Source organism: Sporomusa aerivorans (assembly GCF_041428895.1).
Taxonomy (GTDB): domain Bacteria; phylum Bacillota; class Negativicutes; order Sporomusales; family Sporomusaceae; genus Sporomusa; species Sporomusa aerivorans.
The window spans coordinates 4,642,840-4,873,525 of the sequence record NZ_CP156926.1 but is presented as its reverse complement, the minus strand read 5'-3'; the positions used below and the strand labels follow the sequence as shown (position 1 = coordinate 4,873,525).

213 protein-coding genes and 1 pseudogene (2 of these 214 running past the window's edge) are annotated in these 230,686 nt (G+C 46.5%); 194 read left to right on the top strand and 20 right to left on the bottom strand.

Annotated features, from left to right (window positions below):
• The 59 genes from SATMO3_RS23490 to SATMO3_RS23200 form a co-directional block, all read left to right on the top strand.
• Nucleotides 1–251: the 3' portion of a rod-binding protein gene (locus SATMO3_RS23490; RefSeq protein ID WP_371372215.1), read on the top strand. It extends 169 nt beyond the left edge of the window; only the last 251 of its 420 coding nucleotides appear in the window; the start codon falls outside the window, past its left edge; its stop codon occupies nucleotides 249–251.
• A gap of 126 nt (nucleotides 252–377) precedes the next feature.
• Complete coding sequence (locus SATMO3_RS23485; RefSeq protein ID WP_371372213.1) at nucleotides 378–1,793, top strand: phosphodiester glycosidase family protein; 1,416 nt, start codon at nucleotides 378–380, stop codon at nucleotides 1,791–1,793.
• A gap of 62 nt (nucleotides 1,794–1,855) precedes the next feature.
• Nucleotides 1,856–2,167, top strand: a complete 312-nt coding sequence (locus tag SATMO3_RS23480) for a biotin/lipoyl-binding protein (protein WP_371372211.1) — start codon at nucleotides 1,856–1,858, stop codon at nucleotides 2,165–2,167.
• A gap of 10 nt (nucleotides 2,168–2,177) precedes the next feature.
• Nucleotides 2,178–4,013, top strand: a complete 1,836-nt coding sequence (locus tag SATMO3_RS23475; protein WP_371381780.1) for a SpoIVB peptidase S55 domain-containing protein — start codon at nucleotides 2,178–2,180, stop codon at nucleotides 4,011–4,013.
• A 245-nt stretch (nucleotides 4,014–4,258) separates the two neighbouring features.
• Nucleotides 4,259–5,029 (top strand): MlaE family ABC transporter permease, encoded by a 771-nt coding sequence (locus SATMO3_RS23470; protein WP_371372209.1) that lies wholly within the window; start codon nucleotides 4,259–4,261, stop codon nucleotides 5,027–5,029.
• Nucleotides 5,030–5,047: 18 nt separating this feature from the next.
• Nucleotides 5,048–5,806 (top strand): ABC transporter ATP-binding protein, encoded by a 759-nt coding sequence (locus SATMO3_RS23465; RefSeq protein ID WP_371372208.1) that lies wholly within the window; start codon nucleotides 5,048–5,050, stop codon nucleotides 5,804–5,806.
• Nucleotides 5,803–7,074 carry an MlaD family protein gene (locus tag SATMO3_RS23460; protein WP_371372206.1) on the top strand — a complete coding sequence of 424 codons (1,272 nt, stop codon included), beginning with the start codon at nucleotides 5,803–5,805 and terminating at the stop codon, nucleotides 7,072–7,074. The genes SATMO3_RS23465 and SATMO3_RS23460 overlap by 4 nt, the downstream gene beginning before the upstream one ends.
• Nucleotides 7,075–7,188: 114 nt before the next feature.
• Nucleotides 7,189–8,538: a TolC family protein gene (locus SATMO3_RS23455; protein ID WP_371372204.1), complete on the top strand. Its 1,350-nt coding sequence runs from the start codon at nucleotides 7,189–7,191 to the stop codon at nucleotides 8,536–8,538.
• Between the two features lie 146 nt (nucleotides 8,539–8,684).
• Entirely contained in the window at nucleotides 8,685–13,010 is a 4,326-nt protein-coding gene (locus SATMO3_RS23450) for a translocation/assembly module TamB domain-containing protein (RefSeq protein ID WP_371372202.1), read from the top strand.
• Between the two features lie 22 nt (nucleotides 13,011–13,032).
• Nucleotides 13,033–13,671: a sigma-70 family RNA polymerase sigma factor gene (locus SATMO3_RS23445; RefSeq protein WP_371372200.1), complete on the top strand. Its 639-nt coding sequence runs from the start codon at nucleotides 13,033–13,035 to the stop codon at nucleotides 13,669–13,671.
• Between the two features lie 327 nt (nucleotides 13,672–13,998).
• Nucleotides 13,999–14,589, top strand: coding sequence for a hypothetical protein (locus SATMO3_RS23440; protein ID WP_371372198.1), 591 nt, complete (start codon nucleotides 13,999–14,001; stop codon nucleotides 14,587–14,589).
• Nucleotides 14,590–14,611: 22 nt separating this feature from the next.
• The gene (locus SATMO3_RS23435; RefSeq protein ID WP_371372196.1) at nucleotides 14,612–16,330 is read left to right on the top strand and encodes an outer membrane protein assembly factor; all 1,719 of its coding nucleotides are present in this window, start codon (nucleotides 14,612–14,614) and stop codon (nucleotides 16,328–16,330) included.
• A gap of 91 nt (nucleotides 16,331–16,421) precedes the next feature.
• Complete coding sequence (locus SATMO3_RS23430) at nucleotides 16,422–17,681, top strand: hypothetical protein (protein WP_371372194.1); 1,260 nt, start codon at nucleotides 16,422–16,424, stop codon at nucleotides 17,679–17,681.
• 85 nt (nucleotides 17,682–17,766) lie between these two features.
• Complete coding sequence (locus tag SATMO3_RS23425; protein WP_371372192.1) at nucleotides 17,767–18,237, top strand: OmpH family outer membrane protein; 471 nt, start codon at nucleotides 17,767–17,769, stop codon at nucleotides 18,235–18,237.
• Between the two features lie 80 nt (nucleotides 18,238–18,317).
• Nucleotides 18,318–19,265: a molecular chaperone Skp gene (locus tag SATMO3_RS23420; RefSeq protein ID WP_371372190.1), complete on the top strand. Its 948-nt coding sequence runs from the start codon at nucleotides 18,318–18,320 to the stop codon at nucleotides 19,263–19,265.
• A 79-nt stretch (nucleotides 19,266–19,344) separates the two neighbouring features.
• Nucleotides 19,345–19,767, top strand: a complete 423-nt coding sequence (locus tag SATMO3_RS23415; protein ID WP_371372189.1) for an OmpH family outer membrane protein — start codon at nucleotides 19,345–19,347, stop codon at nucleotides 19,765–19,767.
• Nucleotides 19,768–19,783: 16 nt separating this feature from the next.
• The gene (gene lpxD / locus SATMO3_RS23410; RefSeq protein ID WP_371372187.1) at nucleotides 19,784–20,803 is read left to right on the top strand and encodes a UDP-3-O-(3-hydroxymyristoyl)glucosamine N-acyltransferase; all 1,020 of its coding nucleotides are present in this window, start codon (nucleotides 19,784–19,786) and stop codon (nucleotides 20,801–20,803) included.
• 226 nt (nucleotides 20,804–21,029) lie between these two features.
• The gene (locus tag SATMO3_RS23405; protein WP_371372185.1) at nucleotides 21,030–21,662 is read left to right on the top strand and encodes a YjbH domain-containing protein; all 633 of its coding nucleotides are present in this window, start codon (nucleotides 21,030–21,032) and stop codon (nucleotides 21,660–21,662) included.
• A 12-nt stretch (nucleotides 21,663–21,674) separates the two neighbouring features.
• Complete coding sequence (locus tag SATMO3_RS23400; RefSeq protein WP_371372183.1) at nucleotides 21,675–22,544, top strand: lysophospholipid acyltransferase family protein; 870 nt, start codon at nucleotides 21,675–21,677, stop codon at nucleotides 22,542–22,544.
• 211 nt (nucleotides 22,545–22,755) lie between these two features.
• On the top strand, nucleotides 22,756–25,128 hold the full coding sequence (locus SATMO3_RS23395) for a hypothetical protein (RefSeq protein ID WP_371372181.1): 2,373 nt from the start codon (nucleotides 22,756–22,758) through the stop codon (nucleotides 25,126–25,128).
• A 47-nt stretch (nucleotides 25,129–25,175) separates the two neighbouring features.
• Nucleotides 25,176–25,949, top strand: coding sequence for an amino acid ABC transporter ATP-binding protein (locus SATMO3_RS23390; protein ID WP_371372179.1), 774 nt, complete (start codon nucleotides 25,176–25,178; stop codon nucleotides 25,947–25,949).
• Nucleotides 25,950–26,032: 83 nt separating this feature from the next.
• Complete coding sequence (gene lpxC, locus SATMO3_RS23385; RefSeq protein ID WP_371372177.1) at nucleotides 26,033–26,860, top strand: UDP-3-O-acyl-N-acetylglucosamine deacetylase; 828 nt, start codon at nucleotides 26,033–26,035, stop codon at nucleotides 26,858–26,860.
• A 24-nt stretch (nucleotides 26,861–26,884) separates the two neighbouring features.
• On the top strand, nucleotides 26,885–27,313 hold the full coding sequence (fabZ, locus tag SATMO3_RS23380; RefSeq protein ID WP_371381779.1) for a 3-hydroxyacyl-ACP dehydratase FabZ: 429 nt from the start codon (nucleotides 26,885–26,887) through the stop codon (nucleotides 27,311–27,313).
• Between the two features lie 192 nt (nucleotides 27,314–27,505).
• Entirely contained in the window at nucleotides 27,506–28,327 is an 822-nt protein-coding gene (gene lpxA, locus SATMO3_RS23375) for an acyl-ACP--UDP-N-acetylglucosamine O-acyltransferase (protein WP_371372175.1), read from the top strand.
• 94 nt (nucleotides 28,328–28,421) lie between these two features.
• Entirely contained in the window at nucleotides 28,422–29,225 is an 804-nt protein-coding gene (locus SATMO3_RS23370; protein ID WP_371372173.1) for an LpxI family protein, read from the top strand.
• A gap of 22 nt (nucleotides 29,226–29,247) precedes the next feature.
• Nucleotides 29,248–30,378 carry a lipid-A-disaccharide synthase gene (gene lpxB / locus SATMO3_RS23365; RefSeq protein WP_371372171.1) on the top strand — a complete coding sequence of 377 codons (1,131 nt, stop codon included), beginning with the start codon at nucleotides 29,248–29,250 and terminating at the stop codon, nucleotides 30,376–30,378.
• A gap of 46 nt (nucleotides 30,379–30,424) precedes the next feature.
• A complete protein-coding gene (gene msbA, locus SATMO3_RS23360; protein ID WP_371372169.1) occupies nucleotides 30,425–32,149 on the top strand; it encodes a lipid A export permease/ATP-binding protein MsbA in 1,725 nt (574 codons plus the stop codon).
• Between the two features lie 38 nt (nucleotides 32,150–32,187).
• Complete coding sequence (locus SATMO3_RS23355; protein ID WP_371372167.1) at nucleotides 32,188–33,501, top strand: 3-deoxy-D-manno-octulosonic acid transferase; 1,314 nt, start codon at nucleotides 32,188–32,190, stop codon at nucleotides 33,499–33,501.
• Nucleotides 33,502–33,529: 28 nt separating this feature from the next.
• Complete coding sequence (gene lpxK / locus SATMO3_RS23350; RefSeq protein WP_371372165.1) at nucleotides 33,530–34,684, top strand: tetraacyldisaccharide 4'-kinase; 1,155 nt, start codon at nucleotides 33,530–33,532, stop codon at nucleotides 34,682–34,684.
• A 16-nt stretch (nucleotides 34,685–34,700) separates the two neighbouring features.
• Nucleotides 34,701–35,444, top strand: a complete 744-nt coding sequence (gene kdsB, locus SATMO3_RS23345; RefSeq protein WP_371372163.1) for a 3-deoxy-manno-octulosonate cytidylyltransferase — start codon at nucleotides 34,701–34,703, stop codon at nucleotides 35,442–35,444.
• Between the two features lie 25 nt (nucleotides 35,445–35,469).
• Nucleotides 35,470–36,294 (top strand): 3-deoxy-8-phosphooctulonate synthase, encoded by an 825-nt coding sequence (kdsA, locus tag SATMO3_RS23340; RefSeq protein WP_371372161.1) that lies wholly within the window; start codon nucleotides 35,470–35,472, stop codon nucleotides 36,292–36,294.
• Nucleotides 36,295–36,315: 21 nt separating this feature from the next.
• Complete coding sequence (locus tag SATMO3_RS23335) at nucleotides 36,316–37,290, top strand: SIS domain-containing protein (RefSeq protein WP_371372160.1); 975 nt, start codon at nucleotides 36,316–36,318, stop codon at nucleotides 37,288–37,290.
• Nucleotides 37,290–37,835: a KdsC family phosphatase gene (locus SATMO3_RS23330; RefSeq protein ID WP_371372159.1), complete on the top strand. Its 546-nt coding sequence runs from the start codon at nucleotides 37,290–37,292 to the stop codon at nucleotides 37,833–37,835. The genes SATMO3_RS23335 and SATMO3_RS23330 overlap by 1 nt, the downstream gene beginning before the upstream one ends.
• A 22-nt stretch (nucleotides 37,836–37,857) precedes the next feature.
• Nucleotides 37,858–38,745, top strand: coding sequence for a lysophospholipid acyltransferase family protein (locus SATMO3_RS23325; RefSeq protein ID WP_371372158.1), 888 nt, complete (start codon nucleotides 37,858–37,860; stop codon nucleotides 38,743–38,745).
• On the top strand, nucleotides 38,742–39,302 hold the full coding sequence (lptC, locus tag SATMO3_RS23320) for an LPS export ABC transporter periplasmic protein LptC (protein WP_371372157.1): 561 nt from the start codon (nucleotides 38,742–38,744) through the stop codon (nucleotides 39,300–39,302). The genes SATMO3_RS23325 and lptC overlap by 4 nt, the downstream gene beginning before the upstream one ends.
• Nucleotides 39,303–40,049, top strand: coding sequence for an LptA/OstA family protein (locus tag SATMO3_RS23315; RefSeq protein WP_371372156.1), 747 nt, complete (start codon nucleotides 39,303–39,305; stop codon nucleotides 40,047–40,049). It begins immediately after the preceding gene.
• A 30-nt stretch (nucleotides 40,050–40,079) separates the two neighbouring features.
• Complete coding sequence (lptB, locus tag SATMO3_RS23310) at nucleotides 40,080–40,799, top strand: LPS export ABC transporter ATP-binding protein (RefSeq protein ID WP_371372155.1); 720 nt, start codon at nucleotides 40,080–40,082, stop codon at nucleotides 40,797–40,799.
• 10 nt (nucleotides 40,800–40,809) lie between these two features.
• Entirely contained in the window at nucleotides 40,810–41,898 is a 1,089-nt protein-coding gene (locus SATMO3_RS23305) for an LptF/LptG family permease (RefSeq protein ID WP_371372154.1), read from the top strand.
• Nucleotides 41,899–41,932: 34 nt separating this feature from the next.
• Nucleotides 41,933–43,183 (top strand): DUF3084 domain-containing protein, encoded by a 1,251-nt coding sequence (locus tag SATMO3_RS23300; protein ID WP_371372153.1) that lies wholly within the window; start codon nucleotides 41,933–41,935, stop codon nucleotides 43,181–43,183.
• A gap of 401 nt (nucleotides 43,184–43,584) precedes the next feature.
• A complete protein-coding gene (locus tag SATMO3_RS23295) occupies nucleotides 43,585–44,730 on the top strand; it encodes an S-layer homology domain-containing protein (protein WP_371372152.1) in 1,146 nt (381 codons plus the stop codon).
• 147 nt (nucleotides 44,731–44,877) lie between these two features.
• Nucleotides 44,878–45,273: a pre-16S rRNA-processing nuclease YqgF gene (locus tag SATMO3_RS23290; RefSeq protein WP_371372151.1), complete on the top strand. Its 396-nt coding sequence runs from the start codon at nucleotides 44,878–44,880 to the stop codon at nucleotides 45,271–45,273.
• Nucleotides 45,274–45,543: 270 nt separating this feature from the next.
• Entirely contained in the window at nucleotides 45,544–46,764 is a 1,221-nt protein-coding gene (locus SATMO3_RS23285) for an S-layer homology domain-containing protein (RefSeq protein ID WP_371372150.1), read from the top strand.
• A gap of 289 nt (nucleotides 46,765–47,053) precedes the next feature.
• A complete protein-coding gene (locus SATMO3_RS23280) occupies nucleotides 47,054–48,343 on the top strand; it encodes an S-layer homology domain-containing protein (RefSeq protein WP_371372149.1) in 1,290 nt (429 codons plus the stop codon).
• A gap of 263 nt (nucleotides 48,344–48,606) precedes the next feature.
• The gene (locus tag SATMO3_RS23275) at nucleotides 48,607–49,530 is read left to right on the top strand and encodes a hypothetical protein (RefSeq protein WP_371372148.1); all 924 of its coding nucleotides are present in this window, start codon (nucleotides 48,607–48,609) and stop codon (nucleotides 49,528–49,530) included.
• A 147-nt stretch (nucleotides 49,531–49,677) separates the two neighbouring features.
• Nucleotides 49,678–51,057 carry an LPS-assembly protein LptD gene (locus tag SATMO3_RS23270; RefSeq protein ID WP_371372147.1) on the top strand — a complete coding sequence of 460 codons (1,380 nt, stop codon included), beginning with the start codon at nucleotides 49,678–49,680 and terminating at the stop codon, nucleotides 51,055–51,057.
• A gap of 37 nt (nucleotides 51,058–51,094) precedes the next feature.
• Entirely contained in the window at nucleotides 51,095–52,093 is a 999-nt protein-coding gene (locus SATMO3_RS23265) for a bifunctional heptose 7-phosphate kinase/heptose 1-phosphate adenyltransferase (protein ID WP_371372146.1), read from the top strand.
• Nucleotides 52,090–52,563, top strand: coding sequence for a D-glycero-beta-D-manno-heptose 1-phosphate adenylyltransferase (gene rfaE2, locus SATMO3_RS23260; protein WP_371372145.1), 474 nt, complete (start codon nucleotides 52,090–52,092; stop codon nucleotides 52,561–52,563). The genes SATMO3_RS23265 and rfaE2 overlap by 4 nt, the downstream gene beginning before the upstream one ends.
• A gap of 121 nt (nucleotides 52,564–52,684) precedes the next feature.
• Nucleotides 52,685–53,722: a lipopolysaccharide heptosyltransferase II gene (gene waaF / locus SATMO3_RS23255; protein ID WP_371372144.1), complete on the top strand. Its 1,038-nt coding sequence runs from the start codon at nucleotides 52,685–52,687 to the stop codon at nucleotides 53,720–53,722.
• Nucleotides 53,719–54,801: a glycosyltransferase family 4 protein gene (locus tag SATMO3_RS23250; RefSeq protein ID WP_371372143.1), complete on the top strand. Its 1,083-nt coding sequence runs from the start codon at nucleotides 53,719–53,721 to the stop codon at nucleotides 54,799–54,801. Before waaF ends, SATMO3_RS23250 begins: the two co-directional genes overlap by 4 nt.
• Nucleotides 54,802–54,853: 52 nt before the next feature.
• A complete protein-coding gene (locus tag SATMO3_RS23245; protein WP_371372142.1) occupies nucleotides 54,854–55,843 on the top strand; it encodes a glycosyltransferase family 9 protein in 990 nt (329 codons plus the stop codon).
• Nucleotides 55,840–56,931 carry a polysialyltransferase family glycosyltransferase gene (locus SATMO3_RS23240; RefSeq protein WP_371372141.1) on the top strand — a complete coding sequence of 364 codons (1,092 nt, stop codon included), beginning with the start codon at nucleotides 55,840–55,842 and terminating at the stop codon, nucleotides 56,929–56,931. The genes SATMO3_RS23245 and SATMO3_RS23240 overlap by 4 nt, the downstream gene beginning before the upstream one ends.
• 26 nt (nucleotides 56,932–56,957) lie before the next feature.
• A complete protein-coding gene (locus SATMO3_RS23235) occupies nucleotides 56,958–57,773 on the top strand; it encodes a polysaccharide deacetylase family protein (protein WP_371372140.1) in 816 nt (271 codons plus the stop codon).
• A gap of 179 nt (nucleotides 57,774–57,952) precedes the next feature.
• The gene (locus SATMO3_RS23230; protein WP_371372139.1) at nucleotides 57,953–59,017 is read left to right on the top strand and encodes a glycosyltransferase; all 1,065 of its coding nucleotides are present in this window, start codon (nucleotides 57,953–57,955) and stop codon (nucleotides 59,015–59,017) included.
• Between the two features lie 31 nt (nucleotides 59,018–59,048).
• Nucleotides 59,049–60,017 carry a glycosyltransferase family 2 protein gene (locus SATMO3_RS23225; protein WP_371372138.1) on the top strand — a complete coding sequence of 323 codons (969 nt, stop codon included), beginning with the start codon at nucleotides 59,049–59,051 and terminating at the stop codon, nucleotides 60,015–60,017.
• A 363-nt stretch (nucleotides 60,018–60,380) separates the two neighbouring features.
• Entirely contained in the window at nucleotides 60,381–60,806 is a 426-nt protein-coding gene (locus tag SATMO3_RS23220; RefSeq protein WP_371372137.1) for a DUF268 domain-containing protein, read from the top strand.
• Between the two features lie 36 nt (nucleotides 60,807–60,842).
• Nucleotides 60,843–61,718, top strand: a complete 876-nt coding sequence (locus tag SATMO3_RS23215) for an alpha-1,2-fucosyltransferase (RefSeq protein ID WP_371381778.1) — start codon at nucleotides 60,843–60,845, stop codon at nucleotides 61,716–61,718.
• Nucleotides 61,719–61,769: 51 nt separating this feature from the next.
• Nucleotides 61,770–62,855 (top strand): GDP-mannose 4,6-dehydratase, encoded by a 1,086-nt coding sequence (gmd, locus tag SATMO3_RS23210; protein ID WP_371372136.1) that lies wholly within the window; start codon nucleotides 61,770–61,772, stop codon nucleotides 62,853–62,855.
• Nucleotides 62,848–63,774, top strand: coding sequence for a GDP-L-fucose synthase family protein (locus SATMO3_RS23205; protein WP_371372135.1), 927 nt, complete (start codon nucleotides 62,848–62,850; stop codon nucleotides 63,772–63,774). The genes gmd (SATMO3_RS23210) and SATMO3_RS23205 overlap by 8 nt, the downstream gene beginning before the upstream one ends.
• 409 nt (nucleotides 63,775–64,183) lie before the next feature.
• Nucleotides 64,184–65,233: an acyltransferase family protein gene (locus SATMO3_RS23200; protein WP_371372134.1), complete on the top strand. Its 1,050-nt coding sequence runs from the start codon at nucleotides 64,184–64,186 to the stop codon at nucleotides 65,231–65,233.
• A 272-nt stretch (nucleotides 65,234–65,505) separates the two neighbouring features.
• Here SATMO3_RS23200 and SATMO3_RS23195 read toward each other — a convergent pair whose 3' ends face one another.
• On the bottom strand, nucleotides 65,506–66,576 hold the full coding sequence (locus tag SATMO3_RS23195; RefSeq protein ID WP_371372133.1) for a glycosyltransferase family 9 protein: 1,071 nt from the start codon (nucleotides 66,574–66,576) through the stop codon (nucleotides 65,506–65,508).
• Nucleotides 66,577–66,867: 291 nt separating this feature from the next.
• On the opposite strand from SATMO3_RS23195, the gene SATMO3_RS23190 reads away from it, so the two are divergent.
• The gene (locus SATMO3_RS23190; protein ID WP_371372132.1) at nucleotides 66,868–68,862 is read left to right on the top strand and encodes an LTA synthase family protein; all 1,995 of its coding nucleotides are present in this window, start codon (nucleotides 66,868–66,870) and stop codon (nucleotides 68,860–68,862) included.
• A gap of 63 nt (nucleotides 68,863–68,925) precedes the next feature.
• On the opposite strand, the gene SATMO3_RS23185 is transcribed toward SATMO3_RS23190, so the two are convergent.
• The gene (locus SATMO3_RS23185) at nucleotides 68,926–69,687 is read right to left on the bottom strand and encodes a LytR/AlgR family response regulator transcription factor (RefSeq protein WP_371372131.1); all 762 of its coding nucleotides are present in this window, start codon (nucleotides 69,685–69,687) and stop codon (nucleotides 68,926–68,928) included.
• A gap of 420 nt (nucleotides 69,688–70,107) precedes the next feature.
• On the opposite strand from SATMO3_RS23185, the gene SATMO3_RS23180 reads away from it, so the two are divergent.
• From SATMO3_RS23180 to SATMO3_RS23035, 30 genes are all read left to right on the top strand, one after another.
• On the top strand, nucleotides 70,108–70,743 hold the full coding sequence (locus SATMO3_RS23180) for an HD-GYP domain-containing protein (protein WP_371372130.1): 636 nt from the start codon (nucleotides 70,108–70,110) through the stop codon (nucleotides 70,741–70,743).
• Between the two features lie 63 nt (nucleotides 70,744–70,806).
• Nucleotides 70,807–71,016: a hypothetical protein gene (locus SATMO3_RS23175; RefSeq protein ID WP_371372129.1), complete on the top strand. Its 210-nt coding sequence runs from the start codon at nucleotides 70,807–70,809 to the stop codon at nucleotides 71,014–71,016.
• 140 nt (nucleotides 71,017–71,156) lie between these two features.
• Nucleotides 71,157–71,357 (top strand): hypothetical protein, encoded by a 201-nt coding sequence (locus SATMO3_RS23170; protein WP_371372128.1) that lies wholly within the window; start codon nucleotides 71,157–71,159, stop codon nucleotides 71,355–71,357.
• Nucleotides 71,358–71,507: 150 nt separating this feature from the next.
• The gene (locus SATMO3_RS23165; RefSeq protein WP_371372127.1) at nucleotides 71,508–72,152 is read left to right on the top strand and encodes a polysaccharide biosynthesis/export family protein; all 645 of its coding nucleotides are present in this window, start codon (nucleotides 71,508–71,510) and stop codon (nucleotides 72,150–72,152) included.
• Between the two features lie 35 nt (nucleotides 72,153–72,187).
• Nucleotides 72,188–73,645, top strand: a complete 1,458-nt coding sequence (locus tag SATMO3_RS23160; RefSeq protein WP_371372126.1) for a GumC family protein — start codon at nucleotides 72,188–72,190, stop codon at nucleotides 73,643–73,645.
• A 40-nt stretch (nucleotides 73,646–73,685) separates the two neighbouring features.
• Nucleotides 73,686–74,375 carry a CpsD/CapB family tyrosine-protein kinase gene (locus SATMO3_RS23155; RefSeq protein ID WP_371372125.1) on the top strand — a complete coding sequence of 230 codons (690 nt, stop codon included), beginning with the start codon at nucleotides 73,686–73,688 and terminating at the stop codon, nucleotides 74,373–74,375.
• Nucleotides 74,376–74,392: 17 nt separating this feature from the next.
• Nucleotides 74,393–76,309: a polysaccharide biosynthesis protein gene (locus tag SATMO3_RS23150; RefSeq protein WP_371372124.1), complete on the top strand. Its 1,917-nt coding sequence runs from the start codon at nucleotides 74,393–74,395 to the stop codon at nucleotides 76,307–76,309.
• Nucleotides 76,310–76,474: 165 nt separating this feature from the next.
• Nucleotides 76,475–77,824, top strand: coding sequence for a nucleotide sugar dehydrogenase (locus SATMO3_RS23145; protein WP_371372123.1), 1,350 nt, complete (start codon nucleotides 76,475–76,477; stop codon nucleotides 77,822–77,824).
• A gap of 12 nt (nucleotides 77,825–77,836) precedes the next feature.
• Entirely contained in the window at nucleotides 77,837–78,889 is a 1,053-nt protein-coding gene (locus tag SATMO3_RS23140) for a Gfo/Idh/MocA family protein (protein WP_371372122.1), read from the top strand.
• A 16-nt stretch (nucleotides 78,890–78,905) separates the two neighbouring features.
• Nucleotides 78,906–79,481 carry an acyltransferase gene (locus SATMO3_RS23135; protein ID WP_371372121.1) on the top strand — a complete coding sequence of 192 codons (576 nt, stop codon included), beginning with the start codon at nucleotides 78,906–78,908 and terminating at the stop codon, nucleotides 79,479–79,481.
• A gap of 18 nt (nucleotides 79,482–79,499) precedes the next feature.
• Entirely contained in the window at nucleotides 79,500–80,594 is a 1,095-nt protein-coding gene (locus SATMO3_RS23130) for a DegT/DnrJ/EryC1/StrS family aminotransferase (RefSeq protein ID WP_371372120.1), read from the top strand.
• Nucleotides 80,595–80,727: 133 nt separating this feature from the next.
• Complete coding sequence (locus tag SATMO3_RS23125; protein ID WP_371372119.1) at nucleotides 80,728–82,134, top strand: oligosaccharide flippase family protein; 1,407 nt, start codon at nucleotides 80,728–80,730, stop codon at nucleotides 82,132–82,134.
• Nucleotides 82,135–82,154: 20 nt separating this feature from the next.
• Nucleotides 82,155–83,183, top strand: a complete 1,029-nt coding sequence (locus SATMO3_RS23120) for an NAD/NADP octopine/nopaline dehydrogenase family protein (RefSeq protein WP_371372118.1) — start codon at nucleotides 82,155–82,157, stop codon at nucleotides 83,181–83,183.
• A 25-nt stretch (nucleotides 83,184–83,208) separates the two neighbouring features.
• Nucleotides 83,209–84,849: a hypothetical protein gene (locus SATMO3_RS23115; protein ID WP_371372117.1), complete on the top strand. Its 1,641-nt coding sequence runs from the start codon at nucleotides 83,209–83,211 to the stop codon at nucleotides 84,847–84,849.
• Entirely contained in the window at nucleotides 84,849–86,051 is a 1,203-nt protein-coding gene (locus tag SATMO3_RS23110; RefSeq protein ID WP_371372116.1) for an ATP-grasp domain-containing protein, read from the top strand. Before SATMO3_RS23115 ends, SATMO3_RS23110 begins: the two co-directional genes overlap by 1 nt.
• Nucleotides 86,048–87,370 (top strand): polysaccharide deacetylase family protein, encoded by a 1,323-nt coding sequence (locus tag SATMO3_RS23105; RefSeq protein WP_371372115.1) that lies wholly within the window; start codon nucleotides 86,048–86,050, stop codon nucleotides 87,368–87,370. The genes SATMO3_RS23110 and SATMO3_RS23105 overlap by 4 nt, the downstream gene beginning before the upstream one ends.
• Nucleotides 87,358–89,238, top strand: a complete 1,881-nt coding sequence (gene asnB / locus SATMO3_RS23100) for an asparagine synthase (glutamine-hydrolyzing) (RefSeq protein ID WP_371372114.1) — start codon at nucleotides 87,358–87,360, stop codon at nucleotides 89,236–89,238. Before SATMO3_RS23105 ends, asnB begins: the two co-directional genes overlap by 13 nt.
• 59 nt (nucleotides 89,239–89,297) lie before the next feature.
• The gene (locus tag SATMO3_RS23095) at nucleotides 89,298–90,596 is read left to right on the top strand and encodes a hypothetical protein (protein WP_371372113.1); all 1,299 of its coding nucleotides are present in this window, start codon (nucleotides 89,298–89,300) and stop codon (nucleotides 90,594–90,596) included.
• A gap of 7 nt (nucleotides 90,597–90,603) precedes the next feature.
• Nucleotides 90,604–91,716: a glycosyltransferase gene (locus SATMO3_RS23090; RefSeq protein WP_371372112.1), complete on the top strand. Its 1,113-nt coding sequence runs from the start codon at nucleotides 90,604–90,606 to the stop codon at nucleotides 91,714–91,716.
• A 94-nt stretch (nucleotides 91,717–91,810) separates the two neighbouring features.
• Nucleotides 91,811–93,046 carry a glycosyltransferase family 4 protein gene (locus SATMO3_RS23085; RefSeq protein WP_371372111.1) on the top strand — a complete coding sequence of 412 codons (1,236 nt, stop codon included), beginning with the start codon at nucleotides 91,811–91,813 and terminating at the stop codon, nucleotides 93,044–93,046.
• Between the two features lie 10 nt (nucleotides 93,047–93,056).
• On the top strand, nucleotides 93,057–93,785 hold the full coding sequence (locus tag SATMO3_RS23080) for a CatB-related O-acetyltransferase (RefSeq protein WP_371372110.1): 729 nt from the start codon (nucleotides 93,057–93,059) through the stop codon (nucleotides 93,783–93,785).
• A complete protein-coding gene (locus tag SATMO3_RS23075) occupies nucleotides 93,760–94,365 on the top strand; it encodes a GNAT family N-acetyltransferase (RefSeq protein ID WP_371372109.1) in 606 nt (201 codons plus the stop codon). Before SATMO3_RS23080 ends, SATMO3_RS23075 begins: the two co-directional genes overlap by 26 nt.
• 219 nt (nucleotides 94,366–94,584) lie before the next feature.
• Nucleotides 94,585–95,133: a YdcF family protein gene (locus SATMO3_RS23070; protein ID WP_371372108.1), complete on the top strand. Its 549-nt coding sequence runs from the start codon at nucleotides 94,585–94,587 to the stop codon at nucleotides 95,131–95,133.
• A gap of 15 nt (nucleotides 95,134–95,148) precedes the next feature.
• Nucleotides 95,149–96,303 carry a DegT/DnrJ/EryC1/StrS family aminotransferase gene (locus SATMO3_RS23065; protein ID WP_371372107.1) on the top strand — a complete coding sequence of 385 codons (1,155 nt, stop codon included), beginning with the start codon at nucleotides 95,149–95,151 and terminating at the stop codon, nucleotides 96,301–96,303.
• A complete protein-coding gene (locus SATMO3_RS23060; RefSeq protein WP_371372106.1) occupies nucleotides 96,294–96,890 on the top strand; it encodes a sugar transferase in 597 nt (198 codons plus the stop codon). Before SATMO3_RS23065 ends, SATMO3_RS23060 begins: the two co-directional genes overlap by 10 nt.
• A 51-nt stretch (nucleotides 96,891–96,941) precedes the next feature.
• Nucleotides 96,942–98,030: a GDP-mannose 4,6-dehydratase gene (gene gmd, locus SATMO3_RS23055; protein ID WP_371381777.1), complete on the top strand. Its 1,089-nt coding sequence runs from the start codon at nucleotides 96,942–96,944 to the stop codon at nucleotides 98,028–98,030.
• A 16-nt stretch (nucleotides 98,031–98,046) separates the two neighbouring features.
• On the top strand, nucleotides 98,047–98,973 hold the full coding sequence (locus tag SATMO3_RS23050) for a GDP-L-fucose synthase family protein (RefSeq protein WP_371372105.1): 927 nt from the start codon (nucleotides 98,047–98,049) through the stop codon (nucleotides 98,971–98,973).
• A gap of 569 nt (nucleotides 98,974–99,542) precedes the next feature.
• Nucleotides 99,543–100,337, top strand: coding sequence for a tyrosine-protein phosphatase (locus SATMO3_RS23045; RefSeq protein ID WP_371372104.1), 795 nt, complete (start codon nucleotides 99,543–99,545; stop codon nucleotides 100,335–100,337).
• A 33-nt stretch (nucleotides 100,338–100,370) separates the two neighbouring features.
• Nucleotides 100,371–101,915, top strand: a complete 1,545-nt coding sequence (locus tag SATMO3_RS23040; protein WP_371372103.1) for a capsule assembly Wzi family protein — start codon at nucleotides 100,371–100,373, stop codon at nucleotides 101,913–101,915.
• A 210-nt stretch (nucleotides 101,916–102,125) separates the two neighbouring features.
• Complete coding sequence (locus SATMO3_RS23035) at nucleotides 102,126–103,508, top strand: mannose-1-phosphate guanylyltransferase/mannose-6-phosphate isomerase (RefSeq protein ID WP_371372102.1); 1,383 nt, start codon at nucleotides 102,126–102,128, stop codon at nucleotides 103,506–103,508.
• A 20-nt stretch (nucleotides 103,509–103,528) separates the two neighbouring features.
• Here the strand turns inward: SATMO3_RS23035 and SATMO3_RS23030 are convergent, their stop codons facing one another.
• Nucleotides 103,529–104,188 (bottom strand): hypothetical protein, encoded by a 660-nt coding sequence (locus SATMO3_RS23030; RefSeq protein ID WP_371372101.1) that lies wholly within the window; start codon nucleotides 104,186–104,188, stop codon nucleotides 103,529–103,531.
• A gap of 253 nt (nucleotides 104,189–104,441) precedes the next feature.
• Here SATMO3_RS23030 and SATMO3_RS23025 point away from each other — a divergent pair, with 253 nt between their 5' ends.
• The 6 genes from SATMO3_RS23025 (at nucleotide 104,442) to SATMO3_RS23000 (ending at nucleotide 110,113) form a co-directional block, all read left to right on the top strand.
• Nucleotides 104,442–105,797 carry a phosphomannomutase gene (locus SATMO3_RS23025; RefSeq protein WP_371381776.1) on the top strand — a complete coding sequence of 452 codons (1,356 nt, stop codon included), beginning with the start codon at nucleotides 104,442–104,444 and terminating at the stop codon, nucleotides 105,795–105,797.
• Nucleotides 105,798–105,876: 79 nt separating this feature from the next.
• Nucleotides 105,877–106,791, top strand: coding sequence for a UTP--glucose-1-phosphate uridylyltransferase GalU (gene galU / locus SATMO3_RS23020; protein ID WP_371372100.1), 915 nt, complete (start codon nucleotides 105,877–105,879; stop codon nucleotides 106,789–106,791).
• Between the two features lie 39 nt (nucleotides 106,792–106,830).
• On the top strand, nucleotides 106,831–108,291 hold the full coding sequence (locus tag SATMO3_RS23015) for a glucose-6-phosphate isomerase (RefSeq protein WP_371372099.1): 1,461 nt from the start codon (nucleotides 106,831–106,833) through the stop codon (nucleotides 108,289–108,291).
• Nucleotides 108,292–108,334: 43 nt separating this feature from the next.
• Entirely contained in the window at nucleotides 108,335–108,769 is a 435-nt protein-coding gene (locus SATMO3_RS23010) for a VanZ family protein (RefSeq protein ID WP_371372098.1), read from the top strand.
• 125 nt (nucleotides 108,770–108,894) lie between these two features.
• The gene (locus tag SATMO3_RS23005; RefSeq protein WP_371372097.1) at nucleotides 108,895–109,566 is read left to right on the top strand and encodes a response regulator; all 672 of its coding nucleotides are present in this window, start codon (nucleotides 108,895–108,897) and stop codon (nucleotides 109,564–109,566) included.
• A gap of 64 nt (nucleotides 109,567–109,630) precedes the next feature.
• Nucleotides 109,631–110,113 (top strand): glycosyltransferase family 2 protein, encoded by a 483-nt coding sequence (locus tag SATMO3_RS23000; RefSeq protein WP_371372096.1) that lies wholly within the window; start codon nucleotides 109,631–109,633, stop codon nucleotides 110,111–110,113.
• 28 nt (nucleotides 110,114–110,141) lie between these two features.
• On the opposite strand, the gene SATMO3_RS22995 is transcribed toward SATMO3_RS23000, so the two are convergent.
• Entirely contained in the window at nucleotides 110,142–110,735 is a 594-nt protein-coding gene (locus tag SATMO3_RS22995; RefSeq protein ID WP_371372095.1) for a hypothetical protein, read from the bottom strand.
• 288 nt (nucleotides 110,736–111,023) lie between these two features.
• Here SATMO3_RS22995 and SATMO3_RS22990 point away from each other — a divergent pair, with 288 nt between their 5' ends.
• The 7 genes from SATMO3_RS22990 (at nucleotide 111,024) to SATMO3_RS22960 (ending at nucleotide 117,609) form a co-directional block, all read left to right on the top strand.
• On the top strand, nucleotides 111,024–112,940 hold the full coding sequence (locus tag SATMO3_RS22990) for an ABC-F family ATP-binding cassette domain-containing protein (RefSeq protein ID WP_371372094.1): 1,917 nt from the start codon (nucleotides 111,024–111,026) through the stop codon (nucleotides 112,938–112,940).
• A gap of 157 nt (nucleotides 112,941–113,097) precedes the next feature.
• Nucleotides 113,098–113,685, top strand: coding sequence for an RNA polymerase sigma factor (locus SATMO3_RS22985; protein ID WP_371372093.1), 588 nt, complete (start codon nucleotides 113,098–113,100; stop codon nucleotides 113,683–113,685).
• A gap of 20 nt (nucleotides 113,686–113,705) precedes the next feature.
• The gene (locus tag SATMO3_RS22980; protein WP_371372092.1) at nucleotides 113,706–113,930 is read left to right on the top strand and encodes a DUF1659 domain-containing protein; all 225 of its coding nucleotides are present in this window, start codon (nucleotides 113,706–113,708) and stop codon (nucleotides 113,928–113,930) included.
• A gap of 42 nt (nucleotides 113,931–113,972) precedes the next feature.
• Nucleotides 113,973–114,185 carry a DUF2922 domain-containing protein gene (locus SATMO3_RS22975; RefSeq protein WP_371372091.1) on the top strand — a complete coding sequence of 71 codons (213 nt, stop codon included), beginning with the start codon at nucleotides 113,973–113,975 and terminating at the stop codon, nucleotides 114,183–114,185.
• Between the two features lie 82 nt (nucleotides 114,186–114,267).
• Nucleotides 114,268–114,402 carry a YvrJ family protein gene (locus SATMO3_RS22970; RefSeq protein ID WP_371381775.1) on the top strand — a complete coding sequence of 45 codons (135 nt, stop codon included), beginning with the start codon at nucleotides 114,268–114,270 and terminating at the stop codon, nucleotides 114,400–114,402.
• Nucleotides 114,403–114,796: 394 nt separating this feature from the next.
• Nucleotides 114,797–116,956 (top strand): ATP-dependent RecD-like DNA helicase, encoded by a 2,160-nt coding sequence (locus tag SATMO3_RS22965; RefSeq protein ID WP_371372090.1) that lies wholly within the window; start codon nucleotides 114,797–114,799, stop codon nucleotides 116,954–116,956.
• The gene (locus SATMO3_RS22960) at nucleotides 116,950–117,609 is read left to right on the top strand and encodes a ComF family protein (protein WP_371372089.1); all 660 of its coding nucleotides are present in this window, start codon (nucleotides 116,950–116,952) and stop codon (nucleotides 117,607–117,609) included. Before SATMO3_RS22965 ends, SATMO3_RS22960 begins: the two co-directional genes overlap by 7 nt.
• On the opposite strand, the gene SATMO3_RS22955 is transcribed toward SATMO3_RS22960, so the two are convergent.
• Nucleotides 117,610–118,212 carry an HD-GYP domain-containing protein gene (locus tag SATMO3_RS22955; protein ID WP_371372088.1) on the bottom strand — a complete coding sequence of 201 codons (603 nt, stop codon included), beginning with the start codon at nucleotides 118,210–118,212 and terminating at the stop codon, nucleotides 117,610–117,612. It abuts the gene before it with no gap.
• 263 nt (nucleotides 118,213–118,475) lie between these two features.
• Between SATMO3_RS22955 and SATMO3_RS22950 the strand changes: the two genes are divergently transcribed.
• The 28 genes from SATMO3_RS22950 to SATMO3_RS22815 all read left to right on the top strand — a co-directional run bounded on the left by SATMO3_RS22950 (nucleotide 118,476) and on the right by SATMO3_RS22815 (nucleotide 143,168).
• A complete protein-coding gene (locus tag SATMO3_RS22950; RefSeq protein ID WP_371372087.1) occupies nucleotides 118,476–118,883 on the top strand; it encodes a flagellar protein in 408 nt (135 codons plus the stop codon).
• Between the two features lie 135 nt (nucleotides 118,884–119,018).
• Entirely contained in the window at nucleotides 119,019–119,312 is a 294-nt protein-coding gene (gene flgM / locus SATMO3_RS22945; protein WP_371372086.1) for a flagellar biosynthesis anti-sigma factor FlgM, read from the top strand.
• 18 nt (nucleotides 119,313–119,330) lie between these two features.
• Nucleotides 119,331–119,828, top strand: coding sequence for a flagellar protein FlgN (locus SATMO3_RS22940; protein WP_371372085.1), 498 nt, complete (start codon nucleotides 119,331–119,333; stop codon nucleotides 119,826–119,828).
• A 52-nt stretch (nucleotides 119,829–119,880) separates the two neighbouring features.
• Nucleotides 119,881–121,734, top strand: a complete 1,854-nt coding sequence (gene flgK, locus SATMO3_RS22935) for a flagellar hook-associated protein FlgK (RefSeq protein WP_371372084.1) — start codon at nucleotides 119,881–119,883, stop codon at nucleotides 121,732–121,734.
• A gap of 11 nt (nucleotides 121,735–121,745) precedes the next feature.
• A complete protein-coding gene (flgL, locus tag SATMO3_RS22930; RefSeq protein ID WP_371372083.1) occupies nucleotides 121,746–123,050 on the top strand; it encodes a flagellar hook-associated protein FlgL in 1,305 nt (434 codons plus the stop codon).
• Nucleotides 123,051–123,127: 77 nt separating this feature from the next.
• The gene (locus tag SATMO3_RS22925) at nucleotides 123,128–123,688 is read left to right on the top strand and encodes a DUF6470 family protein (protein ID WP_371372082.1); all 561 of its coding nucleotides are present in this window, start codon (nucleotides 123,128–123,130) and stop codon (nucleotides 123,686–123,688) included.
• A 110-nt stretch (nucleotides 123,689–123,798) separates the two neighbouring features.
• Complete coding sequence (gene fliW, locus SATMO3_RS22920) at nucleotides 123,799–124,257, top strand: flagellar assembly protein FliW (protein WP_371372081.1); 459 nt, start codon at nucleotides 123,799–123,801, stop codon at nucleotides 124,255–124,257.
• Nucleotide 124,258: 1 nt separating this feature from the next.
• Nucleotides 124,259–124,489 (top strand): carbon storage regulator CsrA, encoded by a 231-nt coding sequence (gene csrA / locus SATMO3_RS22915; RefSeq protein ID WP_371372080.1) that lies wholly within the window; start codon nucleotides 124,259–124,261, stop codon nucleotides 124,487–124,489.
• A 108-nt stretch (nucleotides 124,490–124,597) separates the two neighbouring features.
• Nucleotides 124,598–124,978, top strand: a complete 381-nt coding sequence (locus SATMO3_RS22910; protein ID WP_371372079.1) for a flagellar protein FlaG — start codon at nucleotides 124,598–124,600, stop codon at nucleotides 124,976–124,978.
• Between the two features lie 24 nt (nucleotides 124,979–125,002).
• Entirely contained in the window at nucleotides 125,003–126,505 is a 1,503-nt protein-coding gene (gene fliD, locus SATMO3_RS22905) for a flagellar filament capping protein FliD (protein WP_371372078.1), read from the top strand.
• Between the two features lie 37 nt (nucleotides 126,506–126,542).
• Nucleotides 126,543–126,935 carry a flagellar export chaperone FliS gene (gene fliS / locus SATMO3_RS22900; protein ID WP_371372077.1) on the top strand — a complete coding sequence of 131 codons (393 nt, stop codon included), beginning with the start codon at nucleotides 126,543–126,545 and terminating at the stop codon, nucleotides 126,933–126,935.
• 12 nt (nucleotides 126,936–126,947) lie between these two features.
• Complete coding sequence (locus tag SATMO3_RS22895) at nucleotides 126,948–127,286, top strand: hypothetical protein (RefSeq protein WP_371372076.1); 339 nt, start codon at nucleotides 126,948–126,950, stop codon at nucleotides 127,284–127,286.
• Nucleotides 127,287–127,605: 319 nt separating this feature from the next.
• Nucleotides 127,606–128,829 carry a flagellin gene (locus tag SATMO3_RS22890; RefSeq protein WP_371372075.1) on the top strand — a complete coding sequence of 408 codons (1,224 nt, stop codon included), beginning with the start codon at nucleotides 127,606–127,608 and terminating at the stop codon, nucleotides 128,827–128,829.
• Nucleotides 128,830–129,015: 186 nt separating this feature from the next.
• Nucleotides 129,016–130,917, top strand: coding sequence for a motility associated factor glycosyltransferase family protein (locus SATMO3_RS22885; RefSeq protein WP_371372074.1), 1,902 nt, complete (start codon nucleotides 129,016–129,018; stop codon nucleotides 130,915–130,917).
• A gap of 63 nt (nucleotides 130,918–130,980) precedes the next feature.
• Nucleotides 130,981–131,175 carry a polysaccharide biosynthesis protein gene (locus tag SATMO3_RS22880; RefSeq protein WP_371381774.1) on the top strand — a complete coding sequence of 65 codons (195 nt, stop codon included), beginning with the start codon at nucleotides 130,981–130,983 and terminating at the stop codon, nucleotides 131,173–131,175.
• A gap of 288 nt (nucleotides 131,176–131,463) precedes the next feature.
• Nucleotides 131,464–132,060: a hypothetical protein gene (locus tag SATMO3_RS22875; RefSeq protein ID WP_371372073.1), complete on the top strand. Its 597-nt coding sequence runs from the start codon at nucleotides 131,464–131,466 to the stop codon at nucleotides 132,058–132,060.
• A gap of 24 nt (nucleotides 132,061–132,084) precedes the next feature.
• Nucleotides 132,085–133,074 carry a UDP-N-acetylglucosamine 4,6-dehydratase (inverting) gene (gene pseB / locus SATMO3_RS22870; protein ID WP_371372072.1) on the top strand — a complete coding sequence of 330 codons (990 nt, stop codon included), beginning with the start codon at nucleotides 132,085–132,087 and terminating at the stop codon, nucleotides 133,072–133,074.
• A complete protein-coding gene (gene pseC, locus SATMO3_RS22865; RefSeq protein WP_371372071.1) occupies nucleotides 133,071–134,219 on the top strand; it encodes a UDP-4-amino-4,6-dideoxy-N-acetyl-beta-L-altrosamine transaminase in 1,149 nt (382 codons plus the stop codon). The genes pseB and pseC overlap by 4 nt, the downstream gene beginning before the upstream one ends.
• Complete coding sequence (gene pseF / locus SATMO3_RS22860) at nucleotides 134,216–134,908, top strand: pseudaminic acid cytidylyltransferase (RefSeq protein WP_371372070.1); 693 nt, start codon at nucleotides 134,216–134,218, stop codon at nucleotides 134,906–134,908. The genes pseC and pseF overlap by 4 nt, the downstream gene beginning before the upstream one ends.
• A 2-nt stretch (nucleotides 134,909–134,910) precedes the next feature.
• Complete coding sequence (gene pseG / locus SATMO3_RS22855; RefSeq protein WP_371372069.1) at nucleotides 134,911–135,978, top strand: UDP-2,4-diacetamido-2,4,6-trideoxy-beta-L-altropyranose hydrolase; 1,068 nt, start codon at nucleotides 134,911–134,913, stop codon at nucleotides 135,976–135,978.
• Nucleotides 135,979–135,997: 19 nt separating this feature from the next.
• A complete protein-coding gene (pseH, locus tag SATMO3_RS22850) occupies nucleotides 135,998–136,543 on the top strand; it encodes a UDP-4-amino-4,6-dideoxy-N-acetyl-beta-L-altrosamine N-acetyltransferase (RefSeq protein ID WP_371372068.1) in 546 nt (181 codons plus the stop codon).
• Between the two features lie 38 nt (nucleotides 136,544–136,581).
• Nucleotides 136,582–137,580, top strand: coding sequence for a pseudaminic acid synthase (gene pseI / locus SATMO3_RS22845; RefSeq protein WP_371381773.1), 999 nt, complete (start codon nucleotides 136,582–136,584; stop codon nucleotides 137,578–137,580).
• 63 nt (nucleotides 137,581–137,643) lie between these two features.
• The gene (locus SATMO3_RS22840) at nucleotides 137,644–137,859 is read left to right on the top strand and encodes an acyl carrier protein (protein WP_371372067.1); all 216 of its coding nucleotides are present in this window, start codon (nucleotides 137,644–137,646) and stop codon (nucleotides 137,857–137,859) included.
• 5 nt (nucleotides 137,860–137,864) lie between these two features.
• Nucleotides 137,865–139,505, top strand: coding sequence for an HAD-IIIC family phosphatase (locus SATMO3_RS22835; RefSeq protein ID WP_371372066.1), 1,641 nt, complete (start codon nucleotides 137,865–137,867; stop codon nucleotides 139,503–139,505).
• A gap of 12 nt (nucleotides 139,506–139,517) precedes the next feature.
• Nucleotides 139,518–139,907, top strand: coding sequence for a VOC family protein (locus tag SATMO3_RS22830; protein WP_371372065.1), 390 nt, complete (start codon nucleotides 139,518–139,520; stop codon nucleotides 139,905–139,907).
• Between the two features lies 1 nt (nucleotide 139,908).
• A complete protein-coding gene (locus SATMO3_RS22825) occupies nucleotides 139,909–140,709 on the top strand; it encodes an AAC(3) family N-acetyltransferase (protein ID WP_371372064.1) in 801 nt (266 codons plus the stop codon).
• Between the two features lie 22 nt (nucleotides 140,710–140,731).
• Nucleotides 140,732–142,024 carry a DUF4910 domain-containing protein gene (locus SATMO3_RS22820; RefSeq protein ID WP_371372063.1) on the top strand — a complete coding sequence of 431 codons (1,293 nt, stop codon included), beginning with the start codon at nucleotides 140,732–140,734 and terminating at the stop codon, nucleotides 142,022–142,024.
• Between the two features lie 16 nt (nucleotides 142,025–142,040).
• Complete coding sequence (locus tag SATMO3_RS22815) at nucleotides 142,041–143,168, top strand: class I SAM-dependent methyltransferase (RefSeq protein WP_371372062.1); 1,128 nt, start codon at nucleotides 142,041–142,043, stop codon at nucleotides 143,166–143,168.
• Between the two features lie 296 nt (nucleotides 143,169–143,464).
• On the opposite strand, the gene SATMO3_RS22810 is transcribed toward SATMO3_RS22815, so the two are convergent.
• Nucleotides 143,465–144,517 (bottom strand): glycosyltransferase, encoded by a 1,053-nt coding sequence (locus tag SATMO3_RS22810; protein ID WP_371372061.1) that lies wholly within the window; start codon nucleotides 144,515–144,517, stop codon nucleotides 143,465–143,467.
• A gap of 566 nt (nucleotides 144,518–145,083) precedes the next feature.
• Here SATMO3_RS22810 and SATMO3_RS22805 point away from each other — a divergent pair.
• From SATMO3_RS22805 to hpf, 6 genes are all read left to right on the top strand, one after another.
• Nucleotides 145,084–145,380, top strand: coding sequence for a zinc-ribbon domain containing protein (locus SATMO3_RS22805; RefSeq protein ID WP_371372060.1), 297 nt, complete (start codon nucleotides 145,084–145,086; stop codon nucleotides 145,378–145,380).
• 284 nt (nucleotides 145,381–145,664) lie between these two features.
• The gene (locus SATMO3_RS22800; RefSeq protein ID WP_371372059.1) at nucleotides 145,665–146,453 is read left to right on the top strand and encodes a basic amino acid ABC transporter substrate-binding protein; all 789 of its coding nucleotides are present in this window, start codon (nucleotides 145,665–145,667) and stop codon (nucleotides 146,451–146,453) included.
• 267 nt (nucleotides 146,454–146,720) lie between these two features.
• Complete coding sequence (locus SATMO3_RS22795; RefSeq protein ID WP_371372058.1) at nucleotides 146,721–147,386, top strand: amino acid ABC transporter permease; 666 nt, start codon at nucleotides 146,721–146,723, stop codon at nucleotides 147,384–147,386.
• Nucleotides 147,373–148,092, top strand: a complete 720-nt coding sequence (locus tag SATMO3_RS22790; protein ID WP_371372057.1) for an amino acid ABC transporter ATP-binding protein — start codon at nucleotides 147,373–147,375, stop codon at nucleotides 148,090–148,092. Before SATMO3_RS22795 ends, SATMO3_RS22790 begins: the two co-directional genes overlap by 14 nt.
• A gap of 195 nt (nucleotides 148,093–148,287) precedes the next feature.
• On the top strand, nucleotides 148,288–148,488 hold the full coding sequence (locus tag SATMO3_RS22785) for a cold shock domain-containing protein (protein WP_075757363.1): 201 nt from the start codon (nucleotides 148,288–148,290) through the stop codon (nucleotides 148,486–148,488).
• Nucleotides 148,489–148,775: 287 nt separating this feature from the next.
• Complete coding sequence (gene hpf, locus SATMO3_RS22780; protein ID WP_371372056.1) at nucleotides 148,776–149,321, top strand: ribosome hibernation-promoting factor, HPF/YfiA family; 546 nt, start codon at nucleotides 148,776–148,778, stop codon at nucleotides 149,319–149,321.
• A 79-nt stretch (nucleotides 149,322–149,400) separates the two neighbouring features.
• Here the strand turns inward: hpf and SATMO3_RS22775 are convergent, their stop codons facing one another.
• Nucleotides 149,401–149,625 (bottom strand): hypothetical protein, encoded by a 225-nt coding sequence (locus SATMO3_RS22775; RefSeq protein ID WP_371372055.1) that lies wholly within the window; start codon nucleotides 149,623–149,625, stop codon nucleotides 149,401–149,403.
• A gap of 281 nt (nucleotides 149,626–149,906) precedes the next feature.
• On the opposite strand from SATMO3_RS22775, the gene SATMO3_RS22770 reads away from it, so the two are divergent.
• From SATMO3_RS22770 to uvrA, 19 genes are all read left to right on the top strand, one after another.
• Nucleotides 149,907–151,166, top strand: coding sequence for a [FeFe] hydrogenase, group A (locus SATMO3_RS22770; protein ID WP_371372054.1), 1,260 nt, complete (start codon nucleotides 149,907–149,909; stop codon nucleotides 151,164–151,166).
• Between the two features lie 12 nt (nucleotides 151,167–151,178).
• Entirely contained in the window at nucleotides 151,179–151,490 is a 312-nt protein-coding gene (locus SATMO3_RS22765) for an iron hydrogenase small subunit (RefSeq protein WP_371372053.1), read from the top strand.
• A 13-nt stretch (nucleotides 151,491–151,503) separates the two neighbouring features.
• The gene (locus SATMO3_RS22760; protein WP_371372052.1) at nucleotides 151,504–152,202 is read left to right on the top strand and encodes a cytochrome b/b6 domain-containing protein; all 699 of its coding nucleotides are present in this window, start codon (nucleotides 151,504–151,506) and stop codon (nucleotides 152,200–152,202) included.
• A gap of 445 nt (nucleotides 152,203–152,647) precedes the next feature.
• Nucleotides 152,648–155,170 (top strand): preprotein translocase subunit SecA, encoded by a 2,523-nt coding sequence (gene secA / locus SATMO3_RS22755; protein ID WP_371372051.1) that lies wholly within the window; start codon nucleotides 152,648–152,650, stop codon nucleotides 155,168–155,170.
• Between the two features lie 116 nt (nucleotides 155,171–155,286).
• Nucleotides 155,287–156,397, top strand: a protein-coding gene (gene prfB / locus SATMO3_RS22750; RefSeq protein ID WP_371372050.1) for a peptide chain release factor 2 whose coding sequence is annotated in 2 segments (ribosomal slippage) — nucleotides 155,287–155,358 and nucleotides 155,360–156,397 — 1,110 coding nt in all. Because the reading frame shifts where the segments join, the coding sequence is not laid out codon by codon here.
• A gap of 130 nt (nucleotides 156,398–156,527) precedes the next feature.
• On the top strand, nucleotides 156,528–157,220 hold the full coding sequence (locus tag SATMO3_RS22745; protein ID WP_371372049.1) for a DUF2993 domain-containing protein: 693 nt from the start codon (nucleotides 156,528–156,530) through the stop codon (nucleotides 157,218–157,220).
• A 136-nt stretch (nucleotides 157,221–157,356) separates the two neighbouring features.
• Entirely contained in the window at nucleotides 157,357–159,426 is a 2,070-nt protein-coding gene (locus SATMO3_RS22740; RefSeq protein ID WP_371372048.1) for a DUF5693 family protein, read from the top strand.
• Complete coding sequence (csaB, locus tag SATMO3_RS22735; RefSeq protein WP_371372047.1) at nucleotides 159,419–160,516, top strand: polysaccharide pyruvyl transferase CsaB; 1,098 nt, start codon at nucleotides 159,419–159,421, stop codon at nucleotides 160,514–160,516. The genes SATMO3_RS22740 and csaB overlap by 8 nt, the downstream gene beginning before the upstream one ends.
• Nucleotides 160,517–160,525: 9 nt before the next feature.
• The gene (locus SATMO3_RS22730; protein ID WP_371372046.1) at nucleotides 160,526–161,371 is read left to right on the top strand and encodes a YitT family protein; all 846 of its coding nucleotides are present in this window, start codon (nucleotides 160,526–160,528) and stop codon (nucleotides 161,369–161,371) included.
• Between the two features lie 318 nt (nucleotides 161,372–161,689).
• Complete coding sequence (locus SATMO3_RS22725; protein ID WP_371372045.1) at nucleotides 161,690–162,532, top strand: transketolase; 843 nt, start codon at nucleotides 161,690–161,692, stop codon at nucleotides 162,530–162,532.
• Between the two features lie 228 nt (nucleotides 162,533–162,760).
• A complete protein-coding gene (locus SATMO3_RS22720; RefSeq protein ID WP_371372044.1) occupies nucleotides 162,761–163,705 on the top strand; it encodes a transketolase family protein in 945 nt (314 codons plus the stop codon).
• 175 nt (nucleotides 163,706–163,880) lie between these two features.
• Entirely contained in the window at nucleotides 163,881–164,621 is a 741-nt protein-coding gene (locus tag SATMO3_RS22715) for a site-2 protease family protein (protein WP_371372043.1), read from the top strand.
• Nucleotides 164,622–164,864: 243 nt separating this feature from the next.
• Nucleotides 164,865–165,551, top strand: coding sequence for a cell division ATP-binding protein FtsE (gene ftsE, locus SATMO3_RS22710; RefSeq protein WP_371372042.1), 687 nt, complete (start codon nucleotides 164,865–164,867; stop codon nucleotides 165,549–165,551).
• Nucleotides 165,541–166,428, top strand: a complete 888-nt coding sequence (gene ftsX, locus SATMO3_RS22705; protein ID WP_371372041.1) for a permease-like cell division protein FtsX — start codon at nucleotides 165,541–165,543, stop codon at nucleotides 166,426–166,428. Before ftsE ends, ftsX begins: the two co-directional genes overlap by 11 nt.
• A gap of 25 nt (nucleotides 166,429–166,453) precedes the next feature.
• Nucleotides 166,454–167,590 (top strand): murein hydrolase activator EnvC, encoded by a 1,137-nt coding sequence (locus SATMO3_RS22700; RefSeq protein ID WP_371372040.1) that lies wholly within the window; start codon nucleotides 166,454–166,456, stop codon nucleotides 167,588–167,590.
• A gap of 164 nt (nucleotides 167,591–167,754) precedes the next feature.
• The gene (locus tag SATMO3_RS22695; protein ID WP_371372039.1) at nucleotides 167,755–168,891 is read left to right on the top strand and encodes a S41 family peptidase; all 1,137 of its coding nucleotides are present in this window, start codon (nucleotides 167,755–167,757) and stop codon (nucleotides 168,889–168,891) included.
• Nucleotides 168,892–169,115: 224 nt separating this feature from the next.
• Nucleotides 169,116–170,357 carry a PDZ domain-containing protein gene (locus tag SATMO3_RS22690; RefSeq protein WP_371372038.1) on the top strand — a complete coding sequence of 414 codons (1,242 nt, stop codon included), beginning with the start codon at nucleotides 169,116–169,118 and terminating at the stop codon, nucleotides 170,355–170,357.
• A 16-nt stretch (nucleotides 170,358–170,373) separates the two neighbouring features.
• Nucleotides 170,374–172,458 (top strand): excinuclease ABC subunit UvrB, encoded by a 2,085-nt coding sequence (uvrB, locus tag SATMO3_RS22685; RefSeq protein WP_371372037.1) that lies wholly within the window; start codon nucleotides 170,374–170,376, stop codon nucleotides 172,456–172,458.
• Nucleotides 172,459–172,669: 211 nt separating this feature from the next.
• On the top strand, nucleotides 172,670–175,504 hold the full coding sequence (uvrA, locus tag SATMO3_RS22680; protein ID WP_371372036.1) for an excinuclease ABC subunit UvrA: 2,835 nt from the start codon (nucleotides 172,670–172,672) through the stop codon (nucleotides 175,502–175,504).
• A gap of 53 nt (nucleotides 175,505–175,557) precedes the next feature.
• On the opposite strand, the gene SATMO3_RS22675 is transcribed toward uvrA, so the two are convergent.
• Nucleotides 175,558–176,880 (bottom strand): acetyl/propionyl/methylcrotonyl-CoA carboxylase subunit alpha, encoded by a 1,323-nt coding sequence (locus SATMO3_RS22675; RefSeq protein WP_371372035.1) that lies wholly within the window; start codon nucleotides 176,878–176,880, stop codon nucleotides 175,558–175,560.
• Nucleotides 176,881–177,023: 143 nt separating this feature from the next.
• Between SATMO3_RS22675 and uvrC the strand changes: the two genes are divergently transcribed.
• The 6 genes from uvrC (at nucleotide 177,024) to SATMO3_RS22645 (ending at nucleotide 181,499) form a co-directional block, all read left to right on the top strand.
• Nucleotides 177,024–178,865, top strand: a complete 1,842-nt coding sequence (gene uvrC / locus SATMO3_RS22670) for an excinuclease ABC subunit UvrC (protein ID WP_371372034.1) — start codon at nucleotides 177,024–177,026, stop codon at nucleotides 178,863–178,865.
• A 182-nt stretch (nucleotides 178,866–179,047) separates the two neighbouring features.
• Nucleotides 179,048–179,206: a rubredoxin gene (gene rd / locus SATMO3_RS22665; protein ID WP_371372033.1), complete on the top strand. Its 159-nt coding sequence runs from the start codon at nucleotides 179,048–179,050 to the stop codon at nucleotides 179,204–179,206.
• Nucleotides 179,207–179,498: 292 nt separating this feature from the next.
• Nucleotides 179,499–179,663 carry a hypothetical protein gene (locus SATMO3_RS22660; RefSeq protein WP_371372032.1) on the top strand — a complete coding sequence of 55 codons (165 nt, stop codon included), beginning with the start codon at nucleotides 179,499–179,501 and terminating at the stop codon, nucleotides 179,661–179,663.
• A 10-nt stretch (nucleotides 179,664–179,673) separates the two neighbouring features.
• On the top strand, nucleotides 179,674–180,060 hold the full coding sequence (locus tag SATMO3_RS22655; RefSeq protein WP_371372031.1) for a hypothetical protein: 387 nt from the start codon (nucleotides 179,674–179,676) through the stop codon (nucleotides 180,058–180,060).
• 43 nt (nucleotides 180,061–180,103) lie between these two features.
• The gene (locus SATMO3_RS22650) at nucleotides 180,104–180,784 is read left to right on the top strand and encodes a DUF3794 domain-containing protein (protein WP_371372030.1); all 681 of its coding nucleotides are present in this window, start codon (nucleotides 180,104–180,106) and stop codon (nucleotides 180,782–180,784) included.
• A gap of 67 nt (nucleotides 180,785–180,851) precedes the next feature.
• A complete protein-coding gene (locus SATMO3_RS22645) occupies nucleotides 180,852–181,499 on the top strand; it encodes a DUF3794 domain-containing protein (RefSeq protein WP_371372029.1) in 648 nt (215 codons plus the stop codon).
• Between the two features lie 404 nt (nucleotides 181,500–181,903).
• Here SATMO3_RS22645 and SATMO3_RS22640 read toward each other — a convergent pair whose 3' ends face one another.
• The 3 genes from SATMO3_RS22640 to SATMO3_RS22630 are packed head-to-tail and all read right to left on the bottom strand — an operon-like array spanning nucleotide 181,904 to nucleotide 183,664.
• Nucleotides 181,904–182,425 (bottom strand): DUF3794 domain-containing protein, encoded by a 522-nt coding sequence (locus SATMO3_RS22640; RefSeq protein ID WP_371372028.1) that lies wholly within the window; start codon nucleotides 182,423–182,425, stop codon nucleotides 181,904–181,906.
• A gap of 23 nt (nucleotides 182,426–182,448) precedes the next feature.
• On the bottom strand, nucleotides 182,449–183,078 hold the full coding sequence (locus SATMO3_RS22635; protein WP_371372027.1) for a DUF3794 domain-containing protein: 630 nt from the start codon (nucleotides 183,076–183,078) through the stop codon (nucleotides 182,449–182,451).
• Nucleotides 183,079–183,094: 16 nt separating this feature from the next.
• Nucleotides 183,095–183,664, bottom strand: a complete 570-nt coding sequence (locus SATMO3_RS22630; RefSeq protein WP_371372026.1) for a DUF3794 domain-containing protein — start codon at nucleotides 183,662–183,664, stop codon at nucleotides 183,095–183,097.
• A 429-nt stretch (nucleotides 183,665–184,093) separates the two neighbouring features.
• On the opposite strand from SATMO3_RS22630, the gene SATMO3_RS22625 reads away from it, so the two are divergent.
• A complete protein-coding gene (locus tag SATMO3_RS22625) occupies nucleotides 184,094–184,588 on the top strand; it encodes a DUF3794 domain-containing protein (protein WP_371372025.1) in 495 nt (164 codons plus the stop codon).
• A gap of 268 nt (nucleotides 184,589–184,856) precedes the next feature.
• Here SATMO3_RS22625 and SATMO3_RS22620 read toward each other — a convergent pair.
• The 3 genes and pseudogenes from SATMO3_RS22620 to SATMO3_RS22610 form a co-directional block, all read right to left on the bottom strand.
• Nucleotides 184,857–185,321, bottom strand: a pseudogene (locus SATMO3_RS22620) (exosporium glycoprotein BclB-related protein); the annotation flags it as partial.
• An 11-nt stretch (nucleotides 185,322–185,332) separates the two neighbouring features.
• Complete coding sequence (locus SATMO3_RS22615) at nucleotides 185,333–187,267, bottom strand: hypothetical protein (protein WP_371372024.1); 1,935 nt, start codon at nucleotides 187,265–187,267, stop codon at nucleotides 185,333–185,335.
• Between the two features lie 566 nt (nucleotides 187,268–187,833).
• Nucleotides 187,834–188,964 carry a glycosyltransferase gene (locus SATMO3_RS22610; RefSeq protein WP_371372023.1) on the bottom strand — a complete coding sequence of 377 codons (1,131 nt, stop codon included), beginning with the start codon at nucleotides 188,962–188,964 and terminating at the stop codon, nucleotides 187,834–187,836.
• Nucleotides 188,965–189,286: 322 nt separating this feature from the next.
• Here SATMO3_RS22610 and gmd (SATMO3_RS22605) point away from each other — a divergent pair, with 322 nt between their 5' ends.
• Nucleotides 189,287–190,258, top strand: coding sequence for a GDP-mannose 4,6-dehydratase (gene gmd / locus SATMO3_RS22605; protein WP_371372022.1), 972 nt, complete (start codon nucleotides 189,287–189,289; stop codon nucleotides 190,256–190,258).
• A 20-nt stretch (nucleotides 190,259–190,278) separates the two neighbouring features.
• Nucleotides 190,279–191,043, top strand: a complete 765-nt coding sequence (locus SATMO3_RS22600) for a hypothetical protein (RefSeq protein ID WP_371372021.1) — start codon at nucleotides 190,279–190,281, stop codon at nucleotides 191,041–191,043.
• A gap of 720 nt (nucleotides 191,044–191,763) precedes the next feature.
• Here SATMO3_RS22600 and SATMO3_RS22595 read toward each other — a convergent pair.
• From SATMO3_RS22595 to SATMO3_RS22580, 4 genes are all read right to left on the bottom strand, one after another.
• Complete coding sequence (locus SATMO3_RS22595) at nucleotides 191,764–194,298, bottom strand: hypothetical protein (protein ID WP_371372020.1); 2,535 nt, start codon at nucleotides 194,296–194,298, stop codon at nucleotides 191,764–191,766.
• Nucleotides 194,299–194,607: 309 nt separating this feature from the next.
• Entirely contained in the window at nucleotides 194,608–195,981 is a 1,374-nt protein-coding gene (locus SATMO3_RS22590; protein WP_371372019.1) for a hypothetical protein, read from the bottom strand.
• Between the two features lie 220 nt (nucleotides 195,982–196,201).
• Complete coding sequence (locus SATMO3_RS22585) at nucleotides 196,202–196,678, bottom strand: exosporium glycoprotein BclB-related protein (RefSeq protein WP_371381772.1); 477 nt, start codon at nucleotides 196,676–196,678, stop codon at nucleotides 196,202–196,204.
• Between the two features lie 35 nt (nucleotides 196,679–196,713).
• Nucleotides 196,714–197,952, bottom strand: a complete 1,239-nt coding sequence (locus SATMO3_RS22580; protein ID WP_371381832.1) for a hypothetical protein — start codon at nucleotides 197,950–197,952, stop codon at nucleotides 196,714–196,716.
• Nucleotides 197,953–198,494: 542 nt separating this feature from the next.
• On the opposite strand from SATMO3_RS22580, the gene SATMO3_RS22575 reads away from it, so the two are divergent.
• Nucleotides 198,495–199,436, top strand: a complete 942-nt coding sequence (locus tag SATMO3_RS22575; RefSeq protein ID WP_371372018.1) for a GDP-L-fucose synthase family protein — start codon at nucleotides 198,495–198,497, stop codon at nucleotides 199,434–199,436.
• A 111-nt stretch (nucleotides 199,437–199,547) separates the two neighbouring features.
• Here the strand turns inward: SATMO3_RS22575 and SATMO3_RS22570 are convergent, their stop codons facing one another.
• Nucleotides 199,548–199,841 carry a hypothetical protein gene (locus SATMO3_RS22570; RefSeq protein ID WP_371372017.1) on the bottom strand — a complete coding sequence of 98 codons (294 nt, stop codon included), beginning with the start codon at nucleotides 199,839–199,841 and terminating at the stop codon, nucleotides 199,548–199,550.
• A 343-nt stretch (nucleotides 199,842–200,184) separates the two neighbouring features.
• On the opposite strand from SATMO3_RS22570, the gene SATMO3_RS22565 reads away from it, so the two are divergent.
• The 14 genes from SATMO3_RS22565 to gmd (SATMO3_RS22500) all read left to right on the top strand — a co-directional run bounded on the left by SATMO3_RS22565 (nucleotide 200,185) and on the right by gmd (SATMO3_RS22500) (nucleotide 214,512).
• A complete protein-coding gene (locus tag SATMO3_RS22565) occupies nucleotides 200,185–201,021 on the top strand; it encodes a hypothetical protein (protein WP_371372016.1) in 837 nt (278 codons plus the stop codon).
• Nucleotides 201,022–201,026: 5 nt separating this feature from the next.
• Nucleotides 201,027–202,598 (top strand): hypothetical protein, encoded by a 1,572-nt coding sequence (locus SATMO3_RS22560; protein ID WP_371372015.1) that lies wholly within the window; start codon nucleotides 201,027–201,029, stop codon nucleotides 202,596–202,598.
• 96 nt (nucleotides 202,599–202,694) lie between these two features.
• Nucleotides 202,695–203,735: an STELLO glycosyltransferase family protein gene (locus tag SATMO3_RS22555; RefSeq protein ID WP_371372014.1), complete on the top strand. Its 1,041-nt coding sequence runs from the start codon at nucleotides 202,695–202,697 to the stop codon at nucleotides 203,733–203,735.
• Between the two features lie 18 nt (nucleotides 203,736–203,753).
• Nucleotides 203,754–206,051 (top strand): glycosyltransferase, encoded by a 2,298-nt coding sequence (locus SATMO3_RS22550; protein ID WP_371372013.1) that lies wholly within the window; start codon nucleotides 203,754–203,756, stop codon nucleotides 206,049–206,051.
• A 33-nt stretch (nucleotides 206,052–206,084) separates the two neighbouring features.
• The gene (locus SATMO3_RS22545; RefSeq protein WP_371372012.1) at nucleotides 206,085–206,642 is read left to right on the top strand and encodes an acyltransferase; all 558 of its coding nucleotides are present in this window, start codon (nucleotides 206,085–206,087) and stop codon (nucleotides 206,640–206,642) included.
• 49 nt (nucleotides 206,643–206,691) lie between these two features.
• Nucleotides 206,692–207,276 carry a DapH/DapD/GlmU-related protein gene (locus tag SATMO3_RS22540; protein ID WP_371372011.1) on the top strand — a complete coding sequence of 195 codons (585 nt, stop codon included), beginning with the start codon at nucleotides 206,692–206,694 and terminating at the stop codon, nucleotides 207,274–207,276.
• A 298-nt stretch (nucleotides 207,277–207,574) separates the two neighbouring features.
• Complete coding sequence (locus SATMO3_RS22535) at nucleotides 207,575–207,994, top strand: FdtA/QdtA family cupin domain-containing protein (protein ID WP_371372010.1); 420 nt, start codon at nucleotides 207,575–207,577, stop codon at nucleotides 207,992–207,994.
• 13 nt (nucleotides 207,995–208,007) lie between these two features.
• Nucleotides 208,008–209,159 (top strand): DegT/DnrJ/EryC1/StrS family aminotransferase, encoded by a 1,152-nt coding sequence (locus tag SATMO3_RS22530; RefSeq protein ID WP_371372009.1) that lies wholly within the window; start codon nucleotides 208,008–208,010, stop codon nucleotides 209,157–209,159.
• A complete protein-coding gene (rfbB, locus tag SATMO3_RS22525; RefSeq protein WP_371372008.1) occupies nucleotides 209,160–210,251 on the top strand; it encodes a dTDP-glucose 4,6-dehydratase in 1,092 nt (363 codons plus the stop codon).
• Nucleotides 210,244–210,723: a GNAT family N-acetyltransferase gene (locus tag SATMO3_RS22520; protein WP_371372007.1), complete on the top strand. Its 480-nt coding sequence runs from the start codon at nucleotides 210,244–210,246 to the stop codon at nucleotides 210,721–210,723. Before rfbB ends, SATMO3_RS22520 begins: the two co-directional genes overlap by 8 nt.
• A gap of 48 nt (nucleotides 210,724–210,771) precedes the next feature.
• Complete coding sequence (gene rfbA, locus SATMO3_RS22515) at nucleotides 210,772–211,656, top strand: glucose-1-phosphate thymidylyltransferase RfbA (RefSeq protein ID WP_371372006.1); 885 nt, start codon at nucleotides 210,772–210,774, stop codon at nucleotides 211,654–211,656.
• The gene (gene rfbC, locus SATMO3_RS22510) at nucleotides 211,653–212,204 is read left to right on the top strand and encodes a dTDP-4-dehydrorhamnose 3,5-epimerase (protein ID WP_371372005.1); all 552 of its coding nucleotides are present in this window, start codon (nucleotides 211,653–211,655) and stop codon (nucleotides 212,202–212,204) included. The genes rfbA and rfbC overlap by 4 nt, the downstream gene beginning before the upstream one ends.
• 20 nt (nucleotides 212,205–212,224) lie before the next feature.
• Nucleotides 212,225–213,073 carry a dTDP-4-dehydrorhamnose reductase gene (gene rfbD, locus SATMO3_RS22505; RefSeq protein WP_371372004.1) on the top strand — a complete coding sequence of 283 codons (849 nt, stop codon included), beginning with the start codon at nucleotides 212,225–212,227 and terminating at the stop codon, nucleotides 213,071–213,073.
• A 350-nt stretch (nucleotides 213,074–213,423) separates the two neighbouring features.
• On the top strand, nucleotides 213,424–214,512 hold the full coding sequence (gene gmd, locus SATMO3_RS22500) for a GDP-mannose 4,6-dehydratase (RefSeq protein ID WP_371381771.1): 1,089 nt from the start codon (nucleotides 213,424–213,426) through the stop codon (nucleotides 214,510–214,512).
• A gap of 90 nt (nucleotides 214,513–214,602) precedes the next feature.
• On the opposite strand, the gene SATMO3_RS22495 is transcribed toward gmd (SATMO3_RS22500), so the two are convergent.
• Entirely contained in the window at nucleotides 214,603–215,142 is a 540-nt protein-coding gene (locus tag SATMO3_RS22495; RefSeq protein WP_371372003.1) for a DUF3231 family protein, read from the bottom strand.
• Between the two features lie 160 nt (nucleotides 215,143–215,302).
• Between SATMO3_RS22495 and SATMO3_RS22490 the strand changes: the two genes are divergently transcribed.
• The 14 genes from SATMO3_RS22490 to hypF form a co-directional block, all read left to right on the top strand.
• Nucleotides 215,303–216,316: an alpha-hydroxy-acid oxidizing protein gene (locus tag SATMO3_RS22490; protein ID WP_371372002.1), complete on the top strand. Its 1,014-nt coding sequence runs from the start codon at nucleotides 215,303–215,305 to the stop codon at nucleotides 216,314–216,316.
• A 96-nt stretch (nucleotides 216,317–216,412) separates the two neighbouring features.
• Nucleotides 216,413–216,757 (top strand): phage holin family protein, encoded by a 345-nt coding sequence (locus SATMO3_RS22485; protein WP_371372001.1) that lies wholly within the window; start codon nucleotides 216,413–216,415, stop codon nucleotides 216,755–216,757.
• A gap of 125 nt (nucleotides 216,758–216,882) precedes the next feature.
• Entirely contained in the window at nucleotides 216,883–217,680 is a 798-nt protein-coding gene (locus tag SATMO3_RS22480; protein WP_371372000.1) for a Cof-type HAD-IIB family hydrolase, read from the top strand.
• Nucleotides 217,681–217,784: 104 nt separating this feature from the next.
• A complete protein-coding gene (locus SATMO3_RS22475) occupies nucleotides 217,785–218,210 on the top strand; it encodes a response regulator (protein ID WP_371371999.1) in 426 nt (141 codons plus the stop codon).
• Nucleotides 218,211–218,222: 12 nt separating this feature from the next.
• Nucleotides 218,223–219,911, top strand: coding sequence for a putative bifunctional diguanylate cyclase/phosphodiesterase (locus SATMO3_RS22470; protein WP_371371998.1), 1,689 nt, complete (start codon nucleotides 218,223–218,225; stop codon nucleotides 219,909–219,911).
• A 170-nt stretch (nucleotides 219,912–220,081) separates the two neighbouring features.
• Nucleotides 220,082–221,821 carry a methyl-accepting chemotaxis protein gene (locus SATMO3_RS22465; protein WP_371371997.1) on the top strand — a complete coding sequence of 580 codons (1,740 nt, stop codon included), beginning with the start codon at nucleotides 220,082–220,084 and terminating at the stop codon, nucleotides 221,819–221,821.
• 238 nt (nucleotides 221,822–222,059) lie between these two features.
• Complete coding sequence (gene rapZ / locus SATMO3_RS22460) at nucleotides 222,060–222,935, top strand: RNase adapter RapZ (RefSeq protein WP_371381770.1); 876 nt, start codon at nucleotides 222,060–222,062, stop codon at nucleotides 222,933–222,935.
• Nucleotides 222,936–223,103: 168 nt separating this feature from the next.
• Entirely contained in the window at nucleotides 223,104–224,459 is a 1,356-nt protein-coding gene (gene yvcK / locus SATMO3_RS22455) for a uridine diphosphate-N-acetylglucosamine-binding protein YvcK (protein ID WP_371371996.1), read from the top strand.
• Between the two features lie 5 nt (nucleotides 224,460–224,464).
• Nucleotides 224,465–225,430 (top strand): DNA-binding protein WhiA, encoded by a 966-nt coding sequence (gene whiA, locus SATMO3_RS22450; protein ID WP_371371995.1) that lies wholly within the window; start codon nucleotides 224,465–224,467, stop codon nucleotides 225,428–225,430.
• Entirely contained in the window at nucleotides 225,423–226,172 is a 750-nt protein-coding gene (locus SATMO3_RS22445) for a polysaccharide deacetylase family protein (RefSeq protein ID WP_371371994.1), read from the top strand. The genes whiA and SATMO3_RS22445 overlap by 8 nt, the downstream gene beginning before the upstream one ends.
• Nucleotides 226,173–226,389: 217 nt before the next feature.
• The gene (locus SATMO3_RS22440; RefSeq protein ID WP_371371993.1) at nucleotides 226,390–227,481 is read left to right on the top strand and encodes a copper amine oxidase; all 1,092 of its coding nucleotides are present in this window, start codon (nucleotides 226,390–226,392) and stop codon (nucleotides 227,479–227,481) included.
• Between the two features lie 249 nt (nucleotides 227,482–227,730).
• Complete coding sequence (gene scfA, locus SATMO3_RS22435) at nucleotides 227,731–227,871, top strand: six-cysteine ranthipeptide SCIFF (protein WP_075757400.1); 141 nt, start codon at nucleotides 227,731–227,733, stop codon at nucleotides 227,869–227,871.
• Between the two features lie 118 nt (nucleotides 227,872–227,989).
• Nucleotides 227,990–229,345: a thioether cross-link-forming SCIFF peptide maturase gene (gene scfB, locus SATMO3_RS22430; protein WP_371371992.1), complete on the top strand. Its 1,356-nt coding sequence runs from the start codon at nucleotides 227,990–227,992 to the stop codon at nucleotides 229,343–229,345.
• 51 nt (nucleotides 229,346–229,396) lie between these two features.
• On the top strand, nucleotides 229,397–230,686 hold the 5' portion of the coding sequence (gene hypF, locus SATMO3_RS22425; protein WP_371371991.1) for a carbamoyltransferase HypF. It continues 981 nt past the right edge of the window; only the first 1,290 of its 2,271 coding nucleotides appear in the window; it begins with the start codon at nucleotides 229,397–229,399; the stop codon falls past the right edge of the window.

Sequence of the window (230,686 nt, the reverse complement as noted above, 5' to 3'; positions counted from 1 at the left end):
ATGCGAAGCTTAAGACGGCCTGCAAAGAAATGGAAGCTGTTTTTCTTAACCTGATGCTGAGTCAGATGAGGGCTACCGTCCCCAAAAACAATTTGCTGGGAAATAGCTCCGAAGAACAGATGCTGACATCCATGCTGGATACTGAGTTAACCAAAAATATGGCGCAGGCCGGCGGGATGGGGCTGGCCGATATGCTGTACCGTCAGCTAAGTAAATCTGCTGCTGCTACTAAAGGTCAGGCTGCTCGATAGCCTGGCCTTTCTACACTTTTGTCTGTAAATTTTTCTATATATAATATTAAGGAACAGCAACTTTTGTTTTCGTAAAAGGCGCGGCGTAAGCCGTGTTTTCTGTACATAAGGAAGGAGTATATACCGATGGCTACTTATTTACGGCGTTGTCTGACCATAGTGCTGCTGATCCTTTTACTGCTTCATAATACTGTGCTGGCAGCTCCCAATACTGTTGTGAGCAAAATCAGGACAAGCCAAACGGCGGCGACCGTGCGTATTGTTCTGGATGTTTCCGAAATACCGGAATACAAAGTAATGACACTGGAAAATCCAAACAGACTGGTAATTGACATTGCCGGGGCAGTCAACAAGGCGGGCGCCCAATATGTCTTTACTGATCCGGCCGTTGATAAACTGAGGCTGGCCCAGTCATCGCCGGATACTCTGCGGGCTGTGGTTGATCTCAAGTCGGTATATCAGTATAAAGTATTTACCCTGAAGAACCCCAACCGTCTGATTATCGATATAGTAAAACAGGTTGACCAAAAGGTTGTTGAGGAAGTCCAGCCGGGGATAACCTATACCTCGTGGTTAAAATACGGCGCTAATGGCCCGGTGTGGGCCTATATTCTGGACATCGATCCCAAAGCCGGCTTTGCCGTCAAACCCACATTATCAAACAGTGTTATTCAGGGGCTGGAACCGGTACTGGCTATGGCTGAACGTGAGAGGGCGATTGCGGCTGTCAATGGTTCGTACTTTGGTCTGGACGGGTCCATAATCGGCTTACTTAAAATAGACGGTGAAATTGTAAGCACGCCGGAATTGCCCCGCACTGCTCTTGGCATTATGCCTGATGGAAAAATTTTAATCGACCAGGTCCATTATGAGGGAAACGTTGAGCTCCCGAACGGGCAAACGGTGCAGATTAGTGCGGTTAACCGTGAGCGCGGCGAGAACGAACTGGTATTATATAACGGTTTGTATGCTTCTTCAACCCGCAGCAACAACTATGGCATGGAATATGTTGTGGTAAGTGGCAAAGTGACGGCAGTCAACTCCAGTAATTCACAGATACCTGAGGGTGGCGTGGTACTGTCTGCTCATGGCGAAGAGGCCAAAGTATTGTCCTGTCTGCAGGTGGGCGATGCAGTAAAAATAAACCAGACAGTGGGACCTGTATGGGATAAAACGTTATATGCTCTGGGCGCCGGGCCGACGCTGGTTAAAAACGGCAGCGTATTCCTGACAACTAAGCTTGAGGAGTTTCCCCCCGATATTGCTGTCGGCCGTGCTCCCAGAACCGCAGTGGGGCTCAAAGCTGACGGGAATATTCTGGCGGTGGTGGTAGATGGGCGCCAAGAGCATAGTATTGGCATGTCCCTATTGGAACTGGCTTTGTTCATGCAAGAATTGGGAGCTACTGACGCCATGAATCTGGATGGCGGTGGTTCCAGTGAAATGGTGATAAAAGGGAAAGTGGTTAATAAGCCCTCAGACGGTCGGGAACGCAGGGTGGGAGACGCGCTAACAATCATTTCCTCCCGTGTTGCCAATTAACGAAAATGCGGTATAATGAAAGTAGGCACTCTGGCACCAATTTGAAAAGGCAGGTGTTCTATATGGCTCATAAAAAAAGTATCCTATTTATTACAGTTTTATTAGTTATCGGTGCTGTGGCTTGGTCTATGGCCGCCGGACAAACAGTTGACCAGCGCGGCGTACTTGCCGGCAGTGTGCTGGCATCCGGGTTAACCAGCCCTGGTGTTGCCGTGCATGAAGGCGATATCCTGGTATATGTACAAACAATTACCGGACCTGCTGCTGCCGTCCGAGCCACTGTGGATGGTGTTGTTCGTGAGGTCTTGGTCAAACCTGGCGATCAAGTACGTACTGGGGATATCTTAGTAAGAATTGAAGCAGCAAAAAGATAACTCGGGAAGGATGAATGCCTTGTCTACATTTTTGAGGCGCTGCCTGGCAGCGCTGGCAGCTGTACTTATTATGCTGCCACTAGCTAACGCCCAGGCGGCGTCTGAATTTATGCCTGTTGACCAGATAGTCAAAGGTATGCATGGCGTTGCCAAAACTGTTGTTTCCGGCAACAAAATTGAAGAATTCGACGTGGAAGTTCTGGGAGTTATGAAACAAAAAGGACCGGTCGGGGATCTGATACTGGTCCGTACTTCCGGCGATGTTATTGAACGTACCGGCGGCATTGCCCAGGGAATGAGCGGCAGTCCGGTATATATCGACGGGAAGCTCGTCGGCGCTGTCGCGTATGGCTGGGCGCTGACCGATCATAAAACCGCGATGGTAACACCAATTGCCGATATGCTTAAATTATGGGAATTAAAAGGCGGCAAAGCGGATTTGGCTGCCCAGAGCCAGGAACCGTCTGCTGATACACTGGCTACGCCGCTAATGGTTTCCGGCTTTGGTGAGCATGCATTAAAAATGCTGACCGAAAAATTGCAGCCGTATAATCTGACTCCTTATCCCGTTAGTGGCAACGTAGCTGATGAAAACAATAACGGTATCGCCTACAGAACCGTTGAGCCCGGCAGCACGATCGGCGTGCAACTGGTGCGGGGCGATGTCAGCGTCGGTGCCCTGGGAACGGTAACCTATGTGGAGGGCGATAAGATTCTGGCTTTTGGACATCCCTTCCTCAAACGGGGGAATGCCAATTATTTTCTTACCGATGCCGAAGTCTATGACACGGTAAACGGCCTGGAGAATTCGTTTAAACTGGGAACGTCTACCGAAGCGATCGGTATGATCAACCAGGACCGGGGCGCAGGTATTGCCGGCCAACTGGGTAAATTTCCGGCCATCGTCCCACTTAGAATCAGTGTGACAGATAAGACGCTGGGCCGTACAAATGACCTTTGGGCGCAGGTAGTACAGGATGAAGAGCTGGCGCCTACCTTGTCGGCAGTCAGTGTGTTTAATGCAATTGAGAAAACCACCGACCGTGTGGGTTCCGGCACGGCCCGGGTTCAGTTTCAGATCAGTGCGGCCGGAATTCCGGGTGGCATGCTCTCCCGCGAAAATATGTTTTACACCCAAGGGAACATAGGAGAACTGGCAATCGCCGAGATACACGAGGCATTGGCGCTTTTGGCCGGTAACCAGTTCAGTCCTGTTGATATTATGGACGTTAAGGTAAATGTAACCGTTGATTCCGAACGACGGACGGCAAGCATTATGGAAGCCAAGGCCAATGTGGCAAGTGCCAAACCAGGTGAGAAAGTAGATATTTCTGTAAAGTTAAAACCCTACCGGAGTGAGCCTATAACCAGAAATATCACCTATACAGTTCCCAAGGATCAGCAGCCGGGTACCGTTATGCTGGCGGTCCGCGGCGGCGGTATGGTTTCCATGGCGCAGCTTATTGGCAAAAAAGTAACCGGTGAGGAAGATATCAGTAAACTGTTTATGCTTAAACCACGCCCGAAATCACTGGAAGAAGCAGTTACGGAGCTGGTGAAAAGAGACCGCAATAACGATATTGTTGTTGAAACCATCGATATGAATATGCCTGATGCGACAACCGCCGCCGCAGGTAAAAAAGCCAACTCTTTTACCAATCAGTTTGAAGCCAGTCCCAGCCCTGTTTTACCGGAAAATGCAGGAAAAAATCCTGTCAAGACAGGCGTGACCGGAACTGCGGCTGCTAAGCAGCCGGTGAATGGTGAGGACAAGCGAAAAGTGTATGTAACCACCGATTATATTATTGATGGCGATACGCAGGTAGTCTTAAATATAGTTAAGTAAGTGAATCAGGTCATTTGCCGCATTATGCGGCTTTTTTTTTGTCCAGCCAGGGCAACAGCGGCTGCCAGTTTCGCCCAAGACTTGGCGCACCAAGCTTTTACGTGTTCTGCTGAACGTCAGTAACTGGCTTACAAGGGAAAATACGACAGGACAAAATGGTGATCGACAGCAGGGAATTGAAATTTTGTAGGGAATATAATTATTAATTATCTATTTAGCCTAATTAAGGCCAGAGGAGTATGTCAATGCTTATTGAACTTTTCACCCGAACCGGGAGAATGGTCATTAGCGTCCTGGAAAACATCGGGCAAGTATTAATCTTATCTGGCCAGACTGTTTATCATATAAGGCAGCTAAACAGTACCTTATTGTTACGGCAGATGGCCCACCTGGGGGCAGATTCGTTGCCGATCGTCCTGTTAACTATGTTATTTACCGGTATGGTTATGACGGTTCAGACGGCGCACGAATTTGTTAAATACGGGGCGCAGTCTTCGGTGGGCGGGTTAGTGGCCGTGGCCATGGGCCGCGAGCTGTCACCGGTGCTGACAGGTGTGGTGTTTGCCGGCCGCGTGGGCGCTGCAATTACTGCTGAGATTGGTTCCATGAAAGTAACGGAGCAGATTGATGCCCTTAGGGTTATGGCTGTCAATCCTGTCGCCTATCTGGTCGTACCCAGGCTGATCGCCTGTATGATAATGGTGCCGCTCTTGGTAGTGTTTGCCGATGTTATCGGCACAATCGGCAGCTATATGCTTGCGACAACCTATGCCGGCATTACCTCATTTACCTTTCTCAACTCCATTAAGGTTTTTGCCGTCCCGCATGATATTATCGGCGGCTTGGTAAAAGCCATGGTCTTCGGGGCCATTGTCGCCATTGTCGGTTGCCATAAAGGGTTAACGACCGCCGCAGGCGCCGAAGGGGTAGGCCGGGCGACAACAGGTTCGGTCGTACTGTCCATTGTTTTGATTTTCGTGAGCAACTATTTCCTGTCTGTTGGCTTATACCGCTAATGTCAAGTGAGGTCTGTCATGATTAAACTTGTTAATGTCAATATGAATTTCCGCGGCAAACAAACGCTTAAGGATATTAATCTAACAATAGAACCGGGCGAAATCATGGTCATCATCGGCCCCAGCGGATCCGGCAAAAGTACGCTTTTGCGATTAATCATCGGCTTATTAAAACCAACCTCTGGTGAAGTTTGGGTCAACGGCCGGGAAATTACCGGTATAGCAGAGGATGAGTTGAATAAAATCCGGTTAGAAATGGGAATGGTGTTTCAGTACTCCGCTTTGTTTGATTCTATGTCTGTAGGCGAAAACGTTGCTTTTGGCCTTAGACAGCACACCAGCATGGCCGAAGAGGAAATTGCCCGTACCGTCAGGCGCAAGCTGCGGATGGTAGGCCTCAGGGGGCAGGAGAATACGATGCCCAACGAACTGTCCGGCGGCATGAAAAAGCGGGTCAGCCTGGCCCGGGCCATTGCGATAAATCCGCATATTGTCCTGTATGATGAGCCTACAGCCGGCTTAGATCCTATTATGTCCAATACTATTGACAGGCTCATTGTCAGCACGAGGAGAATGATAGACTCTACTTCGGTAGTGGTCACCCACGACATGCACAGTGCCTTTGCTATTGCTGACAGAATCGCCATGATTTATGACGGCAGTATCATTGAAACAGGCACACCAGCCATGATTAAACAATCGGAGAATCCGATTGTGGCTAAGTTTATCCGGGGAGCGGCCACACTGCCGCCAAGTAAAGGGAGGTCCAATACATGAATACTGAGGCCAAGGTCGGAGCCGTTTCCATTGCCGGCCTCATCTTATTGGCTGGCATGATTGTTTACCTGAGTGGCATCAGCTTTGGTGAGAAAGGGTATCCGGTTCAGGCCGTTTTTGGCCAGGTGAGTGGTCTGAGGCCGGGGAATCTGGTGCGGTATGCCGGCGTGGAAGTGGGCAAGGTCACCAATGTCCGGGTAATTCCTGAGGGGGTGGCGGCCGAGATACTGCTGTTTTCCGGTGTCAAGATACCGTCAGATTCGGCGTTTTCCATTGGCGCCGACGGACTTTTGGGCGAAAAGTTCATCAGCATCACGCCGCCGCGGGAGGTAACCGGTTTTCTGGTTCCGCACGACACAGTATATGGCGAGAATCCGCAAGGCATGGATGAACTGATGGTTTCGGCCAATCAGGTTTTAGCTGAAATTAAAATTCTGGTCCGGGCGCTTAATGACGTGATTGCCGATGACAAGGTCAAGGCAGCGCTAAAAGAGACGGCTTTTAACACCCGGGATATGACTGCCAATCTTAACCGCCTGACAGCAACCCTGGCGACGCTGGCTGAAACGAATCAAGGCGATGTGACGGCAATGGTCGGCAATTTGAAAGCCATGTCGGTCAGCTTGCAACATACGGCCGCCAGGGTGGATACGATGGTTGATGATGTGGATAACAACGGACAGACCGCTAAAGATTTCCGGGAAGCTATTGCCGCCCTGCGGCAAACCAGCGTGCGAGTGGAGAAAATGGCGGCTTCGCTTGAAGGGGTGGTTACTGATCCCGAGACAGCGAAAAACCTTAAAGAAACGCTTAAGAATGCCCGCGACGCCACCAGTAAAGCGAATAAGATGCTCACTAAGGTGAGTGACATTAAAACAGAAGCCGGCATTGAAGCCCTGTATAATCCTGATCAACGCAGATATCAGAACAGTGCAGACATTACAGTGACAACATCGCCGCAGGACTTTGCCGTCATCGGGGTTCATGATATTGGCGAAGACAGCAAACTGAACCTGCAGTTAGGTAAAAGCGGACCGGCGTTCAACCAGCGTTTTGGCATTATTGACGGCAAGGCCGGGGTTGGCGTGGATGCCAAAATCGGTCAGCAGATGCGGATGTCGCTGGACGTATATGATCCCAATGATGTCCGGGTCAAGCTCAGAACCCAATTCCAGGTGGCTCCGGAAACTTTTTTGGTGGGGCAGGCGGATCAGATTAACAGCCGGGATGACAAAACAACCTATGTTGGCATCCGCAGGGAGTTTTAAGCATTTTCTAACGCTTTTAACGTTGACACTGCCACAGGTTGGACATATAATAATAAATAACTGACTGAGTAGTCAAACTCTACTACGTGATAACGTCAAGGAGGTCCTATTTCCATGACAAAATTTACATTAGCCGGTCACCTGGCCAGGCGGGCAGCGGCGTTCATTGCCGGCGGCATGCTTGTGGCGGTTGCGCTCCCAGGTTTTGCCGCGCCGGTTGAGCTCACACTGGACGAAGCAATTACTATGGCCTTAAAAAGCAATCCTGCCATAAAAATGTCGGAAGCCGATCTGGAAAAAGCCGAATGGGATATTAAAGCTGCCAAGGCCGGTAAAGCGCCGTCGGTAACGCTTTCGCACGATTTCAGCCGTTACAAGACGGCTTCAGGTACGACTACAGCTTACGACTTCTCTATGAATACTTGGCGTCCAGTGGCTCATTCCGCATATCTTACTACAAAATATGCAAACAGTGCTACATTGACTCTGCCATTATACACAGGTGGAAAACTTGAAGGCACTATTGAAAAGGCTAAGATTGGCCGTAAAGCTGCGGATTACGGACTGGAGGAAAGCCGGCAGCAGGTTAAACTTAATGCTACCACTGGTTATTACAACATTCTACAAACACGCAATCTCGTTAAGCTGAGTGAGGAATCACTGAGCCAGTTGGAAGCGCATTTGAAAAATGTGGCAGCCCAGTATAATGCCGGTACAGTGGCTAAATCGGACGTATTGCGGTCAGAAGTTGAAAAAGCCAGTGCCGAACAAAGTCTGATCAAGGCCAACAATTCTTATGAACTGGCTGTGTCTAGTTTTAACAATGTGATTGGCCTGCCGCTGGAGACGGAAATTGCTGTCAAAGAAGACTTGAAATATGAGGCCTATGGGCAAAGTCTGGAAGATTGCATTAAGACGGCTCTGTCCAACCGTCCTGATTTAGCACAGGCCAATGCTGCCGTTGAGAGCGCTAAGGCTGATATTAAGGTGGCAAAAAGCGGAAATAAGCTGTCGGTGGCAGCCACAGCCGCGGAAAACTGGTATGATAGTGAGTTTCCTGGTACCGACAAGAATACCTGGACTGTGGGCGTTAGTGCCAGTTATAACCTGTTTGATGCCGGCCTGACCCGGTCCCAGGTGAAAGGTGCTGAGTCGAGCCTCGACAAAGTCAGTGAGCAACTGCGGCAGGCTAAAGATGCCGCCCAACTGGAAGTTCGTCAGGCATATCTTAACATGAAGGAAGCCGAAAAACGGATTGATACCAGCAAGGTGGCTGTAGTCAAAGCCGAAGAGGATTTTAAAATAGCCCAGGTCCGCTATAGCGCCGGTGTCGGCACCAACCTTGACGTTATTGATTCCCAGGTAGCCTTGACTTCAGCTAAGACCGACTATGTCCAGGCTCTTTATGATTACAATTCAAGCCGCGCCAAATTAGATAAAGCTATGGGGCTGGCAGTAGAATAACCGGATGCGTATACAGCTGGGGTTGCTTTGCATTAAGCAGGGCAACCTTTTTCTGTTTAGCGCAATTGCCAGGAATATCATAGAGGAACATAGGCCGGCGGCGTCGAACTAAAATACAAACTAATAGGGCCAAGGGGAGGCGCGTTATGCGGACCAAAGCCATTATTTTAACTATTATAGTGTTCGTGGCAGGCGCGTCTGTATTCGGTTGGTGGTCTGTATACGGACAGACGGTATTTGCCAGGATCGAAAGTACATTGGCCACTGAAATGACCACAGCGCTGGGGACCAGGGTTGATATCGGCCAGGTACAGATGGCTGGTATAACGACAGCTGCTGTCAACGATATAACAATATTTGACAAGCAGGGCCGGGAAATGGCCGTTGTTGAGAAAGCCATAATTGAGTACAGCCTGCTTAGCCTGGTGCGAGGCCAGGCTGCTCTTAGCACTGTGCGGAAGGTCACACTTGCCCGCCCCCGACTGCTGTTGGTAGAGGAAACAGACAATACCTGGAACACTGAGTTTCTTAAACAGGAGACTAAAGACGGCAGTCCGAAGTTTAGCGGTGAAGTCGCTATTGAAGAAGGCGCAGCAGAGATCCGGTCAGCACATGGTAACTGGGATTTCAGTCAGGTTAACGGCCGGCTTGACATCAGCGAAAATCAGGCAATTGTTCTGAATTTAGCAGCAAACCATAATGACTCTCCCTGGCAGCTCCAGGGAACCATTGGCAGTGGAACCAATAATCTGGCGTTAACTATCAAGGCCGATGCGCTTCAGCCCACCGCTTATCAAGGGTTGTTACCCGCCGGCAGTGAGGTTGAATTTACCGCCGGCAAACTGACAAAACTTACCGTTACGCTGGTAAAAGACACTGCCGGCTTACGCTATGCCGGTGAATTTGCCTTACAGGATCTGGCGGCTAAGGTGTCAGAAATGCCTGTCACCGGGGCAAATGGCCAGGTTAGTTTTACCAACAACACTATTTATATATTAGGCGCTAACGCCTTGATCGCCGATCAGCCGGTAACCGCAAGCGGAAAAATCGCTATAGCGGGTGATCTGCCGGTTTTGGATCTTCATATGACTTCGACCGGTTTTGACCCCTCTGTTTTAAACCATAATCTACCCTTTACCGGCAAGGTTGCCTTTTCTGCAGATATTACCGGCATCTCGAACAATCCGATGGTGGCGGCTGAACTTAAAGTAGCCGATGGCAATGTCGCCGGCTACCCGGTGCAGACCGCCAGCGCCAAAGTCAAATTTGCCGATAAGCTGGTACATATTGAGCAGTTAACGGCACATATGGCTGAAGGGCAGGTGCGCGGTCAAGGGGACTATTCTGTTGAAACGCAACAGGTGCAAATTCAACTGGCTGCCACTGATATTCAACTTGCCGCCTTTGCCGGCTTGCCGGTAAGCGCCAGCGGCAGAGGCGATATTAGTCTGACGCTGAGCGGGTATGCCAATGACTGGAATTCTCTGCAGGGTTCGGTAGCCATTACCCTGAAAGACGGCCAGGTAGAAGGAATGCCTTATAGCCAGACGACCGGATTTATTGAGAAAAGCGGCAGCATCCTGAAGATCAGGCATTTTGACATGGTGTTGCCATCGGGTTTGATTATGGCTGCAGGGGAAATACAGGACGACAAGCTGGCCCTAAGAATTGGCGGACAAGGTGTAGAGCTGGCGGAATTTCCTTTTGCTACGCTGAGCGGGTATAGTTTGGCAGGCAATACCAGGTTCCGGGGACAGGTTTCCGGCACAACGGCACAACCTCAGCTCAACATGAACTTTACCAGCGATAATTTTTCCATCAACCAGGAAATCCTGGGGCAAGCCGAAGGTACTATTACCGCTTCGCCTGACAGGGTTTCACTGGAAAAAGTGACCATTGTAAATGGAGCTGCCAGCCATGAACTGGCAGGCAATATACTTCTGGCCGGCAGTAAGCCGGAACTGAATATAACGCTGACAACGCATGCCGCCCGGGCGGAAACCTTTGCCAGGATGCTTTTGCCGGAGCTAAAGCTGACGGGAAATCTGGAACATCAAGTGACGGTAAGCGGTCCGCTGGATGACCTGAACATCCGTGGGACTGTAAGTTTAGCGGAAGGCAGTTTGGCCGGCTATCTTATCGCCCGGGCCGAAGGTACTTACAGTCGGCAGAATGGCATGATAACGGTAGAGAACCTTACCGCTCAGTCGCTGGAAACCACAGTTAAGCTGTCCGGGACGGTTGCTCCGGACCATAGCCTGAACTTTGCCGTAAATGCCGTGAATATCGATGCCTCCAGGCTAAAGGCCGATTATCCTTATCCGGTAGGCGGCATGTTTAATCTGAATGGCCGGATAACAGGCAGTATAGCAAGTCCTAAGGCTACTGGCCTTGTCACCTCGAACGGTATCCTGATTAATGGCCAGGAACTGAAAAATATTTCCGCCAATCTCAGTTACCAGGATGGCCAGGGTGAGATTGCGGCCTTGCGTTTTGCACAGGGAGACGGAACTTTCGAGTTTACCGGCGGGTTTAATATCAACACCCACGATGTTGACGGTAATCTACAGGTTGCCGGCGGTGAACTGGCAGGCTTACTGGCTATCGCCAATGTACCGGACCGGGGGATTCACGGCAAGCTAAACGGTGAGATTGTATTACATGGCAATATAAATAATCCTACAATTTTTTTGCGTGGAGCCATTGCCAACGGAAAAATAAAGAATTATCCGCTGGATAACGTTGACGTAGATGTAGCGCTTGCTAATAAAGTTATTACCATAAATAAATTTATGGCCAAACAGGGCATAGACGGTGTGCTGGTTGCCCAGGGACAGGCGGATTTAAATGGTAAAATAGCACTTGAAGTGGGCGGCCGTTCCATTGATACAGGCATCCTGGCGGCGCTGTTCGATACGTCTGTGGAAACAAAAGGTCAATTCAGCTTTAATGCACAGGCCACCGGGCTGACAGCCGACCCCAATGTAGCGGTATCCTTGGAAGTCGCCAAAGGCAGTATTGCCAATACCGAGTTTGACAATCTGTATGGACTGCTCGTCTTCAATAAGGGCAGTATTCATGTTAATCAGCTGTTTGTGGCGCGTGGTCCTTATAAAGCCAGCGCCTACGGCATTGTACCGCTCCGGGCCTTAAACAGCCAGGGACGAAGCAAGGCCGATATCACCGACACAATGGACTTGAAGCTGCGGCTTGATAATGCCGATTTGAGTATTCTGCCGCTCTTAAGCAAAGAAGTGGCGTGGGCTGCCGGTCCGACTACCGGGGAAATCGATATAGGAGGGACTCTGGCTCAGCCCGTCCTTGACGGCAAGGTCACCGTAACCGATGGTACCATTAAACTTAAGGCTTTGAACGATCCGATTCAAAATGTAGGGGTTGATATTCAATTTAAAGGTGATAAAATAGATGTGAACACGTTTAACGGCAAAATGGGGAGCGGTTCTTATTCGCTTACCGGTTCGGCCAGAGTAAACGGTTTAGCTTTCGACGACTATAATCTCACCCTAACGCTGAATCGTTTGGGGATCAAACACAAATATTATACCGGTCCTATCGACGGTATAGTGACACTAAAGAGTCAAAGCGGCAATCCCAAGTTGTTTGGCCGGCTGACTGTCGACGATGCCACCATCAATATCCCGGCTGTCCCGGAAGGTAATGCCCTTGCTTTTGATGCCGATTTGGATGTTGAATTGGTTATTGGTGACAAAGTTCGCTTCTACAATCCCTATCTTTACGATTTCCGGGCCGACGGCACGGTTAAAATTTCCGGAACCCTGCAAAGACCGGATGCCCAGGGCCGTATTGAAGCGCGGCGCGGCACCGTTAAATACCTGACCAACCGCTTTACGATTGTGAGCGGCAGTGCCGAATTTCCGCAGTACCGCTCTATAGTACCGGTCATTAAGCTGCAGGCGCAGGCAAAACTTTCGCGTACTACAATCAATTTGGCCGTTAACGGACCGGCAACGGCTATGGAGCTCGATCTGACCTCGACGCCAGCTATGAGCCAGCAGGAAATAATATCTTTGTTGACGCTGCGCGGCAGCTATTTTACGAAAAATGATTCTTCCGGAACAAACCGTGACAGCAGTTTTGGCCGGGATGAGTTGGTCAGCTTGCTGGATGCAGGGCTGCAGATGCGGTTTGTTGCCGAAGTAGAAAGCGTTCTGCAAGACGCATTGGGAGTTGATGAGCTGCAACTGGTGCGGTCATCTTTATTTGATAACAGCCGCAGCAGTTCCAAAGATAATGATCAATTCCAGGGATATAATATTCAGATTGGAAAATATCTAACTGATAAATTCTTAATTAGTTATAGCATGGGTCTTGACCAACATGAAAACAGCTTTGGTTTCCGGTATGATCTGACTAAAAATATTGGATTAGGCGGTTCTATTGGCGGCGCATCCAAACGGCAGCTTACTGTTGAGACCCGGTTTGCTTTCTGATTAACGTAAAGGGATTGATAAAATGGTACTCAGTCAATATCTGGCTGAACTGAAAAACATTCGTACACTGGCGCAAGATGAGGAAATAGCGCTGTGGCAGGGTTTTAAGGAGGGCGGTGACCTCGGTTGCCGCCGCCAGCTTATTGAAAGCTACCAGCCGCTTGTTTTTAAAACCGCTATGCGCTGGCGGCTGTCTGAGCCGGCTATGCTGGATATCCTTCAGGAAGGGACAGTCGGACTTATTGAAGCTGTTGAAAACTATGACCACACCCGAGGTGTGGCTTTTAGCCTATTTGCCGTTCACCGCATCCGGGGACGGATCATCAATCATCTGTCAAGCCAGGAAGACAGCCTGCTGTGCATTGACAGCCCGCTTGCCGGACACCGAACCCAGGCTACCATCGCAGATTTGCTTGTTGATGCGAAGCTGGAAGTGGCTGCCCAAGCTGAGCAGAATTTTCTTGTTGAGCAGCTCAAGACAGCCATGGACCGCCTGCCTGCCAAGGAACAGCAGGTATTAAACGGCGTTTATCTCAATGATTGTGAACCTAAGGATCTGGCGGCAAGCATGGAATTAAGCGTGTCTCATATTTATCGTTTACAAAAGCAGGGAATCCGCCGGCTGAGGGGAATGCTGTCCAAACTGATGGGCAACTGGTAGGGAAACCGGCGATAAACGCCCATCTGCTTTGTTGCTCCTGCGAGCGTTCGTTCAGCGTACAAACCACGTACGCCTTCACTCACGTTCTCGTCGCGCCTCGCATCTGGACATTTCTCGCCGGTTTCCGGGGATTAAGGTACGTGTTTTAGCAAACACGCCGCGGTAGGATAATGAGTGAAAAACTGCGTAAACAGGTCAAAATAAGTTGAAATATGTAGTATCGACGGGCTAATCGCGCTATTTGCCCGTTTTTGCATGTTTGTTCATGACCAGAATCTGGCCTCTTCACAGGACTATAATAAGTGTTTATAATAGGGGGTGGTGATTGTGGCGAAATGTAAACAAAATATCAACAAGCACCTTAACTCGGCCCAGCAATGGCTTTCCGAAGCCGAGCAGGCTTTTGACAAGGATAGCGATATTCGCGGTGAGCTCAATCTATTTTTGGCTCAGGCCGAAATCACACGCGCTCAAGAGACCCAGCGTCCCCAGTATTGGCGGCAGCGTTACCCCGTTCTCCGGCATGGCCTGGCCATTAGCCTGGCAGTTATCATTGCCGCCGGCGGGATGACTGCCAGCTATTTATGGGGCATTAGCCGCCACAGCACCTTGAGACCACTTACCATTGAACAACCGGTTCCGGTTGCTGCTAACAATTCCAGTCAGACAGGTACCATTTCCGGGTCAACAATACCAACAGCGGAACATTCTTCGCCGGCAGCGACGCCTGAGGCAAATGCTTCTCAGACTGTCGCCGGGCAAGAACAGGCTATTGCCTCTCAGCAAGTGTCATCACCGGCGGCAGCATCCGCCAAAAGAGCTCCTGCTGAGGCCCGGCAGTCTGCCGAATTACCGTTGAAGCCTGATGAGATTGACAAGCTTATCCGTCTAGCCGGAAAATCTTTACGTGGGCAATAACAAATAAATAAGGAGGTAATGCATGAAGACCATTAAGCAGTGTAAGTTTCTTATTGCAGCAGCAATTGTGTTAAGCATGGCTGTTAGCATTGTCTTGCCGGCTTACGCCGCGGACATTGAAGGCAAGACCGCTACAGCTGTAACAGTCACCGGACTTAATCAGGTTGCCGAGAGTACTGTTATGGGTGTGGTAAAAATACGTCCGGGCGATGCCTTGACAGCTGACAAAGTAAAACAAGACATGCAGGCTATCTATGATTTAGGCTACTTTTTTGACGTAGTCGCCAACTTTACCGAAGTGCCTGAAGGTGTCAAAGTAGTATATACGGTTATGGAGAATCCAAAATTAACCGATATTGTGGTCAAAGGCAACAATAAAGTGCCGGTAGATAAGATTAAAGAATATGTAACTACAGGCAAAGAAGGGATTTTAAATACCAGAACGCTGAATGCCAATGTTCGCTCTATTGAGGATTACTATCATGACCAAGGCTATATTTTAGCCAAGGTGAGTGATGTGGCTATGTCACCGGCCGGAGTGCTGACACTCACTATTAACGAAGGCGTGCTGGAAGGTATTGTTGTCAAAGGCAACGAAAAAACCAAGTCCAATGTTATTACCCGGGAGATGAAAGTTAAACCGGGTGAGGCTTTCAATGTTAAGGACGCCCGTCGCAGTATGCAAAAAGTGTACAACCTGGGTCTCTTTGAAGACGTTAACATGAAGCTTAACCCTGGTAAAGAACCGAACGCCGTTGTCCTGGAAGCCAATGTTGTTGAACAAAAGACCGGTATGTTCTCCATCGGCGGCGGTTATAGCAAGGCCGATGGCATGGTCGGTATTATTGAGGTAGGCGATAACAACTTCAGGGGTACTGGCGACAAAGTTAAGCTGCACTGGGAGTTTGGCGGCGCCAGCGACAGAAACTATGAAGTGAGTTATACAAAGCCTTGGCTGGACAGTAAACAAACTTCACTGAGTTTTAGTGTTTACAACATGACCAATGAATACAGCGACTATAATACCGATGGCAGCCTGAACACCACCTATGACAGAAACAGGAAGGGCTTTGAAGTTACTCTGGGACGTCCGGACGGGGAGTACGCACAAAACTACATTACTCTGAAGAACCGTAAGGACACCTGGGTGGAATGGCAGGATGAAGGCACTGACTACACTAATGATGCAACATACCAGAAAGAAAATTTCGGTTTGACCCGCAGTGTCACATTGACGCGTGTATTTGATTCACGCGACAATGTATACGATCCCAGCGAAGGAACCAGATTGTCGGTGGCAGCTGAGTTCGCCGGCCTGGGCGGTGATTTTGACTTCAATAAATATACTGTTGAGGGCCGTAAGTATTATAAAGTCGGCCACAGCCAGGTAATTGCCGCACGTCTCACCGCCGGTTACGCCACAGGCACCATGCCGGCAAGCGGGAAATTTAATGTGGGCGGCTCCGATACTCTGCGCGGGTATAAGGATGACCAGTTTGAAGGCGATAAGATGCTGGCCGCTTCGGCCGAGTACCGTTTCCCGGTAGCCGGCAAAGTGCAGGGTGTAGTATTTACCGATGTTGCCAATGCCTGGGAAGGGGAAGGGTATAAGCTTAATGACCTCAACTACAGTGTTGGTGTCGGTTTACGCCTGACCACTCCGATCGGTCCTGTTCGTATCGACTACGGTCAGGGCAAAGACGGCGGCCGCGCGCACTTTAGCTTCGGCGGCCAGTTCTAAACAGCTTACTTGACGAGTCAGGCCAACGGCCTGACTCGTTTACTAAAGGGAGGTACACGTCATTATTAGTAATAAACGGCGTTACACTCTGTTGTTATGTGTAATCACCCTGCTGCTGGCCATATGGCCGGTAACCGGCTACACTGCCGGGGAAACCGTGGATAAGGTAAGGGTGTCAATTACAGCTGATGAGCAGCCGCCGGAGAGAGTGGCCAAACGCATGACAGCCAGTATCTCGACTGTGGGTGACCAGATGCTGACAGGGCGAACAGTGGACGATGTTGCGACCAATAGGGCCAATTATGAGAAACTCGTCCGGGAGATATTTGACCGGGTTCTGGTCGGTTATAGCGTAGAGCAGGTACGCATTACACCTGGCGCAACAACTGGCATAGCCGTGACTGTGGCTCCCTGGGGCGATATTATCCATGATGTTTCGCTGGATATTGACACAAGTAGCCTGAATTCGGAACTGATGAATTTAATTAGACAGGACATGGGGAAGATCGAAGAGCAGGTCGCCAACGTATTAATTGGTCTGCCTGTGGATTCCGTAGCCTGGGCAGGTGGTGTTTCCAAGACTGTCATCCGGGAGCTCCTGGAGGATCAACTGCCGGAATTTCGGAGTAATCTGGAAATAACGCCAGGGTCGCATACCAATATCAAACTTACCCTGATTCCCGCAGGGCCGGTTATTGATAATGTTCACCTTGCCCTGCGCTCGCGTACCATCCCCAATATTCTGTTAATGGAAGCCAGTCCGGCGCTACGGGAAAAGGCCGGTATGCTGCGCGGCCTGCCGGTGGCTTTCGTGGAACGGCACAAAGATTATTTTACCAGCCAATTACTGGCGGTGGCTGCCAGGCATCCGTCAGTCGAGAAGTATGGTTTAGTGCTTACTCCGGCCATTAGTCCCGGCGTGGACACACAGATAACACTAAACGCGGAAACCACCAAATACCGGGTTAGTTTAGAAGGAAATCTGGATATGGGCCGCCAGGATGATAATACTTCCGGTAAGCTGCATATTGGCAAGCTGACAGGCAGCAGGGATGAGGCGTTCTTTGAACTCAAATTTTTACCGGATAATTTGTCCTGGAAATTTGAGCCCGGGTGGGGTCATAAATTCATGGCCAATACCATGGGAGGAATACGCTATAGCGTTTCCGACCGGGGTAGTATTCTTTGGCTCAATCATTATGTCGGCGATAACTGGATGTTGCGTTATGAGTATGTGCCTAAAACAGACTACAATGAGTTTGGTGTACGGTACAAGCTGCACGACTTCCTGAGCGCCGAGTATGTGATTACAGATAAAGAAAACTGGCTTCGGCTGGTGGCTAATCTGTAAGACTTGCTGAACGGGTTGCCGCCTGTTATAATTGGTAGATGGAGGAGAAATTTTATTTGCCTGTGGGCGAGAAAGAAGGGGACAAATGTTTAAAGACAAGAAATTCGCAAAATTTGTTGCTGTAGCTGTAGTTGCGGTATTTTTACTGGGAGTATTCGGCCTTGCGGTGTCGCAAAGCGGCACTGGCTACGCCGCTGCTGCCGGCGCTTCATCCAATGTTGGCAAGGTAAACAGGGCTGTTTTGCTTCAACAGCATCCCGATTTAGCCAAAGCGGATGAAACTTTAAAAGCCGAATTTGAGCAAGCCAAAAAAGATTATGAGGCGAAAGCGCCTACTTTAGGGGAAAAAGAACGTCAGGATTACTATAATCAAACCATGCAGCGCCTTGAACTGAAACGCCAGGAACTGTTTGCGCCAATTCAGGATAAAGTGGATGCAGCCATTAAGGCGGTAGCTGACTCGAAAGGGATTGCTGTAGTGTTTGATGTTAATAACGTTGTTTATGGTGGTCAGGATATCACTGACGATGTTATGAAAAAAATTACCGGTAAATAAAGTAATAGTTCCGGTGCATTAAAGAGCCGAGCCGGTTTAGTCTGCGCTCGGCTCAAACCTTAACTAGAGAGGGTGATTTGGTGTTAACTCTTAAATCAACACCAATTAGGTTTCTGGTTACCTTAATGCTTGGCGCCGTCCTCTTAACAGGCTGCAGCCGTTCCCCGTCGGAAACCAAGCCACCCTTGGCATCGCAGGCCGGTGTTATTGACATGGATAAAGCCGCCCAATACCATCCGAAGTACCAGGAGTGGCAAAAATTAAAACAACAGGCTGCCGCTTTACAAGAACAAATAACTGTGGCAGCAGGTAAGACAAACGCAAAAGCGCCTGACCAGGCAATGAATATGGCGGGAAACATGGCAGAGGGCCTTAAAGCCGCCGGTGAGCAGGCCTTTAAAGTTAAAATGGCGGCTAAGCAGCAGGAATTGCAGGCACGCCTGAATGAGAAAGCCAATCAGGTGCATAAGGAGCTTTCTGCACAGCTTAAGACCTATTCCGAACAATTGGACAAAGAATATCAGCCGCAAATATTTAATTTGCAGCTTAAGCTGCAGACTGTCCGCATGGATGAAAAAGAGGCGGCAGAAGTGAAAAAATCCATGGATGAACTCAAAGCAGAACAGGCCGGAAAACTGGCCGCTAAAGAGAAAGAACTTGCAGGTAGCCTGGAAAAGGCTCTATTGCCGGAACAAACTGCCATGGAGCAGGAATTGGCGGCTTATGCCCAGCAACTCAACGCTGAGCTTGAAAGCAGGATTGCCGCCGAATCAACTGCCTTATCGGCAAAACTGACCCAATCCGCCGTTCAGGACCCGGCGCAGCCGGTGGCCGGCGGCCTTGAGCAACAACTGGGCATGAAGCAGCAGGAAATCAAAGTTTTAGAAGAATATATTTGGAATGATATCCGTGACAAGGCTGGCAAAGTGGCTGCCGAACGCGGCTTGGAAATCGTACTGACAGGACACACAGTTAATATTAGTGCTGTTGACATTACCGATGCGGTGATTGCCGCGTTTAAGAAATAATTTGCCTGCGCATACTATAAGCAGCGCAGGTGCACGCAAGAGAACAGTAATTAATGGTTAATGGATTGGAGGATTCGTAATGAACAAACAAATAAGAGTGGCCTTGGTAGTAATATTCGTTTTTGTCGCCGGTCTGACTATGGCTGGCTGTAGCAGCAATCAGGGAGCTATTGGCGTTCTTGATGTAAACAAGGTTATGTCCGATAGTCCCAAGGTTAAACAATTTCAGGATCAACTAAATGCCAAAGGCAAGGAATTGAGCGACCAACTGGAAAAAGACAAAGCCAGCCTTAGCGCTGAAGAATTCCAGAAACGCCAGGAAACTGCTTACGGTGAATTTCTGAAGGTTAAGCAGGACCTGGAAGGCCAGATTGACAGCAATATCAAGCAGGCCATCGAGCAGGTAAGCAAAGAGAAAAAAATGAATGTGGTTCTGTATAAAAACAGCGTGGCGCAGGGCGGTACCGACATAACTGATGATGTAATTAATAAAATGCAATAATCAGGGGGCCGTTTCTGTGAAAATGATGTTAGTTGAGATAGCCTCCCTGATTAACGGGGAAATCGCCGCAGGTGATACAATTGAGATAACCGGCATTACGAATATCGATGATGCCGGTCCGGGTGACATAACCTTCGCTGTTCCACCCCATCTGGAAAAAGCTGCTAGATGCAAGGCTGCCGCAGTAATTATTCCTGATACCGCTGAAGAATTCTCCAAACCGGCTATCCGGGTCACTAATCCCCGGATGGCCTTTACCACGTTACTGAACCTTTTTACGCCTAAGCCCAATGTTAAATCAGGTATACACCCCAGCGCCGTGGTAAACGCAAGCGCCAGGCTGGGAACCAACGTGGCGGTTATGGCTCAGGCAGTAATCGACGATAACGCCGTAATCGGCGATAACACAATTATCTATCCGCATACTTACATTGGCCGTGATGTCGCCATTGGCAGCGATTCCCTCATCTATCCTAACGTGACTATACGGGAAAACTGCCAACTGGGCAAGCGGGTCATCATTCAAAGCGGCGCTGTAATCGGCAGTGACGGGTTCGGCTTCGTCACTGTGGGAGGGAAACATCAAAAGGTGCCTCAGGTTGGCAATGTAATTATCGAAGATGATGTTGAGATTGGCGCCAATACCTGTATTGACCGGGCCACAACCGGCAGTACTCTCGTAAAACGGGGTACAAAAATCGATAATTTCGTGCATTTGGCACACAATGTAGTGGTTGGTGAGGATTGCTTCTTCGTAGCACAGACCGGTATTGCCGGCAGTGCTAAAATCGGCAATAATGTAACATTCGCCGGACAGTCCGGCAGCGCCGGTCATATTACAATTGGAGACAATTGTGTTTTTGCCGCCAGGTCGGCGCCGATCAATGATGTTCCGGCAAAATCCTTTTATGCCGGTTTTCCGGCTCGCCCGCACAGGGAGTGGCTGCGTTCAGAAGCGGCCATGAGCAAGTTGCCTGATCTGGTTAAAAAGATCCGTGAGCTGGAAAAGCGACTGGCTGAAGTGGAAAGACAATAACTTCCTTACGAGGTACTGACAATACCTCGTTTTTTTCTTACTGGAGAAAGGATAAATTGCGTTTGGTATAAGAGTAACAACGGCTTTATACTTTCGCTAAAGCCCGGAGCATACCGTTTTTCCTGAGACCAGAATTTGGCGCAGCTGATTGGCAGGAATTTTGACGCTGAATGAGGAATTTATATTAATTTGTAACCCATATATAAACTAGATTGAGGATAAGAACATGAGAAAAACTATTCTTGCTGCTGCAGTTATGCTTATGACGGCAGTACCTGTATATGCCGCTCCTTCCATTAACGGATCTACCGGCCTCATTAATACCCCCTCGGCAGATGTATTGCGGGAAGGTGAATTTTCCCTGGGCTATCACCACTTGAAAGATGGTGGTGCCGGCAGTTTTAACCTTAGCCTGGGAAATAATCTCGAAATTGGTCTTGCCGGTTTCCGTTATGACAGTGACAGCAACAAAGACAACCAAACACTTTTAAATGCCAAATTTTCCCTTGCGCCGGAGACAGTTCTAACCCCGGGGCTGGCTATTGGTGTGGAAGATATTGGCGGCAAGGACAAACGGACCTTCTACGCGGCCGCGAGCAAGGCGTTGCCTTTCGGCTTCCGGCTGCATGCCGGTGTGGGGGATGGCCGCTATGACGGCGTATTTGCCGCTATTGAAAAGACAATTAATCCGGTCAGCGTTCTGACCGGCAACAATGTTTTCCCGTCTACTACCCTGATTGCTGAATGGGACGGCGACCGTATGAACTACGGGGCCCGTATGTCCATTGTTCCGGGATTAAAATTGGATGCCGGCTGGCGCCATAGCGAAACGTATTTTGGCTTAAGCTACACATACTAGGAGTAGAGAGTTATGCAGTACCACTTAGTTAAGTTTATCAGCAGCCTGGTTTGCCTGCTGCCGGCTAAAGTCAGGCAAGGTATCGGCCGGCTGATTGGCAGCCTGTGCTGGCCTCTGGTTTCGGCGAAAAGGCGGCGGATGGCGATAAATAACATCTGCCGGGCGCTTGGCATTGATGAGCGGCAGGCTTACGCCCTTGTCAAAGCAAGTAGCTTGCGTTTTGGGCCAATGTTTATGGAAGTACTCTTTATGCCACGCATTAATAAAGACAACATTGGACAATTTGTGAAGCTTCAAGGCCAGGAACATTTGGCAGCTGCCCTAAAAATGGGACGTGGTGCAGTTTTGGCTACTGCTCACAGTGGCAACTGGGAACTATTGGGCGCCGCGTTGGCTATGCATGGTTTTCCGCTGGTAGCTGTTGTACAGCGTCAGACTAATCCGGCCATGGATAAATTTATAAATGAGTACCGGATCCGCGCCGGCATGCATGTTACCTATAAAACCGGAGTCCGGGAGATGGTGAAGCTGCTTTGCTGCGGCAAAATAATCGGGCTTTTAATGGACCAGGATAATCATAAAGACGGAGTGTTTGTCGAGTTTTTTTCCCGGCTTGCTTCCACCCCGCAGGGTGCGGCCGCATTAGGCCGTTTAAATAATGCTCCCATTGTGCCGGCTTTTATAACGGCCAATCCGGATGGGACGCATACAGCCATTATTCATCCGCCGGTGGTTGTGGAAAAAACTGCCGACCGTGACTCCGATTTGCTTATTACCACCCAGCGTCTTACAAAAATTATTGAAGACCATGTCAGACAGTATCCGCACGAGTGGTTCTGGCTTCATAACCGCTGGAAGACACCTCCGCCTACAGTAAATTAACAAAAAAGATCGCTTCGCTTATGAAGCGATCTTTTTTGTTTTCTGTAATATTAAAATTGGTGACTGAGATAGAGAAATTCCTGTCAGATCTTATGTCAAACTATACTGTAACAAAAGAAAGTATATAAAAATACATAAAAAATGATATACTTATAGACAAGTATGTGATATACGTGCTATAATTGACTGCAGAAATGAGGTGACTGAATCGTTGCTAACAAAAAGCAAAAAGCTACTGCAGTTAATTAAAAACACGTGTAAAGATTCCATTCAACGCGATATACTGGTGCTGATTACCGTCAGCATTGTTGTAGGCTCTTTGTTGGCCACCTCAGTCTCTTTGGCCGCAAATACGTATTTTTCAAAAACACTGTCCAGTCTTGTCGGCGATTATGGGGAATATGACATACTCATTCAGGTAAGGGAAGAAAATCGCGAAGATGCTTTAGTTCAGATCGGCAAAATTGTAAATGATGTTTTTCCGGGAGGAAAAGTTAAAGAAGGTCCCACGATAACCGGAAAAACGCCGTTTTTTGTTGCACTGCCAGACCAGTATAAAACTCAAAAGGTCTATGAGGAACTGACGAAAACCTTTGGTGGAATCCCGGGCGGCGCCAATGTCGGTATTATGACCGATCCACGGCTGACTGTGCGGGGAGTCCCGGAAGGCGCGAAAAACATGTTAATGGAACAGATTGCGCAAATGGAGGGTGTACGGTTTGTCTACCGCGACGGATCGTCGGTGGGGGTGATTTTAAACTCGCTGGAAAAATCGGCAGCTGTCAATACAGCTATAAAATCGGTGCTGAAAGACTACCAGGTAATTGAAGTCAGTTTCCCGGTAGGCAGTGAGCCGGCTAACCCGATAAAGCTGGGAGATTCCATTGCCGAAGCTATGCAGCAGGACCTTCGCCTTGACTATGCCAAAAACGCATCGGTTGACGGTAAAAATGATGATATGACCTATATGGTCAGTACGATGCTCGAGCTTAAACGTTTCCTGCAGGCTTATGCGTCACAGGTAACGCTCAGTACGGCAGCCGGCACGCAGTTAGCCAAAGGGGATACTGTTCTCTTTCAGGGGACTGCGGCTCAGACGCCTTTAGCCGGCGCTCTGCCGGCTAAAGGTAATGTTGTTGTGGAAATAACGGCAACAGGCGCCAATGGTTCCATGCTTGGGCGGATAACCGAGGGAGACGCCGCCTGGCTGGCTAACCCGGGCGGCAGCGCCCAGGGCTACAAACTGGAGAAAAACGCAGTGAGCGGGCAGCAGGTAGCAGCTACGTATAAGAATCCCCGTCAGGAATTGGGCGGGGCGCTAACCGAAACAGGAAAGCTTACCGGCCAGATTCCCGGTTTTGCCCAGGATGCCAGGAGCCTTAGCGCCATTGCGCTTAGTACGCTCGATAGCTACGACAGCGGTATCAGCGCTTTCGAGCAGACCTTAGCCAGCTTACAGGCGGCAGGGGGAACTATTCAGGCGGCAACCAGCGCGCTTGCCGGTATTGATACCAGCAATATCCGCAGCCAGCTTGACAACTCGTCCCGCACGCTCGGCGGCTTATCAAACAGTTTGCAGGTTTTACGGGTGCTTAACGGTGATGTTGGCGCAACCATCAATACACTGAGCGGAGCGCAGCAGAATCTAACCAGCTTAAGTTCAAATCTGGCTCAGCTCGATAATGTGGGGGCCAATGCCCGGCGGGCAAAATCCGCCATTGACAATATTACGGCTAATGGCCGGCATACTCTCGGGACATTGCGGGCCTTTGACGCTGCCGGGGCTAAAAGTACGCTCACCAGTACCAATACCCGTTTAGGGGCACTGCAAGAGATTAATGTGCCGGTGCTTACCGCGCAGATTCAATATCTGGCAGGTGCGGTGCCTAATCTTAAGGATGAGGAAATTAACCATTCTATTAATGTGCTGGATAAATTCATTGCCGGACAGGTAATACCCGGTGCGCGCATTCAGATACTGACTACCAGCAGCATTGATATCAGTGCGGTTGCCCCTGTTGTCCAAAAGCAGGCCGGTCATAACAATATGTCGCTTTACTCTACTGCGCTGGGGGTAATTGAACCTGACCCGCGCGGCGAATTGTACCAGGTACTGACAGAAGTTAAGAGCATATTGGCCGGGATGACGGCGATTATAGTTACTATTCTATTACTGGGACTTGATCACACGGCGGTTATGACAGTAATTCGCCGGCAGCGCTTAAGTGGAAAAGTAGCTGTTACCGGCTGGCGCCGGGTAATGGACAGGCTGACAGTCTCCTTCCGGGCGCCGGAGAGACTTTATGGCATGGGGGTCGGCGCCGTGATGCTGACAGCTATGTTTCTTTTGTCGCATGGCGGTATTCCGTATCTGCCCTGGGTAGGCGTACCTCTCATCGGCGCTGTGTTTGGTCTGTTGGTCGCCTGTTACACCGAGAAGATCAGCCCGATTGCCGCTGAGGAAGTCATGGCCGGCGAAGCACTGGGCCTGTCTGTTGACGAAATTATGCGGGAAATTGTTATTCCCAGCGGACGGCCGGGCCTAATGCAGAAACTGAACCAGCGTAAAGTGAAATTTAAATAGGGACGCGATGCGCCCGATTACTTGAAATAGCAGGGAGGTGAGCTGCAGTGCTTAAAATCCAAAACCTAACAAAGCAATTCGGCAGTCTTGTTGCGGTTAATAACCTGAACCTGTCTGTAGCAAAAGGCGAGACCGTTGTCATCATGGGGCCGTCGGGCTGTGGCAAATCCACCACCATTCGCATGATTAACAGGCTGATTGAGCCTGATAGGGGTTCCGTTTTTGTTGATGGTGTGGATATTACCGGACTGGATGCGAATACTTTAAGAAATATGCGAAAACGTATTGGCTATGTATTCCAGCATTTCAATCTGATTAACCGTCTCAGCGCTATAGAAAATGTCATGCTGGGGCTCGTTATGGGCGGCCAGTCCAAAGAGGCGGCTTATGATAAAGCGCTTGCCGCTCTCGCTAAAGTCGGCATGGAGCAGTTCAAAGAGCACAAACCGGGCCAATTGTCCGGGGGCCAGCAGCAGCGGGTGGGGATAGCCCGGGCGCTGGCTTTCGAGCCTGAACTCATGCTGTGGGATGAGCCTACTGCTTCACTTGACCCCATGCTGGTGCGGGAAGTGCTGGTTGTCATGGAAGAACTGGCTAAATACCGTGCCGCCACCATGCTGGTAGTTACCCATGAAATTGCGTTCGCTCTCCATGTAGCCGACCGCATTGTTTTAATGGAAGAAGGCGGCATTGTTGAGTCAGGCATCCCCAGTCAGGTTTTTGTAAATCCGGTTTCTTCTGTTGGCTGCCAGTATAAAGAACTTATCGAATATCAGCTGAATACCAGCGCCCGTACACTGGCAGGCCAGCATGTAGCATAAATGTCTCCTACTAATCAATACTTGCGTAATTAAACAAATTCCTGTAGAATAAATTGGTATTAGACAATTCAGGAGGAACCTTAATGGAACGCCAAACAACAGTTGCGTCTCGCGTAACTTATACCGGCATTGGTCTGCACTCCGGGCGGGACGTGACAGTTGCCCTTAATCCGGCGCCGGCAGGCAGCGGTATTGTATTTATGCGCACCGATCTGCCCGGTTCGCCGCAAGTGTCGGCTTATGCCGGTAATGTAACCAATACCATGAGGGCAACTACATTGGAGCAAGGTGAGGCCAAAGTTTTTACAGTGGAACATCTTTTGGCCGCATTGCATGCTCTGGGTGTCGATAATTGCCTTATTGAAATTTCATCTGTTGAACCGCCGGTTGGAGATGGCAGCTCACTGCCCTTTACGACGCTGATTGAAGCGGCAGGCGTCAGGCAACTGACCGAACTGCGCCGTTCGCCGGTAGTTGTTAAGGAAACCCTGACGGTGCGTTATCCGGATAAATTTATTACCATTTTACCTTATGACGGATTTCGCATTACCTTTACTTCCATTAACCCGCATCCGCTATTAGGCGTTCAGTTTGGCGACTATGAAATAACTCCTGATGTGTTTGCCCGGGAACTGGCTCCGGCCCGTACTATCGGCTTTATGCACGAAGTCGAGGCCCTTAAGGCACAGGGGCTGGCCTTGGGAGGGAGCCTGGATAATGCAGTTGTATATGATGATGATAAATGCTTAACGCCGCTTAGGTTCCCTGACGAACTTGTTCGGCATAAAATTTTGGATGTAATCGGCGACCTGGCACTTGCTGGCCGCATCCGCGGTCATGTTATTGCCGTAAAATCAAGCCATGCGCTGAATACTGCGCTGGCAAAAGAAATTGTAAAAGCAAGTATGTGATTTATGAGGAGGCGTTTCCCAGTGATTTTATCCGCTACCGAAATTCAAGAAATAATTCCGCACCGTTACCCTATGCTGTTAATTGACCGTATTATTGAACTTGAACCTATGAAGCGGGCGGTAGGTATAAAAAATGTAACAATTAACGAACACTTCTTTTTGGGACATTTTCCCGAGAAACCGGTTATGCCGGGAGTCATTATTCTCGAAGCAATGGCCCAGGTTGGCGGCGTTGCTATGCTGTATCCGGAAGAGTACCGGGGGAAATTAGCCTTTTTTGCCGGCATGGACAGGGTCAAATTCAGAAAACCGGTTACTCCCGGCGATCAGCTCTATATGGTGGCTGAAATTATTAAGCTGCGCGGAATGGTAGGAAAAGTATGGGCGGAAGCCTTTGTTGAGGGGCAGATTGTGGCCGAAGCCGAGTTCCTGTTTGCGCTTACTTCACGATAATAATTGAAAAACAGATATAACCACTGAAAAGTGGCTGATAATTTGCAAATATATGTGTTCACCGGATATTTAGGCTAATTTTGCCTAAATTCCGTGCGCCATTTTTAGACTACCCAGTCGGATTATATTTAGCAAGAAACGACACATGATACCTGCTTACAAGTTCTAATTTAGTGGGGAGTTGATTAAACTATGAAACCGGAAACGGTTGTAATACCATTACGCAAAATACACGAAACTGCAGTTGTGCATCCCAATGCCCGCATCGGCAAAGATGTGGAAATTGGACCATATGCTGTCATTGGCGAAAATGTTCTCATCGGGGATGGAACTCAGATCGGGGCACACGTAGTTATCGACGGTTGGACCAGCATTGGCAAAAATTGTGTGATTTATCCCAGTGTGTCAATCGGTACCGAACCGCAGGATTTGAAATTCCGTGGTGAGAAAAGCTATGTTTTTATAGGTGATAGTACTAAAATTCGTGAATTTACAACAATTAACCGTGCTACCGGTGAAGGCGAAGAAACCCGGGTCGGCAGTAATTGTCTTCTCCAGGCATACACGCATGTGGCGCATAATTGTGTTGTCGGCAATCATGTCATTATGTCAAATGCTGCAACGCTGGCCGGGCATGTGGTTGTGGAAGACCGGGCGGTTATTGGCGGTTTGTCCGGTGTGCACCAATTTGTGAAAATTGGCCGCAATGCCATGATTGGCGGCGCTTCGAAGGTGGTTCAGGATGTTCCGCCGTTCGTTATTGTTGACGGCCATCCGGCTAAGGTTTGCGGCCTCAATAATGTAGGTCTGTCCCGTGCCGGCATGAGTGAAGGCACTCGCCGCAACCTCAAAAAAGCCTACCGGATTTTGTACCGTTCCGGCTTAACCTTAGCGCAGGCGATTGCCGTCATGGAACAGGAACTGGATTCCTGTGAGGAAATTGAGCACATGATGCGGTTTCTCCGCAATGCTGAGCGCGGAATTTGCCGTGGACGCAAGGATATTGACGAATAACGTATAGCCTGGCTTTGCCCGGCAAAACCTACAATATATTATCTTGTGCTTGACGCGGCCAGGCCGCGTCAAGCTACATAAGGTGGGAACCAGTATGAATACAATCGGACTTATTGCCGGTATTGGCCGGTTGCCAGTCGAATTTGCCCGTGCCGCCTGCGGCATGGGCTTTGCCGTGATAGCTATCGGTGTTGCGCCGGGTGTGGACGAGGAATTGAGCCGGACGGCGAATAAATATCATGCTGTCGGCTTAGGTGAACTTGATAAGCTTATTGCAATCCTCAAGCAGGAAAGCGTGCAGAAAGTTACAATGCTCGGTAAGGTCACCAAGGAACATTTGTTTAGCGGGGCGGCCCGGCCTGATGCGCGCATGCAGCGGCTGTTAGCCGGTTTGCCGGACTTAAATGACGATACTGTCATGCTGGCTTTAGTACGTGAATTTGCCGGCGAAGGTATCGGGGTTCTGGATCAGACCGAGTTTATCCGTCAACTGCTGCCGGCGGCGGGAGTGCTTACCGAACGTCAGCCGTCAGAAGAAGAAGTGGCCGACATGAAATTTGGCCTGGATATGGCGCGGAAAATAGGCGGGCTGGATATTGGACAAACTGTGGTTGTGAAACAAAAAGCCGTTATGGCAGTTGAGGCTATCGAAGGAACCGATGCCTGCATCCGGCGCGGTGGCCAGCTGGGCCGAGGCAAGGTCATTGTTGCCAAAGCCGCCAAGCCTAATCAGGATGTGCGGTTTGATGTGCCAAGTGTGGGGCCTGACACCCTAAAAGCAATGATCGAAGCCAATGCGGCTGCACTGGTGATAGAAGCCGGCAAGACCTTGCTGGTGGACAGGCAAAAGGTAATCGAACTGGCCGACAGTCATGAGATATGTATTACTGTAATGTAATCTGAGACTTCCGGAGGATACTATGAAAATTATGCTCTCAGTCGGCGAAGCATCTGGTGATTTGCACGGCGCCAGCGTAGCCAACGCACTGAAACTTTTGCAGCCGGATATCGAACTTTTTGGGATGGGTGGCCAGGCCATGCGCTCTGCCGGTGTGAATATCGTATATGACATAGCCGGTTTGGGTGTAATTGGCTTTGTGGAAGTAATCAAGAACCTCGGTAAATTATTCGAACTGAGAGATAATCTGGCTGCGCTAATGGATCAGGAACGTCCTGATGTCCTTGTGATTATCGACTATCCGGAGTTCAACATACGTCTGGCTAAGATTGCCAAGGCTAAAGGCATCCCGGTAGTGTCTTATATTAGTCCCTCCGCTTGGGCCTGGCGACGCGGACGGGCCAAAGAAGTGGCCGAAACGGTGAACCGGATTGCGGCTATTTTCCCCTTTGAAGCCGAAGTCTATCAGGCTGCGGGCGCCAATGTAACCTTTGTCGGCCATCCGCTGGTCGACATTGTGAAGCCTGACATGGCCAAAGAAGCGGCTTATCGGTATTTTGGTGCCAGGCCGGACAAGCCGGTAGTGCTCTTAATGCCAGGCAGCCGCCAGCAGGAAATCAGCACGCTGCTGCCAGACATGCTGGCAGCTTGCCAGTTGATTGACAAAGAGGTACCTGGATGTCAATTTTTCTTACCGGTTGCTTCGACAATTTCCCGGGAAATGTTACAAAGTATTATCGCTGGCTATACTATAGAGGTTACGTTGACAGCAGAACATACCTATGACTTAATGGGGATAGCCAATGCCGTCATTGCCGCTTCCGGTACAGCGACACTGGAAACTTCCCTCATGGGGGCGCCTACTGTTATCATTTACAGGGTAAATACTCTAACATATTTTCTCGGAAAACTCCTGGTGAAAATACCGGACATCGGCTTGCCTAACATTGTGGCTGGCCGGCGGATTTTGCCGGAGTTGATTCAGGATGCAGCCAGCCCTGAAGCAATTGCAGCGGAAACAATTACATTGCTTACCGATATGCCGGTTCGGGAAAAGGTGCTTGCAGACTTAGCCGAAATAAAGGAAAAACTGGGGCAAACCGGTGCGGTGAAAAGGGTTGCGGAAGTTATTCTGGAAGTAGCCCGTGGATAACCTTAAAGGAAAAAGCAACTTTCTTAACAATACGTGAGGTACTTTAATGAAACTCTACTTGCGTTTATTAAACTATATAAAGCCGTATCTGCCCCGGTTTATTCTGGCAGTAGTTTGTATTGTGGTAGCGACTGCAGGTAATCTGTTCATTCCCTGGATTATACAGAATGTAATTGATGATGTTCTGGCTGCCAAAGATATGCAGATGCTCAATCTGATTGCTGTTGGCATTGTCGTCGTATTTTTGTTGCGCGGCATTTTCTTTTTTGGCCAGACTTATTTGATGTCCTATATTGGCCAAAAAGTAGTCATTGACATTCGCGAGGCAGTATACCGCCATTTGCAGCGTTTATCCCTTTCCTATTATGAGAAACGTCAGACAGGCAGTATCATGAGTTACGTTACTAATGATGTAGGCGTCCTGCAGAATGCGCTTGTGGAAAGTATTATTGAGCTGGTTACCGAATCTGCGGTACTCATCGGCTCGATGGCTGCCATGTTCTATATCCACTGGAAGCTTTCCCTGCTGACATTCATTACCTTGCCGCTGGTTGCTCAGGCTATCAGCATATTTGGCAAGCGGCTACGAAATGCCAGCCGCATTACCCAGGAACGGGCCGCCGACATTACGTCAGTATTGCAGGAAACTATCTCGGCCGTAAGGGTTATCAAGTCCTTTGTGCGGGAAGATTATGAAATAGGCCGTTTTAATAAAGAAAACTACTATAATTTCCGGGCCCAGATGAAGACAGCGCAACTGACTGCTACGTTAACGCCTATTATCGAATTTTTGGGAGCTATTGGCGTTACCATCATCATTTGGTATGGTGGACGCGAAGTTATCAACGGCGACCTGACCGCCGGGGCGTTGATCGCCTTTTTGATTTATGTTGTAAATATTACCAATCCGATTAAACGGCTTAGCCGTGTCTATGCCAATATTCAAAGGGCGCTGGCGGCTGCACAGCGGGTTTTCGATGTTCTGGATACTGAACCGGAAATTCAAGATCTGCCCGACGCCGTTGATTTACCGGCGATTACCGGACGTTTAACCTTCGAACAGGTGGATTTTTCTTATAAGCCTGGCGAACTGGCGCTTAAAGAGTTGTCGCTGGTGGCTGAACCCGGGCAAATGCTTGCCATTGTCGGCCCCAGTGGAGCCGGCAAGACAACGATTGCCAATCTGATTCCCCGGTTTTATGATCCGCTGCAGGGCCGCATTACGATTGACGGCTATGATGTTAAAACTGTTACATTAAAATCGTTGCGTGAGCAAATTGGTATTGTGCCGCAGGAAACCGTTCTTTTCAACGGCACGGTCTATGAAAATATACTATACGGTAACCTGGATGCTACAGAACAAGAGATCATTGTCGCCGCCAAGGCTGCCAATGCGCATGAGTTTATCCAGGCCATGCCGGAAGGCTACGCTACACAAATCGGTGAACGCGGCTCCAAACTGTCAGGCGGCCAAAGGCAACGTATTGCTATTGCCAGAGCCATTTTAAAAGATCCGCGTGTGCTTATTTTAGATGAGGCTACCTCTGCCCTGGATACCGAGAGTGAGAAGTTGGTGCAAGAAGCACTTGACAAGCTTATGGTCGGCCGTACATCCTTTGTGATTGCCCACCGCCTGTCAACCGTGCAGCGGGCCGATCTCATTATTGTAATGGAGAAGGGGCGCATTGTCGAACAGGGTACTCACCACGAACTAATAGCCGCCCGCGGCCTGTACAGTAAGCTGTACCAGGTTCAGTTTGCGGACAAGTAAGCATATACTTGTTGGAATTTCAATAAAGAGGTAGCGATATGTATCTTATTTACAACATCCTGGCCGTGCTGCTCGTCATTCTGGCCTTGCCGGTATTTGCGGTCCGCATGATCCGGGAAGAAGGTTTTACCGAACGGTTGAAGCAAAGCCTTGGCTGGCTGCCGTCGGCGACAGTTGACAGACTGTCCGGCAAGGCGCCAATCTGGCTGCATGCGGCCTCGGTTGGTGAGATTGTTGCTGCGAGCCCGATCGTCAGAGAAATACGGCGTGAGCTTCCCGGAATACCCATCATGGTGTCGGCTGTGACCGCGACCGGGTATGATATGGCTAAACGTATTATTCCGGAGGCTGATGGTGTGATTTTCTTTCCTCTGGACCTGCCGTTTCTCAGCCGGGCTGTGATTACCAAAATACGCCCAAGAATATTTTTGCTTGTTGAAACAGAGTTATGGCCGAATTTCTTAAAGGCTGCCAAAACCTTGAGAATTCCGGTTATGATGGTAAACGGGAGAATCAGTGAAAAGAGTCTTGGCCGTTATTCCTATTTCAGGACAGTACTCAAAGATATGCTTGCTACCATTGTGAAATTTTGTATGCAATCTTCGATCGATGCCCAATATATTATCCAGCTTGGGGCCGATACAGACAAGGTGTTCGTGACCGGCAACACAAAGTTTGATCAGAGTTATACCGAACTGACCACAGACCAGAAACGGTTACTGTCCCGGGAGCTAAAATTACGTGATTCCGGCCGCGTTATTGTTGCCGGCAGTACGCATAAAGGCGAAGAAGAGCTATTGTTTAACGCTTTTCGCCAGATAACTGGTGAATGTCCCAACACTCAACTTATTATTGCTCCCCGCGATATTCTGCGGGCCGATGAATTGGTCGAACTCGCAGCAAAATGCCGGTTTACGGCTGTTCGCCGGACTAAGCTGTTGTCGCAGCAATCTCCCCAGCAGCCGGACATGATTATTGTGGATACAATTGGTGAACTAGGCAAGATTTATGGCATGGCCGATATTGTCTATGTCGGGGGCAGTCTTGTGCCTCATGGCGGACATAATATTTTGGAACCTGCCGCCCATGGAAAACCTATTTTGGTCGGACCGCATATGTTTAATTTTAAAGATACCTACGCCATGCTGAGCGAACGGCAGGCCTGCATTACTGTGAGCGATAGCGCCGATTTGGCGCAGACGCTCTTAAACCTGCTAAATAATCCGGAACTGCTTAATAAAATGGGGCAAGAGGCCCTGCTGATAATCAATGAAAATCAGGGCGCGTCCCATAAAAGCGCCCTGTATGTCAAAGAAGTATTACAGAGTTATGTACCGGTTCAAAATCACTAAAAGATCAAGGCGAAAAGGCGGAAACCGTATGATGCGACAGCGTGAAGCGCTACAAGTATATCTATATAAATTAGTACACGGCGAAAAGCATGGTCTTCTGGCATCCGTGCTGCTGGTTGTACTCCGCGCTATGTCCTTTGTCTACGGACTTGGAGTCACTATTAAACTCGGGATGTATCGCCTGGGTATTTTGGAATCCCATAAACTACCCTGTAAAGTCATTAGTCTGGGTAATATCACAGTGGGGGGGACCGGCAAGACGCCGACTGCCCAGCGCTTGGCCGCTATTATCCGGGACATGGGTTACCGGGTCGTTATCCTAAACAGAGGTTACCGTGCCGATTGGAAGGGCGAGGTAGGCTTGGTTTCCGACGGGCGTAAAATATATATGACCGTGAACGAAGCCGGCGATGAAGCCTACCTGCTGGCCAAAAGTCTGCCCGGGGTACCGGTAATCATCGGCCGTAACCGTTATATCACCGGTAGTTATGCCGTCGATAAACTCCGGGCGGAAGTGATTATTCTGGACGATGCTTTCCAGCACTGGCAGCTTAAACGTGATCTTGATATTGTCCTCATTGATGCGCTCAATGTTTTCGGCAACAACTTTTTATTGCCGCGCGGCACTTTGCGCGAGCCGCTTAATAATTTGAACAGGGCTAACGCGTTTTTGTTAACAAAAGTGGATCAGGCCACCGGCAATGCCAGGGAGACTATCCGGGATACTCTGGCAAAATATAACAATCAGGCGCTTGTTGTGGAAAGCACGCATACGCCGCGCTGTTTCATTGAGATCGAAGAGTGGTATAAAGGTGTCCGGCCGGATACTGTTCCGCTGGACGCTATCAAAGACCGCTCTGTTTTGCCGTTCTCGGCTATTGGCAATCCATCCTCTTTTGAAAAAACGATTACTGATTTAGGCGGCAAGGTGGTTGAGGCCGTGCGGTATCCTGATCATCACGACTATACCATGGCCGAGATGCAGGAAATTATGCAGAAAGCCGTTGATAATAACGTATGTGCGCTGATTACGACCGATAAAGATGCTGTAAAAATACCGTCAGAATTCATTCATTCCGAACGGCCTTTGCCGGTTTATGTTTTATCAATTGAAGTTTGGTTTCATGACGGTTATGAGGAACTAATGGATATGATAAAAGAAGTAACTGGGGCGTGTTCCTAATATGGGGGTATTTGAAATGAATATTTTGTGTGTAATTCCTGCCCGCTACTCCTCAACACGGTTGCCGGGTAAGCCGTTGGCAATGATTGACGGCAAGCCCATGATTCAGCATGTATATGAACGGGCCAGGCAGGCGAACCGTCCTGGTGCGGTGCTGGTGGCTACCGACCATGAACTGGTTCACAGCGCTGTTGTCGATTTTGGCGGTGAAGTAATCATGACATCGCCCGATCATCCGACCGGCACCGACCGACTGGCCGAGGTTGCCAGGCAATATCCTGAAGCGGATATCATTATTAATGTTCAGGGGGATGAGCCGCTCATCGCGCCTGAAGTCATTGATCTTTTGGCCGGGGCTTTTGACGGTAAGCCTGAACTGCAAATGGCCACGTTGATGACAGAAATGGATAAAAGTGAATACAATCTGGCGAGTGCTGTCAAAGTGATCACAAATCTGGATGGTTATGCGCTATATTTTTCCCGGTCGCTGATCCCCTTTCCCCGTAATAGCAAGTTGCCGGGAGGTCCGTTACCGGTCTATAAGCATATCGGCATTTATGCATACCGGCGTGATTTTTTACTTAAGTATGCTGTTTTGCCGCCGACACCCCTGGAGTTAACGGAATCTCTGGAACAGCTAAGAGCCCTGGAGCATGGGTATAAGATCAAAGTACTAAAAACCGATTTCAAATCTATCGGGGTAGATACACCGGAAGAACTGGAAAGAGTCAACGAATATTTCAAAAAGATGAAAAAATAAAAATATAAATCAGGAGGTTGATCCTATGCATACAGTCCAAATTCAAAACATTACCGTAGGTGCTGAGCACCCCATCGTCCTGATTGCCGGACCTTGCGTTATTGAAGAACCGGAACGTACTCTCAAAATTGGCCGGGCTGTCAAAGAGATCGCCGACCGGCTAAACATTCCCTATATTTTCAAAGCCTCATATGATAAGGCCAACCGTTCCTCCTACAATTCTTTCCGGGGGCCCGGCCTTAAGGAAGGGCTGAGTATTCTGGCACACATCAAGAAAGAACTGGGAGTGCCGGTAATCAGCGACATTCATTGTGTGACTCAGATTGATGCGGCCGCCGAAGTGCTTGACGTGTTGCAGATACCTGCCTTTTTATGCCGGCAGACTGACCTTGTGTATCAGGCAGCGCGAACCGGTAAGGCAATCAATGTAAAAAAAGGTCAGTTTCTGGCGCCGTTGGATATGAAAAATGTCATTGCCAAAATTGAGGAAGCCGGCAATCATAACATTTTACTGACCGAGCGTGGCGCAACTTTCGGCTATAACAACCTGGTGGTAGATTTTAGAGCGTTGCCTATTATGCGCTCACTGGGTTATCCGGTTGTATTTGATGCAACCCATAGTGTTCAGTTGCCCGGCGGAGCCGGAACAAGCTCGGGCGGGCAGCGTGAATTTGTGCCTTATCTGACCAGATCGGCGGTGGCTGCCGGCGTCGACATGCTGTTCATGGAAGTTCACGATAATCCGCCGGAAGGCAAGTCTGATGCCTGCAATATGCTGTATGTAGATAAACTAGAAGAGCTTTTAAAAGACGTTCTGGCAATCGACAGTGTTGTCCGGAAATATAAATAGAACCTTCAAGGAGGTATTCTAATGACTATTGAGCATGCTCGCGCCTGTCTGGAACTGGAGGCTGACGCCATCCGGGCGTTAATTCCCCGGATTAATGATCAGTTCGCGGTTGCTATGCAGATGATTTTGAAATGCTCGGGCCGGGTCATTGTTACCGGTATGGGCAAATCGGGCCTTATTGGCAAAAAAATAGCCGCAACCCTGGCCAGCACCGGTACGCCGGCCTTTTTTCTTCATCCGGCAGAGGGTATCCATGGGGATTTGGGTATGGTTACGGCCAGTGATATTGTTCTGGCAATTTCCAATAGCGGTGAAACAAACGAAGTGATTAGTCTTTTGCCGACACTAAAGCGTATCGGCTGTTCCATCATAGCTATGACCGGGCGTGGCCAGTCCACTCTGGCGAAAAATGCGGACGCCTATATCGACGTTGGCGTGGAAAAAGAAGCCTGCCCGCTCGGGCTAGCGCCAACTGCCAGCACCACAGCCACGCTGGCGATGGGGGATGCCCTGGCCGTTGCCTTACTGTCGGCGCGTAACTTTACCCCGGAAGAATTTGCTTTATACCATCCGGGTGGTTCTCTCGGTCGCAAATTGCTGCTTACCGTGGAGAATGTAATGCACGGAGCCGGTGATATGCCGGTGGTTACCCCGGACAAAACGGTAAAAGAGGCATTATTTACCATTACTGCACAGGGGCTGGGGGCGGTACTCGTTGTTGAGACGCTGGAGAGCATGTTGCTGGTGGGACTCTTGACTGACGGCGATATTCGCCGCAGTCTGGAAAAAGGCCATGATTTCCTCGACAAACCTGTCGCCCTGCTGATGACAAGTAACCCGCGCACCGTTACCAAAGACAAGCTGGCCGCGCATGCGTTAAGCATAATGGAGAAAAATAAACCCCGTCCGATAACTCTGCTGCCAGTAGTTGACAGCAATTTTCGGGCAATTGGTATCATTCACCTTACTGACTTATTGCGTCAAGGAGTGGTATAATGTATAGTGACTCTTGCGCGAAAAAAGTCAAAATGATCATTCTGGATGTCGACGGCGTTCTGACTGCCGGTCATATTATCTTCAGCCAGGAAGGCGAGGCCCTGAAAGCATTTCATTGTCAGGACGGTATGGGAATTTCCCTTGCCCATAAGGCCGGGCTAAAAACAGCTATCATTACCGGGCGCGAGAGTGAGATTGTGCGTCGCCGTGGCGCCGAACTTAAAATAGGCGATGTGTATCAAGGGGCTGTGGATAAAGTCACCGCCTTATATGAACTCATGGAAAAGCATTCACTCACGTTAGACCAGTTGGCCTATGTCGGCGATGATATCAACGATCTGCCCGTTCTGGTACAGGTTGGCTTGCCTTGCGCAGTTGCCAATGCCGTGCCTGAGGTGAAGGCGGTGGCCAAATATATTGCCGCCCGCCAGGGCGGGGATGGCGGAGTCAGGGATATTGTTGAATATATCTTGAAAACGCAAGGTGCATGGGATAGAATTATTGCCGAGTATATAAGTTCGAAGCGATTTATAGTCAAGCAGTAACCTGCCGGGAAGGAACAGACCTATGGCGAATAAGTGGCAATGGCAATATCATATGTGGAAACTGGCCGGCCGCTTCGTGTGCCTGCTGCCGCATTCAATAATACTTTCCGCCGGCGGAATGCTGGGCCGCCTGTATTACCGGGTAGCCGTCAAGCAGCGCCGGCGTGCTCTCGAACAAATTCAGGAACGCCTGGACCTGTCTCTGGCTGAGGCGGAAAAAATCATCCGAAAATCTTTTATTAAGCTGGGGCAGACTTTTCTCGAAGTTCTGCAAATGCCGGCCTTGAACAAAGAAAACATTAAACAGTATATCACTCTGGAAAATCGTCACTATCTTGCCGATGCCCTGGCTGAGCAAAAAGGAGTTGTTTTTTTGACAGGTCATCTTGGCAACTGGGAATGGTTTGGCGCGGCGCTGGCTCTTGACGGTTTTCCGGTGGCTGATATTGTAAAGCGTCAGCCCAATGACCAGCATACCCGCATATTGAATGAGCAGCGGCAGCTGTTTGGCATTGAAATATTTGCCAGCGGTACCAATGAAATATTCGGAGCCGCCAAGGCCTTAAAAAAAGGAAAAATGCTGGCTTTCTTTGCGGATCAGGATGCAGGGTATGATGGCGTATTTGTCGATTTTTTGGGCAAGCCTGCGGCGACACCTTTGGGCCCGGCTATGTTTGCCCGTAAATTTAAATCACCGGTTGTACCGGGGTTTATTGGCCGCAAGCCGGATGGCACCCATCGTATTATTTTACAGCCGCCTATTTACTATGAAGATACCGGCGACCCGGATGCCGATTTGTATAAATTAACTGAACGCATGACCAAGATTATTGAAACTGCAGTCAGGGAATATCCTGATGAATGGGTGTGGTTTAAAAAGCGCTGGAATACGGAGGTGAAGTCTTCTTGACAAAAAATAAAAATATCGGGCTTGCCTTGGCAGTCTTAATTGTGGCGGGAGGACTTTACTACCTGCTGTGGGGGGCAGCTTCCCGGGATTCGGCTGAAAACCCAGAGGCTGTTCCGACCCAGGTTAATACCCGGATTACCTTTGCCGGCAGTTCGATTGTTGAGGAAAAGGACGGGAAAAAACTGTGGGAATTGAAAGCAGATACCATTGAGACGGATATTGACGGAAAAACAGCGTACCTTAAGAACCTGCAAGGTACACTTTACCAGGATAAAGGCGGTAAGGTTGACCTTCTAGCCCTGCAAGCCCAGGTGGATATGAAGACGCATGACATTACCATGCAAGGGGATGTCAAGGCTACTTCCAGTGATGGCGCCGTATTTACGGCTCCTGAGGCCCGCTGGGAGGGAGTCCCGAAAAGTTTCAGCGGGACAGGGGGCGTTACTTTGACCCGCAACAATACTGTTATTACCGGCGATACAATTAAAACAGATGAGAAGCTGGAAAAGGTCAGAGTTTCCGGTAATGCCAGGGTAATTACGGGAGGGGAAAAATAAATGAGAAAGAATACTATTATGCGGGGTGCATTAGCCGCAATGATTGCCGCCATACTTGCGGGAACCAGCGGCCTGGTTTCTCTGGCTGCGCCGCAGTCGGCCGGCAAAACCCCTGTTGAAATTGTAGCTGATTCGATTGACTATGATGCCGCTACCGGCATCATGAACGCCAACGGAACAGTCCGTATTACCCAGGGGGAGGCCGTTATGACTGGCGCAAGGGCCCAGTATGATACCAAAAAGCAGGAAGGGCACCTTACCGGCGGGGTAAATGCGGTGAATCAGGATACCACTTTGAATGCCGCCGAAATACAGACTTACAACAACAACACCCACCTTATCGCCGTTGGGGATGCCATACTGACAAAAGGTGACAAGCGTCTTAGCGGGCCTACGGTAGAATATTTTGCTGACAAGCAATATGCGCTGGTACCGGAACGCGGCAAAATCGAAATGCCGGACGGTACTATGACAGCCGATAAGATTGAAGCCTTTATCCAGGAAAATCGCGCTGTCGGCACAGGTTCGGTTCATATTGTAAGTGAAGCGCGTAAGCTGGATGCCACTTCAAATACAGCCACCTACTATGGTGAGCCCAAAGGTCAGAGCAAGGTCATTTTAAGCGGCAATGCGTATGCAGTGCAGGATGGCAACATTCTGACAGGAGATACACTAACCCTCAGATTGGATGAAAAAGCTATGGACGCCCAGGGAGGACGGACAAGACTGGTCATTACTCCGCAATAAACTTTTACTATTAGCGAGGATGTTTACGATATGTACATCGAAACCCGCGATCTGATAAAGACATTTAAAACACGTAATGTAGTCAACGGCGTCAGCCTACGGGTTGACCAGGGACAAATCGTTGGCCTTCTGGGGGCTAACGGCGCCGGGAAGACAACTACTTTTTACATGATTGTCGGCCTGGAACGCCCCAACAGCGGCCAGATTTTTATAAATGGCGAAGAAATAACCCATATGCCCATGTATAAACGTTCCCGTTACGGTATCGGTTATTTGCCGCAGGAAGCATCGATTTTTCGCAAACTGTCGGTTGAAGATAATATAATGGCCATTTTGGAAACCACCAAACTGTCCAGTTCCGAAGCTAAAGATAAAATGGAAAGTTTGCTGGAGGAATTTCACGTAACGCACGTGCGTGAACGCAAAGGCTCAGAACTTTCCGGCGGCGAACGCCGGCGGGTGGAAATTGCCAGAGCTTTAGCCACCGACCCCAGTTTTATTCTGCTGGATGAGCCTTTTGCCGGCGTGGACCCCATTGCCGTTGCCGATATTCAGGCCATTATCAGTTATCTTAAGCAGCGCGGCATTGGCGTGCTCATTACCGACCACAATGTCAGGGAAACTTTGAGCATTGTTGATAAAGCCTATATTCTTAACGAGGGTCAAATCCTGATTGATGGTGACAGTGATACTATCGCCAACAGCGAAGTAGCCAAAAAGTACTATCTCGGCCACAACTTCAGCCTGTAAGGAGAATTGCATGCGTATACTCGACAAATATATCCTCAAGGAGCTGCTGGGGCCGTTTTTCTTCGGTATTGCCGCTTTTTCCAGTGTTTTTATCGGGACCAGCACATTGTTTAGAATTGCTCAATATGTAACCAAATATGGCGCACCAATTTCAACGGTTATCAAGCTGTTTTTTTACAGTTTGCCGGGAATCGTGGTTTTAACTTTCCCGATGTCCATGCTGTTGGCTTCGTTATTGGCTTTTGGCCGGCTGTCCGGTTCCAGCGAAGTAACAGCCATGCGCTCAGGAGGCCTTAGCTTTTTCCGGCTGACGGTGCCTGTTATGATAACGGCTTTTGTTGTCAGCATGGCCGCCATTGTTCTCAACGAGGAAGTAGTTCCGGCGGCTAACGCCGGTTATAGTTACATTGTGCGCTACGAGATAGAAAAAAATTCCCGGCCCAAATCGCAAGAACACATTATCGTCAAGGATATAAAAGACGGCCAGATTGAACGGCTGACCTACGCCCAGAACTTTATGGCCGACACCAACACCTTGAGTAAGGTCTCTATTCAGGAATTTGAAGGCGGACGGCTGGTCAGAGTGGAAAATGCCGAGACTGCCGTATGGGAAACCGACAAGTGGACTATGTACAATGGCGCAATCACCGATATTACCGAGGAAGGGCAGACAAGCCATGTGCTTAAATTTGCCAAGCAGATAATGCCGATTAATAAAAACCCGGACAGCATCTCCCGTGAGCAGAAAAAACCGGATGAGATGTCCATGAAAGAACTTAAACAAACCATCGCTGTTCTTAAGCAGGAATATGCCAAAACCAGTAACTATGAAGTTGAACTCTATCAGCGGGTTTCAATCCCGATGGCCAGCTTTGTTTTCGCCCTGATCGGCACGCCGCTTGGCTTATCGCCTAACCGGTCGAGTTCATCAATCGGTCTTGGTCTCAGTATCATTATCATTTTCATGTATTATGCCGTCCTGACGGTCTCCGGCGCTTTGGGCCAGGGTGGCGCCATCCCGCCGCTGGTGGCGGCCTGGCTGCCCAACATAGCCGGTACGGTTGTCGGCATATATTTGATTTATAAAGCGTCGCGTTAACCAAAACGCTGTATCCTTAGAGAGGAGGGATATCATGTATGGGTTAGCTCTTATTGCCATTATTGCTGTTATGGGGGGCGCTATTGCCTATATCGGCGACAAGCTTGGCACAAAGGTAGGAAAAAAGAAGCTGAGCATTTTCGGTCTCAGACCTAAACACACTTCGATTATTGTTACCATTGTTACCGGCATTCTGATTTCGGCCGCGACCTTAGGCTTAATGACTGCAGTATCCTGGGATGTCCGGACAGCACTATTCGGCATGGAAGAGCTAAAGGCTGAACTGATATCTCTTAATGACGAAGTTGACTCTAGAACCAAAGAGCTTGAACAAAGCCGGGCCTCCTTGGAGACCAAAAATGCCGAATATGCGGCAGTTACGCAAAAAGTTAAAGAGACTGCCGACCGACTGACAAAAATAATGGCGGAATTGGCGACAGTAACAAGCCAGCGCGACCAGGCGGCTACCGCCTTAAGCAGTCTGCAGTCCGACTATGCCCTGGCGCAGAGAGATCTGACGTCCTACCAAAAAAGTATTAAAACCCTGCAGGCGACTAAAGCCGAGCTGGATACAAAAATAAATGAATTAACTACTGCGAAAACTTCACTGCAAAGTGATGTGGACCGTCTCAATGAACTGACTACCAGCCTGAAGAATGGTATTCAAATTGTCCGGGAGGGCACCGTAGTCTTTAGGACAGGGGAAGTATTATCAAACGCAGTTATCGAAGGCGGTAAATCCCAGGAAGATACCGCAACGGCCCTGGCGGATGTTATCTATAGAACCAACCGGATGATTTTAGCTAAACTGGGTCTCGCCGATAAAAATCTGGAATTGCTATGGATTTCACGTACGGAATACGATCAGGCCGCGGCCTTGATAGCGAAGGCCAATCAGCCTGTTATCGTACGTATTTCCACGGTGGGCAATACTGTCTACGGCGAACCTGTAATTGGCCGGTTGGAACTTTTCCCTAACCATTTGATCTATAACAAAGGTGAAGTTGTTTACAGCGAGACTATGAATGCACCCAATGAAGCTGCGCAAGCAGAGGAGACCATTATGAACTTTTTGCAAAAAGTTAATTCCGCCGCTGTTAACCAAGGAATTCTTCCCGATCCTATACAGGGCACGGTGGGCAGCATGAGCGGTGCGCAGCTATTTGAAAACGTAAATAAAGTAAAACGCTATAGCGGCAAAATCGAGCTTACAGCCATAGCCAGCACTGACACCTACACTGCCGGACCGCTGCAAATTGAGATTCGTATTAAAAGCGCTCAATAGATAATCCTGACTAACAGAATATACCACTTTGGAATCCTGCAAAAAAAGCAGGATTCTTTCTTTTTCTGCAGAATATATAGTAACATGAAAGTTGATTATGTAAACAACATAAAAGACTTTCAAGATGCGGTTATATATGGAAAACTCCGTATAAATCAAGGATTTTACCAATAAATACATCTGCTAAATGAGCAGGAATTCTTGAAACTGTATCGAAATTATGTTAATATAAATCCTGCGGAATGCGGCAGGAGCATATCGAGAATAAGCCCTGCAGAGAGGAAGGACAGATTGAGGAAACGTGGACACTCACTCGAACCCCTCCCCCTTGAACGGGATAACCTCCCGGTATGCCGGTGGCGACACCCGCGATATTAAAACATTCAAGGGGGATATCTCTAATGAACAAAAGACTTCTTAAAGTCGCTGTTACCACAGCTCTCACAGTAGCTTTCGCAGTACCTGCCTTCGCTAATCCTTTCACCGATGTGCCTGCTAAACACTGGGCCTATGACGCAGTAAACAAACTGGCTAAAGCAGGCGTAATTTCCGGTTATGGCGACGGCACCTTCAAAGGTGACAAAACTGTTTCCCGTTACGAAATGGCATCTATGGTCGCCTCAGCTATGCAAAAGAACCTGAATAACGATCAAAAAGAAATTGTTGACCAACTTTCCAAAGAGTTTGCTACTGAACTTACCGAAATGGGTATCAAAGTAGAAGCTATTGATAAAAAAGTAGACAATCTGGTTAAAATCTCCGGTGATGCCCGTCTGCGTTATGCCGGCATTGAAAACAACGGTGACGACACCGACTTCCGTGCCCGCGTTAGCTTCGACGGCAAAATCAATGATAACATGAAGTTCAATGCCCGTCTTTCTAGCAGCGATGTTAAATACGACGCTGATTACACTACCAAGAGCTCCATTGTTCTGGATACTGCCAATGTAACCTTCAATGCCCTTGGTTTAACCAATACTATTGGTCGCCAGGACATCAAACTTGGTAACGGTTCTTTGATGGATACTCAAATGACAGGTCTTGCTACTAGTGTAAACGGCCTGAAACTGTTTGCCGGTAACATGAAAGATCAAAACCGCATCTATGTTGGTGAATATGGCTTCAACCTTGGTAGCGCTAATGTTACTGCAGATTATATCAACAACGATACTACCGGCAATGACACTTACGGCGCCAACATGGCCATCAAACTGACTAGCGGCGTAAGCGCTCTTGGCGAATTCTACAAAACCGACGGCGATACTGTTGACAACGCTACCGCTGCTGCTTATGGTCTGAAGTTCAACAAACTCGGCCTGACTGCCCTCTATCGTGACGTAGACGCCGGTGCTCTGCCGACTTACTCCAACCTGAAATCCGACCTGACTCCGATTGCTAACAACGATGGTTTCAAAGGTCTGGAAGTTCAATACGACAGAAATCTTGCTAAAAACGTTGCTCTTAACGTGAAATACCAAGACTTCGAAACTCAAGACGGTGCTAAAATGGACGCTCGTACTGCTGCTACAGTTAACGTTAAATTCTAATACTGCATTCCGCAAAACAAAGGGACGCCTCCGGGCGTCCTTTTTGTATTTTCATTAGAGGTATGCTATTATTTTATCAAGGGGAAACATTTGCCATACTGCTACATATAACTAAGAGGTGAGGGAAAGTTGCAGGGAGATGTTGTATTGTCCGTCGATCCGGGCCGGGAAAAATGCGGAATTGCTGTTGTGCACAGATCACGGGGCATTCTGTATAAATCCATTGTTGAAACAGCGGAACTGCTTGCAGCGGCAACCGCCCTGGTGGTCAAATACAGCCTGACAACGGCTGTGGTTGGCGACAGTACATCTTCACGCAGCGCTCAAAGCAAGCTAAGCACAATTGAAGTGAAAGGCCAAAAAATGACCGTTATACCTGTTAACGAATACCGGTCAACCGACCAGGCGCGCAACCGGTACTGGGCGGATCATCCGCCCAAAGGCTTGTTTCGCCTGATTCCAATTACGATGAGGGTGCCGCCGGTTCCAGTGGACGACTATGCAGCCGTCGTTCTGGCGGAAAGATATTTTGCCGGGCAATAACTGCGATTTTTCCTACATGCACAAGAATTTATTATTTTTTTGTAAAATTTTTTTAACATTTAGGCAGGAATAGTTCTCAAAACGTAGAATAATATTACCATAGCAAGAAAATAATCCCTGAATTGTTATCTGTTTGGGTCTTCCCGCCGCACAGCCGGCGTTAAGATATGAGCACATGCCAACAGAAGTGGAGTTTGAGGAAACATGGACACTCAGGTTACCCTTCTTAGGCGCTCATCAATAAAACACAATCCTAAGGAGGAACTAAAAATGAAAAGACAAACAGCTCTGGCTTTGGCCGCCGTGTTCTCCCTGAGCGTTGCCGGTACTGCACTGGCCGCTCCGGCAAATCCTTTCGTTGACGTACCTGCAAAACACTGGTCCTATGACTCCGTCAACAAACTTGCTCAAGCTGGCGTAATCTCCGGCTACGGCGACGGCACCTACAAAGGCGACAAAACCCTTACCCGTTATGAAATGGCTACTATCGTAGCTAAAGCTATGGCTAACGCTGACAAAGCTGACGCTGAAACTCTTAAAACTATCGAAGCTCTAAAAGCCGAATATGGCTCTGAGCTTGCCAACCTCGGCGTTCGCGTTGACAACCTCGAGAAAAACGCTTCCAAAGTGAAATTCACTGGTGAAGTTCGTGAACGTTATGAGTATGCTGATGATGTAGATAATGCATTTTTAACTCGTGTTCGTTTGAAAATGGAAGCTAAAATTGCTGATAATGTGACATTTAAAGGCCGTATTGCAAGCGAATCGGAATGGGGTAATTCTAACGGCAGCAGCAACACAACAAAATTAGAACAAGCTTACATTACCGGTGAAGTTGCTGGCCTGGAGTACAGTTTTGGCCGTCAGCCGATTTGGCTAGGTCAAGGTCTTGTTGCTGATACCTCTGCTAACAATGACGGTATTGTTATTACTGGCGGTAAAGATGTGAAAGTTACCGCTGGTGCCTTCAAAAAATCGGACTACAATTTCTACCTTGCTAATATTGATGCTAAATTAAGCGACAAACTTAATTTAACCGGTTCTTATTTGAAAGATAAGGATTCTGAGTGGTATAAAACTACTTCTGGTGGTTTAAACTACACAGGTATAGCTAATATTGGTATTAGTGGTGAATATGGTAAAAACGATGCTGAAAGCATTGGCGCAAAAGGCTGGATGGCCAAAGTAGCATATAAAGGTGCTGAAAAGACAAAAGTTAATTCCTTTGGCTTGTGGGTAGGCTACAGAAATGCTGATGCCGGTTTTGACCCAGGAACACTGACTACTTTGGACTCAGGTGATACTGCTGCAGCTGCTGATATGGCTCTGGATGCTTATGGCATTGCCGATAATATCAAAGGTCTGGAATACGGTTTTAACTATACTTTGTTCAGAAATGGCGTATTGACAGTACAATACAATGATTTGGAAACTAAAGACACTAAAATCGACAAGAAAAACCTGATTGCTCAATTAGAATATTTCTTCTAATTTGATTGCATGTAAAGGGGTGCCTCAAAAGTAAATTGAGGTACCCCTTTTATATTGTAAACTCTATAAAAAGGTACATAAACAAATTGTTATTTAATATAATCGAATTTTTTTGTGCGAATTAGGAAAAAAAGTAACATAATTCAGCAGGAATAAAATACATAATGTAGAATATATTTCATACGAGGAAATCTATGGAGAGAATTGTGAGGAAACATGGACACTCATTACTTACTCTCCTTAGTAACTCAAAAAACTAAATTTCTAATTTCTAAGGAGGAAAACACACATGAAAAGACAAACAGCTATGGCTCTGGCAGCAGTATTTGCTATGAGCGTAGCAGGAACTGCCCTGGCTGCTCCTGCTAATCCGTTCTCTGACGTACCTGCCAAACACTGGTCCTATGACTCAGTCAACAAACTTGCCCAAGCCGGCGTAATCTCCGGTTATGGCGACGGCACCTACAAAGGTGACAAAACTCTTACCCGTTATGAAATGGCTACTATCGTAGCAAAAGCAATGGCTAACGCTGACAAAGCCGACGCTGAAACCAAGAAGACCATTGAAGCTCTGAAAGCTGAATACGGCACAGAACTCAGCAATCTGGGTGTTCGCGTTGATAATCTTGAGAAGAATGCCAGCAAAGTGAAATTTACTGGTGAAATTCGTGAACGTTATGAGTATGCTAAAGACTCAACAGATGGCGATAAAACCGACATGAGAACTCGTGTTCGTATCTCTATGACTGCGCCAATCGCTGATAATGTAACTTTCAAAGGTCGTCTCCATAGTGAATCGGAGTGGGGCAATGCCGACTCCGGAAATTCAGTTGTGCTTGACCAAGCCTACATCACAGGTAAACTTGCTGGTCTAACCTACAGTTTTGGCCGTCAGCCGATTCTTCTCGGTCAAAAACTGTTGGTAAACAACAGTCAAAACAATGACGGTTTGGTAGTAAGCGGCGGTAAAGATATCCGTGTGACTGCTGGTGCGTTTAAGTACTCTAATGTTAGTGGAACTGCTTCCGTTACCAAGACCGAAGCCAACTATGTCATGGGCAATGTCGCTTTCAAACTGAGCAGCAACCTCAACATCAGTGCTTCCTATCTGGCTGATGACAATGACGGTAAAGCCACTAACGGCACAGCCAATTTGTATGATAGCACAGCATTTGGCCTTAAATACACCGGTTTGAAAAACTTTACACTAACCGGTGAATACGGTCAAAATGATTCTGATGTGGCTAAAGACAAAAACAGTGGCGACAAATCAAAAGCATGGGCAAGCAGAATCCAATATCTTGGCGCTAATCCTAGCAAAGTGAAGTCCTATGGATTATATGTCAGCTATAGAAAAGCAGAGCCTGGCTTTGATCAGAAGAACTGGAACGATTTCTCCGATATGGCTACCTGGAATGGCGGTTTCAAAGAAATGGACGACATTAAAGGTTTAGACTACGGCTTTGAATATACCTTATTCAAGAACGGCATTATGCGCATCCAATACAATGACATGGAAAGCTATAAAGGCGATACCAACAAGCGCAACATGTTCGCTGAATTGGTTTACACATTCTAAATTAATGTTACTAAAACCGCTAACTTCGCAGTTAGCGGTTTTTTTTGCCGAATAATTGGTACATAGCAGGAGAATATATTCTTGGTAACGCAAAACATGGGGACAGGGACGCTGTTTTTGAAAATATTATTGAAACTCAATGTGGAAACTATAAAGCTGATGCTGACAATATTTTTTTGATGGGAACTAGAACATAAGCAGGAAAATATATTTTTAGCAACGAATTCATACCTTTAACAATTATATCAGGGAGGATACCAGGCATGTTCAAAACTAAAATTATGGCGCTGATTACCCTTGGCGCATTTGTAATCTCGATGCTTGCAATTCCCGTTTCAGCGCAAGCTGATCTCACTGCTATCGGCAAGCTATCTGTAGTCGAGAAGGCAATATACGGTGTGCCCCAAACCGGCGCATTGCTTGACAGAACTGTCAAACTCGAACAGGATGTATATGGCCAGGAAACGCATGATGCTATTTTACCGCGTGTAGATAAAATATACAGCTATCTATTTGAAACAACAGAGCAGAACCCGGCCATAGTGACCAAGCTCAATGCGGTTGAGTGGACATTTTCTCACGCTGTTAGCCATAGTCCAATTAAAGCAAGAGTCGAAGAGCTTGAGAAAACATTAAATGGTACCCCTGTCTCGGGCTCATTGAGTGGGCGTATTGACAAACTGCTTCATATCGCTTATTCCGGTGGGCAGTTTGAGGTTGCTTCTACTGCCATTCCAGCAGACACCCTGGTGAAAATTAAGACTCTTTCAACACTGAACAACAAACAGAGCCGGCCGGGAGATGCGGTTGCGTTAGCTGTCGCTGAGGACGTGTATGTCGGCGGAGTTTTAGTACTGCCGAAAGGCGCCAAAGGATTTGGCAAGGTTACCAAAGTGCAGCAGCCCAAAAGCTTTGGCCGTGATGCCAAGCTGGAAATAAGCTTTGATTCACTGGTTGCTATAGATGGTACGACGATCAATACCTTTTTAGGCGACAAAGCCAAAGAGGAAACCAAATCCCTGGCCAAAGCGGCCGGAGCCAGCGTGGCGGGGATGGTGATTCTGGGGCCGGTGGGGATTATCGGCGGCGCGTTCGTAAATGGTAAAGAAGCGAATATACCTATCGGCAGCCAACTATATGTTCAGACCAAAGACGAAATTGAGGTTTTCGGAATCAAAACAAAATAACCAATATAATCATTAAAAGCCGCATTTATGCGGCTTTTCTACATATTACTATGTGAGAAATGCAGGAAAAGAGACGGTTTTGTAGAATATTTTCAAGGTGCTTTAAATATTTACCCTTTATTTTATTGATAGGAGAATAATACAACTATGCCTAATCGTCATAGACTCGTTCTTGGGCTATTGGCCTTTGCCATAGTCTTCGGCGGCGCCAACTCCGGCCAGGCTCAGGAACAGAACAAACAAACAAGTACGACACAGGCACCCATCGTGATTGAGGCAAAAGATTTATCATATAGTGAGGAAACCGGCGATATTCTTGCCCAGGGAAATGTAGTAATAACAAATCAGGGGCAACGGGTGGAAGCCGAATTGATTAACGGCAATGCAAAATCAAATGAGATATGGATTAATGATCAGGCAACCTTCTCTGAAGCAGAAACTAAGTTAACTGGCAGTCACACTCTGTACAACTACAAGCTTAAGACCGGCAGCATGGAAGACGCTAAGGGCAAAGTAGAACACAAGTATGTTTCCGGAAAAACTATCAATATGGCTCCTGATAAATTTACTATCAACCAGGGATCAGCCACCACTTGTCCGGCCAAAGTTCCCGACTATCATGTAAGTGCCGACAAAATCGAAATCTGGCCTGGCAATCAGCTGATTGCCTACAATGCTAAGTTTTGGATTGGCAATAAAGTGATTTTTTCTTTGCCCAAGTATCGTCAGTCCTTGAATACAAAAGAAGGAAGTTCTGCCTTTCCCCGTATAGGCTATGACAACGATGATGGATTCTATATCAGGCAGCATCTGGACTATCCGCTTAATAATAAACTTTCGACCTATACCAATCTTGATTATTATACCAAGCAGGATTTAAAGCCAAGCTTTGGTCTTATTCAACGTGAAACCAATTACGCCATAGGCGTAGAGCAAGGGTATGCGCGGGATGATGACAGCAACTGGATAAAAAAAGAGCCGGAATTCAAGCTGACCTATTATCCTCACCGCTTAGGCAATCTGCCGGTAAAATATTCGTTTACCGCTATTTATGGCAAATGGAAAGATGATTATAAGACAAGCTGGCACCAGGCCTACAATTTATATTTCAGCCATGATCCTATCAAGCTGAACGATACTATGAATCTGTATCTTGGTACCGGTATTCAGCATATCCGCGAGAGCTATGACGATTCGTCGCGGAGCAGTTTGAAATTAGACGCAACTATAGACAAAAAATGGTCTGATAAGTTGTATACCTGGGTAGGCTATCATTATACGCCGAATAATGATGCTATATTTGAATATGACAAGACTGATCTGAGCCGTGAGCTTGCGTCAGGATTTACCTACAAGCTTGACCGTATGAACTCAATCGGTATCAGTCAAAGTTATGATTTAGACAACAAGCGCGTGGAAGATTTGGATTACACCTGGTACCGGAATCTTCATTGCTGGCAGGCATCGATTACCTATCGCGCCAAACGTGATCAAATTAAGTTTGATGTTACCACAACTCGCTGGTAAGGCAGGTAACTTACCAAATCCGAAAGGAGTTTTCCACGTGTTTCAAAATCTGCAGCAGCTTGTTGACGGGCTGCAAAATAAAGAAATTATGATCATTGGCGACATGGTGGCCGATGTATACCTGGAGGGTCGGATTTCCCGCATTTCCCGGGAAGCGCCTGTCCTTATTCTTGAGCATGCAGGCGAAACCGTAGTACCCGGTGGCGCCGCTAATGCAGTCCATAATGCCGCAGCCTTAGGCGGCAAGGTGTATGCTGTGGGAGTGATCGGTGACGATAATGCCGGCCAATTGCTTACGCAAGTGCTAAATAGTAAGACTGTTAACACCGAAGGGTTTATTACAGACGCTGCCCGACCGACCGTTACCAAAACCAGAGTTATGGCCGGCGGGCAGGCTACTGTCCGCCAGCAGGTTGTCCGGATTGACCGTGAGACCAAGCAACCATTGTCTAGTGACGTGGAGCAGCGACTCCTTAATTATATCAAAGAAAATATCCGGCGGATGGATGCCGTAGTCGTGAGTGACTACGGCAGTTTCACCGTTTCACCCTCTGTCAGAAAAACGGTTATCGAACTATGTGAGTCCGCGGGAATACCCTCAATGGTCGACTCGCGCTATAATGTTATGGACTACGAAGGGATTCGGCTTGTAAAGCAGAATGAGTCCGAAGCAGCGAATGCATTAGGAAGTTCCGTACTCAATAAGAATTCACTTATAGAGGCCGGTAAAACCATACTTGAGAGGCTTAAGGCAGAAGGCGTCCTGATTACCCAGGGACCTGAAGGAATGACCCTGTTTGAGCGCTCAGGCGCTATCACTCATATACCTGTAACAAATAAGAGTGAAGTATATGATGTCACCGGTGCCGGCGATACTGTCGTTGTTACCATGATGCTGGCGCTGGCTGCCGGCGCATCCTATCAGGAAGCCGCCTGCCTAGCCAACTTTGCAGCTGGTGTGGTCGTTCGCAAGCCTGGTACAGCTACCACTTCTCCCGCAGAATTGAAACAAGCGATCGGAGATCATATCCTATGATAATTGTTAAGCGGGATGATATTAGCGCTATTGTCAGTAAGGAAAAAGCCGCCGGTAAAACGATTGTGTTTACCAACGGCTGTTTCGATATCCTCCATGCGGGGCATGTTCGTTACTTAAATGGAGCAAAAGCATTAGGAGACTGCCTGATTATCGGGTTAAACAGCGATGAATCGGTACGCAGTTTAAAAGGACCAGCCCGGCCGGTTAATGGTCAGGATGATCGGGCTGAAGTGCTGGCAGGTCTCAGGGCTGTGGATTATGTGGTGATTTTTCACGAAAAGACGGCGGAAATTATAGTCAGTGAAATTAAGCCGGACATATATGCCAAGGGTGGAGATTACTGTATACAGAACCTGCCAGAGCGCCAAGCGGTGGAAGCATACGGCGGCCGTATAGTGCTTATCCCGGAAGTTGCGGGACGTTCCTCAAGCAATATCATCAAGAAGATCAACAGTCAGCCTATGTGATAGTCCAATTTTTCTGCTAGATTAAGAATTTCCGTCATTGCGAACGGTAGTGAAGCAATATTACTTTAGACATTCTGTAGTTTTAAAGCGCATGGCATTGCAAACGCAGGAGGAGTACTCTTTGACCTATCGTAATATTCTTATCGTAAAATTAAGCGCCATCGGTGATGTGATTCATGCTCTGCCGGTGGCATCTGCGCTGAAAAAATGCTTTTCGCAAGCGCGGATAACCTGGATCGTTGAGCCGCCTGCCTACGATCTTCTGACTAATAACCCGTATATTGATGAGATTATTGTGTTTGAGAAAGCAAAATTCAAGTCTTTGTCGGGATTTTATCAGTATGCGCCAGCCTTTATCAAAACACTCCGTGCAAAGCAATTTGATTTGGCTTTGGATTTGCAAGGTTTATTTAAAAGCGCAGCTATTTCACTGCTCAGTGGCGCGCCCCGGCGCTTTGTTTATTGTAATGCCAGAGAGGGCAGCGACAAAGTAGGTAAAAGAATATGCGGTCCTAATAGTCAGGGGCATGTTGTTGAGCGATATTTTGATGTAGTTCGGGAACTGGGCTGTAATATTACCAATCCGGAATTTGTTATTAACATTACAGATGAGGAAGCGGCAGTAGCCGCAGCAATTGCTAAACAGGCCGGACTAACTTTAGAAAGTCCATATATTGTCTTGATGCCTGGCACAAACTGGCCTAATAAATGCTGGCCTGCAGACAAGTTTGCTCAATTGGCTGATCAGTTATTTGCAAGTAACCTCATTCCGGTTTTAGTTGGGGGAAATGCCGAAAAAAATGTGATTAGCGAAATAGCTGCGCAAACAGCTATTTTGCCTATTGACATTTCTGGCAGAACTACACTTAAACAGCTGGCACACATCATAAAGAATGCCCGTGCCGTGGTTGCCGGCGATACAGGTCCCATGCACCTGGCTGCCGCATTAGGCACGCCGGTAATTGCACTGTTTGGACCGACCGACCCAAACAGGAATGGACCTTATGGTTTAGGGCATCATGTGGTGACAATACAGCGCGACTGTCAGGGCTGCTGGCAGCGGCAGTGCCCGGAAGGAAAAGATTGCCTGTCTGACATCGATGTCAAAATAGTATATGAGGCGCTAAAAACTGTTATTGTAAGAAGGGAGACCTCTTGAACATACTATTGGTAGTGCCCCGTTTAAATATTGGCGGGGCCGAAACTTATGTCGCCATAACGGCACTGTCATTGCACCGGCTTGGGTATACAGTATTTGTAGCTTCAGGCGGCGGCATGCTGGCAGGTAGCCTGCGCGAACAGGGGATCAGGCATTTCTATGTTCCGATCCGGCTTAGCACGGCACTGGCTGCAAGAATGCTGGCACGGATTATTCGCCGGAATAATATTGATATTGTACATGCCAATTCTGCCTCTGCCGGTTATGTAGCTGTTCAGGCGCGTCAATACGTGAAGGTGCCTGTCGTTTATACGGCTCATGGGATATTCGGCCACAACACGCAGGAAATGACGCTTGACCAATGCGAGAAGATCATTTGTGTCAGTGAGTATGTTAGGCAGTATGCCCTGGAAAAAGGCTTCACTTCACAAAAACTGGTCACACTGTATAGTGGAATTGATTTAACCAAGTTTAAGGCCTACCCGCAAAAAAAAGAACTTGTCCGCCAAATGCTTGGCATACCGGCAGATGCGTTTACCCTCGCTATTGTTGCCAGAATTAAAAACTTGCGCAACAAAGGCCATGAGGACATTTTACAAATCCTGAAAGACTTCGAAGACGCGCATAATTGGCACTTAATGGTGATAGGCAAGGGCAAAGGCTTATGGAGCCTGAAGTACCGCGTCTGGCGGGATAAGCTCAGTCAGCGGGTTCATTGTCTGGGACATACGATAGAGGTGCAGGAGTTTTTGGACGGAGCGGACGCCGTGGTACTACCTTCTAAGTTTGAGACCTTTGGACTGGTATTGGCTGAAGCCATGGCCATGGGAAAGCCGGTGGTAACTTATGCGGTAGGCGGCACACCTGAGGTAATTGCGCATGGCCACACCGGCTTTTTGGTGGAAAAGCATAACTTGGACGAATTGCATTGCCGACTGCGCAACCTTGCCGAGGACAGCCAATTGCGGCTAATGATGGGAGATCAGGGACGCGGGTGGGTGGAATCAAATTTTGATAATAACTTCTCGATAAGTAAACTTACTGATATTTACCAGGAAGTATTAGGTGCAAGCCGTTGAAAGACGGTATTACGAATACAAAATATTTGTATGCAGGATGCGAGCAAATACTATGAAGAATTTTTTAGTCATCAATACATCTTATTTTGGCGATGTATTGCTTACAGATACCTTATGCCAAAATATAAAAACAGAATATCCGGATTCCCGGATTGTCTTTTTGGTTAACAAGCCATTTTATGAAGCCGCCCGTTACCTGGCAGGTGTCGACGAGGTGATTTGCCTTGACAAGCAGGGAAAGCATAGGGGACTTTGGGGAATAGTACAGTTTCTGAAACAATATCATGACAGCTATCCTCTCGGTTTTGATGCAGCATTTGTGCTGTACGGCAATGAACGCGGCCTTTTTATAGCCAAAGTATTGGGCGCTAGGCAGATAATCAGTGAGAATGACAGTATACTGCACTACTTATTTTCGACCATAGCGGTGGGGAAAAATGTAACAGGCTCTGTCCAGCAGGCAAATGCATGCTTGCTAACGGCTTTAACGGGCAAGATGCCGCTTGACATTCCCATGCAATACAGACCGCCTACAGAGGCTGTCACCTTTGTGCAGGAACTGTTCAGGCAGTTTGCTGTAAATCCTGAGGACAAACTGATCGGACTTTGCACCACCAGCAAAAAAATCGCGAAAGATATGCCGGTAGCAACAGCGGTGCAGGTAATAGCCGATCTGAACCGCACAGGACAGAAGGCAGTATTGTTAGGGGCTGGTGTCCGGGCGGCTGAATATGCTGCCACATTGCGGGCGAAAGGCTGTACATTCCTGGATCTGACAGATAAGACCAGCATAGCGCAATTGGCGGCCGTAATCCAAAAATGCAAAGCGGTAATCAGTGTGGATACAGGCACACTGCATCTTACCTGTGCACTGGGTGTGCCGTTGCTGGCTTTATTTTACCTGAATGACGGCCAGCATTTGGCAAAATGGGCGCCGGCCGGCTATTACCCGCATGTTTTACTGGCAGGGGAAATCAATACAGATAATATACAACAAGGATTACAGAATCTATTGGTCATGGAAGGTGAGAGTACGGTATGAAAAATAAGAACTTATTTATAGTTAATACCCCCTTTCATCTGCTGACAACTTTCATTTTGTCTCATAGCTGTTTTGCTGACGATGACAACTATTTGGCATTACTGCATCCCCATGGCTACGGAAAATGGCAGGACAGCCTGGTCATGCGCCATATGTCCTCCACAAGCGGCGGTTGGCGGCAGGTATTTTTTCTGGGGAACTGGTTAAGCAGCCGTCATAAAACCAAAAGCTTCCGTCAGCAAGTGGCGGAGATCAGGGATACAATCGGTAGAATTAAAATTGATGCCGTATTCTTGGGCAGTGATATGGATGTCCAAAATCAGCTGCTGGTTAGTGCCCTGAATATCAGTCAGTTTTACCGCTACGAGGATGGCCTGTACTCGTATTACAATGAAGACAGGCGTAGAACGCTGCCGCGCCGGTTGTTTCACCAGGGCAAGATCCAGGCTTTGAAAATCCTGGCAGGCATCAATGGCAAAATCAGCATCAATACAACTGTTTCCGGCGATAGTCCTGCCGGAATTGGCGATTTTTTGTATAAACCCGAGCTTTTGCAGCGGTTTTCCCCGCAAACCTTGAAAATTGAGCAGGCGATGATTCAACAGGCCTTGCGGGAGCTTGCCGGCAAAGATTTGTTTCACCCGGTGATGGCGCCAGACAGTATACTGTACTTAAGCCAGCCCCTGGTAGAACTTAAGAAGCTCTCCAGGGAAGAGGAACTGGCCATTCTGCGGGAAATTCTCAGGCAGTTAAACGGTAAAGGCTGTTTGCTGTATAAACCTCATCCGAACGATAGTGATGCTAAGCTTGATTACTACTGCCGGACTTTGCCGGGCCTGAGTCTCTATAATTCCGTTGAACCGGTAGAACTGTCATTTGCTTATGAAGAAAACTTAAAGGCCATCATTAGTTATCAGTCCTCGGCGCTAATGTTTACGGATACATTTACACCGAGAAAAATTAAGTCTGTAAGTCTGGGCAAGTTTTACCAGCAGCCGATGCATCCGGCTTATATGGAGATTATGTGCAAGGCAGGAGTATGCTTTCCGCAAGATTTAGAGGGGCTTGCGGAGTTATTGGCGAAATAAGTATTAAAGCAGTTAGGGAGAGTGCCATGGTCTTTAGTTTGTTTATCATAATATTTGTCGGCATTCTCTTAGGCTGGCATAGTAAATTCCGTAAGCGGGTGCCTATTTTAATGTATCACCGGATTGCTGATGTTCCCGGGGAAAGAAACTCGCTGCCGGCAGGAAAATTTATAGAGCAGCTTGATTATCTTAAGCTGCATGGTTATAACACAATAACTCTTAGTGAATTATACAATCATTTTGTCCACAAGGCGCCGCTTCCGCCTCATCCCGTCATACTGACCTTTGACGACGGTTATGAGGATAATTGCAGGGTGGCGTTGCCTTTGCTGCAGGAACGGAGGATGAAAGCAACTGTTTTTCCTATAGCCAACTGGGTAGGGAGAGAAAACAAATGGGAAAGCTTTAAGCACCGTCCGACCCGGACTATGAACTGGGATGAACTGCGCGTGTGGCAGGCCGCCGGCATGGAGATCGGTTCGCATACGCTTGAGCATCCTTTTCTTACCCAGTGTGATGAGACCAGACTGCAAGAGGAACTTGTGGAAAGTAAAAAGATTTTGGAAAATAAACTGAGTACGAACATTGATTTTCTCTGCTATCCGTACGGATATTTTGATGATAAAACATTAATAATGGCTCAACAGGCCGGCTACAAAGGAGCATTGGCTATTTTTGAAAAGACGCCCGTATGGCGGCAGGAGTGGTTTGCTTTACCCAGAATACCGGTTTCTTCCCGGCAGCCGTTATGGGAATTTGCCTTAAAAGTGGGCCGGTTTCATATTCTTTTCATTATATTGCGCAAGCTGGAGCGCAGTATGAAAGGTTTACTCCGTAAATAATATCGATATAAATAAAACTTGTATGTAATAGCGGCAGCTATTCGCTGGACAATGTCTTCAGTAGGAAAGAAGAATGAAGACTATTAGTTACGGACGGCGCAGGATTTATCAGCAGTAAATTTTATATGGTGCTGAACAACAGGGTTAGGAATGCTTAATTATGTAATAGGGAGATGCTCATGAAAATTGCCATTGTAAGTACACACCTCTTTTGGGGGAGAGGAGGAATGGAGAAAGTTATTTCTAGCTTGATGGGGGAACTGGAACAATGTGGGGACACAGTTTCGTTGATATTATGTGAAGGTGCAAATACTAATTGGGCAAATAATTATGCATATTACGAAATTTCTTCTTGTAGAGGGCTAAAACGGCCGGTTTTTGTGTGGCAGCTAACCCGCCTATTGAATTCGTTGAACCCGGACATTATTCTGGCTGTTGATCACCGTGCTGTTTTTTACTCACGCCTATATCGCTGGCTTAGGCCTGACAGCGTTAAAATTGGCGTGTGGATGCACGTTTCTTTGAATAATTATAGTATAAAGCACTTCAATAATTTAAAATTTGCCGATTTCTATCTTGCTATTAGTTCTGGAATGGCTAATAATCTTAAAAAAAGGCTTCCTGTTAATGCAAACAAAGAAAAAATCTATATTGTTCACAATCCTACACCTCTAGTTGAATACGCAGTGCCGCGGTCAACTATCCCTATTTTTGTATATATTGGACGGCTCCGCTATGATCATGATAAGCGAGTTAACGATTTTTTGAATGCATTATCAGGAGTACATGGCTTATGGAAAGCCTTGATTATAGGCGATGGTCCGGAGACGGATAAGCTAAAGCGGATGGCAGTAGAATTGGGTATTTCTTCTTGCATTACTTGGACGGGATGGGTTAATGATCCATGGGCATATGTAGAGGAAGCTTCTGTCCTGGTATTGACATCAAGAAACGAAGGTTTCGGGTTGGTTCTGGTTGAAGCCCTAAGCCGGGGAATACCCTGCATCAGCAGCAATTGCCCGGATGGACCTGCCGATATTATTGAGCATGGCAAAAATGGCTGGCTTTATCCTCCCTATAGCGTTAGTGAGTTAACCCGGCTTTTACAAATGGTGGTAGATGATTGCGGTGTATTGCCGGATCAGTATCTTGTTAAAAAGAGTATGGAAAAATTCACCGCCAAAACAGTGATGAATAATATTCGGCAAATACTTTTGCGGCAAATTAGCAACAAAAAGAATTAATTCGCGGTTTTTGGAGGAAAGGAAAGAATAGATGGCAGCTTTGGTTTCCATTGTTGTACCGGCCTATAATGTTGAAGGCTATATAGCGCGGAGTCTAGAATCAATTCTTGAACAGGATTATGCTGATTGGGAACTACTTGTTATTAATGATGGATCTACAGACAATACTCGTCAGATTGTCGAATCTTTCGTGCAGAAAGATTCGCGAATCCAACTGTATAATCAGGATAATAAAGGTGTTGCTGCAGCCCGCAACAGGGGCATCGATATGGCTGCAGGAACGTATTTGGCATTTTTAGACGGTGACGATATGTGGGATAAACGGTTCCTGACGGAAGTTGTAGCAGCTAAAACAACACAAAAATCCGCTATGGTTTTTTCCGGCTATAAAAATTTTTATCAGGATGGACATCTGGAGAAGTTGAATTTTTCATATATGACCGGTAACCTTTTAGTGCCCTATCTTAAAAGTTTGGTTGGCCTGCATATTGGATCGATTCTTGTCGATCGTGCGTTTCTTATTGAGAAAGGTATCCGCTTTACTGATGGTTGTAAAATGGGTGAAGATGTGGAATTTATCAGCAAGATTCTATGTTTCACGGAAGCATATGCTGTTCGCGAGGATCTAATGCTGTATCGGCAAAGAAATGATTCAGTTATGCATTCACCATTCTCGTGGCGTGTTATACTGAGTGCCATAATGGCTTTTAAGCGGATACAAAAGTTCATAAAAGAGAATTGCTCGAGTTTATCAGATGTTGAGGATATAGTAGATTTCTTAAATATCAAAATAAGTCGCTTTCGCCATCGATTATTATGGAAGATGATTAGGCACGGCTTTCAACGCGAGGCGTTAGAAATGCTGTCTGAGCCGGAATGCATCCAAGACTTAAAACTGATTCCAATCTCAAAACTGACATGGAAACAGCGATTGCGCTACCGGATCATGCTATCAAAGAATCGATTTATATGGAGTTGTTGCAGTATGGGAAAAAATTAGCATGATATAAATAGTTAATTTGTTAGCAATCATGTCAAACTGAAAAGGAGATTGCAATGAGCGTGATTATGTCAATAAAAAAAGATTACAGTTTGTATATGATTATTTTGACTTAGTGGAAAACTTTTTCAGGCAAAGGGTACTCGACTTCATTGGGAACATAGATATCCTTGTTTAAATGACAAGACTGCAACAACAGGCTTTGACGCCCATTATATATACCATCCTGCTTGGGCTGCGCGAATCTTATCTGTACAAAATCCTCAAAAACATATTGATATATCATCAAGTTTATCTTTTGTGAGTATGGTATCTGCATTTATTCCCGTAGAATTTTATGATTACAGACCAGCAGAGTTGCATTTGAGCAATTTGCAATCACTAAAGGCCGATTTGCTAAAATTACCTTTTGCAGATAAAAGTGTACAGTCTTTGTCATGCATGCATGTAATAGAACACATCGGGTTAGGGAGATATGGAGATGAGATTGATCCTTGTGGTGATATAAAGGCAATTAAAGAACTTAAGAGAGTATTAGCATTTCACGGAGATCTTCTTTTTGTTGTTCCGATAGGAAAAGCTAAGATTATGTTTAATGCGCATCGAATCTATTCATATGAACAAATTATTAGCTACTTTCCGGAATTTGATCTTAAAGAATTCTCACTTGTACCTGACTTACATACTAAATATGGTTTTATCAAAAATGCTACAAAAGAAATAGCTGATCAGCAGAATTATGGCTGTGGATGTTTTTGGTTTCAGCGAAAAACTTGTAACTTAGACTGAATGTGAAAGTAGTAAAGAGTGGTGATAAAAGTGATTATGGTTGAATTGCTTGGTGGAATCGGCAATCAAATGTTTCAATATGCTGCGGCGCGGGAATTGGCAGAGCGTTTACAGACTCCGTTAAAGTTAGATATAACCTGGTTTTCTCGAGCACATAAAGGTGATATAACTCCTCGAGAATATGCACTGCATAATTTTAACATTCAGGCCTCCATGGCTACGCCGTCGGAACGAAAAATGTTTATTAGAGAAAAATTCTTTCGTGGGAAAATCGGACAATTATGGCGGCGCTATATTGATCCCGACAGAAATGTCTTCCAAGAGGCATCTTTTTGTTTTGATCCGCGCTTCTTGCAAGTCACAGGGCCTCTTTACCTGAAAGGGTACTGGCAAAGCGAGAAATATTTTATAGACATTGCTACAACTATTAAAAGGGAATTTTCTGTTCCGAGCTTATCCGAGACCAGCAAGGCTTATCTGGAGAAGATCAGGAATTCTAAAGCGGTAAGTTTACATGTGCGGCGCGGCGACTATGTTACCAATCAGGCTGCAAATTCTTTCCACGGATGTTGCTCAATTGAATATTATTTAAAATCGATACATTATCTTCAGCAAGAATTTGAAGGACTGGAGTTTTATATTTTCTCTGACGATTTAGCTTGGGTCAGAGAAAATTTACCGATAGACGCTATGGTTTATTATGTTGATAGCAATGGAGGTGCAACTCCACATGAGGAATTGGAATTAATGCGCAATTGCTCACATCACATTATTGCTAATAGCTCGTTTAGCTGGTGGGGAGCCTGGCTAAATTACAGTGATAACAAGAAGGTGATTGCACCGCGTACTTGGTTTATGAGTAAGCTCCATGACACCAAAGATTTACTTCCCTCCAGTTGGATTCGTTTATGAGCAATACCATTGAGATTCTAGAAGATATTGAGGATTTTAAAGGATGAGAATATGAAAAAAGCACTTATCACTGGCGTTACTGGTCAGGACGGCGCTTATTTAGCCGAGTTTCTCTTAAATAAAGGTTATAATGTTCATGGCATTAAGCGCCGGACATCGTTAATCAATACCGATCGCATCGATCATTTGTATCAAGACCCACATGAAACAGACCGGCGATTTATTCTGCACTACGGCGATATGACCGATTCTAGCAGTATCATCCGAATTATTCAAGAAGTACAGCCAGACGAGATTTACAATCTGGCAGCACAAAGCCATGTTGCAGTATCATTTGAAGAACCGGAGTATACCGCCAATTCGGACGGACTGGGTGCCTTGAGGATTCTGGAAGCGATGCGCATTTTGGGATTAGAAAAGAAGACGCGCTATTATCAGGCATCTACTTCGGAATTGTTTGGCATGGTGCAGGAGATGCCGCAGCGGGAGACGACGCCGTTCTACCCCCGCTCACCTTATGCGGTCGCAAAACTATATGCCTACTGGATAACAGTTAATTATCGTGAAGCCTACGGCATGTATGCCTGCAACGGTATCCTGTTTAATCATGAGTCACCAATTCGGGGCGAGACATTTGTTACCCGAAAGATTACCCGTGCTGTAGCCGAGATTAAAACAGGGTTGCGGGAAAGATTGTATCTAGGGAATCTTGATGCAAAACGAGACTGGGGTCATGCCCGCGATTATGTCGAAATGCAGTGGCTGATGTTGCAGCAAGAAAGGGCGGAAGACTTTGTCATTGCTACCGGCGTACAGTATTCGGTGCGGGATTTTGTCAATCTGGCTTTTGCCGAGGTGGGCATCACAATAGGCTGGGAAGGTCTGGGCGTAGAGGAAAAGGGGTATGACACTGCATCCGGTAAATGCGTAGTCGCTGTTGATCCACGTTATTTTCGGCCTACGGAAGTAGAGACGTTGTTGGGGGATGCGACAAAAGCAAAAGAAAAGCTTGGCTGGGTGCCAAGAATCAGTTTCTCAGAATTGGTAGCCGAGATGGTCAGAGAAGACCTGCGACGAGCCGAACGGGATGTTTTGTGCAAACGAGAAGGATTCGGAGGGCTCTTATATCATGAATAAAGCGGCTAAGATTTACGTGGCCGGTCATAAGGGGCTGGTGGGCAGTGCTTTGGTGCGGGCGCTTCAGGCACGGGGTTATCACAATCTGATATTGCGTACTCATAAAGAACTGGACTTGACGGAGCAACAGGCTGTCAGGCAGTTCTTTGCAGCAGAGCAGCCGGAATATGTATTTTTGGCGGCCGCCAAGGTGGGCGGAATCGAAGCAAATCGCACACAGCCTGCACGGTTTATTCATGAAAATCTGGCGATACAGACCAATGTCATTCATGAGTCGTGGAAGCATAACGTAAAAAAATTGCTTTTTTTAGGGTCCTCTTGTATCTATCCTCGTGATTGCCCACAGCCGATCCGGGAAGAATATCTTCTCACCGGTCTGTTGGAAAGCACTAATGAAGCTTACGCAATGGCTAAAATTGCTGGCATTAAAATGTGCGAGGCATATAACCGCCAATATGGCACCGTCTATATGAGTGTAATGCCGACAAATCTTTATGGACCAGGCGATAATTATGATTTGCAAAACTCACATGTTTTGCCTGCGTTGATCCGCAAATTTCATGAAGCATTACCAGACAAGCCGGTGACAGTATGGGGATCAGGAATGCCGCGACGAGAATTTTTACATTCCGATGATATGGCCGAGGCTTGTGTTTTTCTGATGGAACAGTGTGATGAGCCGCGGATGGTTAATATTGGAACAGGAGCGGATTTGACCATTCATGAATTAGCGTGTTTAGTACAATCGATCGTGGGGCATAAAGGGAAAATCGTCTGGGATCATGCAAAACCGGATGGAACGCCGCAAAAGCTGCTGGATGTCTCGCAACTGCATGCACTTGGCTGGAGTCATCGTATTAGTCTTCGAGAAGGCATTGCTAAAGTGTATGAAGAATTGGATAAAACCAAACCATTCTAGCTTGTGTGAATCTCATAGAAAATAAGAAAAACCGGGAATACCCCGGATTAGTAGAAAATGACCGGGATACCCAGTAATAGTAAGGGCTTTAGGAATCTGAAAATAGAATAATGATTTTTATAAAATCTTACGTTTTCTGCGAGAAGTTAGATCGCAGAAAACGTTTTTTTTATGTCCATATAACTGGACAGCGTTATAACAAAATCTAGTGTACTGTTATTGAAGCGGAGTGTGACCGTCATAGCCCGGTTTAGCCGATAAAGCCGGAGTAGTTTTGTATTTGGTACTTAGCCGCTCAGAATTCCTGGAGTAACTTTTCCATTAGATCTAACAAGGAAAAGCAATAAACTAAATAGAATATTAATAAATTAGAATTTTATTAAGTTTTTAGGTGGGTGTTGTTAAAAGAATGACAAGAAATATTCAAATTGATGTGTTAAGAGGATTTGCGATACTTTTAGTAATGCTAGTTCATACTTCACAAATAGTTGAGGGCTTAACAGATAGTGTTATGAGGTTGTTTTCTAATGGAGCTCGCGGCGTACAATTGTTTTTTATTGCCAGTGCTTTTACTATGTTCTATTCACTAGAGAAGCGACGCATGGAAAAAAATTGTGTAATTAATTTTTTTATTAGGAGATTCTTTCGTATTGCTCCGTTATTTTACTGTGCAATTATCTATTACGGAATATTCGGGTCAGTGTGGAATAAAGCGACTCCTGAAATAGGCAATATTATTACGTCGATATTATTCATAAATGGATGGTTTCCTTCTTGGATTAATAGCTTAGTTCCTGGTGGATGGTCTATAGCCGTTGAAATGACCTTTTATTTATTTATACCATTACTATTTAAATTATTAACTACTGAAAAACGTATTTTGTGCTTTGGTTTAGCTAGTGTGCTTATTAGTGTGGTATCAAAATATTTACTGAGTGTTCATCCATTAATAGAAGATGTTAATCTATGGAGTACATTCAAATTTCTGTGGTTTTTTAACCAATTTCCTATATTTTTTCTGGGCTTTCTTTTATTTTGGTGGGTAAAAAATGACACTCCTATAGTGAGAGTTATTCTGATCTGTGTAAGCATAGCTATATTTTGTAGCTTACTAAGGAACAAATTGTACGTTAACGGATGTGAACTGCTTCTTTTTAGTTATATAGTGATTAAATACCCCATTAGATTAACTACAATAATAGCATATATCGGTAAAATAAGTTTTAGTGCTTATATTACCCATTTTGCAGTATTATCATATTTATCTACTTTATCTATTGATTTTGCTTCATCTTTAATAAGCTTCTTAGTCGTATATGTTTTATGTGTTTTATTAACTGTTCTGTTATCAATAGTTACTTATTATTGTATTGAAAAACCAATGATTAACTTAGGAAATAAAATTATCTTAGGAGGAGTTTATATGAAGCGCGCAACGTGCGTAGAAAATGGAATGTGAGGTAACACAGAATAAGATATGTATATATAAAATAGAGAGAGTTTCGCAAAAAGTGTGAGACTTTTTCGCAAACAATTTGCGCAGCTGCAGCTTGCCGTTACTTTTTCGTTCTATCGTGGGGAGTGATAAAACTAAAATCCTTATACTTGCTTTTAAGCAAATATAAGGATTTTAGTTTTAAAAGAGTATTCATAGATAAAAATGAGATAATTCCAATTCATTAACAAGTGAAGCAATTATAGTTTTTCACGGGCGATCACCATTCATTGGCATTAGAGTTTATTCAGAATTGCCTCAGATGCAGCTACTACCTCATCCACAGAAATCGTTAGCAGACATTTCGGGTCAAGACATTTTAGTTTTTTTCCGTCACAGGGGTGGCAGGGATAATGGGGAGCAAGTGTAATAGCGTTTGGTGAATACGGTCCCCATTTCAGAGGAGAGGTGCCGCCATAGACAGCAACCATAGGAATCCCTGTTGCTGCTGCAATATGGGCGGAGCCTGTATCTACCGATAGGAAAAAATCTGAGTTTTTCAGAACATGGGATAGTTCAACCAAATTTGTTTTACCACACAAAATGCTGAGCGGAACAGGCAGCATTTTTTTTAGTTTTTCTGCAGCGTCCCTATCGGCTGGCGACCCAATGACATAGAATACGGCGTTATATTTTTCGGCAAGTCTTTTAATAGTTGCTGCGAAGCGTTCCAGTGGCCAGTCTTTGGTCACTGCACCGCTGCGGATGCAAAGGGCAATTTTTAGAAAAGACTGATCCAAGTTTTCTTTGCTTTGTTCTTTTACCACCTGACGTAGTAAAGCAACCGCCTTTTCCTTAGCTTCAGACGTACCTTCCGGCAGGACCAGTTTTGCCTGTTCTTTTTTCCTGGTAAACCGGTTGATAAATATCTCGTGGTTTTTGGCCTGAAGCGTACGCGTTGCATCATAATCTATTTTCAGAAGATCTGTATAATACAGCCTAAGATAGATATTGCGAAAAATGATTCTCTCAAAGCCAACACGTTGCGGCACTCCGGCCAACCAGGCGAGCATCGCGGAACGCGGTTTACCATCGGTAACAAAACTTACATCAAAATTCCTTTTTTTGATTTCTTTCGCTATCTGGAGTATTTCACGTAATTTTGCCTGATGCGCATAATTGTATAACATAACCTCATCGATAACAGAATTATCGGTTACAATTTCTGTTGTCAAAGGTTTAACAAGCATGGTTATTTTCGCATCCGGATAGGCTTGTTTTAATAAATAGGGTACACTTGTGGCGATGACGGCATCGCCTATCTTGCGCAGGCAAATGACAAGAATATTCTTATATGATGGTTCCAATACCTTTTTCACTCCCTTGGTAAGTTACCCTGGATAGCCTTTATTGTAGCATATCCTTTCCGCAGGAAAAAGGACAAATTTTTTTCGGTAAAGTTGGTCTATCTGCTAGATCCGGGAAAAAATAAATTTCTAATAAATTGGTTAATATATCTTTAAAAAAATACCAAAATTAGCTACAATAAAAACTGAAGTTTTTTCGCACGGTTGCATTCTCAATGATAATAAAGGATCGCGCTAACTGTTTTCTTTCCAATAACGGAAAGTGTCAGCCAATAGAAAGGGATGTTCATTTTGTCCAGATGGGATCTTTTTGTTCGTAATATTCAGCAAGACTTGAAACTGTTTGTATTTATATTGGCGTTATTATGCATTATGCGGATCGCTTTCATTGTGGGATTACATTCCTATTTAAGCGCGCAAGCGACGATTTCCGATATTTTTAACGCTTTGTTCTTTGGCTTGCGGTTAAGTTTAAAAAGCGCAGATGTGGTAGTTTTATTCTCATTTGTTTTCTGCACCCTGCTCAGTGTTATATTTCGGACTGAAAAACTTGAAAAAGTTCGAATGGTGTTAGGCAGTATCTATGTCAGTCTGCTGGTGCTCTTATTTCATGTCCGGATACCGTTTTATAAGGAATTTCACACCGGTTTCAACCAATTGATTTTTAATACCGTTCGTGATGATATAGGGGCTTTGCTATACACACTGGTTATTGACTATTATCTGCCTGTTTTGCTGGCCAGCGCCGCTGTTAGTTCTTATCTTGTTTGCCGGAGCTTGCGCAAAATCCTTAATACTGTAACAGTTGCTCCAGCGCAATTTCCGTTTGCCGGTCAAAAAGTGGCATTCAGGGTTGCAATCATTGCTAGCCTGAGTATTTTTATGGTTTTCACCCGCTTTGGGGGAAGTCTTACCTACGCTCATTCCCTGCACTGGGAAAATTCAGCTATATCGAAAGATGATTTTTTGAATGAAGCCATTATCGATGATATTCAGGCGCTATACCGGGCTTACAGCATTCAGGAGCGGATACGTCAGGGAGCAAATATGAAAGTTGACGCCGCTTCAATCCGTAGCTATACAACTATTATACAGGGCAGTGAATTAATTTCTAACGAGGTTGACGAAACTTTCATTAGACATGCGCAAGGCGCCAGGATACCTAAGCCGAAACATATCTTCATCATTATGGGCGAAAGTTTTGCCCAATGGCCGCTCTTTGAACAGTTTGGCAGCTTGCATTTGGCTGATGGTATGAAAAGCATTATCTCACGGGGCAATGCCTGTTATGTACCGGCGTTTGTACCTAACGGGGCTTTTACGCCTATGGCGGTAACGGCAGTGGTCAGCGGCTTGTCCGATGTGAGCCTGTATCCCAACTATCATCTGGAATCCTATAAAGAACCTTACGCAACTGCTATTGCTCCCCAGTTTAAGAAACTGGGGTATAAGACGAATTTCTGGTATGCCGGGATGAGCTCCTGGGAGAGGATCAAGGATTTTACAATGGCCCAGGGATTTGATAATTTCTATGGCGATGAGGATTTCCCCCATGAGACAGGCAATGTGTGGGGGAGCGACGACCGCTATCTGTTTGATGCCGTTTTGTCTACGATAAACAATGATACACCCACCCTCAACGTTATCCTTACAGTTTCCAATCATGCACCCTATTCGGTAGACCTTGTGAGGGAAGGTTTTGATGAATCCGCCGTTACCGCCGCGCTGCCGGGGGAAGTACAGGGCGACAAAGATCTGGTTAAACGGCTTGGCCATTATTGGTATACAGACCAGCAGATCAGCCGGTTTGTCTGGGAAATGCAACAGAAAAATCCCGAAAGCCTGATCGTTGTTACCGGTGATCATGCGGACAGAACCAATATCAGCAAAACTCCGACTATTTTTGAACGCTATACAATCCCCTTAGTGCTTTTCGGGCAGGGAATAACCAGGCAGACTATACCTGCGAATACTGCCGGCAGTCATATCAACATCGCGCCAACCCTGCTTGAGCTCATTGCACCTCCGGGGTTTGCGTACTATTCACTGGGACCAAGTTTAACAAGAGGCTCCGCGCTTGGTTTTAGCCACAATGTGTGGATTACCCCTGACGCGATCGGCCGATTGCCGGTTGGAAGTGCGGAAGCCTTTGACGGAACAGCAAAAGCTTTGGATAATAAAGAGGTCCTTCAACAGACAATCGACGTCATGCGTGCCTTATCCTGGTGGCGAATTGAAAAAGGCAAGATGCTGAATTTTATTGCCGGCGGCAATAGGAATGGATAAGAAAAGTAATTACATAGAAAGGCTTGCTGTGGCCCTTAAGGTCACGGCAAGCCTTTTTATATGTCAAAACCCCAGAATAGTTTTAAGCTGTTTGGCGTAGTTGCGGCTTACGGGAATTTCCGCTGTCTGACCGGCAAGCTTTAAGCTATAGGTGCCACCAAACAAGGGCAGAATTTTTTCCACGTTATCCAGATTAACCAGATAACTCCGGTGACAACGAAAGAAATGCAAATTCCGCAACCGTTCTTCCCAGTGATTGAGCGTTTGCCCGGTGACATACTGTTTCTGCAGGGTTATCACCCGCACGTCACGCCCCTTCATTGTTAGAAACATTACGGACGGTATCGGCAGAAGAATAATCCGGTCATCTTCCCAAACAAAAATTTTATTCAGGGTTGCCGCGGGTTTTAAAGTTTTATAGATGGATAATGTGTTGTCTTCTTTTTTCGATAGGTTGCTGACGTTAAGGCGTTTTTTTATTTTTTCGAGAGTCCAGTTTAGCCGGCGTTTGGAGACCGGCTTTAATAAATAGTCGGCAGCATTAAGCTCAAAGGCGCGAATGGCGTATTCATTGTGAGTGGTTATAAACACGACCGCTATATTTTCATCTATATTGAGAATTTCTTCGGCAACTACCAAACCATTGATTGTAATCATATCTATGTCTAAAAATACAATATCAGGTTTCTGCGTATGAATATTGGCGAGCGCTTGCAAAGCATCGGTGTATGTACCAAGAACCTGCACAGTCTGTTGCTGATTCAGCGAGTGCTTCAACTGCGCCAAGGAAAACTCTTCACCATCAATTAATATGGCTTGCAGCATAATGTGTAATCATCCCCTTCTCATGGATTGGAGAGTAAATTTGGTTTAGTATTTGGCTTGTTATCATGCTAGCGGAGTCGGTGTGATTGCAGAATCATATTGAGGGAATGGTTAAAGCTGCTGCAGTTTTAGTTCATGACGCGTAACCCTTTACTATCCGTTTAAGCATTATTTTCAGCATGTTAAACAACCAATTTGCATTTAATCGCTAATTACTAGTCAAGTATGAATAATAAAGCATAAAATAGGAATAAATTCCAAATTATTGTATTATTATAAATTACTTTAGTATTTTTTTATATTAAAGCAATTATAGCAACAAATGGATAAAAATACAATTAAAGTAATAAATGGATATAAATACTAACAAATAAAAATTCTATTGCCAGTTTATTTAGATATACGCTAGGGAGATCAATAATGGACAAATATTTAGAGATTATGGAGAAGGTGATCAAAATAAAAAGCGACTATATTTGGGAAGGACATGCAATAAACACCCTACTTTATATTATCGGCACCAAGGATGCGGATTTAATGAATCACTCTTACCGCGTTGCTAAGCTGGCCATTCTTATTGCTCATGAACTTCAGATGCCGCAAAAGGCTGTTCATCAGATTCGCCTGGCAGCTCTGATGCATGATGTCGGGAAGTTTTGTATAGATTCCAAACTTTTATATAAAACAGGTTCGCTGGCGAAAGTGGATATAGATATAATCCGGATGCATGCAACGTACGGATATATGCTGCTGAAGCGATTACACGTTTCCTGGCCGCTGGCGGACATCGTTTACCAGCATCATGAGCGCCAGGATGGATCCGGTTATCCGCGCGGCCTAACTGGTGATAGCATTAGGCCGGAAGCCAGGATCATAGCGGTCGCTGATTTTATGGAATCCATCACATATGTGCAGCCCAATAGGCTGACGTTTGAACTGGACAATGCCCTGGATATAAATAATAATTTCGCAAAAAAATTTGACAGGGATGCGCTGACTGACTGCGCCCGGATTTTCGCAAAAAAGGATTTTGCAGTAGGGGAAATCTGGGAATAACGTCGGTTAATAAGATATGGCAAAAAAGTATAGCAAAGATACGAATATAGAGGAGGAAAGCGGGTGATGTCAGAAAGTCAGGATATTCAAGCATTAATCATGAAACTTTCCGACTTGGGTTACAAATCTTTTCAAATCAGGGAAATTATTAATGAATGCATTGAAACACAGGATTTGCAATTTCTCACTTCCGCGCAAGAGGCTGAATTAATCGATACTTTGCAAAATTATGTTGATTTTGCTATAAAATGTCGCAGTACAAAAATCAAATAAAGAAAAAATGTCGAAATTGCAGTAATTTTGCAGATTGAAAATAATGGAAAAAATATTTATTTTTTGTTATAATAATCCAGGACTAAAGTCCCAAAATGATAATCTTTATTCATGATATAATAATAGGTGGTGTACGGCTGATGGATTTGCGTGTCAATCATTTAGTTGAGCAAATGGAAAAGTTGGGCTATATGCGGTTTCAGATTCAGAGTATTTTACGGGAAGCCACAGAGGGGGCCAATCTGGATTCTCTCACCCCCACTCAAACAGAGCAAGTCGTAGACTATCTGGAAGATTACCTGGCCTTTGCCCAACGCTGCAAGAAGAGCAATGGCTCCTAGCTAATACATGGGCCTCGATTATCTGGGTCGGGGCCTTTTGCTATTACTGACCGATTTGTCGGAAAATAATACTCTATTAGTAATAAAAAGGAATTTGGCTAACACCTGTAGAAATTTTAATAGCATTATAGGAAGAATGGGGGATACTGAGTGGGCAAAAAAGCAGGCAGGCTAGTTTTAGCGGTGTTGTTGTCGATCATTTTCGGCATATTTCCGGTGTCGGCACAAAACTATCAACTGGCTCCGGGGGATGTTCTGGAAATTAGTGTATGGGGTTATGAAGACCTGCAAATAAAGGAGATTCCGGTAAGGCCGGACGGCAAAATTGCCTTTCCGCTGGTGGGGGAAGTCCAGGCCGGCGGTTTATCGCCGACTGAATTGAGCCAAACCATAACAGACAGCTTGAGCAATTATGTTAAAAATCCCATAGTAACCGTAAATATATTCAAGTACAGGACCACCCGGGTGTATGTCCTGGGAGAAGTCGCCAAGCCGGGCATGTACGAACTGGAAAAGCAGCATAATCTTCTTGATGCCGTTGGTATAGCCGGCAGCTATACCAAATACGCCGCTAAGAAGAAAGTCTATGTGATTCGCAAAGAGCAGGAGGCCGTTAATACCAAAGTAAAAGTAGACTTGTTAAACCTGCTGGAAAAAGGTGATATGTCCCAGAATATCGTTCTCAACGAAGGTGATGTTGTTTTCCTGACCAAGAGCGGTAAGCTTGATTTCGCCAGAGATATCCTGCCCTGGGTATCGGCCGTTTATCAAGTCAGTGAAATACAGAATAATTAATACTATGCAGCAATTTTATATTTGGGGGTATCGACGTGGACGAAACCACGCTGGATTTGAAAGATATCATTAAAATACTAAAAAAGAAACGCAAGCTTATAGTCAGCATGTTTCTGATATTCGTTATCCTGGCGACGGTGAGCAGTTTTATCATCCCGCCTACCTACGAAGGGGAAACTGCGCTCAGGATAAAGCAGCCCAAAGGCCTGGCCGATTCCCTGCTAGGCGATTTACCGACCGGCAATCCTATGGGGACGAAGCAGCTCATGTCTACCTATGCGGAAATCCTCAAAAGCCGTACCGTTGTTCAGGAACTAATCGACAGAACGCAGAGCGATAAGGACGAACCGCCGAAGTACGAGAGCATGCTTAAAAAAATTTCTACTCAGCCGGTAAAAGACACGGAGATACTTAATATCAAAGTACAGGCTGATTCACCGGAAGAAGCAGAGAACATTACCAATGCGCTTGTAGAGATTTTTATTAACAGATTAACTTCGTTGGTCAGAGACCAACGTTCTACGATAAAAGAGTTCATTGGATACAGGCTGAGAGAGTCTAAAGAAGAATTGGAGCAGGCTGAAGCAGCCCTGGAAAAGTACAAACAGGCACAAAGAATAGTCGATCCTTCAGAGGAAGGCAAGGCCTTGCTCAATAAGATGGCGGCCATTGACAAATTATCGGCCGACAATCAGGTTGGCCTAGCGGCCTCGCAGGCGAAACTGGCCAGCGCTCAACAACAACTGGGTACTGAAAAAATCGGCGCTATCGCCGACAATCCCTTAATTCAGCAATATAAGGGCAAATTAGTTGACCTCGAAGTACAACTGGTAAGCTTGAAGAAAAATTATACCGATAAGCATCCTCAGGTGATGGCAGCCCAGGCGGCGGTGAATGAAACCCAGGCCAAGCTTAAGGCCGAACTGGCCCGCGTCGCAAGTGAAGACGCCGCCTCCACCAACCCCATTCACCAGGGATTATTGCAAGCCAAGATTCAGGCGCAAGCCGAGATTGCAGTAGCTGCGGCGCAACAGCAGGCAATCAGTCAGGTATTGGCGGAGAGCAGTAAAGAAATCGTTAAGCTTCCGGCCAAAGAGCAAGGACTGGTAAAAGTGGCGCGAGACGCGAGCGTTGCCCAGGAGATATATATCATGCTGGCCAAGCGGTATGAAGAAGCACGTATCAGTGAGGTTATGGAACCGACCGATGTGCAGGTCATTGATAAGGCCATTGCTCCCGAAAAACCGGTCAAACCGAAAAAAATCCTGAACATTGTTATTGCGGCTATTCTAGGTTTGTTTACCGGTACAGGTATAGCCTTCTTAACGGAATATATCAACAAAACAGTCCGGACAGCCGATGATGTTAAGCAATACCTGGATTTACCGGTATTGGGCAGCATTCCTGACTTTAACAGTGAGATTAATAGCGGGGATACATGGCGGACTCGCTTGACGAAACTGATAAAATTCAAAGCTGCTGATCGCGTTTAAATATAATGGCGATAATGGCTATTTACTTATGAGGTGAAATATGAGTCAGAAACGACAGCTTATTGTCCACGAGGACGCCAAGTCACCGGTAGCCGAAGCCTACCGCACGCTGCGGACCAATATACAATTTGCTAAAATAGATGGTGAACTTAAAGTCATTATGTTTACCAGCGCCGGTCCGGGCGAAGGCAAATCGACAACAACCGCCAATACGGCAGTGGCTATGGCACAAGCCGGGAAAAAGGTCATCATCATTGACTGCGACCTGCGCAAACCGGTGCAGCACAAAATTTTTGGTAAACGCAACCGGGGCGTAACCAATATTCTTGTCGAAGACCGTTCTGTGGAAGAACTTATCCAGAATACGGAGATTGATAACTTGCAGGTCCTCACCAGCGGCCCCATTCCGCCCAATCCTTCCGAACTACTGGGGTCGGTTAAGATGCGTGAAATTATTAATGACGCCAAGAAGCTGGCAGATATAGTCATTATTGACGCACCGCCCACGGTCGCCGTTACCGATGCCTGTGTGCTGGCGTCCGGCGTTGATGGGATAGTATTGGTGCTGGGGGCGGGGTTGGTGCGACCGGAAATGGCGCAAAAAGCCAAGGAGCTTCTTAGAAATGCCAACGGGCATGTCCTTGGCGTCATTTTGAACCGGGTAGAGATTGAGGAAGAACATGCCTACTACTATTATTACTATGGGAATGAGAAAAAAATTGCTAAATAAAGCTGGGGTGTAGACCTATGCGGCGTAAGATGCTTGTTTCAATGTGCCTATTGCTGATTGATGCGGCGATCGTTGCCATCGTTCCTTTTATAGCTTTGTATATTCGGTTTGATGGTTTGGTTGATCATCGTTATTTTAATGTAATAATGCATTGTTTACCGGAGATTGTATTGGTACGCTTGGCTACTTTCTATGCTTTTGGTTTATATCGCCGGTTGTGGCGTTACGCCAGTATACCGGAACTGCTGAGCATAGTTGGTGCGGTAACAATCAGTACCTGCATTATTACAGTATACATGTACGCTATCGGTGCTGTCCTGCCAAGAAGCATACCGATTCTTACCTGGCTGATGGTCATTGTCTTCATTGGCACCAGCCGGCTGTTTATCAGGATATTGCACTTGCAAAGAAATAGGCAGAAGGCCAAGCTGACGAACACGTTGATCTTTGGCGCTGGTGACGCCGGCGCCATCATTGCCCGCGAAATTATTGACCGGTATCGTGATACTAAGAGATTGGTTGGTTTTATTGACGACGATATATTTAAGCACAATCAAAGTTTGCTTGGTGCAAGCGTGCTGGGAAGTTGTAAAGACATCAAAAGAATTACAGCCGAAGCAAACGCAACTGAAATAATTATTGCGATACCTTCGCTTGGTGGAGCGCAACTAAAGGAAATTGTCCGGAATTGCAAGCAGACAGGTTGCTCGGTTAAAATTGTTCCCGGCATTTTCGAATTGATGAATAATAAGGTTAACCTACATCAACTGCGTGACGTGGATTTAGAAGATTTGTTAAGACGTGAACCGGTACAACTTGATCTGGAGCAGATTGCTAGTTATCTTGCCGGCAAAAGAATTTTAGTAACCGGCGCTGGCGGCTCTATCGGCTCAGAGCTATGTCGGCAGATTGCGAAGCTTAATCCTGATAAAATGATATTACTGGGCAAAGGTGAAAACAGTATTTATGAGATAGACAGAGAGCTCAAGGATAATTATTGTGACTTAAATATTGTGCCCGTCATTGCCGATGTCCGTGATGAAAGTAGAATTAAGCATGTTTTTGATATTTATAAGCCTCAAGTAGTATTTCATGCAGCGGCGCATAAGCATGTTCCCCTAATGGAAGCTCAACCGGAAGAAGCCGTCAGGAACAATGTATTTGGAACTAAGAATGTTGCTGAGGCTGCTCGTAGCATGAATGCTGAAACATTTATCATGATCTCAACGGATAAGGCCGTAAATCCTACCAGTGTCATGGGAGCTACAAAACGGGCTGCTGAACTTATCATTCAGTCTTTGAATGGTAAAGGCAGAACTAAGTTTGCTGCTGTACGTTTCGGCAATGTTCTCGGTAGCAGGGGAAGCGTTATTCCCTTATTCAAAAAACAGATCGCCCAAGGTGGACCGATTACAGTGACGCATCCGGACATGAAAAGATATTTTATGACAATTCCTGAAGCGGCGCAATTAGTTCTTCAGGCTGGTTCAATGGCCAATGGAGGAGAAGTCTTTGTTTTAGATATGGGAGAGCCGGTTAAGATTGTTGATATGGCTAAGGACTTGATTGAACTTTCGGGTTTAATACTTGACAAAGATATAACATTCAAGTTTACAGGTTTAAGACCTGGCGAAAAATTATTTGAAGAATTACTGACGGCTGAGGAAGGTACAAACTCTACAAAACATGAAAAAATTTATGTTGCCAATCTTAAACTTATAGATGAGCAACAATTAGTAAATTCCTTAGTCTTGTTACAAAAGGAAACACGTGATTATGATGCAATAATTCATATTTTGGAAGACCTTATCCCGTCTTATCATGTTACTAGAGAAAAGTTTTGTAATGAGAGAACACCTGAGAAAAAGTTGTATAAGGCAACACAACCTCAAATAGTTTCCTCAGAATTTAGTGCTATAGTAGAAGGTCGATAAATTTATTATTGCAAGTATCATTATTTTAGAAACAAGATATTAGTTAGATTGAATCATTATTGCCCGTAATCGGTGTGAACCTTGAAATAATACAGCTTCTTTAGAGCAGTTTAGTTTGAGTACATACCATAATATAAAAGAACAATCGTGAAATGAGGAGTTTTTTTGAGTAATTCAGACTTGCGTTTTACGCGATATTGTGATTTGTTGAAAGATAACCTCGTAAATAAAATGTCAGTAATTGGTGTGGTTGGCTTAGGCTATGTGGGATTACCATTAGCAGTAGAAAAGGCAAAAGTAGGATTTAAGGTCATTGGTTTTGATCGTAACGCTGCTCGTGTCGGACAAGTTAATCGTGGCGAAAACTACATTAAAGATGTTAACAATGAAGAGTTAAAAGTTTTGACTGATAGAAGGCAGCTAGTTGCTACTGTCGATTTTTCAAAGTTGACAGAGGTGGACGTCATTGTTATTTGTGTGCCTACACCTTTAACTATTACGCGTGACCCGGATATATCATACATTAACAATGTTACTAATGAAATTGCCAAGTATTTAAATCCAGGGCAGTTAGTGACACTGGAAAGTACAACCTATCCCGGAACAACAGCGGAAGTTATTTTACCAAAGTTGGAAGCAACAGGTCTAACAGTAGGTCAGGATTTTTTCTTAGCTTTTTCACCGGAGCGTGTTGATCCAGGCAATAAGCGATATACGACAAAAAATACATCAAAGGTTGTTGGAGGCATAACACCGGTATGTCTAGATGTTGCTACTACTTTTTATTCGCAAACTATAGTAAACATACACCCGGTTTCTTCAACTGCTGTTGCGGAAATGACAAAAGTGTTTGAAAATACATATCGTGCAGTAAATATTGCATTAGTCAACGAGTTAATGTTTCTTTGCGATCGTATGGGGATTGATGTTTGGGAAGTTGTTGATGCTGCAGGAACAAAACCTTTCGGCATACAAACTTTTTACCCTGGTCCGGGTGTAGGCGGTCATTGTATACCTATCGATCCATTTTATCTAACCTGGAAAGCGCGTGAACATGATTTTCATACTCGTTTTATCGAGTTAGCAGGTGAAATAAATCTCCAAGCATCGTACTATGTTGTGGAAAAAGTAATTAAAGTTTTATCAAAGGCAAGAAAAGCGTTAAATGGTGCGAAAATATTAATTTTAGGCATTGCATATAAAAATGATATTGACGATTGTCGGGAATCGCCGGCGCTAAAAATTATTGATCTTTTATTAAAAGAAAATGCCGAAGTGACTTATCATGACCGCTATATACCGGACGTATATCCACATGAACCTTATACCTTTTCTATGAGTAGTGTTGCATTGACGGATGAAGCTTTAAAGCAGGCGGACTGTGTTCTGATTACAACTAAACATAGTGATGTCGATTATGAGCGTGTGGCGAGATATGCTCAAGCAGTAGTTGACACTAGGAACGCTTGTAAGAATGTTAGTAGCGATTATAAGTATAATGTTACCAAAATATAGGGAGTAATAAGGATGAAGACTTATCGGTTTGGCATTATAGGCTGCGGACGTATTTCTGAAAACCATATGGAATCGATAAAAGTTTTGCCTGGCGCTAGATTAGCCGCAGTATGTGACATCAACGCTGAGGCTTTAACAAAAGCTTCTAGAACATATGACTGCAAAGGCTATACAAATTATCAAGAAATGCTCGCTGATTCCAATATAGATGTAGTAAATATTTGTACTGAAAGCGGACTTCACGCCAGAATCGCTATTGATGCAATCCAGGCAGGCAAGCATGTGTTGGTCGAAAAACCAATGGCTATGTCTTTGGCTGAAGCTGATAGGATGATTGCTGCAGCACGCAAAGTAGGGGTTAAACTTGGAGTGGTTCATCAAAATCGTTTTAATAAGGCAATTGTTAAATTGCGCAAGGCAGTCGAGTTTGAACGGTTTGGCAAGCTTACGCATGCAGCTGCTGTTGTGCGTTGGAATAGAAATGACGAATATTACAGTCAAGCTCCCTGGCGTGGTACTTGGGAGCAAGATGGCGGATGTCTTATGAATCAATCAATTCACAATATTGATCTTTTGCAGTGGATGATGGGGCCGGTAGAATCCTTGTTTGCATATACAGCAACCAATCTGCGTGATATTGAAGGCGAGGATATAGGGGCCGTCGTTTTAAAATTCTACAATGACGCGTTAGGTATTATTGAAGCTACTACTACCATATATCCCACAAATCTAGAAGAAACTTTAAGTATATTTGGTAGCAACGGTACTGCATGCATTGGCGGTATTGCGGTGAATAAGATAGAAGCATGGCGATTCCCGGGAGACAATGAAGCTGCTATATTGGCTGATCAGGGTAATGAACCGCCTAATGTATATGGCTTTGGGCATGCGGATATTATTGATGATTTTATGCAAGCCATTACGGAAGATCGTGAACCGGCCGTGAGCGGCGAAGAAGGTCGTAAAGCGCTAGAAATCATATTAGCAATTTATCACTCTGCTAAATATAAAAAGGAAGTCACTTTACCGCTAAAAGAACAATTTACTATCGGAATAGGCTTATAGTTAAAGAGGTAATAACATGAAACAGGAAAACTTTGATAAGAAATATATGGTGCACCCGTCTTCCTATATAGATGAGCCCTCTAAGATTGGTGACGGCACTCAGATATGGCATTTTTGCCATATCTCAGCTAATGTGGAGATTGGTCAAAATTGTAGGATTGGACAAAATGTGTTTGTTGCAGGCAAGGTCAAAATTGGCAACAACGTAAAAATACAAAATAATGTAAGCGTATATGAAGGTGTTATATTAGAAGACTATGTATTCTGTGGTCCTAGCATGGTATTCACCAATGTTAAGACTCCAAGGTGTGAATATCCTCGCAATACATCAACTGATTATATGACAACGTTAGTGCAAAAAGGAGCTAGTATTGGGGCTAATGCTACCATCGTCTGTGGTACCACAATTGGAAAATACGCTTTTGTCGGCGCCGGTTCAGTAGTTACTAAAGATATACCGGATTATGCCATGGTTTTTGGCACTCCTGCAACAATACAAGGCTGGGTCTGCGCCTGCGGGGATATAATAGTAAAAGCAGATGCAAATAAAGTAATCTGTAATCGTTGTGGAACTCATTTGAAAATCAAGTAATAGTGAGAGGACGTAAAAATGATACCTTTTATTGATCTGAAAACTCAACAACAGAGAATACGACAATCAATAGATGAACGTATTGCTAACGTGCTGGAGCATGGCCAATATATTATGGGACCTGAAGTATTTGAGCTAGAAGAAAAATTAGCTGCATACGTAGGGGTGAAGCATTGCATTTCAGTGGCAAATGGTACGGATGCACTCTTGATTGCTTTAATGGCACAGGGAATTAAACCTGGCGATGAAGTAATCACGACACCGTTTACTTTTATTGCAACTGCGGAAGTAGCTGTTTTGCTCGGTGCTAGACCAGTATTTGTGGATATTGATCCTAAAACGTATAATTTAGACCCTTGTAAGCTAAAGGCAGCAATTACTCCTAAGACAAGAGCTATTATGCCTGTTAGTCTATATGGACAGTGCGCGGATTTTGATACAATTAATATGATTGCTAACAAATATAGCATACCTGTTATTGAAGATGCCGCGCAGAGTTTTGGTGCTACCTATAAAGGAAAAAAATCCTGCGGTTTAACAACCATCGGGTGTACCAGTTTTTTCCCCACGAAGCCATTGGGTTGCTATGGAGATGGTGGCGCTTGTTTTACAAATGACGATGATTTAGCCAGTACGATGCGACAAATTCGTTCACATGGGCAGGAACGGCGCTATCACCACCTTGTTGTTGGTGTGAATGGCCGACTAGATACGATTCAAGCTGCTATTTTACTGGCAAAATTAGAGGTTTTTGATGAAGAAGTCGAACTGCGTCAGATTGTGGGAAATAGATATACTGAGGCATTACAGCATATAGTCGTTACTCCTTATATAGAAAAATATAATACTGGTATTTTCGCCCAGTATACGGTCGAAATAGAGAAGCGGAATGAAGTTCAAGCAAAACTTCATGATGAGGGAGTACCCACAGCAGTACACTACCCTATTCCGCTTAATCTGCAACCGGTTTTTTCTAATCTAAATCAGTCAGAGGGAAGCTTTCCAATAGCTGAGGCCATTGCTAAGAAAGTTATGAGCTTGCCTATGAATCCCTATTTAAATATCAAAGATCAAAACAAAGTAATAGCTACATTGATTAAAATTTTAGGTTAATTTTTCAGCGCAATGTGTTAGGTTTTTAGATAAGGCTATTTTATGTATGAGTAAAATGAAACATAGTAGAGTGCAAACCAAGAAAATGCTAGGCAAGTACTTAGAGACTGGCGGTACTAAATGAGGTGGATGTTTGAGTCGTTTTAAAACATTATTATCTGATACAGCAATCTACGCAGCAGGTGAATTTGGGGTAAGGTTAATTACATTCCTGCTGGTTCCATTTTATACATATGTCCTTACTCCCGCTGAATATGGAGCCATGGACGTAATTCTAACACTTTCACAGTTAGTAACAATTGTTATATCATTAGATATATCTTATGGAGTATTTAGATTTTTATTGGAATCCACAGAGGCTGAGACAGAGGATATTCTTTCGACAACTATTGTCTTCCTAACTATAGTAACTGGCATAATAGTAACGTTGAGTATTATAACTCTGATGTATTCGGGTATTGTCATTAATTATATTTATTTAATTATTATTTTTTACTTTGTTACAATATGGAATGGTTTTTTTAATCAGGTGGCAAGAGGTCTGAATAAAATAAAGATATTTATTATTAGTGGAGTAGCTTGCTCTTTTTTTATTGGTGTTTTGAATGTAGTTTTAATTGGTTACTTTAAAATGAGTTATGATGGCATGCTTGTGGCAAATACTATTGCATTGCTCATAGGAACTGGAATAGTAGTCGCTACAGGTGGAATTTACCGATATATAATTATGGCGCATAAAAGATTTAATAAGCACACATTACTCATGTTATTAAAATATACCATCCCGGTAACTGCTAGCGGGGTATGCTGGTGGGGAATGACTCTTTCAGATCGTTTTTTTATGCAACATTTTCTTGGACTAGATGATGTTGGTATATATGCAGTTGCTTTCAGAATCGCTAGCATCTTAATCATAATTAACACAATATTTGATAAGGCGTGGAAGGCAGTGGCCATTAAAGAATTTTCTTCAGAAACTAGCCTTGAATTCTACTCAAAAGTCTTTAACAACTTAATGAGATTGCAATTGCTAGTAATTTTATTGCTAACAATATGCTTGAAATATGTTATTCCCCATTTTATTGGTGGCGATTTTAGTATTGCTTGGAAGTATGTTGGGCCGTTACTTATTAGTGCAATGTTTTGGGGATTTAGTGTCTTCTTGGGAACAGGATATGATTGTACAAAGAAAATGGGGGGAGCCTTTTATACTACTCTAATTAGTGCGATTTCTAGTATGGCATTGAATATTATTCTAATTCCTCAGTTTGGTATCTATGGCGCTGTTGCATCGTCACTAATAGCGTATATCATTCTGTTTGCTATACGACTGCGATCTACCCGACATTATTTTGGGATAAAAATTGACTATGCATTACTAAGTGGAGGTTTGCTGCTTATTATCACAGCTTATTTTATAAGTATATATCTTGCTGGATATCTTGCCTGTTTGATTAATATTAGTTTACTTTTGTTATATCTTTTTATAAACAGAACCTTCATCTTTGAAATGCAAAGGCGTATCAAATTTAATGCATAATAAAGCAAGGAGGAATCGGGATGATAACGGTTATTGGTGCTGGAAACGGTGGGTTAGCAATGAGCTATTATTTACATACTAAGGGAATTGAGACATGCTCTTGGAATCGTTCAACGGACAGGACCACTACAATAATCACGGCTAATAACACAATTGAGGTATTCGATTATGTTGCTGGCTTAAATGTAAAAATCCCAATCAATATAGTCCCGGATATAAAGAATGCTGTCACAAAATCAAAACTATTGATAATTATTACGCCTGGAACAGCTCACCGGGACATTGCGCATCGAATCGCAGAGTACATAACTCCTGAGCATGCTATAATTCTGATGCCCGGCAGAACTTATGGGAGCATGGAATTTATTGACATTATATATGAGCTCAAAGGATTTAGACCCGTGTGTTATGAGACGCAAACTATACTTCATACCTGCAGGTCTGAAGGTAACCGGGTTCACATATTTGCCCAAAAGCCTAAAGTTTTTTTCTCGGGTTATCGTGTTAAGAGTGACTCTGTAAATAGAATTCTTTCTGACATTTTTCCTGAATTAATTTATATCGAAGACTACTTTCAGGTCACATTAAATAATATTGGTGCAATGCTGCACCCGACAATTACCGTATTAAATACTGGTAGAGTGGATGCCGGAACAAGTTTTAAATTTTATCATGAGGGATTAACCCCGATTATTGCGGAATATCTAGAAAATCTTGATTGCGAACGCAAACTGGTTTGTGCATCGGTCGGATGTGAATTTATTTCACTCCAAGAATGGATTGCAGAAGAGTATGGGCCTCAAGACACTTCTATCTATAAAGGCATTCAGTCCGTTGGTGCATATAAGGATATTCTTGGTCCCCAAACGTTAAATCATCGATATATTTATGATGATGTCTCGACGGGATTGGTTCCTATATATTATACAGGCAAAGCATTTGGGATTGAAATGTCCTATACGGAGGCGCTAATCCAGTTCATTTCTAAAGTTACAAAGTATGATTTTTTTAAAAATGGAAGAAAATTTGACTTGCGATTTTCTTTGTAGGGTAATGGGCGTTAGGAGGGAGTAAATGAGAAAGATACTAGGAGCTTCTATTGGTCACTGCGTTCACGTAGCGGGAGTATTTAACTTCCTTAGAATTGCTGAGCAAGAAGGATATGCAACTGTTAATTTGGGTGGTGCAGTCTCCATTAATGAATTAGTTGGTGCCATCATGGAGGAGGACCCTGATGAAATTGCGATTGGATACCGCTTAGGGAATGAACCTTTAGGTCATATACTGCATGAATTGGCAGGCAAGCTAGAAGAGAATGGTCTATTAAATAAAACATACATTTTTGGTGGAACAAAAGAAACTGTTCAAGAAGCTATAAAACATAAATTTATTCTTAGAGTTTTTGATGGATCTGAAACTCGAGAAACTATCCGTCTGTATCTGCAAAAATCCTATACAAATGCGGGTAGTGATGTAATACCGCCGCAAAATTTAGTTGATAGAATTAGATTTAAAAGTCCGTACCCGCTAATTAGGCATCATATAGGACTAGATAACTTGGAAGATACTGCTAAAAGTATAGGAATTCTTGCGGAATCAGGTCTACTAGATATAATTTCTATTGCTCCTGATCAAAATACTCAGCAATTTTACTTTAAACAAGATAAAATAGATCCACGTCAGAACGGCGCCGGAGGGGTCCCTATACGCTGTAGACAGGACTTTTTAAAATTATACGAGGCGTCTAGGCGGGGAAATTATCCATTAATGAGGTGCTATTCGGGAACAGAGAATTTGCTTGACTTTTCTAAGGTTCTGAAAGATAGTATCAATAATGCATGGGCTGCGGTACCTATGACGTGGTATTCCGAATTGGATGGGAGATCAGAACGCAGTTTACTTGATGCTATTAGAGAAAACCAGGAGGCCATAAGATGGAACGCTCAGAATGGCGTGCCTGTTGAAATAAATGAATCGCATCAATGGTCATTGCGTTATGGCCATGATGCATTAGAGGTTGCAATTGCGTATCTTGCCGGATACAATGCTAAGAAGTTAGGTGTAAAAAACTATGTTATGCAATTTATGCTAAGCACACCACCGGATATTTCACCCCAGATGGATATTGCGAAAGCGCTCGCGAAGATTGAGCTTCATCAAGCATTGGAAGATGAGAGCTTTAATATTATAAGAATGATCCGACCAGGATTATTGTCTTATCCGTCCGATGCTGAAATGGCTAAAGGGCAGTTGGCAAGTACCGTTTTCTATGGTGCTTGTTTAAATCCTCATATAGTTCATGTGGTTGCGTTTTGTGAGGCGCTTCACAGAGCGACACATAGAGAAATCATTGAAAGTATTAAGATAGCAACACAAGTACTCAAAGTCGCCTACCAAGGAATACCTGATTTTATTGACGTAAAAGTAAGGGATCGTAAAGAACAGTTGAAAACAGAAGCTATGCAGATTATAGAAGCTGTAAAAAATTTGGGGTCCGGATATGAAGATCCTTTGCTAGAACCTACTGTTATTTATAATGCTATAAAGGTGGGTATTTTAGATGCTCCGTGTTTAGCCGGTTTTCCGGTTGCCAAAGGAAAAGTGAGAACAAGTACTTTAAACGGAGCGCAGGTGATTATTGACAATAACGGGGTTCAACTTAACGAGAGGCAGCGCTTAAGCGATGTATTTAGTTGTAAAGGTGGAGCAAGATAATGAATTTTGTACCTGTTATTGCGGGGGGGTATGTCAATGCATATAGTATTGCTAGAACCTTCCACGAAACTTATGGTATTAACTCTTTGATATGCAATTATCAGTCCGATTTTACTTCTTATTCCTCCTTTTGCGAGTGCATTAATGTCCCAGATCCAAGGTATTGTGAGCAACCGCTATTAGCTGCTATGCGAGAGATTGGGTTGAAGCTAGCGCATCAGGGAAAGAAAGCCATATTATTTGTTACAGGTGATGAATGGTTAACTATTTTCAGTAAGCACAAACATGTGCTGGAAGATATATTTGAGTTTACATTCCCGGATTGGAACGTAGTTGAACAGCTAACAATTAAAGATAAGCTTTATAAGTTGTGCGATAAGTTGCTAATTAAATATCCTAAAACGTGCGTTTGTTTTACGAATAATATTTCTGATTGTAAAGCATTAAAGCCACCAATTTTGATAAAGCCTTCCTCCGTTACGGACTTTATTTCAGCATTTTCCAGAGGACCAAGAAATCAGGTCTTTTCGAGTCATGAAGAGGTAGCGCAATATATACAGAAAAAATTTATCGAAGGATATTCTAGCCCTTTTATCGTCCAAGAATATATTCCCGGAGGAATTGAAAACCTCTATACAATTACAACATTTTCCGACTCAAATAAGGTGCTCAAGGGAGTGTCTATTGGGCATAAACTGACACAGTATCCAAAAGATGCTGGGACAATAACATCTGGGCTTGTAAAATATGAGCCTGCGATTATTCAGCCTGCCAAACAGATATTAGAAGCTGTTGGGTATTATGGAATTTCTAATATTGAATTTAAATATGATACTCGGGAAGGTACCTATAATTTAATTGAGGTGAATCCGCGTCCTGGTATGTGGAATTATTCATCCTATAAATCAGGCATAAATCTATTTGAAATGCTAATAAAAGATATTGTTTTAAAAGAATTTATACCGTATAGCGAGGGCAGAAAACCATTTTTATGGACGGTGCTTTCAAAAGATAAAGTGCTGAACGAAATTAAAGGAACAGGAAATGAGACAATAGTTCGTCAGTTAATTAGACAAGGCGATTATATAGATCCACGCAAAAATAAGGCTGAAAGCATGATCTATGATTTAAATGTTAGAATACTTGACGTAGAGCTGAAAACTAGATATTTTCTTAAAAGGCTGCTAGGAGTTAAGCGATGATAACAATAGAAGTATCAGAAGCTTTCTTTCCTGAAAAAAAATATATACTCGATATAATATTTAATGAATTTTTGAGTTTAAAATATCGTATTCTTATCAGTAGTACCGATGACTATAAGATCACTCTTGATAATGGTAAGCAACTAGTAATAAGGGATCACTTTTTCTCTGAGTTTGACTGTTATAATAGTTATTTAAATATGAACAAGTTTCCTGAACAAGTAACCTTTATGAGCAATGAATTTATAACGCAGTCGGATATTCCGATTATTTTTGGGAATATGCAGTTTGAAATCATGGAGGAGAAGATCGTCTGCGGGGTTGACTTTTTTGCATCTTGCTTTTTTATGCTCACAAGATTAGAAGAACGAATCAATAACTTCCGAGATGAAACCAATAGATTTCCCCATACTGCAAGTTTAGCTTATAAAAATAATTTTCTGAACCGACCGGTAGTCAACGAATATGTGGAAATGTTATGGCAGATGCTTTGTTATCAAGGAATAAAGCAAGAACGAAAGCCAAGCCAATTTGAAGTAACATTCACTCACGATATTGATTTTTTATTTTTGTGGAATGATTTACCTAGCTTATTGAGAAAAGTTTGTGGGGATGTCGTTAACCGGAAACAGTATAATCGGTTATGGGAACGCATTTCTAACTTTTATATGGTTTCAAGAGGTATGATACGTGATCCATATGATACCTTTGATTGGCTAATGGATATTTCAGAAAGCGTCAACGCAAAATCTCATTTTTATTTTATGAGTAAAGGACTTAACTATTCTATCGAATGCAGAAAAACGTGTGAAGTAATTAAACGAATCAAGCGTAGAGGACATATTTTGGGCTTTCATGCGGGATATGATACCTTTAATAGCCCAGACGCATGGCTTGAAGAGAAAAAAATGGTTGACCGCGCTATTGGCTACGAATCCCAAGAGGGCCGACAACATTATCTAAGATTTGAAGCACCTATAACGTGGCAAATATGGAATAAAGCGGGTATGAAGTTTGATTCGACATGCGGTTATGAAGAAGTAGGCTATCGGTGCGGAACCGGAAATGAGTATTCGGTATATGATCTCCAGCATAGAAGGAAAATGGATTTGAAGGAGAAGCCTTTGATTCTCATGGATGTACATGCCACTATAGACAGAGATCCATATAGTGAATTCGAATACAATAGATATTTAGCCATAGTAAATGCGGCTAAAAAAAATAATTATCCTATAACTGTTTTATTTCACAATTCAACTTTTGAAAGTAACCCTCGCTTTATTAAGTTTTATTTGGAGTTGATAGAATGTGTGGCATAGCGGCTCTTTTCAGCGAATATGAATTAGACCCAAGACTTATAAAAAATATGACAGATGCAATTAAACATCGCGGCCCAGATAGCGAGGGGCATGAAAATTTTAGTGGACAAAGGGCGTGGCTTGGGCATAGAAGATTATCTATTTTAGATCTAACTAAAGCTGGGATACAGCCCATGTCATATAATGATAGGTACTGGATTACATATAATGGCGAAATATATAATTATATAGAAATACGTAATGAATTGATGAATGCAGGCTATCTGTTCCGTACCAATACTGATACCGAAGTGATTTTAGCGGCATATCAGCATTGGGGAAAAGACTGCTTACACTATTTTAATGGTATGTTCGCTTTTGTAATATATGATACTCGGACCTGTAAAATCTTTGCTGCGCGGGATAGACTTGGAGTAAAACCGTTATATTATTGGCAATCACCTTTAGGCATTGCATTCGCATCTGAAATAAAACAATTTGGCTGCTTGCCATACTGGAATCCTAAGGTGAATGAAGCAAGAGTTTACGATTTTTTAAGCTTTGCTATTTTTGATCATACCAGTGAGACAATGTTTAAATCTGTTTATCAATTACGAGGCGGCGAAGCCGCTGAGCTCTCTCTTAACGATACAGGAAAACAGTTATCTATATACCGTTGGTATGAATTAACACCCCAAGAGTTCAGCGGGAGTTTCGACGAGGCGGCGCTTCGCTTTAATGAGCTAATGACAGATTCAGTAAAACTAAGACTAAGGGCAGATGTTGAAGTCGGATCATGCTTATCCGGTGGTCTGGATTCATCGACAATAGTATGCATTAGTAATGAAATATTGAAGAGTCAAGGGGCCTCGCAACTCCAAAAAACTTTTTCGGCAAGATCTGAACACCGCAAATATGACGAAGGTGATTACATCCACGCAGTAACTAAACAGCTTGGTGTGGAAAACTATGAGATTTGTCCTGCACTTGACCAACTATTTGTGCATAGCGATGAGATTACAAGATCTCAGGATGAACCATATCTCTCCACTAGTATTTATGCACAGTGGAATGTATTCAGACTTGCGTCAGAAAAACGCGTGAAAGTCATGCTGGACGGACAGGGCGCCGATGAGTTGCTGGCGGGGTATCATACCTTTTTCGGGCCTTATTTTGCTGATTTTATCAAGCAAGGAAATTTGATCGGGCTAATGCGCGAGATGAAGAATATCAAAGCTCTTCATGGCTATGACGTTCGTTTTTTACTTTCATTAGTCGCTAATATGTTACTGCCTGAGAGTATCCGTCAGCCACTAAAAAGATATAACGGCAGAAATACGTTAAAGCCTGATTGGCTTAATATTAAAATACTTGGAATTAAACCTGAAGACCCGTTCGTAGTCCACGGTTTCAAAACAGATAATGTTACTGCAATGTCTAAGAGCTGTTTAACAGGAACCGTCCTTCCTATGTTGCTACACTGGGAGGACCGAAACTCTATGGCGCACTCAATTGAATCTAGAGTACCTTTTTTGGATTATCGCCTGGTAGAGTTTGTTTTGGGTTTGCCAGATGAATACAAATTAGCGCAAGGAACAACAAAACGTATCTTGCGCCAAAGCATGAAAGGGATTTTACCTGAGGTAATCAGAACACGTGTAGATAAGTTAGGCTTTGTAACTGCAGAAGAGATCTGGATGAGAAAACAAAGGCCCCAATTATTTATAAAGCTATTAGAGGAAGCCATAGAAGCATCAAAAGGCATTATTAATATTAAAGCGCGGACGAAAGCGGAGAAAATTATTTCAGGGCAAGAACCCTTTAACTTTTTTGTATGGAGATTGATTAGCTTTGGAAGTTGGATGAAACAGTTTAATATGCAAGTTTAACAAACTGATCGTAACAAGAACTAAGAGATTTTTTTATTAAATTAGGTCGAGGGATTGATATGAAAGATAGACTATCTATAATTATTGGATCATTTCTATATGTAGTGCTACTTACTTGGACATACATATTTTTAATTAATCCTAGTGCCGAATATTTCGGTTTTACCTTTAATAGTAATATACCAATAGCGTTTTTTATCGTGTTTATAACTCTCGCAATTCTTCCTTCGTTATGGCTTCCAATTCGTTACAATCGAGTAAGTCAAATTTTAATTTGGTTAATCTATATCCTTGTTTACATACCAACATGCTTAGTTCCTATGGTTACGATTAATGTACCTTTAGAATTTCTATTACTATTTGTATTGTGCCTTTTAATATCACTAAGTATATTACAAGCTTTTAATCATCTTCCATTACTTCCTATACTGCGTCTGCCGTTAAGCTTACGAAGTTTTTGGTTTGTTTTTTTGCTTATAAGTTTTGTTATATATATATATATAATTAATACTTTTGGTATTAAATTTCAAATGGTTTCATTGTTTGATGTATATGATATACGAGAACAATATAAAGACGCATTGCGTACTGATGGCTTGGTTGGTTATGCTATTAATTGGGCTTCTAGAATTTGTAACGGAGTATTGTTTGTTTTTGGCTTATATAGGAGAAATATATTATTATTGATCTTGGGTTTATTTGGATGGTTTCTATTATTTTCAATTACTGGATTTAAAAGTGTAGTTTTTTATCCAGTACTATTATTTATATGTAAATATTTGTTTGAAGTTAGGACTAAGAACTTATTCAAATACTTGATTTGGGGTATTTGTAGCGGTATAAGTATATGTATTATTATAGAAATTTTATTTGACTTCTCAGCGTTAAGAATATTATTTATTCAGAGAGAAATTATTATTAATGGCTTGTTGACAGGTTATTTTTATGAGTATTTTTCACAAAATCCTAAAGCACTTCTTGGATATAGTATATTGAAAGATATAGTGACATATCCCTACTCGGATACCCCATCTAACTTAATAGGCAATGTTTATTTTGGAAGTTTAGGAACAACACAAGCTAATGTAAATATTTGGGCAGATGGATATAGTAATTTTGGTCATCTTGGAATAATAGGTTCCACAATAATTACAGGAATATATTTTTGGATTTATGATAGTCTAACAAAAAATTATAATCTGCCAGTTCGTTCGTTGCTAATAATCATTCCTAGTCTATCTTTAATATCATCGGGTATTCTGACAGCTTTGTTTACGTATGGATTAGTTTTCATGCTTATTATATGTTGGCTATTACCCAATATCTATTCAAAGGAAAACAAGGTGAAAAATGGATAGAATATGTATGGTTACCTCAATTCATCCAGATTTTGATGCCCGAATTGTGAAAATGGCTGAAACAATGGTTCGTAAGGGATATCAGCTTGATCTAATTTGTCCTTGGTCTGTCAACGAGAAAGAAAGAAATCAGGTTCAGTACAAAACTTTCACAAGGACAAAAGGTAGACTGGAACGATATAAAAACTATTACCAAATCTGGAAGTTGTTGAACAATGCAGATTATGATTTATACCATTTTCATGACTTGGATTTGCTTCCTTTCTTCGCACTCCTAAAGCTAGTTAAACGGAAACCTGTTATTTTTGATATGCACGAAAATTATGTCCAAGAAATGCTGCAGAAGGCTTATCTGCCTACCGGTATTCGTCCAATTGCCGCATTGGCAATATATTTAATTTTGAAAATTTGTCTGGGGATTATTAAAAATCTTATTGTAGTGGAAAATGGACAAGAGAAAGCGTATAACAGATATAATCCCGTTCAAATTAGAAATTACGCTACAATAGAATTAACCCATCAGATGATGAATAATTATCAGTTTAGAGAACCGTCTGTGATTTTTACCGGTTCTCAATATGAAAGTAACGGGACTTTGCTATTCCTCGAAATAGCGCGGCTTGTACACGAAAAAAACAAAGAGGTTATTTTTAAATCTATTGACCGATTTGGTGGCAATGATGAATTGCGCAAAAAAGTGAAACGGAGAATACTGGAATATAATTTACAGGAGAATGTGATTCTGCTACCTAATATTATGCCCCAGCAGATTATGCAATATTTAAATGAATCAACAGTCGGCTTATCTCCCAATCTTGATACTCCTAAGCAGCGCAGCGCTATTCCTACTAAACTTTTTGAATATATGGCCGCAGGTATTCCAATTGTAGCCAGTGACTTGCCATACAATCGGCATTTTGTTACCGAGACGGGATGTGGCTTCGTAGCAGAACCGAGCATTCCGCTACAGTATGCTGAGCGCATTCTTTGGTTATGTGAAAATCAGCAACTCGCTGAGAATATCGGGCTAAAAGGGCTAAATGCTTTTAGAGAACATTATAACTGGGAAACAGAGAGTGATAAACTTGTCGCGTTCTATCAGCAACTGATAGTTCCTTGATCTAGATAGAATCAAAGTTAGCACCCTGACCCTGTTGTTCAAATGTTTATATACCGATTGCTTTGATACTTATCCTACTTTATGGAGTGAATCAATGAACATCTTTATTATTTGCCAATGGTTTCCTCCGGAACATGCGCCCATTGGCGTAATGCTGAAAGAATTGTCACAAGATTTAACTGACCTGGGACATTCAGTCACGGTAATAACAGGTTTCCCTAATCATCCTAATGGTATCGTCTATCAGGGGTATAAGAAGAAGCTGTTTCTACAGGAGACGGTTGAAGGTGTAAATCTGATACGTTGTTACTTATTTACTTCACCGGATAAAAGTTTTTTCAAAAGAGTAATGAATTTTCTTACTTTTGCTGTAACCTCGTTCTTGGCGGCATTAACGCTGCCCAATCAGCACATACAGTTTGTAGTATCTCCACCTATTACTAATGGGCTTGTTGCTATAATTCTAAAGAAACTAAAAGGTATAAAGCTTGTTTTTAATATACAGGACATCTATCCAGATGTCGCAATTACTACAGGCGTAATACAGAATCCAGTATTAATTAAGTTGCTAAAACGATATGAACAAATAATTTATGATCAGGCCGATCAGATAACCGTTATTTCACATGGCTTCGAGAAGAACCTTCTAAGTAAAGGCGTAATAAAAAATAAGATTACCGTTATCCCCAACTGGATTGACACAAATGAGGTGTATCCAAGAGAACGGGATAACTCATTTGCTCGTAAGCATGGTTTAATAGATAAGTTTGTCGTGCTCTACTCGGGCACCATTGGCCTTATTTCAGGGGCGGAAGTATTAGTGGAGTGTGCTGCAATGTTACAGTCTTATAAGGATATTGTTTTTTTGTTTGTCGGCGAAGGAATAGTGAAAGATAATATCCAACATGCAGCAACAGCCAGGGACTTAACTAATATGTACTTTCTTCCGTTTCAGCCGCGTGAATTTTTGTCAGATGTACAATCAACAGCAGATGTCTCTGTAGTTACTCTGAAAAAGGGTAAAGGCAAGACTTCCGTCCCTAGTAAAGTGTTAGGGTTTATGGCAGCGGCCCGGCCAGTCATCGCCAGTGTAGATGCAGATAGTGATACGGCTCAACTCATTAAAAACGCTAATTGTGGTTTTTGTGTGGAGGCTGAATCTGCAGAATGCATTAAGAGTGCAGTTCTTTATTTCTATAATGATCGCTTTAGCGGGCGTACTCTTGGCGCAAATGGCCGAATATACCTCGAATCACATTTTCACAGGAATAAAGTTACTAGTTGTTATGAACGTGCGTTAAAAGATACACTTGCGGAAAAAAAATTATAGAGGGAAAGAAATGCTAAAAAAAATATTTGGTAATCCATTTTTTATAAATCCGTTATCGCTATGGCTACTGAGCGTTATTGTTTATATCAAAGAGAAAATTAAGAACCCGACGTTGATGTTGTGCGGCACAGTGTTAGTACGCAAGTGTATTTTTGGAAAATATGTAACATTGTATAACCATGTCTCCGCTACTATGTGTGAATTCGGTGATATGACGTATATAGCTGAGAACAGCGTATTAGTTAAAACAAAAGTGGGGAAATTTTGCTCTATCGGTCAAGGCGTGAGATGTGGATTAGGCAATCACCCATCAGAAACATTTGTTTCAAGTCACCCCAGTTTTTATTCAATTAATAAGCAAGCGCAGATTGCATTTGCTGATGACAACTATTTTAAAGAGCTTGAACAGATAATTATCGGAAATGATGTGTGGATCGGTGCCAATGCATTGATTTTAGGCGGAATTACAATCGAGGATGGGGCTATTGTTGCAGCCGGAGCAGTTGTAACTAGAGATGTTCCTCCCTATGCTGTCGTAGGCGGCATTCCCGGCAGGATTATTAAATATCGCTTTGAACCGGAGGAAATAAATTTTCTCTTGTCTTTTCGTTGGTGGGATAAAGACTTAAAGTGGATTCAGTCCAACTGGAGAAAGTGGCATAATATTAAAAGTTTTGTTTCCTCGATATCGGAACAGAAAGAAGGTAGTTGTATTGGTACGGGAAATGGATATTTATGATGTGGATCATGTTGTGGCGATACACTTACGCAGCTTCTCAGGGTTCTTTTTAAGCTTTTTAGGTTATCAATTTCTTAAAGCATATTATAGTGCTGTGTGTTATGCGGCAGATGGCCTTCGCTTCGTCTTTTTAGATGAAAGCGGGAAAATTGCCGGATTTGTAGTTGGTGCATCAAACCCTAGAGGTTTTTATTCGCGACTGCTAAAACGCGATTGGTACAAATTCGCGGCGGCCTCGGTCGAAGCCATTTTTCGCAACCCATTAATAATTCCCAGGCTACTGAGAGCTTTATTATTTCCCGGTTCAAATCCTGTAGGGCTTCATGTAGCCGGGTTGTTTTCAATCGCGGTTAGTCCAAGTGATCAAACAAAAGGAGGGGGAACTATGTTACTCAGTGCCTTCATTGCAGAGGCCGGAAGAAGGGGCTGCAAACAAATTGTCTTAACAACAGATAAAGATAATAATGATGCAGTAAACAAGTTTTATGTAAAAAATGGCCTGGAGGTCTCGCGTCAATACTCAACTCCCGAAGGTCGACAGATGAATGAATATTGTTTAGATATAGCACTTCATGCGTAAAGGTACTTAGTCATGATTTATATGATCAAAGCGATTTATAATATTGCTATACTTCCGCCGGGATGCTTCATAGTTTTTTTGTTACTGTTTAGCTTGTGGATACGCAAAAAGAGTCAAGGTGTGAGCTTGTTTCTGGGATTCTTCACATGTGCCTTTTACTTAGTTTGTACACCCTTAATCGGGAATATGCTGATTCACTCACTTGAGAGTCGGTACAATTTGCCGCAGAATATCGCAGGAGACGTTATTATTGTTCTTGGCGGAGGAAGTACGCTAGATACGCCTAATTTCGAAGGCTTGGGTCATCCTGTTGGGGCATCAGCCAACCGGCTGGTAACTGCAGCCATTCTTCAAAAAAGATTGCATTTGCCTATTCTTGTTTCAAGTGGACAAGTTTATCGAGATTTAGGGAACGAAGCTAGCGTTTCAACTTTAGTTTTAAGAGGACTTCAAATTCCTACAAACCAAATCCTTGTAGAGGATAAGAGTTTGACTACCACAGAAAATGCTCTTTTCACTAAACAAATTTTACAAGCGAAAGCTTTTAAAACTCCTATACTTGTCACTTCCGCTTTTCATATGGAACGTTCAGTGCTAAATTTTAGAAATATAGGTATTGAGGTAATACCTGTTCCTACTGATTATCGTACAAACCATGAAGTACATTTCTACCTTCATCAATTATTTCCATCTCCTGGTGGACTTGATAATACGTATCTTGCGCTAAAAGAATATTTAGGAATTCTATATTTGAAAATAAATTTCTAATTAAAGGTGTGTAATATGATGAATTTTTTACCTTTTGCATTACCGGATATCGGAGAGGACGAAATCAACGAAGTAGTAGACTCTCTACGTTCTTGCTGGCTTACAACAGGACCTAAATGTAAACAATTTGAACAAGATTTCGCAGGCTTTTTGGGGGATGATTTAAAGGCAGTTGCTGTTAGTTCCGCTACGGCCGGACTCCACCTTGCATTAGAAGCAATTGGGGTTGGTGCTGGGGATGAGGTTATTACTACCCCTTATACTTTTACAGCAACTGCAGAAGTGATTCGATATCTGGGGGCCCATCCGGTGTTTGTTGACATCGACCCCCAAACTTTTAATATTGATCCGGAAAACATTGAGAGGGCTATCACTAGTAGAACGAAGGCTATTATTCCTGTACATTTTGCCGGACTGGCTTGTGCCATGAATCCAATAATTACGGTTGCCAAGAAATATGGGTTAAAAATAATAGAAGATGCTGCACACTCATTTCCAACCAGTTATAAAGAAAAAATGATTGGAACGCTCGATACAGACGCAGTCGTATTTAGTTTTTATGCAACGAAGACAATTACAGCAGGAGAAGGAGGAATGATCCTCACACGTAATCAAGATATTGCCAAGAGATGTCGAGCAATGAGATTACATGGGATAAACCGCGACGTATTTGATAGGTATACATCAGCAAAGCCGGCTTGGTATTATGAAGTCATTGCGCCTGGTTATAAGTATAACCTTACCGATTTAGCCGCTTCAATCGGTATCCATCAATTAAAGAAAGCCTGGCTATTTCAGAAAAGAAGACAAGAAATGGCAAGGATTTATGATCAAGAATTAAGTGATCTTCCTCTTAAATTACCGCCAAAACCTTCAGCCGGTGATATACACTCATGGCATTTATATGTCCTCCGCCTGAATGAAGGCATAAGCGATCGAGATAGTTTCATACAACAGATGGCGAAAAAAGGAATCGGCTGCAGCGTGCACTTCATTCCTTTACATATTCAGCCTTATTGGGCTGAGATGTATAACCTTCGACCTGAGGATTTCCCGAAAGCTTATGCAACATACTTGTCTGCTGTAAGCTTACCAATTTATACCAAGATGAGCGAGGAAGATCAGTATAGAGTAATAAAGTCGGTAAGAGAGGTATTGGGATGCTCATAAAGAGGGCATTTGATTTAGTATTTACAGTTCCTGGCGTGATTTTCTTATCACCATTATTTTTACTTGTGATCATTTGGATTAAATTTGACTCGCCTGGACCTGTTTTTTTTCGCCAGGTGCGAATCGGCCAATATGGCAAACCTTTTAAAATACTAAAATTCCGTACTATGATGGTAGACGCAGAGAAACATGGAAAACAAATCACTATAGGTGCGGACAGGCGTATTACCAAGAGCGGTAAAATATTACGAAAGTATAAGTTGGATGAACTACCACAGTTATTTAATATTATTGTTGGTGATATGAGTTTGGTAGGGCCTAGGCCGGAGGTTCCCCAATATGTTCAATATTATCCGGAAACACTTCGCAAAATTGTCCTTTCAGTACCACCGGGTATGACTGATTTCGCTTCTATTGAGTACAAGGATGAGAACGCAATACTAGGAAATGCGGATAATCCTGAAAAAGCATATATTGACGAGATATTACCTGTTAAGCTGAATTATTGTGTAAAGTATGTTGAAAGTAGAAATGTTTTTTTAGACTTTTATCTAATAGTAAAAACAATCTACGCCATAGTTAAGTAAAGAATATAAATTTATTTAGATTACTATTATTGTAGAAGGAGTTGAGATACTCTGAATAAAGTAGCCTTAATTAGCGGTATCACAGGCCAGGATGGGGCTTATCTAGCGGAGTTGTTATTAGAGAAGGGGTATGTTGTTCATGGCATAAAACGTCGTTCTTCTCAATTCAATACTGACCGTGTTGATCATTTATACCAGGATCAGCATGAAGAAAACGTGCGTTTTTTCTTGCATCATGGCGATATGACAGATTCAACCAATCTTATCCGCGTTATTCAGCAGGTAAAGCCGGATGAGATCTATAATTTGGCCGCACAGAGTCACGTCCAGGTGTCGTTTGATACTCCTGAATATACGGCCAATGCCGATGCGTTGGGGACACTGCGCATTTTAGAAGCAATAAGGATTTTAGGTTTAGAAAAGAAGACTCGCTTTTACCAGGCATCAACGAGCGAACTCTACGGTCTAGTACAAGAGACACCGCAAAAAGAAACTACCCCTTTTTATCCCCGCAGTCCGTATGCAGCTGCTAAGCTGTATGGCTACTGGATTACGGTTAATTATCGGGAAGCTTATGGTATGTACGCTTGTAACGGTATTTTGTTTAATCACGAATCACCCTTACGGGGGGAGACTTTTGTTACCCGGAAAATAACCCGTGCTGTGGCAAGGATCACTTTAGGGCTACAGCACAAGCTGCACCTTGGTAATCTGGATGCCAAACGAGACTGGGGGTTCGCCAAGGACTATGTTGAAGCAATGTGGTTGATGCTGCAGCAGGATCAGGCTGAGGATTTTGTAATTGCAACAGGTAGAAATACTACCGTACGTGATTTTGTAGGGCAGGCTTTCAAGGAAATCGGTATTAATATTGAGTGGCATGGTAGCGGGATAGATGAAAAAGGCTTAGATAGGACTTCGGGCAGAGTGCTTGTGGAAGTAGACCCGCGGTATTTCCGTCCGACAGAGGTGGATTTATTATTGGGAGATCCTACAAAAGCTAAGATAAAACTGGGGTGGGAACCTAAAACTACTTTACCGGAGTTGGTTGCTATGATGGTTCGGGAAGATATCAAGACTACCGAGCGAGATGTGCTTTGCAAGAAAAACGGTTATGCGGTTCGCCAGTTTAATGAATAGTCGGGTGATGGAAAGTATGAATAAAGATGCAAAGCTATATGTAGCCGGACACAGAGGGTTGGTTGGTTCTGCGATTGTTCGCGCTCTAAGAAATGCCGGTTATAGTAATATTGTCACTGTTGATAAAAAACAGGTAGACTTGCTTGATCAACAGGCGGTAGCAGCCTTCTTTGCCAGGGAAAAGCCTGAATATGTGTTTTTAGCGGCCGCCAAAGTCGGCGGCATTGTGGCTAATTCCCAATATCCAGCTGATTTTATTTATGAAAACCTCACGATTCAGTCCCATATTATCCATGAATCTTATAGAAATAACGTAAGTAAGCTGCTCTTCTTAGGCAGTTCCTGCATCTATCCGAAGCTGGCGGAGCAGCCTATAAAAGAAGAAGCGCTCTTGACCGGGCCGCTTGAGCCAACGAATGACGCTTATGCCTTAGCCAAAATTTCCGGTATAAAAATGTGTCAGGCTTATAATAGTCAGTATGGGACACAGTTTATTTCCGTAATGCCCACCAACTTGTACGGTCCAAATGACAATTTTGACCTGCAGTCTTCACATGTGCTGCCGGCTTTGATCCGAAAGTTTCACGAAGGCAGAATGATGAACGCACCGGCTGTGAATGTATGGGGAACGGGTAAACCGGTACGCGAATTTCTATATGTAGATGATTTGGCTGATGCCTGTTTATATCTTATGAATACATATGCTGGCAGTAAGATTGTTAATATTGGGACTGGCGTGGGCGTGTCTATTAGAGAACTGGCTGAGAAGGTTAGCTATGTAGCAGGTTATCAAGGTAATATTGTATTTGATACGACTAAACCGGATGGTACGCCAGTTAAGATTAATGATGTTACTTATATACGAAGCTTGGGCTGGTTGGCTAAGACTGATTTGCTGCAAGGGATCAGACTGACGTACGAATGGTTTGTTAAAGACTATTAGCAAAATGATGATTTTAAAAAAGGGTCTTGAAACAAGGAAGTAACTCCTGAATATGTTGGTGCGATCTGATACCATGAGCCGGAAGGGGGGGGGACACTTAGGGCGGCGAGGTTTGACAGTTTTGGGCACTAGTTTGACATAGTCATAGTTGACTATTTAATCCGGGCTAAATGCCGCATAACTTCATCGGGCTCGCTGGCCTTCCGCACAGAAAGGATACGTCGCCGGCCATGGAGTAAATATTGGCATCAACACGGGCAGTTTTCAGATCCAGACTATCCAGGCGCATGCTAAGGCTGCCCACTTTGTCCATAAGCTGATTGGCTTTCCCTTCGAGCGTGACACAGGTATGTCCTAGGGCGCAATCACCATCCCCCTAATAAGCTAGGCTAAGATTATGTATAGCACAGGTGTTGTGAAAGGTCAGGAGTCAGGAACAGTTATGCTTAACCGTGAAGCTAGCGATGGTCTCCTATAAGCGGATTGACTTCTAATGTGATTGACAGGGAACATGAGTATAGCTAGACTAAATGTAGGTACATATTTTGCCATAAGGAGAAGTAATTGATATGCTGGATTTACACTGCCATCTGCTTCCTGCTATTGACGATGGCTCCAAAGATTTGGACACTTCGATTAAAATGCTGGATATTGCAAAAAAAAATAATACCAAGGCAATTATAGCAACTCCCCATGTAATCGAGGGAAAGTGGCTGCCATCCTGGGAACAGATTGTGGAAAGCTGTAATATACTTACAACGGAGAGTCGGAAATATGGCTTAAATATTCCTATTTATCCGGGCGGCGAGGTTGCTATTCACATGGACATGCTTGATATTGTCAAGGGGCCTGGCCCTTATTGTTTAAACAGTGGCCGTTATATATTGGTCGAACTGCCGGCTATGGAGATACCCAGATTTACCGAAGATTTTTTCTTTACTCTGGAGGCTCGCGGCATAACCCCTGTGTTGGCGCATCCTGAGCGCCACCCATTGCTGGCTAAGGAGCCGGAGATTGTGGCGGAATGGATTCGCCGTGGTATCTTGATCCAGGTAAACGGTTCCAGTATTATGGGACGTATGGGCGACAGGGCGCAGGCTATGGCCGAACTGTTGCTTACGAGAAATATGGTGCATTGTATTGGTTCCGATGCCCACAGTGCCAAGAACCGCAATCCGGATTTGTCCAAAGCGGCGGAAAGAATAGTCTCCCTGGTTGGCCTGGAAATGGCGCGGCAAATTATGACAGTCAATCCGCAACGGATCATTGACAGCCAGGATGTGGAGGTTTTTGCCATCCAGTCGGGCAGGAAAAAGTCGGGTATCTTTCAACGACTGCTTAATAAGTTTGGTGGGAATTGGTAATTTGTGATCAGTTTCGAGGAGTGTGATTTTATAATGTCGTGGAAAAAATCGTTAGCAGCAGGTTTGGTCATGGCCGCAATGGCGGCTAGTGTGCAGGCGACGCCGTCCGACTGGGTATCGCCTAATGTGCCGTTATCCAGTCCGTTATACGGCTATGTAGAAAAGTTTGACGGACTTGGTTATCTCACTTCCATACCGGATGGTACCAAGCCATATACCCGTATGCAGATGGCCAAATGGCTGACGGAAATACAAGCGGCGGCTGAGCAGCGTCCCTTGCCGCAGTATCTGGCAGGAATGAAGCAGGCCATGGAGCGTGAACTGACCCCTGAACTGCAGATACTGGCCGGGGAAGCGGCCGATATGGCGCCGGCGCTAAAAGAAGTCCGGCTGGAGCTGGCGGACTATAGCGGCGATTCCCTGCGGTACCGCGCGAGCGTTGCCAGCGGCCCCAGAGCCGGTCAGCAGCCCTTGAACAACAACAACAACGGTTACCGCTACGGGCAGAATGGCAATATTATTGCCTCGTTTCTGTTCACAGGCAAGCTGGGTGAGGATGTGGCCGTCGCTCTGGAGCCGCGTTTTAGCTATGACAGGGATCAGCAGGGTGATGTCGCCCTGACCAGTGGCTACATCAAGACCCGGATCAACGGTACGGCCATACAGGTGGGGAAAGATCCGGTATTCTGGGGACATGGAGCGACCGGTTCGCTCATCCTCGGCAACAATATGACGCCGCTGACCTCCATTCGCCTTTCAAACCTGGAACCCTATACCAGCAAAGGAATTTTCCGCTTCCTGGGCGAAATGAATTTCACCGCGATGTACAGCGAACTGGAAAATGACCGGACGCGGTTTAACACGAACGAAGTGGACAACCCTTCCTTTGTGGGGCTACGTAGCACCTTCACGCCGCAAAAGAATTTTACCTTTGGCTTGTCGTTAACCTCTATGCTAGGGGGCAAGGGGAAAGGACTGAGCAGTGGCGACTATTGGGACTGGCTTACCGGCAGAAATGATGATGCCGGCGAGGACAAATGGAACAATATTGCCGGTCTGGATTTTAAAGTGCGTCTACCCAAATGGAATGGGGTCCAGATTTATGGAGAGCTTTATGGGGAGGATCAGGCCAACTACATGCCATCCAAGGTTGCGGAACGGGTAGGTGTATATATTCCCCGCCTCAGTCAGGACGGACGCTGGGACATGAAGGTGGAATACGTGAATACCACTAACGCTTGGTACAGTCATCAGCTGTACACCAACGGCTATGTGTATAAAGGCGATATTATCGGCGATCCGGCCGGACACAATGCCCGGCAGTACTATGTGCAGCTTGGGAATTTCCTGGACAAGGACAGTAAAATTTCCTTAAATGCCAAGCAGGTAAAACAGGACAGGGATGCTTCGTCGCCGCAGACCATAAATTCGTTGTGGCTGCAATACCAGACCCAACTGCGGGAGCAGGTGTTCCTGGACAGTCAGCTTGGTATTGCCCGGATAAGCAATGCCAATTTTACCGGCGGTCAGGATGAGACCGATCACTTTGCCGGCGCCAGTGTGCGCTGGGTATTTTAATACATAAAATTAGTTGTGGTGTAATATAATTTTAGCACGGATTCGCGAATAGGCGTTGATCCTCCGTATTTAGCGTTGCATACTTCTGCCGTATTGTCGGCATAAAGAAAAAGGGCTGCCTACAGATAGGTTTAGCCCTTAATTTTTCAAGTCGTTTTTTTGAGGCTGTACCACAAGATGATTCTAATCCCGGATAAAAGGAGTAAAGCTATGAAACTCATAATTCTCGCCGGTGGCGGCGGTACGCGCCTATTTCCGTTGTCTCGTACCTGCCTGCCGAAACAATTCTTAAAACTTGGCGATACTGACTCGCTGCTGACGCAAACGGTCAAGCGATTTCTGCCGCTTGTCAAACCTGCCGATATCGTTGTCGTTACGAACAAGGAATATATTCACCATGTCAAAACGGAACTTGCGTCCTGCGGCGTCGCTGAAGCCCATATCCTGCTGGAGCCGGTTGCCCGGAATACAGCTCCGGCCATTGCCCTGGCCGTAAGATTCTGCCAGGACAGGCTGGGGGCCTCGGAAGAGGAGGTCTTGTTTGTCAGTCCGGCCGACCATATCATTCAGCCTGTTGATATTTTTATTAAAAATGTGCGGCAGGCGGCTGAACTGGCGGGGCAAAACAAGATCGTTACACTTGGGGTCAAGCCGAACAAACCAGAGACCGGGTATGGCTATATTCAGACCGGCGAACCGTTTGCGGACGGTTATCAAGTGGAATCCTTCCGGGAAAAACCTGACAGAACTACGGCTGAAGAGTATTTGGCCGCCGGCAGCTATTATTGGAATTCCGGGATGTTTGCCTTTACTGTCGCCTGTATCTTAGATCAGTTCCGCCGGCATAGTTCCGAGATTGCAGCCATAGCGGCAGCGCCTTTGGATGAATTTATTAATCAGTTCTCTACTATGCCTAACATTTCCATCGATTATGCAGTGGCTGAGAAATCGGATCAGGTGGTTATGGTACCGCTTACGGCTGAGTGGAATGACATCGGTTCATGGGACGCCATTTATGATGTTTTGCCCAAGGATTACGCCGGCAACGCCTTAAATGGGGATTGCCTGCCGATTGATTGCGCGAATACGCTCATGCTGGGCCGTAACCGACTGATTGCCGGCATCGGTCTGGAAGATGTTCTGGTTGTGGAAACCGATGATGTTATTGTTGTGGCCAAACGCGGTGAGTCTCAAAAAGTGAAGGATGTTGTTGCCGAACTCAAGGCGCGTGGACGCCGGGAGGTGGATGAGCATACGACTATGTACCGGCCCTGGGGCAGTTACACCGTACTTGGGGAAGGGCCTGGTTACAAAATGAAGAAGATTGTTGTTACGCCAGGGCAGCAGCTCAGTTTGCAACTCCACTACCACCGCAGTGAACACTGGATAGTCATCGGCGGTACGGCCAAAGTAACCATCGGCGATCAGGAGCAGATGGTGCATGTCAACGAAAGCGTGTATATCCCTCCTACCACTAAGCATCGTTTGGAAAACCCGGGTAAAATTTCTTTGGAGATCATTGAAGTGCAGAATGGAGATTATCTGGGGGAAGATGATATTGTTCGCTTTGACGATGTCTATGGGCGGGCATGATGAACAAAGGGTTGACCTAATTATTTCAGGTCAACCCTTTGTTCGGTAATTTGTGGTTTTGCAGTGAATTGTTTATTGAACACAATATTAATCATAAAACTCAGTACGCCCGTATAGGAGGCCAATTCCCATAATTCCTCGAACAGTTCCGTTCTTTCGCCAAAGAAACCAAAACTATGATGTTCAATGGTATCGGCAACAAGAATCGCAATGAGAACAACTGCCAGGTCAAACAGGGGAATGCTGTCATGTTTGAGCCAGGTGAGCAGTTCTTTATGCAGGCCGTTTATAAAAAAATAGCCGATCGTGCCAAGAATGAGAGCGGCAAGCATTGGATACACATACGGGCCAAACCAGAGTTGCTTGAGAGGTGGGATATAGCCGGTGCTGTCCATATATAAGGCCCGGCCCCAGCTTAATTCCCTGCCGATTGAGAGGAACAAGCCGACAGCAGCCACTGCGAAAAGTTTCCGCCGGGAAGGTTCTATGTGTTTCTGCCAGGAAGCGCTTAGGGCCACCAGGGTCGCCAGGCTTAAGATCACCACCTGCGTCCATTCGACAGGTCCGTTTTCCTTGCCAAAGTCTGCCGGCAGCAGCCAGCCAAAAGTAATTGTGAGCAAGAGTATCATTACACTTACATATGATATAGGTGTAGGTTTAAAATCTTTATAGCATAGCAAAAGAGACCCTCCTAAAATATAGAACGAGAATAATTATCTTTGACAACAATAACTATATCAAATTAAAAAAAGTGTAGCAAGTATTATTTTTAATAATATTAATTGGAATAATAAGTGGATATGGTACGGTTAACCAGCTGCGGGTAAGGAATAAAAGATATAGAAAAGTTGGCTGTAAAGGAATGTTTTTAACTGGCGTAGTATATACTATATGGTTGAATCTAAGAGAAGAGAAGGGCGTGGTAATTTGCAAATGAAAAGAAATGCCTTTAAAGCCTATGATATACGGGGAAAAGTGCCGGAAGAATTAAATGAAGAAATGGCTTACCGGATAGGACGGGCTTTTGTGGAACTGTTGCAGGCAAAAAAGGTTGCCGTCGGATATGACATCAGGCTTTCGGGCCCTTCACTCCGGGACGCTTTAGTGAAGGGACTGACCGAAGCCGGGTGCGATGTTGTGGATATTGGCATGTGCGGTACAGAACAGATCTATTTTGCTACTGCACATTTAAAGTTGGACGGCGGCATCATGATCACCGCCAGCCATAACCCGCAGGATTATAACGGTATGAAGCTGGTACGGGCCGAGTCCAGGCCAATATCCGGTGACAGCGGGCTTAAGGAAATTGAGGAAAAAGTGATAGCCGGTGATTTTGCTCCTGTCAGTAAGTCTGCGCAGACTGGTACAGTGACTTATGCAAATATTATGCAAGACTATATTGCCCATTTACTTACCTATGTGGACCGAGCAGAGCTAAAGCCGGTCAAAGTGGTAGTAAATGCCGGCAATGGCGCAGCCGGGGCTGTGCTTGACGCTTTGGAACCCCATTTGCCATTTACTTTTGTTAAAGTCAATCACAAGCCTGACGGCAATTTTCCCAATGGTGTGCCTAACCCGCTGCTGGTCGAGAACCGGGAAGCAACAGCTAAAGTGGTACGTGACACCGGGGCCGATATCGGGATCGCCTGGGACGGGGATTTTGACCGTTGCTTCCTGTTTGATGAACAGGGCGATTTTATTGAAGGTTACTATCTTGTCGGGTTTCTTGCTCATGCTTTTCTCCGGCGCAATCCGGGCGCCAAAATTATCTATGATCCACGCCTGACCTGGAATACCATTGAACTGGTGGAAAAGGCTGGCGGCATTCCGGTCCTATCCAAAAGTGGCCACGCCTTTATTAAGGAGCGCATGCGCAAGGAAGATGCCGTTTACGGCGGCGAGATGTCGGCCCACCATTACTTCAAAGACTTTTCCTACTGTGACAGCGGCATGATTCCCTGGCTGCTGGTGCTGGCGATTATGTGCCGTGAGGGGCGGCCTTTGTCGGAACTCATGCGCGAACGGGTGTCCTGCTATCCGGTCAGTGGCGAGATTAACAGTACGGTTGACGATGCCAGGGCAGTGCTTGAAAAAATTGAGGCTAAGTTTGCACCGGGGGCGATTGCCGTTGATAAGGTTGACGGTTTGAGCATCGAGTATGAAAACTGGCGATTTAATTTACGGATGTCCAATACCGAGCCGGTGATCAGGCTCAATGTGGAGTCCAGGTGCGATGTGAAACTGATGGCGCAAAAGACCGAGGAGTTGCTAGCGCTAATTCGAGGCTAGCCGGGGGTGAGATTGCCGCGCTGTGCTCGCAATGGCAATCATTATGATAGGCACTTTCAACCCAGAAAGGAATGTTTGTATGCCAAAATCACATAAAAGAATAAAAAAGGCCGTAATTCCGGCTGCCGGCCTTGGTACCCGGTTTTTGCCGGCTACCAAGGTCCAGCCTAAGGAAATGCTGCCTATTGTCGATAAGCCGGCTATTCAGTTTATTATCGAGGAGGCCATTCAGTCCGGCATTGAGGAAATCCTGATTATTACCGGACGTAATAAACGGGCGATTGAGGATCATTTCGACCGGAACGTTGAACTGGAACTAACTCTAAAAGCCCAGGGAAAATATGATCTTCTTGGCCTGGTGGAAGAATTATCTGAAGTGTCAATCCATTATATCCGCCAAAAAGAAGCCAAGGGCCTGGGACATGCGGTACTCTGCGCCAAACAGTTTGTGGGCAACGAACCTTTTGCCGTATTGCTCGGCGATGATATTATTGATGCCAATGTGCCTTGTCTCCGGCAGTTGATGGACGCTTACGACGATTGCCAGGGATCCATCCTGGGCGTGCAGGAAGTACCCAAGGAGAAGGTGTCCAGTTACGGTATCGTTAAGCCTGAGCCCCTGCGGGACAATATCTGGCGTGCTGTCGACCTGGTGGAAAAGCCGGCGGTGGAGGAAGCTCCCTCGCAACTGGCCGTGTTGGGCCGTTACATCATTGAACCCGAGATTTTCTATCTGTTGGAAGATACGCCGCCGGGACGCGGCGGTGAGATCCAGCTGACCGATGCCTTGCGACGGCTGGCTGCTTTTAAATCGGTATATGCCTATAATTTTGAAGGGCGGCGGTATGATATCGGCGACAAGCAGGGTTATCTTGAAGCTACTATTGAGTATGCCCTCAAACGCCCGGAGCTTAGGGATAAATTTCTGCGGTATTTATTAAAGACGGTAGGACCGCTTAGCAAGGAGTGTGCATCAGCTCAGTCCGGAGACTGAAAACAGCTGGCGGCGGGAGCTTTTATGAAGGAGGCCAGAATGGATATGGCGTTGACGACAATATTGACTCTGTCATCGGGGTTTGTATTTGACTATACTAATCTTTACGGTTACGGCAGGATAACGGAACAAGATATTGCCGAGATTGGGGACAGCCTGACCGCCGCCCATCAGGCTGTTGTGCATATGCGGACAACAGGTGAAGTCTGTGGGCACTTATCTAAAGAAGGTAAGCCGGAAAAAGTCTTATTCAGTCAACTGCCATATGTCGAGGAAGGCAACCTGAACAGCCCGGCCTCCCTTGCCCGTCTGAAAGCGTTCAGTCAGTCACTTCGCAATAAGGCGGATGCGGTTATCTCTTTCGGCATTGGCGGGTCTTACCTGGGTAACAAGGTGTTGTTTGACGTCCATTGCGGTGAGTTCTGGAATAACAAGAGTCGTGAGGAGCGGGACGGGTATCCCAAGTTATATTTCAGCGGCAATAATATGGATCCCCGGCGGACAAGGGAACTTGTCGAACATATCGAATATGAGGCCAGGCAAAAGACAGATGCCTATAGAGTGGTTCTTGTCGTTATCTCCAAGTCGGGTTCGACACTTGATACTATGTCCACCTTTATGGTTGCTTATGATGCTCTCAGTAAAGCAGGTCCGCATATCGAAGTGCAGGTAACTGCTGTTACCGATCCTGCTGCCGATGCGAATGAGACGCTGTTGCACAAGCTGGCGGTACAGGAAGGCTGGTCAATGTTCAGCGTACCTGACGGTGTGGGCGGACGCTTTAGTGTATTCTCCGAGGTCGGACTGATTACCGCAGCCTGTGTTGGCTTTGATATGGATGCCTTTTTGGCTGGGGCCAGGGCTATGGACGAAGCGTGTAAGACACAGGAACTCTGGCAGAACCCGGCTATGCTGAACGCTGCTCTGAAATATCTGGCTGCCGAAAAATATGGGCGGGACATCGAAGTGTTTATGCCTTATGCCGATTATCTCAAGTCGCTGGCCGAATGGTACATCCAACTGCTGGCCGAGTCGTTGGGCAAGCGGACTGACCGCTCAGGCCGGGTGGTTTTCTATGGACGCACACCTGTTGTGGCGGTTGGCACAACCGACATGCACGCCCAGACCCAGCAGCATCAGGATGGTAAGCAGGATAAAGTTGTTCAATTTGTGAAGGTTACAAGGTGGGCTGAGGATGTTGCCATACCGGACTCATTTCCAGCAGCTGCCAAGCTGGCGGAATTTTCCGGGCTGACTTTGAGTCAGGCGCTTGAAGCAGCACGTGAGGCTAACGCTGCCGCCCTTACGGGCGATGGCCGGCTAAACGCCACTTTTGTCCTGCCCGAACTGAATGCTTACCATTTAGGAGAATTAATGTATTTATTGGCCTTGTCTGTTGCTTATGAAGGTGAATTGGCCAATGTGGATGCGTTTGATCAGCCGGGGGTCGAGGCTTATAAGCGGCTGTTGGGACCAATGTTAAAGAAGAAGAAGCTTTAAGCTTTATGAAATAATTGCTACCTATAGAATTATGAGGTTGTAGATGAAACGCTATGTTTATGTAATTGCTGTTGTCCTTATTATGCTGCTTATTTACTTCTTATCAAGTATTTCGAATCTCAGCTTTTTCCATGGTCAATTACCCCAGCAGCTCCGCTGGCTAAGTAAATATTCTATCTCTATTGGAAAATCAGGTTTTTTTTCTTATGTGATCAGTCTGCATCCGGATTGGATAATACATAAACTAGGTCATTTTGTAATGTATGGTATGTTGGGAGCGGCTTTGTATATGGCAACTGGCAAGTCAGTGTCTAAGGCAATGCTGGTCACGGTTTTATTTGCTGTCAGTGATGAATTGCATCAGGGCTTCGTGGCAGGGCGCAGCAGCCGGTTAGGCGATATCATTTTGGATACGGCTTCGGCATCCTTATTTATATTTATTTTATACAAAAAAATAAAGAATCGACATATTAAATGAAGAATTGTCAAGAAGTGTCATGAAGGAAATTTGTAATTCATCGCGAATGACATAAAAGAGCACTAATTTTTACATATTGTCAAATTATGCGATTTTGTATGGTATCCAGCAGGAGGTGAGCTTTTTTGCCGATAAAACTAATTATTGCCGATGACCATGCGCTTTTAAGGCAAGGTATAAAAAATGTCTTGTCCCTCGAACCGGATTTTGATGTGATTGGTGAGGCGGCCGACGGCGATGAGGCTATCAGGCAGGTGGAAGAACTGAACCCCGATATACTTTTACTGGATGTGAACATGCCGCGCCTGAACGGTCTGGAAGTGACCAGAAAGCTAAAAGCGGCTCAGACAACAGTAAAGGTAGTTATTTTAACCATGCATGATGACGAAAGTTATGTGCTGGAAGTCATCAAGTCAGGGGCGGTTGGCTATCTTTTGAAGGATATTGAGCCGGGAATGCTGGTCAAAGCCATCCGGATCGTGTTTAACGGACAGTCATTTATTTACCCGACACTGGCCCAGCGCTTGTTTGGCGAGCTGTCACGACAGGAAGAGAAGCGCCACGAGGTTCCGGCCATGCTGGAACGCCGTAAGGAAGAACGGCTGACTTACCGCGAAGTGGAAGTGCTGCAACTGATCGGGCGGGGCATGAGCAATCAGGAAATTGCGCAAAAATTATTTTTAAGTGAGAAGACGGTCAAAAATCACTTAACGAATATCTTCCGCAAAATCAACGTTGTTGACCGTACGCAGGCTGTGCTGTACGCAATTAAACACAAGATTGTTGTGCTTGAGTAGCAAGTAGCAATTATACATAGGCTGCATATACTATCCTATCCCGGCGTGAAAGGGGTAGGATAGTTTGTTTATATCATATTCTGTCAGTGTGATCATTGTATCGCTTGCTTTGTACGGTTTATGGTATCTTACTAAAGATATCTGGAATTGGTTTACAACCCTGAAGTTTATGCGTTTGCCTGATGCCAGTTTTGTAATTCTGGTGCGCAACCTGGAGTATGAGGTGGAAGATCTACTTAGGTATTTGGTCAATGAAATGTCCGAAGGCGAACATGAGTATGATGCTGTTGTGGTAGATTGTGGTTCTGATGATTTGACCCCCATCATCTTAAAGCGCCTGGCGGCCGAAATGCCGTTGCTGACTGTGGTTCATGGCAGTAATTCGATGCGGCCGGTAGAAGATGCCATACCGCTTTGCCGCGGCGAGGTTGTCCATGTGCTTGATCTGACAAGACGGCTAAGGGGAGACCAGTTCATGGCGGTGGTTTCCTCGCTTCTCAAACAGAATCAGCGGGAAGTGGCCATGAGGGGAAAAATGGAAGAATAAAAGGGGCCTCTTTCTGCAAGCGTGGTAACTACGTTTGTTTCTGCTTTATACATAGTATCTCATTAAAAACATCCACCAATTTGACGGCCAGTGTCAGGAGCTCAGGTGCATAGCCGGGATAGTTTTCCCGGAACATGGCGGCAGCAACCGGCTGGCTAAGCGGCGACGCGCTGGCAGACAGGCGGGCCAGCGCCAACTGACGCCTGACAGTGTCTACGGACCAAAGAACAGACAGTTCTGTCGCGCCAATCAGAGTAACCGTAGCCTGTAATGAACTGTGCGGACTGACCTTGACGGCGGAGACGGCCTGAAGATTGACATAGCCTGTAGTAACGTCGCCGGCGATGCGGGGCTTGCGAACTTTTAGCGGAACAAGGACAAGCCCGGGGGCTATGGGCAGCGGCGTCATATTCTTCCGTGCCGTGGTTAGACGCGTATTGGTTTTGAGTGTTACGAGATCAATTGCCCGGCTTTTGGCCAGTTTTTGGACAACGCCTTTAAGGCGGGTCGGGAACGTGATAATACCGCCATTCTGCATAATAATCCGGGTGCTGTCGCCCAAATCAGTGTAACAGGGGATAATGGCGGCAATATGCGCAGGGGCAGGCAGAGTTGGAACCATAATGTACCCTCCTGAAATCTCGAACATATGTTCTGTCTGTGCTGCTTTTATAGTAACAGAAAAGTAATAATTTTACAATAGGAATAATTCAAAGTCTCAACCTGTTATTGCGAGGAGGTATGACGAAGCAATCTTTAAGATAAGCCACGGGAAGGAGATTGCAGCGTCGTGCTGTGTTTGTTCGCAATGACAGTATTCGGTGAGATGCTTTTAAACAGGCCGCTTTGCGGACTTGTGTATTTGCCGCTGACTCATTACAATAGTAAGTGCCAGACAGGGAGGGAACACATGAGTATTTTAGAAGTCCGGGGGCTGAGCAAAGCCTATGGGATACAGACAATTTTTACCGATATTAATTTCCAGCTGAGACGTGGTGACAAAGTTGGCCTGATCGGTCCAAACGGAGCAGGCAAGACAACTTTGGTGCGTTGTATGCTGGGGTTTGAAAAACCGGACAGTGGTTTGGTAAGCCTGGCAGCCGGTGAACGGGTAGGCTATGTGGAGCAGGATACCGGCCTGGGCGGGAATACGCTCTATGATGAACTGGTTGGTGCCTATGGCGATGTATTAGGCTGGCAGGAGGATATGCGCAGGCTGGAAGCGGTCATTGCCTGTGAAAAGAATGCTGCTGAGCTCGATAAACTAATGAAAGAGTATGCGCAGGTCGTCGAGCGGTTTGAACGGGGCGGCGGCTACGAATATGAAAATACCGTACGGCGGGTGGCCTTTGGCCTGGGCTTCACGGCGGAAGATCTGCTGCGGTCGACCAGTGAGTTTTCCGGCGGGCAGAAGACGCGGATCTGCCTGGCGCGGGCCCTTATCCGCCAGCCGGATTTTCTCTTTCTGGACGAACCCACCAACCATCTTGATCTGGGCATGGTAGAATGGCTGGAGGAATACTTGCTGGTTTATTCCGGCGCCGTGCTGGTTATTTCCCATGACCGTTATTTTCTTGATAAAGTAGTGGGCCGGATATTGGCGATAGAAGACGGGACTAGCGCTGAATATACGGGCAACTACAGCGAGTATTTAGAGAAAAAAGCCGAGAAGCTGGCCGCGCAGGAAAAGGCCTATGCCAAGCAGCAGGCCTATATTGCAAAAACCGAAACCTACATTGACCGCTTCCGGGCCGGAATAAAGTCCAAGCAGGCCCGCGGGCGGCAAAGTCAGCTGAACCGGTTAGCTCGTCTTAGCCGGCCGGAGGACATGACAGGCTTTGACTTTTTTGCCTTCAATCCCCCGGCAGAGTGCGCCGAGCGTGTTGCCGAGCTGGGTGAGGTCAAGGCTGGCTATGGTGACAAAACAGTGCTCACCGGGGTATCGTTATTAGTCCGGCGAGGCGATGGCGTGGCCCTGGTAGGGCCTAACGGCGCAGGAAAAACAACGCTGCTAAAACTCCTGACCGGAGACCTGACGCCGGTGAGCGGCAAGGTCAAGCTGGGCAGCCGGGTGAAACTGGGATATTTTGCCCAGGAACATGAAACCCTGACAGATAGCAACCGTGTGTTGGACGAGGTTATGCGGGAATATGCCTTCAGTGAGGAGCGGACACGGCATTATCTCGGCGCTTTCTTGTTCCGGGGCGATGATGTCTATAAACTGGTCGGCGATCTGTCCGGGGGGGAAAAAGCACGGCTAGCGTTGTTGAAATTAATGCTGACCGGCGCTAATTTCCTGATTTTGGACGAACCGACCAACCACCTTGATATTGCGGCGCGGGAAGCGGTGGAAGATGCCATCATGAACTTTCCCGGCACGTTTTTGACTGTTTCGCATGACCGGTATTTTCTCGATAAGATAGCCAACCGGGTTGTTGAGCTTGCTGACGGTCAACTGACCGAGTATGCTGGCAACTACAGCTATTACCGTGATAAGAAAGCCGCTGGCGAAAAAGCGGCCGCCCAGGCTGCCAGTCAGGCTGCCCTGCAGGAAAAGAAACAGCCTGGCAAACCGGAACTTAAGACCCAGACCGGCAGTGGCAAAGGCGCGAACTGGCGAAAGCCTGATCCGGCCAAACAGGCGAAGAAACTGGAGGAAGAGATTGCCTTACTGGAGCAGGAACTGGCAATTCTGGAGGCCAGGCTCAATGATCCGGCCAGCCATGCCGATGCTGCGCTTAGCCGGGAACTTGCCGGAGATTATGCAGCCCGTCAGGCGGAGCTTGACGAAAAATATGGAATCTGGCTGGAGTTGACCGGCGAATAAGTTCGCCTTGGCTTCGCTATATAAAATTTATTCATAAACGACCTGATTCAGGCCACGACCTGGACCAGGTCGGTTTTTGTTTTTTAAGTTCCGGTATCATACTCTGTAGGCAAGCGCTAATTTAGAGGAACCGGTTCCTCGCCGACAGGTGAGGAAAATGAATATCGAAGAATTGGTCGAAGCCGCCCAGTCTGAAAAGGAAGATGGCAGAGCCTTTGATGAGATATGTAAGCGGTTTGCCAACCTGGTGAAGAAGTATGCCGGCCAGCCCCATGTTGCCGCTATAAAAGACGAGGCTATCGCTGAAGGCTGGCTGGCCGTGGCAATGGCGGTCAGAACCTACCGGCAGGCAGCCGGGGGCAGGTTTGCCGGCTATGTTGAGAGCCGGGTCAAATATGCAATCTGGAACTTGTTTAAGCGTGAGCGGCGCCGTTGGCAGACAGAACTGCCGCTTAGCGGCGGAGCAGAAGATGAGGAAGGGAATGAACGGCCCGGTTGGCTAACCGCCCTGGCAGCGGCCGACAGTGTTGAAGAAGCGGCCGAGTCAGAATGGATTAGCGAACATATACGGGAAGCGTTAAGAGATCTGCCTGATAAGCAGCGGCTGGCTGTGGTCAGAACACTGCTGGGCGGGGCGCAGCTCGCCGACGTAGCAACTGAACTTGGCGTTTCGCCCCAGGCCATTTACGGCTTAAGGCAACGGGGGCTGGCCCGTTTAAAAACTCACCTCCGCGGAATGTATTAGAGTGTAAAGGGGGTGAGAGTATGGCAGTTGTAAAAATGCCGCAAAGCGGCAAATTGGTTATCAAGGTGCAGACTGGCGTAAATGCCGCCGGCAGCCCTGTATACCGGCTCCGGACGTTTGCCAACATTAAGCCGGATGCAGCCGACAGCGATATCTTTGCTGTAGCCGAGGGCTTGATCAGTCTGCAGAAGTATGCCCTGGTAGATATTGTCCGTCAGGATCTGAACAACCTTGTCAGCCAGTAAGTATGGAGCAAAGTTTTAGTACAGGGAAAGGAGGAGTACGCCATGACTAAGACACTGGAATTGGTGTTTCGCACCAGTGCAGGCAATGAGACCGTCATTAGTGTGCCTGAGCCGAAAGACGACCTGACGCTCGCTCAGGCTCAGGTTGTTATGCAGGACATTATTGCCAAAGGTATCTTTGCGGTTAAAGGCAATGCCCTGGCTGAACGGGTGGAAGCCCGTATTCGCAGCCGTGAAACTGTGGCCTTGGCTTAACTCAGGTAAGATGCCCCGGCCATAGGCCGGGGCGTTTACCTTAATAAAGAAAAGCATATAAGGAGTGGGGCCTGTGGAACAAATGCTGAGTTATGTCTCAAGTTACGGTTTTCCAATTGTTGTGACAGCGTATCTGCTGGTTAGGATTGAGGGAAGGCTGGAAACACTGGCAGTCAGTATTAATGATTTGTCTAAAATTATCACCGAGAAATTTTAAAATAAAATCAAGGCCCTGTTTACCATCGGTAAACAGGGCCTTGGCTTACGTGACTAAAAAAATTGTGGGCTAACGTAATAAAACAAGGGTGGTAACAATATATACGGTTGAGGAGAACAGAATCAGGTGAAAAAGAAGGTCGCCGACCCGCGAGGGGCGTTTGATCGCACGGTTCTGGAAATAATGATAAGTATACATATGCTCTTTCACAATACTTGCCTCACACTTTGTAAAGAATTGTAACTAATACAATATTTATGATATATATTACTCTGTTCAACCGTGAAAATCCTTCAATTTCCCATAAAAAAATGCAGGACTTTGCCCTAAGGGCTGCGAATACAAAACAGGAACTTATGTTTGGGTTTATCCTTATGTCTGGAGAGTTTATACTGTGGAAAACAAACTGGAAGGTATTGTTGAAAATATAACATTTCAGTCGCCTGACGGCAGTTTCACCGTGTTCCGTTTAAAGCCCGGCGGGGAAAATTCCGTTGTGGCTGTGACCGGGAGTTTTGCCGCGCCGCTGGTGGGGGAGCAGGTCAGCCTGACCGGCGAGTGGGTCGAACATGCCCGCTACGGGCGGCAGTTCAAAGCCGCAAATTGCCGCAGGCTTGCTCCAACCTCTGAACAGGGTATAGAACGTTTTCTGGCCTCAGGCGCCATCAAAGGCATTGGTCCAGCCATGGCCGCCCGGTTGGTAAAACATTTTGGCGGACGTACGCTGGAGATTATCGAACATTTTCCGCACCGCTTAGCTGAGGTAGAGGGGATTGGCGGCAAAAAAGCCCAGCAGATTCGTCAGTCCTTTGCTGAGCAAGCCGAATTAAAGGAAGTCATGCTGTTTCTCGAAATGCACGGTGTTACCGGTGCATATGCGGCCCGGATTTTTGCCTGCTACGGTTCCGACTCGGTGTCTGTCCTGCAGGCAGATCCCTATCGCCTGGCAGAAGAGGTCAAAGGGATTGGCTTTCGTATTGCTGACCAGATAGCCATGGCTCTGAGCTTCGAGCGGGGACATCCATCGCGTTTGGCGGCCGGGGTGCAATTCGCACTTCAGCAAACCGGTATGGCAGGCCATTGTTGTGTGCCTGAGCAGGTGCTTACTGAGGAAACTGCCAGATTGCTTAGCCTGGAAAAAAGTGAGATTGCTGTGATTGTCAGTGAACAAATCAGGCTGGGTAAGTTATATACTGAGGATTTTCACGGCATCACTTTAGTGTATCCGCGCTACCTGTACCGCGCCGAAAGACTGGTGGCGGAACGTCTGCTGCTGCTTAAGGATAAGGCTAAACCACTTAACGGGATTGATAGTCTCGCGCTGGTTAACCAATGGGAGGCTTCGGCCGGGGTTAATCTGGCTGAAGCTCAGCGGGAAGCACTGGCAGCGGCATTGGCTCATGGTGTACTGGTGCTTACCGGTGGCCCGGGGACGGGGAAAACAACTACGGTTAAAGGCATTCTGGCCTTACTGGAGCAACAGGGGGGCAAGATTGTGCTGGGAGCGCCCACCGGCCGGGCGGCTAAACGGCTTGCCGAGACGACAGGACGCGAGGCCATGACTGTTCACCGGCTGCTGGAAGCCGGGGGCGGGGCAGAGGAAGAGCCCATGTTTGCCCGGGACGAGCGTAACCCACTTGATGCCGATGTTGTCATTATAGATGAGACGTCCATGATGGACATGCTACTGATGAGCTGTTTCCTGCAAGCTGTACCGGATGGCTGCAGGGTAGTGCTGGTGGGCGATGTGGACCAATTGCCGGCTGTCGGGCCGGGGGCGGTGCTTAAGGATATTATCCGTTCGGGAGCTATTCCGGTAACAAGATTGACTGAAGTCTTCCGGCAGGCCGGCGAAAGCATGATCGTGCTCAACGCCCACCGTATCAACCGGGCCAGGCTGCCGGAGTGCGGCAGCCGCGATTTTCAGTTCAGGGAAGTGGCCGACAGTGAGGCCGTGGCCAGTGCCATTGTGGATCTCTGTCAAAATGAGCTTTCCCAGGAAGGCTTTGATATCTGGCGCGATGTGCAGGTGCTTTCCCCTATGCACCGCCAGGCCTGCGGGGTTGAGAATCTCAACCGCCTGCTGCAGGCAGCCCTTAATCCCCCGGCCGAAGGTAAAGAATACATCCAGAGCGTCAGCCTAATCCTGCGGGAAGGCGATAAAGTCATGCAGACCCGCAACAACTATACGAAACGGGTATTCAACGGCGATATCGGTTACATTCTGGCCATTGCCGACGGAAAAGTGCTGGTGCGGTATCCGGAGGATGATGTCATGTATGATAAAGGTGAACATGATGAATTGACATTGGCCTATGCCATGAGTGTACACAAGAGCCAGGGAAGTGAATATCCCGTTGTGGTTATGCCGCTTACACCGGGCCATCATATTATGCTGCAGCGCAATTTGCTGTATACGGCCGTGACCCGGGCCAAGGAACGCGTTATTCTTCTCGGATCTCCGGCGGCCCTGAATACGGCCGTCACCAGTGACAGAACCCGCCGGCGCTATTCACTCCTGGCGGAACGCCTGCAGGGCGAGGCTTTATGCTAAAAGAATGGCTGGATGCAGCGCTTGCCATCCTTTTCCCGCAGCGCTGTCCGGCCTGCCGAGCGTGGGCCGACAGCAACCGGGGCTGGTGCCAGGAGTGCCTGAATAAAACGACTAAAACCAGAAAAATCGCGCTAATGCTGCATAAACTGATCTGGCTGGATGAGTGTGTGGTCATTACAGACTATACCGGTCCTGTCCAGCGCCTGATCCGGGATATGAAATTTCGCCATGTTACCCGGCATGCCGGTAAGCTTGCGCAACTGCTGGACCATGCAGTACCTCCCGGCCGCTACGCCGGCGCCGATGCCGTCGTACCTGTGCCGCTGCATGCCGACCGCCAGCAGGAACGGGGCTTTAACCAGACTTCGCTCATCTTTAAATCATGGGCAGTAAGACAAAACTTAAGCTGGCTGGAAGTCCTTGACCGTACGCGGTCCACAGCGCCGCAATGGGAACTAAACCTAAAAGAGCGCCGGAAAAATATTAAAGGCGCGTTTTCCGTAACGCGCCCAGAATTAATTAAGGGAAAGAGTATTTTAGTGGTTGATGATATATTTACCAGCGGCCTGACGATGGAGGAGTGTGCACGGGTGCTCAAAAAAGCCGGAGCTAGTGGTGTAAAAGGGCTCGCGCTGGCAAGCGGGGCGAGGTAATCATCCTAAAGCGTCAATAAAGGCCCGGACAACTTCAGAATCAAATGCTGTGCCGGACAAACTGAGTAGCTCACGGATAGCCTCGTCCTTAGTCTTAACCCAATGCTGCGTGCATGGATTAATAAACCGGTCATAGTGATTAGCCACGGCGATAATACGGGCGCCTAACGGAATATTTACGCCTTTTAGCCGCTTGGGGTAGCCTGTGCCGTCAAAACGTTCATGGTGAAAACGGATATACGGAATAAGCTCCTGGCAGCAAGGAATGTTTTCCAACATACAGCTGCCGGCGTTGCAATGGTTTTTGTACACGCTCATCTCACGGGTTGACAGATAGGGCACCTTTGCCAGCACCTGATTCGGTACCGTGATTTGACCCACATCGTGTAAGAGCGATGCCACACGGATTCGCTCAATCTCTTCCCGGGGTAACCGCATCTTAGCAGCAACACTGACTGCATAATTGGCTACCTGATGGCTGTGCAAAAATAGTTTGGCGTTTTTCAGTTGAATAAGCTGCATAAAATTAGCGATTATGCCGTTGATTGTTTCCGTATCGCCGGCATAAACTTCCGGGTCCTGCATCAGCGTTAGCATATACACGACAAACTGCCTTTCATTGGAGACCAGCCAGTACTTTGGCTAATTTCCATAGTTTAAAAACAAGACTTTTTTAGTCTTACGTTACTTCCGGTGGCTAAAATCCACATAAATAAGCAATGTGATTAATTGGCTAAAAACCGTCATAATCCTGCTTGACATTATAAAAAAATGTCCATTTTTTTTATAAATGAGTCTAAAGACCTAGTAGGCTATTACATAAAAATATTATATAATATATCTAATATGAATAGGGGGGGCAACTCATGGGATTGTCTAATTGCCCGGAATGCGGCAAACTATATGTGGAGAATGCAGCGCGGGTTTGTCCGGAGTGTTATCGCAAACAGGAAGAGGATGCGGAAAAAGTAATTGAATATTTACGCGACATCGATAAGGCAACTCTGGAGGAGATTCACCAGGCGACAGGCGTTAAGCATAAAATAATCCTGCGGCTTTTGCGCAGCGGACGCATTATGGGCAGTGAAATTTCCTATCCCTGTGAAAGCTGTGGAACTTTAATAGCTGAGGGGCGCCTGTGTGATAAATGCAGTAAAAATATCCTGGATCAGATAAAGACCGAGGAGCGGCATCAAGAGCATGAGAAACAATCGGTTTCATCAAAAAACCGGTCACGGATGTATGGGAAGTTTATAGATACCGAAGAGCGTTGAAATCCGGAGTAAAATGATAAATTATTAAGATAATGTTAAAAAAAATACTCTAAATTGGCTGTGGCGGGGATTAATAACCCCGCCATTATTATCGATAATATAATATAGGAATTCCCAAGTGGTGAGGTGCGCGTTATGAATGTCAAGAATATCCAAAACATCGCCAAGATTTATGGCGAACAATCCAAAATGTCCAAATTCTCTAAAGGGCAAAGTTCTACTTCCGCCCAACAGCCGGATGAAGTAATTTTATCAAGTCAGGCCCAGGAATTCAGTCAGATTCTCAGGACTGCAAAAGGGTTGTCTGACGTAAGGGAAGATAAAGTGAAAGAACTATCCGAACAGATTGCTAAAGGTGAATATAAAGTGGACTCCAGAGAACTTGCCGAAAGAATTATTGCTTACTCTAAAAATGAACGTCTGTACTAGTAAGGAGGCTGTTAACCAGTGACAGCTTTGTGGGATAAAATTGTACTTGTTTTGAATCAGACACTTCAGGTTTATCAAGCGCTTCTGCAATTAAGTTCCCAAAAAAAGGGAATTCTTACAGTGGCAAACTCGCAGGAACTTGAACAACTGACGAAACAGGAAGAAATGCTTGTTATTCAAGCCGGCAAGCTGGAAAAAATACGTTTGACAATTATCCAGGAGCTTGCAGCGGGTTTGGGGCTTCCGGCCAGTCAGTTGATACTGTCGACACTTGCTAAGCATGCAGACGGTCCAACGGCCGTTAAACTGATTGAAATTAATAAAACATTTTCTGAAGTTACGAGAGAATTGGCGAAACTTAATAAGCTCAATAGCATGCTTATTAAGCAATCGCTGGATTATGTGAGCTACAATATAAATATTCTCAGTCAGAATAAGGCAGACCCTACTTATGCTCCCCAGGGACAGAATTCACCTGGCAAACCTGGCCGCACGATTTTGGATACTAAGGCGTAAATCTACAGATTGATTGCAGGTGGATGGAGAAGTACACATATGGAGGATAGATATGAGATCGACTTTCGCAGGCTTGAATACTATCGTTTTAGGACTTACTGCCCAAAAATTATCTCTTGATACGGTGGGACACAACGTTGCTAATGCCAATACCGAAGGCTATTCCCGGCAGAGGGTAAATCTTGCTACCGCATTGCCGCAGACTCTTTACGCCGGCAATGGTTCGGTGCAGATTGGCAATGGTGTACTTGCTCAATCTATTGTTCGGATCAGAGACACTTTTGTTGACCAGCAAATGTGGAAAGAATCATCCACACTTGGTTACGGCCAAACTATGCTAGACAACCTGGGGAAAATTGAGGGTGTATTTCAGGAGCCAACAGATACCGGTATGCAGACCGTTTTGGATAAGTTTTGGAAGGCATGGAATACGTTGTCTACGAATGCTTCAGACAACAGTGCCCGTACGGCCCTCAGGGAAAATGGCGTTGCGCTTGTGGACGCGATTCAGCAGGCCAATACCCAGCTCCGCAACCAGATTTCTGATATCAACGATGTCGTTAAAATCCGGGTGGGTTCCGTCAACCAGATTACATCAGAAGTGCTTTCCCTTAACAAACAGATCGTTATGGTGGAAGCCAGCGGCACTGACAACGCCAATGACCTGCGGGACCGACGGGACTATTTGGTAGACCAGTTGTCAAAGATAGTCAATGTGCAGGTAACCGAAGAAACCAATGGCAGCTACACCATTCAATCTTCCGGCGTTACGCTGGTAGATCACAATGGTGTTACAAAATTGGCGACAAAGTCCAGTCAGGATCCGGACTATGGCTATGAAGTTGTGAATGTTGTTACGGCTGCCGGCGAGGTGCCTGTCAGATTTACCAACGGCGAACTGGCAGGACTCATTGATGCGCGGGACAAAACATCTGCCAGCGCAGGCGGCGATCCGCGCGAAAGCGATATTAGCTGCAAAGCTTATTTGAATAAACTGTCGTCCATGAGCCAGTTTTTACTGCAGGAATTTAACGCCGTGCAGCGGGACGGGTATGGCCTGGATGGAGGAACCGGTTACAACTTCTTTGGCGCCAGCGGGAACAGCTCGGCAACAGATTACAATAACTCGGCCAACTATCTGACTCTGTTCGGCTCGACCTCACCAAAAGCGAAAGATTGGATTGACCAACTGCATGTGAATCAAGATCTGTTTGATTCGGTGAACGGCCTTAGCCATATAGCAGCCAAAACTCAGGTGGGGAGCCTGACGATTGCAAAGACTGACCTTGACGCTCCGGCTTTGAGAGTCGGCGGGACCTATCCCAGCGGAGTGGCACTGCCGGCTAGTTATCAGGTTACGGTAAACCGAAACACTCTGGGAATGATAACGGGAGTCAGCTACACTTACACAGATAAGAACGGCACTACTGTGTCTGGCAATGGTACATTGATGCTGAATTCTGCTACTGGAACATCAAAGTATGATCTGGGCGGAATGACGATTACTGTTGACACTACCTACCAAAAAACATGTACATATAAATTTACTACCCTTAGTGAGTCTCAGGGGAATGCCGCAGGAGACAACGCCGTTAATTTAGCTAATCGTTTAAAAGTGGATACTTCCGCCACGCTTACGAATTCTTCGCTCGACACTTTTTACGGTTCCATGATCGGTGCCTTAGGGGTTCAGGCAGATAACGCCGACCGCTTGACAACCAATCAGCAAACCCTGGTCAATCAAATTACCAACTGGCGTTCATCAGTAGCAGGCGTTAACCTTGACGAAGAAATGAGCGACATGATTCGCTTCCAAAAAGGCTATAGTTCGGCAGCCCGCGTATTGACTGCTATGGACGAAATGCTTGATAAACTCATCAACGGCACCGGCGTTGTAGGAAGGTAGGTAACTAATATATGCGAGTAAGTACAAATATGCTGACTTACAATTTCATGTCCAGTCTTAACAAATCCCTTGGACGGCAAACCGATTTGCAGGAAAAACTGTCAGATGGCAAGGCCATCCACCGCCCATCCGATGATCCGGTCAAAGCTGTCAGAAGCCTGCGCTTCAATATAAGCCTGCGAGGCAATGAACAGTATACACAGCATGTTAAAGATGCTCTGTCCTGGATGGAAACCACCGATAGTGCTATGAGTGATCTAAGCTCTCTTACTATCAGAGCCAAAGAGCTGGTGGTAAAAGCCGTTTCTCCCAATCCGGATATGGCCCTGGATGCGATAGCTCAGGAATTAGATGGGGTTATCAATCAAATGGTGCAGATTGGCAATACCAAGATCGGTGATCGTTATGTATTTGCCGGGCAGAATGACAAAGTGCAGCCGCTTCAGCGCAGAATGGTAACAAACCCTGACGGGACACAGACTGAGGCCGTTGTATACACAGGAGATAACAATAAAATTTCCATGCGTACCCAGGACGGTAGCGTAACGCCAACGCAGGACAGTGTAAATCTTACTGGCGAACAAGCTTTTGGCCCCTTAAATGTAGTCTCGGAAAATGGTCAAGATGTGAAAACCGTTGAGATTTTGAATAATCTGATCAAGATAAAGAACGTTTTACAGGGTATAAGCGATCCGTCCACAAATCCCGCGGATGTGCAAGCTTTGACCAAGAGCAATCCTGTGGGTGGCGATATCACAAAATCTTCAACAGAAGAACATAATGCATTTATCTTGAGATTTGATGAGATTACCGGCGGACTGCCGACTAAAGTGTCATACTCCATTGATGGAGGGGTTACCTGGGAGAGCAGTGATGCAATTCCCCCTAAAATTAGTGTCAGCGGCGGCATTGTCACACTGACCGATTCGAAGGGCTTGGGTTCAGCCAATCCAGTTGTGTATACACTGGCTGCAGATACTGATAACAAGTCCGGCGACACCTACACACTGCCTATTTCAGCAGGCGGCAGGGATTTGGAATGGCTCTCCAAAGTAGGTCTTTATATGGTGGATAATGCCCACAACCATCTTCTCCAAGCCCAGACCGAGATTGGGGCGCGCATGTCCATGTATACTCAGGCTGAAGCTCTTCTGGAAAAGAATAATGTCATTATTACTGGTGATGTGGCGGCAAATGAAGATCTTGACATTCCCAAAGCTTTGGTTGAATATAAAACCAGTGAAAGCGTATACCGTACTGCTTTGGCGATCGGTGCCAAGCTTATGCCGCCCAGTTTGGCGGATTTCCTGAATTAAGTTCTACGTGATGACTGTCATTGCGAGCGCAGCGTGGCAATCTTCTTATTCTTGTATATCGGGCAGGGGGCGCTCTGATGCTTGTACTAAATATCTCCCGACAATATGCAAAAATCGATATAACCACCACCCGGGCCGAGATGAATATGACTACTACCCGTCCCGAGCTTGTGATCGACACCGAACCGGCAACTGTCGAAATTTCGCAGCCCAAAGGTGAACTGGAAATCGACTGGGATCCTTTTCGTGCCTCATACGGCATAAAGACAAGCAGTCAATTTTCGCGGGACTGCGCAGATCTTGGGCGGCAGGCAGCCCTGGAAGCTATCGGCCGCATAGCGGAAGAAGGCAACCGTATGGCGCAAATTGAATCCGGCGAAGATGCCCCGGTTGTCATGTCAGCCGAGTCCACAATGCAGCCGGCGCCGGAAGTGGTCTGGTCATGGCTGGCACCGCCGGACATCCACTATACCGCTCATCAGCCGGTTTTTAACCCGTCACCTGGTTCTCTTCGCTATGATTTTGTGCGGGGCACATTAAATATGAATTACCAGCCGGCCCAGATCAACATCCGAATGGCTCAGTATCCGAGTCTAAAAATGTGGATAACAGATAACTCGCTTGATGTTCATACATAAAGTTATCAAAAATAGTTTTATACACGCAGTGCATATTTATTAAGTGTTGGGCAGAGCGACATCTCTGTCCAACACTTGCATATCATCTATAGAGTGCTAGGAGGCTGTTCATGTTAATACAATCTGCTCGTTTTGGCGAATTGGATATTGATGATAGCGACATCATCCATTTTACGCATGCTTTGCCCGGCTTTCCGGACGAAAAAACGTTTGCGTTTCTGCCTTTACAGCCTGATAGTCCCTTTGCTTTTTTGCAATCCACAGTTGAACCCAATCTAACCTTTGTAATCGTAGAACCATTTACCTTTTTCAAAGAGTACAGTTTTAACCTTGATGAAGGTATTGTCGCGGAACTGGGGTTGTCTGACGATAATACGCCAAGAATATTTAATATTGTCCGTATTCCGGAGAAAACCGATGAGATGACAGCCAATCTTTTAGCTCCTATCCTTATCAACTGGAATAGTCGCAAGGCTATGCAAATCGTTTTGGAAAAAACCGCGTATACCGTGCGGCACCGGCTCTTTCCGCAAGGGTTGCCTGACTATACACGTGAAGGGGGTAAGTAACTTGCTGGCACTTACCCGTAAAATTGGTGAACAGATCGTGATTGGGGATAATGTTGTCTTGACGATTGTCGATATAAAAGGTGATAGCATCCGGGTCGCCATTGAAGCACCAAAAGATATAAAAATATACCGGGGCGAAATATATGAGACCATTGTTGCCGCGAACAAACAGTCTGCTCAATCCGGAGATTTAAATAAGCTGGATATATTAAAAGGAATAAGATTGCCTTGACCTCGTTTTTTTATCTCTCTTACGAATTAATTTCAAAAAAATTCTAAGGGTTTAACTATTTTATCCGATAATATTTATAGAATAGCAAATATTGACGAGGTGGTTAGAGTGGAAATTAATGCCGGCGATTCTTTTGTAAATATCTCAACGACTTACACCCCAACCAAAGTGGTTGGTAGTGCAGAGAATACGGATATAAAGGCTGCAGGGGCTGAGTCAGTTTCTGAAAACAACAAAAGGATGAGTACTGAAGAACGGGAGATGTCCAAAGCGGAAATCGAGAAAACAACTGGTGATATGAATAAAATTATGCAGTTGTTACACGCCAATCTCAAATTTTCTTTGCATGAGGAAACTCAGCGGTTAATGGTGCAGCTTGTTGATATAAAAGACAACAAAGTCTTAAAAGAATTTCCACCGCACCAACTCTTGGATACCCTTGCGGCCATCCGGGAGTATGTTGGCATATTGCTTGACAAGAAAGTATAAAAATGAATCCAGGGAGGGATTACTATGGGATTGCGCACTTACGGTCTCAGCGGGTCAGGGATTGACGTAGACCAAATGGTCAAAGACTTAATGAAAGCGCAACGGACAAGATATGATTCACTAGCGCAAAAGCAAACTCAGCTTGAATGGAAAAAAGCTGACTTTAACACCATGTATACGGCTGTCAACGAGTTCCGCAACACTGTTTTTAACTATAAACTAAGCAACACTGTGGCTCCCAGGACGGTCTCATCGCAGAATGAATCAATTGTAAAAGCAACTGCTAATGCAGAGGCAACAAATGTAAATCACACCGTCACCGTGTACAAGCTGGCCCAGGGGGTAACTTTATCCAGTAGCGCGCAGCTTAGTGACTACAAAGCAACTCTAACTGACCAGTTTGGCGCAGCTTTGCCAAGCGGGGATATTGTGTTGAATATTTCTGATGGCAAATCCAGTAAGGAAATAACGGTAAATAAAGATGGTAGTCTGAATGATTTAGTAAGTCAGATAAACACTGCTGGAATTGATGTTCAAGCCAACTATGACGCAACACTTGGCAGATTTTTTCTGTACAGCAAAAATACCGGCTCAACTGCGAAAATAGACTTTACAAGCAGCAATGCGGACGGTTTGACATTTTTAAAAGATGTCTTAAACATTCAACCAGAGACAACGACTGGAACTGCCAGCTATGCCGGGTCAGATGCCAAGTTTTCCTTGGACGGTGTAGGTACGGAAGCTGCGCCGTTACAAAAGAGCAGCAATACGTTTACCATTTCCGGCGTCACTTATGAGCTTAAAGGCGAAGGTACCACCACTGTTGCCATTAAACCTGACAATGATAAGGCTATTGCCAATGTTAAGGCGTTTGTGGATGCGTATAATAATCTTTTGAGCAAATTGAACGGTGAAATTTCGGAAAAACGTTACAAAGATTTCTTACCGCTGACTTCCGACCAAAAATCAGCCATGAGTGAATCGGATATTAAAACGTGGGAAGAAAAGGCTAAAAGCGGCATGCTGCGCAATGATCCTATTCTCAGGAATTTAGTCAGTAAAGTACGTAATGATATTGCCAGTCCCATCGCGGGATTATCAGGAGATTATAAATCTTTGGCCTCCATAGGTATCACCACCGGGGAAGATTATCTTGAAAATGGTAAACTATATATTGATGAAACCAAATTGAAAAAAGCATTAGAGGCAGAGCCGGATGTGGTGAATAAACTGTTTGCCACGACCGGTGACAAAAGCAGTCAGCAAGGCGTTGCCGTCAGAATGTACGATAGCCTCAAAGGCGCTATGGATGAGATTACCACAGAAGCCGGCTTTAGCGCTACGACGAAAGATGACACTAAAAGCACCCTGGCTAAAATGATAAATGATTATAGTAAGCAGATGACGGCTCTTAACAGTCGGCTGCAGGATATGGAAACTCGCTACTATAAACAATTTGATGCCATGGAAGTGGCTTTAAATAAGATTACGCAGCAAAGCAACTGGTTGACGCAGCAGTTAGGTTAAAGTGCGTAACCGACTAGAAAGCAGGAGGGCTAACTTTATGAATGCTGCAAACACTGCTAACACTTATAAAAACCAGCAGATTATGACGGCATCTCCCGAAGAATTGACGCTGATGCTGTACAATGGGGCCATTCGCTTTGTTGCAGAGAGTATACTGTCTTTGGAACAGGGAGATATTGAAAAGTCAAGTAATGCTAACCAGCGGGCGCAGGATATTGTCCGCGAATTTATGTGTACTTTAGACATGCAGTACGAAATATCGCAAGGGTATTTTAAGCTGTATGACTATATAGAGTACCGGTTAGTTCAAGCTAATATTAAAAAGGATAAAAATCAGTTGGCAGAGGCTAAAAGCCTGCTAACTGAACTGCGTGACACCTGGGTTCAGGCTATGAAACTGGCCAGAACCCAGCGGGCTGCGGCCAGGTAGGAAGTGACCGTTATGACAGAAGAGAAAAAAAAAGCCAGGGATCTTTGGCAGAACTATGCGCTTTTGACGCAGGAGATTGCCAAATTTATTCACAAAAATGACTGGGATCTTGTCATAGAACTGTTGAGTCAACGTGACAAGCTGCAAAAACTTATCGAAGCGGCTCCTGAGGATGGCTATAAAGCAACCTCAGAAGGACAGGAATTACTACAGTCTATCAGAACACAGAACGGTGTGATTGCTGTCTGTTTACAGCGTCTGTATAACAACGCTCAGCGTAGCCAGCAGGTTTCCCAGGCGTATGAGCAAATGGCAACTTTTTCAGGATCTTTCATGGACCGGAACAGCTGACGGGGCTGCAAATAAATTACGGCTATTTACCAGGAGGAACGGCGTGGATAAATTCAATCCCGCCGTTCCTTTTTCAATGTAACTATCAAAATTGCATATCGGCTGGTTTTCAGCCTCTGGATTTCTAAATAAATAACCAATAAATTTTTAAATAAAATTCTAATAAACGACTTAAGTTCCCCGCTAACTTTCCCGATATAATTAGTGATCAATTCAGTAGCTTATACCCACTGAACCGGCCGGGCAGCGGGTAAGAACTGAATAAAAACAAGCCGGGCATGGACGCCTGAGCATAAATATCAAGGAGGAAAAAATCACCATGATTATTAATCACAACATGTCAGCTCTGAACACCCTGCGTCAAATGGGTACTAATGAAAAGGCTACTTCTAACTCATTAGAGAAATTATCTTCAGGCCTTCGCATCAACCGCGCCGGCGATGATGCAGCCGGTTTGGCCATCTCCGAAAAAATGCGCGGTCAGATCCGCGGCTTGGATCAAGCTTCCCGTAACGCCCAAGACTCCATCTCCCTGATTCAAACTGCTGAAGGCGGTCTGAACGAGACTCACAGCATTCTTCAACGGATGCGGGAACTGGCTGTACAGGCTTCGACTGATACCAATACCACTACTGACAGAAAAGCTCTGCAAGACGAAATGAAGCAGTTGACTGCAGAAATTGACCGAATTGCTAACACCACTGAGTTCAATACCAAGAAACTGCTGAATGGCGATTTGAAGGGTGCTACTGACCTAGTTAAAGGTTCGATGAGTTTAGAGTCAACGTTTGCTAATGGTAGTGTAAAGTTGACAATCAGTGCTATCAGCAACACGGAACTTCTTCTCAGTGCTAGTGATGTTATTCATATTAATGTTGTAGATGGAAAAGACAGTGGAACTACTGCATTTAAGTTTTCGGCTTCTACAGTTCTAGGGAAGATTGCTTCTGGCAAGGTGTTCATTAGTGCTATGTCTAGTGGTACGATCACAATTTCAGCTACTAAACTGGTAACGAGTACTGGTGCAACGTCTGCGGTTACTATTACTATCAGTGTAGCTGGTGCTGATAAGCTTAAGGCTGGCGATAGCATAACAATTTCAGTAAAAGCGGTTGAAAAGGCTGAAAATGGTAATAGTGCGGCTATTGCCCAAATTGGTGCAAATTCTGGTCAAAACCTGCAAATTGGCATTAAAAATATGAGTTCCCAAGAAATCGGTGTGCGGGATACAAATGGTGATGCTCTTGATCTTACTGATCAGAAGAAAGCAGACGGTGCCATCTTCTTGGTAAACAGTGCATTGGAAAGAGTTTCCACAGAGCGTTCCAAGCTGGGTGCTCTCCAAAACAGATTGGAGCATACCATTAACAACCTCGGAACTTCTTCGGAAAACCTGACTGCAGCTGAGTCCCGTATCCGCGACGTAGACATGGCTAAAGAAATGACTACTTTCCAGAAAAACAATATCCTCAACCAAGCCGCCCAAGCTATGTTGGCACAAGCCAATCAACAGCCGCAAGGCGTTCTGCAATTACTCCGGTAATTGCAGAAATTGAGGTAAATGAAATAATGAATAAAATGGCTGATCGTAATGGTCAGCCATTTTATAGTATTATGGTTGAATTATAAATAGTTGCTTGTCCATTTTTGATTTTAAAAGTTTTTAGCCTTTTGCGTAAAGACTTTTGAGATGAGCAATGAACCAACAAAAAAAAGGAGTAATCAATCCATGATAACAAAAATATTGCAGAAAAACATAGAAGCCATCGGTAGCAGCGCCCCATTTCTCTTGAATGAACTGTTGCCGCTAAATTTTGAAGAAATTGGGGACGGGATAGCCGAAGAAATTGCCGCCAGTGGTAGCCGGGATATTTATTTTTGCCATGATAATAACCGGTATTTGCTGCATAGCAGTTATGATCCGGCAGGCGAGGCAGAGCGAATTGTCAAGCAGGCACCGGCAAATAAGGATTGCTTGTTCGTGGTGTACGGCCTGGGTCTGGGCTTGCACCTCAGGGAGCTAAAGCAGCGCATCTCCTCCGGCAGCAAGGTTATCGTTATTGAACACAATGTTGATGTGGTAAAATATGTGCTGGGCAATTTTGATGTTTCAGACCTTTTCAAGAAAGGGCAGTTTCTGTTACTGTTTGGCGATCAAGAACAGCTTGGTAAAATGAACGCCTATTTAGGTGGATTGAATTATTATACTCTGGTACATAATCTGCAGGTATTGATGTTGCCCAATTATTATGTATATGCAAAAGAAAATCAAGCTGTGTTCAAGCAGATTACCACACTCCTGAATAATACATTTATTGCATTAGGCAACGATTTGGAGGATAAGTTTATCGGTTTTGACAATATGTGCCGCAATACAGAAGCCATTATGAGCAGTAATTCCATTGAGGATATAAAAGATAAATATACCAATGTGCCTGCCATCATTGTAGCTTCCGGGCCGTCGCTGGACAAAAATATTGAGTATCTAAAAGAGGCCAATGGCAAAGCCTTGATCATTGCCTGTGATGCCAGTATGAGAGCCTGCGACCGGCATGGGGTGCGGCCTGATGCCATTGCCAGTATTGAACGGGTGGAGCCCACCTATTCGTTTTATTATAAGGACAGAACCTTCCCGGAGGATTTGGTACTCTTAGGACCTGGTTCGTTATGGCCGGCCATTTATGAAGAATATCCCGGGAAAACCATCATTATGTCACGTAATAATGGCGGTTTTGAACAGTTATGGATGTCTGCCTGCGAAAATTTTAAGTTTCTCGGTCAGGGGAGTTCTTGTGCCACTGTAGCTTTTGGGGTAGCAAGAGCGGCTGGCTGCAATCCCATTATTCTGATTGGTCAGGATCTGGCCTATACCAGCGGTAAAAAGCATAGTGATCTGACCCATACAGAGCATGAAGGTGCTAATGATGAACGGGATTCCACGACAGGGATATATGTGGAGGATTATGAGGGTAATCTCCTGCAATCAAGTTATGTGTTCAAAATGTTCAAGGAATGGTATGAGCTTAATATTGCCCAAAACCGCGATTTGAAGGTCGTTGATGCCACCGAGGGGGGGGCGTATATCAAAGGGACGACCCTAATGACGCTGAGAGAGGCTATTGATCGCTATTGCCAGGAGCCTGTCGGCAAACGGCTGATAGACTGCCTGCCTGATCAAAGACCGGGGGAAGGCGCCAGCCTGAAGAAATATGAAAAACTCCTTAGGTCTCTGAACAAAGACTTGGGCATATTGCGAAAAATCCAAAAGAATACAGTCGAACATATGAAGCGGCTTTCAGAGGTGGATAAGAGCCTGAGCGAAGAATCAAGCGAAGAAGAATTAATAACAGCAGTACGCAAGCTGCAGCGGGGAGATAAGATTATTAGGCAGATTGGTGAAGCTGGTTCGGCAGGCGACTACTTCACGCCTATTATTGTGCCGACAATTATGGAGGTAAAAAGGCTGGGCAATGAATTGACGCTGGAGAATGTTAAACGAAATTGTTTCCTGCAGTACAACCTGATGTTCATGATTGCCAATAGTGTTGATGTGATCAACAAGGAGTACGGCAACGCGCAGGAAATATTGACGGAAAAAAGGCAACAGTTTAAATCGGCAGTAGCGGAATGACAAATAATTAAAGCAGAAAGAGTTGGAGAGGTGGTATAATCAGTATTTTTTTACAGGCAAAAAATACTGATTATTGGCGGCATGGCGGCCATGAAATATGTACCGGCTTGTGAGTACAATCCGTATGAAGCTGTGAAAACCAATATTATCAGCACACAGAATGCTATTGTAGCAGCGTTTAATGCAGTTGTTATTAAAGAAACTACCAATAAGTTAAGTATTAATGCAGACTATATTGAGATCCAAGAAGGTGCTTGAGCTCAGGCGAAAAGATGTATGAAGAATTGATGACAAATCGAAGAAGCCAAAGATGCCTTTGAACTATCTGATATGGTTGGCATTCCTAATATGTTTTTACAAAGAGAGATCTCTATTCTGGGGTTAAAAAGGCCATTCAAAAAAGTTATGTCAGTCGCCAAGAACTTCTGGCAATGCTGCAAGAAAACGGACTTATATAATTGTACTTGTTTTGTTTTTCTAATGCTTTTGCCGCGTAAAAGGGGCGGTTGGTGAACCCGCCTTATTTTTTAGAATGGGAGTATGAGCATGCAGATTAAAATATTGGATAAAGTGTTCGAATGCGAGAATCAGATTATTGCGATTGGAACTATATTTGATCAGGTTCAGCAACTACTGGCTCAGTCTAATACTAGTCCTAGCAGCTTTGAAATAGACGGTGTGGAACTATATTCCGGATATGATCAATATATAATGGATCATATCGAAGATATCAAAATAATTGTTATAAATGTTAAAACTCTTAAGGAATTAATGGATAATACTCTTAGCTCCATTCAAGAATACTTAGTTAGGGTGATTCCAGAGATAGATAAAATGGTAGATGAATTTTATCAGGGAGTAAGCCAAAATACTTGGGATAAGTTTTCCCAGTTAACGGAAGGATTACAATTCATTATTGACAGTTTAAATACTATTGGTGATAATCAGAGCTGGTATTACAATGCATACCAGTTTGAGTTTGTAAAACAAAACCTGTTAAAGCAAATCCTCATGCTGCAAGAAGCTATAGAAAGTCAGGATCGTGTCAAATTAAGTGATGTACTTCTGTATGAAATTATTCCTTCGTTTAAGACGCTGGCTAAGGAGATAACAGTTAACGTCGAATATGGACAAGTACAATAAATTGAACAATGCTGGAGTGATTGGATGTTTAATAATAAATCAATTTTAGTTACGGGTGGTACAGGCTCGTTTGGCAGGAAATTTATTGAAATTTTATTGAAAAAATATAATCCGAAAAAGGTCATTGTGTTTTCCCGGGATGAATTGAAGCAGTTTGAAATGCAGCAGAGCTTTAATCAGTCCTGCATGCGCTATTTTATTGGTGATGTACGGGATGAATACCGATTAGAACAAGCTATGTACGGCTTGGATTATGTGGTGCATGCCGCTGCCTTAAAACAGGTGCCGGCCGCAGAATACAATCCCATGGAATGTATTAAGACCAATGTCAATGGCGCGCAGAATGTTATCAATGCGGCGATAACCTGCGGCGTAAAAAAAGTGATTGCCCTGTCTACCGATAAGGCCGCCAACCCTATTAACCTGTATGGGGCCACCAAACTTTGCTCGGACAAATTATTTACGGCTGCCAATAATCTGGTAGGCGACCGTCCGACAAGATTTGCTGTGGTGCGCTATGGCAACGTGGTCGGCTCACGCGGTTCGGTGGTGCCTTTCTTCAAAAATCTTATCAGACAAGGTGCCACAGAGCTGCCAATCACCGATGTACGTATGACCCGCTTCTGGCTCAAATTAGAGGACGGTGTGGATTTTGTCCTGAAAAGCTTTGCCCGGATGCAGGGGGGGGAAACCTTTGTCCCCAAGATCCCTTCCATGCGTATTATGGATTTAGCAGAAGCAATTGCGCCGGGCGTGCGAACAAAAATTATCGGTATTCGCCCAGGAGAAAAATTACATGAAATTATGTGTCCGTCCGATTCTTACTATGAGACACTGGAATTTGCAGACCATTATGTCATTCAACCGAGTATTAATTTTGCTCATGACACTGATTATACGAAAAATGCGATAGGGGAAACGGGGAAGCCGGTAGTAGACGGATTTGAGTATAATTCGGGGACAAATCCTCATTTCTTGACAACAGCAGAATTAAGAGAGATGAATAATTTATGATATTCTACGGCAAGCAGCATGTAAATCAGCAGGATATCCAGGCCGTGATTGCTGTTCTCCAATCCGATTTCCTTACCCAGGGCCCTACTATCGAGAAGTTTGAACAACGTGTGGCCGCTTACTGTGGCGCGAAATATGCCGTAGCGGTGACCAATGCCACGGCGGCGCTGCATATCGCCTGCCTGGCAGCCGGGCTTAAAACCGGCGATGTCCTCTGGACAAGCCCCAATACCTTTGTGGCCTCGGCGAACTGCGGGCGCTACTGCGGGGCAGATGTAGACTTTGTGGATATCGATAACGATACCTATAACCTAAGTGCGTATAAGCTTGCGGAAAAATTAGCCAAGGCAGAGGTTAGGCCCAAGGCTGTGATCCCGGTGCATTTTTCCGGCCAGTCCTGTGAGATGGAACAGATCCATGCCCTGGCGAAGCAATACGGTTTTCTGGTTATCGAAGATGCTTCCCATGCCATCGGCGCCGGCTATCAGGGCGCTAAAGTCGGTTCATGCCGGTATTCCGACATGACGGTATTCAGTTTTCATCCGGTAAAAATCATCACTACCGGTGAGGGCGGCATGGTTGTAACCAATCAGGAAGCCTTGTATAAGAAGTTGCTGCTATACCGCAGCCATGGTATTACCAGGGACGAAGCCTTATTGCAAGGAGCATCAGACGGCCCCTGGTATTACCAGCAACTTGCCCTGGGCTTTAATTACCGGATGACTGACCTGCAGGCGGCGTTAGGCTATAGCCAGATGGACCGGCTGGATGAATTTGTTGTCCGGCGCAGGTATTTGGCAGACCGCTATAACCGGCTATTACAAGGCTTGCCGCTGAAACTGCCTTATCAGGATTTGGCTGCAAACTCAGCCTGGCATATTTATGTAGTAAGGTTGGACTTGACGAAAGTTAGATTATCTAAGCAAGAAATTTTTGCTAAGATGCGAGAAAAGGAAATAGCGTTGAATCTGCATTATATTCCTGTACATACGCAGCCATACTATCGGCAGCTTGGCTTTAATGCTGGAGATTTTCCGAATAGTGAGCAATATTATAAAGAGGTATTTACCTTGCCGCTTTATTATGGTTTAACTGATGAACAACAAGATCAGGTGGTAAAAGCCTTGAAAGAGGTTTTGAAATGAGCAGTATCGCGATTATAACTGCACGCGGCGGCAGTAAACGTATACCGAGAAAGAATATCAAAGAATTTTGCGGCAAACCGATTATTGCCTATTCTATACAAGCTGCATTAGAGAGTAATTTATTTGAAGAAGTTATGGTATCGACCGATGATCAGGAAATTGCTGAAATTGCCATTTCTTATGGTGCTAAAGTCCCTTTTTATCGTAGTGAGAAAACGTCGGATGATTATGCGGTAACAGCAGATGTGCTGCGGGAAGTGCTGGCTGAATACAAAGACATAGGCAAGTCATTTACCTGGCTGTGTTGTATCTATCCGACAGCCCCCTTTGTGACTGCCGGTAAGCTACAGGCTGCGTTTACCAGCCTCCAGGCGGCCGGTGCAGATGCCTTAGTTCCGGTTGTGAAATTTTCTTATCCGCCGCAAAGGTGTTTTTTTATAAAAAATAATAATTTAGCGTATAAATGGCCGGAGTATATAAAGACAAGATCACAGGATTTAGAACCGTTTTATCATGATGCGGGACAATTTTATTTTGTGAAAACCAATGTTTTTGAAGATAAATTTACACTAGTTCCAGAAGCTACAATTCCATGCCTTTTGGACGAAATGGAAGTACAAGATATAGACACTATAGATGACTGGGAGATTGCTGAAATAAAATATCAGGCAATGATAAGCAGGAGGTAGTTATGATTGTTTTTCGTGTGGATTCATCCGCACAAATCGGCAGTGGACACTTGATGCGCTGCTTAACTTTGGCGGGACAATTGAAAAAAGAAAAGCAGGCCGAGATTGGATTTGTTTCCCGTGATTTAGAGGGAAATTTGAATCATTTAATTGAAAAAAATGGCTATCGTTTATTTCTACTGCCAAAAACTGCGTCTACTGAAGAACTGGCCGGGTATGAGAACTGGCTGACAGTCAAGCAGTCCGTTGATGCCGGTCAAACCAAGAAGCTTTTGCAAGGATTAACGGTAGATTGTTTGATTATTGACAGCTATGCTTTAGATGAAATGTGGGAAAATATAGTTCGTCCCTGTGTGAACAAAATTATGGTAATTGATGATTTGGCGAATCGAAAGCATAATTGCGACATATTATTGGATCAGAATTATTGCTGTGATATGGATAATCGCTATACAGGCCTTGTGCCAACCCATTGCCAGCTTCTGCTAGGACCGCACTATGCATTATTGCGTGAGGAATTTTATGAAGCACGAAAAACAATGCGTAACCGGGACGGGAATATTAAAAACATTCTCGTCTTTTTCGGCGGGAGTGATTTGACGAATGAGACAATGAAGGCACTGAAAGCGTTGGAATCTTTACAGCGAAATGATATTCAGGTAAATATAGTTGTTGGTGCGAGTAACAAAAATCAGAAAAGTATTGAAGCGTATTGCCTGCAGCATGATAACATGCAGTATTTTTGTCAGGTCAACAATATGGCAGAACTCATGAATGAAGCAGATTTAGCCATCGGTGCCGGCGGCGCGACAACTTGGGAGCGGTGCTTCTTGGGGTTGCCGTCAATTGTGATCGCTATTGCTGAAAACCAGGTACAGATTAGTGATGATTGCAATAAATTGGGAATTATTAAGTATATAGGTAAAACAGAAAATATTGATATGGAGCGTTTAATAGAGAGTTGTAAAGAATTGTTGGGTAATAAAAGTGCAATAAAAAGAATGCAAAAACAAATGCAGCTATTATTTTGTAATTTATGCTTGAAAAATGTAATCAATAGGATTAAGTAAGAAACGAGGAGGACTTGCGATGAGTGTTAAACTAAAGAGAATGCACGAAGGGGCTCTGCAGAAAGTACTTGAATGGCGGATGATGCCTTCAGTAACCCAATATATGTATACCGATCCTAAACTAACCTTGGAGGATCAGCAAAAATGGTTTGAGAAGATTCAAAGCGATCCATCTGTAAGGTATTGGTTAATTGAGGTAGATGGGACAGAAATCGGGGTTATTAATCTGGTAGATATTGATTATGTTAATCTGCGTTGCTGTTGGGCATATTATATCGCTGATATTTCTTTCCGTGGGAGAGGACTTGGCAAGATTTTAGAGTGTAACATGTATGACTATGTATTTGAAACATTAGGTCAAAATAAGCTTTGGTGTGAGGTGTTTACTTTTAACGAAGGGGTCATTCATATCCATCAGAGATTTGGATCGGAGATTGAGGGCACTCTTAAACAGCACATATGTAAAAATGGCAAGTTTTATGACATTGTTCGCATGGGTATTTTGCGTGATAAATGGCAAAATACTAAAGGAAAATTTTCTTATGAGAAAATTGAAATTGAGTAGATGGAGAAATGTACGTGTTTAATATACATCATCGACCAATGATAATTGCAGAAATGTCAGGCAATCATAATCAATCTTTGGTCAGAGCCTTAGAAATTGTTGAATTAGCAGCAAAGGCCGGGGTAGATGCGATAAAGTTGCAAACCTATACAGCGGATACGATGACTTTGAATATCGCTGAAAGAGAATTTTTTATTGCAGATAAAAACAGCTTATGGGAAGGGAATTCGTTATATAATCTGTATCAAAAAGCATATACGCCGTGGGAATGGCACGCGCCTATCTTCAAACGCTGCAAAGAATTAGGTATTATGGGATTCAGTACACCGTTTGACGCAACTGCTGTTGATTTTCTGGAAGGGTTAGCTGTTCCGTGCTATAAAATTGCTTCTTTTGAAAATATAGATTTGCCATTAATAAAAAAGGTTGCGCAGACAGGTAAGCCGATGATTGTCTCTACAGGTATGACTACCGTTGCAGAATTAGACGATCTTGTTAGAACAGCACGAGAGAATGGCTGCAAGGAGTTAGCGCTATTAAAATGTACAAGTAGTTACCCGTCTACACCGGAGGGAACCAATCTCTTGACAATTCCGCATATGAAGCAGTTATTCAATTGTGAAGTTGGATTATCTGACCATACGTTAGGGATAGGAGTGGCCGTCGCCAGTGTGGCGCTTGGGGCCAGCGTAATCGAAAAGCATTTTACCACCTCGCGGGCCGAGGGCGGTGTGGATTCCGCTTTTTCGATGGAGCCGGCGGAAATGGCGCAGCTTGTACAGGAGACGAGAAATGCCTGGCAGGCACTGGGGCAGATTAGCTATGAGGTTGGTGAACAGGAAAAAAAATCGCTGCAATTCAGGCGGAGTCTGTATATTGTGGAAGATATGAAAGCCGGTGATGTAATCACCGCAAAAAATATGCGGGCAATCCGGCCAGGCTTGGGCCTGAGCCCGAAGTATTATGATATCGTGCTGGGGAAAACCGTGAAGGCTGATGTTAAGCGAGGTACGGCCCTTAGCTGGAAGCTGATATAGGGGTGGGCTGGAAAGTCCGGCTTGCGAGAGTTTTGAATGAAACTTATTTTGGAGGAATTATCGTTGGAACAGTTTATAGAATTATTTAGTTTAGTCATGAATGTTCCTAAAGAAGGCTTGACATTAGAGACTAGCAAAGACGAAATTGGGAACTGGGACTCTTTTTCCCATTTAAGGCTGGTTTCTGAGTTGGAAGAGAAATTTGAGATTATAATACCATATGGGGACATTCCTAATCTTAAGAGAATTGGTGATTTTCTAAAGTATTTAAAGGAGTGAAACGTTTGAAGATCGCTATTTTATCTAATGTGAATGTGGACATGTTAATTAGTAAGGTGTCTAAATCGGCCAATGTCTACGTTTCGGAGGGGTATGGAGCGTGGTTACAGGAGTTATTAGAACAAGACTCTAATCTTTATAATTTTTCTCCAGCGTATACATTTGTATTGCTGGATGCCCAAGAATTATTTGGGAATAGTAAGACGATCGAAGAAAGTACGCTTGAAATATTGAGATTTAAAGAAATTTTTCAACAAATAATAGAGCGTCATCCAAATATTAATTTTTATATCAGCGATCTTGATTATCTGGAATACCGTATTAGGCTATATACAATAATTTCGGACGAAAAGCAGATTGAAATATTATGGATAAAGATGCTTTTTGAATTGCAAAAAACATATCCCAATATGTTTGTATTTAGACTAAAGGAATTGATTAGCGAGTTCGGCAGAACAAAGTTTTATTCCCCTAAATTATGGTATCTTGGCGGTTTCAAGTATTCGGGAGCGGGAGAAACTTTAATTGCAAAGAAGATGGAACATATTTTTGCTGCCACAAGTATTCGCAAAAAGTGCCTATTGCTGGACTTAGATAATACTTTATGGGGGGGGGTAGTTGGCGAATTAGGGGCCAGTAAAATTGCAATTGCCCCTGTCAAGGAGGGGGCACAATTTAGAGATTTTCAGCTGAGAATGAAAGAGATTAAAGATACGGGAATTTTGTTAGGAATTGTATCAAAAAATAATTGGGATGATGCTCGGGAAGTATTTGAATCAAATGAATACATGGTTTTAAGACAAGAAGATTTTGCAATCATTAAGGTTAACTGGAAGGACAAAGTAGACAATATTAGGGAAATTTCTCAAGAACTTAATATTGGTCTTGATTCATTGGTATTTATTGATGATAATCCTGTTGAGAGAGAGGCAATAAAAGAACTGTTACCAGAGGTGGCGGTACCGGATTTTCCACAAGATACTACAGAGCTCGGCCGATTTGCTCAAAATATTTGGCAGGATTATTTTTTTACCGTGAGTATTGTACAGGAAGATTTAAATAAAACGAATATGTATCGACAAAACAGTGAGCGAGTTCAAGCATTAAAAAAAGCAGTAAATATGGAAGAATATCTAAAATCATTAAATACGATAATAAAGGTATGGCTAGCCAAACCAAATGATGCGGAAAGAATTGCGCAGTTGACTCAAAAAACTAATCAATTCAATCTGACAACAAAACGATATACCGAGGACGAGGTAATTGAATTGATAAATTCCAAGTCTCATTATGTTTTTGTAGCTTCAGTTGAAGACAAATATGGTGATAATGGTAAAGTAGTAGTTATGATTATAAAAAAGGGTGAAACTTCTGCAGAATTAGATGCATTTTTGATGAGTTGCCGGGTTATGGGGAGAAAAATTGAAGATCAATTGCTTGAATATATTGAACAGAAAATGTATCAAGAAGGTTTCACGACAATCATAAGTCATTACTATTTAACCGCAAAGAATAAACCAGTTGAAGATTTGTTTGATAGGCTTGGTTATGAAATAAAATATGAAAATAACGGAAACAAAGAATATATATTTCAACTACCTGGTTGTTTGGAAAGAAGTCGATATGCAAGATTGGAAGAGGCTTAAGGATGTGGTTTAATGCGCATGCATCATATTGGCTATGCGGTTACGGACATAGCCAAATCAATAGTCGAATTTAATAAATTAGGTTTTGATGTAGAATCTGAAGTTTTTCAAGATATTGACCGGAAAGTTGCTTTGTGTTTCATGAGAAATGGTACGAATCGCATAGAATTAGTTTCTCCAATAAGTAATGATTCGCCAGTAAAGAATGTACTTAATAAAGTGGGAAATACGCCTTATCACATTTGCTACATTTCAGAAGACATAGCTAAGGATCTAAAAGAACTAGCGACAAATAAGTTTATAGTTATTGCCGATATAGCGCCGGCAATTGCATTCAAAGGTAAAAGTGTTGCTTTTTTATTTAAAAAAGACGTTGGACTTATAGAACTCGTGGAGGAATAGCATGGTTAATCTACCAATGTATAAATCATCTTCTGGTGTTATTAATACATCTGATATAAATAAGGCTCTGACTAGCGCCGGGATTAATGCTGGGGATGTTATTTTTGTTCATTCTGACATAAGTGTTTTTGGCAAAATTGCAAATTATGATAGGGACAGCTTTCTTAATTCACATGTTGAATGTTTGTCACAAGCTGTCGGTAAGACAGGCACTGTAATTATGCCGACTTTTAGTTACAGCTTTTGTAAAGGCGAGATTTATGATCCTCTGAATACTCCATCCGACGTTGGGATTCTGACCGAGTTCTTCCGTAATCAGCCAGGAGTACTGCGGACTAAGCATCCTATTTTTTCTGTAGCGGTCAGCGGTGCTAGTAAAGACGCATTCTTGGATATAGGAAGAGATTCTTTTGATAATGATTCTATATTCGGTAAAATAAGGAAAGCTAATGGTAAGATAGTTTTTTTTGGTGCAAGCTTTCATTCATGCACATATTTACATCACATTGAGCAGTTACATGGAGTCCCTTATCGATTTATCAAAAATTTTACGGGAAAAACTAGAAACGGACAACAAACAACGAAGGATTACGCTACTTTTTTTGTTAGATATTTGGACCGTGTAGTAGAACTTGATGTTAACCGTTTGCAGAATTATTTGATTGAAAACAATATAATGCGTTCAGTTTCCCTAGGCGAAGGTAAGATTCTAACAGTTGGTGCGAGAGAGTTATTCGAGATTGGCATTAGACTTCTTGATACTGATCCTTATTTCTTTTTAAGTTCAAAATCAAGTAGATAAATTAAGGAAGGAATTTTTGTGTATGCAGCAACATGGCGATGATTATATGGGTTATAAGATGTATCAATTAATAAAAGCGCTATACCCTATTTGTAGAAGCATTACCGGTAATGGAGTTAGGGAATCTTTAAAAATTATTCAACAAATTATCCCTATAAATATTTTTGAAGTTCCAAGTGGAACCAAAGTATTTGATTGGACGGTTCCTAAGGAATGGAATATTAGAGATGCATTCATAATGAATGAGGCAGGAATCAAAGTAATTGATTTTCAGAAAAGTAATTTGCATGTTGTTGGCTATTCTACTCCCGTAGATAAATATGTCAGTTTAGAAGAATTGCAAGCACATTTATATTCAATTGAAGATATGCCGGATGCTATACCTTATGTTACATCCTATTATAGCGAACGCTGGGGTTTTTGCTTAACACAAAACAAACGAAACCAATTACAAGATGGCAAGTATCAAGTAGTTATTGATAGTAATTTAATGGATGGTTCACTCACGTACGGAGAAATTATAATTGCCGGTAGTTTAGAGAAGGAGATTTTTTTATCTACTTATATTTGTCATCCGTCAATGGCTAACAATGAATTATCCGGGCCTGCGGTTACTACTTTATTGGTAGATTGGTTATTGAAAGAGAAACGTAAATATACATACAGGATAGTTTTTATTCCCGAAACTATCGGGTCATTAACATACCTTAGCAAGAATTTAGAGACTATGAAACGAAATATAATTGCTGGCTTTAACGTAACTTGTGTAGGTGATAACCGAGCGTATTCTTTTATGCCATCCAGGTATGGTAATACTTTGGCGGATAAAGTTGCTTTAAATATTATGAAGCATAGATGCCCAAGCTTTAACAAGTACTCATTTTTGCAACGAGGCAGTGATGAGCGGCAATATTGTAGCCCAGGTGCAGATTTACCGGTGGTAAGTATAATGCGTAGCAAGTATGGAGAATATCCGGAATACCATACTTCACTTGATAATATGGAGTTTATTACGCCCGAAGCACTATACGATAGCTATGCATTATTAAGAAGCTGTATTGAGGCTATAGAAAACAATGCTAAATACAAAGTGGCATGCATTGGTGAACCTCAGCTTGGTAAAAGGGGCTTATATCCGAATTTAAGCACAAAAGAATCAGGCTACATGGTCCGAGACATGATGAACTTTTTAACATATGCTGATGGTACAAATGATTTAATTGATATAAGCAATATTATTGGAATTCCTATAGAGGCATTGCTTCCGATTATTGAAAAACTTGCTGCCAATAACTTAATCGAATGTGTCGATTAACTGGAGGAAGAGACAAATGAAATGTCCTTATTGTAAAAACGAGAACACTGTGGTGTATTATAGTGCTAATATGCCCAATATATTGTCCGCGTGTAATGCTGAAATTCTTAACAACGTAAAAGTATTACCGCTTGAAGCCAGGCTGTGTCCTAATTGCTTGCTAGGTTTTAATTCTAAGAAGATTTCCGATGAGGATTTAAAATTTATTTACGATAATTATCTATATATTTCGCCTTTACAGGGGATTGGTACGAGCAAATATGAGGGAATGGTAAACACATTATTAAAATATTTTAATCAAACTGATCGATTAGTAGAAGTCGGCTGTTCGGAAGGCTATTTACTGCGGGAATTGAAAAACAGAGGTTATGAGCATTTAGTGGGAATTGAACCTGGACCTCAAGCTGCAGTAGCAGATAATTTAGGAATAAAAATTATGCATTGCTACTTTAACGAAAATACTTTGGCGGATGAGCTTATTGATGGATTTTATTTAATGCATGTGTTTGAGCATCTACCTGACCCTTTCAGTTTGTTGAGTGCAATGAAAAAGAGCCTTTGCGACTCAGGTAAAATAGTTATCGAAGTGCCTAACTTTGAAGGATATCATCATCAACATCTTTTTTTCTATAATATATATTTTTTTGGAACATTGTGCAAAAACTTGAAGCTTAAAATTGTTGATTTTAGTATTGAGAAGGATGCCTTAAGAGTTGTTTTGGTTCATGATACAAATACCATTTTCTCCCCGGTAGAGCTACCACTATCAGATATTGGCTCTCTCTTGTCAGATATTACTGCAAAATATACACGGTTTCAAGCGAATGTAGACCGGATTAATGAGCTATTACAAGACGAAAGCTTAGATAAGTTATACGTATGGGGTGCTGGAAGTGCAGGTGTCATTACTCTTAATCAGGCTTTAGATCGACAACTTGCAAAAGCTAAAATTGTTGTTGTTGATGGTGATTCGCAAAAATGGGGGAATTATATTCCCGGCTTGAACATAAAGGTTCAATCTTTGGAGATATTAAAGGGACAAAGACTAAAACAACTTATAGTGTGTTCATCTTTTTATAATGAAATTGCCAAGACAATGGAAAATAACAATATTTATGCTGAAAATATTGAAGTATTGATATAATCGTAATTAATCTGAAAGCACGGTATGAGCTTAGTTGTCAGGGCGGGAGTGTCAGGAAAAATGCGCAAGCTGTTTGTTCCTCAGTACGTCAGGCAATCCGCATGCATTGGTTCGGCTTGTGAAGAAACCTGCTGTATCGGTTGCACGTGGCAATAGACAAAGAAACCTTTAAACGTTATCGTGCATGTGAGGACAAAGAACTGCGGCGACAGTTGGAAACAGAGCCGACCAATGAAAACCAAAAGGAAAAAAAGGCGGCATTACCTTTGGTGGTAATGCCGTTTTTGCATTAGTTTTTATTTTATTGCCGCCAATCGCTTTTTAGCCGGGGCATAGTTGCCACAGTGTTTATAATACGTTCTGGCTTCTTTGTGATAGCCCAGCAGTTCATAAATTACTGCAATATTGTAATTTGCCAAATAAGAATTGACTCCTCTTATCTTGCCCTCCCCAGAACCAATACATTTTAGAAAACTCTCTACCGCCTGGCTAAATAAAGCATTATTCATAAAAATAAGTCCCATGAGGAAATTGAAATCAGGTGAGTGCTGGTAGTACACGGTAAACTTTTCAATTTCAAGGGCCTCGCTATACTTTTCACTGTTGATTAAAGTATAGCCAAAGCTCTCGACAAGATCCTGGACGTATTCGTAAGCATGATCCAGCGGCAGGGACAAGGCCGACGAAAAACTGGTATATGCCAGTCGGAAGTCTTTAGCCAAATAATAGGACTTTCCTAACTGATAGTGAAGGTACGGATCATCTGGACAGGCGGCAATCGCTTGGGTCAATAGAGTGATATTCCGTTCCAGTTTGGCAGTTTTATTTATAACTTCTTTGGCATAGCCAACATGGTCGACCGTAATGTCCAGAGGAATGGTTTTATATAGACTACCTTTATTTTTAGTAGCGATTTGCTCGTGAATAATGCCTTCGTAGTGAAGCAATTGTCTGTTAAATACCCGGCTTATTCGTTCTGTGTGACGGGCAGGGCCCCACTTATTTTCTATATAGTTTATCCGCTTTATTCTGCCTACTGCCATTTCCGTTGATTGGGTCAGTGGCGCAAGACTATTCCGGTCAAACTTTGTTACGATTTCATCGGCATCTAGCACAAGAATCCAATCATTATTGGCGTGCAAAAGCGAAAAGTTTCTTGCTCTGGCAAAATCATTGCACCAGGGGAAATCATATATCTTGTCAGTAAACTGCCGGGCTATGACTTTTGTTTTGTCAGTGGAACCAGTATCGACAAGGATAATTTCATCAACATGAGCACGTATGGCTTTTAAGCATTTCGCTAATAGATACTCTTCATCTTTTACTATCATGCATAAACTGATCTTCATTGTGTTCCTCCCTGATTAAACTCCCCCTTCTTAATTTCGCTGATAATCTGCAAAAACCTTTACTGAACTAATTTTCAGGGATTCCCGGCGTTTTGCATAATGACAAATTCTGTATTGGCTAAACGGCAAGTTGAGGACGGCGAAATTGCTTCTGTCTTGTTACCCGGCTTGACGATATCGTGTAGTGTATCATTTAAATACAAATAAGAGATATTAGTAAATGTCACCAATCTTTCAAAAGCGTCTGAAAATATCTGCTTGCTTTTTTCCTTATGGAATTTTATAATTTATGATAAGAACCAGTTTGCTTAGGTCTGTGGTTGAAAGTCGATGCCAGTCGCAGGCGAAACGACCCACGTAAGGAGCCCAAAGTGGCTCTGAGCATGGTGCGGCTTAGAGGTAAGTCCTGCCGGTCCGTTAAACTGTTACATATATTTTGATCGAGAGAAGCAGTAGTGAGGGGATTGAATTCCTAGTAGCGAACCTTCCAGCAGGCGAGTGTGGGGTCAAAGACCAGGTCGGCTAAGCAGTGGTTTTTAATTTCATAAGGTGAGGGGATTTCGTTAATGGCTTTTCAGGACAAAACTCTTAAGTGCAAGGACTGTGGAAAAGACTTTGTTTTCACAGCAGGAGAGCAGGAGTTTTACGCAGAAAAAGGGTTTGAAAATGAACCTGCTCGTTGTCGTGAGTGCCGCGGCACCAGAAGACGTGGTCGTGATGGTGAAGCGCAGCAAACTGCCCAACGGGAAATGCATGAAGCCGTATGTGCCGAGTGCGGCGTAACTACGCAAGTTCCATTTAAACCTCGCAATGATCGTCCTATTTATTGCCGTGACTGCTTTATCGCCAAAAAAGAGCAATAATACTTTTTAGAATAGATTGCGGATACAATGCCCGGGAGGCTTTCCCGGGCTTTTGCTTATTCCACCCCAAAAATCAACTTTCTGCCGGCTGAGGGAAAAAATACCTGTTTGGCAAACAAAACTATTCATTTTCATGATTTTGTATCCTGTGAATAGACCTGATGCGCTCCGTGTGTACAAAACGCAACTTGTTCATGTATACACACCTGAACTACTTGTCTAATTATACACATCCCCGTATAATTATTTCATAGGTTTTATCATTTTTAGAGGGGGGTACATACGTGTCCAAGAAACTTATTGCTTTTTCGATTCTCGCTATTTTTGTAATGGTAGTTGGACTTGCCGGCTGTGGTCAGCAACCGGCCAAACCAGCCGAGCAGCCTAAGCCGAAAGCGCTCAAGGTTGGTTCTGATACCGCATTTGCTCCGTTTGAGTTCCAGGATGAGAAAACCAAAGAATATGTTGGTTTTGACATGGACTTAATTAAGGCGATCGGTAAACAAATGGGTGTAGAAGTTGAGGTACAGGGCATGGGCTTTGATGGCCTGATTCCGGCGCTGGAAGGCGGCCAAATCGATGCTACCATTTCTGCCATGACGATTACTCCGGAACGCGCCCAAAAAGTAAACTTCTCCAAACCGTACTACAAGTCCGGCCTTTCCATGGTAGTAAAAGCAGACAATAACACGTTAAAGAGCTTTAAGGACCTGGAAGGCAAGCGCATTGCCGTACAGATCGGTACTACCGGCGCTGATGAAGCCAAAAAAATTAAAGATGCTAAAATTCGTGAATTTAACACTGCGCCGGAAGCTTTCATCGAGCTTAAAGCCGGCGGGGTAGACGCTGTTGTTAATGACCTGCCTGTTAATGAGTATTACATTGCCCAGGCTGGCGGCAAAGATGCTAAAATCGTAGGCGAACCGCTTACTTCCGAAGAATATGGTATCGCCACCGCCAAGAAAAACACTGAATTGGCCGACAAAATCAACAAAGCTCTGGATGAACTGAAGAAAAATGGCGAATACGAAAAAATTTACGTGAAGTGGTTTGGCAAAAAGCCGCCACAATAAGGTCAGTAACCGCAACGGCGCGATGACTTCGCGCCGTTTCTTTATGTCCGAAAAAATTATTGACACCCCAGGCTTGTCCGCATATAATTGACATGGGATTTTATCCGACGACTAATCCGCTCTAAGACTCCTACTTCTACAAGTGGAAGTTAAGAGCGGCTAAGTCCCTGGATAAGGGTGACTAACCTTCAGATGGGGTTAAACCCCACCTGAAGCTAAGTCTACTTTATACAGCCTTGATTATTATCTTTATTAAGGGTGAGGAATTTGAATTTTGATTTTGATTTAATCGTTCGATCGTTTCCACTGCTCCTCATGGGTGCCGGTGTTACGGTGCAGATTTCAGCGCTTAGTGTCGGTTTTGGTCTTTTAATAGGTATGTTTGTTGGTATTGCGCGGCTGTCGGTTCTCTGGCCGGTTAAGACCCTGGCCGCCATTTATGTGGACTTTATTCGTGGCACACCCCTGTTAGTACAGATCTTTCTCATTTATTTTGCGTTGCCCATCCTGGTTGGACAGCGAATTGATCCTTTTATTGCAGCTATAACCGCCTGTAGTGTGAACAGCGGGGCCTATGTCGCCGAAATCTTCCGTGCAGGTATTCAATCCATCGATAAAGGACAGATGGAAGCCGGTCGGTCGCTGGGGATGACCTGGGCTCAGACCATGCGGTATATTATTTTGCCCCAGGCTTTTAAACGGATTATTCCACCACTGGGCAATGAGTTTATTGCCATGCTTAAGGATTCCTCGCTGGTGTCGGTAATCGGCTTTGAAGAGCTCACACGGCGTGGACAGCTTATCATAGCCCGGACCTACGGCTCGTTTGAAATTTGGCTGACTGTCGCCTTTATTTACCTGGTTATGACCTTTACCATATCCCGCCTTGTGGATTATCTTGAGCGGAGGTACAAAATCGATGATAAGCATTAAAAATCTTCATAAAAAGTTTGGCAAGTTGCACGTTTTGAAAGATGTCAGCGCCCATATCAGTGAACAGGAGGTAGTTGTCATCATCGGGCCAAGCGGTTCCGGCAAAAGTACGCTGCTCAGATGCATAAATTACCTGGAACAGCCAACCGAAGGGGAAATTATTGTCGACGGTATCCCGCTTACCAGTGAAGCCAATATAAATAAAGTACGGGAAGAAGTGGGAATGGTCTTTCAACGGTTTAATCTGTTCCCCCATATGACCGTATTGCAGAACATTGCTTTGGCGCCGGTAAAGGTCCGTAAAATGTCACAGGCTGATTCCGAAAAGATTGCCAAAGACCTGCTTGAGAAAGTTGGCCTTGCCGATAAAGCCAATGCCTATCCGGAGCAGTTGTCCGGTGGCCAGCAGCAGCGGGTGGCCATTGCCCGGGCTTTGGCCATGAAGCCCAAAGTTATGCTGTTTGATGAACCTACTTCAGCGCTTGACCCGGAGATGATAAAAGAAGTGTTGGATGTTATGAAGACACTGGCTAACGAAGGCATGACCATGGCTGTGGTTACCCATGAAATGGGCTTTGCCCGGGAAGTGGGCGACCGGATGATCTTTATGGATGAAGGCCGGATTGTTGAAGAAGGTACGCCGGATGAAGTGTTCCTGAACGCCAAGGAAGAACGGACGAAAGCCTTTTTGTCGAAAATTTTGTAAGAATTTGAAGAATGTAAGCTTGCCACACTGCGCTCGCCAGGATGACAGTAAAAGTATCCTGAGGGAGCCAGTGTGGCGATTTTATCTAAGGCTACGACGAACCGGGCTTTCATTGACACTACTCCCAATATATGTTATACTTCCTCTTGTGGCTGTAAGAAACAGTCTGTAGTTCAATCTTAGGAGGAGTTTCACATGATTGGTAAAGTTAAGTGGTTCAGCGCGGAAAAAGGTTACGGATTCATTGAGAGAGAAGATGGCGGCGACGTTTTCGTACACTTCTCGGCTATTCAAGATCAAGGCTTCAAAACCCTGAATGAAGGCCAACAAGTTGAATTTGAAATCGTTGAAGGCGCTCGCGGACCGCAAGCCAGCAACGTTTATAAATGCAACTAAATATATAGCTATTTACCCGGCGATGGAAAATCGCCGGGTTTTCAATTTGAGAAAACTGCTTATAAACGCCCATCTCCGTCGTTATCGCTGCGGGGGCTAGCTTACGCACTTCCAGTGCGCCGCACTGCGCCTCCTCGCTGCTGCCTAGGATATGGACATTTCTAAGCAGTTTTTGGTTTGTAGGAAAAAAATACGGAAAAAAGCAAAGATAATGAATTTTAGGACAGGAATTTTTAGATGAATAGGGAATATTAAATATATAGGATTCAGGAAAGGGGATGGGTAGTATGGCAATTACAGTACGTGGAAAAAACATCGAGATTACACCTGCACTAAAAGACTATGTCTCCAAGCGTGTTGGCAAAGTTACCAAGTATTTTGACAGCGCCACCATGGGAGAGATTACTGCGATCCTCACTGTCAGCAAAGGTAGACACATTGTAGAGGTTACTGTACCGATTAATGGTATTCTTTTACGGGGCGAAGAAGCTACCACCGATATGTATGCTTCGATTGACCTGGTTATTGAAAAACTGGAAAAGCAAATTGAAAAATATAAGACAAAACTATCCCGTAAACTTAAATCCGGCGCTTTCAAAACAGAGTTAGTGCCTGCAGCTATGCTCGCCAGTGAAGCTACAGACGAAGAAGAGTTCAGTATTGTAAAAACCAAGCGATTTGCAGTAAAACCCATGGCCGTCGATGAAGCTGTTATGCAAATGAATCTTATCAACCATGACTTTTATGTGTTCACTAACGCCGAAACCGAAGAGGTCAATGTAGTTTATCGGCGTAAAGACGGCCAATATGGCTTAATTGAACCAGAGTACTAAATGTCATAAAAGAAAACATAAAAATAACGAGCCGGGGACTAGCCCCGGCTCGTTTATGTATTGTTCTGAATTTATGATGTCAGCGTGGCGCCCGTAGTTCGGCCCGGCGTTTCATAATGATTTCGGCCAGCGAAGCCGATTCCAGCTCCTGGGTTTTCTGCGCAAACTCTTGTCTTGTAAATAATCCTTTCTCAATTAACAACTCGAGTAATGCGGTAACAGCCAGTGTGTTTTTATAATCAACATCTTTAAGATTAGCAAGCTGACTTACCATATCCAAGAGATTCATAACATCGCGGCTCACAAAAATACCTCCTAAGGTTCCTCTGACGTTTTATATATAGTATGTGCGTGAAATGTGAATCTTAAACCTTTTTAGAATATTTTGTTTTTAACGTGAAATAAATAACTTATTTAGGGTGTTTTAATACTTATTGACAAGTACTACAATATAACTTACAGTTAAATCAATAGTATTTATTTATATTTCTTGCATTAAGTCACGCACTGAACGTTCCAAAATTCACAATCTTATTTTTATTCAGTTTTCCTATTTATATTTTTCAAGGGTGAGGAGGTTTTGTCTTGAAAGGTTTTCAATCCCAGGAGTTAACCCGTATTATTGAAATCGACCGCAAGACATGCAAAGGCTGTGACTCGTGTAAGTCCTTTTGCCCAACAGACGCCATTGAGGGCAAATACGGGGCCATCCACAAGATCAACAGTGAGCAATGTATTTCCTGTGGTCAGTGTCTTATCAACTGTCCTTTCGGTGCGCCTCAGGACACTGTGGATGTAGTGGACAAGGTGATCGACAAGCTCAAAAACAAGCAACTGACTGTTGTCGGCACCATTGCTCCTGCTGTCCGGGTTGCTATCGGCGAGGAATTCGGTATGGAGCCAGGCAGCCTGGTTACCGAAAAACTGTATGGCGCCATGAAGCAGGCCGGTTTCAAAGTCCTAGATACTAACTTCACTGCTGACCAGACGATCATGGAAGAAGGCATGGAACTGATCGCCAAAATCCGCCATTTTGCTTTAGGTGAACCGACGGAGCACCATTTAGGACCATTGCCGCAGTTTACTTCCTGCTGTCCGGCCTGGGTGCGGTATGTGGAACTGTATTATCCCGAGCTTCTGCCCAATATGTCTTCGGCTAAATCGCCAATGATGATGGCCGGCGCCCTGGCTAAAACCTATGGCGCCAAAGAAGTCTGGAAAGTCAACCCCGAAGACATTTTTATGGTTGGCGTTATGCCCTGTACGGCGAAAAAGTTTGAGGCCTCACGCCCGGAATTCCATAGTGCCGCCCATTACTGGCAGACCCAGGGCAAAGCCGGCGGCTATCCTGACATTGATGTCGTTTTGACCACCAGGGATTTAGCCCGGTTATTCAAAAAACTGAATATTGACGTTAAGACGGTTGCTGAATTTGCCGACAAAGATAATCCGTTGGCGCAGTACAGCGGCGCCGGCACCATCTTCGGCAACACCGGCGGCGTTATGGAAGCTGCCTTAAGAACGGCTTATTTTGTTATTACCGGCAAAGAGCTTGATGTGCTGGAATTTAAACCTGTCCGTGGCCTGAAAGGCGTCAAAGAAGCCAGCGTTAACCTGAAAGATGCTAAAACCGGCAAGGAAATAACCCTGAAAGTGGCTGTAGCCCACGGCATTCGGGAAAATGTCAGACCGCTTCTGGAAGAAGCCAAAGCCGGCAAATCGCCATATCATTTTATTGAGATCATGAACTGTCCGGGCGGCTGTGTCAACGGCGGTGGCCAGCCGATTAATCCGATGGGCACCTCATGGCTGGACAAAGCCAAGGCTGTAATGCCTTGGTCATAAGGAGGGAACACGATGGCGCGTTATGATTATATAGAAAAGGCAGTCAAAGTATCACGGCGCGAATTCATAGGCATAGTGGGTGTGGCAGGTGCTATTTTGTGGACCGGCGCGTATGTGGCTACTGATTTGGTGCAGGACCGTAACAAGTACATCAAGCTACGGGCCCAGGGCATATACAAAGATGACGAAAAGGCAAAAGTCCGTCAGAGTCATAACAATCAGGCAGTTACCGACGTATACAAAAAATTTGCCCAAAACCCACTCAGCCATTTGTCTGAGGAATTGTTTCACACTAAATATGTAGACAGAACTAAGTTGGTATAGGAGGGATTAACTGATGAGTCATCATGACGAACATGGACCGCGGGTACTCAAACACCCTCTTATCTCGCGGCTGTTTCACTGGGGTTTGATTCTGGGATTCTTGCCGGCAGCCATTACCGGTTTTGCCATTTGGCTTAAACCCTTCAGTGACAATGTACAAAACCTGGTTATGCAGATACATATAATTGGTGCCAGCATTCTTACTATATCCTGTATCCTTTATACGATTTTTGCTTTAGACAGAATTGTTGCCTTTACCCGGCGTATTTTCCAATGGGATGACCGGGATCTGGCCTGGATGCTGATTTGTGGCGGCTATCCGCAAAAAATGCTGCTAGGTAAGACCATTCCCGTGCCGCCGATGGGGAAAATGAACTCCGGACAGAAGCAAATGGGTATTTTCATGTTGTTCGGCGGAATTATTCTTATTGTTACCGGTTGGGCACTTTACGCTTTTCTGCCAGTAGCACCCAAAGCAGCCATGTACTGGTTTGATATGCTGCACCTGGTGATTGGCATATTCCTTGGCTTGTGCGTATTCGCCCATATATTCCTGGGAATCTACAACTGGGGTGAGTTCCTCTGCATGTTTGGTGACGGCACGCAAACAGTAGAAGAAGCCAAACACCATAATCCGGTATGGGTGGAAAATGAAATTGAGCCGGTTAAAGACGGCCAGACTTCAGTTCCCGGACAACACCAGGCCGGTTAATCTCCGCCAGCCAGCGTCATTACGAACGCAACGCAGTGGAGTGTGGCAATTTCTGAGATCAGACAAAGTACCGGAGATTGCTTTGTCGTAGCTTAGCGCAATGACATAAGGCTTGCGTTTTGGCTTTGCTGGTGCGCTGGGCGCACGAATTTCCAAACTAAAAAAAGAAGGCCCGGTTTTAGGAGAGAGATTGCACGCTTACGGGCGCAATGACGGCAAGAATAATGCCATTGCGACCGTATTAAAGCAGTCTCTCTTTTGTTTATGCCAATCGATCCATTTTTTGACTTTGCGCAGGGAATCTGTTAAAATCATATATTAGGCACATACTAACCATATGACCGCCTGCAAACAACTTTTATGTTTGCGGTATATATCGTTTTCGCCATTAATGAGTAGTGTAAGACTACTGGATATTTCATTGTTTTACCAGGGAGTTGATGATTTGTTTAAATTTATTAAGAATTTGTTTGGTGATGATAACGAAAAAGAAATCAAACGCATGCTAAAGTTGGTGGAAACCATCAATGCGTTTGAACCCGAGCTTCAGAATATGAGTGATTCCACCTTGACGGCCAAGACGGCTGAGTTTAAACGGCGTCTTGACAAGGGTCAGACCATCGACGAGATTCTGCCGGAAGCGTTTGCGGTAGTACGGGAGGCGTCACGCCGGGTGCTGGCCATGCGTCATTTTGACGTGCAGATGCTGGGCGGTATTACCCTGCATGAAGGCAAAATTGCCGAGATGCGGACAGGCGAAGGTAAAACATTGGTAGCCACCTTGCCGGTATATCTGAATGCCCTGACCGGCAGAGGCGTGCACGTTGTTACTGTCAATGATTACTTAGCCCGCCGCGACAGCGAGTGGATGGGAAAACTGTACCGCTATCTCGGTTTGTCAGTTGGCTTAATTATTCACGGTCTGGATTTTGATGACCGTAAGCTGGCCTATAGCGCCGATGTTACGTATGGTACAAATAATGAATTCGGTTTTGATTATCTTCGCGACAACATGGTTATTTATCCTGAGCAAATGGTGCAGCGGCCGTTAAACTTTTCCATAGTCGACGAGGTCGACAGTATTTTAGTTGACGAAGCCCGGACACCGCTCATCATATCAGGTCCCGGGGAAAAGTCCACCGATCTTTACTATGTACTGGCTAAGGTTGTGCCTAAACTAAAAGAAGGCGAAGACTATACCATCGATGAAAAAGCCAATACAGTAGCGCCGACCGAGGCCGGTGTCGCCAAGGCTGAAAAACTGCTGAACGTGCAAAACCTGTATGAGAGTGAAAACATCGAGATGTCGCACCACTTTAATCAGGCCTTGCGCGCGCATTCCATTATGAAACGGGATAAAGATTATGTTGTTAAAGACGGCGAAGTTGTTATTGTTGACGAATTTACCGGCCGGCTTATGTTTGGCCGCCGTTATTCCGACGGACTGCATCAGGCCATTGAGGCCAAAGAGGGCGTCAAGATCGAGCGGGAAAGTCAGACTCTGGCGACCATCACCTTCCAGAATTACTTCCGGATGTACAAGAAATTAGCCGGTATGACCGGTACTGCTAAGACGGAAGAGCCTGAGTTCCGTAAAATCTATAATCTTGATGTTATTGTTATTCCGCCTAACCGGGGTATGCAGCGCGAGGATTTGCCTGATGTGATTTATAAAACCAAGCGCGCCAAATATAAGGCGGTTGTAGCCGAAATTGCCGAGCGTCACAGCAAAGGCCAGCCGATGCTTGTCGGCACGACCTCCATCGCCCAGTCAGAGGAATTATCGGCTATGCTCAAGAAACAAGGCGTGCCGCATAATGTGCTGAATGCCAAATATCATGAAATGGAAGCTCAGATCGTGGCGCAAGCCGGTCAAATGGGTGCGGTTACCATTGCCACCAATATGGCCGGCCGCGGTACCGACATTGTGCTTGGCAGCGGCGTGGCCGATCTTGGCGGCTTACATATTATCGGTACCGAACGGCATGAGAGCCGGCGGATTGACAACCAGCTCCGTGGCCGGGCCGGCCGTCAGGGCGACCCGGGTTCCTCCCGTTTTTACCTGTCGCTGGAAGATGATCTCATGCGTCTTTTTGGCTCCGACAACATTGCCGGCATCATGGATAAGCTGGGAATGGAAGAAGACGAGCCGATCGAGCATGCGCTCATTACCCGTTCTATCGAACAGGCCCAGAAAAAAGTGGAAGCCCGCAACTTTGACATTCGTAAATACGTTCTTGAATATGATAATGTTATGAACCAGCAGCGGGAAGTCATCTACAGTCAGCGCCGTAAGATCCTGACTGGCGATAATCTCAAGGAAAATATCTATAACATGATTGAAAAACTTATTGATCATGGTATGGATCTGTATGCGAATGAAAAGATTTACCCGGAAGAGTGGGACTATGCCGCTCTCATTGAGTATTGCGAAGGCTTTTTTGCGCCGGCAGGCGAGCTTAAAGCAGACGTTCTCGACAAGCTGAGCCGGGAAGAACTTAAGGACGAACTTGTCCGGGTGGCAGATGTGGCCTACAGTGGCCGGGAAGCGTTGTTCGGGCCGGAAAACATGCGCGAGCTGGAAAAGGTCGTCATGCTCAAAACCGTGGATGCCAAATGGATGGATCACCTGGACGCCATGGAAATGCTGCGGCAGGGTATCGGTCTCAGGGCGTATGGCCAGAAAGATCCGCTGATTGAATACAAAATTGAAGGCTATGATATGTTCCAGCAGATGATCGAGCATATTCAGGACGATATTGTTCGCTACATTTTCCGCGTCAATATCATTTCCCAGGCCCAGCCGGAGGATCACCTGCGCGGCGCTCATACCACCCGGGGCGGCGAAGAGGGGGAAGAGCAGTCCCAGCCGGTAGAGCCAATTACAAATAGAGATACAACCGGTCGTAATGAGTTGTGCCCTTGCGGCAGCGGCAAGAAATATAAACGCTGCTGCGGATTAAAATAGTGATGACTGAGATTGCTCCTGCGCTCGCAATGATATGCAGTTTTTCCGCATTGCGGGCGTCAGCGTGGCAATCTTTCCCCGTAATCGTCAGAGCATGAAACATAGGAGTTGAGAGAGTGCTTTTAGAAGATTTACGCGGGTCTGTTGAGACCCTGGCTAAACGGCTTGATGAAATGAGGGCTTCTCTTTGACGTTGCCGGTAAACTGGAACGCATTGAGGAACTGGAAGATAGAATGAGCGATCCCGCCTTCTGGGATAATCCGGAGGAAGCCCAGAAAATTGCCCAGGAGGTCACCCGTTTAAAAGACGGGATAGGCAATTATCGTGACTTGGCAGGACGGCACAGTGATATGGCCACTTTGTGGCAGCTGGGCATGGAAGAACAGGATGAAAGTGTTTATGCCGAGGTTGCGGCAGCGTTGGCCGGCCTGGAGCGGGATATTGAACATCTTGAATTAACATTGATGTTATCGGGTGAATATGACCATAATAATGCCATACTTACCCTGCATGCCGGCGCCGGCGGCACCGAGGCCCAGGATTGGGCGCAAATGCTGCTCAGGATGTATGTGCGGTGGGCGGAAAAGAACAATTATAAAGTGGAAACAATGGACTTTTTGGCCGGGGATGAAGCCGGTGTCAAAAGTGTTACCATCATGATTGCCGGTATCAACGCTTACGGCTATTTAAAATCAGAAAAGGGCGTTCACCGGCTTGTGCGTATTTCCCCGTTTGACGCCAGCGGCCGACGCCATACTTCGTTTGCCGCTGTGGATGTCATGCCGGAAATTGACGATTCGGTCGAGATTGCAATTAATCCGGCTGACCTGAGGGTTGATACTTACCGGGCCAGCGGCGCCGGCGGGCAGCATATCAACAAAACCGATTCAGCCGTGCGCATGACGCACCTGGCGACCGGAATTGTCGTGCAATGTCAGAGCGAACGTTCGCAGATTCAAAACCGGGAGCAATGCATGCGGCTCCTGCGGGCTAAGCTGTTTGAACTTGAGCGGCAAAAACAGGCGGAAAAGAAAGCCGAGCTCGGCGGCGAATACCAGGCCATCGAATGGGGCAGCCAAATCAGGTCCTATGTGTTCCATCCTTATAATCTGGTAAAAGACCATCGTACTGCGGCCGAAACAGGTAATGTGCAGGCTGTGATGGACGGCGAGCTGGACTTATTTATTGAAGCGTACTTGAAAAGTGACTTAAATATTCGGGAATAGCAACAGAAGCTTGCTTGGTTGTCCCTTTTCGCAATGACAAATACATGCTTTTATGTGGTTGTGTACTCTGTTGCGAACGAAAGCATGGTAATCTTACTCGGCAGTTTCAGCAAAAAGGGGGAAATACCCTATGAAACGTTTGACAACTTTGATTTTGTTTCTCGTTATGGTGATGGCCGGTGTGGAAATTTTGCTGCCCAAACTTGTCTCCGACGCTGTGGCGCAGGGACTCCGCGACCAGACCGGCAGTGCCAAGGTAACGGCCAAAGTAGACAAAAGTCCGGCTATTTTCATGCTGGGCGGTCAATTTGACCGGGTCTTAGCCGATGCCAGCGATGTCAAAACCGACAAGGTCACTTTCCGCAATATGCATATTGCGTTGGGTGGCGTAGCTGTCAACATGCAGTCCCTGCTGTTTGGCAGGAAACTGGAACTGAAAAATGTGGATGATGTCGAAGTGACGGCCACACTTGCCCAGGAGGAAATCGCCAATTATCTTAACAGCTCGGTCAAAGGTGTCAAGAATGCGGTTGTTACTATTAGTTCCGGGAAGGTAGAGGTTGTCAGCGCTTTAACATTTGGCAGCATTGCCCGGGTAGATGTCAAGCTGGAAGGCCGGGTAATCGGCGACCGCGAAAACCGGCGTATTAAATTTGTTGCCGACCGGTTCTGGATAAACAATTCACCGGTTGGGAGCATAGGCGGAGCGCTTTTGACAGAAGTGCCGCTGGTTGATTTGAAAAAGATGCCGTTTGGCGTAAATGTGCGTGACGTCGTTATGGAACAGGGACAGGTTATCATTTATACTGATAACCGGGGCTAATCAAGGAAATAATTTACTTACATATATAACAAGAAAAAATCTAGAAACGCCAATAAAGAATTTCTTTCCGGCAAGCTGTTAGCCAGTGCGCGTCTTTATTGGCTGCTAAATAAGTTTCTATAAGGGTGGAGAGATTTTGTCAACCTTTCAATATAATAAACTGTTAATTGTTCTGATCATTATCGGACTAATGGCTTCTCTGACGATTACCTGGCAGCGACATGGGGTTGAACAAGCCAATTCCACAGTTGACATGGTTATGGAATACGAAGATATTATGGAATTAGCGCAAATAGAGGGTGTTGAGCCGCTGGCGCTATTCAGCCGCTTTAAGGAAGCCGGCGTTACCTCTTTGGCCGTTTATGAGGCTACCCTGGAAAAGCTCAATAAAAGTGGCAAGGTGACTGCGCTGCCTGGTGCGGATATTCTCCACCAACATCGTACCGGCACGCTGACCGAGCCCTTTTGGCTGAACTTAATTGCCGCTGGTAAGATCCAGGCTGAGGATGTATATGTAGTTGGCCAGGATAAGCAGGTTTTTCAGGAAGTGATGAGTGATTTAAGCCGGCGTCTCGGTCCCGGCAGGGTTAGCCTGTTGGCCGAAGGTGACCGGCCGGTACTGTCTGCCAAGGCCAATTTTGAAAAAGTCCAGAAGTGGAATTTGGGACTGTCGTCCTATGAACTGGCGGCCGTAGAAAAGATGGGCTTTTATGTGGTTGCACGCCCGACCAACTATACAAAAGTAACGCCTGATGACGTTAACGCGGTATTCCAGCGTTTGGCCGGAGTAAAAAATATAACCACAATCATGTTTTCCGGCGATGAGGTTCTGGGGTACCCGTCTGTGCTGCCGCTTACGGTCAAGAACTTTAAAGAGCGCCAGATGACGCTGGCCATGATTGAGCATCCGCTGCAACTGCAGTTTTTTAAACAGGAAGGGTTGACCGAGGTTGCCACCGCTCTTAATTATCAGGCTGCCCGTGTGTATGCTATCTCCAAAGATGAGCAACTTAAATTAAAGGTGTCGGAAGCCATTCAACGCTGGGCAGTTACTGATCAGGAACGCAATATCCGGATAAACCTCCTGCGTAAATTCGAGAAAGCCGATCCGGGTAAAACTCTTGTAGAGACCAACCTGGACTACATATCCGGTACGCGGGATGCTTTGCTGGCCGAGGGCTTTACGCTGGGGCGGGCCGGTACCTTTACCCCGTACTTTGCCTCACCATGGCTGCTCTCCCTGGTTGTGCTCGGCGCGACTGCGGCCGGTGTGCTATACCTTTCACTGCTGTATCCTTTTCCTGTTCGCTGGCAGTATATCTTGACAGCGCTGCTGGCCATTGCCCTGATAATTCCTATCCTGAAAGGCGGCGGCACATTAAGCCGGCAAATGGCGGCTTTAGTGAGCGCCAGTGCGTTTCCGGCCCTGGCCATGACCTGGCAGCTTGACCGTTGGCGTAAGCAGGCGTCGGACGGTAGTTTTGATCGCCCGGCTGGTGTGGGCAGAATCGTTCTGGCAGGCGCAGTCTCGCTGCTTATTACCACACTGTGTTCGCTTGCCGGTGGATTTTTCCTGGGAGGTGCGCTGGGTGATGTGCGCTTTTTGCTGGAAATGGAGATCTTCCGGGGAGTTAAACTTACCTTTGTGGGGCCGATCATTCTGGTTACCCTTGCATATTTAGCGCGTTATAACGTGTTCAGTGAAGTTCAGTCCATGAATGCACGCGGTATCTGGAAACAGATCACCAGCATTTTGAATTACCCGATCAATGTAAAAATGCTGCTTTTGTTTGGGGCAGCCGCTTTTGCGGCCTGGGTATTCGTGGGCCGTTCCGGTCATACGGCCGGCGTGCCTGTACCTGCTTTTGAACTGAAGCTTAGAGCTTTCCTGGAACAAGTCATGTATGCCCGGCCGCGTGAAAAGGAATTTTTAATCGGTCATCCGGCCTTTATGCTGGCCGTATTGGCAATTTACCGTAAATGGCCGCGTCTTGTCCAGTATCTGTTGATTGTGGCCGCTACCATCGCCCAGGGATCGCTTGTCGAAACCTTCGCGCATATGAGAACCCCGGTGCTCATGTCAACAATTAGAGGCTGGGATGGCATGCTGCTGGGAGCTGTTATTGGGGCAGTCGCCGTTGTTTGCATTTATGTGGTCCAGAGCGTAGTGGCCCGGTTGGGAAGGAGTCCGGCAGCCCATGAGTGATATTGTTGTCTCAGGCTATTACGGTTTTGCTAATGCCGGCGATGAAGCCATGCTGGCGGCCATGATCGAAGCCCTGACCGACATCGAACCTAATATTAATATTACTGTTATTTCCGGTAATCCGGAAGACACCAGACGTCGGCACGGAGTTTCGGCCGTTTATCGTCTAAATTATCCCGAGATTGCCAGAGTGATAACCAAAAGCCAGCTCCTAATCAGCGGAGGCGGCAGTCTCTTGCAGGATGTGACCAGCGACCGCAGCCTCTACTATTATCTGAGTATTATGATGCTGGCCAAGAAACTGGGGCGTCCTGTCATGCTGTATGCGCAAGGTATCGGCCCGGTACAGGGAGCCCTGGCTCAGGGCGCTATGCGCTATATTGGCAATATGGTAGACTTGATTACCGTGCGTGATGACGGTTCCTACGAGGAATTGAAACGCCTGAAGGTAACTATACCGCCAATTCATATTACCTCCGATCCGGTGCTGGCCATGCATCCGGTAGATAAACAAATCGGCCGTGCAATCTTAAAACAGCATGGACAGGAAGGCGTGGCGCCGCTTATCGGCATTTCTGTCCGGGAGTGGAAAGACTGGGGGCACTATAAACAGGTTTTAGCTCATGCTGCGGATTTGATGATTGAAGAATTAGGGGCCAGGGTAGTCTTTCTACCCATGCAGAGCCCGGACGATCTGAGTGTTTCCGAGAAGATCGCCAGCCGGATGAAGAATCCGGCCGGAGTCTTGCCAGGTGAATATACTACCAGTGAATTATTGTCACTTGTTGGCAATCTTGATCTTTTAATTGGCATCCGCCTGCATGCGCTTATTTTTGCCGCCGTTATGCATGTGCCAATGGCCGGGATATCCTATGACCCCAAGATTGACCGTTTTCTGGAGACTATTGGCGAGCGCCACGTAGGCACCTTGAAGACTGTTACTGCCGAAAGCCTGATGGCCAGAATCCGCCAGTTATGGACCGAACGCAAACAAGCCGGCCGGGAGCGGGAAGAACGCATCAATGTGTTGCGGAACAAAGCGTTTCAGAATGCCGAACTGGCGCTCAGCCTGATAAAAGAAAGACAGTAGGAGGTAGCGATGGTGAAGTGGAAGTGGCTGCGGGACTACTTAGGAATTGTTGTGGGGACGGTGATTACCGCCCTGGCGCTTAACATGTTTTTAATTCCTAATAAGGTTGCTGCCGGCGGCACAAGCGGCCTGGCCACAGTGCTTCATCATACGTTCGGGCTGCCGGTTGGCATGACGATGCTGGCCATGGATGTACCCATGTTTATATTAAGCGTAAAAATACTGGGAGCCCGTTTTGGCGTCAATACCTTGCTGGGAGCCGCCATCCTATCTGCCACGATTGATCTCTCGGCCCCCTTTTTACCGGTTCTGACGCATGATTTATTACTTAGTTCACTATATGGCGGCGTTGTCTCCGGTGTGGGTATGGGTATTGTGTTTAAATTTAAAGGAACTACCGCCGGTACCGATTTGGCGGCCGCTATTATTAATAAATTAACAGGAATCAGCGTCGGCCAGGCGCTGTTAGGTGTTGACTGTTTTGTCATTGCACTGGCAGGCATTGTGTTTGGCAGTGCGGAATTATCATTATATGGCCTGATTTCCTTATTTATTACCACGCACATTATTGATTTGGTACAAGAGGGCGCGAGCGCAGCCAAAGCCTTTTTCATCATGTCCGATTCGTCGGATGCCGTTGCTGAAGCCATTTTGTCCGAACTCGGGCGTGGTGTGACTTTTTTGCCAGGCCGCGGCGCCTATACCCAATTGGAACGCGAAGTCGTGTTCTGCGTAGTCAATACCCGGGAAGTATCTTATGTTAAGGAAATTGTCTACCGCATTGACCGCCAGGCGTTTGTTATTGTCGCTGATGCTCATGAAGTGCTGGGCGAAGGCTTTAAGACAGAACGCTGAAACTGGCTATAACCCCCCATCTGTGCGATGCTGTTACAACAAGCCTACTATTGATCAGCCGAGAAGCTGATATATCTTAGGACAGTCTCTAGTTGTACTGGTTTTCCATTGTACGGACTTCCCAGTACGAATCCGGGTACGTCCTCGTTGCGACCCGTATAAAGTGCGGTGCGCCAATTTACGACTCATTGTTAGCGTTGGGCCATAATGGACTTAGAACGCTGCATCTGAGCATTTCTAGCCAGTTTCAGGCCTTGATGCAACTTATTATTTCTGCACAACAGTAGTATAGATGATTGATTTTAGGAGGTTGAACGAATGACTCAGAAACTTACCCCGCAGCAGCTTACCGAGCTGGCTGGCCGGGCCAAATCCATCAGACGCAATATTGTACGTATGGTTACCGAAGCCAAATCCGGCCATCCCGGCGGTTCCCTGTCGGCGACAGATATCATGTCCGTACTCTACTTTGCCGAAATGAATGTGGCTCCGGATAAGGCCCATGATGCCGACCGCGACAGGTTTGTCCTGTCAAAAGGTCATGCCGCGCCGGTACTGTATGCAACACTTGCGGAAAAGGGTTTTTTACCCGCAGAGGAACTTTTGACCTTGCGCAAGATTGACAGCCGCCTCCAGGGCCATCCGGAAATGAAAAACATTCCCGGGGTTGATATGTCGACAGGCTCGTTGGGACAAGGCTTAAGCGCTGCTAACGGCATGGCGCTGGCCGCAAAACTCGATGCCAGGGATTACCGTGTGTACGCCCTGTTGGGCGACGGTGAACTGGAAGAAGGACAAATCTGGGAAGCCGCTATGTTTGCCGCTCATTATAAGCTGGACAACCTTACGGCTTTTGTTGACTTTAACGGCCTGCAGATTGACGGCCCGGTAGCTGAAGTAATGTCACCGCTGCCCATTCCCGAAAAATGGCAGGCATTCGGCTGGAATGTACTGGTCATTGACGGCCACGATTACAACGCTATCTATGATGCCATTCAAACTGCTAAAACAGTAAAAGACAAGCCTACCATGATAGTGGCCAAAACTATCAAAGGCAAAGGCGTCTGCCAAATGGAAAACGTTGTCGACTGGCACGGCAAAGCCCCCAGCCGCGAAGAATGCGACCTGTTCCTCTCTGTGCTTGAAGGCATCGAAGATTGAAAGATAAAGCAGATCAAAAGCTATTGAGATCGAAATAGTAGGTACTTCAACGTGTACTAAAAAGTAATGAATAATACACGCGGATGGCTATGGATGTCCAGCTGCTAGGCGCGCCGAGGACGTACCCGTAGTCGTACTGGGAAGTACGTCGGAGGGGACGCCCGCAGAAGCAACAACGCAGATGGGCATTCAGAGTCATTCGCCCATGAAAGAGGTGCAAAGCTATCTATGGGTAATCAACTCGCCACTCGCGAAGCCTACGGTCTGGCTTTAAAAGACCTGGGCGACCGCAATAAAAATGTCGTAGTCCTGGACGCAGATTTGTCCAAATCTACAAAAACAAATGTATTTGCCAAAGCGCATCCGGATCGGTTTTTTAATGTCGGCATTGCCGAACAGAATATGATGGGGGTGGCTGCCGGTCTGGCTGCTGCCGGTAAAATACCCTTTGTTTCTACCTTCGCTATGTTTGCCACTGGCCGGGCATTTGAACAAGTCCGCAATTCCATCTGCTACCCGCAGCTAAATGTTAAAATTGCCGCCACACATGCCGGTTTGACGGTAGGCGAAGACGGCGCGTCCCACCAGTCCATTGAGGATATTGCCATCATGCGGGTGGTGCCGAACATGACGGTCATCGTTCCGGCAGATGCTATTGAAACCAAGCAGGCTATCGATTTTGCCGCCGCGCACAAGGGACCGGTATACATCCGCCTGGGCAGGGCGGCTGTGCCTAATGTGTTTGGCGAAGCTTATGAGTTCCGGATTGGCAAGGCCGCACTGTTAACCGATGGAACCGATGTGACTATTATCGCCTGCGGCGTAATGGTGGCGCCGGCCCGGCATGCGGCCGAAGCACTTATTTCCCAGGGAATAAGCGCCCGGGTACTGGACATGGCTTCCATCAAGCCTATTGACAAAGAAGCAATTATTGCCGCCGCCCGGGAAACCGGCGCCATTGTCACCTGCGAAGAACATAGTATTATCGGCGGTCTGGGCAGTGCTGTGGCCGAAGTTGTCGTCGAACACGCACCTGTGCCGCTCGAACGAGTGGGCGTAATGGATACCTTCGGGGAATCCGGCACACCCGGTGATCTCCTGAAAAAATACAATCTTACGGAAGAAGCCATCGTGGCGGCTGCGAAAAAGGCCGTTAGCCGCAAAAAAGCGTAATTTCTCCCCAGCCCGGTAATCAACAACGCTCAGAACCCAAGACAAAAGGATTGCTTCGGCATACCTCCCCGCAGTGACAGGTTTTGCAAATTCTTTACTGCGAAAAATATAAAAAATCCCGCACATGCATATCTATGATGTATGTGCGGGATTTTTGCGTTAAAGGAGGGATGGCGTGAACTCCTGGAAAGTAATTAACCTTGGACGGCGGGTAGTACGACGGGCCGGAATTGGCGCAGTCGGCCTTATGGCGTTGTTTCAAGTGGGCGGCGCTGTTTCTACAGCCGTATCCATGGTAGTATCGCTGGCCTTTTATGCGCTGGCGTTTGGTATCCGGTTTGCAATCGGCTTTGTCATCCTGCTGTTTGTGCATGAACTGGGGCATGTGGCGGCAACCCGTATCGTCGGTTTGCGTGCCCGTGGTCCCACCTTTATCCCGTTTATTGGTGCAGTGATTAGTTTAAACCGCACTCCGGTCAACGCAAAAATGACGGCAAACATAGCCATTGGCGGACCGGCAGCCGGCACTCTCAGCGCACTGGTGTGTCTGGCCTTTTACTTTTGGAGTGACAGCATACTTCTGCTGGTGCTGGCCTATACCGCCTGCCTTCTCAATCTTTTTAACCTGATCCCCTGCGCACCGCTTGACGGTGAACGAATTGCCGCAGCTATTTCGCCGCGGCTTTGGTGGCTTGGCAGTTTGGTGCTGGGAATAGTATTTTTATATACCCGCAACTTACTGGTGCTCATTATATTTTTGTTTTCCCTCTTTGAATTATGGCGTGACGGAGAAAATTACAGCGACAGCTATTATCAGCTTACGGCGGCGCAGCGTCTGCAGGTAGCCTGGTGGTATTTTGGCTTGCTGAGTGTCCTGGGAATTACTACGCTATATACTATGGATTTACTGAAATAAATTTATGGTAAAATATGTAAAAAACACAATTATTCTTGTAGGAGAAAGCAGGTTTTTCATGACTAATGTCGAATAAATCTATCCTGTGACTAACCGCTCTGGACTCTGACTTCGCAAAGTGGGAGTTAAGAGCGGATAAGTCATAGGCTAAAGGCGACTAACCTTCATGCAGGACAAGACCCTGCCTGAAGTTACGTTTGCTTTATTGTTTGTTCTCGACTATACAATGGAGGTACACTCGTATTGATTTACATGAGTGAAGTGTCGAAAGTATATGGCAATGGCTCGGTTGCGCTGGCAGACGTTTCAGTTGAAATCGGCAAAGGTGATTTTGTATTTGTAGTAGGTCCGAGTGGTGCTGGCAAGTCGACATTCATTAAACTGGTTTTCCGGGAAGAACTGCCCAGCAACGGCCGGCTTGTAGTTAACGGGCGCAACATTGTTGACATGACGCCAAGTCAGGTACCGTATTTGCGCCGTAGCCTGGGAATTGTATTTCAGGACTATCGCCTGTTGCCAAATAAAACCGTATATGACAATGTGGCATTTGCCATGCAGGTTATAGAAGCACCGCGCCGGGAAATGCAGAGACGGGTACATAATGTACTTGAATTGGTGGGACTAAGACATAAGATTCGCACATATCCGTCAGAACTATCAGGCGGTGAACAACAGCGGGTGGCAATTGCCCGGGCTATTGTCAATAATCCGGTAATTATGATTGCCGATGAACCGACAGGCAATTTGGACCCTGATACTTCATGGGACATCATGAAGGTATTTGATACCATTAATAAGGCGGGGACTACCATTGTGATGGCCACCCATGACAAAACAGTGGTTGATGCCATGCGAAAACGGGTTATTGCCATTGAAAAAGGCCGTATTGTCCGTGACCAGGTGAAAGGGGTATACGGCTATGAAGATTAGGACCTTTGAATATTTTGTGCGGGAGGCGGTTTCCTCACTGAGGCATAACGGTCTGATGAGCATTGCTTCGGTAAGTACTGTGGCCCTGTCGCTACTTATTCTGGGTATTTTTCTGGTAATGGTGCTAAACCTTAACCATATTGCCTCGACGCTCGAGACTCAGGTTCAAATTACGGTTTACATGGAAGACGGCCTGTCCGACCGGGATATGCGGGAAATTGGCACCCGCATTACCAAAATAAACGGTGTCACGCAAGTTATGTTCGTCGACAAGGAAGAAGCCATGGCCAAATTTAAGGACAGATTAGGCGAACAACAGGGTTTGCTCACGGCGCTGGGAGATGCCAATCCTCTGCCGAACTCTTTTGAAGTAAAGGTGGACAAGCCTGAATATGTGAAACCGGTAGCCCAGGCAATAGCACAGCTTAAAGGAATTGAAACGGCAAAATACGGTCAGGAGGTTATCGAACAGCTCTTTAGCCTGACCAAGATGATCCGGATTTTTGGACTCATCCTGATTGTATTCTTGGCGTTAGCCGCTTTGTTCATAATTTCCAATACCATTCGAATTACCGTTTTTGCCCGCCGTAAGGAAATTGGCATAATGAAATACGTGGGCGCTACGGACTGGTTTATCCGGCTGCCGTTTATGATCGAGGGCATGATTTTAGGGTTTGGCGGTGCACTCTGCGCTGTGTTTGTTTTAAGTCAAAGCTACAGCGCTCTTACCGAGAAGGTCTATGAATCGCTGGCTTTTTTGCCGCTCATTCCTAAATATCCGTTCTTACACAATATCAGTATGATACTTCTGGTGGTTGGCACTGCTATTGGCGCGCTGGGGAGTACAATTTCCCTGCGACGGTTTATGAAAGTATAGTTGTAAAGGTCTAGGAGGGAGAAGGTTGCGAGTTAGAAAGTTTGTTTCTTTAGGGCTGGCTGTTACGCTGGGCGTTACCGTGCTGGGGACGGCGCTGGCCGACGAGATTGGCGATAAACAACGGGAGCTGGAAGGTATTCAGCACCAAATGGAACGGCAACAGAACAAAATGGCCGAGGCGCAGCAGCAGGTCACTAGTGTTTCCGGCCAATTGCAGGCCATCCAGGGGGATCTGGATACCGCCGCCGGTGAATATAATACGGCTGTATCCAAACTGGCTGCCACCGAGCAGCAGATCACCGCTAACACCGAGCTGTTAGCCAGGGTGGAGAAGAATCTGGCCGAACGCACCCAGATTCTAAATAAACGCATGCGCGATATTTATAAAAACGGTCAGGTCAATTACCTGGATGTGCTGTTTGGGGCGACCGACTTTGCTGATTTTACGACAAGGGCGGATTTATTAAAACGGGTGTTCAACCAGGACCTGACGCTTGTCGCCCAGGTCAAGGCCGAACGCGAGCTTGTTGTTGAGAAACGGGCTGAACTTGAACGGGATAAAGCGGCCATATCCGAAATAAAAGCTGAGATTGCGGCGAAAAAAGCACTTATTGAGACCCGGAAGAAAGAACGGGAAGCCGTGCTTGATGCGGCAGTCAGCGAACGGGATACGGCTGAGCAGGCTTATCAGGAATTGATGGATACTTCGCGGCAGATTGAGCAAATGATCCGTAATATCCAGTCCGGCAAGCAAATTCAGGGGCCTGCCAGCGGCAGCGGCGCGCTTATGTGGCCGGCATCCGGGCCCATTACTTCACCGTTCGGCTGGCGCACCCACCCGATTTTCGGTACCCAGCGCTACCACAGCGGCATAGATATTGGCGCCGATTACGGGGATGCGATCGCAGCAGCCGACAGCGGCGTGGTTATCTTTAGCGGCTGGATGGGCGGCTATGGCAAGGCTGTAATCATTGATCACGGTGGCGGGATATCCACGTTATATGCTCACAATTCCGAACTCTTAGTGGAAGAAGGCACCAGAGTACAGAAAGGGCAGACCATTTCCCGCTGCGGTACGACAGGGTATTCGACCGGTCCGCACCTGCATTTTGAAGTGCGGGAAAATGGCACGCCGGTAAGCCCGATGAACTACTTGCCATAATTTGGTCAATGGCATTGCCAGGTTTTACCCTTTCGTGTGCACCGCATATTAATATGCGGTTTGGCATATAGTTAGTTATATATTTGGTAATCAAACTGGGTTGGAGTGCACTCGCGGCTATCACACATGCGAACCTCGAACTCACGATTCTGCGAGGTGTATTGATGAGTCGCCGTAAATTAGTTTTTGGTGCAGTATTGTTAGTCTTAGTGACTTTTTTGGTCACATCGGCCGGATTTTTGTACTTGATGAATGCCTGGTCCTCGGATGTTGTCAGTACCATTCGCGTGCTAAGGGCACTGCAGGTTGTCAAATCCCGTTATGTTGAAGAAGTGCCTGTGGAAACACTGATGGCCGGGTCAATCAAAGGCATGGTCAATTCCCTGAACGACCCCCATTCGGTGTACATGGACGCCAAGATGTTTAAAGAATTTATGATTGAAACCGAAGGTTCCTTTGGCGGTGTCGGTATTGTCATCGGCACAAAGGATAAACAACTGACAGTTGTAGCGCCGATTGAGGGGACCCCCGGTGAACAGGCCGGCATCAAGAGCGGCGATCAAATCATCAAAATCGATGGTCAGGATACCAAGGATCTGGCGTTGGATGAAGCGGTAAACAAGATCCGCGGCCCGGAAGGCAGTCAGGTTGTCCTGACAATCAGCAGGGGTCAGGAGATTCAGGACTATACGCTCACCCGGTCCAATATTCAGATCAAAACAGTAGCCGGTAAAATGCTGGAAAATAACATTGGCTATATCCGCATTTCTATGTTTAATGAGAACACAGGCAACGATTTTGTGCGCAAACTTCAGGAACTGGAGAAGCAGGGCTTAAAAGCCATTGTGCTTGACTTGCGTGATAATCCTGGCGGTCTGCTTGATGAAAGTGTCAAGGTAGCCAGTCAGCTTGTTCCCAAAGGTCCGGTTGTGTCGGTGGTGACGCGGGATGGCCGGCGGGAAACGCATTCTTCCAATCTGGCAGCTCCCAAATACCCGGTTGCCGTACTGGTAAATGGCGGCAGTGCCAGCGCTTCGGAGATTGTTGCCGGTGCTGTACAGGATACCGGGGTGGGTACTTTGATCGGCACGAAAACATATGGCAAAGGCTCCGTGCAGACGGTTATCCGGCTGGACGAAGGCTCAGCCATCAAACTGACTATTGCCAAATATCTTACCCCCAAAGACAGATCCATCAACGGTGTGGGGATTGAACCCGATATTAAGATTGAACTGCCTGAAACCAGGGACAAAGATGTCCAGCTTGATAAGGCAATCGAGGTCTTAAAAGGAAAAATGTAAAATAGGTAGAGTTCTAGTACAAACTAGTCTAAGGTTGGTTTATAGCTGCTATAAACCAACCTTATCTTCATTACAAACCGTACATATGTTCTTGACAAGCGGCACGACAGGCTGTAAACTCGAACTAAGCAACGCGTCGCCGCTGGCGTTTATCTGCGCTTTATTAATTATCCTGCCTGTAAATTTTATGGGCTACTTATATACTTCATTGAGGTGAGGACAAGTTGTTCCCATGGTCTGATATTACATTACTCATTGTCCGCGGTGCGTTAGGCGTGCTGTTTGATTTCAACTTCTGGCTGATTTTAGCGCTGGTTGGCTATCAGTATTGGCAAATGCAAAAGCGGCAGCGGCAAATGTTTGGGGTTTACAACTACACGCTGACACAGCAGATGATGCTGGCCGGCGCCTACGGTTTGCTAGGGGGGATCGCCGGCAGCTGGCTCTTGACCCTTGTCGGTGTTACACTCAATCAACTGGGGCTTAATTATATCTGGCCGGTTGCACTGGCGCTTATGCTGGTAAATATGCGTTTTCTGTGTTTTGCCTATGCGGGAGGGCTTGTAGCCTTGTCCAATGTGCTGTTTGGCTGGCCAAACGTTAACGTCCCGCAGGTGTTGGCGCTAGTTGCCGTGCTGCATATTACGGAAAGCTTGCTTATTGCCGTCAGCGGCGGGTATAGCGCCATGCCGATGATTATTAAAAGAGCGGACGGCCGGCTTGTCGGCGCTTTCAGCCTGCAAAACTTCTGGCCGTTGCCATTAGTTATTCTGGCTGCTGTGGCCGTACCGGAAAGCACTGTGCCAGGTGGCATTATCAAAATGCCGGAGTGGTGGCCGCTGCTACCGCTGGCTGAGATGCCTCCGGCCGACTCGCAGTGGATTTATGTTATGGCGCCGGTGGTGGCCGCCCTGGGTTATACCGATATGGCGATTGCCAGTTTGCCAAGAGAACGGCGGCGACGGTCAGCCCTCCATTTGGCAGCCTATAGCATTATCCTGCTCATAATGGCTTTGATGTCGGCCAAATATCCCTGGCTGCAGGCTATTGCCGCCATAATGTCGCCGGTTGGCCATGAATTTCTCATTCAACTGGATAACCGCCGGGAGATGGAAGCTCCGCCCCGGTTTGTACCGCCGCCTGCCGGTTTGATGGTACTGGATACTGTTGTTGATACGCCGACGGCAAAAGTGCTCGTACCGGGAGATATCATTCTGAGTCTCGGCAGCCAGCCTGTTAATAGCCGGTATGATCTGGCTGCAGCCATTAGTTATGCGCCCGAAAAATTTAGTATCGTTTTTGAACGCAATGGCAAGCAGCTTATTAAAAACCTTAGCTTTAAAGGCAATGAACGCCGTTTGGGAGTGATTTTGGTGCCTGACGGGGATGAGACGGTTTACGCCGAAATGTCAGACGAACGTTACGGATTAATTGACTGGCTAAAAGATAAATATAAAAAGCGGTAGAAGATAGGTGATAAATATGGCAACCGTGCCCAAACTTAATACAGTGCATCTGGAAGGCAGCATTCCGTTTCTGATACAAGCGCCGTTCGATCCCACCGGTGACCAGCCGGCAGCCATTGATCAACTGGCGGCAGGCATCAAGCATGGCGACGCCGCCCAGGTGCTGCTGGGAGCCACCGGGACAGGCAAGACCTTCACTATGGCTAAAGTCATTGAAGCCGTACAGAAACCTACCCTGGTAATTGCTCACAACAAGACGCTGGCAGCACAGCTGGCCAGTGAGTTTAAAGAGTTCTTCCCCAATAATGCCGTTGAATATTTCGTCAGTTACTATGACTACTATCAGCCTGAGGCTTATATTGCCCAGACGGACACGTATATTGAAAAAGACGCTTCGATAAATGATGAAATTGATAAATTACGCCACTCGGCCACCAGTTCGCTGTTTGAGCGGCGGGATGTTATTATCGTAGCCAGTGTCTCCTGTATCTATGGCTTAGGCTCCCCTGACGAATACCGTGGCCTGGTACTCTCACTCCGGCAGGGGCAGATTAAAGACCGGGATGAGATCCTGCGCAAACTGGTAGCTATTCAATATGAGCGTAATGATTATAATTTTACGCGGGGTACCTTTCGCGTGCGCGGCGATATTGTTGAGATTTTTCCGGCTGCTTATGGAGAGAAAGCTTTGCGGGTGGAACTGTTTGGCGATGAGATAGAACGTATTTTAGAAATTGACACAGTTACCGGTGAGATTGTGGCTGAACGCAAGCATATTGCTGTTTATCCGGCCTCCCACTATGTTACTTCCCGGGAGAATATGCTGCGGGCCGTCGAGGACATCGAAGCCGAACTGGATGACCGTCTGGCTTATATGCGGGCCAATGGCAAACTGCTGGAAGCGCAGCGTCTTGAGCAGCGCACCCGTTATGATCTTGAGATGATGCTGGAGATGGGGTATTGTTCGGGGATCGAAAACTATTCGCGCCACCTCACCAAACGCCAGCCCGGCGAATCGCCCTATACACTTGTTGACTATTTCCCCGAGGATTTTTTAATCGTTATTGACGAATCCCATGTTACCTTACCGCAACTCAGGGCGATGTATGCCGGTGACCGTTCGCGGAAAGAGTCATTGGTCGAAAATGGCTTCCGGCTGCCTTCGGCCTTTGATAACAGACCGCTGACATTTGATGAGTTTGTGGACAGAATTAATCAAATTGTCTATGTATCAGCCACGCCGGCGGCCTACGAAATGAAGGCGGCGACACAGGTCGCGCAGCAAATTATTCGCCCGACCGGCCTGATTGATCCAGAAATAGAGGTCCGGCCCATCAAAGGGCAGATGGATGATTTGCTTGATGAAATTAAGCTGCGTTCGGCTGCCAATGAACGGGTGCTGGTGACCACCCTGACCAAGAAGATGGCGGAAAACCTGACAGAATACCTGAAAGGAATGGGTATCAAGGTCAACTACCTTCATTCTGATATTGCCACAATTGAGCGGGTAGAGATCATCCGCGACCTTCGTGCCGGGGTCCATGATGTGCTTATCGGCATTAACCTTTTAAGGGAAGGCCTGGATATGCCCGAGGTATCACTTGTCGCTATTTTGGATGCCGACAAGGAAGGCTTCCTGCGTTCTGAAACTTCGCTGGTTCAAACTATTGGTCGTGCCGCCCGTAATGCGCACGGTAAGGTTATCATGTATGCCGATACCATTACCGACTCCATGCGGCGGGCCATGGGCGTGACCGAACGCCGGCGGGAAATTCAGATGGCCTACAATACGGAGCATGGCATTACTCCCAAGACCATTGAAAAACGGGTAAAAGAACTTATTGAAACAACCAAAGTGGCCGAAACGCCTGCCGAGTATAAAGCAGACCGTATTGGCAGCATGAAACGGGAGGACATGCTTGAACTTGCCGATAACCTGGAAAAAGAAATGCGGCTGGCTTCCAGGCAACTGGAGTTTGAACGGGCAGCCGAGCTTAGGGATATGATCGTTGAACTCCGGCAAAAAGCCGGGGCGGGGCCGGTTAAGGGCAAGGCCAAAGCAGCCGCCGGCGGCAAGAGCGCCAAGCGGCTGAAAAAGTAAAAAACAATGCCCGGCTTAGCCGGGCGTTGGGTTAAATTGCTGCCGTATACTGTTGCTATTGTTAAATTACTATTGTCGGGAAAAGGACAATAGTAATTTAAGGGCAGGACACCGGAAAACCTGCTACCATAAATAATAAATAACTGGTATAATATATTAGTCGAATAATTAATATCAATTAATATATAGTAGCCTGAGGAAAGGAACCAATATGACAGACAGTATTATTGTTAAAGGCGCCAGACAACACAATCTAAAAAACATTGATATAACCATCCCCCGTGATAAGCTGGTCGTCATTACCGGCTTGAGTGGTTCAGGTAAATCATCCTTAGCTTTTGATACTATTTACGCCGAAGGGCAGCGCCGCTATGTGGAATCGCTGTCAGCGTATGCTCGTCAGTTTCTGGGGCAGATGGACAAGCCGGATGTTGATTATATTGAAGGTTTATCACCGGCCATATCTATTGACCAGAAAACAACCAGCCGTAATCCCCGCTCCACTGTGGGCACAGTTACCGAGATTTACGACTATCTGCGCTTGCTGTTTGCCCGGGCTGGCCGGCCCTACTGCCCTAAGTGCGGCAACCCCATCAGTCAGCAGACCGTTGAGCAGATGGTAGATCAGTTGCTGGCGCTGGGGGAAGGGGCCAGGCTGAGCATTATGGCGCCGGTTATCCGCGGTAAAAAAGGCGAACACCAGAAAGTACTGGAAGATATCCGCAAAAACGGCTATGTCCGGGTCCGGGTGGACGGGGAAATCCGTGATATTACCGACGAAATAAAACTGGAGAAAAATAAAAAGCATACCATCGAAGTTGTGGTTGACCGTATTGTCGTGCGTGAAGGCGTAGCCACCCGTCTGGCCGATTCACTGGAGACTTCGCTTACCCTGGGCGGCGGCGTTGTTTCTGTGGATGTCGGCGGCGCCAAAGAGCTGATGTTCAGTCAAAATTTTGCCTGCGTGGACTGCGGCATTAGCCTGCCGGAAATTGCACCGCGCATGTTTTCCTTTAACAGTCCCTTTGGCGCCTGCCCGGACTGCACCGGTCTGGGCAATAACCTGGAGATTGATCCGGCCTTGGTCATTCCTGATCCGGAAAAATCTTTCATTGACGGTGTCATAGCACCTTTAAGCAAAAGCTCAAATTCCTATTTTATATGCCAGTTGGAAGCTGTACTTGAACAATATGGACATAATCTTTATGATACTTGGCTGAAAATACCCGACACACTGAAAGAAATCATCCTTTACGGGGCTGGCCAGGAGAAATTCACGTTTCGCTATGAGAATATGTATGGCGAGAACAAGACCTATCACTCTACCTTTGAAGGCGTAATGCCTTTGCTTTCCCGCCGCCACCGGGAATCTACTTCTGACTGGGCGCGGGAGGAAATTGAAGAATACATGAGTTCGAAACCCTGCCCGGCCTGTAAAGGCGCCAGACTGAAACCGGAGGCGCTGGCCATCAGGGTGGGCGATAAAAATATCTATGAAGTAACCCGGATGACAGTAGCTGAATCCCAGTCGTTTTTCAAGAGCCTGGATCTGACCGAACGCGAGAAAGTCATCGCCAATCAAATCCTAAAGGAGATTAATGCCCGTCTGGGTTTTCTTCTTAACGTAGGGTTGGATTACCTAACGCTCGACCGGGCGGCAGGCACGCTTTCCGGCGGAGAAGCGCAGCGCATCCGGCTGGCCACTCAAATCGGCTCAGGTCTGGTAGGCGTATTGTATATTCTGGACGAACCCAGTATTGGTCTTCATCAGCGGGATAACAACCGGCTCTTGGATACGCTGAAGCATTTGCGCAATCTCGGCAATACCCTGCTGGTGGTTGAGCATGACGAAGACACCATGTATGCCGCCGACCATATTATCGACATTGGTCCGGCGGCCGGCGCCGGCGGCGGTGAAATTGTCGCCGAGGGAAATGTGGAACAAATCAAGGCCTGCGAGGCTTCGGTAACCGGACAGTATCTCAGCGGCGCCAAGGCTATCCCGGTTCCGGCGGTGCGCCGGAAGCCCAATGGCAAATGGCTGGAAGTCATCGGGGCCAAAGAGAACAATCTTAAAAAGATAACAGCCCGCTTCCCGCTGGGTGTGTTTACCGCGGTGACCGGTGTATCGGGTTCCGGCAAAAGTACGCTTGTTAATGAAATCCTGTACAAAGGGCTGGCAAGCCAGCTTTACCGCAGCAGCCACGCCCGTCCGGGCGCGCATGACAGTATTCGCGGCCTGGAATACATCGACAAAATAATTGATATTGATCAGTCCCCGATCGGGCGGACACCCAGATCAAATCCAGCCACCTATACAAGCCTGTTTGATAACATCCGGGAATTGTTCAGTCAGACTTCGGAAGCCAAAATGCGCGGCTACCGGCCCGGGCGCTTCAGCTTTAACGTAAAAGGCGGGCGCTGCGAAGCCTGCAAAGGCGACGGCATTATCAAAATCGAAATGCACTTTTTGCCGGATGTCTACGTGCCTTGTGAAGTATGCAAGGGGGCCCGCTACAACCGGGAGACGCTGGAGATTCGTTACAAAGGCAAGAGTATTGCCCAGGTACTGGATATGGTTGTCGATGAAGCGGTTGAGTTTTTCCAGAACATCCCCAAGATTCACCGCAAGCTGCAAATTCTGCAGGATGTTGGCCTGGGCTATATTAAACTAGGGCAGCCGGCAACCCAATTGTCAGGCGGCGAGGCCCAGCGGATCAAGCTGGCCACTGAACTGGCCCGCCGCAGTACCGGCAAGACCTTGTATATCCTGGATGAGCCGACAACCGGCTTGCATACGGCTGACATCCACCGCCTGCTGGAAGTTCTTCAGCGTCTGGTCGACGGCGGCGATACCGTTGTAGTTATTGAGCATAACCTTGATGTTATTAAAACAGCCGATCATATTATCGACCTTGGCCCCGAAGGCGGCAACCGGGGCGGGGCCATTGTGGCCCAAGGCACGCCGGAGAAAGTGGTTGCCGTACCAGCATCCTATACCGGTCAATTTCTGGCTCCCATTCTGGCCCGCGGCCCGCGCCAATAGAAAAGACAAGACAGGCAGGCTACACTGCCTGCCTGTCTGTTTTAACGTATCCGTCAGGATATCATTTGTTTGCTGATAAACTGAATATCGATTTTTCCCAGCCGGAATAGAGGATTGTTTAGAATTCGTTTGTGAAAATCAATATTTGTTTTTATACCGCTTATGCGGAACTCGTGAAGCGCCCGCTGCATGGTTTTTATAGCCTCGCCGCGGGTCTGACCGCGAACCATGATTTTGGCAATTAGCGGATCGTAGTAGGCCGGGACTTCTGCGCCGGCGCAAACGCCGCTGTCAATGCGAACGTTAGGTCCGCCCGGCTGATGATAAAACTCAATCTGGCCAGGGCAAGGCAAAAAATCCAGATCGGGATCTTCGGCGTTAATTCTGCATTCGATCGCATGACTCTTGATAAGAACATCCTGTTGCTGCAGCGTCAGGGCATCGCCGGCCGCTATAACAATTTGGGTTTTTACAAGGTCTATATCGGTAATTAATTCCGTAATGCCATGCTCAACCTGAATGCGGGGATTGATCTCCATAAAATAAAAATTACCGCTTGCGTCCAGCAAAAACTCCACTGTGCCAATGTTTGAATAATGGACGCTTTTCGCCGCCAATACCGCCAGTTCGCCTACCTTTTGGCGCATGGCCGGAGTAAGGGCGCTGGAGGGGGCTTCTTCCAGAATTTTTTGATTGCGGCGTTGCAGGGAGCACTCCCGCTCGCCCAGGTGAACAATATGACCGTAGTTGTCGGCGACAATCTGTACTTCGATATGGCGGGCAGAGGAAATATATTTTTCGAGAAAATAAGGCATGCCTGCCTGTTTAAGCTGCTTTACCGCCGCTAGCAAATCATTTCTGGAGCCAGCGGCGGCCATGCCGCGGCCGCCGCCGCTGTCAATCGGTTTTACCATGACAGGATAACCAATCTCCTCGGCTGCCTGGATTGTCTCCTCCAAAGTGTTAAGCAAACCGGTTCCTTCCGCCATCGGCAGTCCTGCCTGCCGCATAGCGGTCCGTGCAGCATCTTTGCTGCCGACCTGGCGGATTGTGTCCGCCGACGGTCCGATAAACACCAGGCCATTGTCTGTAACTAATCTGGCAAAATCAGCATTTTCCGACAGGAAACCATAACCAGGGTGGATAGCATCAGCCTCTGCCTTTTTTGCAACCGCAACCAGGGCAGTTGCATCTAAGTAACTGAGTTGCGCTTCTGCAGGGCCGATAGGAATGGCATAATCAGCCAGCCCCACATGCAAAGCGTTTTTGTCAGCGTCTGAATAGACAGCAATTGTTTCGATGCCCAGCTCCTGGCAGGCCCTGATGATTCTGACGGCTATTTCGCCACGATTTGCGATCAGCAGTCTCTTAAACATCGTTTAGACCTCCATTTGCAATATAGTTGCCTAAGCCTGGATGTGCTTAGGACTAATGAGTAGATTATACTACCTGTTGCTAAATAAGGCAATGGCTTGACAATGTATACATTTGACTTGTTGGAAAGGAAGATGCTGTACACATGACCTCTGAAATTGAGGAAAAACTGGCGCTTTTACCAGATAAACCTGGTGTCTATTTAATGAAAGACGAGAAAGGCCGGATTATCTATGTTGGCAAAGCCATTAATCTAAAAAACCGGGTTCGATCCTATTTTCAGTCCAGCCGCAATCACTCCCCCAAAGTACTGGCGCTGGTGGCGCGGATTGCTGATCTGGAATATATCATCACGGCTTCCGAGATTGAAGCGCTGATTTTAGAGTGCAACCTGATAAAAAAGCATCGTCCTAAATACAATATCAGTTTACGGGATGATAAAACCTATCCCTACATTAAGGTTACTAATGAGGATTTTCCCCGGGTATATGCTACCCGTAAAGTAGCAAAGGACGGGGGGCGTTATTTTGGTCCTTATACCAGCGCCGGGGCGGTACACGAAACACTGAAGCTTCTAAAAACTTTATTTCCTCTGCGCTCCTGCCGCAATCTGGATGCCAAACGACCCTGCCTGGAGCACCATATTAAACGCTGTCTGGCGCCTTGCGCGGCTAAAGTCGATAAAGAAGCCTACGGTGAAATGATTAAAGCGGTGGGGTTGTTCCTGGAAGGCCGCAGCGACGCTGTTATTAAGAATCTTAAGCGACTTATGGCCGCAGCGGCCGAAGAACTGGAATTTGAGCAGGCCGCCCGCCTGCGCGACCAGCTTGTGGCTGTGGAGAAGATTGTGGAAAAACAAAATATCGTGACCGGCAGCGGTGATCAGGATGTCATCGGTTTGGCCCGGTCTGCCGCCGGCACTTGTGCCCAGGTATTTTTTATTCGCAGCGGCAAAATGGTGGGACGTGACCATTTTATGCTGAAAGGCAGCGAGGATGAGACCGATGAGAATATTCTGGAAGCATTTGTGAAGCAATATTATAGTCAGGCGGCCTTTATTCCCCGGGAAATCCTGCTGCCGTTTGAGATGGCGGAACAGCATTTGTTGGCCGAATGGCTGAGCAGCGCTAAAGGCGGCCGGGTGCTGGTCGAAACGCCTAAGCGCGGTACGAAAAAGGATTTAGTTAATATGGCAGCAGGCAATGCGGCTACCGTACTCACTGAGCAGGCTGCGCGCCTGGAAGCCGACACCAGCAAGACTTTGGGGGCGGCCGCTGAGTTGGGACAGTATTTGGGACTAAAGGATACCCCTGAACGCATTGAGTGTTTTGATATTTCCCATATTCAAGGCTCGGAGACCGTAGCTTCCATGGTAGTGTTTGAAGGCGGGCAGCCTAACAAAAACGAGTACCGTCGCTATAAGTTAAAAACGGTCGAAGGTAAGCCAGACGATTTTAAATCCATGCAGGAGGTCGTTGGCCGCCGCTACCGGGAGGCATTAGAAAAAGGTCCGATTCCTGATTTGATTATCATTGACGGCGGTAAGGGACAGCTGAATTCCGCACTGCCTATTATTCGCGCTGCCGGCCTTAGCCAGGTGACGGTTGTTGGTCTGGCCAAAGAATTTGAGCACATTTTCCGCGAAGGCATCAGTGACCCGCTCATATTGCCCCGCCACTCGCAGGCCCTTTACCTGGTGCAGCGCATTCGCGACGAGGCGCACCGCTTTGCCATTACCTATCATCGTAAACTGCGTTCCAAGCGCAATATGATTTCTGTACTTGACCATATTCCCGGTATTGGCGCCAAGCGCCGCAAGGCGTTATGGGACCACTTCGGCAGCCTGGCAAAAATTAAAGCCGCCGAAGTGGCGGAATTGGCTAAAGTGGAAGGAATGACACTGCCGGCGGCGGAGGCTGTGTACAGTTTCTTCCGAAATAAGGCAAACGTATCTTCTGGCGGGGGGTTAACTCCATCAGAGGGATAGTTGTTTTGCTAAGGGACTTAGTTCCTCTTAACTTTCTTGCAGCAGCGAGGGTTTTACAGCAGGCCGGTTGCCGGATAATAATTTGCAAGATGGTAATCCTAATTGTGTTTGTATTTGCATTTTCATTCCAATAATAGTAAAATATAGACAAGCATTTTATTATCAAAGAGGAGTGGTTTTCAGTGGACAAATATAAGTGCATGGTCTGTGGTTATGAGTATGATCCTGAGCAGGGCGATATGGATCACGGCGTTAAACCGGGAACCGCATTTCCCGACGTACCTGAAGACTGGCAGTGTCCGGTTTGCGGTGTAGGTAAAGACCAGTTCGAGAAAATTTAATTTTTATCCGACTACTAAGTCGCTGGATAAGGGCCACTAACCTTCAGCTGGGGTAAAATCCTACTTGAAGCTAAGTCTACTTTATAGAAAGATCGCTTCTGCTTGGCGGATTGCCAAGAGAAAGCGATCTTTTTTTATGTCAAGAGGAACCTTTATTTAATTATATTAATATTATGTAATGTGAGACGGGATTTTTAGTACAGGAGGTAATTTATGTACCGGTGTATAAAATGCCAGCCGAAATGCCACGAAACGAAATGCCACGAAACGAAATGCCACGAAACGAAATGCCATGAAACGAAATGCCATGAAACGAAATGCCACGAAACGAAATGCCACGAAAAGCATGATGACTGCGACTGTGACAAACATAAAAAATGTAATAAGCATGATGAACATCATGAGCATCATGACCACCATCACCAGTGTAAGTGCTCTGAATGCGGCAGATGCTTAAGATGTCATGAATGTGGCAGATGCTTAAAGTGCTGTATATGTGGCCGCTGTATCCATTGCTGCACTGGGAGATAACTGCACATCAACTGCAAGGTTTAGCCGGGTATTTCGTAATGCTCGGCTTTTTTATCCTGATAGAAAGTATAGCTTTCGCCTGTATAAGGGCAACATCGGTTTTTGCTTACGCCATGACTTGGCGTACACCGGTTTCTTTACGCTATCAGAAATATATTCGCTTTGTAATAATATGTAAGAACGACTGGGATTTGTGCCGAGCTCTAAGGATGCGCGCACCAGCCCTAGCCGTTCTTCATTATTTACAAAACATAAGATTTTTAATTAATTGCTTGCGCTTGAGTGGCACAAATCTTTCTGCAGCCATAAACTATAGTGATTAAGAGATATAAGACACCTTTTAAAAAAATAAGGAGGAAACATATAATGAAACCTTGTTTTGCCGAAGTGTCAGGGATTACACCGGCTGCACACTTTCCTAAATGTCCGCATGGTCATCCCTTTACTCAACTTTGTGAAATCGATAAATTATGCATACCCTGTCCTAATCCGAGTATCCGCGACGTACTGGAGGTGTGTGTAGAAGTAGTAATTTGTTCAACGAAGGAAATCGGTACGCCGGTAGGGAGAAAACTGGTCATTGAGGGAAGAAAACAGATAAAAATCAATTTTTCTACTGAAGATAAGTGCCATTCGGTCCATATAGCCCATTTTGAGATTCCTTTCTGCGCATTCATTCTTTTGGGAGACAGCAAACGGGAAATCAAGAAAGTCTGTACAGCAGTTGAGCATGTGTCTGTACAATGCCTGGACAGCAGGTGCCTGACTGTTACCAGCATCATTTTTATTTGCCCGGAATTTAAGAAACAACATGATGACTGCCCCTGTCCGCCTGACGATCATGATGATAACTGCCACTGTGCTTGCAATGATCCGTGTTCATCATCGAAACATCATAACAGTAATTGTGATCACCCTTTCTCCCATAGCAGTTGGTCCGATTGCTGTCAGCCGACCTGGAAGAAATACCAATCCGGGTCTTTGTGCCCTGGTTGTGGCCTGCCGCAGCCAATCAGAGCAGATCAACGACACTATTATGGAAAATAATGAATGTGCCTGATAAGAGGCGAATTCAAATGTTTTAAAAATTTGTGGATAAGGAGGAGATGAGAATATGGGACGCACATGTACTCAAATATTCATTGATGGCAGTCTCACCATTCCCGGCAATAAACCTGATATTAAATCAATACTTCGCGTTACAGCAACACCAGCCATTCAAAAAACTGTATCTATCCGCAGACATGTTATCTTTATAGGTTGTGTACGTATTTGCATGGAGTATGTGGCATGTGTTCCAGATGGTACACACCCCATTCATTTTGTTTCATTTGTTGTGCCCTTCCGCGGCTTGCTTTGTAACCGCCGCGCACGCTCCAGCCGGGAAGCCTGCATGAAAACGCAGTTGTTATTTCAGGAGTTTCAGGTAATTGATCCCAGGACAATAGAAAAAATGATCGCTATACAACTGCATATACGTAAGTTTTCCCGTGTTGGCAAACATATGCTGGCTTGTAGCAGTCAACCCTGCCACATAATTGCAGATAAACCTGATAAACTTATCAGCTCACCGGTTTCGCACGAGTGTAGCGACGAAATGCATCATCACAATTGTAAAGCTGACTCTCAGCAACATAGTGATAAGGATAATCAGCATCAAAATAGTTTTAGCAGCAAAGCTTATTATCCTACCGGTCAAGATAACCTTAATCAACACAGTGACTTTTATTTGCCAATGTCTGTACGGCCATTTACGCAGTAACGGAATAATAAGCGTAAAGAAACATCTATTCAGTTTCCTGGTATCATTATAGACTGGCGGCAGCATAAATAAAACGGATAGCGAATGCGCTTATCCGTTTTTTGTATTGTAAGGCAGTCGTGACGTTAGAAAGAAACCTATAATTTTTCCCAAAGATCGGTATTAAAAAAATGCTAATTTTTCAGCGCCCTGGCTTGTCCATTAAATACAGCGATTAATAAAAAAGGACAACGATAATGCAGTTAAAAGTGATTAAAAGTATGTGCTGCTATAAAACGTTAATTGTTTGGCCGAATTGTGAATATCGGCCAAACAATTTTAGCTATATTGCAATCCGGGCATACTGTGAGCAGTACAGAACCTTCCAGAGCACCGCCAACAAATAGCGGGCAAGATTACCGGGTTCAAACAGGAATGGCCTGAATAAATAATGTTACATTTTTAAATATTTCCCGGCAATTAAAGGGTATTGCAAATACGTCTTCGACACAGGTTTCTACGCAAAATTGTTGACTTAAAGACGTATCACACGCTAAAACAATAAATGCTGAGAACGGGACTTCAAAATGCGCAAAATGAACCGGCTGGTCGCACCGTGCCGCTGTATAAACAACTTTTTGCTTTAATACCCCTTCAACAACCAGTTTTTTACCAGTCAGTCTGAGACCTTCCCGGTTTATAACGGGACTGCCGCATTTCCCGGCCGGTGTTTTTACAACTTTAACAGAATTAATTTGCACATCAACAAAGACCTTATCTACACTGGCTATATCCGGTTTGGAACAAGGCAGCTGAAATATTTCCGGTATGGATATTTGCGTCCATTGACCAAGATCACATTTATTCAGACCAATCGCAAACTCATCTGGATCGCACAAGCCTACTACTTCAACCGCGGTTGCCCCAACGCATTGACATGTTTTCATGCCTGCTATTCCTCCTTAGTATTCTATTTGCAAATCTCGGGACAAATAATGGGCAATGCCCGGATCACTAATGTTACATTCTTAAATATTTTTCTCGGGGTAATATCGCTGACAAAAATATCTTCAATACAGACGTCGATTTTGAATTTTCGCGTTCGTGGATCTTTAGGCGACAGTACAATGAATGCCGAGAACGGCACGTCAAAATGTACGGAATGTACACTTTGTTCGTCTACTGCGGCAGCATAGACAATTTTTTGCTGCAATACTCCCTCAATGATCAGTTTTTTCCCTGTTAGATCGGTGCATTCCTCATTGGTAAAAGTCATACCCTCATCGCCCGGTGTGCGTACTATTTGCTGAGAAATAATTTCCACCACAGCAGAAATACTTACCAATTGTTCAATATCCGGTTTTTGACTAGGAATGCATAGAACTTCCGGTACAAATATCTGTGTCCATCTTCTGATATCCCCGCAATCCAGAAAGTTTTCCAGTTGCTCGCGGGGACAAATTCCGTTGATGATTAGTAAATGATCTTTCATTTCACATTCACAGGGCGACGGCCTTTCGAACTTTCCGGACATAGTACATTCAACATTGCCTATTGTCGCTTTACATTCTTTTTGACAGTTAGTATTGCAAAAACTCATGTTCCTTCCTCCTTATTTATATATCCTTATTTGGCGAACACATATTCCCGCAGTCATTGTTGGTAGTTGGCACAGCCTGTAAGAATAACAATACATTTTTAAATATCCGTCTTTTACTGATTTCCTGGATAAATACATCTTCCACACAGGCGTCGACCTGGAAATTAACAAATAAGGAATCTATTTTTCTTGTACAGCAATTGCATTCTTCTACTATCTTCACGTGTTTAGGGATAACAATATAAGCGGAAAATGGCACTGCAAAATGAGCGGAATGCACGGGCTGGTTGCAGAAATCGGCTGTATAGGTGATTGTCTGACACAGCTCTCCTTCGACAATAAGTTTGCGTCCTGTCAATAAATGGCCTTCAAAGTTTGGTGATTTATCTGTATTCGGGGTTACCACCACTTTGGTTCTAATGATTCTTACTACAACGTTTACAGAATTGATTTGTTCGATATCAGGTTTTTCTTTAGGGAGAATTAGATTTTCGGGAATCGATATTTCCGTCCAACTGTCATTGTCATGTAATTCAAGTTTGCAAACATCGCAGATTCCGGCAATGTTGATTAACTTGTTATTCATTTGTATTCCTCCTTGTTTTTTGGCTGGATTTAAGCTGTAAAAAAATAGCCTGATAAAGCAAACTTAACTCCAAGTGGTTGTAGACCCACCTGAAGCTGTATCGTCCAACTACAGGGTTGCGCTTTGTTAGACTTTCGCTTTACGAGCCGAGAGTCGCAGGCGGTTTCGTTGTCAGATCAAAACTGTTTTCCTAACGTATTATATGTCGCGCATTCTGCAGTGGTTCCAGATAATTGTGACATAACACTAGGCCTGAATTAATTTTTGCCATGGAAAATCAGCCGTTACAACTAATATCTGAAGACATAATTATTTGAACTAACAGACTGGCTACAATAGAGGCTTTCCCTCTAAGTAACACAATTTCATTAGAAGCCATAAACTACTAGTAAATATTAGCGATAACCAATAGAAGAAGGAGGAATAATCATGAGTCGGTGCCACCATCGTAAAAATCCGCAGCTTATGATAAAGGATACGTTAATAATACCCGCGGAGAAGCCCGATATTGAGTTTATATTGCGCATTTCATCCAGGCCAACAGTTGATAAAGTTGTAGTTACAAACAGAAGAATAGATTTTTCCGGTCAGATACTTATAGGTGTCGAATATGTGGCATATGCATCAGACGGAACGCAGCCAATCCATTTTGTTTCCTTTGAGCTACCCTTTGAGGGCGTGCTTAACAAACGCTTTGCCCGTACAGACATGACTGCAGAGATGAAGGCTACAGCGGAATTCTGTCAATTCCAGAATACTAGTCCGCGTGATATGAGAATAGCAATAAATGTCAAGGCATATATTGTAAAGATCACACGGGCCTATAAACCTTTGTTCCCACCTGGATATAACTCTGCAATCAATTTACATTATAATCAGTTTCAGGAAGTTCCGCTAAGCCTGCTGAATCAGCCAAGGCCGTAATTTTTTAGAATTTAAATAGCTGAGAAATAAAAAACAACAAGCCTTTGGCTCCTTAATATGCTCCCTTTGTGGTGGTCAGTTAAAACTGTTCACCACAAAGGGAGCATATTTTAATGGGGGAGAAATTCGGTTTCATACAAGGAACGTTACAAGAGAAGAGTGGTTCGTGCAAAAGCCTGCAGGAGCAGAAACTTTAGTTATTCTGATAATATAAATAAAGGAACTGATATCGTTTGGACGATATCAGTTCCTTTGTCGATGTGTTCAGTTAGGCGATAGTCAGACCAGCACTTGCGTAGCCGGCAATGGTGGAAGCAACATCAAGACCGGCAGTAACTGTTGAACTAAATACTAAGAGCAATCGCGTTCCGGCGGTAACTGGTATTGATAAACCTGTTGTAAGACCGCTACTAATAGTACCAATGGCGAGGGTACCTGTGAACGCAGGAGCTAATGTTACTACGGCGCCTGGTACGGCAGTGAAAGAATTACTAGTCGCTGGAGCGGAGAATAGCTGGGCTGTGATGGTCACGGTTGACCCTATTAGACTTAACGCTGCTGTTGTACTGAAGAATGCTGCCATGGAAGTAATCGTACCAGCACGTGGTACTGAGAAGGCTTCATTAATCAAAATGCCAGGACCACCAGTGAGATCAATGACTCCTCCTGTAATAACTATACCTGTAGCTGCAGTACCAAAACCGATTAAGCTGCTAGTATTTAATAATCCACCTAGAACTGTAGTTAATACGGACGGAGTTCCGGAAGCAAACGGAACGACAGCGCCTGATCCAGTAGCGCCAGTAGCCCCAGTAGAGCCAGTGGCCCCGGTAGCGCCGGTAGCGCCAGGATCGCCAGGATCGCCATCGTCGCCATCGTCGCCAGTAGCGCCAGTGGCCCCAGTAGCGCCGGTAGCCCCAGTTTCACCAGTAGCGCCGGTAGCCCCAGTTTCACCAGTGGCGCCGGTAGCGCCAGTTTCACCAGTAGCGCCGGTAGCACCAGTTTCACCAGTAGCGCCGGTAGCGCCAGTTTCACCAGTAGCGCCGGTAGCACCAGTTTCACCAGTAGCGCCGGTAGCACCAGTTTCACCAGTAGCGCCGGTAGCGCCAGTTTCACCAGTAGCGCCGGTAGCACCAGTTTCACCAGTAGCGCCGGTAGCGCCAGTTTCACCAGTAGCGCCGGTAGCACCAGTTTCACCAGTAGCGCCTGTAGCGCCGGTTTCGCCTGTGTGTCCAGTAGCGCCGGTAGCGCCAGTTTCACCAGTAGCGCCTGTAGCGCCGGTTTCGCCTGTGTGTCCAGTAGCGCCGGTAGCGCCAGTTTCACCAGTAGCGCCAGTTTCACCAGTAGCGCCTGTAGCGCCGGTTTCGCCTGTGTGTCCAGTAGCGCCGGTAGCCCCAGTTTCACCAGTGGCGCCGGTAGCGCCAGTAGCGCCGGTTTCGCCTGTGTGTCCGGTAGCGCCAGTAGCGCCAGTAGCCCCAGTTTCACCAGTGGCGCCGGTAGCGCCAGTAGCGCCGGTTTCGCCGGTGTGTCCAGTAGCACCGGTAGCCCCAGTTTCACCAGTGGCGCCGGTAGCGCCAGTAGCGCCTGATCCAGTAGCGCCAGTAGCGCCAGTAGCGCCGGTAGCGCCAGTAGCGCCGGTAGCGGCGGTAGCGCCGGTAGCGCCAGTAGCGCCAGTAGCGCCGGTAGCGCCGGTAGCGCCGGTAGCGCCAGTAGCGGCGGTAGCTCCAGTAGCGCCGGTAGCGCCGGTAGCGCCAGTAGCGCCAGTAGCGCCGGTAGCGCCGGTTTCGCCTGTGTGTCCAGTAGCGCCAGTAGCGCCGGTTTCACCAGTGGCGCCGGTAGCGCCAGTAGCGCCGGTTTCGCCTGTGTGTCCGGTAGCGCCGGTAGCGCCGGTTTCACCTGTGGCGCCGGTAGCGCCAGTAGCGCCGGTTTCGCCTGTGTGTCCAGTAGCGCCGGTAGCGCCAGTAGCGCCGGTTTCACCAGTGGCGCCGGTAGCGCCGGTAGCGCCGGTAGCGCCGGTAGCGCCGGTAGCGCCGGTAGCGCCGGTAGCGCCGGTAGCGCCGGTAGCGCCGGTTTCGCCTGTGTGTCCAGTAGCGCCGGTAGCGCCGGTTTCACCAGTGGCGCCGGTAGCGCCGGTTTCGCCTGTGTGTCCAGTAGCGCCGGTAGCACCGGTTTCACCAGTGGCGCCGGTAGCGCCGGTAGCGCCGGTTTCGCCTGTGTGTCCAGTAGCGCCGGTAGCGCCGGTTTCACCAGTGGCGCCGGTTTCGCCTGTGTGTCCAGTAGCGCCGGTAGCACCGGTTTCACCAGTGGCGCCGGTAGCGCCAGTAGCGCCGGTTTCACCAGTAGCGCCGGTTTCACCAGTAGCGCCGGTTTCACCAGTAGCACCTGTAGCGCCGGTAGCAGCAGTAGCACCAGTAGCACCGGTAGCGCCAGTAGCGCCGGTAGCGCCGGTAGCGCCGGTAGCGCCGGTAGCACCAGTAGCGCCAGTAGCGCCGGTAGCACCAGTAGCGCCAGTAGCGCCGGTAGCACCAGTAGCACCAGTAGCGCTGGTAGCACCAGTAGCGCCGGTAGCGCCAGTAGCGCCGGTAGCGCCGGTAGCGCCAGTAGCGCCAGTAGCAGCGGTAGCGCCGGTAGCACCAGTAGCACCAGTTTCACCAGTAGCGCCAGTAGCGCCAGTTTCACCAGTAGCCCCGGTGGCCCCGGTAGCTCCTGCCGCTGGTGGACATATTACTATTGGAGGGCATTCACATTTGTGTTTGCAATGATCATCTGAGTGGCAATTATCTTTTGAGTGACAATTATCTTTTGAGTGGCAATTATCTTTTGAGTGGCAATTATCTTTTGAGTGGCAATTATCTTTCGAGTGACAATTATCTTTCGAGTGACAATTATCACATGCGTGGCAATTATCACATAAGTGGCAATTATCATCGAAATGAAAATGACTACCGTGACGAGGTGTTTGCCCGTCTTCGGGGGTGTCGGAATTTAATATTTTTGGTTTATCCATAGTATATCCTCCTATTTATTAGTTGGAATTGCGTTACATAATATAATATGGAAAGCAATGTATAAAGGTAACTTGTTTTAGCTACTTAATTTTTAATTTAGCTATATGAAAAACAGACTCATTTTTCTATAATGGCAAAATAATAAGAAACAAAGCAGCAAAGCATTTAGTCTGCCTGGCTCTTTGTTTCTTTCACTTCTTTTCTGTAGCACTATAAGTCAAATAACATTGGAACAAGTTAAGATTTGCTCTCAGGTATTGTTTCGCCAGTCCCCAGTAAATTTTGTAAATATGCACGGTTATGTTGAATCCGCGAATCTTCAGGGAGAAATGTACCGGCTATTTCGTTGTGCTCAAAGGCAAGTCTAATTTGCCCGGCGCGGGAATAACACACGCACAGTTGCAGATGTGGCAGCCAGGTCTGACACGCGTAATTGACCATGCCCCACGAGTCGGCAGGTTTATCAGCTTGCGTTGCTAATCTATACCAGAATATTGCCTGGTCCAGTTGATTATTATTGAGATGATAGAAACCAAGCCGGCAGCAAAATTCAGCTCTGGGGACACTAAATCGAAAAGACATATAGATATATTTAAGCTGGTTCTCAGTATCATTAAGATTGTAAAAACAGTCGGCTAATTTACTGCATGCGCTGATGTTATCCTCAACCCAGCCTTGTTTTGTTGCCAGGAACTGTTGATAGTATTCAATGGCCCGGTTAAACAATCTGTGATCAAGTAATTCGTTGGCAAAATAGTATAAATCACGCGGGGAAAATTTTTCCCCTTTTTGCAATCTCTGTTCATAAATTCGAAGATTCCGGTCAGAATCATGGCTTAGTGGCTGATGCGTAACGGCTATAGCGGAATTCAGACTATTGCCATAAACCTCCAGGTACTCATGAACAGCACCGAGCCATTGAAAGTTCTTTTCCCGTTTAACAAGGCGATTTCTTCTACGCTGGAAAGTGACTTTTCCATATTGGTCAAAGCCCAGATTATACAGCATACTGACAACATCAAAATTGCGACTGAGGGTTGACTTTAATTTTGAAAAGTTTGCCTGATCCTCCGGCAAAAAAACATCATCTGCATCCAGCCATAAGATATATTCTTGCGTTGCCTGACTAAATGCATAATTGCGGGCGGCGGCAAAATCGTTAATCCATTCAAAATCATAAATCTTATCGGTAAATTTGCCGACGATTTCTTTGGTTTTATCGCTGGAACCTGTGTCTACGATTACGATTTCATCGGTAATACCTTCTACTGAACGTAAACAACGCTCAATCGTTTGTTCTTCATTTTTCACAATCATACACAGACTAATAGTAATTGGCGATTGGGAGTTGTCGCTACATTCTGTCATATGTTACCTCCTGAATTTGTATTTGTAATAGGATATTCAGAGAGGATTGCATATGTTAAATTATGATAGTGATGTGTTTAGAGCCAGATGAACAGTACATTTATATAATGAAAGGTTGTACCCAAAGCTGTAATTTGCTTTAGGTACAACCTTTATTTGCGTGGAGGACCAGGATACTGCACCTCACACCGAATGCTGGCATACAATGTTAATGGCCTACTAAAATAGTAAAGCCACTGTGCGGCAAAAGCATAAAGCATAAATTGATACTAACTTATTACGAAAGTAAGTGATTTGGCAAACCTGGACTGGAGGTATCTATGTGAAATCAGCATTGATTACGGGCATTACTGGTCAAGATGGGGCATATTTGGCCAATCTGCTTTTGAATAAGGGATATAAGGTTTATGGTTTGATTGCACGCAGAACATCAGCAGCTATGTGGCGATTACAATTTTTGAGTATTGATAATGAAGTTGAGTTGCTTGACGGTGATTTAACAGATTTGTCCTCATTAGTTAGAGCCATAAAAGCAGCAAAGCCTGTAGAAATATATAATCTAGGTGCGCAAAGCTTTGTCGGCACGTCCTGGCAGCAAACGCTCCTAACGGTGCAATCGGCCGGAGTTGGCGTTTTGCATATATTAGAGGCCATCCGTCTGACAGATCCGGCCATCAGGTTCTATCAGGCTTCCAGCAGTGAGATGTTTGGCTTGACACAGGAACCGATTCAATCGGAAACAACGCCGTTTCATCCCCGCAGTCCATATGGTGTCGCCAAGTTGTTTGGACATTGGATGACAGTAAATTATCGCGATAGTTTTAATATGTTTGCCTGTAGCGGTATCCTTTTTAATCATGAGTCGCCAATTCGCGGGATAGAGTTTGTCACCCGAAAAGTGACAGATGCTGTAGCAAGAATAAAACTAGGAAAACAAAAGGAGTTAAGACTAGGTAATGTAGATGCAAAGCGGGATTGGGGCTTTGCGGGAGACTATGTTGAGGCAATGTGGCTAATGCTTCAGCAGAACAAGCCTGACGATTACGTTGTTGCGACAGGAAGAACGACAACTGTGAGGGACATGTGCAAAAGTGCCTTTGAGTATGTCGGTCTTAATTATGAAGATTTTGTAATCATAGATCCAATGCTGTACCGGCCGACCGAAGTAGATACCTTTCTTGGCAATCCGGCCAAAGCCAAAAAGGTACTTGGCTGGAGAGCGAAGACCAGCCTTAAAGCATTAATTCAAATGATGGTTGATGCAGACCTGATTCGCATAGAAAACGAACAGTAAGGGAGTGTTAACTTAATAGAATGGAATCTACAGAATTTGTAACCATTGCTATTTTAGCAAAGGATAAATCGCATGTTTTGCCTTTATATTTGAGCCTGATAGAGAAACAGACTTATCCGGCTTCTAAAATCAAACTCTATATACGTACAAACAACAATAATGACAATACCGCTACTATCCTTGAACAATGGATCGACAAAGTAAGGGACAGGTATTCTGAAATCCATTACGACACAAGTGATGTAGCGGAACCTGTACAACAGTATAGTCCGCATGACTGGAATCCATTGAAACTCAGTGTGTTAACACGTATACGCCAACAATCTGTCGAATGGGCGAAAGCAAGAGGAACCCATTACTTTGTAGCAGACTGTGATAATTTTATTGTTCCTGAGACAATTGAAAGGCTTCTTAAAACGAATTTGCCGGTCGTTGGACCATTGCTCCGTTTCGCCGATAATCCGGATGCCTTTTATGCTAATTTTCATTTCGTTACCGATGAGAATGGCTATTACAAACACTCTAACTTCTATTTCGATATACTAAACAAGGCAATTAAAGGATTGATTGAGGTAGAAGTAATTCATTGCACCTATTTGGTCCGAAATGAGGTACTGGATCAAATAAGTTACATTGATGGCAGTGCCCGTTATGATTATGTAATGTTTAGTGATAGGTTAAGAAAATTAGGTATTCCTCAGTATATCGACAATCGCTATTATTACGGTAAGCTTACTTTTTGTGATACAGAGGAGCAATTTAAACTAGTAAAAGAGCCGATATAATTTCTATGATAAAGTAGACTTAGCCTCAGGTGGAGGGGGAACCCCATTTGATGATAGTCCCCCTTATCCAGGAATTTAGCCGCCGCCTGTGCTCGTAGGGGTATAACTCCCGCTTGTGGAAGTGGGAGTCTTAGAGCGGGCTAGTCGTCGGATGGAAAGAATACAAAGATAGGAAGTTAAGTAACTTCCTATCTTTTTGCTTTATAATAAAATCTCCCCGAAACATTGGGGAGATTTTATTAATGAATTTGGTATGCTATTCCGATGCAATTTCGAGTGGCGCCTGCATACGCTTTATCTCAAAACGATTCGTATTACCCAAAATAGTTTAGAGGCAGGTTAGTTTAACTAAACTCAACTGAGCGCCGACATTGGGGCTAGTTCGCAAGAAGAACGGTGCTGTACCCGCATTGCGCAGAGTGACTTGATCGCCAGTGTTCAGAGTCAGAATTGCCTGGCCGGCGAGCATGCCTGTCGGTGTTAATGAAGCAATTTGAGTGGAAGGCTGTATGCTGCCGTTAACGGTAATGGCGATAGTCGCTGCTGTTGTAAAGTTGAAGAATGCACCGTATTCGACCAGATAATCTCCAGCAGGTGCAACAACAACGGTAGTAGTAGTCGGATGAGTAATATTAAACTGAGGCCCATCACTGTTAAAGGGGATGTCAGTTCCAGAATTAACAACAACTGAAGGTGCAAGGTAATATACAGAGCCATAGCCTAGGATACATTCACCCGTGGCTCCTGTAGCACCGGTAACGCCAGTAACGCCAGTGGCACCAGTAACGCCAGTGGCACCAGTAACGCCAGTGGCACCAGTAACGCCTGTGGTACCAGTAACGCCTGTAGCACCAGTAACGCCAGTGGCACCAGTAACGCCTGTGGTACCAGTAACGCCTGTAGCACCAGTAACGCCAGTGGCACCGGTAACGCCAGTGGCACCGGTAACGCCAGTGGCACCGGTAACGCCAGTGGCACCGGTAATACCTGTGGCACCGGTAACGCCAGTGGCACCAGTGGCACCAGTTTCACCAGTATGGCCTGTAGCGCCAGTAGCCCCGGTTTCACCAGTATGACCAGTAGCACCAGTAGCCCCGGTTTCACCTGTGGTACCTGTAGAGCCTGTGGCGCCAGTTTCACCAGTATGGCCGGTAGGGCCGGTAGCACCAGTGGCACCGGTTTCACCTGTGGCGCCGGTAGAGCCTGTGGCCCCGGTTTCACCAGTATGGCCGGTAGCACCAGTAGCCCCGGTTTCACCTGTGGTACCTGTAGAGCCTGTGGCGCCAGTTTCACCAGTATGGCCGGTAGGGCCGGTAGCACCAGTGGCCCCGGTTTCACCTGTGGCGCCGGTAGAGCCTGTGGCGCCAGTTTCACCAGTATGGCCGGTAGCACCAGTGGCACCGGTTTCACCTGTGGTACCTGTAGAGCCTGTGGCGCCAGTTTCACCAGTATGACCGGTAGCACCAGTAGTCCCGGTTTCACCGGTAGCACCTGTAGAACCTGTGGCGCCAGTTTCGCCAGTATGACCGGTAGCACCAGTCGCCCCGGTTTCACCGGTAGCACCTGTAGAACCTGTGGCACCAGTTTCACCAGTATGGCCGGTAGCACCAGTGGCCCCGGTTTCACCTGTGGCGCCGGTAGAGCCGGTAGTTCCAGTTTCACCAGTATGGCCAGTAGCACCAGTGGCCCCGGTTTCACCTGTGGCGCCAGTAGAGCCTGTAACGCCTGTGGCCCCAGTTTCGCCAGTATGACCTGTAGAGCCAGTAGCACCTGTTTCACCTGTGGCACCGGTAGAGCCAGTAGCTCCAGTTTCACCAGTATGGCCTGTAGCACCAGTAGCACCTGTTTCACCTGTGGCACCGGTAGAGCCAGTAGCTCCAGTTTCACCAGTATGGCCAGTAGCACCAGTGGCCCCGGTTTCACCTGTGGCGCCAGTAGAGCCTGTAACGCCTGTGGCCCCAGTTTCGCCAGTATGACCTGTAGAGCCAGTAACGCCCGTGGCTCCAGTTTCACCAGTATGGCCGGTAGCACCAGTAGCACCTGTTTCACCTGTGGCACCGGTAGAGCCAGTAGCGCCAGTTTCACCAGTATGGCCGGTAGAGCCTGTGGCGCCAGTTTCACCAGTATGGCCGGTAGCACCAGTGGCCCCGGTTTCACCTGTGGCACCTGTAGAGCCTGTGGCGCCAGTTTCACCAGTATGGCCAGTAGCACCAGTGGCACCGGTTTCACCTGTGGCGCCGGTAGAGCCTGTGGCGCCAGTTTCACCAGTATGGCCGGTAGCACCAGTGGCCCCTGTTTCACCAGTGGCACCGGTTTCACCTGTGGCGCCAGTAGAGCCTGTGGCCCCAGTTTCGCCAGTATGACCTGTAGAGCCAGTAACGCCCGTGGCGCCAGTTTCACCAGTATGGCCTGTAGCACCAGTAGCACCTGTTTCACCTGTGGCACCGGTAGAGCCAGTAGCTCCAGTTTCACCAGTATGGCCAGTAGCACCAGTGGCACCGGTTTCACCTGTGGCGCCGGTAGAGCCTGTGGCGCCAGTTTCACCAGTGGCACCGGTTTCACCTGTGGCTCCAGTTTCACCAGTATGACCAGTAGCGCCAGTAGCCCCGGTTTCACCTGTGGCGCCAGTAGAGCCTGTGGCTCCAGTTTCACCAGTATGGCCGGTAGCACCAGTAGCACCTGTTTCACCTGTGGCGCCGGTAGAGCCGGTAGTTCCAGTTTCACCAGTATGGCCAGTAGCACCAGTGGCACCGGTTTCACCTGTGGTGCCGGTAGCACCAGTGGCTCCTGCTTCACCTGTGGCGCCGGTAGAGCCAGTAGCTCCAGTTTCACCAGTATGGCCAGTAGCACCAGTGGCACCGGTTTCACCTGTGGTGCCGGTAGAGCCTGTGGCTCCAGTTTCACCAGTATGGCCGGTAGCACCAGTGGCCCCTGCTTCACCTGTGGCGCCGGTAGAGCCTGTGGCGCCAGTTTCACCAGTATGACCAGTAGAGCCAGTAGCCCCTGTTTCACCTGTGGCGCCGGTAACGCCAGTAGCTCCAGTTTCGCCAGTATGACCAGTAGCGCCAGTAGCTCCAGTTTCGCCAGTATGACCAGTAGCGCCAGTAGCTCCGGTTTCACCGGTAGCACCGGTAACGCCAGTTTCGCCAGTATGACCGGTAGCACCAGTAGTCCCGGTTTCACCGGTAGCACCGGTAACGCCTGTGGCACCAGTATGACCAGTAGCACCAGTAGCGCCAGTTTCACCTGTGGCACCGGTAGAGCCGGTTACGCCCGTGGCTCCGGTTTCGCCAGTATGGCCGGTAGCACCGGTAACGCCCGTGGCACCAGTAGCGCCAGTTTCACCTGTGGCACCGGTAGAGCCGGTTACGCCCGTGGCTCCGGTTTCGCCAGTATGGCCGGTAGCACCGGTAACGCCCGTGGCACCAGTAGCGCCAGTTTCACCTGTGGCACCGGTAGAGCCGGTTACGCCCGTGGCTCCGGTTTCGCCAGTATGGCCGGTAGCACCGGTAACGCCCGTGGCACCAGTAGCGCCAGTTTCACCGGTGGCACCGGTAGAGCCGGTTACGCCCGTGGCTCCGGTTTCGCCAGTATGGCCGGTAGCACCGGTAACGCCCGTGGCACCAGTAGCACCAGTTTCGCCGGTAGTACCGGTAACGCCTGTGGCACCAGTACCACCAGTTTCGCCGGTAGCACCGGTAACGCCTGTGGCACCAGTGGCGCCTGTTTCACCGGTAGCGCCGGTTTCACCAGTATGGCCCGTGGCACCAGTAGCGCCAGTTTCGCCGGTAGCACCGGTAACGCCTGTGGCACCAGTGGCGCCTGTTTCACCGGTAGCGCCGGTTTCACCAGTATGGCCCGTGGCACCAGTAGCGCCAGTTTCGCCGGTAGCACCGGTAACGCCTGTGGCACCAGTGGCGCCTGTTTCACCGGTAGCGCCGGTTTCACCAGTATGGCCCGTGGCACCAGTAGCGCCAGTTTCGCCGGTAGCACCGGTAACGCCTGTGGCACCAGTGGCGCCTGTTTCACCGGTAGCGCCGGTTTCACCAGTATGGCCCGTGGCACCAGTAGCGCCAGTTTCGCCGGTAGCACCGGTAACGCCTGTGGCACCAGTGGCGCCTGTTTCACCGGTAGCGCCGGTTTCACCAGTATGGCCCGTGGCACCAGTAGCGCCAGTTTCGCCGGTAGCACCGGTAACGCCTGTGGCACCAGTGGCGCCTGTTTCACCGGTAGCGCCGGTTTCACCAGTATGGCCCGTGGCACCAGTAGCGCCAGTTTCGCCGGTAGCACCGGTAACACCTGTGGCACCAGTGGCGCCTGTTTCACCAGTATGGCCTGTGGCACCAGTAGTGCCAGTTTCGCCGGTAGCACCGGTAACGCCTGTGGCACCAGTGGCGCCTGTTTCGCCGGTAGCACCGGTAACACCTGTGGCACCAGTGGCGCCTGTTTCACCGGTAGCGCCGGTTTCACCAGTATGGCCTGTGGCACCAGTAGCGCCAGTTTCGCCGGTAGCACCGGTAACACCTGTGGCGCCGGTAGCGCCAGTTTCACCAGTATGGCCTGTGGCACCAGTAGCGCCAGTTTCGCCGGTAGCACCGGTAACGCCTGTGGCACCAGTGGCGCCTGTTTCACCAGTATGGCCTGTGGCACCAGTAGTGCCAGTTTCGCCGGTAGCACCGGTAACGCCTGTGGCACCAGTGGCGCCTGTTTCGCCGGTAGCACCGGTAACACCTGTGGCACCAGTGGCGCCTGTTTCACCGGTAGCGCCGGTTTCACCAGTATGGCCTGTGGCACCAGTAGCGCCAGTTTCGCCGGTAGCACCGGTAACACCTGTGGCGCCGGTAGCGCCAGTTTCACCAGTATGGCCTGTGGCACCAGTAGCGCCAGTTTCGCCGGTAGCACCGGTAACGCCTGTGGCACCAGTGGCGCCTGTTTCACCCGTGGCACCAGTTTCTGCGACTCTATATAGCAAGGGATCAATATCAATAGAGCCATGGGCAAATGAGCCAATAACGCTAGTTTTTCTTGTAGTTTTTGTTTTTTTAGGTATGGTTAGATTTGATTTCTTTGATCGGTCCATGATGTCCTCCTCCCGTGTGTCGCCCAAGTAAATTTCATATTAAAGTTATCCCAGAGATTGAGACCAAACTATTTTGTATTAGCTGATGGTAACACCTGCGCTTGCATAACCGACAACAGAGGTGGTAACAACATCACCCGCTGTAATTTGTGCAAAGAATACCATTAATAGGCGTGTTCGCTGCGTGACCGGTTCCGGTACTACCAAATTCAGAGCATTTTCGAGAATCGTACCAAGTGAAACTGCACCTGTAAGATCTGGCATTAAGGTTACAAGGGCAGCAGGGATAGGAGTAAATACATTGTTAGGTGGTGGTGATGATCTATATAATTGCGCTGTTACTGTGATTGTAGAATCTGGGAATGACAAATCAATTGCAGTACTGAAATATGCGGTTATTGACGTAATTATCCCGTCACGCGGAACCGAGAATGCGAAGTTCAGGGTTTCACCCGCGCCTGTGCTTGTGATATTTATTGTTCCGCCAGAAGAACTGATATTGTCAATAGAGCTTCCAAATCCAACTAGACCTACAGTAAAGCCTTCAGCGTCAATATTCAGTGTTATAGGAGCGCCTGATGCGAATGGAATTATAGCACCAGCGCCGGTAACGCCGGTAACGCCAGTAGCGCCGGTAGCGCCAGTTTCGCCGGTAGCGCCGCTAACGCCAGTCGCACCCGTAACGCCGGTAGCGCCAGTACTGCCGGTAGCACCAGTAAGGCCAGTCGCGCCAGTAACGCCGGTAGTGCCAGTACTGCCGGTAGCACCAGTAAGGCCAGTCGCGCCAGTAACGCCGGTAGTGCCAGTACTGCCGGTAGCACCAGTAAGGCCAGTCGCGCCAGTAACGCCGGTAGCACCAGTATTGCCGGTAGCACCAGTAAGGCCAGTCGCGCCAGTAACGCCGGTAGTGCCAGTACTGCCGGTAGCACCAGTAAGGCCAGTCGCGCCAGTAACGCCGGTAGCACCAGTACTGCCGGTAGCACCAGTAAGGCCAGTCGAACCAGTATTGCCGGTAGCACCAGTAAGGCCGATAGCGCCAGTACTGCCGGTAGCACCAGTAAGGCCAGTCGCGCCAGTAAGGCCGGTAGCACCAGTATTGCCGGTAGCGCCAGTCGCACCGGTAGCGCCGGTAGCGCCAGTAGCGCCAGTAGCGCCAGTCGCACCAGTAGCGCCGGTAGCACCAGTATTGCCGGTAGCGCCAGTCGCACCAGTAACGCCGGTAGCGCCAGTCGCACCGGTAGCGCCGGTAGCGCCAGTAGCGCCGGTAGCACCAGTATTGCCGGTAGCGCCAGTCGCACCGGTAGCGCCGGTAGCGCCAGTAGCGCCGGTAGCACCAGTATTGCCGGTAGCGCCAGTCGCACCGGTAGCGCCAGTCGCGCCAGTCGCACCAGTAACGCCGGTAGCGCCAGTAACGCCGGTAGCACCAGTATTGCCGGTAGCGCCAGTCGCGCCAGTCGCACCAGTAACGCCGGTAGCGCCAGTAACGCCGGTAGCACCAGTATTGCCGGTAGCGCCAGTCGCGCCAGTCGCACCAGTCGCACCAGTCGCACCAGTCGCACCAGTAGCGCCGGTAGCGCCAGTCGCACCGGTAGCGCCGGTAGCGCCAGTCGCACCAGTAGCGCCGGTAACGCCAGTCCCACCAGTAACGCCGGTAGCGCCAGTAGCGCCGGTAGTGCCGGTAGCCCCCTTTGCTCCCGTAGCACCTTTAGGTGGGCAGCAGCAAGGGGCGCAAGCTCCGCATTCCTTATGTTTATGCTCTTCTTGGGGCAAAGGATGATGATGATGGTGATAATGGCGGGATGATTGGTTTTCCGTGTGTATAATCTCATCGCCTGACGGAGTATCATCTTGGCGATAGTAGTTATGACGGGATGGATGCTTCTTTTTATACACTTGGTCCTCGTCAGGTACAATTATTTTCGCATCTTTGGACTGATCCATAATATTCTCCTTTCTCATGGGGATTAAAGCCATTGCGTATTATCTTATGAGAAGTTACGTATATAGGTTACCTTTTTGATATGCGTATGTTAAACTTTTAGAAGCTTGTTACTAATAAAGTCAAGGACTGATCAGCGTTCAGGATCAGTCCTTTTTTGCATGATTAGAAAATATTCCTTTTCTGACGGCACGCTAGAATGAATAGGCTTTACAGTAGCCTTGTCTTGCCAAAAATGTAGCATGTACCGCAAATCAAAGGAGCCATAGAGTGAAGCCCGTGATACTTTTAGTTACATTCTTAAGACTTCAAGCATATGAGTAAAAGGTAACAAGAGTGTCAGCGAGTCAAGATAGACGAATACCGGATTTACTACTCATGTTTTGGATAAAACCCGTATAAACCATTAGCTGAATGGCCGGAGGGATTCAAATGGAAAAACTAGCGAAAATTTATGTTGCTGGCAGTGGGGGGTTGGTCGGATCCGCGCTTGTGAGAAAGCTGCGCGAAGATAAATATGAAGATATTGTGGAGTTGGCCAGTCACGAAATTGATTTACGAGATTATTCGGCAGTGGAGGCTTTTTTTACAGCGGCAAGACCGGACTATGTTTTTTTAGCTGCGGCCAAAGTGGGCGGTATTTATGCCAACTCTACAAGGCCGGCAGAATTTATTTACGACAATTTATTAATTGAGACCAATGTAATTCATGCAGCGCACAAATGGAATGTGAAGAAGTTATTATTCTTGGGAAGTTCGTGTATATATCCTAAACTTGCTCCTCAGCCGATAAAAGAAGAATACCTGTTAACCGGAGAACTCGAACCAACGAATGAAGCGTATGCAATAGCTAAGATTGCAGGTATAAAGATGTGCCAAGCTTATCGAAAGCAGTATGGATGCAATTTTATCGCCGTGATGCCAACTAATTTATATGGTATTTATGATAATTTCGATTTAACCACATCCCATGTGTTGCCTGCTTTAATCAATAAGTTCCATGATGCAGTTCAAAATAAGCTTGATTCAGTTACTGTATGGGGGAGCGGCAAACCGCGGCGGGAACTTTTGTATGTTGACGATTTAGCCGATGCCTGTGTGTTTTTAATGAACAGCTATAATGAAAGCCCAATCGTAAATATAGGCACAGGCCGGGATATTTCTATTGCCGAATTGGCTGAACTGATTGCGGGTATTACGGGGTTTAGGGGGACTATTGTTTATGATCAAACCAAACCGGATGGTACTCCGGTAAAATTGCTGGATGTCAGTAAGCTGGCGGACATGGGCTGGGCAGCCAAAACCTCTTTACAAGAAGGAATCAAAAAAACATATGAATGGTTTAAAAGCGAAAAGGCTTGTGCCAGGATATAAAGCCAATAAAATAAAGAGAAGATTGCCCGGTTAAAAAGCGGTGGCAGCTTCTCCTTTTTTTATATACGCTTCGTCCAGGGACCAAGCCATGTTTATATTTATACGTAAGAATTAGATGCGAATTAACAGTGTTTGCCCAGACTCCATAAAGACAGGATTAAAATTATTATTGTTGCGCAGGAACTGTACGAGAGCGACTCTGGCACTAATCAACCCCGGCGTATGTCCCGGATCTTCCACAATCATGATGCCATGTTGTTCTATCAGAGGGGCGATTTTTTGCAAAGAGGCTTCCCATTTGGCAAAACCGTTGCAGGTTTGATAGGCAAATTGCCTTTCCAATACTTGGCGCCGTATTGTTGATATTTGCGTAATTGGAGGGTTCTGCGCAAAATACCGGCTCAAAAATTCCTCCCTGCCGGATAATGAATTCAATAAAAGGAAGCCCGATATCGTCCTGTTCACAAGGATAGATAAATATTGTTTTGGTAAGGTCATATTGTTTTAATATCTCGGTATTTTCCGTTGAACAATTAATAAAAGGCCAAATCATATGTGGCCCACTAAGAAACGTGCCAATAGCTACGTGTTCATACTATGTAAAAACAGCACAAACAGTTCTTCAGCGCACGACCTTCACCAACCGCACATATACTTATATTATAATGCCCAAATCGGACTTCCTTGCCGGGACGGTTTTATATGAAGCTGCTGCTTTCCCGTTAAGGTAGAAAAAAGGAGCATATGGATGAGTGACATAAAAGTATTAGTTGGCAAAGAAGGCTGGCTTTTTCTGCAGAATGATACCAATCGTGTCGTGGAACAGAATAATGGCTCACTAAAATTAGCAGTGAGTCAACAGGAGCACTGGCTGAATACTTTAAAGACTAGAGTTGCCTTATTAGGGAGTAAGAATATTAAATATTATTTTCTGATTGCGCCCAATAAAGAAAGCATCTATCCGGAATACTTGCCAGACGATTATGTAATAACTGAAGACCGGCTGGTCTATCAACTGCTGGACGCATGCCGCCCGTATGATTTACCTGTATATTATCCGGTTGATGTCCTGAAGATGTATAAAGAGAAGTATCAGCTCTATCCCTGTGTCAACACTCACTGGAACGGTATAGGCGGCTTTATTGCCTATGATTATTTAATGAATATTGTTAAGAAAGACATTGCTGTCCCTATTTTAAACTGGGATCAAATAATATTTGTGGATGAAGAAACTTCGCAGGATTTGGGAAATAAGCTGAATCCTGCCCAAACATCGATATTTTCCTGGGGAAAAGTCAAACAGCCGCAAGCGCAAATTGCTTATGACAATAGAGTGATTAATTCAGGGCATGTGCAGGTTACGGTTAATCAAGATACCGCTTTACCTACTGCGGCCGTATTTCATGATTCATTTATTGAGTTTTTCCTGCCGTTTCTTATGGAAAGCTTCAGTACAATTCATTTGTTTCATACACCCTCATTGGATTTTGATTTAATTGAGAATATCAAACCGGACGTTGTAATTTCTGAGATGGTTGAACGCTTTTTGCTACAGCCGCCGGTTGATAGTCTTAAAAGAGGTTGATGGTTTTGGCTGGGAAATGTACGATTTTTGAAACTTTTAAGCAAATAATGGATAGCAGCCAAGAGGGAGATGCCAGGGCGCTGGCTGATGAATTACATTCAGGAAATAGAGATATAGTTCAGGTTATCCAGGAATATTTTGCAAAATCTCCTATTGTAGTCAAAAGTATTGATGAAGTTCAGGAGCAGGAGTTACAGAGTCTGGGATTGTGCAGGGAATATATTGCAGCAAATTTTATCGATGACTGGGCACAGGAACAATATATGAGCAGAAGCTCGTTTCAGGCAGAGCGGTATCAGTATATGCTGCCGAAAAAGCAAGGGAGCCCGCCACTTTATAATACCTATGTCTATGCGGCTCTGGAACACGGTGTTTTTAGGGCGCTATGTCCCCTTACCGGACAAATACTGGAAACATCGGCGTCTTTTCCCATATTTATCGAAGAAAAATGGGCTCACATTGTTTTCTACCATTTTAAGGGAAGAGAAAGCTTTTATATCGGTACCGCCGGTTATCCGAGTTTACGGAGTTTTATATATTTGCCCAGGTTTAATCTGGTAATCGTGTCACCGCTGCATTTTGCCCTTGGTTATGCAAGAGACCATGTCTATTTTGCAATTGCCGAGCTATATAGAAAATTTGTTCTGTTTACCGAATTAACAATTGATTATTTAAGTAAGCAATCGCGGCATTTGGCTCTGCTATATGGCTTACAAACCAATTTGGGACACTTTTTAACAAATGAATACAGCGGCTTTCACCGAATTGTTACGACCGGTTTATATCGCAGAGTGAAAACCATATTGATCTATAAAAATAAAAAAATACCATTGGAACAATTGTTTGGCGAATTTGCAGCGGCGGATTTTTTGAGTTGCGACAGCCAAGACCAGTTGTTTGAAACCTGCATGTATCATGGCTTGTTTGTGATTTACCCTTGTGCCTCTCATTTGTCTGCCGAAGCGGCTTTCCGGGTGCAACTTACTGCCGGAAAATATGCTACGGAAAGCCAAAAAAGAATAATCGCCGGATGTACGGCCGATCCCCTGATCTTTATCAATTTACGCAAACATAACAAATCCTGGCAGGAACAGGTTGACGGCATCATCCATTTGGCGCAGGCGCTGAAACAACTCTACCCCGAGGTAGGAATACTTCTGGATGGCCTCAGCGATTGCCGGGAAGACGCCGAGCTTATTAAAAGTACCTTGCAGGATGAGGTTGCTGTTTATAATGGTGTCGATATTTCCTTAATGGACAGTATTTATTGGGCTGGCCGGGCGGATGCTTATCTTTGCGTTATCGGCTCGGGGCTTGTGTTATTAACGTGTATTGCCAATAAACCGGGCATTGTACATTCAGAATATATTCATATGGGGCAGGTTCTTCCCGGAGGTTATTGGAGCGGACTAAGAAATGACATATTTCCGCCTGTCCTGGTTCCCAAGAATGAGATTGCTGTTTTACCGGAAGTCAGTCAGCACCTGCCAGCTATGTATAAAAATTATTCTATGGATTGGCGTTCGTTATATTATCGGCTAATCAAGCTGCTGTATCCGCCGCCTGGTAGAAACTAGCCGGATAAAAGCGCGTGCCCCAGGTTGCGGGATGCTTCTAAGATTCATACCATAAATTACTTTGGTTTATGAATTTCTTAGGGGGCTGAATTGTCTATGCAGAATAAAATAGCAATTGTTGTGACTTCCGTGAGTGAGCCGAATCAGGTGCTAAAGGCTATTGCCAGTGGCGCGACAGAGCACGGCTATGAGTTCATTGTTGTGGGGGACACCAAAAGTCCTGGTCAATTTTCATTAGCCGGCTGTACGTATTATGACGTAGCCGCACAGCTAAAAACAGGTCTTGTTTTTGCTGCCGAATGTCCCACCCGGCATTATTCCAGGAAGAATATCGGCTATCTGCTGGCTATAAGAGATGGGGCGGACGTCATCATTGAAACAGATGATGATAATATGCCGCGCACCAGTTTCTTCTTACCCAGAGCGCGGCAATGTGCGGCTCACAGCTTGTCAAATGGCCAGTGGGTTAATGTTTACCGGTATTTTTGCGATTCACTTATTTGGCCCAGAGGCTTGCCGCTTAATGCCGTGCATGGGCCGCTTCCTGCCTTGGATGCAGAGCTTCTCACGAATGTCGATTGTCCCATTCAGCAGGGGCTGGCTGATGGAAACCCGGACGTAGATGCAATTTACCGGCTGCTTTTGCCGTTACCCCAGTCTTTCCGGCGGGAAAGCGCCGTAGCCTTAGGCAAGAATAGCTGGTGTCCGTTTAACAGTCAAAACACCACCTGGTGGGTGGATGCTTTTCCCCTCCTGTATTTGCCATCATTTTGTTCTTTCCGCATGACTGATATCTGGCGCAGTTTTGTGGCGCAGCGCATTGCCTGGGAAGCCGGCTGGCATATTCTTTTCCATGAGGCCACCGTCTGGCAGGAACGGAACGAGCATGATCTGATGAACGATTTTATCGAAGAAATATCAGGCTATACGCATAACGCCCGTATAGCGGAAACGTTAACGTCTTTGCCGCTTAAACAGGGCCGGGAGCACATTTCAGATAATATGAGAACCTGCTACCAGGCGCTTGTTGACATAGCGGTGGTTGCCCCGGAAGAATTGGGGCTGTTAGACGCCTGGCTTACAGATCTTGAGAATATCGGCTGGTCGGAAAGGAACTGCCGGCCGGGTGTTTCATAAATAAAGGAGGGCGTTTCGGTGTGCTGCTACCTGGAAGATAAAGAACAAGCGGAGGATACTGCGAAAATAGTTGAAGATAAGACGAGTGCGCAAGCGCTTACAAGTATTATTATTCTGACGTACAATAAACTCGACTATAATAAACTGTGCATTGAAAGTATAAGAAAATATACTGAGCCGGATTCCTATGAACTGATAGTTGTGGATAATAACTCAAATGACGGAACAACTGAGTGGCTGCAAAGTCAGCAGGATATCCATGTAATTGCCAATACTGAAAATGTGGGGTTTCCTGCCGGCTGCAACCAGGGTATCCGGCTGGCCAAGGGCGACAGCATCCTCTTGTTAAACAATGATACCGTTGTTACGACGCGCTGGCTTGTTAATCTTAGAAAGGCGCTTTTCAGCGCAAATGACATTGGCGCGACAGGGGCGGTAACCAACTCCTGTTCTAACTTTCAAAGTATCTTTTGCGAGTATGCCAGCCTTGACGAAATGATACGTTTCGCCAGTCATGTTAACAGACACAATCCTGAGCGCTGGGAAAATAGAACCCGGCTTGTTGGCTATTGTTTGCTTATAAAAACGGAAGTGGTAAATAAAATCGGACTGTTAGAAGAAATTTTTTCACCGGGAAATTATGAAGACGACGATTATTGTTTGCGGATCAGAAATGCCGGTTACCGCTTACTTTTATGCCGGGATGTCTTCATCCATCATTTTGGCAGTATATCATTCGGGGAGCAGGCAGCTCATTTCAATAACCTGCTGGAAGTCAACAGGCAAAGATTCACCGATAAATGGGGTATGAACCCGCACCTGGCTGCACCCTATGAGCTGACCCAGGATGCGGAAGTCGCAAAGTGGATTGCCTATCAGCACGAATTTGGTTTCTGCCGGCAATTCATGGAAACTATGGGGTGGAAATTTTCGCTGCTAATGGACCAGGCTGAATTTGCTTTGCTGTCCGGCGATTTGGAAAAGGCGGCGCTCTTGATAAAACAGGCGGCGGATTCGGCACATCATTCGCATCCCGGTTTTTTTTGTTCATCCCGGTTAGAACAGATACTACGCAAAATCGCCGAAAAAATAGATGGCCGGGTAATCGTGCCACAGATAGCAGTACCTCCCCAAAATGCGGAAAAACGAAATGTACTGCATGTTATCAGTCAGGGGTACCATTCCGGCGGCCATACCCGACTGGTTGAACGCTGGATCGCTATGGACACAGCCTCGGCTCATTCCGTTATCATAACCCTCAACAGTTCGACCAATCCCCCCTGGCTCAGGGAGGCAGCCATTCAATCCGGCGGCTGGTACAATACGCTGGATACAATGAGCCTGAGTTTGTGCCAGCGGGCCAAAGTGCTGCGGGATGCCGCCGCTGCCTGGGCAGATGTGGTTGTTTTGCACATTCATCCCCATGATCCGGTTGCACCTTTGGCGTTTGGCGTTGCCGGCGCTTCACCGGTCATATTTCTCAATCATGCCGACCATGCCTTTACTATTGGCATGAGCGCAGCCGATCTGATCGCCGATCTCAGAGAGGCCGGCCAGAAATTAGGCAGAGAGCGCAGAAATGTAACTCAGTCCTGTCTGCTGCCAATTCCGTTAAACCTGCCGCCCGAGCTGCAGGATAAGAAGCTTGCCAAGCAGGCTTTAGGTATTCCTGAGGAAGCCATAGTTATTTTGTCAATAGCTTCGCCTTATAAACTGGCGCCGTGCGGGGAGTACAACTTTCACAATTTGCTGCAGGAAATTGCTGGGCGGTTTGATAATGTTGAAATTATTGTTGTCGGTCCGGCCGATGCCGGCGAATGGAGCCAGCTTAAAAGCGCAAGCAACGGCAGGATAAAAGCGGTGGGATTGCAATATGACTTGCGTGCGTTTCATAGTGCAGCCGATATCGGCTTGGTTTCGCTGCCAATGGGATCGATGACGGCAGCTCTGGAAGCAGGTGTAGCCGGTATTCCTGTTATTGGCGTAAAAGTAAATATTGAGACATTGGGGGCCGATGTTGCGCCAGGTGCTGTGGAAAGTATTTTTGCTACTAAGGAAGAGTTTTTCACTATGCTTGACAGACTGGTTAAAGATGACGCATTTCGCAGCCGGCAGGGTAGTGAATTAAAAGCAGCCATCCGGCATAATCATTGCCTAGGCTGGCCGGAGCACCTACAGGCGTTATATTCACAGCTTCCTGACAAGCATCACCCGGCTGAGATCGCCGAGGCCGGGGAGAAAGAGGCAACCGGTCGTGACACCTGCTGGTTTTACTTTCAGCACCGCTCCGGGTTAAGCTATTCGAGTTTTGGTTAAAAAGGCATATCAGAGGCGTAAGGGAGGTTAGGCATGCCATACTTTAAGCATGATCAAGCCCTGGTGGATTCCGCTAATATTGGCGAAGGAACTAAGGTATGGGAATTTGTTCATGTACTGCCCGGAGCAGTCATCGGCAAGAACTGCAACATTTGCGCCCATGTCTTTATCGAGAACGATGTTATAATCGGTGACAACGTTACTGTTAAATGCGGTGTGCAACTCTGGGACGGCGTACGAATTCACAATAAGGTCTTTTTAGGGCCGAATGTGACTTTTACCAATGATCTAAGACCGCGCTCGCAACAGCACCCGGCCGCTTATGCAACCACAATTATTAACGAAGGAGCATCTGTCGGCGCCAATGCCACCATTGTCGCCGGCGGCACCATCGGCAAATATGCCATGATTGGCGCCGGCGCCGTTGTCACTAAGAATGTACCCAACAACACCCTGTGGTACGGTAACCCAGCAGTATTTAAAGCGTATATATGCAACTGCGGTGAGAAACTAGATGACGGGCTTAATTGCGGGAGCTGTAATAAAGCCTATTTTTTAAACAGCGAAGGTCTTGTCGAAGAGAAAAGATAATTGGCCGGTCAATTAAATAGAATCCGCGAAGTCAAAAGAGGAGTTTGGCATGGAGTTAAAAAAAGCTTGCCTGGACGCAGCCCGGGACTTATACTTGCGGGCCAGGATTTGGTTATTTGACTTGCTGAGTGATGGGGACGTCATGGGGGAGCCCAATATTTTGCATCCCTCTATTTTTACCGGACCCGGTAAGGTTGCTTTTGGTCAAAATGTCCGGGTGGGAATACGTCATTCCCCCTATTTTTGGAGTGGCAATAATCATTTTGATACGCGCCGGAATGAGGCCATGATTGAAATAGGCAATAATGTGGCTATTAATAACAATTTTACGGCCATTTGCCTGGCAAACATCACTGTTGGCGATGATACGCTGATTGGCTTTAATGTTACTATCATGGATTTTGACGCTCATGGAGTTGAGCCGCATTTGCGACGGGGTAATCCCGGTAAATCCGCAGCAGTCAATATCGGCAGGAATTGCTGGATAGGCTCGAATGTAGCTATTCTCAAAGGCGTATCTATTGGTGATAATTCTATTATCGGGCTTGGCAGTGTGGTAACCGGCAGTATCCCGGCCAATGTAATCGCAGCCGGGAATCCCTGTCAGGTTGTCAGGGAAATACACGTTATATAAGGGAGCAGGCTCAACAAAAGAAGTCTTGTCAGGATGGAAATAGGGTTACCCTCCATACTGCCAAGGCTTTCTCTATGATGCTGAAAGATAGTATATTTAAAAAATTATAAAAGCAACAACGGCTTTTACCTTCATTAAAGCTAGGGGCCAGTCGTGCTTGCTCGTCATTAAGGAATATTATGGAATAAATGTCGCTTTGCCTAAATGCTGCATAGTATGGTAGAGGGTTAATTGGCCCGCTTGGGTACAAATAAACCGGTAGAAAGCTGATATATATAGCTTGAGGGGGATAGACGGTATGGGTGTCGAGAAGGTCAGGCTTATTGACCTGCCTAAGATTCATGATCCTCGGGGTAATCTTAGCGTAATAGAAACAGGGCGGCATATTCCCTTTGATTTTAAGAGAATTTTTTATTTGTATGATGTTCCGGGAGGAACAACACGGGCAGGACATGCCAATGTGAAATTAGAGCAGGTCATTATTGCCATGTCCGGCAGTTTTGACGTTATTATCGATGATGGTTTCCAAAAAGTGACGGTTCACTTAAACCGCAGCTATCAGGGCCTGTATATCCCCGGTATGATCTGGCGTGAGTTGGAGAATTTCTCGTCCGCTTCGGTATGCCTGGTACTGGCATCCGATTATTACGATGAGGGTGATTACTACCGGAATTACGAAGAGTTTATCCAGGCAGTGCATAGTTCAAGCCTGCAATAGGGGGAGATGAATCATGCAAGTTCCATTTTTAGATCTGAAAGCTGCTTATCGAGAACTTCAGTCCGAACTTGACGCCATTTACGTGCAGGTTATGGAGTCTGGCTGGTATATTCTGGGGGATGCGGTAAAGCGCTTTGAAGAAGATTTCGCCAGCTATTGCGGCGTGAGACATTGCGTAGGCGTAGGCAATGGCCTTGAAGCCTTGCACCTGGTGCTGAGAGCCTGGGATATCGGTCCGGGAGATGAAGTAATTGTTCCGGCCAATACCTATATAGCAACCTGGCTGGCTGTTACTTATGCCGGCGCCCGGCCGGTGCCTGTTGAACCCGATGAGAAGACATATAATCTTGATGCCGGAAATATTGCCGCAGTTGTAAATAAAAATACAAAAGCCATTATTGCCGTTCATTTATATGGGCAGCCTGCCGATATGGATGCCATAAATCAGGTGGCGCAGCGGTATAACCTGAAAGTGCTGGAGGATGCGGCGCAAGCGCAGGGGGCAATGTATAAAGGCCGGTTTACCGGCAGTTTGGCTGACGCCGCCGGCTTTAGTTTCTATCCGGGCAAGAATCTTGGCGCTTACGGTGATGCCGGCGCCATAACAACAAATGACGATAAACTGGCGGAGAAGCTGCGCGCTCTGAGAAACTACGGTTCGAAAATTAAGTATTACAATGACTATCAAGGCTTTAACTCCCGGCTTGATGAACTGCAAGCGGCGTTTTTACGGGTAAAGCTAAGGCATTTGGATGAATGGAACAGGCGAAGAAGCAGCCTGGCGGAAGTGTATTTGCAAAAAATACTTTGTCCGGATCTGGAATTGCCTGCTGTTTCCGAATGGGTAAGGCCGGCCTGGCATCTGTTTGTTGTTAGAAGCAGCAGAAGAAATGAGCTGGAGGCGTATCTTAAGAGTCATGAAATTGATACTTTGATTCATTATCCCGTTCCGCCGCATTTATCCGGCGCGTACCGGTCCCTTGGCTTTGGCCCGGGCGATTTCCCGCTAACCGAGCGGTTGGCCAATGAGGTGCTGAGTCTGCCGATGGGGCCGCAACTGAAGATTTCAATGGCCGGCTTAGTAATCCAGACTGTTAATGAGTATGGTAAAAGCAGTTGTGGCCTAAACGGCAAACCTGAACATGAGAGACCGGAGGCGATTTAGTTGCGGACATTGCTTATTACCGGTGGCGCAGGTTTTATCGGCAGCAACTTTGTGCATTACATGCTGGCCAATACCGGCTACCGGCTTATTAATCTTGATAAATTAACGTACGCGGGCAACCTTGACTCGCTGGCAGCCGTTCTGGAGCATCCACGGCATATTTTTGTCAAAGGTTCTATAGAGGACCGGGCGCTAATCAGCCAATTGCTGGAGGAGTATAGCCCGGACGGAGTTGTGCATTTGGCCGCCGAGTCGCATGTAGACAGGTCGATAGACGGGCCGAGGGACTTTATCCAGACCAATATTATGGGGACCTTCGAACTCCTGGAGTGTATTCGCCGTTATTGGGAACAGCGGGATGCCGGCTGGAAAGCGGCTTTTCGCTTTGTGCATATATCTACCGATGAAGTGTACGGTTCGTTAGGGCCGGAAGGTTATTTTACCGAGGAGACCAAATATGCGCCCAATTCGCCGTATTCGGCATCAAAAGCTGCATCGGATCACCTGGTGCGGGCATATTCTCACACCTTCGGCTTGCCTGTTTTGACGACCAATTGCTCTAATAATTATGGCCCGTATCAATTTCCGGAAAAGTTAATCCCGTTGATGATTTGCACCGCCCTTGAGGATAAGCCGCTGCCGGTTTATGGCGACGGCGCCAATATCCGCGACTGGCTGTTTGTGTCCGATCATTGCAGCGCCATTTTAACAGTCCTGGAAAAGGGGAAACCGGGAGAGGTCTACAATATTGGCGGTCAGAACGAAAAAAACAATTTACAGGTTGTCCAGGGTATCTGTGATCTGCTTGATGACATGCAGCCACGTAAGCAAGGCGGCAGTTACCGTGAGCTTATCACTTTTGTAAAAGACCGTCCCGGCCATGATCGGCGCTATGCTATTGACGCCGCAAAAATAAGAGTAGAACTTGGCTGGACTCCACAGGCGTCTTTTGCAACAGGGCTGTCCAAGACGGTGGCGTGGTATTTGGCTAATCAAATGTGGTGTGAAAGTATCAGGACAGGCAGCTACCGGAGTGGCTGGCAGGAGCTCATAGACAGGCGAATTTGTAAGTCCGGTGATCGGTATGAGTGAGTACACAATTGGTGAAATTGCCATAGCTGAAATCAGTGCAGCAACGGCCATGGTGAAAGCCGTTTTTGATAAATTTAATGCAGCTGGTTTTTCAGAGGAAGGGATACAAAGGTTTTATCAGCTTATCGACCCTAAAACTATTGAAAACCGTCTGGCCAATAACTCCTTTATGCTGGTTGCCAGAGAAGAAGAACAGATTATTGGGGTAATCGAGATCTATTATGTTAATCATATGCTCTTGCTATATACGGCAGAAAACTGGCACGGTCGCGGGATTGCCCGCAGTCTTTTGAATGCGGGAATCGCTAAATGCCGCCGGGAACAGAAAGAAGTACGGCAGCTTACGGTGGGCGCTTTCGATTTAGCTGTCCCGATCTATCAAAAGCTGGGCTTTGTTACTTATGATCAGGAACAAACCATTAATGGCATCCGGTTTACCCCCATGCTAAAAAAGTTTGAACAGGCAGTGTAATCACAAAAAAAAGATTGAAAACATTGATAACGGCTAGGAGTGAGGAGCATGATCAATAAAGGCATTATCTTGGCCGGCGGTTCGGGTACACGGCTCTATCCACTCACTAAAGTAGTAAGCAAACAACTGTTGCCGATATATGATAAGCCGATGGTGTACTATCCGCTATCAACATTGATGCTGTCAGGCATAACCAATATTCAGGTTATTTCAACACCGCAGGATTTGCCATTATATCAGGACCTGCTCAGCGACGGCTCGCAATGGGGCTTGAATATTTGTTATGCGGCGCAGCCGCGTCCTGAAGGAATTGCCCAGGCATTTATAATAGGCGCGAATTTTATTGACAACCAAAGCTGTGCCCTGGTGCTGGGGGATAATATTTTTTACGGCAACGGTTTGGCTGCAAAACTTAAGCAGGCGGCAGGCCGGTGTAGCGGGGCTACTGTGTTTGGTTATTGGGTAAGTAACCCGGAACAATACGGCGTAGTCGAGTTTGACGCGGCGGGAACGGCTGTCAGTCTTGCGGAAAAACCGGCACAGCCCAAATCGAATTATGCCGTGACCGGCTTGTACTTTTATGATCAACAGGTAGTCGACATGGCGAAGATTCTTAGGCCAAGCGCCAGAGGCGAACTCGAAATCACAGATATCAACAGTCTGTACCTTAGCCAGGGGCAGCTTAGCGTGGAGCTTTTGGGGCGAGGTTATGCCTGGCTGGATACGGGTACCCATAATTCGCTTTTCCAGGCAGCCAGTTTTATCGAAGCAATCCAGCAGCGGCAAGGGTTAAAAATTGCCTGCCCGGAAGAGATCGCTTTTCGGCAAGGCTATATTTCGGCGCAGCAGCTTGGACAATTGGCCGAGTCCCACCGGAATAACGGCTATGGCCAGTATTTATTGCAGCTTGCGCAGGGGGAAAGCTGCATATGAGGTGTTATGATACCGCTTTAGACGGAGTCAAAATATTCGAGCCCAAGGTTTTCACCGACAGCCGGGGATTTTTTATGGAGACCTGGAATGCCGCACTTTATGCCAAATGGGGCATTATCCCCCTGTTTGTCCAGGATAACGTATCATTGTCCACTAAAGGCGTTCTGCGGGGACTGCATTATCAGCAGCCCTATTCGCAGGGGAAACTGGTATATGTCCTGCAGGGAGAAGTGTTTGATGTAGCCGTAGACATACGGTATGGCTCGCCGACGTTTGGACAATGGGTTGGCGTCACTCTTTCGGCGCAAAACCGCCAGCAGCTTTATATCCCGGAAGGGTTTGCCCATGGCTTTTGTGTTATGAGCGAAACGGCATTGTTTGCCTATAAATGCACTGACTTTTATTCTCCAGCCCATGAAAAAGGAATCAGCTGGAATGATCCGGAACTGAATATTGTCTGGCCGGTCACGGAGCCGATTATGTCGGTAAAAGACCTGCAGTATCCGCCCTTAAGAGACCTGCCGGTGGAAAGTTTGATTAAATATTAAGAGTGTAGCAGGTGATTGCCATGAAGATTGTTATTACCGGTGGTTCCGGCCAGTTGGGCCGGGCCTTAACCGCTTTATCAGAAACGGTTGCCGGAAAATTATTTGCATTCGGTTCACGCGAACTGGATATCACCAGCCCTGGACAAATTGATGATATCTTTGGCAAGATTTGGCCCGATGCCGTCATTCATACCGGGGCCTATACGGCTGTGGATGCGGCAGAGGCAGCGCCTGATGAAGCTTTCCGGGTTAATGTGCTTGGTACCCGCAACCTTGCGGCAGCCTGTTTACGCTATGACAGCAAAATGGTTTATATAAGTTCTGATTATGTTTTTGATGGCCGGCAAGGCTCTCCGTACACGGAATTCGACCTGCCCAATCCGCTCAATGTGTATGGCCGCAGCAAACGGGAAGGGGAACTGATTGCTGCCAGGATTTGCCCACGGCTCTTTATTGTCAGGACTTCCTGGCTTTATGGCGACGGGCGTAATTTCGTCCGTACTATTTTGCGACTGGCAAAAGAGCGGGAGGTTATAAAGGTGGTACATGACCAAACAGGCACACCCACCTATGCCGCCGATCTGGCCCGGGCTATTTTGTCACTTGTGGCAACAGACGGATATGGAACATACCACATGTCAAACAGCGGGGGCTGCACCTGGTTTGATTTTGCCGGGGAAATTATCAGGCTTGCCGGCTTGCCAACACATATTGAGCCGATAACGTCAGCGGAATTTGCGGCGCCTGCAAAACGTCCCGCATATTCGGTATTACGCAACTATATGTTGGAACTTAGCGGCAGCCCTCCTTTCCTCTCTTGGCAAGAGGCGCTTGCCGATTATCTAAAGGATGAATTGGGTAAGAAGTGATTCTTGCCTTTTTTTTTATTGTGAGCTGTTTTAAGCTGGGTTACAAGTAGCAAATGAACGTCTGCCGCATACTATACAATGTGATTAACCCCACTGATAGCAAAATGGAAGGAGGGATATTTCATGGGCTTTGGTTTTGGCGGTTGTGGTGGTCATGGCCGTGGTTCTTCATTTATTGTGATTATCATCATAATAATTCTGTTGCTGTGCTTCTGCGGTGAAGACGATAGTTGCAGCTGTTAAGCCGATATAAGTTAAGCCACTACTTATAGAATGAGCCGGGCCTAATGGCACCGGCTCATTCAAAAGTTAGGGGGTTTTGTAACCTATCTGTTGGAATGGGGAGGAGCATAGTGAAGAAAGCGCTAATTTCCGGTATTACAGGCCAGGACGGGGCCTATCTTGCAGAGTTTTTACTTCAGCAAGGATATGAAGTACATGGTATTAAGCGGCGGGCATCGTTATTTAATACCGAGCGTATTGAACATTTGTATCAGGATCCGCATCAGCAAAATGTACATTTTTTCCTGCATTACGGTGATTTAACTGATTCCACCAATCTTATTCGTCTGGTGCAGCAGGTTCAACCGGATGAAATATATAATCTGGCAGCCCAGAGCCATGTCAAGGTTTCCTTTGATACACCGGAATACACAGCCAATACCGACGGCTTGGGTACGCTGCGACTATTAGAAGCCATTCGTATCCTGGGGCTGGAGGAAAAAACCAGGTATTACCAGGCATCGACAAGTGAACTGTACGGACAGGTGGCTGAAATTCCCCAGAGTGAAACAACACCGTTTTATCCCCGGAGTCCTTATGCGGCAGCCAAGCTATATGCATACTGGATTACTGTTAATTACCGGGAATCCTATAATTTATTTGCTTGCAACGGGATTCTTTTTAATCATGAATCGCCATTGCGCGGCGAAACGTTTGTCACCCGCAAAATTACCAGAGCAGTAGCACGGATCAAGCTTGGGATGCAGGAGATGCTTTATCTGGGAAACTTAAATGCACTCAGGGACTGGGGGTATGCCGGCGACTATGTACGGGCTATGTGGCTGATGCTGCAGCAGGATACCGCGGATGATTATGTTGTGGCAACCGGCGAAACGCATTCTGTCCGGGAATTTGTTGAATTGGCTTTCAGGACGGTCGGGATTGATATCAACTGGAGTGGCAGCGGCGTGGACGAAACCGGTGTAGATAAAGCTACAGGGAAAACACTGGTGAGAATTGATCCCCGCTATTTCCGGCCGACGGAAGTCGAACTGCTGCTCGGGAACGCAGAAAAAATCAAGGAAAAGCTAGGCTGGCAGCCGCAAATGTCCTTTACGGAACTGGTCAGGATCATGGTGGAAGCCGATTTGAAGCTGGCCGAGAAAGACAGACTATGCGCAAGCCAGGGCTTTGTTTTGCCGCAATATAATGATTAACCCGCCCAAAATGATGTGGGCGGGCGGGTGAGATAATCTGTGAATATACCCACTAAGAAGGAAACTTCCTGAATAGATTTCCTTTTCTTTTTAGTGGGTTATTTTTGTCAGATGCGGCAGCCAGCCCCGGTTCAGCATCAGCTGCAGCAGGCGGTAGTCCCAATCAAGGCCGTCATCCAGCGCTTTCCGGAACATAAGGGCTACATCAAGCTGATACGACTGGTGCAAAGCAGCAAGCAGGGCTGTCTGGGAGACTTTGGCCAAAGTGCCGACAGCAATTGCAATTTCCTGGTCGGTCAGACGAGCGTCGTCCGGGATGGATAACGGTGTTTTGTGCAGATTGCGTTTGACAAAGTGCAGAGTAGGCGTTTGGCCGTCACTGTCAGAGAGTTTGTCTTCGGCTTCGCCAACCGTCATTTTATTATGCCGGTCAAGGGCTTCTTTTATGAGTTCTTTAAGTTCGGGGTCGGTGGCATGATTATGTAATACCTGCAGCAAGGCTGCGTTGAAGCGACCCTGCGCGATTATGCCGTACAAACCGGCAGCCTCAATGTAATTGAGCGGCTCTTTGTCAAACATCATATTCATAATATTGCGGGTTTGCGAATTGACTTTATCCATTACTGTCATGGGTGATTTACCTCCCGTGTTTGGTAGAGTATTTGATTTTAATATGGGCAGGTTGATAAAATTTATACTTGCCATACTAACAGTAAGCAGGAATTTGTTCATAGAACAAGAATTTGACACAGTATGAATTGAGTGAATTGTTATTCAGGGGGATCAAAATATGGATTTTAATACTATAAAGACGACCGCAAAAGAAAAGTTCAGCGGCGCATGCCGGCTATGCCCGGTATGCAATGGTGTGGTTTGCGCCGGCGAGGTCCCGGGGATGGGGGGCTTAGGCACCGGGGCGGCCTTTCGTCATAATGTACAGGCCCTGGCTGATTGCCGTCTCAATTTAAGAACGGTTCATAGTGTGAAAAATCCTGACTTGTCTTGCCGTATTCTGGGTATGGAGCTCTCCCTGCCGATTATCGCGGCTGCTATTGGCGGTATTGGTCTTAATATGAAAGGGGCCATGCCGGAAGAGGAATATACCGGCGCTATTGTTAGCGGCTGCCGTCAGGCCGGAACTGTCGGCATGACAGGTGACGGGCCTAACCGGGTGGTATTTGATGCCGGAATGGACGCCATTGTCAAGGAACAGGGCCGGGGAATCCCCATTGTCAAACCCCGCGAGACCAATAAAGTGATCGAGTTGGCCAGGCAGGCTGCTGATGCCGGCTGTCCGGCCTTTGGTATGGATATTGACGCCGCTGCCCTTGTTAATATGACCAATGCCGGACAACCGGTAGGTCCTAAGACCATCCAGGAACTGGAGCATATAAAAAATAATACAACCATTCCGTTTATTGTCAAAGGCATTATGACGCCGGATGATGCGGAAGCCTGCTGGCAGGCGGGAGTTGACGCCATTGTTATTTCCAACCACGGTGGCCGGGCCCTTGACCATACTCCGGGTACAGCCGAAGTACTGCCCTATATTGCCGAAGCCGTTAAAGGCAAAATGACAGTACTGGTTGACGGCGGTATCCGCAGCGGTGCCGATGTGCTTAAAATGCTGGCTTTGGGCGCTGACGCCGTGCTGCTTGGCCGTCCGCTGGCCATTGGCGCGATAGGCGGCGGTGCCGCCGGCGTGGCATTTATCCTGAACAAATTTAAGGCAGAACTGAGTGCAGCCATGACTTTGACAGGCACTCCTCAGGTCAGCGAAGTTCCTGTTGAAATCTTATGGTAAGCAAAACGGCAACATTTTGTATTGCCGGAATTTTGTCTCTTGGGATATAATAGATATTGTTGGTTATTAGTAACATTTTGCAGGAGGGGTCTCGCGGTGAGTGGTTTTATGCTGCGGATTATCATTAACGCAGTCATTTTATTTCTGGTAATGATCGAGTTGCCGGGGATTTTTGTTGATACTCTGGGAGGAACACTGCTTGGCGCTGCTATTGTAGGCGTGGCCAACGCCGCGATCAGGCCGCTTTTATCACTGGCCGCTATGCCGCTTACCTTTTTGAATTTGGGCGGCATTACGGTTATGACCAATATCTTTACACCGCTCATGGTTATCAAGACGTTGCCCGGTTTTCAGGTTTCCGGCATGATCACAACAATGGCGGGGATATTATTAATGACTTTATGCAGTTTTACTTTGTCCAAAGTTATACATGACAGGTAGCCTTTTGGCAGGAATTTCGCGTAAAGCAAAGTTCCTGCTTTTAATTTATCCGACGGCTAACCTCCAGATGGGGTTAAAACCCCACCTAAACTAAGTCTATTTTATTGAAGATGAAGGAGATCAATATGGCAATTAAATTAGTAGCACTCGATTTGGATGATACGCTGTTAGACAGCAAACTGGCGGTATCGCCCCGGGCGTGTGAAGCCATTCGCCAGGCTATTGCCCAAGGGGTTGTGGTGACCATTGCCACCGGGCGGATGTATCGTTCGGCCTTACCTTATGCCAGACAGCTTGAACTGGACGTACCGCTGATTACCTATAACGGAGCTCTTATTAAATCAAGCTTGTCGGCCGAAATTTTTCTTAACTGCCCGGTTGAACAGGATCTTGCCAGACAGCTCCTGGCGCTTTGCCGGCAAAACAACTGGTATATTCAGAGTTATATCAAGGACCAGTTATTTGTAGAAGCGATTAATCACTATGCTGAGCTTTATTCCCGCGTTGCCGGTGTACCGGCTGTTGCCGTCGGCGACCGCCTGTACGCAGCCGAGGATAGCCCCTCCAAGCTGCTGGTCATGGCGCCGGCAGCAGATATCCCCGGAATTCACCAAGCGCTTAATCATGCTTTTGGTGACAAGCTTAATATTGTTGTTTCCAAACCTACCTATATAGAAATTACTCATCCGCTGGCCAACAAAGGGCGGGCGCTGGCTTTTCTGGCCGATAAATTCGGCATCAAACAAGAGGAGACAATGGCACTTGGCGACAGCGGCAACGATGTCGACATGCTTAAATATGCCGGATGGGGGGTCGCTATGGGCAACGCCAGCGCTGCGGTGAAAGCCACTGCCCGTTTGGAGACATTATCAAATGACGCCGACGGAGTAGCCGAAGCCATAGAAAAGTATGTTCTGGAGTAGTAATGTTAAAAAATTAAATTTATTACATAGCGATCTATAGCAGGAAATTTCCAATATAGTTGAGAATTACCAATAGCAATAGCTTACGAAACAGGAGGTTGATTATGCGGCGTAAAGGCATGAGTATCTTGCTTGTTGAAGACGATGAAGTGGATATTATGAATGTTGAACGAGCCTTTAAACGGATAAATCTAACCAATCCTTTACTCATTGCCCGTGACGGAGAAGAAGCTTTGGCCATGCTGCGAAATCCTGAAAATTTATTGGGTTTGGCAGCGCCAAGCTTGACTTTGCTGGATATTAACATGCCACGGATGAACGGGATTGAGTTTCTGCAGGCAATCAGGCAGGACCCGAATTTGAGGAGTATGACGGTTGTTGTGCTGACAACCTCAAATGAAGAGCGGGATGTTGTGGCCGCATACCAGTTAAATGTTGCCGGTTATATTGTCAAACCGGTCTGCTTTGAGCAATTTGTTGAAACCATGGCTACGCTTGATCATTATTGGACATTGAGCGAAATGCCGTAAGAGGTGATGGAAATGGCGGAAGAGCTCCGGATTTTAATAATTGATGATGACGAGGTTGACCGGATCATGGTCAGGCGGGCGCTCATAGCTGCCCATACGGCAATTTACGTAGATGAGGCGGATACCGGCAATAAGGGACTAAATCAGGCGCAGGCAGGCGGCTATGATTGTATTTTTCTTGATCATTGTCTGCCTGGTGACAACGGGCTGGCCGTACTGTCAGCTATCCGGGCTGCGGGCATCAAAACGCCGGTTGTTATTTTGACAGGCCAGGGCGATGAACAACTGGCTGTCGATTCCATGAAAGCCGGCGCCACCGATTATCTCATAAAAGGCAAGCTAACTGCTGAAAGTTTGTCCCAGTGCCTGCGGGCGGCTATCCGGATCGGACGAGCTGAGGCCATGATTGAATATTTGTCCTATTATGATACAGCTACCGGCTTGCCTAACCGGCTGCTACTCATCGACCGCCTGGTGATGGCGTTGGCCGCCGCTGAACGCAGCCGGGGGCAGATGGGACTTTTGTTTCTCGGGGTCGACCGGTTTAAGCTGGTCAATGATACCCTGGGGCATAATCTGGGTGATAAACTGATCCGGCATGTGGCCAACCGCCTGGGTGTATGCCTGGGGGATCAGGCGGTAGTTACCCGGGTTGGCGGTGATGTGTTTGGGATACTGCTGTCCGATTTATCCGACTCCAAGGCGGCGGCTACCATTGCTGAACGCTTGATTGCAGAAATCAGACAGCCAATTGAGCTTAACGGCTATGTCTGGCATACTTCGGCAAGTATTGGCATTGCCGTATCGCCGGATGACGGCCTGGACGCCAATTTGTTGTTTAAGAACGCCGAGACTGCCATGTACCGGGCCAAAGAGCAGGGCGGGTCGGTGTATCAGTTTTATACCAGAAGCATGAATGAAAAGGTGTTAGAACGCATCCTGCTGGAAAATAGTTTGCGTCAGGCGCTTGGCAAGCAGGAACTGGTGGTATATTATCAGCCGCTTGTTGACGGCCAGACCGGCCGTACAGCCGGCGTCGAGGCGCTGTTACGCTGGCAGCATCCTGAGCGCGGGCTTGTGCCCCCGGGTGACTTCATTCCTTTGGCAGAAGAAACCGGCCTTATTGTACCGATTGGCGAGTGGGTACTCCGAACGGCTTGTGCGCAAAATAAAGCCTGGCAGGATGCTGGTTTACCGCCAATGACCGTTTCCGTCAATTTATCCGGGCGTCAATTTCATCAACCGGATTTTATCGGCCAGATCAACCGGGTGCTTGCGGAAACCGGCTTGGCTCCCGATTATTTGGAATTGGAAATAACCGAAAGCATTGCCCTGGCAGATGTTGATTATACCATTGCCATACTTAAAGAATTGCGGCTAATGGGCATCAATATTGCCATTGACGATTTTGGGACAGGTTATTCTTCGCTCAGCTACCTCAAGCGTTTCCCTATTACAACTTTAAAAGTAGACCGGATTTTCGTTCAGGATGCGGCCCGCGACGCCCAGGATGCGGCCATTATATCCGCCATTATCATTTTAGCTCATAATTTGAATTTAAAAGTCGTTGCCGAAGGGGTGGAAACTGCCGACCAAATGGTGTTTTTGCGGGAACGTTGCTGTAATATAATGCAGGGCTACCTGTTCAGCCGTCCGCTGCCGGCCGTTCAAGTTACTGCCCTGATAGACCGGAGTTGGTAAAAATGTTTGATTTTACCAAAATGTGTCTTGCCAAACGACAGACAAACTGTTAGTATATAATTAATAATATATAACAAGCGAAGACGCTTTTTGTACAGGCTAAGAATTCTGGACAAATGCGTTTTTTTTTATATATGATGATTCCGCATGGATTTGGGGGGAGAAGACATATGATGGTACTTGGAAAGCTGAGAATTGGTGCAAAGATTACCCTGGGTTTTGTAACCATGTTGATTCTGATCATTCTTTTGGGAGGCATTGCCTATGTTTCCCTCAAATCCTTTAGCAAAAATCTGGCGGCGATTGATACTGCCAATCAGCGCCTGCAGCTTGCCATGCAGATTGAAGAAAGCTTTACCAGCGGTGTCGCGGCCACACGGGGCTTTATTGCCTACGGTGACGAAAAATTCGCCAAACAGCAGGATGCCGCCATGAGCAATATTGTCGTTATGGAGCATCAGCTTGTTGACATGGTAGATGAAAACTCCCGCCCGGATATGCAAAAGTTAATTCAACTGACAAGTAAACATGCCGACGGCATTGTAAATGACTTAGCGCCTGTTGTCCGCTCCTATCACAAGCAGCTGGCCGCAGGTAACGCCGAGCAGGCCCAGCAACTCAAGGCGGAAGCCTATGCTATCGCCGGCCGGCTTACCCCTTATTCCGAACAGATTGCCGAAATTCTGGCCAAAGTAGTTAAAGATAATAAAGAGATTGTGGACGAGCGTATTAACGGTTCGTATAGCAATATTGCGCATAGCCTGGGGATCACAGGCGCGGTGGCCGCAGTTGCTGTTGGTATCGGCGCAGGCCTCAGCCTGCTCTTGACCCGGATGATTTGCCGGCCGATTGAGGGAATGGTAGTTGTCGCCAACAACCTGGCGGACGGGGATCTAACCAGACCCATCGCCCGTGTGGCGGACGGTGATGAGCTCGGCAAACTGGCTGTTGCCCTTAATACTATGCAAGGCAGTTTTAAGGAGGCTATCAAAGGCATATTGAGTTCAGCCCGGCAGGTTGGCGCGGCCGCTGATACTATGGCCGGCGTAGTGGAAACCTCGGCCAATACAGCCAGTCAGGTGGATGATTCGGTAGCTCATGTGGCCGCCAATGCCGATCTGCAACTGTCGGCAGCCAATGATGCGCTGGCGGTTGCCAGCCAAATGGCCGCCGGTATACAGCAAATTGCCGCTAACGCCGGTGCAGTAGTCGCTGCATCGCAAAATACGGCAGAGGCCGCGCAGTCCGGCAGCCAGGCGGTCGGCAAGGCGGTTACCCAAATGGAACATATTGAATCGACAGTGCAAGGTCTCGCCGATGTAGTGGCCAAGCTGGGCGGACATTCGCAGCAGATTGGGGATATTGTCAATGCAATTGCGGGAATAGCCAGCCAAACCAACCTATTGGCGCTGAATGCCGCCATTGAAGCTGCCCGGGCCGGTGAGCAGGGACGCGGCTTTGCCGTTGTCGCCGAGGAAGTCCGCAAATTGGCCGAGCAATCCGGTCAATCGGCCAAACAAATTGCCGCGCTGGTGGGAGAAATTCAGTCGCAGACCGGTTTAGCCATCAAGGCGATGGAATCCGGAACCCGTGAAGTAAAGCTGGGAGCCGAGGTTGTACATACGGCCGGTGGTGTTTTCGCGGAGATTTCTGCCCATATTGATAAAATGTCTGACGAAATCCGGGAAATATCAGGCGCCATATCCGAGATGGCAAATGGCAGTCAGCGAATCGTTACGGTGGTAGAATCGTTCGCCGCCAGCAGTAAAGACATCGCCAGCCAGACGCAGCATGTGGCAGCCGCCAGTCAGGAGCAGGCTGCATCCATGCAGGAAGTTGCGGCCGCCGGACAGAGTCTTCAGCAGATGTCCCAGGAACTGCAATTGTCGGTAAGCAAATTCAAGCTATAGCGAAATGGCTTGTATAATCAGTATAATGCTGAATTTTTACAGGAAGGTTATAGCGGCGCTTAGGCAGCGGTTGCCGGATGAAGAACAGTTCCCGCCAAAAATCAGCGGGAACTGTTTTTTGCTTTTTTTCCATTCCTAACCTATAATTAGGGTAGAGTATTGTCGGCATCCTACCTGTAAATTTGTATTGGCCACAATGTGAAGTCAAGGCATAAGGAAATTGAGGTGTATGTTTATGATAGATAACTTTCGTCTGGTAATTATAACTGGCATGTCAGGAGCCGGCAAGTCACAGGTAGTTCGGGCCATGGAGGATTTAGGCTATTTCTGCGTGGATAATTTGCCGCCGATGCTTATTCCTAAATTTGCCGAGTTGTGCGCACAGTCAGGGGGAAAAGTTTCAAAAATCGCTCTGGTGGTCGATATCCGGGGCGGTGAATTCTTCGATGCTTTGGTCCAGGTGCTGGAAGGCATGGAAAAGCAGGGCTTCCTTTATGAAATTCTATTTTTGGAAGCCTCCGATGCCACTATTATCCGCCGTTACAAAGAAACCCGCCGCCGCCATCCCATGGCGCCGCACGGCCGCATCAGCGAGGGTATCAGCCGGGAACGAGACCGCCTTGATCAAATCCGGGGCAGGGCCAATCATATTATTGATACGTCGGGATTGGCGACTGCCGAGCTTCGCGGCAAAATAACGGCTCTGTTCGCTGAAGAACGCGAACATGAACGTATGACTGTCACTGTAGTATCCTTTGGTTTCAAATATGGCATCCCGCTGGATGCCGATATGGTCTTGGATGTCCGCTTTTTACCCAATCCTTTTTATGTCGAGTCACTGCGGCGTAAAAGCGGCAGAGAGGCGTTGGTAGGAGACTACATCTGGAAATGGCCTGTTACCCAGCAATTTATGGAAAAGCTGTCAGGTCTGATTGATTTTTTAATTCCGCATTATGTAAAAGAAGGTAAAAGCCAGCTGATTATTGCCATCGGCTGTACCGGCGGCCTGCACCGTTCGGTGTTTGTTGCTGAGAAGATGTTCGAATATCTTAAAGGCAAGGGCTTTAAGGTTAATGTTGAACACCGGGATATAAAGCACAACGTGATTGAATAAAGCAGATATAGCAAGTGCAGTTAGTACAAGTTCAGAGAAGGTTAGAGATGCCCAGATGCTGCGTCCTGTATGCGATCTTGTCTACATGTGCATTATGCGGCTCGCGATGGGCCGTGACGTAGTCGTACTGGGAGTCCATACTATAACCGTCTCGGGGGTGGGATAAAAGTGCATTTTTTAAAGTGGCTATACCCGGGCATGAAGTTTAAACGCTGGCTGCTGCTATTTTCAGTTGGTGTTATCTTAGTCAGTGTGGGCCTGGCCATTGTGTTTAACTATAAATATATTGGCGTTGTGGAGGAAGCCATCTTCCGTTTGTTTTATATGACGACAGGCAGCTTTTACTATGCCGTTACGACTATCGCCGGCAGTGCCATTATTGCTTTGGGATTAAGTATAATGCTGGCGGCCACAAGGCAGATTATACATTCAGTCATCAGTGTTCTTGTTCCCGAAGGATCTGATAAGCTTGTCGAGATTATTTTTGAAAAGCGCAAGCTGGGCCGTGGGCCGGCTATTGCCGTTATTGGCGGCGGCACAGGGCTCTCGGTTTTACTCCGTGGTATAAAAGGCATTAGCAGTAATTTGACGGCCATTGTTACGGTGGCCGATGACGGCGGTTCATCCGGTCGGCTGCGTGAAGACCTGGGAATTATTCCACCGGGCGATTTAAGGAATTGCCTGGTGGCCTTGGCCGATACCGAACCGCTTATGGAAAAATTATTTCAGCACCGGTTTGGCGGCCATGGTGAGCTGGCCGGCCACAGTTTCGGCAATCTCTTTATTGCGGCCATGACCGAGATTGTCGGCGATGTTGAGCTGGCATTAAAAGAGTCCAGCAAAGTTCTGGCAGTGCGCGGTCAGGTATTGCCTTCCTCAACCGAGCGGGTGCAGCTTGTGGCCGAAATGGCCGACGGCACCCAGGTGAACGGCGAGTCCCAGATTCCTCTGGCCGGCAAACGGATTAAAAAGGTGTCTATTAAGCCGGCGGAGGTAGCACCCGTCAAAGGGGCCGTGGACGCCATCCGGGAGGCGGACGCCTGTATTCTGGGTCCCGGCAGTCTGTACACCAGTGTTATTCCTAATTTATTAGTCAAGGGCATTGCCGAGGCGCTGCATGAGAGCGATGCCGTCAAAATTTATATTTGTAATGTCATGACCCAACCGGGCGAGACAGATGGGTATACGGCTTCCGACCATATCAAAGCCATCCTTGATCATGCCGGTCCCGGCAGCATCGATATTGCCGTTATTAATGTTCAGGATGTCGCGCCGGAACTGCGCGACATCTACGCCGGGCAGGGCGCTTATCCTGTCGAGCCGGATATTGAAGCAATCGAGGCGCTGGGGGTTAAAGTAATAAAAGCCAACCTGATCAGTGAAACCAATCTGGTGCGCCATGATCCGGTGAGGCTGTCCAAAACCATTATGTCCATGGTCTACGATTTAAGAATTAATTCTGACCGGATGCGGCTTTTGGATTATTACATCATGTCGGAGAGCATTAAAAAACTAAAGGACTGACGACATTGTCATTTTCAACTGAAGTAAAGAATGAGCTGGCTCGTGTAAGCGGCGAGAATAACTGTTGTTATGGTGCCGAACTGGCGGCGCTGATCCGGATGGGGGGCGCAATGTCCATCGGCGGCAACGCTACGTTAGGCATCAATTTCAGCAGTGAAAATGCGGCTGTTACCAGGAAGGTACTCAGCCTGATAAAACGCTATTCCAATGTAAAAACCGAAGTCATGGTAACCAGAGGGCGGCGGCTCAAAAAAAATAATACCTATCATGTGCGGGTGGTACCGTCACCCGGAGTTAATGAATTGTTGGCGGCCCTGGGGATAATGCGGGGAGACGGCCTTAATGTCCAGTCTGACAGTGCTATTTTGCGTAAAGCATGCTGTCGCAGGGCGTACCTGCGCGGCGCATTTCTGGGGGCCGGCTCGGTTAACCGTCCGGAAGGCTCCTATCATCTGGAGTTGGTGACAGGGAATGCCGAACTGGCCAAGTCGCTGGTGAAAATCATGAAATCGCTTAGTTTGCCTGGCCGTCTGACAGACCGTAAAGACGATTATATCATATATCTGAAAGACGGTAATGCCATAACCGCTTTTCTGCAAATTATCGGCGCCCATAACGCCTTACTGACTTTTGAGAACGTGCGGGTGGTCAAAGGCATGCGCAATCAGGTCAACCGCCTGGTTAACTGTGAAACCGCTAATTTGCAAAAAACCGTTAACGCAGCTGTACGGCAGGTAGAAAGCATCCGGCTTATTGCCCAAAAACTGGGACTGGACAAACTCCCGGCGCCCCTCCGGGAGGTGGCCGAGACCAGACTGGCCTATCCGGAGGCTACCTTGTCCGAATTAGTAGAGGCCCTGGAAGGCAGGGTCGGCAAATCCGGTATTAATCACCGCCTGCGCAAGCTGGGGGAGATAGCCCAGTCGCTCGATAATGAGCCGCCGGCACCGGAGATAGATAAAAATGAGTAAAATGGTAAAAGGTATTCTCGTAATTATTGGCTTGTTTATTTTCTGGCTGCTGGCGCCGGGAACCGGAGTACCCATCCTGGCGTATCACCAGGTTGATAATTTGCCGGAAGTGTATAGTATTGACCCCGACGAATTTGAACAGCAGATGCAATACCTAAGCAGCCACGGCTATACTGCCGTTTCACTGGCTGATATGCTTGCGGCCGCACAGGGGGGAAGTCCACTGCCTGACAAGCCTGTCATTATTTCGTTTGATGACGGTTATGCCGATAATTATCTTACCGCTTTGCCGATTATGAAAAAGTACGGCCTGAGAGGCACTGTGTTTGTGATTGCCGGACAGGTCGGACAGAGCGGCTATTTGACCTGGGAGCAGATTCGCGCCATGCAAGTAAGCGGCACCGAAATCGGGTCGCATACCTTCAGTCATGTGGCATTAAGTGAGCTCGCCCAGCCGCAAATGCTGGACGAGCTTATGCGTTCGAAGCAAACGCTGGAGACAAATTTAGGCCGACCGGTTGAATTTTTGGCTTATCCTTTTGGTCAATATAATCCGGACACCATTACTGCGGCCAAACAGGCGGGCTACAGGGGAGCCTGTACCGGGCTGCCGGGCCTGGGCACAGGCTCTGGCGACGTTTACCAACTGAAACGGGTCAATATACCCCGGCCCAAATACGGCTTGTGGGAATTTCGCCTGCGGCTCTTACGGGCACACCTGCTTGCCAGATTGTCTTTGTGATGCCGAGCCCCTGCAGGCGATAGCCCGATCATAGTGCGGGCGTATTTTTTTGTCCGGAAAATAACTTGCTGCCAGGATGAACGGCGCAACAGCTGCCGTTTTGCCAAGGCTCGGTGCAAGCCGTATTTTCTTTGTAAAGTCTTCCTGATGGTTGCTGGTCTGCTGATAGTCTGTTATAATCCTGGTAGGTGGCCAACCATTGTTAGGAGGTATGCTTTTGTTTAATTGGCTTCGTCATGTAAGTGCGGCAGTTGTTGCTACAGCTATTGTCAGTGTTGCGGCCTATCCTGGACTGGCACAGGCCAAGCCGGCTTTTCCGGCCAAGGCCGATTTGTATAATGTTACTGAATTGCCGGTTACCATCACGGAACAGGGCGGTCAGCTCCTGTTATCGGACAGCCCGGAAATGGTGCCTGCCGACGGCATCATGTATCAGGATACGGTAAGCGGCGATACCCGCCTCTTTTTTCATCACGTAAATGCGACCAAGGAGCCCAAGAAAATTGTAGTATTATTAACCAATAGTTCTGATCAGGCGACTGATATTATTATCAGCAAATACGGACTGGGCGGTCCGGGACTGGATTATCTTGCTGTCGGCAAAGTAGCCCAAATGAATTATTTAAAGCATGAGGAAGTCGAGCTTGTCGAGGTTCCGGCCGGGGGCACAGCCCTGTTGGAGCCGGTGCTTAATGATATTGTGGTAGCACCGGACGAACTGGTTAACGGTATTTATGATTTCCAGAGCAAAATTCCGGTTAAAGTTACGGTAATGATGCTGCCGGTTGATGCCAGCCCGGCGGAATTTGCCGCCAAAGCAGCGGTTTTGCCAACCGATAGCCAGCGTCTTAGAGGTACGTTCCCCGGAAAAGACCGGCTGGTTGTTCCCAGTGAGGTCTACAATGCGTCGGAAAATGGCCTTGTGGGTATTACCCTGGCAGATCACAAACTGGATGCCTTTGTTGCCGGGATTGACGCGACCGACGGATCCCAAACCCTAAACTACGGCAACTATGGTGTTGTGTACAAGCTGTTTATTCCTACAGCCTTCGAGCAGAAGTATGCTGTTTACTTAAATCCCCGCGGCGGGGAGTATGCCGGAGGTATGAATGTCAAGTACCGCCGGCAGGAACTGGCGACACTGGATACCCCTGCCGATAAACTTTTTTTTGGCGTAAAAACAGTTACTGACGTAACTCATCTTGGCGATTATTCCGGCGGTGAGTCTCTCTGGCTGACCTTCTCCCCGCCCGGCGCTTCCAACTTGCCGGTAAAAATTCTGCTGGCTCCGGCGGCGAAACCGAAATAAAGTACACCAGCCTTCAGGCGGGAGCTATCCTGTCTGAAGGCTGGCTGTCCTTATCCGGGATATTAGCCGCTCTTGACGTATACTTCCAAAGACGGGACTCTTTAAGCGGATTGGTACCGGGATAATCAGCCGTTCCCTGTGTGTCGGCGGCAATCTCGCCTTTGCCTATTGATTCCTGACTGCAAACAGGCTACAATAATAGAGTAGCAATAGATTACATATTTGCGTAGGCAAGGAGGGAATTATCCTATGAAAAAACATGTTGTGACTATCAATAAAGCATCACTCGCTCAAACAGTTCACACTGGCGGCTGCGGAGAATGCCAGGCTTCCTGCCAATCGGCATGCAAAACTTCCTGTACTGTCGGCAATCAGGTTTGCCAGAAATAAGCAGGAAAAAATGCCCCTTGCCACCAAGGGGCTCCATTTTTTTGAGGCTGCTTAGAAATGCCCTTCTGTTGATGAGCGTTTCTAAGCAGCCTCAAAACAAGAAAGGAATCAATTCGTAATGCAAGTTCATAAGTTTATTCTAAACGGCCTGTATATTGTTCTTGACATCAATAGCGGCGCCGTGCACATTGTTGATAATTTAGTATACGATATAATGGATATTTTTAACGGTGCTAATGATGACGAGGTCATCGCCGCACTTAAGGATAAATACCCTGCTCAGAATATTACCGAAGCGCTGCAGGAACTGAAAGAGCTTGTTAGCGCAGGGCAACTGTTATCCCCTGAGTTATCGGTGCCTTTATCCCTTAGTCAAAAGCCGCTGGTTAAGTCCCTGTGCCTGCATGTCGCCCACGACTGTAATCTGCGCTGCGGCTATTGCTTTGCCGGTACGGGTGACTTCGGCCATAGCCGTGGGCTGATGCCTAAAGCCATCGGTGAACGGGCTGTTGATTTTATTATTGAAAACAGTGGTCCGCGCCGCAATTGCGAGCTGGACTTTTTTGGCGGCGAACCACTTTTGAATATGGATACCGTTAAGCACGTTGTCAGTTATGTACGGCGGCGGGAAGCCGAAACCGGCAAAGTCTTCAAGCTGACGCTGACTACTAACGCCGTGCTATTAACCGACGAGATTATTAACTACCTGAATGAAAACAATATTAGCCTGGTGCTCAGCCTTGACGGCAGACCGGAAGTACACGACCGCATGCGGCCTAATGCCGCCGGCCGCGGCAGTTATGCCGATGCCGTCACCCGGTCAGAGAAGCTTGTTGCCAGCCGCAGCGGGCAGAATTACTATTTGCGCGGCACCTTTACAGCCTATAACCTTGATTTTGCCGCCGATGTGCTGTCGATGGCCGATCAAGGGTTTAAACAGCTGTCGGTGGAACCGGTTGTGGCCAAAGATGCCGATTATGCCTTAACTGAAGCTCATCTGCCGGAATTATTCCGCCAGTACGAACTCTTGGCGGAGGAATATCTGGCCCGCAAGTTAAGCGGCAATGGCTTTGAGTTTTTCCACTTTAACCTTGATTTGAGCAATGGTCCCTGTGTTGCCAAACGCCTAAGCGGCTGCGGCGCCGGTCACGAATATTTTGCCGTCACGCCGGACGGCGATTTGTATCCCTGTCATCAATTTGTCGGGCGGGATGAGTATAAACTTGGCAATGTATACGACGGTGTCCTCAACCAGGAAATGCCGGCTAAATTCCGTCAGGCCCATGTTCTCAACAAGCCAGCCTGCCGGGAATGCTGGGCCAGGTTCTATTGCAGCGGCGGCTGTCATGCCAACGCCGATTTATTCCACAACGATTTGCACCAGCCCTATGAGCTGGGATGTGAACTGCAGAAAAAACGGCTGGAGTGCGCCATCATGATTCAGGCTAAGCTGGCCATGTCTCAGGAAAAATAGCCGCTTTCAGCCGGATAGTGTCGAGCTTACTTCTACGCCAAGGAGTATATTATGGCTTATGAAGCAGTCCGGATCCACATAACTGGCGTTGTCCAGGGGGTGGGATTCCGCCCCTATGTTTATAATCTGGCGATGAGGCATAAGGTCAGTGGCTGGGTTGCCAACGACGGCAGCGGGGTAGAACTGGTAGCAGAGGGGTGGCAGGCGGCTGTTGACGGTTTTGTGGCGGCTATCAGGCAACAGGCGCCACCGCTGGCTGTCATTGAATCGCTTACCGTCACTCCCTGCGAACCGGGCAATTATGCCGGCTTTCAGATCAGGACAAGCGTAACCGGTCAGGCAAAGACGGCGCTTATTTCACCAGATGTTGCCACTTGCGCGCACTGCCGCGGGGAACTCCTGGAACCGACCGACAGGCGCTACCGGTACCCTTTCATTAATTGTACAAATTGCGGCCCGCGTTATACCATTATTCAGGACATTCCCTATGACCGGCGGAAAACCACCATGCGGGAATTTGCCATGTGCCCGGCCTGTCAGGCCGAGTATGACGACCCGGCCAGCCGCCGCTTCCACGCGCAGCCAAATGCCTGTCCGGTCTGTGGGCCGGCATATGTGTTGCTGGACAGGGAAGGCCGGGAACTTAAGCCCCAAGGGCAGGATCCGCCGGCAATGGCCGCCCGGTTGATAGCCCAAGGTTCGATACTGGCTATCAAAGGTCTGGGCGGTTATCATCTGGCCGTAAATGCCAGGGACGAGGCGGCAGTAGCACACCTTAGGCAACGGAAGGTCCGCGAGGACAAGCCGTTTGCCGTTATGGCCGGCAGCCTGGCAGCCATACAGAAACATTGTCTGGCTTCGGCGGCGGAGGTAGAGCTGCTGACCAGTGCAGCCGGTCCGATTGTGCTTTTAGCCAAGGGAGCGTGCTATGACCTTGCCAGCAGCATAGCCCCGGGCAATCCTTATATTGGGGTGATGCTGCCGTATGCGCCGGTGCATTACCTGCTGCTTAAGGCCGAGGATGTCTGGGTTATGACCAGCGGTAACCTTGCTGATGAGCCTATTGCGTATCAGGATGAGGACGCCCGCCGGCGGCTTAGTGCCATTGCCGACTACTATCTGATTCATAACCGTGCCATCCATTGCCGGGCCGACGATTCGGTAATCCGCATTGTCCAGGATAAACCTTACTTTATCCGGCGCAGCCGGGGCTATGTTCCGGCGCCCGTTAATCTGTCCCGCGAACTGCCGGCTGTACTGGCGGTAGGCGCCGAACTGAAGAATACTTTTTGCTTAATCCGTGGCCGGCAGGCCTTTCTGAGCAGTCATACCGGCGACCTG

Excerpts from the sequence above, each read along its gene's own strand:
- SATMO3_RS23485 (WP_371372213.1), top strand. The coding sequence starts at position 378 with ATGGCTACTTATTTACGGCGTTGTCTGACCATAGTGCTGCTGATCCTT.
- SATMO3_RS23480 (WP_371372211.1), top strand. The coding sequence starts at position 1,856 with ATGGCTCATAAAAAAAGTATCCTATTTATTACAGTTTTATTAGTTATC.
- SATMO3_RS23475 (WP_371381780.1), top strand. The coding sequence starts at position 2,178 with ATGAATGCCTTGTCTACATTTTTGAGGCGCTGCCTGGCAGCGCTGGCA.
- SATMO3_RS23470 (WP_371372209.1), top strand. The coding sequence starts at position 4,259 with ATGCTTATTGAACTTTTCACCCGAACCGGGAGAATGGTCATTAGCGTC.
- SATMO3_RS23465 (WP_371372208.1), top strand. The coding sequence starts at position 5,048 with ATGATTAAACTTGTTAATGTCAATATGAATTTCCGCGGCAAACAAACG.
- SATMO3_RS23460 (WP_371372206.1), top strand. The coding sequence starts at position 5,803 with ATGAATACTGAGGCCAAGGTCGGAGCCGTTTCCATTGCCGGCCTCATC.
- SATMO3_RS23455 (WP_371372204.1), top strand. The coding sequence starts at position 7,189 with ATGACAAAATTTACATTAGCCGGTCACCTGGCCAGGCGGGCAGCGGCG.
- SATMO3_RS23450 (WP_371372202.1), top strand. The coding sequence starts at position 8,685 with ATGCGGACCAAAGCCATTATTTTAACTATTATAGTGTTCGTGGCAGGC.
- SATMO3_RS23445 (WP_371372200.1), top strand. The coding sequence starts at position 13,033 with ATGGTACTCAGTCAATATCTGGCTGAACTGAAAAACATTCGTACACTG.
- SATMO3_RS23435 (WP_371372196.1), top strand. The coding sequence starts at position 14,612 with ATGAAGACCATTAAGCAGTGTAAGTTTCTTATTGCAGCAGCAATTGTG.
- SATMO3_RS23425 (WP_371372192.1), top strand. The coding sequence starts at position 17,767 with ATGTTTAAAGACAAGAAATTCGCAAAATTTGTTGCTGTAGCTGTAGTT.
- SATMO3_RS23415 (WP_371372189.1), top strand. The coding sequence starts at position 19,345 with ATGAACAAACAAATAAGAGTGGCCTTGGTAGTAATATTCGTTTTTGTC.
- SATMO3_RS23405 (WP_371372185.1), top strand. The coding sequence starts at position 21,030 with ATGAGAAAAACTATTCTTGCTGCTGCAGTTATGCTTATGACGGCAGTA.
- SATMO3_RS23400 (WP_371372183.1), top strand. The coding sequence starts at position 21,675 with ATGCAGTACCACTTAGTTAAGTTTATCAGCAGCCTGGTTTGCCTGCTG.
- lpxC (WP_371372177.1), top strand. The coding sequence starts at position 26,033 with ATGGAACGCCAAACAACAGTTGCGTCTCGCGTAACTTATACCGGCATT.
- lpxA (WP_371372175.1), top strand. The coding sequence starts at position 27,506 with ATGAAACCGGAAACGGTTGTAATACCATTACGCAAAATACACGAAACT.
- SATMO3_RS23370 (WP_371372173.1), top strand. The coding sequence starts at position 28,422 with ATGAATACAATCGGACTTATTGCCGGTATTGGCCGGTTGCCAGTCGAA.
- lpxB (WP_371372171.1), top strand. The coding sequence starts at position 29,248 with ATGAAAATTATGCTCTCAGTCGGCGAAGCATCTGGTGATTTGCACGGC.
- msbA (WP_371372169.1), top strand. The coding sequence starts at position 30,425 with ATGAAACTCTACTTGCGTTTATTAAACTATATAAAGCCGTATCTGCCC.
- SATMO3_RS23355 (WP_371372167.1), top strand. The coding sequence starts at position 32,188 with ATGTATCTTATTTACAACATCCTGGCCGTGCTGCTCGTCATTCTGGCC.
- lpxK (WP_371372165.1), top strand. The coding sequence starts at position 33,530 with ATGATGCGACAGCGTGAAGCGCTACAAGTATATCTATATAAATTAGTA.
- kdsB (WP_371372163.1), top strand. The coding sequence starts at position 34,701 with ATGAATATTTTGTGTGTAATTCCTGCCCGCTACTCCTCAACACGGTTG.
- kdsA (WP_371372161.1), top strand. The coding sequence starts at position 35,470 with ATGCATACAGTCCAAATTCAAAACATTACCGTAGGTGCTGAGCACCCC.
- SATMO3_RS23335 (WP_371372160.1), top strand. The coding sequence starts at position 36,316 with ATGACTATTGAGCATGCTCGCGCCTGTCTGGAACTGGAGGCTGACGCC.
- SATMO3_RS23330 (WP_371372159.1), top strand. The coding sequence starts at position 37,290 with ATGTATAGTGACTCTTGCGCGAAAAAAGTCAAAATGATCATTCTGGAT.
- SATMO3_RS23325 (WP_371372158.1), top strand. The coding sequence starts at position 37,858 with ATGGCGAATAAGTGGCAATGGCAATATCATATGTGGAAACTGGCCGGC.
- SATMO3_RS23315 (WP_371372156.1), top strand. The coding sequence starts at position 39,303 with ATGAGAAAGAATACTATTATGCGGGGTGCATTAGCCGCAATGATTGCC.
- lptB (WP_371372155.1), top strand. The coding sequence starts at position 40,080 with ATGTACATCGAAACCCGCGATCTGATAAAGACATTTAAAACACGTAAT.
- SATMO3_RS23305 (WP_371372154.1), top strand. The coding sequence starts at position 40,810 with ATGCGTATACTCGACAAATATATCCTCAAGGAGCTGCTGGGGCCGTTT.
- SATMO3_RS23300 (WP_371372153.1), top strand. The coding sequence starts at position 41,933 with ATGTATGGGTTAGCTCTTATTGCCATTATTGCTGTTATGGGGGGCGCT.
- SATMO3_RS23295 (WP_371372152.1), top strand. The coding sequence starts at position 43,585 with ATGAACAAAAGACTTCTTAAAGTCGCTGTTACCACAGCTCTCACAGTA.
- SATMO3_RS23285 (WP_371372150.1), top strand. The coding sequence starts at position 45,544 with ATGAAAAGACAAACAGCTCTGGCTTTGGCCGCCGTGTTCTCCCTGAGC.
- SATMO3_RS23280 (WP_371372149.1), top strand. The coding sequence starts at position 47,054 with ATGAAAAGACAAACAGCTATGGCTCTGGCAGCAGTATTTGCTATGAGC.
- SATMO3_RS23275 (WP_371372148.1), top strand. The coding sequence starts at position 48,607 with ATGTTCAAAACTAAAATTATGGCGCTGATTACCCTTGGCGCATTTGTA.
- SATMO3_RS23270 (WP_371372147.1), top strand. The coding sequence starts at position 49,678 with ATGCCTAATCGTCATAGACTCGTTCTTGGGCTATTGGCCTTTGCCATA.
- rfaE2 (WP_371372145.1), top strand. The coding sequence starts at position 52,090 with ATGATAATTGTTAAGCGGGATGATATTAGCGCTATTGTCAGTAAGGAA.
- SATMO3_RS23245 (WP_371372142.1), top strand. The coding sequence starts at position 54,854 with ATGAAGAATTTTTTAGTCATCAATACATCTTATTTTGGCGATGTATTG.
- SATMO3_RS23240 (WP_371372141.1), top strand. The coding sequence starts at position 55,840 with ATGAAAAATAAGAACTTATTTATAGTTAATACCCCCTTTCATCTGCTG.
- SATMO3_RS23235 (WP_371372140.1), top strand. The coding sequence starts at position 56,958 with ATGGTCTTTAGTTTGTTTATCATAATATTTGTCGGCATTCTCTTAGGC.
- SATMO3_RS23230 (WP_371372139.1), top strand. The coding sequence starts at position 57,953 with ATGAAAATTGCCATTGTAAGTACACACCTCTTTTGGGGGAGAGGAGGA.
- SATMO3_RS23225 (WP_371372138.1), top strand. The coding sequence starts at position 59,049 with ATGGCAGCTTTGGTTTCCATTGTTGTACCGGCCTATAATGTTGAAGGC.
- SATMO3_RS23215 (WP_371381778.1), top strand. The coding sequence starts at position 60,843 with ATGGTTGAATTGCTTGGTGGAATCGGCAATCAAATGTTTCAATATGCT.
- gmd (WP_371372136.1), top strand. The coding sequence starts at position 61,770 with ATGAAAAAAGCACTTATCACTGGCGTTACTGGTCAGGACGGCGCTTAT.
- SATMO3_RS23205 (WP_371372135.1), top strand. The coding sequence starts at position 62,848 with ATGAATAAAGCGGCTAAGATTTACGTGGCCGGTCATAAGGGGCTGGTG.
- SATMO3_RS23200 (WP_371372134.1), top strand. The coding sequence starts at position 64,184 with ATGACAAGAAATATTCAAATTGATGTGTTAAGAGGATTTGCGATACTT.
- SATMO3_RS23185 (WP_371372131.1), bottom strand. The coding sequence starts at position 69,687 with ATGCTGCAAGCCATATTAATTGATGGTGAAGAGTTTTCCTTGGCGCAG.
- SATMO3_RS23180 (WP_371372130.1), top strand. The coding sequence starts at position 70,108 with ATGGACAAATATTTAGAGATTATGGAGAAGGTGATCAAAATAAAAAGC.
- SATMO3_RS23170 (WP_371372128.1), top strand. The coding sequence starts at position 71,157 with ATGGATTTGCGTGTCAATCATTTAGTTGAGCAAATGGAAAAGTTGGGC.
- SATMO3_RS23155 (WP_371372125.1), top strand. The coding sequence starts at position 73,686 with ATGAGTCAGAAACGACAGCTTATTGTCCACGAGGACGCCAAGTCACCG.
- SATMO3_RS23150 (WP_371372124.1), top strand. The coding sequence starts at position 74,393 with ATGCGGCGTAAGATGCTTGTTTCAATGTGCCTATTGCTGATTGATGCG.
- SATMO3_RS23140 (WP_371372122.1), top strand. The coding sequence starts at position 77,837 with ATGAAGACTTATCGGTTTGGCATTATAGGCTGCGGACGTATTTCTGAA.
- SATMO3_RS23135 (WP_371372121.1), top strand. The coding sequence starts at position 78,906 with ATGAAACAGGAAAACTTTGATAAGAAATATATGGTGCACCCGTCTTCC.
- SATMO3_RS23130 (WP_371372120.1), top strand. The coding sequence starts at position 79,500 with ATGATACCTTTTATTGATCTGAAAACTCAACAACAGAGAATACGACAA.
- SATMO3_RS23120 (WP_371372118.1), top strand. The coding sequence starts at position 82,155 with ATGATAACGGTTATTGGTGCTGGAAACGGTGGGTTAGCAATGAGCTAT.
- SATMO3_RS23115 (WP_371372117.1), top strand. The coding sequence starts at position 83,209 with ATGAGAAAGATACTAGGAGCTTCTATTGGTCACTGCGTTCACGTAGCG.
- SATMO3_RS23110 (WP_371372116.1), top strand. The coding sequence starts at position 84,849 with ATGAATTTTGTACCTGTTATTGCGGGGGGGTATGTCAATGCATATAGT.
- SATMO3_RS23105 (WP_371372115.1), top strand. The coding sequence starts at position 86,048 with ATGATAACAATAGAAGTATCAGAAGCTTTCTTTCCTGAAAAAAAATAT.
- asnB (WP_371372114.1), top strand. The coding sequence starts at position 87,358 with ATGTGTGGCATAGCGGCTCTTTTCAGCGAATATGAATTAGACCCAAGA.
- SATMO3_RS23095 (WP_371372113.1), top strand. The coding sequence starts at position 89,298 with ATGAAAGATAGACTATCTATAATTATTGGATCATTTCTATATGTAGTG.
- SATMO3_RS23090 (WP_371372112.1), top strand. The coding sequence starts at position 90,604 with ATGGTTACCTCAATTCATCCAGATTTTGATGCCCGAATTGTGAAAATG.
- SATMO3_RS23085 (WP_371372111.1), top strand. The coding sequence starts at position 91,811 with ATGAACATCTTTATTATTTGCCAATGGTTTCCTCCGGAACATGCGCCC.
- SATMO3_RS23080 (WP_371372110.1), top strand. The coding sequence starts at position 93,057 with ATGCTAAAAAAAATATTTGGTAATCCATTTTTTATAAATCCGTTATCG.
- SATMO3_RS23065 (WP_371372107.1), top strand. The coding sequence starts at position 95,149 with ATGATGAATTTTTTACCTTTTGCATTACCGGATATCGGAGAGGACGAA.
- SATMO3_RS23060 (WP_371372106.1), top strand. The coding sequence starts at position 96,294 with ATGCTCATAAAGAGGGCATTTGATTTAGTATTTACAGTTCCTGGCGTG.
- SATMO3_RS23050 (WP_371372105.1), top strand. The coding sequence starts at position 98,047 with ATGAATAAAGATGCAAAGCTATATGTAGCCGGACACAGAGGGTTGGTT.
- SATMO3_RS23045 (WP_371372104.1), top strand. The coding sequence starts at position 99,543 with ATGCTGGATTTACACTGCCATCTGCTTCCTGCTATTGACGATGGCTCC.
- SATMO3_RS23040 (WP_371372103.1), top strand. The coding sequence starts at position 100,371 with ATGTCGTGGAAAAAATCGTTAGCAGCAGGTTTGGTCATGGCCGCAATG.
- SATMO3_RS23035 (WP_371372102.1), top strand. The coding sequence starts at position 102,126 with ATGAAACTCATAATTCTCGCCGGTGGCGGCGGTACGCGCCTATTTCCG.
- SATMO3_RS23025 (WP_371381776.1), top strand. The coding sequence starts at position 104,442 with ATGAAAAGAAATGCCTTTAAAGCCTATGATATACGGGGAAAAGTGCCG.
- galU (WP_371372100.1), top strand. The coding sequence starts at position 105,877 with ATGCCAAAATCACATAAAAGAATAAAAAAGGCCGTAATTCCGGCTGCC.
- SATMO3_RS23015 (WP_371372099.1), top strand. The coding sequence starts at position 106,831 with ATGGATATGGCGTTGACGACAATATTGACTCTGTCATCGGGGTTTGTA.
- SATMO3_RS23010 (WP_371372098.1), top strand. The coding sequence starts at position 108,335 with ATGAAACGCTATGTTTATGTAATTGCTGTTGTCCTTATTATGCTGCTT.
- SATMO3_RS22995 (WP_371372095.1), bottom strand. The coding sequence starts at position 110,735 with ATGGTTCCAACTCTGCCTGCCCCTGCGCATATTGCCGCCATTATCCCC.
- SATMO3_RS22990 (WP_371372094.1), top strand. The coding sequence starts at position 111,024 with ATGAGTATTTTAGAAGTCCGGGGGCTGAGCAAAGCCTATGGGATACAG.
- SATMO3_RS22985 (WP_371372093.1), top strand. The coding sequence starts at position 113,098 with ATGAATATCGAAGAATTGGTCGAAGCCGCCCAGTCTGAAAAGGAAGAT.
- SATMO3_RS22980 (WP_371372092.1), top strand. The coding sequence starts at position 113,706 with ATGGCAGTTGTAAAAATGCCGCAAAGCGGCAAATTGGTTATCAAGGTG.
- SATMO3_RS22975 (WP_371372091.1), top strand. The coding sequence starts at position 113,973 with ATGACTAAGACACTGGAATTGGTGTTTCGCACCAGTGCAGGCAATGAG.
- SATMO3_RS22970 (WP_371381775.1), top strand. The coding sequence starts at position 114,268 with ATGCTGAGTTATGTCTCAAGTTACGGTTTTCCAATTGTTGTGACAGCG.
- SATMO3_RS22960 (WP_371372089.1), top strand. The coding sequence starts at position 116,950 with ATGCTAAAAGAATGGCTGGATGCAGCGCTTGCCATCCTTTTCCCGCAG.
- SATMO3_RS22950 (WP_371372087.1), top strand. The coding sequence starts at position 118,476 with ATGGGATTGTCTAATTGCCCGGAATGCGGCAAACTATATGTGGAGAAT.
- flgM (WP_371372086.1), top strand. The coding sequence starts at position 119,019 with ATGAATGTCAAGAATATCCAAAACATCGCCAAGATTTATGGCGAACAA.
- flgK (WP_371372084.1), top strand. The coding sequence starts at position 119,881 with ATGAGATCGACTTTCGCAGGCTTGAATACTATCGTTTTAGGACTTACT.
- flgL (WP_371372083.1), top strand. The coding sequence starts at position 121,746 with ATGCGAGTAAGTACAAATATGCTGACTTACAATTTCATGTCCAGTCTT.
- SATMO3_RS22925 (WP_371372082.1), top strand. The coding sequence starts at position 123,128 with ATGCTTGTACTAAATATCTCCCGACAATATGCAAAAATCGATATAACC.
- fliW (WP_371372081.1), top strand. The coding sequence starts at position 123,799 with ATGTTAATACAATCTGCTCGTTTTGGCGAATTGGATATTGATGATAGC.
- fliD (WP_371372078.1), top strand. The coding sequence starts at position 125,003 with ATGGGATTGCGCACTTACGGTCTCAGCGGGTCAGGGATTGACGTAGAC.
- fliS (WP_371372077.1), top strand. The coding sequence starts at position 126,543 with ATGAATGCTGCAAACACTGCTAACACTTATAAAAACCAGCAGATTATG.
- SATMO3_RS22895 (WP_371372076.1), top strand. The coding sequence starts at position 126,948 with ATGACAGAAGAGAAAAAAAAAGCCAGGGATCTTTGGCAGAACTATGCG.
- SATMO3_RS22890 (WP_371372075.1), top strand. The coding sequence starts at position 127,606 with ATGATTATTAATCACAACATGTCAGCTCTGAACACCCTGCGTCAAATG.
- SATMO3_RS22885 (WP_371372074.1), top strand. The coding sequence starts at position 129,016 with ATGATAACAAAAATATTGCAGAAAAACATAGAAGCCATCGGTAGCAGC.
- SATMO3_RS22875 (WP_371372073.1), top strand. The coding sequence starts at position 131,464 with ATGCAGATTAAAATATTGGATAAAGTGTTCGAATGCGAGAATCAGATT.
- pseB (WP_371372072.1), top strand. The coding sequence starts at position 132,085 with ATGTTTAATAATAAATCAATTTTAGTTACGGGTGGTACAGGCTCGTTT.
- pseC (WP_371372071.1), top strand. The coding sequence starts at position 133,071 with ATGATATTCTACGGCAAGCAGCATGTAAATCAGCAGGATATCCAGGCC.
- pseF (WP_371372070.1), top strand. The coding sequence starts at position 134,216 with ATGAGCAGTATCGCGATTATAACTGCACGCGGCGGCAGTAAACGTATA.
- pseG (WP_371372069.1), top strand. The coding sequence starts at position 134,911 with ATGATTGTTTTTCGTGTGGATTCATCCGCACAAATCGGCAGTGGACAC.
- pseH (WP_371372068.1), top strand. The coding sequence starts at position 135,998 with ATGAGTGTTAAACTAAAGAGAATGCACGAAGGGGCTCTGCAGAAAGTA.
- pseI (WP_371381773.1), top strand. The coding sequence starts at position 136,582 with ATGATAATTGCAGAAATGTCAGGCAATCATAATCAATCTTTGGTCAGA.
- SATMO3_RS22830 (WP_371372065.1), top strand. The coding sequence starts at position 139,518 with ATGCGCATGCATCATATTGGCTATGCGGTTACGGACATAGCCAAATCA.
- SATMO3_RS22825 (WP_371372064.1), top strand. The coding sequence starts at position 139,909 with ATGGTTAATCTACCAATGTATAAATCATCTTCTGGTGTTATTAATACA.
- SATMO3_RS22820 (WP_371372063.1), top strand. The coding sequence starts at position 140,732 with ATGCAGCAACATGGCGATGATTATATGGGTTATAAGATGTATCAATTA.
- SATMO3_RS22815 (WP_371372062.1), top strand. The coding sequence starts at position 142,041 with ATGAAATGTCCTTATTGTAAAAACGAGAACACTGTGGTGTATTATAGT.
- SATMO3_RS22810 (WP_371372061.1), bottom strand. The coding sequence starts at position 144,517 with ATGAAGATCAGTTTATGCATGATAGTAAAAGATGAAGAGTATCTATTA.
- SATMO3_RS22805 (WP_371372060.1), top strand. The coding sequence starts at position 145,084 with ATGGCTTTTCAGGACAAAACTCTTAAGTGCAAGGACTGTGGAAAAGAC.
- SATMO3_RS22790 (WP_371372057.1), top strand. The coding sequence starts at position 147,373 with ATGATAAGCATTAAAAATCTTCATAAAAAGTTTGGCAAGTTGCACGTT.
- SATMO3_RS22785 (WP_075757363.1), top strand. The coding sequence starts at position 148,288 with ATGATTGGTAAAGTTAAGTGGTTCAGCGCGGAAAAAGGTTACGGATTC.
- hpf (WP_371372056.1), top strand. The coding sequence starts at position 148,776 with ATGGCAATTACAGTACGTGGAAAAAACATCGAGATTACACCTGCACTA.
- SATMO3_RS22765 (WP_371372053.1), top strand. The coding sequence starts at position 151,179 with ATGGCGCGTTATGATTATATAGAAAAGGCAGTCAAAGTATCACGGCGC.
- SATMO3_RS22760 (WP_371372052.1), top strand. The coding sequence starts at position 151,504 with ATGAGTCATCATGACGAACATGGACCGCGGGTACTCAAACACCCTCTT.
- SATMO3_RS22745 (WP_371372049.1), top strand. The coding sequence starts at position 156,528 with ATGAAACGTTTGACAACTTTGATTTTGTTTCTCGTTATGGTGATGGCC.
- csaB (WP_371372047.1), top strand. The coding sequence starts at position 159,419 with ATGAGTGATATTGTTGTCTCAGGCTATTACGGTTTTGCTAATGCCGGC.
- SATMO3_RS22730 (WP_371372046.1), top strand. The coding sequence starts at position 160,526 with ATGGTGAAGTGGAAGTGGCTGCGGGACTACTTAGGAATTGTTGTGGGG.
- SATMO3_RS22725 (WP_371372045.1), top strand. The coding sequence starts at position 161,690 with ATGACTCAGAAACTTACCCCGCAGCAGCTTACCGAGCTGGCTGGCCGG.
- SATMO3_RS22720 (WP_371372044.1), top strand. The coding sequence starts at position 162,761 with ATGGGTAATCAACTCGCCACTCGCGAAGCCTACGGTCTGGCTTTAAAA.
- ftsX (WP_371372041.1), top strand. The coding sequence starts at position 165,541 with ATGAAGATTAGGACCTTTGAATATTTTGTGCGGGAGGCGGTTTCCTCA.
- SATMO3_RS22695 (WP_371372039.1), top strand. The coding sequence starts at position 167,755 with ATGAGTCGCCGTAAATTAGTTTTTGGTGCAGTATTGTTAGTCTTAGTG.
- uvrB (WP_371372037.1), top strand. The coding sequence starts at position 170,374 with ATGGCAACCGTGCCCAAACTTAATACAGTGCATCTGGAAGGCAGCATT.
- uvrA (WP_371372036.1), top strand. The coding sequence starts at position 172,670 with ATGACAGACAGTATTATTGTTAAAGGCGCCAGACAACACAATCTAAAA.
- SATMO3_RS22675 (WP_371372035.1), bottom strand. The coding sequence starts at position 176,880 with ATGTTTAAGAGACTGCTGATCGCAAATCGTGGCGAAATAGCCGTCAGA.
- uvrC (WP_371372034.1), top strand. The coding sequence starts at position 177,024 with ATGACCTCTGAAATTGAGGAAAAACTGGCGCTTTTACCAGATAAACCT.
- SATMO3_RS22660 (WP_371372032.1), top strand. The coding sequence starts at position 179,499 with ATGAAACGAAATGCCATGAAACGAAATGCCACGAAACGAAATGCCACG.
- SATMO3_RS22655 (WP_371372031.1), top strand. The coding sequence starts at position 179,674 with ATGTGGCAGATGCTTAAAGTGCTGTATATGTGGCCGCTGTATCCATTG.
- SATMO3_RS22650 (WP_371372030.1), top strand. The coding sequence starts at position 180,104 with ATGAAACCTTGTTTTGCCGAAGTGTCAGGGATTACACCGGCTGCACAC.
- SATMO3_RS22645 (WP_371372029.1), top strand. The coding sequence starts at position 180,852 with ATGGGACGCACATGTACTCAAATATTCATTGATGGCAGTCTCACCATT.
- SATMO3_RS22640 (WP_371372028.1), bottom strand. The coding sequence starts at position 182,425 with ATGAAAACATGTCAATGCGTTGGGGCAACCGCGGTTGAAGTAGTAGGC.
- SATMO3_RS22635 (WP_371372027.1), bottom strand. The coding sequence starts at position 183,078 with ATGAGTTTTTGCAATACTAACTGTCAAAAAGAATGTAAAGCGACAATA.
- SATMO3_RS22630 (WP_371372026.1), bottom strand. The coding sequence starts at position 183,664 with ATGAATAACAAGTTAATCAACATTGCCGGAATCTGCGATGTTTGCAAA.
- SATMO3_RS22625 (WP_371372025.1), top strand. The coding sequence starts at position 184,094 with ATGAGTCGGTGCCACCATCGTAAAAATCCGCAGCTTATGATAAAGGAT.
- SATMO3_RS22610 (WP_371372023.1), bottom strand. The coding sequence starts at position 188,964 with ATGACAGAATGTAGCGACAACTCCCAATCGCCAATTACTATTAGTCTG.
- SATMO3_RS22600 (WP_371372021.1), top strand. The coding sequence starts at position 190,279 with ATGGAATCTACAGAATTTGTAACCATTGCTATTTTAGCAAAGGATAAA.
- SATMO3_RS22580 (WP_371381832.1), bottom strand. The coding sequence starts at position 197,952 with ATGAGATTATACACACGGAAAACCAATCATCCCGCCATTATCACCATC.
- SATMO3_RS22575 (WP_371372018.1), top strand. The coding sequence starts at position 198,495 with ATGGAAAAACTAGCGAAAATTTATGTTGCTGGCAGTGGGGGGTTGGTC.
- SATMO3_RS22565 (WP_371372016.1), top strand. The coding sequence starts at position 200,185 with ATGAGTGACATAAAAGTATTAGTTGGCAAAGAAGGCTGGCTTTTTCTG.
- SATMO3_RS22555 (WP_371372014.1), top strand. The coding sequence starts at position 202,695 with ATGCAGAATAAAATAGCAATTGTTGTGACTTCCGTGAGTGAGCCGAAT.
- SATMO3_RS22545 (WP_371372012.1), top strand. The coding sequence starts at position 206,085 with ATGCCATACTTTAAGCATGATCAAGCCCTGGTGGATTCCGCTAATATT.
- SATMO3_RS22540 (WP_371372011.1), top strand. The coding sequence starts at position 206,692 with ATGGAGTTAAAAAAAGCTTGCCTGGACGCAGCCCGGGACTTATACTTG.
- SATMO3_RS22535 (WP_371372010.1), top strand. The coding sequence starts at position 207,575 with ATGGGTGTCGAGAAGGTCAGGCTTATTGACCTGCCTAAGATTCATGAT.
- SATMO3_RS22530 (WP_371372009.1), top strand. The coding sequence starts at position 208,008 with ATGCAAGTTCCATTTTTAGATCTGAAAGCTGCTTATCGAGAACTTCAG.
- SATMO3_RS22520 (WP_371372007.1), top strand. The coding sequence starts at position 210,244 with ATGAGTGAGTACACAATTGGTGAAATTGCCATAGCTGAAATCAGTGCA.
- rfbA (WP_371372006.1), top strand. The coding sequence starts at position 210,772 with ATGATCAATAAAGGCATTATCTTGGCCGGCGGTTCGGGTACACGGCTC.
- rfbC (WP_371372005.1), top strand. The coding sequence starts at position 211,653 with ATGAGGTGTTATGATACCGCTTTAGACGGAGTCAAAATATTCGAGCCC.
- rfbD (WP_371372004.1), top strand. The coding sequence starts at position 212,225 with ATGAAGATTGTTATTACCGGTGGTTCCGGCCAGTTGGGCCGGGCCTTA.
- SATMO3_RS22495 (WP_371372003.1), bottom strand. The coding sequence starts at position 215,142 with ATGACAGTAATGGATAAAGTCAATTCGCAAACCCGCAATATTATGAAT.
- SATMO3_RS22490 (WP_371372002.1), top strand. The coding sequence starts at position 215,303 with ATGGATTTTAATACTATAAAGACGACCGCAAAAGAAAAGTTCAGCGGC.
- SATMO3_RS22480 (WP_371372000.1), top strand. The coding sequence starts at position 216,883 with ATGGCAATTAAATTAGTAGCACTCGATTTGGATGATACGCTGTTAGAC.
- SATMO3_RS22475 (WP_371371999.1), top strand. The coding sequence starts at position 217,785 with ATGCGGCGTAAAGGCATGAGTATCTTGCTTGTTGAAGACGATGAAGTG.
- SATMO3_RS22470 (WP_371371998.1), top strand. The coding sequence starts at position 218,223 with ATGGCGGAAGAGCTCCGGATTTTAATAATTGATGATGACGAGGTTGAC.
- SATMO3_RS22465 (WP_371371997.1), top strand. The coding sequence starts at position 220,082 with ATGATGGTACTTGGAAAGCTGAGAATTGGTGCAAAGATTACCCTGGGT.
- SATMO3_RS22445 (WP_371371994.1), top strand. The coding sequence starts at position 225,423 with ATGAGTAAAATGGTAAAAGGTATTCTCGTAATTATTGGCTTGTTTATT.
- scfA (WP_075757400.1), top strand. The coding sequence starts at position 227,731 with ATGAAAAAACATGTTGTGACTATCAATAAAGCATCACTCGCTCAAACA.
- scfB (WP_371371992.1), top strand. The coding sequence starts at position 227,990 with ATGCAAGTTCATAAGTTTATTCTAAACGGCCTGTATATTGTTCTTGAC.